This is a genomic window from Klebsiella sp. FDAARGOS_511 (assembly GCF_003812845.1).
GTDB lineage: Bacteria > Pseudomonadota > Gammaproteobacteria > Enterobacterales > Enterobacteriaceae > Klebsiella > Klebsiella grimontii.
In genome coordinates, this window is sequence record NZ_CP033824.1 from 1,310,411 (window position 1) to 1,541,096 (window position 230,686).

The following is a 230,686-nucleotide window of genomic DNA, read 5'->3' on the forward strand; positions in this document are numbered from 1 at the left end:
CGCGCGTTGGCGTGGAGAATCCCTGTTTTCGCGAGGCTATTAACACCTTTCTGCTCGCCGATACCGATATCGTGCCGCATCCGGTGGATGAACAGGGGATCGTCCTGAATGACGCCTCCTGCGATTACTACTACGTGACGCCCGGACACCAGGTGCCAACCGGGGTGGCGATGAGTAAGGCGCGGCGCAGCCAGCTGCTGGAGCATGCCGCTCGCCATGACGCGGTGATTATTGAGGACGATTACGACTCTGAAAGTAACTTTATGCTCAACCCGCTGCCGGCGCTGAAGGCCAGCGATCGCTGCGGTAGAGTCATCTACGTGAGCAGCCTGTCAAAAGCGCTATCGCCAGGCCTGCGGCTGGGCTTTATGGTCGCTGACCCGGATCTGATTGATGAAGCCCGAGCGTTGCGCCGGCTGGTGTACCGTCATCCGCCGACCAATATTCAGTATCAGATGGCCCATTTCCTCGCCCAGGGCCACTATGAAACCCACCTGCGGCGCTACCATTACGACTCGGCCCAGCGCTGGGACCGGCTCAACAACGCGCTGCAGCAGCATCTGCCGGAGTGCCAAATCATCCCCGGCAGCGAACACGCCAACGCGTTCTGGCTGGCCACGCCGGAGCAAATCAACACCCAGCAGCTGACCTGGCGCGCCGCCCACGCCGGGGTACTGATTGAGCCCGGCGCGCGGCATTTTCTCAGCGACGCGCCGCCGGCTAACTTCTTTCGGATGGGGTTTCACGCCATTAATCCTGACGCTATCGAACAAGGCGTGGAGGTGCTGCGTGGCCAGCTGGCGCAGATGGGGTGAACGCAAGGCCCCTTGCCTTAACGCGGCGCCCTCACGATGATAGCGACAAATAAGGATGAACGGCGGATACAATGAGACCGACGGCAAAACACATAAAGACGATGCCACCAGTTTTATTCAGCTTAACGAAGGCATTTCCGGACGACATTTTCGTTTTTACGCTGTGTGCGAAAAGGCCGTAGAGTGAATGAATGACAACCACCAGAATACAGAAGGTTATCGACAGCACGCTGAACTGCGGAATAAAGGGCTGCTGCGGATGAATAAACTGGGGGAACAGCGCCATAAAAAACACAATGGGTTTGGGATTGAACAACGACACCAGTACTCCCTGACGAAACCGCTGACTGGCGGAAGGCATCGTTATATCGGAAGAAGAGAGAGGTTGATTCAGCGCGCGGGGCACCGAGCGAAAGAGCTTTACACCCAGATAGATCAAATAGGCCGCCCCAACCCCCTTGACTATCAACAACGTCAGTTGAGAGGTGGTAATAATCACGCCAACGCTGCTGGCAGCAATAATCGATATGACGCCCATCCCCACCGCCACCCCAATAATCCCCGCCATCGCATTACGCAGATTATAATTCAGCGTGTTGGTCAGCGTCAGGAGTACACCGGGGCCGGGACTGGCAATGGTCAGGCTGGCGATCAGTATATAAAGGTAGAGCTGCTGCATTGAAAAAGGATCCTGTACAGAACAGGGCGCGGCTCCGCCCCTGAAATGATTAACAACGTCGTATCTTCAGGACGTGCGCTTGCTCAGCGTCAACAGCACAACCGTACTTGATGTTTTATGTACACTACCGTAACAATTTTAAATTGTCATCAAATTTAAAATTAACCTTACAAATCATAATAATAAAAAAAAACATTTATTTCAACACTATTAACCCGCCATTTACCCCATAAAAAGTGACTAACCAGTCACCTCATCGCTCGTCGTCGAAACGCTAGCGATATTGCTCATACTCCACGGCTTCGCGAACCTGGACCAGCGCCGCGCGCAGGCTATCCAGGGGAACCGAACCCAGGGCGATGCGGAGCGCCTGCGGCACGTTCGCGGCAGCGCAAAATGGTTCGGCGGTCGACACGGAAATGTGGCGATCCATCAGCATTTTCACCAGCCGATCGGCCCGGCTCTCCTCGCCCAGAGGCAGCCAGAGGAAGTACGAACTCGGATGGCTCACAACGGGAAGCGCGCCGAGCGCCTCACGCGCGAGCGACTGCCGCAGCCGCGCATCCCGTCGCTTCTGCGCCGCAAAACGCGCAACCGTCCCATCGTCAATCCAGGCGCAGATCAGTGAACTCATCAACGAAGGCGTATTCCAGGTCGTCGCCCGTATAGCACGCTCAATCGCTTGCCGATAGTAGGGTGGACAAATTACCGCCCCCACGCGTAGCCCGGTGGCAACGTTTTTCGAAAAACCGGCGATATAAACCGTTCTTTCCGGCGCATAGCTGGCCAGCGGCGGCGGTGGATTGCCGACCAGCCAGGCGTATGCGGTATCTTCAATAATCAGCAGGTCATGCAGGCGCGCGAGGTCCGTCAGCGCCTGCCGCTGGCGAGAAGTGAGCACCCAGCCGAGCGGATTGTGCAGCGTCGGCATGGTATAAACCGCCCGTATCCGCCGCTGCCGGCACAGCTGGTGAAGCGCTTGCAGATCCGGCCCCTCTGCGCGACAGGGGATCGCCACCAGTTCCAGATGATAAAGCGCGGCCAGGGCCTTAAAGCCCGAATAGGTCAGCGCATCAACCGCCACCACATCGCCGGGGCGCAGAAGACCCATCACGGTCACCGCCAACCCGTGCTGGGCGCCGCTGACGATCAGCACGTTTTCCGCGTCAGGCGCAAAGCGGTTACCGGTCAAATAGCGGGCGATAGTTTCGCGTTCGGAAAGCCGTCCGGCATGAGGCTGGTAGCGCAGATGAGATTCAATATCCCCCGCCATCGCCAGCCGCCTGAGCGCCTCGCGCAGCGCATCCCCCTGCGCCGGCAGCGAAGGATAGTTGAAGTTGAGATCGACTACATCGCCCGCCACCGCCTGCTGATCGACGCCGTGCCCCGGCGGCAGCGAGATATCCCGTACGAAGGTGCCGCGCCCGGTTTCACCGCTGACCAGCCCCATTGCTTCCAGTTCACGATAAACGCGGGTGGCCGTGGCCAGCGAAATGCGTTCGTCGGCGGCAAGGGTACGATGGGTCGGCAGGCGGGTGCCGGCCGGCAGCTGTCCGCGATGAATCGCCTGCGCGTAGCTGTCGACAATGGTTTTGTATCGGGCTTTCATCGGTGAATGTATCTATGACAATAATTTGATTGTATTAGATTAAGGACACTACCATCGCTTCAGACATTGCTCAAGCGGGCACTGCACAGCCAATATTGCGAGGTTAGCGTGGTAGATTCAGCGGTTCATAACACGGCGCCGGGGCCATGGTCCGGATGGCTTAATGGTTTGCTGGGCGTCATCATTTTTAGCGGTTCGCTGCCCGCGACGCGTCTGGCGGTGCTGGAGATGGACCCTTTTCTGTTGACCTTTCTGCGCGCCTCCATCGCCGGGCTGCTGGCCATCGTGCTGGTTGTCGGCTTTCGCCAACAACGCCCGCGCGTGTCGCAGCTTATGCCGCTGGCGATTGTCTCGTCAGGGGTGGTGATCGGTTTTCCGCTGCTCACGGCGCTGGCGCTGCGGCACGTCACTTCAGCACATTCGATCGTTTTTATCGGGCTTATGCCGCTGACGACGGCCATTTTTGGCGTGCTGCGCGGCGGCGAGCGTCCGCGTCGCGCTTTCTGGATCTTTTCGGTTATTGGCAGCCTGCTGGTGGTGGGATTCGCTCTGACGCAAAACGCGGCGGCGTCGCTCAGCGGCGATCTGCTGATGCTGGCGGCAGTGATCGTCTGCGGCCTGGGCTATGCGGAGGGCGCGAAGCTGACCCGGGAGCTCGGCGGCTGGCAGGTGATTAGCTGGGCGCTGATTATCGCCTTGCCTTTTATGCTGGTTGCCTCGTGGATAACCCAGCCAGCATCATGGAGCGCCCTGTCGGTATCGACCTGGGCCGCGCTCGGCTACGTGTCGGTTTTTAGTATGCTTATTGGCTTTATCTTTTGGTATAAAGGGCTGGCCGCTGGCGGTATCGCCGCCGTCAGCCAGCTCCAGCTCTTACAGCCGTTCTTCGGGCTTGGCCTGGCGGCGGCGCTGCTGCACGAAACCGTCAGCCCAGTGATGCTGGCCGCGACGCTGGGCGTGATTCTGTGCGTTATCGGTTCGCGCAAATTTGGCCGCTAAAGTCGTTCCCGAAGGAGGGCGCTAATATTGCCCTTGTAGCCCGGACAGGCGCTTAAGCGCCGCCTCCGGGAAAGCGTGCAGGGGTTCCGTTCACTATTATTCCGCAGAAAATGTCTCACCGTGGTAGGTGAACGGGTAAAGGGGGCGAAAACCGTCTCCCCCTTTACAATCCCCGCGGTCCCGCAAAGAAATCGGTGCTGCGCACTGCGCTCACCTCCCGGACCTCAGCCTGCGGTCGGCTCAACTCGACATCCCTGTCTCGATTCGCCTCTGTCCGCCATCCCTGGCGGCCAGCCCTTGTCTTCGGACCTCCGGTTCGCCGATTTCAGCGGGGGCCAGGGCATCGCTGCATATCACGTTGTTTCAGAGATATATCCGCTGCTGCATGAAAATCTCCCGGAGGCGGCGCTGCGCGCCTGTCCGGGCTACCCAATCTGCCTCCCTCAGGCACCGGGCCCGGAAATCCCGGGTCGCGGCGTAAACGCCTTACCCGGGCTACCGCCCCGCAGACGGCTGGAAACTCGTAGCCCCGGTAAGCGCAGCGCGACCGGGGAGGACGGTAGTTTATACTACCCGCGCGTACTGGAGCATCACCTGCAGCAGCACGTTCGCGCCGGCCTCAACGTGCTCCGGCGACGCGTACTCGATTTCGTTGTGGCTGATCCCATCCTTGCAGGGGATAAAAATCATCCCGGTTGGCGCCAGGTAGCTCATATATACCGCGTCGTGTCCGGCGCCGGAGACAATCTCCCGCGCGGGATAGCCCAGACGCTGCGCGGCGTCGGCAATCGCCGCCTGACAATCCGGGTGGAACGGCGCGGCCGGATAGTGGCTCACCTCTTTCAGCGCTACCTTCAGGCCGCTCTCCCGTTCAACGTCGGCGATAAACGCCCGCAGCTGACGGTCCATCTCATCCACCAGCGCATCGCTGAGATTGCGCATATCAATCGAAAACGTCACCTCCCCCGGCACCACGTTACGGCTGTTTGGATAGACCTGCACCCTCCCTACCGTACCGCGCCCTTCCTCGCTGCGCCCGGCGATCGCCACAACCTCCTGCATAATACGCGTCGCCACCTGCAGCGCATCCTGTCGCAGGCGCATCGGCGTCGGTCCGGCATGGGATTCCTGGCCGGTCACCACGCAGTCATACCAGCGGATCCCCAGCACGCCCTGCACGATACCGATAATTTTCTCTTCATCCTCCAGAATCGGCCCCTGTTCAATATGCGCTTCGAAGTAGGCGCCAATCGGATGATCGCCCGGCGTCTGGCTGCCGATATAGCCGATGCGCGCCAGCTCCTCGCCCACGGTTTTACCGTCCGCATCCTGCGCGGCATAGATGGTTTCCAGCGGGAAAACCCCGGCAAATACCCCGGAACCCATCATCACCGGCACAAAGCGCGATCCCTCTTCGTTGGTCCAGAACACCACTTCAATCGGCGCTTCGGTTTCGATATCCCGATCGTTCAGGGTGCGCACTACCTCCAGCGCCGCCAGCACGCCATAGTTACCATCAAATTTGCCGCCGGTCGGCTGGGTATCAATATGGCTGCCGGAGACAATCGGCGGCAGCGCCGGATTACGCCCTTCGCGGCGCATAAAGACGTTGCCGATTTTGTCGACGGTGACGCACATCCCCGCCGCCTGCGCCCAGCTAATCACCAAATCCCGTCCCTGGCGATCAAGATCGGTCAGCGTCAGACGGCAGCAGCCGCCCTTCGGCGTGGCGCCGATTTCCGCCAGCGTCATCAACGAATTCCACAGGCGTTCGCCGTTAATCCGGCAGTCGGTGGTTTCGGTCATCGGGGTAAAAAGGACATCACTGCTCATTTCGGTCTCCTTGCATAAACGCGGCGGCCAGCTCAACCAGTAGACGATCGCTGCCGCGCGGCCCTAAAAATGAGATCCCCAGCGGCAGACCGCCCGTCTGGGCGACCGGCAGCGTCACCTGCGGACGTTGGGTCATCACGGAAATTAACAGCAGGTCGTGGGACAGGCGGCGGACCGCCTCTATCTCCTCGGCCTGCGCCGTCAGCAGCGGCGCGCCGTCAGGAACGGTCGGCATCACCAGTACCGCATCGCCCAGCTGCGCGTCCCACCAGGCGGCGAAACGCTCGCGCTGCTGACAGGCGGCGTCAAACTGCGCGCGGGTGACCGCTTTGCCCCAAAAAAAGCGCTCGCGGACGTCCGGCCCTAGCTGCAGGCCGTAGCGCTCAATGGTTTCGCCCTGCGCCTGCCACGCTTCATAGCCCTGTATCTGGCGAAAGGCGAGATAGATATCGTCCACGTCCGGCAGCGGCGCGGTGAGCGGGGTTACCGCGCCGAAAAAGCGCGCCAGCCGTTGGCGAACCGGCTGCAGCGCCTGCTGGCTGCGCAGCGGCAGGCGGGAAAACAGCCCATCATGACAGGCCAGCCGAACGCCGCTCAGATCCACGCGTTCATCGGCAAACAGACAGGCAGCGACGGCGGAAAAGACCTCCGGCGAGCGGGCAAAGAAACCGCAGGTATCCATGGTGGCGCACAGCGGCTGGCAGCCGTCGAGGGAAAGACGGCCGTGGGTCGGACGCAGGCCGAACAGTCCGCAGTAGCTCGCCGGCGTCCGAACCGAGCCGCCGGTATCGGTACCGAGGGCAAAGTCGCACACTTCGTTCGATACCGCCGACGCCGAACCGGACGAAGAGCCGCCGGGAATATGATTCGGCGCGGCGCCGTTGCGCGGGGTGCCGTAATGAACGTTGTGCCCGCTCATCGAATACGCCAGCTCGCTGGTATGGGTTTTGCCGATAAAGCGCGCGCCGTTATCTAACAACGTTTGCACCACCGGCGCGGTGCGGTTTTTAATCCCGGATAGCGCCAGCAGATGCGGATTGCCGCCGCCGGTCGGGTAGCCCGCCACGTCGAACAGATCTTTGACCGCAAAGGTTAACCCGCTCAGCGGCCCGCTGAGCGCATGCGCCACCGGATGCGGCGGATAGGGCATAAAGGCGCGAAGGTCATCCTGCATCGTGTTTTTCTCCTGGCTTCAGGCGTAAAGCGCCTGGTTTTCAACGGACGAGCTCAGCTCGCGCCAGCGATGGCAGCTCACCACGTGACGCGGCCCGGCCTGTTCGGTGGCCGGCTGGCTTTGCGTACAGGCGGGACGCGCGTGCGGACAGCGTTCGGCAAACGCGCAGCCCGGCGGCAGGCGCGAGAGATCCGGCGGTGAGCCGGGAATGCAGCGCAGCGCATCGCCCTTTTTCAGTCCCTCTTTCGGACGGCTGCCCAGCAGCACCTGGGTGTAAGGATGGCGCGGACGATACAGAATCTCCTCAATCGACGCCTCTTCGACGATGCGCCCGGCGTACATCACCGCCACCCGGTCGGCGATCTCCACCGCCGCGCCGATATCGTGGGTCACAAATATAATCGACAGATCGCGCTGCTTTTGCTGCTCGCGCAGCAGAATCAGGATCTGGATTTGCACCGTGGCATCAAGGGCGGTGGTCGGCTCATCCGCCAACAGCAGCTGCGGGTTACAGGAGAGCGCGAGGGCAATCATCGCCCGTTGGCGCATCCCGCCGGACATCTCGTGCGGGTATGCATCCAGCCGCCGCTCGGGGCTCGGAATACGCACCTGGCGCAGCGCCTCCAGCGCCCGCTCTCGCGCCGCCTGGCGCGACAGGCCTTCATGGCGACGCAACCCTTCGACGATCTGCTGACCCACGGTATAGACCGGGTCGAAGGCCAACAGCGGCTCCTGGAAAATCATCGCGCAGCGCGCGCCGCGGTAGCGCCGCAGCTGCCCGGCATTCATGGTCAGCACCTCGTCCTCACCGACCTTCAGGGTGCCGGAAAGCACGCTGCTTTTCGGCGGATGCAGCCGCATCAGGGCGCGCAGGGTCACGCTTTTCCCGGAGCCAGATTCGCCGATCAGCGCCATGACCTCGCCCTTTTGCACATCAAAGGAGACGCCGTTGACCGCGTTGACCGTCTGGCCGTCGCGGCGAAACTCAACCCGCAGGTCGCGGATATGGACGTAAGCTTCATGCGACATGGCTGACCTCCTGAATGGCGATATTTTGATGCCAGGGTGACGCGGGCTGCGCCATCAGGCAGGCGCTCTGATGCCCCTCGCCGACGCTTTGCAGCGTCGGCTTCACCTCGGCGCACACCGCTCTGGCGTGCGGGCAGCGGGTATGAAAGCGGCAGCCGGAAGGCGGCGAAATCGGGCTGGGCGGATCGCCGTTCAGCGCAGAGGTTAAGGTGCGATTATGCGGGTCCATCGACGGCATCGAGCTTAACAACGCCCGGGTATAGGGGTGAGCCGAGGCGGTAAACAGCTGCTCCGCCGGGCCAATCTCCACCACCTCGCCGAGATACATCACCAGAATGCGGTCCGACAGCCAGCGCACCACGTGCAGATCGTGGCTGATAAACACATAGGTCAGCGCCAGCGTCCGTTTCAGCTCCTGCAGCAGCTGCAGCACCTGGGCTTCCACCGATTTATCCAACGCCGAGACGGCCTCGTCGAGGATCACCAGTCGGGGCTTCATCGCCAGCGCGCGGGCGATATTCACGCGCTGGCGCTGGCCGCCGGAGAGCGCATGCGGATAACGGTGGGCAAAACGTTCCGGTTCGAGGCCGACGTGCGCCAGCAGATAGCGGGCGTATTCGCTGGCCTCTTTGGCGCTGACGCCGTGTACCCGCTGGCCGAAGGCAATGCTCTCTTCCATGGTCATACGCGGGTTGAGCGAGGCGTAGCTATCCTGGAAGACCATCTGCACCTGGCGGCGATACGCTTTCATCGGCAGGCGCGATGAGCCCACCTCCAGGCCATCGAAGATCAGCTCCCCGCTATCCTGTTTGAGCAGTTGCATCAGCAGCCGCGCGGTGGTGGATTTACCGCAGCCCGACTCCCCCACCACGCCGAGGGTTTCGCCTTTGATCACCGAAAAACTGATGTCGTCCACCGCCTGCACCACTTCGCGCGCTTTGCCGCCGCCAGCGGGAAAATGCTTCAGCAGGTTGTTGACCTTCAGCAACGGCTGCGCCGGTCCGCCGAGGTCGATATTGATAAAGGGTTGCATCGCTTACTCCTTAATCGCCATTGCCGCACGCAGGCGGTCCGCGAGGATATTGAACGAAATGGAGGTGATAAAAATCATCAGGCCGGGCAGCGCCGCCACCCACGGCTGGGTATAAATCGCCGTACGCAGGGTGTTCAGCATCAGCCCCCATTCCGGCTCCGGCGGGCGAACCCCAAGGCCGAGAAAAGAGAGCCCGGAGGCGAGGATCATGCACACCGAAATGAGTCCGGTGGAGAAGACGAAAATCGGCCCCAGCACGTTGCCCAGCACCTGCACGCGAATAATGGTGAACGCGCTGGCCCCGGTGGCCCGGGCGGCGTCGATGTAGTCCATATGCCGTACCTGTGCGGTGACGCTTTCGGCGATACGCGCCACCTGCGGCACGAACACCAGGGTCAGCGAGAGCAGCGCGTTACCGATGCCCGCCCCCAGCGCGCCGGAGAGCGCTATCGCCAGCAGCACCGAGGGAAAGGCGTAAAACACGTCCACGGTGCGCATAATCAGGGTATTGGTTCTCCCCCCCGCATAGCCGGCGATAATGCCGATCGCCCCACCGATAAAAAAGGCGAACACCACCGGGACAATCCCCATAAATAGCGATAGCCGGGTGCCAAGAATCAGCCTTGATAGCATGTCGCGCCCGAGCTCATCGGAGCCCAGCGGGAAGCCGTCGGTACCGATCGGCTTGAGGCGTAAAAACATCGACGTCTGATACGGGTCTTTGACGATAAGCCAGGGACCGAACAGCGCCAGCGTCAACAGCACGAGGATGATCGCGCCAACGAATACGCCCCCGGGGTCGCGCAGCAAGCGGCGAAACACGCCGCGCCAGTAGCCTTGTCTGGCCACCGTCGTGGCGGCGACGGCAATGCCTTTGGTCGTCACGGTATCCACCATCGTTAGCTCCTCTTAATTCGCGGGTCGAGACTGGTTTGCAGAATATCCACCAGCAGATTGAGCAGCACAAAGAACAGCGCCAGTACCCAGATGGTGCCCTGCAATAGCGGCAGGTCGCGCTGGAAAATGGCGGTGTTCAGCAGCAGACCGGTGCCGGGCCAGGAGAAAACGGTTTCCACCAGAATCGAGCCGCCCATCAGATAGCCAACCTGCAGTCCCATCACCGCCAGCGCGGTCGGCGCGGCGTTTTTCACCACGTGCAGAAAGATCCGCGATTCGTTGAGCCCCCGGGCGCGCAGGCCGACGATAAACTCCTGGCTGAGAATATCCGCCACCTGCGAGCGAACGGTGCGGGCGATGATGCCGGTCGGGATCACCGACAGCGTGAAGGCTGGCAGCAGCATAAACTGCAGGTGTTCCCAGTTCCACTGCCAGCCCACCTCGCCGATTGGCCCACCGCCGGTCGCCGGCAGCAGCGCGAATTTGACGCTAAAAACGATGACCAGCAGCATCCCCAGCCAGTAGTGCGGCACGCTGACGCCGAATACCGACAGCACCGAGGCCAGACGGTCAATAATGCTGTTACGAAAGTAACCGGCGACAAAACCAAACAGGCTGCCCAGCACAAATCCGATCGCCGTCGCCAGCAGCGCCAGACGCAGAGAGTAAGTGACCGCCGTCATCACCTCATCGATGACCGGACGCCCGGTAGCGACCGACATCCCCAAATCGCCGTGCAGCGCCCGCCATAGCCAGTGCACAAACTGCAGCGGCAGTGGTTTATCAAAGCCGTAGGCCTGCATTAAGGTCTGACGCAGCGATTCCGAGGCGTCCGGCGGCATCACCGATACCAGCGGGTCGCCCGGCGCTATCTGCACCAGCATAAAACAGATCACCGCCACCCCGAGCATGGTGGGGACGGCCAGCAGGATGCGATATAGCAGCGTATTGATCATCTCTTGCTCCCGTGTCGATTACTCTTTTTTGCTCACCAGACTAAGGTCGATAAACCAGCTTTGCGGCTGTACCACACCGGTGACGGCTGGCGATATCGCCCTTGGTCCGACATCGTGGGCGACGAACAGGAACGGCACCTGATCAACCAGCGCGGCGTGCAGTTCACCGGCGGCTTTATCCATTTCGGCCGGGGTAAACGCGTGCTTTACCGCCGCCGCTAGCTTTTCGGTTTCCGGGGTCGAGAAGTAGCCCCAGTTGGTCGCCACCGGCGGGAAGGCCTTCGCGGTAGAGAAACGGATCATGCCGAAATAGGGATCGTTAACCGCGGCGCTGACGTTGATCGCATCGATCCCTTTCGCGGAGGGATCTTTCGCCCCGAGGCGCCAGTTGGTAAACAGGGTGTTCCATTCGTTGACTTTAATATCGACATTAAAGAAGCAGCTTTTCAGGCTCTGCTGAATGTACTCGTTCATCGGCAGCGGCTGCATCTGCCCGGAGCCAGAGGCCGAGGTGGCGACCGTGACGTGCAGCGGTTTCCCGGCGCTATAGCCGGCTTCGGTCATCAGCTTGCGGGCGGTATCCGGGTCATATTTGATCTGGAAGGTGGGTTTACCGCGCCACGGACTGCCAGCCTCGTAGACGCCGGTCGCTTCGGTCATATAGCCGCCGAGATAGCTTTTAAGCTCCGCGCGGTTCAGGCACAGGTTGGCGGCTTTGCGCACGCGAATATCTTTCCACGGCGAGCCCTCTTCAAAGGAGAACTGCCACGGCCACAGGTGCGGCTGGGTGTTGGCGTAGATTTTAAAGCCCTGGGCTTTAATTTGATCAACCGCATCCGGGGCCGGGGCTTCGATCCAGTCCACCTGCTTCGAGAGCAGCGCCGCGGTGCGGGCGTTGGCTTCCGGCAGCGGGATCAGCACCACTTTATCCACCCGCGGAATACGATCTTTGTTCCAGTAGTCGGGATTTTTATCGAGGATCAGCTGCTGGCGGGGAACCAGTTTTTCCATTTTGAACGGACCGCTGCCCACCGCGTGGGCGGCGAATTCGGTCCACGCCTGCTTACTGCGCGCGGCGGTATCGCCGGTGCCGGACGGCACCGCGTCGTACAGCTTCTGCCACGCGGTCGGCGAAACGATAAACAGGTTGGTGAGGTTATACGGCAGCAGCGCGTCCGGTTCGGAGGTGGTCAGCGCCACGGTATGGTCGTCAATCTTTTCCGCGCCGGTGAGGGTCGGCATGCGCGACAGCGTGTTGCCGATCTGGCCGGGCGCGTACTGCGGCGCGGCTTTATTCAGCACCTTATCCACGTTCCAGACGATGGCATCGGCGTTGACCGCAGAACCATCGTGAAATTTAACCCCCGGACGCAGGGTGAAAATCCAGCGGCTTTGATTTTGCGGGTCAACGTGCCACTCGGTCGCCAGCCCCGGCACCAGGCCGCTGGGTTTCTCTCCCTGCGACAAATCCCATTCAACTAAGGCATCGTAAAGCGGAATGCCGGTAAAGCGGTTGCCCTCAAAACCCTGATCGGGTTGTCCGAGGGTTAACGGGATATCGGCGGCGGTCATGGCGATCCGCAGGGTTGAAGCCTGAGTCGGCACAGAGGCAAACAGCGCCAATGCCCCGCTAACAGCAACGGCGAGATGGCGTTTACGCGAAAGTAATTTTGTCTTCAGCATCACATTGTCCCTGTTAAATAAAAGTCGCTATTTAACAGGCAAGATACATACCAGTTCTGAATGCGCGGAAAATAAGTGTGAAATGGCTTATAAAATAAGAATGACTTATAACATCCATATGATTTTACTCGAAAAAATATAATCACCTTATCTTTTTGCACCACCGGCGGGAATTCTGTTGCAGGATTGCACCAGCCTTACTTTCTTTTTAAAGGGATAATCACGTGGCGTTATTTTCTATAAATTAAATTCATAATGTCCGACAAATCATCAGTTTGAGACGTTGTCTTCTATACTTTCTGATAAAGAGAAAGAGGGAGTCGCCATGCCGTTACCTGATTTTCACCGCTCCGAGCCATTTACCCTCGGTATCGAGCTGGAGCTCCAGGTCGTCAACCCGCCGGGTTTCGATCTGAGCCAGGACTCTTCCGCGCTGATTGACGAGGTGCAGGGCACGCTGAAAGCGGGCGAGGCCAAGCATGACATTACCGAAAGCATGCTGGAGATCGCCACCGGCGTCTGCCGCGATATCCACCAGGCGACGGCGCAACTGAGCGCGGTTCAGCAGGCGGTGCTTCGTGCCGCCGCCCGCCATCATGTGAAAATCTGCGGCGGTGGAACGCATCCGTTTCAAAGCTGGCAGCGCCAGCAGATCAGCGATAGCCCGCGCTACCGGAAAACCGTCGAGCACTTTGGTTATCTGGCGAAGCAGGCGACGATCTTCGGCCAGCACGTGCACGTGGGGTGTCAAAACGGCGATGATGCCATCTATCTTCTGCACGGCCTGTCGCGCTTCGTACCGCATTTTATCGCGCTGAACGCGGCATCGCCTTGGCTCGACGGGACCGATAGCGGCTTTGCCTGCTCGCGGCTTAATCTTTTCGCCGCCTATCCTGATAACGGCCCGATGCCGTGGGTCAATAACTGGCAGGCTTTTACCGGTCTGTTTCGCCGTCTTAGCTATACCAGCATGATCGATAGCATGAAGGATCTGCACTGGGATATTCGCCCCAGCCCGCGCTTTGGCACCGTCGAAGTCCGGGTGATGGATACGCCGCTGACGATTAGCCAGGCGGTGAATATCGCCGGTTTTATCCAGATCATCGCCTGCTGGCTGCTGACGGAGCGGCCGTTTAAGCATCTGCCCGAGGATTATTTGCTCTACCCCTTCAACCGCTATCAGGCCTGCCGCTATGGGCTCGACGGGATCAATACCGATGTGAACAGCGGCGAACAGCGAACATTGCGCGAAGAGATTTTACAGCTGGCGGATAAGCTGGCGCCCAGCGCCCATAAGCTCAACGCCGGCAGCGCGCTGGAGGCGATGGTGCGCCAGGCGAAGCAGAATCGCAGCGAGCCGCAGCAGATGCGCGAGTTTGTCGCCAATGGCGGTTCGTTGATCGGGCTGGTACAAAAGCACTGCGAAATCTGGACGGCGTAGCGGCGATAAAACGCTATACTGCACGCTCTCTTTGGTTGTCTGGAACCCCGCCGTGCGCTTGTCATCGCTTCTGCCGCTGTTGCTGTTATCTCTGCCCGCCTTTGCCAGCGGGAAGTGCTCGCTGACCGACCCGTCCCTGACGCTGCAAAGCTATACCGTTGATCCGCATCGCGAACGTATCGTGATGTACTGGCAGAATGAGGACGGTGAAGCCTGGGGATCGCTGCGCTCGCTGCTGGGGGATATCAACCGCGACGGGCAGGTACAGATGGCGATGAACGGCGGAATTTATGATAAAGCTTACGCGCCGCTGGGGCTGTATATCGAGAATGGCAGGCAGCTGACCCCACTTAACCGCGCCTCCGGCGGTGGCAACTTTTTTATTCGTCCCGGCGGGGTCTTTTATCTGCGCGGGCAAAACGCGGGGATTGTCAGCATCAATAAATTCAGGCCATCGCCGGCTATCCGCTACGCCGTGCAGTCCGGGCCAATGCTGATTGAAAACGGCAAGATCAACTGGCGGCTGAAGCCGTCCGCCAGCTCGCGCAAGCTGCGTAACGGCGTGGGCATCACCGGCGATGGCAAGGTGGTCTTTATGCTCAGCGCGCGCGAAACCAATTTCTACGATTTCGCCTGCTATGCGCAGTCGAAGCTCAACGTGCGCCAGATGCTCTATCTCGACGGCACCATTTCGAAGATGTACCAGAAAGGCGGCAGCGTGCCGTGGCAGTACCATCCGTTCGTCACCATGATCGCGGTAGAGAGCAGGTAATCGGCAAAACATCGTCTCCGGGGGTGTTTCGCAACCCGGCAATATTCTGCAGCCGATTTCCCCGGTGGCGCTGCGCTTACCGGGGCTACGGGTTTCCAGCCGTCTGCGGAAGAGTAGCCCGGACAGGCGCAACGCGCCGCCTCCGGGAGATTTTCATGCCGCTGCGGATATGTCTCTGAAACAACGTGATATGCAGCGATGCCCTGGTGCCCGCTGAAATCGGCGAACCGGAGGCCTGAAGACAAGGGCTGGCCGCCAGGGATGGCGGACAGAGGCGAATCGAGACAGGGATGTCGAGTTGAGCCGACCGCAGGCTGAGGTCCGGGAGGTGAGCGCAGTGCGTAGCACCGATTTCTTTGCGGGACCGCGGGGATTGTAAAGGGGGAGACGGTTTTCTCCCCCTTTACCCGTTCACGTACCACGGTGAGACATTTTCTGCGGAATAATAGTGAACGGAACCCCTACCACACCGTCCCGGAGGCGGCGCTACCGCGCCTGTCCGGGCTACCAAACCCGCAGCACATCTCCAGACACCAAACCCCAGTCCACCTACATCCGGCGGTGGGCCCACTCGCGCAGGCGCTGAAACAGCACGTACAGCGAAGGAATAAACAAAATGCCGATTACCGTCGCCACCAGCATGCCGCTGAACACCGTGGTGCCGATAATTCGCCGACTCTGCGCTCCGGCGCCGGTAGCGAGCATCATCGGCACAATGCCAATAATAAAAGAGACCGCCGTCATCATTACCGCGCGGAAGCGGCGGGTCGCCCCTTCGCGGGCGGCGTCGACGATCGACACCCCCTCTTCGCGCTTCGCCCTGGCAAACTCGACGATCAAAATCGCGTTTTTCGCCGCCAGCGCGATCAGCAGCACCAGGCCTATCTGCACGTACACATCGTTGGCATACCCGGCCCACCAGAGCCACAGCAGCGACCCGCCGATGGCGAACAGCACCGACAGCATCACGCTCGCCGGCAGCGTCCAGCTCTCATATTGGGCGACGAGGAACAGCCACGCCATCGCTACCGCCGCCAGCACAATCCACACCGCCTGGTTACCGGTCTGCTGCTCCTGCCAGGAAATGCCGCTCCAGGCGTAATCATAACCGTGCGGCAGATTCGCTTGTAAAATCTGCTCCATCACCGCCATTGCCGTCCGGCTGCTGACGCCTTCGGCCGCCGACCCGCTCACCGATACCGACGGGAACTGGTTATACTGCTGAATAAACGGCGCGCCCACCGTCGGCGTAATCGTCACCAGATTACTCAGGCGAACCCGCTCGCCGCTGTCGCTGCGCACGTACAGCTCGCTTATCTGCTCTGCTCGCTCGCGCCACTGCATCTCGTTTTGCATCACCACGTGGTAGACACGATTGTTGATGCTGAAATCGCCGGCGCGGGTGCCGCCAAACGCGGTTTGCAGGCTGCTGAAAATCCTCGCCACCGGTACGTTCAGCCGGGCCGCCTGGTCGCGATCGACCGTGAGCGTCAGCTGCGGCACGTTGCTGCTCCAGGTGGTAAATACCCGGCTCAGCTGCGGGTACTGGTTAGCCGTCCGCAGCACCTGATGCGTCACCTGCTCCAGCTCCGCCGGCGATTGTCCGGCCTGGGCCAGAATGCGTAAATTAAACCCGGAGGCGTTGCCCAGCCCCGGCAGCGTCGGCGGCGCAAAAGTCATGATTGTCGCCTCCGGTAACCCCATCAGCTGGCCCTGCACTTTTTCCATCACCGCCTCCAGCGGCGGCCGCTGGTGCCAGTCCTTCAGCATCACCGAGATAAATCCGCCGTTTGAAGCGCTGGTACCGTTGAGAATATTAAAACCGGACACCTGAATCACATCCTCAACCGCCGGATTCAGTTTCAGCAGCTCGCGCGCCTGGGCCATCACCGCTTCGGTACGCTCCAGCGAGGCGGCTTCGGGCAGCTGTACGCTGGCAAAGAAATAACCCTGATCTTCCTGCGGCAGAAACCCCTTCGGCATGGTGGTAAAGCTAAACACCACCACCCCGGCCGCCGCCGCTGTCGCCGCCAGCGCCAGCCAGGGGCGACGATTCATCCTCCCGACCAGACGCCCGTAACCATCGCGCACCCTATCCAGACCGCGGTTAAAACCGCGCCAGATGGCGGCTGGCTGCTGCGGCCGCGGACGCAGCAGCAGCGCGCACAGCGCGGGCGTCAGGGTCAGCGCTACCACGCTCGACAAGGTCACTGCCGTCGATAGGGTCACCGCGAACTGGCGATACAGCTCGCCGACGATCCCCGGCAGCATCGCTACCGGCACAAACACCGCCAGCAGCACCAGGGTGGTGGCGATCACCGGCCCGGCGATTTGCCGCAGCGCCTCGGCGGTTGCCGCGCCGCGCGCCAGTCCCTCCGCCATTTTGGTTTCCACGCTCTCTACCACCACGATGGCGTCATCCACCACCATCGTCAGGGCGAGAATGATTGCGAACAGGCTCAGGGTATTGGCGCTGTAGCCCAGCCCATAGAGCACGGCGAAGGTGCCGATAAGCGATACCGGGATCGCCAGAGCGACTATCAGCGTCGCCCGCCAGCTCTGCAGAAACAGCGAGACCACCACCACCACCGCCAACAGGGTCAGCGCCAGCGACACGCCGATCTCTTTGATCGTCGCCGCAACAAAGCGGGTGGTATCAAACTTCACTTCCCAGGTGAGATCCGCCGGGAAACGCGCGTGCAGCCGGGTCAGCTCAGCGCGTACCGCGCTGGCGACCTGCAGAGCGTTCGCGGTGGGCGTCGGGTAGATGCCGAGATAGGCGGAATCTTTGCCGTTGAGCTGCGCGCCGGAGCTGTAGCTGCGCGCGCCCAGCTCGATGGTCGCCACGTCGGACAGGCGCACCAGCTGGCCGCGGTCGCCGCTGCGAACCACAATCTGCCCGAAGCCGGCGGCGTCGCTCAGTCGCCCGATACCGTTGATGGTCAGCGTCTGCTGCTGGCCGTTAAATACCGGCGGCGTCCCCACCTGCCCCGCCGCGCCCTGCACGTTCTGCTCGCGTAGCGCCTGGGCAACATCGTCGGTTGTGATATTCAGCGCGTTCATGCGGTCGGGGCGCAGCCAGATGCGCATACTGTAGTCGCGCGCGCCGAACATCTGCACTTCCCCGACGCCAGGTAGACGCGCCAGCGCCTCGCGCACCTGAGTGCTGGCGTAGTTGCTGACAAACAACGGCGACAGCGTGCCGAGCGGCGAATAGAGACTCACCCCCATCAGCAGGTTCGTTGCCCGCTTGCGCACCTGCACGCCGTTCTGCTGCACGTCGGCAGGCAGCTGCGCCACCGCCTGCGACACGCGGTTCTGCACGTCGATCGCGGCTAAATCGGCATCGGTACCGGCGGCAAAGGTCAGGCTCAGACTGTAGGTCCCCTCATCGGAGCTGGTGGACTCCATGTACAGCATATGGTCGACGCCGTTGAGCTGGGTCTCCAGCGGCGCGGCAATGGCTTCCGCCACGTCCGCCGCGCTGGCGCCCGGCCAGCTGGCGCTGACGTTGATGACCGGCGGCGTAATCTGCGGATACTGCTCGACCGGGATCAGCTTCAGCGAGACCGCGCCGACAAAGGTCATCAGCAGTGCAATCACCATCGCAAAGCGCGGACGACGGATAAAAAATGTGAGCATCGCCTCTCCCTTATTCACTCAGCAGCTGAACGGCCGCGCCGTCACGCAGGCGCTGGGCGCCTTCCGTCACTACGCGCTCCCCCGCTTTCAGGCCATCGGCCACCACGAAGCTCTGGCCATGCTGACCGGCGGGGGTCAAGCGGCGCATCGTCACGGTGTTGTCCGCCGTCAGTACCCAGCTGTAAAAGCCCTGCGCATCTTGCCGTAGCGCAGAAGCAGGGATCATCGGGCTCTCCTGAAGCTGCCGCGGGCGGAAGAAAATGGTGACGTTGCCGCCGGGCAGCAGGCGGTGCTGCGGGTTAGCGAATTCAGCGCGCAGCGCCACGCTGGCGGTGCGGCTATCAATACGGTTATCGACGGAGGTCAGAACGCCGTCTTCACGCCGTCCATCGACATCCACCTGCGCCAGCCACGCTTCCTTCAGCGCGGCAATATTCGTGTGCTGCCCCGCTTTGGCGAAAAAGGCGGTTTCATCCAGCGAAAACACCACCCGAATAGGATCGAGCTGGACCACATCGGCCAGTACCCCGCTGGCAGGGTTCACCAGGCTACCGACGTGAAAAGGACTATGGCCGACGCGCCCGGTGACCGGCGAGGTAATGCGGGTGTAGCCGAGCGTAATCTGCTGGGCGGCAATGCGCGCCCGGGCCTGCTCCACGGCGGCGGCGGCGACATCGCGCTGCATCTGCGCGGTATCAAGGTCATTGCGGCCAATCGCGTGGTTATTGATCAACTGCCGGTAGCGGCTCAGCAGCTGCTGGGCCTGGCGTAGCGACGCCTGGGCGCTCTTCAGTTCAGCCTGGGCCAGCGCCAGTGCGGCTTTCGGCTGGGCGTCATCCAGCGTAAACAGCGGATCGCCCTGGTTGACGTACTGCCCATCCTGGAAGTGGCGCTGCACAATCTTTCCTTCGGTGCGGGCGCGAATATCGACGGAGTGAATGGCCTCAACGCGGCCGGAGATTTGCCGTTCGCCGGCGTGCGGCGCGTGTTCCACGGTGACGACGCGGACCGGAACGGCCGGCGCGGCGGCGGCGGCGAGCGCGTAGCCTGCCAGGCCGCAGGCCAGCAGGGCGGAGCGGATGATCTTGTTCATGGGGAATTCCTTACGACGATGCGGCGTCCCTTCCCCGCAGGAGAAGGGACGCCGGGCGAGTCAGTCACGCTACGCGGTTTTACGGAAACGACGGGTCAGGCGCTTCTCAACTTCCACCACCAGGAACATCGCGATACCGATGACCAGCGTAATGAACCAGTAGCGCAGCGGCAGCCCTTCGGTGCCAAACATCGTCTGCATCACCGGTACGTAGATGATGGCCAGCTGCATCAGCAGCAGCACGCCGCTCACCAGCCAGATGCCTTTGTTGCGCAGGAGCCCCATGTTGAGCGAGAAGCTGTCGCTGCTGCGGCAGTTAATCATGTACACCCACTGTGCGGTAACCAGCATCTGCAGCAGGACTGTACGAATAAACTCCGGGCTGTGGCCGCGCGGTGCCAGCCAGGCTTCAAGAATAAAGGCAGCCACGGCAATCATCGTGCCGACGAAGGCGACGCGCCAGACGGCGAAGGCGTCCATAACGTGCTGGCCGGTTTTACGCGGCGGGCGGTTCATGGCGTTGCGCTCGGCGGCTTCAAACGCGAGGCCGAAGGAGAGCGTGGCGGAGGTGGCCATGTTCATCCACAGAATCAGCACCGGCGTCAGCGGAATGATATTCCCCGCCAGCAGGGCGATAATAATCAGCAGCCCCTGCGCCAGGTTGGTCGGCATGATGAACAGAATGGTCTTCTTCAGGTTGTCGTAGACCCGACGCCCCTCTTTGATCGAACTGGCGATGGTGGCAAAGTTGTCGTCGGTGAGGACCATGTCGGCGGCCTCTTTGGTCACCTCGGTGCCTTTAATCCCCATGGCGATCCCGACGTCGGCCTGGCGCAGAGCCGGGGCGTCGTTGACGCCGTCACCGGTCATGCCAACCACTTCACCGTTATCCTGCAGCGCTTTCACCAGGCGCAGCTTGTGCTCAGGGCTGGTACGGGCAAAGATATCGTACTCAACGGCGGCTTTCGCCAGCTCGGCGTCGTCCATGTGCTCCAGCTGATAGCCGGTCATCGCCTGGCGGCTGTTGGTGATCCCCAGCATCTGGCCAATGCTCATCGCCGTCTGCGGGTGGTCGCCGGTAATCATCTTCACGCGGATCCCCGCGTTCTGGCAGGCGTGGATAGCGTCAATCGCTTCCGGACGCGGCGGGTCCATCATTCCGGCAATGCCGAGGAACACCAGACCTTCGCGCAGATCGTCGTGGGTCAGCGTGGTGCTGCCGACGTTCGCCGGTTTGTAGGCGGCGGCGACCATACGCAGGCCCTGACGGGCAAAGCGCGCCATCTCCTCTTCCCAGTACTGCGGCTCGAACGGCACCGCCCCCTGCTTGCTCAACTGCTGGCGGCACAGGGCAAAAATCACGTCCGGCGCGCCGGTAATCAGCACCTGCTCGACGTCGCCCATTTTCTGGTGGGTCGCCATGTACTTATACTGCGAGTCGAACGGTATCTTCGCCACCAGGCGGGCATCGACGGGCGCAAGCTGCGCTTTCGCCGCCAGCACCTTCAGCGCGCCTTCGGTCGGCCCGCCGGTAATGCCCCACAGGCCGCGCTCGTCCTGAATCATCTGGCTGTCGTTACACAGGTCGATGGTGCGCAAATAGGTTTCCAGCACGCTGCCCGCTTTAATCTGCACCGGCTCGTTACTGCCTTCCAGGCAGATGTTACCCTGAGGCTCGTAGCTGTCGCCCTCGACGCGGTAGCAGCAGTCGGCGGTGATGATCGCTTTGACGGTCATCTCGTTCATCGTCAGGGTGCCGGTTTTATCCGAGCACACCACGGTCATGGCGCCCAGGGTTTCCACCGTCGGCAGCTTGCGGATAATCGCCCGCTGACGCGCCATCGCCTGTACACCCAGAGAGAGAATAATCGAGATAATCGCCGGTAAGCCTTCCGGCACGGCGGCCACCGCCAGGCTAATCAGGGAGAGCAGCAGCTCGCCGAGAGGAATGTCGCGCAGCGCGAGGCTGAAGACGAACAGCGCGGCCATCATCGCCAGGATGATAACGAAAATCGCTTTACCGAGCTTATCCATCTGCACCAGCAGCGGCGTGCGGTGCTTCTCAATGCCCGCCATCATCTGGTTGATGTGGCCGAGCTCGGTCTCCTGACCGGTTGCGGTCACCACGCCAACGCCGCCGCCGGCGCTGATGGTTGTGCCGGAGAAGAGCATATTGGTGCGGTCGCCCAGCGGCAGTTCGCCTTCCAGCGCGTCGGTGGTTTTATCCACCACCGTCGACTCGCCGGTCAGAATCGCCTCTTCGACCCGCAGATTATGGCTCTCAATCAGGCGCATATCGGCAGGCACGCGGTCACCTGCGCGCAGTATCACGATATCGCCCGGCACCAGGTCGCGGGTCGGGATGGTTTCATGCTTGCCGCCGCGCTGCACGCGCGCGTCGCTGGAGAGCATATTGCGGATGCCCTGCAGCGATTTTTCGGCGTTGCTCTCCTGGATATGGCCAATCAGAGCGTTGATCACCGTGACGCCAAGGATGACGAGCGTATCGACCCAGTGGCCCATGACCGCGGTGAGCGCGGCAGCGGCCAGCAGGACAAAAATCAGGACGTCGTTAAAGTGGGCAAGAAAGCGCAGCCAGTCCGGCTTGCCTTTTTTCTCCGGCAAGGCGTTGGGGCCGAAGGTCTTCAAACGCTCGGCGGCCTCGGCGGAACTGAGGCCGTTGGCATGGCTTTTATTCTGCGCCAGCACCGCATCAACCGTCTGCTGATATGCGCGGCGTGGCGCAGCATCCCCTGATGGGGTGGTATTATTAGTTTTGATCGTTTTGGTCAAAATATATCTCCCTTAAAATTCCGTGAGGCGGAAAGCCTGGAATCATTCCGGGCCAATGAGAAAAATTTTAAACAGCGGAGATAATTTAAGCTTGCGCAATATTTAATCTCTCGCAAATACAAAATTTGTGGTAAGTTAATTCTATAAATCAACTATTGCAGAATATTAATAAACCAAAACTAAACGAGGTCTACTATGTTTGGAATCTACCGCGGACGCCGTCTGGTACTGTACATCCTGCTGGCTATTATCATCGCTACTTTGGTGGGATATAGCACCTATACTTTTGTAAAAGCGCTGGCATAATAATGACGTTAATTTACATTGCAATGTAATTAACTTAATCACAAATATTACCAAAATAATTAACAAGGGAATAATTGAGGACGTTTAAATATAATATCCAATGCGTATTATGATTACGTACGAAACAATATTGCATTAATTCTCTTTTTACCGGACAATATGTTTTTAACTGATGATTAACAAATAATGAAACATCCGCTAGAAACGCTCCTCAGTGCCGCCGGCATTCTGCTGCTGGCTTTGCTCTCCTGCCTGCTGTTGCCGGCGCCCTCTCTGGGCCTGACGCTGGCGCAAAAGCTAGTTGCGACATTCCATCTGATGGATCTCAACCAGCTTTATACCCTGATCTTTTGCCTGTGGTTTTTAGCGCTGGGCGTGGTTGAATATCTGCTGCTGCGCTGGGTCTGGCGTCGCTGGTTTTCCCTTGAACGCTAAGCCAGCCAGGTCGCGCATGCCGCTGACCAGCGCTTCGCACCACGCGGCGTAATCGTGGCCGCTGGATGAGGGATGGAAGCTCACCGTATACCCCTTCTCTTTTAGCACCCGCTCAAATTCAAGCGTATTGGCATAAATGCCGCCGTCCGGCCCGCTGGTTTCGAATTTCCCCGCCTGCAGCCAGAAGCGCACCGGATAGCGCGGCGACTGCTGGTACTGGCGGGTCAGCCAGCTGGCCTCCTCCCCTTGCGGTGCCCACCAGTATGACCCGGACAGGCTTAATACGTTGCCAAACTGTCGCGGATAGCGCAGCGCTACCCAGGATGCGGCTAGCCCGCCGTAGCTGGAGCCGGCGACCACGGTTTTTTGCCGGCTCAGGCTGAGTCCCTGACGACGCAGCCACGGCAGCAGCTCATGGGCCATAAAATCGGCAAAGTGCGGATTTGGCGGCAGCTCCTTCGCCCGTCGCGAATGATCGAGACTATCGATAAACACCACGTTGATCGGCGGTAGCCGATGGCTGGCGATCAGGGCATCCAGCACGTTGGCGAGGCGGTACTCGTGCTGGTAAGTTTTGCCGTCAAAGAGCAGTAGGGTCCAGCGCGCGGGCTGCGGCAACCGCGGGCGATAAATCAGCACTTCCCGCGTATTTTGCAGAAAGTCGCTGCGCAGCTGATGGCGGGTTAAGACTCCGTAGCGTAGCGGCTGCGCCATACGCTGGGCGGTGCAAAAACGCGCGGCGTTGAGGGCCAGCAGAGAGTGGCGATTCCAGCGGTCGTGGGCGGCATTGATACTGTTCGGGTTGAGAGGGTCAGCCTGGGCGCTGACCAGAATTGCCCGCCGCTGTTCCCGCGGGCTGCCGTTTACCTGCGGCACGTCCGGGGCCAGCTTATACTGCATGAGGGTATCGGCGGGCACCACGTAGCTACGAAACCAGACGTCAGAATCCCCGAGGCGAAACAGCGGATCGTGATCCCCCGCCGGCGAACCCAGAATAAACACGTTGCGGCTCGCCCCGCGCCACAGGAAAGTTACCCGCTTATGGCCGGCGTCCACCGGTTCCACCATTGGCGTCCCTTCCCGCTCGCGCTCCTGCCAGAAATGCGTCGTTGAACCTCCCGCCGCCAGTTCACGCTTTAGCCGCTGCAGGCGCGGGCTGACTGGATCCAGCGGCTGAATTTTGGCCAGCGCGGTGGTTTCCCGCATCTGCCACTGAAAGCGCCAGCGCGCCCCCTCTTCGCCGTGCAGCACCAGCGAGGAGGCGCGGTTTACCGGCAGAGAAAATAGCAGGGTTTGCTCGCCGTCCGCCGGACCGCCCGCCAGCAGCGTGCGCAGACGGCGGTTATTGTTATCCAGCAGTCGGGCATCGGTGACGCCGGAGAGGGTCGCCGCGACGTAGTTCTCGCCCAATGTCGGCAGGTCAAAACAGACCTCGCCGCTGCCGTCGAATTTCCCCTGTAGTTCACCCTGTAACGAGGGAGATTCGCAGTTCATTGCCGCCGCCGGTAGGGCACTCATGCCAATCAGCAGGCCGCTCCACGCCGTCTTCATTAGCCGATAGTTCCTTGTAAGAATTTGTTAATAACGCTAATGCAAACAATAACTATTTGCAATAACATTAACGCCATTAATGTTAGCCGCCGGTCGATTCCCCTCGACGCGGGCGTTTTTTGATGGCGATTCAACCAAGGATAAAAAATAAACATGTTTAAATATAATAAGATAAAAGCTTTCTGGGCCGCGGGCGTGGCGGCATCTCTGTTTGGCGGGCCGGCGCTGGCGGCGGAGGAAACGATCGTCGTCACCGCCGCCAGCGGCGAGGATCCCACCGCGCCGCTGAAGGGAATAGTGGCAACAAAAACGCTGTCGGCAACAAAGACCGCCGCGGAAATCGTCAAAACGCCGCAGTCGGTATCGGTGGTCACCCGCGATCAAATGCGGGCGTTGGACGTTACCTCGGTTTCACAGGCGCTGCGCTATAGCGCGGGCGTTTTTACCGAATACCGCGGTTCATCTAACCGCAACGACGAGGTATTCGTACGCGGTTTCAGCTACGTGCCCAAATTCCTCGATGGCCTGAGCTATGGTGCCACCGCCTCGTCGCAAACCGGCACTTTCGATCCGTGGCTGCTGGAGCGCGTCGAACTGGTGCGCGGCCCGGCCTCGGTGCTGTTTGGGCAGGTCAACCCCGGCGGGCTGATTAGCATGACCAGCAAACGCCCGACCAGCCAGCCGATTCATGAGGTGCAGTTCCGTACCGGTAATAACCATCTCGCCGAAGGCGCTTTCGACATTGGCGGTCCGCTGAGCGATGACGGCCACCTGCTCTATCGCCTGAACGGGATCGCCCGCACCCAGAATAACCAGATCGATGACTATAAAGAGACGCGGATGGCTATCGCTCCCGCCCTCACCTGGTATCCTAATGACGCCACGCGCTTTACCCTGTTAACCAGCTATCAGAAAGATCCGGATGCCGGCTACCGTAACTTCCTGCCGCGTTACGGTACCGTGGAAAGCGTCGACGGCAGCTATATTCCGCACGATTTTAACGTCAGCGATCCCAACTACAACCAGTCGTGGCGTGAACAAACGATGATTGGCTATGAATTTGAGCACCAGCTCAACGATACCTTGACTCTGCGCCAGAACGCCCGTTACGCCACCATTAAACAGAAGTATCGCTACCTGGTTTATTCCACCAGCGCCGCCAACAGCTCGGTACTCTCCCGCCGCGCCCAGCATGAACAGCGCCAGACCGATGAGTTTGGCATCGATAACCAGCTTGAAGCGCAGTTCGCCAGCGGTCAGGTGGCGCATACGGTGATTGGCGGTGTGGATTACAAAACCAGTAAGGATAAGCAGTATCTTGGTCGGGCCGGCGGCTCGCAGTACGATATCGACTGGCGCAGCCCGACCTACGGGGTTAACGTCGATGAAAGTGCCTTCAGTCCCGCCACTAATGAACAGCAAAATCTCGACCAGGCTGGGGTGTATGTTCAGGATCAGCTGAGCTGGCGAAACTGGGAACTGTTAGTTTCCGGGCGCTACGACTGGGCGGAAGTACGCACCACCGATTTTACCGACGCCAGCAGCACCCAGCAGAATGATAATAAGTTCACCTGGCGCACCGGCCTGCTGTACGCCTTTGATTCCGGTCTTTCCCCCTATATCAGCTACAGCACCTCCTTCGAACCTAACCTGCAAACCAACCGCGCGCCGGGCGTCGGACCGTTCGATCCCAGCGAAGGCAAACAGGTTGAGGTGGGTCTGAAATACCAGCCTAACCCAAACGCGTTAATGACCCTCGCGCTGTACGATTTGACGCAAAGCAACGTCGCGACCTACAACAGCGCGGCCGGGTGGTTTGAGAACAGCGGTAAAGTGCGCTCAAAAGGCGTTGAAGCCGAAGCGCACGCGACGGTCTTCGATAACCTCAATCTGATCGCGTCTTACACCTACACCGACGCGGAAACCGTCAATACCACTGTCGTCGGTACCGAAGGGAAAACGCCGGCACGCATTCCGACCCATATGGCTTCGGCGTTCACCAGCTATACCCTGCCGGACGGCGCGTTAAAAAGCCTGACCGCGGGCGTTGGCGTACGCTATATCGGCACCAGCTACGGCGATGCGAAAAACACGTTTAAGGTACCAGCAGTGGATCTGTACGACGCCATGGTCAGCTATGAGTTAGGCGAGCTGAATTCAAGCCTGAAAGGGGCGAAAGTACAGTTCAACGTCAACAATCTCGCCAATACCAAATACGTGGCCTCCTGCGCCAGCGATAGCGCCTGCTTCTACGGCATTGGCCGGACGGTGACGGCGACAGTAAACTACGCCTGGTAAGAAAAACGTCCGCCGGTCTTCCCCCGGCGGACGTTTTCAGTGCGCGCGGCTGTGATTTTCTTTACGGTAGGCGCCCGGCGGCAGGTTAAACGTGCGGGTGAAGATGCGGGTAAAGGTTTGCTGCGAGTCAAAACCGTATTTCAGGCAAATATCGTAAACCCGCTGATCGGTATCGCGCAGATCGCGCGCCGCCAGCAGCAGCTTACGCTCGCGGATATAGCGCCCCAGACTCTCCCCTTTATACTGTAAAAACAGTCGTTGCAAATGCCACTTCGAATAACCGGCGTGGCGCGCAATATCGTCAATACGTAGCGGCTGATGCAAATTATCATCAATCCACTCGACGATTGTATCAATGACCTGAGCGGAAATAGTCATATGTCCTCTCTCCTCCTGAACCACTCTCATCGTTAGCGCCACCAGGCGTTAAATGATTGCGTTTTATCGGCGACCCAAACCGGCTCACCCAACATTGGCGTCAGCAGTCGCCACGGTCGCCCTGTGCTGGCCTCCGCCAGCCTTTTGTACGGATCGTCCCATGTGTGTTTTGCCAGCACGAAGCGCCCGGCGTGACCCGGCAGCACCGCGCGTGCATGAACATCGTCAGCGGCTTGCGCCGTCTCTTCCGGCATCATGTGGATGTACTTCCAGTCCTGGTCATACTGACCGTTTTCCATGATCGCCAAATCCACTTCGCCAAACTGTTCGCCGATGGCTTTAAAGTGCGGTCCGTAGCCGCTGTCGCCGCTGTAGTAAATTTTCTGCTGCGGGGTAACGAACATAAAGCTGGCCCACAGGGTCTGGTTGCGCTTGAGGCCGCGGCCGGAAAAGTGGCGCGCGGGCAGGACGTGTACCGTCAGCTCATCGCTCACCTGCAACGACTGATTCCAGTCCGCCTCACTGATTATCGCGCTCTCCATTCCCCAGTAGCGCAGGTGCGACCCCACGCCCAGTGGCGTCACCACGCGCTTGACCTTCGGCATTAGAGCTTTGATGGTGGCGTAATCGAGGTGGTCGTAATGATCGTGCGAGATAATCAGCAGGTCGATATCCGGCATGCCCTCAGCGTGCCACGGGTAATCCCCGGCGAAGGCCTTATTAATAAACGAGAACGGCGCGGCATAGTTGCTAAATACGGGATCAATCAGGATGCGTTTGCCCGCCAGCTGCAGATACCAGGAGGAGTGACCGAGCCAGACCATCACGTCCTGCCCTGACGGCAAGCCCGCCAGATCGGTGTTCACCAGCGGCAGCGGCTGTGCCGGTCTGGCATTTTCACGTTTGGCGACCAGAAATTCCCACCACGCGGCCAGCATATTTTTTTGCCCGGTAAAGCCAGGCGTCGGAAGCTGATTGTGAAACTGACCGTCGTGATAGTGCGGCGACTGCTCCACCAGGCTGAGCTGCGCGCCCTGCGGCGCCTGACCAAATCCGGCATTTAACACAAACGGCAAAGTTGTTGCTGACGCTAATAACATGATGGCGACCACGCTGAAAGTGACACGGTTCATATCCTGACCTGGCGAAATCCTCCTTCCTGGAGGTTTTTGTTATAAGGCTTGATTATGAGTGAGTAAGCACTCATTATTAGGAAGAAGCTGAAAGTCGTCAAGACGATTTTCAAATTTTGACAGACAGCGTTGCAGTGCCCATGTCAGGCATGCTTAGATCGTGGTTTTATCATGTGTGAGGTAAAGTGTAGTGGCTCGTCCTAAGAGTGAAGATAAAAAGCAAGCGTTACTGGAGGCCGCAACCGCCGCCTTTGCCCAATCGGGAATCGCCGCCTCAACTTCCGCCATCGCCCGCAGCGCCGGGGTTGCCGAGGGTACGCTGTTTCGCTACTTTGCCACCAAGGACGATCTGCTCAACGAGCTTTATCTGACTATAAAAGCAGACCTGGTTAAGACAATGATCGCGGGTCTCAATCCGAACGAGACCGAGTCGAAAGAGAACACGCGCAATATCTGGAACAGCTATATCGGCTGGGGCGTGCGTAATCCCATGGAGCATAAAGCGATTCGCCGGATGGCGCTGAGTGAAAGGATCACCGACGAAACCCGCAACCGCGTCAAAGAGATGTTTCCCGAGCTCAATGAACTGTGCCAGCGTTCCATCAAGCCCGTTTTTCAATCCGAAGAATACCGCACCTTTGGCGATGCGCTGTTTCTTTCGCTGGCCGAAACCACCATTGAATACGCCTGCCACGAGCCGGAACGCGCCGTGCGTTTTGTCGAACTCGGCTTTGAAGCCATGTGGCAGGCGCTTGCCGAGGACAATAGCTGATGGACCCCCGCTCGCTGCATGACCACGCGCATCGTATCGCGCTGGAGCTTCCCTTTACCGAGCACTGCTGGCCGTTTGGCCCGGAGTACGATGTGTTTAAAATCGGCGGGCGGATTTTTATGCTGACCGCGACGGTTCGCGGCCGCGCGCTGGTCAACCTGAAGTGCGATCCGCAGAAATCGCTGCTTCATCAGGCGATATACCGCAGCATTGAGCCCGGCTATCACATGAACAAAAAGCACTGGATCACCGTGGTTCCCGGCGAAGATATTAGCGTAGATCTGCTGGCGGAACTGATCGATGATTCGTGGAACCTGATCGTCGATAAACTCAGCAAAAAAGAGCAGCAGCGGCTGCGCCCGCGGTGATTTTCAGCGCTGCGCGATAAGTGTTATCGCATTTTTGCCCCTTATCTTTTTTCCGTCATCGCTGTACTCTTCCTTCACGAAACGCACCCGCAAGGGGTTGTAAACAGTGAGGAAGAGTATGGATATCGTATCGGTTGCCTTAAAGCGCTACTCCACCAAGGCCTTTGACGCCACTAAAAAGCTAACTGACGAGCAGGCGGAAAACCTGAAAACGCTGCTGCAGTACAGCCCGTCAAGCACCAACTCCCAGCCGTGGCACTTTATCGTTGCCAGCAGCGATGAAGGCAAAGCGCGCGTCGCCAAAGCGGCGAGTGGCACCTACGTGTTTAACGAACGTAAAATTCTTGATGCCTCCCACGTGGTGGTTTTCTGCGCCAAAACCGCAATGGACGACGCCTGGCTTGAGCGCGTGGTCGATCAGGAAGAGGCCGATGGCCGCTTTGCGAACGCCGAAGCCAAAGCCGCGAACCACAAAGGTCGTACCTTCTTTGCCGATATGCACCGCAAAGAGCTGCACGACGACGATCAGTGGATGGCGAAGCAGGTTTATCTCAACGTCGGCAATTTCCTGCTGGGCGTCGCGGCCATGGGTCTGGACGCCGTGCCGATTGAAGGCGTCGACTTCGCGATTCTCGATGCCGAATTCGACCTGAAAGCCCAGGGCTACACCAGCCTGGTGGTGGTGCCGGTCGGCCATCATAGCGTCGAAGACTTCAACGCGACGCTGCCGAAATCACGCCTGCCGCAGGCGACGACCATTACCGAGATTTAATTCCCTTCTGCCGGGAACGCCCGGGCCATGGCGCAGCAGCGTCTCGCCCGGGGCTTTCTTCACCCCTCTCTTTCCCCCCCCTCTTTTTCTGCCGTTTGTGCCAGGTTTCCGGCGCTAATAAGCCCGCTTGTGCCAGGAATAACGCCTTTAGTGTGAACCAACCTCTTTAATTAATTGATAAATAATATTTTTTATTTCTGGCATGCCCTTTGCTCTTAACAGATACCACTATCTGGATGAAGGAGAAACCGGGTGAAACATATCTATGTGGCCAGCCACGGCCATTTTGCTCGCGGACTGGTGAACAGTTTGTCGCTGCTGATTGGCGACGAACACGGCGTTATCCCGGTCTGCGCCTATGACGAAGATATCGTGACCACCGAACAGCTGGAGCAAACCCTGGAGCATCTCATCGTCCAGGCGAATGGTGATGAAGTGGTGATCTTTACCGACCTGCTTGGCGGCAGTATCAACAATAGCGCCGTGAGCGTCTTGATGCGCCATCGTAACGTTTTCGTGGTCGCCGGCATTAATCTGACTCTGCTGCTGGAGTTTCTGCTGTGCGAAGAAGCCACTACCGAGGCCGCGATTGTCTACGCCACCAGCGCGGCGCGTGAATCCATTGTTTTCATCAACCCTCTAATAACACAACCATCCTCTGACCCACAGGGAGAATCTCATGATTAAACTCGTGCGCATTGATTATCGGCTGCTGCACGGCCAGGTGGTTTTTGCCTGGACCCGAGCGCTGGATATCGACCATATCATCGTCGCTAACGCCAAAGCCGCGGCGGATGCCTTCATTACGATGTCGCTTAACCTGGCCAAGCCGGCGGGCGTCACGCTGGACATCGCCACCGTTGAACAGGCGGCGGAAAAGCTTAACGGCGGCAAGTTGGATCATAAAAAAGTCATGGTGGTCCTTGGCAATACTGCTGAAACCCTCGCGCTGGTGGAAAAAGTCCCAGGAATTAACGCCATTAACTACGGCGGTCTGCCGCAGAAGGAGGGCGCAAGACAATTCGGCAAGGCCATCTATCTGACCGAAGAGGAAATCGCCGATAGCAGAGCGCTGAAAGAAAAAGGCATTCGGCTGGAGATGCGTCAGGTACCCGCCCACTCGGCCGAGCTCCTCAACGAACAACTTTAACTTCGGAGGTCACTATGTTGCTCACCGCAACGTTACTCGGACTGATTGCCGCCCTGGGGATCCTCGATGGCCGCCTGCTTGGGGTATCGATGATCGACCGGCCGCTGGTGATGTGCGCCCTCACCGGCCTGGTCTGCGGCAATCTGCATGAGGGGATTCTGATTGGCGCTACGCTGGAGCTTATTTTTCTCGGCAACGTCGCCATCGGCGCCGCGCACCCACCCGATATCGTGACCGGCTCCGTACTGGCGACCGCGTTTTCGATCATGTCCGGCCGCGGTCCAGAGGCTGCACTCACCATCGCCATCCCCGTCTCAATGCTGGCGCAAACGCTGGGCATTCTGGTTCGCGTGGTGAACGCCCGCTTCGGTCATCTGGCGGACCGCTATGCGGCGCAAGGTAATACCCGGATGGTCGGCCTGATGCACCTCGGCGGTCCGACGCTGCTCTATTTTTTAAACGGATTTCTGCCGGTTTTTTTCGCCATCCTGCTCGGCTCTTCGGCGGTTAGCTGGTTCCTTGAGGCGATTCCGCCGGTGATCACCAACGGATTGATCGTCGCCAGTAAGATCCTGCCGGCGCTCGGCTTCGCCCTGCTGATCAGCATGATGCTCAGCAGCAAACTTATGCCGTACCTCGGTCTGGGATTTCTGATAGCGGCCTACACCAAGCTGGATATTATCGCCATCGCGCTGTTCGCCGTGGTGTTGGCTTTTATCATCAGCCAGTTTCTTAATCTTAAGCAGCAGGAGAGCTAATCATGAGTGAAATGACGCAGACCCTGTCAGGCGCCACCCAGCCGCAAAGCGATGACGCAAGCCGGGTCACCGCTCGGGATTTACGCAGCGTGTTCTGGCGCTCCTTTACGCTGCAGGGCTCGTGGAACTACGAACGCCAGCAGCATATGGGCTACGCCTTCGCCATGTCGCCCGCTCTGAAGCGCATCTATCAGGACCCAGCGGAACTGGGGCGCGCCCTGCAGCGCCATCTGGTGCTGTTTAATACCACGCCGCATCTCTCAACCTTTATCTTCGGTCTGTCGATAGCCATGGAAGAGGAGAATCAGCGCAACCCCGAATTTAATGAAGAGTCGATAAACGCCATTAAGACCAGCCTGATGGGGCCGCTGGCGGGTATCGGCGACTCAATATTCTGGGGATCGCTGAAGGTTATCGCCGCCGGGATGGGGATTTATTTTGCGCAGCAGGGCAGCCTTCTGGGGCCGATACTGGCGCTGGTGGTGTATAACCTGCCGCATTTTTTATGCCGCTGGTATGGCCTGAAGCTCGGCTATCGCGCGGGGACCACCTGGCTGATGCGTATTTATCAGAGCGGCCTTATGGACCGGGTAACCTACATCGCGTCAATCGTGGGCCTGATGGTCGTCGGCGCGATGACCGCCAGCATGATAGATATTACCACCCCGCTCAGCTTTACCGCCGGGCAAACCACCATGAAGGCGCAAGAGTTTATCGACAAAATTCTTCCTTCGCTGCTGCCGCTGCTTTTCACCCTTGGGATGTACAAGCTGATCCGCAAGGGCGTCAACATAAACTGGATCCTGTTAGGAACCGTCGCGTTTGGCATGGTGGCCAGCGCGCTAGGCCTGCTTTAAAAAGAGGTATCACCCATGCACATAGAAGACTATATGAATGAAACGCCCGCCCGCCTGCTCAATATGCTGACGCAGACGCGAGAAGATCTTAATCAGGCGGCCATCGCGCTTACGGAGTGCGGGGTCACGCGCATTATCCTGACCGGCTCCGGTACCTCTTATCACGGCGCGCTGACCGCCCGGTCGTTTATGCAGCAGTGGTGCGGAATCCCGATCGATGTGTACTGGCCCTTCCTGCTGGACGAGATGGCACTTTCCCTCAGCGACAAAGCGCTGGTCATCGGCATTTCTCAGGGAGGCGGTAGCCTCTCCACTCTCGCCGCAATGGAGCGCGCCCGGGCAGCCGGGCACCTTACCGCTTCCATGGCCGGGGAAGCGCCAGTTGCCATCGACCAGGCGGCAGATTTGGTCCTGACGGTCCCCTGTGGAGAAGAGCGCGCCGGCGCCAAAACCAAAGGTTATCACTGCACCATACTCAACCTGATACTGCTTGCGCTTGCCGTCGCCAGCCGCCAGCAGCGCCTGAGCGAGGAGGAGCGCAAGGCGCTACTCGTCCGCATGGAGAGGACGTTTAATCATTTGCCGACGCTCATTGAGGCCTCGCAGGCGTGGGTTCACAATCACGCCCGGCCGCTTATCGACAGCGCAGATATTCGCCTGACCGGCCCGGCAGGGCTGTTTGGCACCGTTCAGGAAGGCGCGCTAAAGATGCTTGAAACGCTGCGCTGCCCGGTGGCCGGCTATGAATTTGAAGAATTCATCCACGGGATCTATAACGCCTTCGATGAGCGTTCAACCCTGATTATGCTCGATCCGCATCCCGATGAGCGCCAGGATCGTCTGGCGGAAATACTGTCTGGTTGGACGCCGCATATTTATCGCATTGGCCCGCATGTTGACAATAACGGTAAAAACATGCCCTTTACGTTTATTAACGATCCAGACTTTGCAATCTTTGAATATATTATTCCATTGCAAATGGTTTGCGCCAGGCTACCGCCAGTGAAGGGTGTCGATCCCGCAATACCTAAGGATCCGCAGTTCCACCAGAAAATGAAAAGTAAAAAACTTAATTAAATAATGCCCTGTAATAGTTATCCGCCATGCAGCGGAGGACCCTTTACATCTCAAGGAGATCAATATGTCTATAGCTCAGAAAAACGCCCACCATATTATTCGCGATATTTTAACCAGGCAACGTATTGAACGCGTGTGGTTTGTTGGCTGCGGGGGTTCGTTGACCGGCTTCTGGCCGGGGAAATATTTTCTCGATTGTGAAGCGAAAAAGCTGGCCGTCGGCTATGTGACCAGTAATGAATTTGTCCACGCGACGCCGAAAGCATTAGGGGAAAATAGCGTGGTGATCCTTGCCTCTCAGCAGGGCAACACCGCTGAAACGGTCGAAGCCGCCCGCATCGCGCGTCAAAAAGGCGCGGCTACGATTGGGCTGGTATATACCCCCGGCACGCCGCTGTGCGAACACAGCGATTACACTATCGAATACTGCTGGGCCCGCTATCCCGAAACTGTCGATCCGACACAGCAAAAAGCGGCGTACAGCCTGTGGCTGGCGCTGGAGATCCTGGCGCAAACAGAAGGATACGACCATTACGCTGAGATGGTCAGCGCCTTTGCCAATTTTGAATCCGTGGTGCGCGGCGCTCAGCAGCAGGTGCAAGCGGATGTGCAGCATTTTGCCGAAGCCTGGAAAAGTGAAAATGTCATTTATATGATGGGCAGCGGTCCTTCGTTCGGCGCCGCGCATCAGGAATCCATCTGTATTCTGTTGGAGATGCAATGGATTAACTCCGCCAGCATCCATAGCGGCGAGTATTTCCACGGCCCCTTTGAGATTACCGAACCGGGAACGCCGTTCATTTTATTAAAAAGCAGCGGCCGCACCCGTCCGCTGGACGATCGCGCGATTCGCTTTATCGAACGCTATCAGGGAAAACTGCAGATTATTGACGTGGAAAAAGTGGGAATTGATACGCTTCACGCCAGCGTGCGCGAATATTTCTGCGGCCTGCTGCACAACTGCGTTCTTGATGTGTACAACCTGGCGCTGGCCGCCGCCCGCAACCATCCTCTGACCACCCGCCGCTATATGTGGAAAGTCGAATATTAATTCGCTAACTCTCTGCCAGCCCCGGCGATCTGCTCCGGGGCTGCGCTGATGATCACCAGCGAAAATCGTCAATACGTAATTCGAAAATATCGTGAATATAGCCAATTTCCGCCACCGGCAGCGCCACGTTATAGAGTATTTTCAGACGCTGGAATGAGTGGTTCACCATAGTAATAAACTCTCCATGCTGGCGGGTGAATTGCTCAAGATTTTTATAATGGGTAATTTCATTACGCATCACCAGACGCTCAATCATACAGCTGAGATGCACATATAAACTGATAATTAAGTTATTATTAAAATTAAACCCCAGCGTATTTTGCCACTCGGCAATAATGGTTTCGATATGGCTCATGGTTTTTCCGGCATTCAGTATCGTCAGAGAATTGACGACGTTATGCAGCGAAAACTCGCGAACCATATTTTTATTAATCAGCGCAATTTGCTTCTCATTGAGATAGCCGCTTAAGAGCTGACTAAGATGCCTGTGCCCCTGCTCGCCCAGCAGCTCCTCAATGCCCACCCAGGGCACTCCCGCCAGCTGCGGGTCGTGAGTTCCTACCACCGCAATAACTTCGTACTGGTGGAGCAACGATATCGCCGTACGGCTATTTTTTAAGCGCGTGTATTCGCAGGCGATGATATTAATATCAAAATCGCTGAGCAGGCTCTTCTCCATCAGATTTTTAAATTTAAAGGCGGTACCGATACCGGTGATGCAGGTCACCAGCAGCGCACGCTCTTTTTTTTCCGCGGGCCAGAATACATCCCAACGCGACTGATTGAGCGGTACGATCTCTTCGGCGATTTGTTCGATGTTTTTCCCCAGCGCGATCTCGCTGGCAACGTTCAGCGCCATGCGGGTCGTCACGTTATCCACCACCACCAGCGGGCCGTTAATCACCGCCAACAGCGCATCGGCAATCTCCCTGGTGTAGCCCATATCGATAAGCACCATCACGCCTGCGCGGGTATCCGTATGCTGGAGATAATCGACAACGGCGCGGCTGACATCGCTAAACGCCACCTCCATTGGCATATCCATTGCCTGGTAAATCTTTTCGCCAATCAGCCGGTTGGCGACTCCCGCAATGCTGCTGGCGGTGGAATAGCCATGAGCGATTATTACCGCTTTCACTTTCCCGCCGCTGGTAGCATCGATGGCGTTACTGACGATGGCGGCAACCGCCATACGGTCCAGCGTATCGATAAGTAGATCGTATTTGTTATTCACCACGTCCAGCAGTTTTCGCGCGACGCGCTGCGCCAGCCCCGCAGAAGAATCCAGCCAGCCCTGCATCACCAGACGCGCGGGCTCGGCGACGCTGCGCGGCGCCAGGGGGAGACTGGTCAAGTAGCGGCCGGTAAGATAAGCGAATTCGGCATTGAGCTGAAGGTCATAATTGGCGGCGATCGCCTTGCCCACATCCTCAATAAAGCGCAGCCGCTTATCCTGAAGAGAGACCGCGCTCTCCTGATTCATCAACGCATCGAGATAGAGCGTCACGTTTTGATAAATGAGCTTTTCAAAGGTCCTCGCGCTGATATTGTCCTTCCCTAGTTCCTCGCACAGGCTGCAAATATTTCCCGTTAGCCGTTGATACTCATGATGACGACCGGAAAACAAAGGCTGCGCGTCGCCATCGCGGTAAATCATGACCCGTTCGCTATTTTGCTCAAGGGAAAAAGGCGCATCCGCCAGCAACCGGTCGGGCAGTAAACCCGCTTTTATCTGTAAAAGATCGCTATCCCGCTCGCCAAATGTCCAGGCGCTGGCGCAAATATTGCGGATCAAATTCTCTAGTCCGCCGACGTTGCCCTCAAGGGTTTCGCGCATCAGCTGGCTGACGATTTCGCCGTCCAGCGCCAGATCGTGGTCCAAACGCTGCGCTTCGCGGCGGAAAAAGTGGTGGATAAACGCCAGCCTCTCATACTGTCCGCGTTCGGCGATCGGCAGAATTTTAACAATCACCGGAATACGGCGAATGAACGTTGCCAGGAAGTGTTTTTCCAGATCCTCGGTTGAAGCAAAAATCAGCCGTACCGTGGCGCTGCGCTCGTCACTGCTCTCTCCCAGCCGCCGCCAGCTACCGTTATCCATAAAATGGAACAGCTTTTCCTGCCCTTCGGGAGGTAGCCGATGAACCTCATCGATAAACAGCACCCCGCCGTTGCTGGTCTCGATAAGCCCGGGAACCGCCTTATCGGCACCGGTAAAGGCGCCCTTCGCGTGACCGAATAATTTTGAGGTCAGCAGTTCTGGATTATTGGCGTACTCGGCGCAGTTAAACACGGTGAACGGCGCATCGGCAGGTAAAACCTCCTGTTCCATGGCGTAACGCCACAGCTGGCGGGCAAGGAAGCTTTTCCCCGTGCCGGTGGGACCGCGCAGCAGAAGCGGTAGACCTGCGCCGGGGTAGCTGATGGCGGCCTTGCACTGTCGCAAAGCTTCCTGCAGGCTGCCCTGAGCGCCTATCAGCTGCGCCAGACTATCCTGGCGCTCAGCGCACAGGGCCTGAAGGGAAGCGTATTCGCCGTGTCGAACCGCGAGTCGGTGGTAGTCGCGCAGCGCGGCAATGGGTAAAAACAGCACCGGGCGACCATTTACTTTGACCACCCGCTTCTCGCGATGGAGATTATTCAGATGATGGCTGATGATACTGCGTTTTTGCTTCAGGCTATCGGCAATCGCCATCGCATTAAACTCGCCCAGCGCTTCCGTCGTCAGCGGTCGCCCGGCGATCCGTTGTTCAAGCTGGCGGAATATCGACTCCTTGTTCATCGCGCTCCCCTGTCAAAAGCTTAAAATCCGCTTATACGACAATTGACGTAAGAGGTCGCTGCCCTCCGCCACACTTCTTAAAAGAGCTTACTTTTTCATGGCTTACCGTGCAGCCACGCCAGCGCCTGCTCGCCCGTTTCATCCATCGGCAAATAGACCAGCAGGCGCGAGCCGTTGCGCGGGGCCGAGTACCAGTACATCTGCTGCAGGCTGAAGCGTCCGAGCTGCGGATGGTAAAAGTTTTTCACCTGATTTTCCACCCCGCGCACCTCATAGCGCTGATGCCAGAGCGCCTCGAACTCCGCCGACGCGGCGAAAAAGCGCGCCAGCTTATTTTCCCACAGCGGATCGCCGCGGTGCTCCGCCATCGCCGCGCGGAAATAGGAGACAAACGTCGCCAGCACGTCACGATTCTCGATACGGCTGCGCCAGGTTTCATTGGTCAGGTACAGATAAATGCAGTTGCGATCTTCCTCCGGGATGGTGGCGAAATCGATGCCCATCAGGCGGCAGAAGCTGTCGTTCCAGGCCACAATATCAAAGCCGGGATTCTGAATACTGGCGGGCTGCGGCATCAGGCTATCGAGCATCCGCCGGGTGCCGGGGCTGATACCTTCGCATACCGTCACCTGAGTGGCCTCAGGCGGGGTCAGCCCGGCCAGCACAAACAGATGCCGGGTCTCAAGCGGGCTGCACTGCAGCGCATTCGCCACCCCTACCAGCACCGCCGCTGACGGATTGACCTCCCGCCCCTGCTCCAGCCAGGTGTACCAGGTGACGCCGACGTCCGCCAGCATCGCCACCTCTTCCCGCCGCAGGCCCGGCGTGCGCCGCCGGCCAACGCGGGGCAACCCCAGGCGCTGCGGGTCGAGGCTCTCGCGGCGGGCGCGCAGAAACGCCCCCAGCTGTTTGCGGCCGTCATCGGGCGCGGCGATGGTCAATTCACGTTGCGGCATGGTCGTCATAAAACCTCCAGCATGGTAGTACCAATACCAGTATAGACAGGAACTGGTACCCGTTTAATTTATCGGTGATGCTACGGCTATCCGCTGAATGACGCAATGGAGAGATCCGATGAATTCGTCTGCTGTTTCACCCGGCCGCGCCGGTTTATTCCTTCTGTTGACCGGCCAGATGCTGCCGCTGATCGATACCTCGATCGCCAACGTCGCGCTGGACTCCATTACCCAATCGCTTAACGCCAGCGCCACTCAGCTTGAGCTGATCGTCGCGCTGTACGGCGTCGCCTTTGCCGTCTGCCTGGCGATGGGCAGCAAGCTTGGCGATAACTATGGCCGCCGTCGTCTGTTTATGTGGGGCGTGGCGATGTTTGGCGTCGCCTCCCTGCTGTGCGGAATGGCGAACTCCATCAATACGCTGCTGGCGGCGCGCGCGGTGCAAGGGGCCGGTGCGGCGCTGATCGTGCCGCAAATCCTCGCTACCTTGCATGTCACCCTGAAAGGCACCGCCCACGCCCGGGCCATCAGCCTGTACGGCGGCATTGGCGGTATCGCCTTTATCGTCGGTCAGATGGGCGGCGGCTGGCTGGTGTCGGCGGATATCGCCGGTTTAGGCTGGCGCAACGCCTTCTTTATTAACGTGCCGATCTGCCTGCTGGTGCTGGCCTTCAGTCCGCGATACGTCCCGGAGACCCGGCGCGAAGCGCATTCGCGCATCGACTGGCAGGGCACCTTTAGCCTTGCGCTGATCCTCTGCTGCCTGCTGTTCCCGATGGCGTTGGGGCCGGAACTGCACTGGCCGTGGACGCTGCAGCTGATGCTGGCTGCGGTGCTGCCTCTGCTGGTCTGGATGCGGGCCAGCGCGCTGAGCAAACAGCAGCGCGGCGAGCAGCCGCTCTTACCGCCTCGCCTGCTGAAGCTCACCAGCATTCGCTTTGGCATGGCCATCGCCCTGCTCTTTTTCAGCGCCTGGTCCGCGTTCATGTTCTGCATGGCGCTGACCATGCAGGCCGGTCTGGGGATGGCGCCGTGGCAGTCCGGCAACAGCTTTATCGCCCTCGGTGTGGCCTACTTCGTCTCCGCGCTGTACGCGCCGAAACTGATAGCCCGCTACAGCATGGGACGCATTTTGCTGATCGGTCTGGCGGTGCAGATTGTCGGCCTGCTGCTGTTGAGCGCGACCTTTTATCGTCTCGGTGTCCACACCACCACCCTGGCGCTGGTCCCGTCTACGGCGCTTATCGGCTATGGGCAGGCCCTGATCGTCAATAGTTTTTACCGTATTGGGATGCGCGATATCAGCGCCTGCGACGCCGGGGCCGGGAGCGCGATTCTCAGCACTCTGCAACAGGCGACGCTGGGTCTGGGTCCGGCGATTCTCGGGTCGCTATTCTTAGCCCTCGCCCAGCGCAGCGGCGGTGACTATCCACGGGCGCTGATCGATTTCCTCGCGGTGGAAGTGGTGATGATGCTGGTACTGGGCGCCATCGCGCTGTGGCTACGCCATCACCTTAACGTCCGTCCGGCGGTAGCGACCTCATAATCACATTCGCGTAACCTGCTATTTGCATAATAGACATCCAGCGGTCATCATAACCGCTGGATGTAAAGGAGACGTTATGCAGGAATTAATATCGCAAATCGCCGCATTAGGCATCAAAATTACCCCCACCACCTCACTCATTATTATTTTCGGCATTATTTTTCTGACGGCGATTGTCGTTCACCTTATTCTGCACAAAGTGGTGCTGCGCACCTTCGAAAAGCGGGCGCAGGCCAGTAGTCACCTGTGGCTGCAAATTATTACGCAGAACAAACTGTTTCATCGTCTGGCCTTCACCCTGCAGGGGATTATCGTCAACGTGCAGGCGGTGTTGTGGCTGCAAAAAGGCAGCGAGGCTGCGGAAATCCTCACCACCTGCGCCCAGCTGTGGGTGATGATCTACGCGATGCTGTCCTTCTTCTCGCTGCTGGACGTGGTGTTCAATTTATCGCAGAAATTCGCCACCGCTTCTCAGCTGCCGCTTAAAGGCATATTTCAGGGGATTAAGCTGGTCTGCGCGATTATTGTCGGCATTCTGGTGATCTCCTTACTGATTGGCCAGTCGCCGGCGATTCTGATTAGCGGGCTCGGCGCGATGGCCGCGGTACTGATGCTGGTATTCAAAGACCCGATTCTCGGCCTGGTCGCTGGGATCCAGCTCTCCGCCAACGATATGCTCAAACTCGGCGACTGGCTGGAGATGCCGAAATATGGCGCCGACGGCGCGGTTATCGACATTGGGCTGACCACGGTGAAGGTGCGCAACTGGGATAATACCATCACCACGATTCCCACCTGGTCGCTGGTTTCCGACTCGTTTAAAAACTGGAGCGGCATGTCGGCATCCGGCGGTCGCCGGATTAAGCGCAGCCTGAATATCGATACCACCAGCATTCATTTTCTCGATGAACAGGAGCAGCAGCGCTTAATTCAGGCCAGACTGCTGAAGCCGTATATGGATTCTCGTCATCAGGAAATCAGCCTGTGGAACCAGCAGAACGCCGCCGATCAATCGATATTGAATCAGCGCAAGATGACCAATATCGGCACCTTCCGCGCCTATTTGCAGGAATATTTGCGTAATCATCCACGCATCCGCAAAGATATGACGCTAATGGTGCGCCAGCTGGCCCCGGACGCCAGCGGCCTGCCGATTGAGATTTACTGCTTCACCAACACCGTGGTGTGGGCGGAATATGAAAGCATCCAGGCGGATATATTCGATCACGTCTATGCCGTGGTTGACGAATTCGGCCTGCGGATCCATCAGTCCCCCACCGGCAACGATATTCGTTCGCTGGCGGGCGCGTTTACTCAGTAATATCCTCAGGTACTGGCGCGGGAAATGACGCGCCAGTCCATCATCACCCGCTCAACGGCGGCGTCAGGATTATCGATTCTCTTCATTAATAGCGTCACCGCCGTGCGGCCAATCTCGCGCGAAGGCTGTTCCACGGTGGTCAGCTGCGGCGATACCACTTCGGCCAGTTCGGTGCCATCAAAACCGACCACCGCGATATCTTCCGGCACCCGCAGCCCGGCCTGAGCGATAGCCCGCAGCGCGCCCGCCGCCAGCGAATCGGAGACGGCAAACACCGCGTCCGGCTGCTCTTCCTGCGCCAGCAGCGTCTCCATCGCCTGTTTACCGGCGGCGGCGCTCAGATCGCTGGCGTAGGTGACCTGTTGATACGCCAGTTCGCGAACGTGCAGTACGCTTTTATAGCCGCGCTCGCGCAGGCGCGAGTAGCGATAGCTGAGATCGTGGTTGATTAAAGCAATGCGTTTACGCCCGGCGTCAACCAGCCGGGAAACGGCGCCCTGCGCCGCGTCGACGTCGTTGATGCCGACGCAGGAGATGCTGCCGTTATCGGCGTATTCCGCGCACTGAACCCAGGGCGCGTCGCCGATCATGGTGGTGAGTTCCGGCAGGCTGGAGAGCGCGTTCATCGTAATGATGCCGTCGACCATTTTGCCGGAGAGCAGCTGCAGACCCGAGGTTGAACGGGCTAAATCCGAACCTGAATTACACAGCAGGATCCGGTAGCCGTTCTTTTCCGCCTCTTCTTCAATGCCCTTGACCACCTCGGCGCAAAAGGGGTTGGCGATATTCGAAACCATCACCAGAATCATATTGCTGCGGGCCGTTCGCAGCTGGCGGGCCAGCAGATTAGGCTGGTAGTTACTCTCTTTGATCGCCTGCAGCACACGTTCGCGATTCTTCGCTTTAACGGTATCGCTGTTATTCAGTACCCGCGATACCGTCGCCACCGAGACGCCCGCCAGGCGAGCGATTTTCTGAATTGACATAGAGGCTGCACTTCCCGCATAGACGTTATATTTCGCAGGCTATCATAAATGAGCCCCGTCCGCGCCGTCAGCAGGTTTTGCAAGAATCGACGGGATTGATTAGCACGCTAAGGTCGCTATCATGATAGCGTCGGCGTTGTTTCGCGAGAGGCGAAACGTACGCTGGCCGTTGAACGTCATCGGCATATAACTGGGGTATCTCTTGAACACAATAAAAAATATTAACATCGCAGCGGCAATGATCACCGACGGTCAAGGACGCTGTCTCTTAGTACGCAAACGAGGGACGGAGTACTTTATGCAACCCGGTGGAAAGCCTGAAATCGGGGAGGTCCCGGAAGCAGCGTTGATCCGCGAGCTCGAAGAGGAGCTCAACTTCCTCGTCTCACCTGAAGAACTGGTCCCGGTAGGCCGCTTCACCGATACCGCGGCAAACGAGCCGGGCCATACGGTCTCAGCGGATATCTTTCAAATAGCAACCAACAGAGCGAGCTTTACACCAACGGCAGAAATAGAAGAAGTTATCTGGTATACGCCGGGCCAGGATCGGCATATTAAGCTTGCTCCTCTTACCGAGAATCACCTGCTTCCTCTGCTGAAAGGGGCGTAAGCGCCCGGGGCGCATCGAAAGTATGGCCTCATTTGCCTGCAAGTCAAAATCCAGGGTGCCGTCGTTCCGGTGGCGTTGCGGCGGCTTGCAGGCAGAGCCAGTTCAGGCTGAAGCGCCCCACTTCCACGAGATCAGTTGCCCGCATCTCCTGTTAAGATTTAGCACATCCTTCTGATTCGCTCCTCTTCAAATGCCGACGCGTTTAGTTCTTAAAACGCCCTCTTTTGTACACCAGATCATATTTGGCCAGACAATCCTATCCCCCATAATCCAAAACATCGCAACTTTCCCTTACGAAAAACATGCCATTACAGAATAAACACCACGAAATAAAACAAAATAAAAACACAAAATTAACAAACAACGATGCGATAGCATTTTTTTTGACCTTTTGTGCTGTTTTTTTTTAACCAATTCTCCCCCATTCAGCGAGAAAATTCCTGGTCATCATGGATAATTCTTAAAGAGCGATCGACATAAAATTCTGCACCTTAAGATTTTTCTTATTCATAATAGTAAGTTAGTCTAGATTCAGGCAATTTTTGACATTAAGAATTTACACATTTCTCATCTATATAACTCTTCAGAAATTAAAGTTGTCACATTTATTAACTAGCCATAATATAGCCACATCATTGAACGATAGGATGATGCAATATAGGGAAATAAATCGACATATGGCTCCTCAGAAATATGAGAAGGTATACTGCATTAGCTGTCAGTATCAATGCGAAATCTATCCACGACCTACGATTAAATCGATTAACTGCATTGAAACTCACTATTGCGTATGGCCCGATAAAAACATCTACTTAAAAAATGGTGTGCATTGTTTTTTAATTAGCAAGCACTACAACTTCTCTAATTCTGGATTTATTTTTGTTGATTTTTCTCGCTACAACATCAGATTATTCACCAATGAAAAATGGATTGAATATCTGATTAAAACAGGGTTGCGGATAGTTTTGATTGCCGACAGATTAGCACAGCCGCTGGCGCTGTACTGGAAACACCGCTGTCAGCAGATAATTTCGATTATCAACACCAGCGATACCCGAGACGAGATTGAAAAGAAAATACAGCTTTCGTTTCTCGGTCAAAGAGATGGACGAGGTTACCGTCAAAAACTCAGCGACCAGGAAGTGTTGGTTCTCGATCTTTTACTTGCCGAGAAGTCGGTTAAAGAGATAGCAAAAGAATTGCAAATGGCAGAAAAGAGAATTTACGCAATCAAGCTCAGCTTGCAGAATAAGATGGGAGGCAGAGGGAAGTTAAACATTATTCTATCTGGATAAAGTCATTATCAGTATTTGTAGCAATAACTCCATAAATGGAACTAACTTAATTATTCTCAGGAAATTTAAAATGAAAAAAATCGTATTAGCGGGTGTTGTGGCTGCGGCTCTTATCTCTTCCAACGCAATGGCTAACGTGACTACTTCCGCCACTGCAAGCTGGGATGCTAGCGCAACGAAAGACACCACCAGCGCGCTGGTTGTCACTCCGCTGAAATCCCTGAACTTCCAGTACGCTGAAGGGATTAAAGCGTTTAACTCCCAGAAAGGCGCTTTTGATATCACTATCCAGGGCCAGTCTGGCGCGACTGACTTCACGCTGACCTCTCAGATCGTCAGCAACACCCTGAGCCGTACCACTGACGCCTCTACTCTGGCCGTTGGTGTGAGCTGGAACGGCAACGCGCTGAACAAAACCACCCCGGTAACGATGATTGATACCGCCAACAACATCTCCGCGGGTCTGGATGCGCTGGCTGTCGCGACCGCCTTCGCAGGCGCCGAACGCGTCAGCACTCAGGGTAACTTCGATTTCACTATCGACTCCGCGACTTCTGACGGCAGCACCGCCGCTGAGTTCAAAGATTTAACCGACGGTTACTGGAGCGGCGACGTTCGCGTTCAGTTCAACGCGGAATGGACTATCTAATCAGGTGTAGCCAACACCTGTCCGGTATGACAAGGAGGCTTCGGCCTCCTTATAAGGATGCGCCATGAAACTGAATCCATTATTACTCTCTCTCTTTTTATTCACCGTGACGCCCTCCTCCCATGCCATTAATGTCGGAGACGTCACCTCTATAATGGGACCGGATGCCTCGACTCTGGCAAAAGAAATCATTAATACCACCGATACGGCGCGTTACGTTAGCGTCAGCGTGGAGCGTATCTCATCGCCTATGGCCGGCGGCAAGGTTATCCCGATGGCGAGCAGATCGGAATTATTATCAACACCAGCCAGTCTGATATTACCCGGAAATGCTAAAGAGAACTTTCGTTTTTTTTACAAAGGACCTCAGGATAACCAGGAACGTTATTATCGCATATCCTGGACCGATGAGCCGGTGACTGAGTTTGAAGCCAGTAAAAAGAAAAAACAGGGCGAGGCAACGACCTCTGCCATTATTGGTACGATTCTGGTGGTCGCGCCGCGTGAAGAAAGATTTGACTATCGTCGCGATAATGACACGGTAACCAATACCGGTAACGCTTCATTCCGCGTTATCTCCTACGGGCCCTGTCGCGATAAAGCGAAGGATGAGGGGCAAGGCTGCCGTGAACGCTATTATGTCATGCCTGGTGTTAGCGTAAGAATAAAGCATACCGATCTCACCAACAAAAAAACGCGAATTGGAATATGGCACGGTGAGCAATATATAAATGTAAACTGAGTAACATTATGGATAATCTTGGTTATGTCAAAGGGACGTTGTTCGCTGGATTATTAATTACGGTAAACCAGGGATGGGCAGCTAATGCTACAGCGCCAGTTAAAGTCAGTAACTATGTTATTCCTTCGGTATTTGCTAACGCGTTATATCAGGGCATGTCGGTCCCTGTTTTTATTCGTTATGAAGGCGATAATAGTACCCAACGCAGCCAGCAAAAAATCGCTGATGCCATCCTTACCATCAAGGATAATGAGTTTCGCCTGAACCAGATCGCGCTCAGCGATCTGCCGGAACGAACCGAATTATCACCTCAGATAAAATCATTGCTCAACGAGATGCAGGACAAAAGCATCGGCGACGGTCAGCGCGTTTATATCAACAAAGACGCCTCACTTTCACTCGATACGCGTTCCTTTTATCTTGAGCTGACGGTTAACCGGGCAGCCATGCAGGCCGCTATTTTGCCGCGTACCAATATGCTTGGGGAATCCACTGCCCAGAATCTCTCGAGCGTGCTGAATTACTCGATGGGGAGCTATTACAACAAATATGAGAATACCGATAGCGCCAGCAGCTATCTGACGCTGGACAATACCTGGTCGCTGCGCGAGCACCATCTGAATTTTAACGGTTCCCTCTACGGGATTGGTACCGGCAACCAGCAGGGTAAACTGTATCGCTCAATGTACGAACGCGACTATCAGGGGCGCCGCTTCGCAATGGGGATGGTGGATACCTGGAATCTGCAATCGATCGCCAGCATGAGCGCCCTGAACTCCAGCCGTATTTACGGCATCAGCTATGGCAATAAAAGCAGTTCCCAAACGCAGGACAATACGCTTGCTCTGGTGCCCGTCACGGTGTTCCTGCCGGCCGCCGGCGAAGTGCATGTTTATCGTGACGGCAAACTGCTCAGCATTCAAAACTTCTCGATGGGCAGCTACGAGCTCGATACGTCGCGCCTGCCGTTTGGCATCTACAACGTTGATATACAGGTGGTCGTTAACGGACGCGCGGTCAGCAGCCGGACGGCGAACATCAATAAAACGTTCGCCCGGAAATCGAGCGTGACCGGCGATCTCTCATGGCAAACTTTCGGCGGCAGCCTCGAATACAACAAGATGGACTATCGCCATAAATACAACATCAATTATGGCACACGGAATACGTGGTTAGCCGGGGTCGCCGCGGCAACCAGCCAACCCTGGCTTTCCGGCGTGAATCTGAAAACCACGCTCTACGGTTTTGACAATAACGGCGTCAATGAAACGGAAGCGAACGTGATTTTCAACAACGCGTTCAGCTTTAACCAGCAGGGGCTGCTCGCTACCGACGGCAGCTGGCAGAGTACCTCCACCTTCAATATGAGTTTACCGGACGGATACGGCAACCTGTGGGGGTCGCGCCAGTACAGTTCCATTGGTAACGCGCTACCGATGCAGCAAAACGACTACGTGACCGTCGGCGCCAACGCTAACCTGCGTAAAATCGCGCCGTTCCTCGGTACACTGAGCGTCAGCCGCACCAATAACAAATATACCGGGAGCACCTATACCAACGTCGATTACGATCAATCCCTGTTAGCTAATCGCTACGCAACCGTTACGTTACGCGTCGGTATTCAGAACTATCAGTACAACAACCATGAAAATCTGCGCGATAAGTACGTCAATATTGACGTCTCTATCCCCTTCTCCACCTGGCTAAGCACCGGTGTGTCCAGCCAAAACGGAAACATGCTGGCGAACGCCACGCTGCGCAAAAGCTTTGACAACAGCGCCATTACCCAGGTGGGAGCATCGGTTTCGAAGCAGATTAAACAAAATAAAAATGACGATAGCCGTTATCGTTCAGACGATTACGCCGCCAATGGTTACGTCAGCTATAACACCAAATATAACGCTGGCACCGTCTCCGTTAGCCGCTCATCGCAGCACAGTTCAAACTACAGCCTGAGCTCGCAGGGAAGCGTGGCCTGGACGGAAAAAAATGTCTATGTCGGCAAAGGCACACAAACCGCAGGCCTGGTAGTGAATACCAATTTCAGCGGTAAGGGCAGGATGATGGCGCAGATCAACGGCCAGAACTACCCGCTGACCGGCAAAAGCAACTTCATCAGTCTTCCGCCTTACGCGGAATATAAGGTGGAACTGATGAACGACAAAAATTCGGAAGACAGCGTCGACATCGTTAACGGCCGACGTAACAAAGTCGTGCTCTATCCCGGCAACGTCAGCGTGATTAACCCGGAAGTCAAACAGCTGGTCACCGTCTTTGGCCGGGTGAAAGATCGCCGCGGCGGTTACTACGCCAACGCCGATATACACAACCACATTGGTAAAACGCGCACCGACGAACTCGGCGAGTTCGCCATGGACGTCGATAAGCGCTATCCGGTGATTACCCTGGTCGATAAATTCGGCGGCATTTGCGAAGTGGATTTGGATCTGACAGAGGCGAAAGGCGCCGTATGGGTCGGTGAGCTCCCTTGTGAGATCCAACAACAAACGGCATCAGTGACGGGAGATGTTAAGAATGTCTATTAAACCCCAGGCCATCATGCTGCTGGCCGGCTGGCTGCTGGCCGCGCCGGCTATGGCACTTACCGCTACCAACGACGGGAGCGGCAGCAACACCTATATGTTTATCGACAACGATGTCGATGATGAATATTTCATCACCACCAGCGCCCTGTCCCCACGCTTCACCGGGGCCAATATCTGGACAAAATATAAAACGAACCAGCGTAGTCTGGGATATATGGGCAACTCGGGCTGGAGTTACAGTAACCGCTATTTTGATCTGTGGATCGACAACTCCCCCATTAACCAACCGTTTCTCGGGCTTCGCTGCATGTCCACGGGAGCAAACTGCCCGGCTTCCGGCATTATCCCTGCCGATGTTCTCGACAAAGACGGTTACTATCACGCGATGTCCGGCAACAGCGTAGCGAACGGTTACTACGGTGCCGGAGTGCTTAGCCAGTCGGCCTATGAGTATTTTCGCGATCGGCCGGTGGGAACCATCGATAGTTTGCAGCTTAATCTTTGCTACATGGACTCCAAAGCCGATTATGACTTTGCTTCCGGCGTTCGCTGTAAAGATCTCCCCAGCGGAGGAAAGTGGGTTTACTACACGATGAATCTCGAAAAGGTCTCGCATCTGGCCTTGAACAGTACCGGAGCGATGGCGGAAGTATGGATTGCCAGCGATGGTACGCCAAGCGTCAACCTCGGCTCTGAATTGTGCCAGATGGGCGTGGTCGGAAGCGCTTCAGGGATCATTTGTAAAATGGTTTCTTACAGCTTTCAGGAGACTAAAACCCTCACCACCTCACTTGATTTCCGGATGGTTATCGACACGGCGATGTTGGGATTCTCTCCTTCTTCGTCTGACGTAAAATACAGCGGTGATGGCGCAAGCTGGACCAATTTTGGTACGGTCAGCACCTATAACAAGGTCTTCAAACCATCAGGCGAGTACGTCTACGTATTCCTGTCCAACGCCTTTTTCCAAAAAGTCCTCAAAGCAGGCGCGGATTTAACCAACAAGGATGCGCTGTTTACCTTCTATTTTGATAACTCCGTTACCCCGCAATCGGGTTATTATCAGTTTACGCCATCAACATTAATTAACATTGTCCCACGGGAATACGGCATCAGCATTATCGCCAGCGACGGGAGCGCTCATCCAAAAGCATCCGGCAAGATCGGTAGCGAAGAGCCCATCACCTTTGAGTATAAAGTCACTACCTCCGCGTCGCGTCAGGCCGACAGTATCACCGCCCAGGTGATTGGCGACGCCATCAACATGTATGGTCTTCCGTACTGCCTGTTTACCTCAGCGGACGAGACGCTAAAAGTACCTGTCCCGGCCTACCTCGAATGGACGTCCGCCGCCGGTAAAGCGGTAAGAGTGCGCAACAGCTGCGGTGAGAATCCTGTCGATATGACCAACGCCGCCTGGGTACAGACGGCCTGGAACGCCAACGTCAACGATGGTTTCTTTTTTACCACCACGCTGAAACTGCTGTTTCCGATGGATGACCCGCATTCACAGTTCACCACCGATGGCCATGACTGGATGGGTACCGTCAGCGCCACCGGGGATGTAAAAGTGACCGCCACGTGGGTCGGCGTGGATCGGGGGCTGTGATGAATAAAATCCTACTCATCGGATTATGTGGGCTGTGTATTCAGCCCGCTTCCGCGGTGTACTTTGACTCAATTATCTATGATATGGATGGCAGTAAAGATTTTATCTCCCGGCCAATCGTCAATGATACTAAAAGCAACAATTTATATACTATATCGGCTTATAAAATCTCCCGGCCGGGCAACGGCGATGAGCGACCAGTGACCGGTCAGGATAAAGATCTGGTCTGGTCGCCGCTGCAGTTCACCGTACAGGCCAATAGTCAGGAATATTTTAAACTCTATTACCGGGGGCCAAAAGATGACGTTGAGCGCTATTATCGGGTGATCTTTAAGGAGACGCCCGTTATGGTTCTCCCCTGGCGTCTGGATCAGAAAAAAATGGATGTTGTCCCTTCGGTATCGATGAGCACGATTCTCATCGTTCGCCCGCGTAAGACCCGATTTGAGTATGAAATTAACGAAGCTACAGGCACTATTAAAAATACCGGCAACACCTATTTTAGAGTCATTCTGCAGAAAGGCTGCAATGGTGACGATGAAAGTTCAACGCAATTTTATATGCTGCCAGGAGAGAGCTGGACAGGTCCCGAAGCGAAAAATAGTAACAGGAAATATATTGTCGCATTAGGACGTTATCATAAATTAGGCAACGGCTGTTTCATGGATTCGCCGGGTTAACCGCTGCTAATCCAGCGCGGGTATGTTATGCCTGAAGCGCAGCTCGTGCAGGCGATTGAGCCCGCCGAACTTCTTGCATAAAGAGTATTGAAAGCGGTAGACGCTGCGGGTATCGCACGCCATGATGCGGGCGATATCCTGGCTGGAATGCCCGTCCGCCCGCAGGCGTAGCGTCTTCATTTCATGCTCCGTCAGCGACGGTGTGCGCCGGCAGCGAAGATTTCGCCCCAGCATGATGCGTTTTATTTTCTTGATTAAGCTACTTAAGCTATCGTTGACTTCCACCACCGACCATAGTAATCCGGAGCGCAGCATCCAAAAATTAGCCATGGGCAGCATGCTTTTATCCGCGAGTAAAATAATCTTCAGCCCGGTCTCCTGCAGTTTTTCGGCCCATCCCTCATGCAGAAAATACAAAATATTGTCGAGGGAGAAGTCCACCACCACCATTCCTTCAGGCAAAAAACAGGTGAGTTCACGAAAAACTAAATCATTGACCGCTCGCTTAAAAAAATAATTTTTATCCGGCCATACTGAAAATTTTCTCTCTCCACAAAGAGAACGTTCAATTTTATCTTCCGCTTCAATAGGGCAGTTTAAACCACACGCCATACATTTAATCTCACGGTTACCTGCCGGCATTACATTTACCTCTTGAGTGGCTAAAAATATTTTCAAAAAGATACAGACGTAATACCAAACATACTATAAACAAAAAAAATTGCTGCTATTACATTTACTATAAATATAGAAAACAAAAGACTAATCTATAATTCAAGCCCTTAGAGAAAATAACGTTAACACATTTCATTAAATATTTTAATAAAATACCCACTGAATTTAACCATGTCATATTATATATAGCAAGATATATCCCCCATATTATAAGTAAGCGTAATATTTATTGTTACTTGATTTATAATCACACGCTGCATAATTTTCTGGTTCCTTTCATCTAGTCCCCTTTTACCGCAGCCGGAAATGCCTCCGCCAGCCAGTCGATAAATACGCGCAGCCGATATTGCCGCTGATAAGGTCCGAGGGGCTGTCAGCAACCACCAGACTACGTTGATGGTGGACTGGCGCAGATCTAAAAATGCTGCCTGAAGACCCTTGGATTCATGGGTCTTCAGGTGCTACCGTACAGACATACTTAACCGTTTTGTTCTGTAGCCGAATGATCGGTGTACCTGTTCTAATAATTATGGATGATGATATCAATGAAACTAAAAATGGCTTTTATCGCGCTTGGCTGTTCGCTTGCCGCCCTTTCCGGCTGTACCTCCTCAAAATCTTCCCCGGAACGCCACGCTTACTATTTTGTCTCACACCGCAGCGATTTCGTCGGTGGTAACTTCGTGAGTAACCGTCAGGAAAACTACCGCTTAAATCTGCCGAACTTTACCGACATCTATGCCCGTGGGCAGCAGGACAGAAAGTCGGGGATGAGCGAAAGCGACGCCCGCCGTACTGCCGACGCCATCAGGCAGCAGGTGGCGCAGGGCACAAAAACCCAGCACGCATTTACCGGCAACGTCAGCGATAAATGGGACAACGAGATGGAAAATAAAGACGCCGTGCTGTTTGGTAATGAACTGTCCGGGACCTATCTCGACGGCTATTTTGGCGTGAAATAATACAGCGGGTGCGCAAAATGCGCACCGCGCCTTCTGCTTATCTTTCCACCTGCACCCAGCGCTGCTGCTGATGGCTTTTCACTATCGCATCAACGATGTACATCACATCCGCCCCCTCATAGAAAGAGGCGAAACGCTGCGACGACGCCGGCGGCATCTCGCCGGCGCGCACCGCCTGATAAAAGCTCAGCATCATATTTTTAAACGCATCGGGCCAGCCTTCGTTATGCCCGCCGGGGAAGTGGGCGCTGGCGGCGGCCTCGCCGAGCATCAGGCTCGGATCGTCGCTCAGCAGCTGGTTTGGCCGCTGGCGATGCCCCACCCACAGCCGCTGCGGCATCTCCTGCTCCCATGCCAGCGAACAGTTACTGCCGTTGATCTCCACCGTCAGGCCATTTTTTCTCCCGGCGCTGACCTGCGAAACGGTAAAACAGCCCTTACTGCCGTCATCAAAACGGAACAGTACCGATCCCAAATCTTCGGTATCGACGGGCCGCGCCTCATACGCGCTATCATCGCGATGCTGGCTAAAGGTCGCATCCCCGGCGACGGGCGCTTTACGCGCTGGCCAGACGATAGAGAGATCCGCCATCACCTCGACAATACGACGGCCTGTCATAAACTGCACCGTATCGCACCAGTGGGAGCCAATGTCGGCCACCGCCCGCGAGGCGCCGCCCTGCGCCGAATCGACCCGCCAGTTATAGTCGCTTTCCAGCAGCATCCAGTCCTGCAAATAGCTGCCGTGCGCTGCAAACAGCCTTCCGACGTCGCCGTTGCGCATCATCGCCGCCGCCTGCTGCACCATGGCAAACTGGCGATAAACAAAGCTGACGCCATGAACCACCCCGGCGCTTTCCGCCAGCGCCACCAGCTCACGGGCCTCCTCCGCGGTCATGCAGAGCGGTTTTTCCGAAAAGACGTGCAGCCCGGCGGAGAGGATCTGTCGGTTAATCCGCGCATGCAGATGGTTCGGCGTACAGTTATGCACCACCTGCAATCCGGGATGCGCCAGCAGCGCCTCGACGCTACCGTAGGCGTGCGCCACGTTGAGCTGGCGCGCCTTCTGCTGAGCCACTTCCAGCGAACCATCGCACAGCGCCACCACCTCGATATCGCCCACCCGGCGCAGCGCTTCCAGATGCGCCGGCCCGATAAACCCGGAGCCAATAATGCCGACCTGAATCATTCTCCTCCCTCCTTGCCTGCGGCGAAATCATCAAACGCCCGTCCGGAGACCGGAATGATATGGCGGCGGATAAACTCGCTGCCTTCGCGCGCGCCGACTTCCGCGTCCTTCAGGCAACACTCCCACTCCAGCACCGCCCAGCCGTCAAAATCATACTCGGTGAGCTTGCTGAAAATCGTTTTGAAATCGATCTGCCCGTCGCCCAGCGAACGAAAACGTCCCGCCCGCTGCGGCCAGTTCTGATAGCCGCCGTAGACCCCGCTGCGCCCGCTGCGGCGGAATTCAGCGTCTTTGACGTGAAACGCTTTGATCCGCGCGTGGTAGATATCGATAAAGGCCAGGTAATCCATCTGCTGAAGATGAAGGTGGCTGGGATCATAAAGTATGTTGCAGCGCGGATGGTTATCGAGTCGCTGCAGAAAACGCTCAAAGGTCACGCCATCATGCAGATCTTCGCCGGGATGGATTTCGTAACAGAGATCGACGCCCTGTTCGTCGAAAACGTCCAACAGCGGCCGCCAGCGCCGGGCCAGCTCATCAAAAGCCTCATCGAGAAGCGGCTGATTATGCGGCGGCCACGGATAAAAATAGGGCCACGCCAGCGCCCCGGAAAAGGTGGCGTGCGCCTTCAGCCCCAGACGCGCAGACGCCACCGCCGCCTGGCGCACTTTCTCGACCGCCCACTGCTGGCGCGCCTGCGGGTTATCGCGCAGCGCGACGGGCGCAAACGCGTCAAAGGCCCTATCATAAGCCGGATGAACGGCCACCAGTTGCCCTTCAAGATGAGTAGAGAGCTCGCCGATCGTCAGGCCATGCTCCGCCAGCTTGCCGCTCACCTCATCGCAGTAGGTCTGGCTGGCGGCGGCACGTTCAACGTCGAAAATCGCCGGATGGTTGCAGGGGATCTGCAATGCCTGATAGCCCAAACTGGCAGCCCACTGCGCCAGGCCCTCCAGGGTATTAAACGGCGCCTGCGTACCGATAAACTGCGCCAGAAAAATGCCCGGCCCCTTGATTGTTTTCATACCACCTCCCAAACATTAACGCGGCTCTTTCTCGTTGTACTGGAAAGAGAAAAGGAAAATCAGGGCGATGACCGCTGCGGCCACCGCCGGGATCCACCAGAAGGCGACCCACGCCTGCGGTACGCTCTGGCCTGCCACCAGATGGTTATACAGCGCGCCGGAAATCTGCGACCCCAGCAGCATGCCGATACCGTAGGTGAACATCACGATCATGCTCTGCGCCTGGCCCTTCACTTTTTCACCGGCCACGCGGTCGGTGTAGATAAAGCCGACAACAAAGAAAAAGTCATAGCAGACGCCATGCAATAGGATGCCGAGATAGAGCAGGAAGCGCCCCTCTTCGCTGACCCCCAGCGCAAAGAAGGCGTAGCGCACGAACCACGCCGCCATGCCGATCAGCAGCATGTATTTCACCCCGAGGCGGCGGAACAGCAGCGGGATCACCAGCATAAAGAAGATTTCTGACATCTGGCCGAAAGACATCGCGGTGCTGACGTCCGCGATACCGGCATCCGCCAGATAAGACGCGGTGTAGGCGTAGTAGGTCCCCAGCGGAATCGAAATCAGCGTCGCGCAGAGGGAGAAAATCAGGAAGTGGCGCGTTTTCAGCAGCGCGAAGGCGTCGGCGCACAGCAGGTCGCGAAACTGTACCGGGGTGCCTTTCGCCGGGGCCGGCGTATGCGGCAACGTCAGGCTATAAATGGCCAGCGCCACCGAACAGAGCGCCGCAACAGAGAAAATCCCTGTGGTATCGGAAATCCCCGTCACGCCGATAAAGATACCGGCGATGATCCAGCCGATGGTGCCGAAGACGCGCACCACCGGGAAGGTTTTATCGACGTTCGCCAGACTGTGGAAAGCGATGTTATTGGTCAACGCCAGCGTCGGCATATAGCACAGAGTGTAGCCGAACAGCAGGCCAATCAGCAGCGCGCCGTTTTGCGCCACCAGCGCCTGCGGAACAAACCACAGAATCACCGCCCCGGCCAGGTGCATTACCGCCATCACCTTCTGCGAAGCGAAAAAGCGGTCGACCAGCATGCCCAGTACGAATGGCGAAAGAATGGACGCAATCGGCCCGGCGGAGAAAGCATCGCCGATCAGCAGCGACATCTCATAGCGGGTCATCACCAGCCCCAGCGTGACCGACCAGCTTCCCCAAATAAAGAACTGCATAAACATCATTAACGACAGCCGCGGCACCAGAAAACGGTGCGTTGCGCGGGGAGTTTCACGACCTTCGGTTGTTGTGATCATTTCGACCGCCCTCAAAAAAGTAATCGATTACAAATACCCTCAAATGAAAAGTAATCGATTACAAAAAGAAGATCGCGGGCAAAATACGCTAAGCGCGAAGAAGATCACAATAAAAGGAATGATACCCCGCCGGACGGCGGGGCGATCGCGCGCTACGCCTTCCGGCGCAGGGTTTTAAAGGCCGCAAACAGGAACAGGATCCACACCGGCAGCAGAATCGCCGACAGACGCATCCCGTCGATGGTGCACATCAGCACCAGGATCAGCGCCAGAAAGGCGATACAGACGTAGTTACTGCCGGGCGACAGCAGAGCTTTAAACTTCGGCTCGCGCCCCTTGCGCCGCTGGGCGGCGCGGAATTTCAGGTGCGCCAGGCAGATCATGATCCAGTTCAGCAGCAGCGTCGCTACCACCAGCGCCATCAGCAGGCCGAGGGCTTTCTGCGGCAACAGATAGTTAAGCACCACCACCAGGGAGGTAATAATCCCGGAAAGCAGCAGGGAGTTAACCGGCACGCCGCGCTTGCTGACGCGGGCGAGAAACTTCGGCGCATTGCCCTGCACCGACAGACCAAACAGCATCCGGCTATTCGAGTAAACGCCGCTGTTATAAACCGACAGCGATGCGACCAGAATCACGAAGTTCAGCGCGGAAGCCACCATATTGCTGTCAAGATTATGGAAGATCATCACGAATGGGCTGCTGTCGGATTTGATTTCCACCCACGGATAGAGCGCCAGCAGAACCACCAACGAACCGATATAAAACAGCAGAATACGGTATACCACCTGGTTAACCGCTTTCGGGATGCTCTTTTCCGGGTTGTGGGCCTCCGCGGCGGTAATGCCAATAAGCTCCAGTCCGCCGAAGGAGAACATAATGACCGCCAGCGACATAATCAGGCCGTGCCAGCCGGTGGCGAAGAAACCGCCGTGTTTCCACAGGTTATCGATTCCCGCTTTGCTGCCGCCGTGGCCACCGAACAGCATCCACAGACCAAAGCCAATCATGCCGATAATCGCCAGCACCTTTATCAACGCGAACCAGAACTCCGCCTCGCCGTACAGGCGCACGTTCACCAGGTTTACGGCGTTGATAATGAGGAAGAACGCGGCGGCCCAGATCCACGTCGGCACGTCCGGCAGCCAGTACTGCATATAGATCCCGGCGGCGGTCAGCTCCGCCATCCCCACCAGCACGAACATCACCCAGTAGTTCCAGCCGGAAAGAAAACCGGCGAACGGGCCCCAGTATTTATAGGCAAAGTGGGCAAAGGAGCCTGAAACCGGTTCTTCGACGACCATTTCACCCAGCTGGCGCATGATCAGAAAGGCGACGATCCCGGCGACGGCATAGCCGATCAGTACGGCCGGTCCCGCCATTTGAATCGCTGGCCCGATGCCGAGAAACAGGCCGGTACCGATGGCGCCGCCAAGGGCGATAAGTTGAATATGTCGGTTCTGTAAACCGCGATGAAGCGTCGGGCCGCTTTCCTCTACGGCATCCGACGACGTTGACGCGTCTTTCACGTCGATCCCCTGTGTGTTTATATGAAGGGGCACCTTTTAACACTAAGCCGGGCCGGTCGCAACCCGCAGGAAACGAGCCGCCCTGCCCGCTCCTGCGGTTTTGCCTTAAAATTCGTAGCCGACCGAAACCTTGAACGTGCGCGGTTCGCCGCGGAACAGATAGGTTCCGCTGTCGTCCGCGCCGGACCAGTAGTTCTCATCCGTCACGTTATCGACGCCCGCGCGTACCGTCATCTGATTCTGGTTCTCGTTAAGCGCCAGACGATAGCGCACGCCGAGATCCAGGGTCGTGAAGCTATCAATCTTCTTGCTGTTCGCCTGGTCGGCATACTGCGAACCCGAGTGATTGAGGCGTGCGGTGGCGGTGAGGCCGTCGATAGGTTTGATGTCATACTCTGCGCCAAGCACCGCATAGAAGCCCGGTACGCCGATGGCTGTTTTACCATCATTGACGCCATCCTTGGTTTTTGACAGTTCGGCTTTCAGCCAGGTCGCGCTGGCGTTAAGGCGCAGGCCGTACAGCGGTTCGCCGAATACGTTAAATTCCACGCCGCGATTGCGCTGCTCGCCGTTAAGGCCATAGCGTTTCTGGCTATCCAGGAAGGCAGACGGCATTTTAATTTCAAACAGCGCCAGCGAGCCGCCAATGCGGCCAAAATCCGCCTTCATCCCGACTTCGTTTTGTTTCGAGTGAATAATTCCGACGCTTTCCCCATAGTTAGCGGCGGAGGTTGGCGCATTGCTGCCCGGCTGCAGGGCTTCGGTATGGTTAGCGTATAAAGAGAGAACCTGCCAGGGCTTATAGACCACGCCATAGGCCGGCATCCAGCGGCTATTGTCCCAGGCATCGCTTTGCAGGCCGGTGACTTTATCGTAGTTACGCACCACCACTTTCTGATGACGGGCGCCGACGGTGAATAGCAGCGTATCGTCCAGCACGCTGAGGGTGTCGCTCAGCAGCCAGCCCTGGGAACGGGTACGGCCGCTGGTGAGCGGATCGTCATAGTCGCCGCCGAAGGAAGCGTTCGCCGGGGGCGCAACCGGACGGGTATCGTAGATATTCACCGGCGGATTATCCGCCGCCTTCGACATCCGCCACGCGGTTTTGTCGTTCTGGGTTTTCGCCGAATAGCCGACGTTGACCTTGTGCGACACAAAACCGGTAGCGAATTCGCCGCGTATCCCGGCCATGCCGCTGGCGGTATCCATATAGCGGTTGGTGTCCAGGCGCCCCGCCGTGGCGTTGCCCGCCCGGTCAATCAGCTTCGAGGCGCTATAGAGACCGATTTCATGGGCATGCTGCGCCCCCAGAGCGGCGTAGGCGGTCCATTTATCGACAATGTCGTATTCCATTCTCAGCATACCGAACTCATTTTCGATATCGCTATAAGCCCATTTTTGCGTGTAGTTGTGGGTGTTATCCGGCAGGCGCGGAATAAAATCGACGCCCGAAATGTTGATGCCCATCGGGCTACCGTGGAAGGTTTTTTTCTGATAGCCAAAGTCAAACGAGCTGCGCATCCGTTCGCCGCGATAATCGAGCCCTATGGAGGCCAGCGTGGTTCTGCGCTTATCACTCTCCACCGCCGCCTCGCCTTCGCGGTGCACCAGATTCATCCGCGCGCCGAACTGGTTGTCGTCGCCAAAGCGGCGGCCCAAATCCAGCGTACCGCCGACCTGAGAATCCGAGGTATAGTCGACGCCCACGCGAGCGGTCGGGGTATCTTCCGCGCGCTTAGGCTCCAGGTTGATCATCCCGCCGACGCCGGAGCTGGCCGCACCGTTAAGCAGCGCGTTGGCACCTTTAAAAATTTCGACCCGCTCAAGCATGGCGGTATCCACCACCTGACGCGGCACCACGCCCGCCAGCCCGCTCAGGGTCATATCGTCGCCGTCAAATTTAAGGCCGCGAATGCGGTAGGTCTCGGCGTAGTTACCGTAGCCCTGCACTGGCTGAACCCCGGCATCGTTGCTGACCACATCGGCGATGGTTTTCGCCTGCTGATCCTCGATAAGCTTCGAGGTATAGCCGATGATGCTAAACGGAACGTCCATCGCGTTTTGTTCGCCGAGCATCCCAAGACGGCCGCCGTTGGCTATCTGACCATCGAGATAGGCGGGCACCACCAAATCGCCGCCGGCTTTAAAATCGCTGGCGGATGCGGCCTGAACGACCATCGTTTCTTCGCTTTTCTGGCGTTCGGCGACGTTTTCCGCCGCCGTTGCCGAATGGGAGATAGCGCCAATGGTTAACGCCAGCAGCGTTTTCCGCAGTGGGAAAGCCGGTGCGGCGCGGCCGCTTAAGTTGGCAGAGACGGCCAGCGCCGGGAGAGTGCGTTTCATAAGATCAGTCCTGAACAAAATCAACGATCCGATAGTGACTCCGCCGCCGAAATTCGCGTTTCCGGTCTTGCGCCTGTGAGCCCCATCCAGTGCCTTCGCCGTTTACCTGTGAGCCCGCGACGTACGCAGGTTATCTCCTGATAAAATCGCAAACAAGAAGAAGAATGAGAACTATACTCATTATCTTATCGTAATCAAGCCTGGCTTTTGCCGTCTGGAAAAACGTTTCATTTTCGGTGAAAGGGATTCGCCGCAGTGGTTTGGGCTGAAGGTGAGGAAGCGTGCGCAACAAAACGCGGCGAGACAAAAGACCGGAACCCGACAGGCTCCGGCCTCAATCACTACGCGCTGGCGGTATCCAGACGCGCCAGTTGGTCGGCGCTCAGGGTCAGCGCAGCGGCGCGAGCAAAGCTCTCCACCTGAGCGAGGCTGGTGGCGCTGGCGATGGGCGCCGTCACGCCGTCGCGGCTCATCAGCCAGGCCAGCGCGACTTCGGCAGGTTTAGCGCCGCTTTGCTCCGCCACTTCAACCAGGGTATCGACAATACGCAGCCCGCGCGGATTGAGATATTTGCCAATGCCGCCCCCGCGCTGGCTTTGCGCCAGATCGGACTGCTGGCGGTATTTGCCGGTCAGGAAGCCGGACGCCAGGCTGTAGTAGGTCACCACGCCGATATCGCGGCTGATGCACAGGTCGCAGAGCGCGCCCTCAAAAGCCGAGCGATGATAAAGATTGTATTCCGGCTGCAGCACCTGCCAGGCCGGCAGACCGCTTTTGCGCGACACTTCCAGCGCGCTCGAAAGCTGCTGCGCATCGAGGTTCGAGGCGCCCATGGCGCGGATTTTCCCCGCCTGCTGTAGGGCGTGGAAGGCGTCGAGGGTTTCGGCGACCGGCGTTTCCGGGTCCGGCCAGTGGGCGAAATAGAGGTCAATATAATCGGTATTCAGGCGTCGCAGGGAGTCGTCCACCGCCTGCTGGACCCACGCTTTTTTCAACCCTTTATGGCCGGGAAGGCCTAAATCGGAACCCACTTTGGTGAAGAGCTTTACCTTATCGCGCATGCCTGGCCGCGCCTGTAGCCAGCGGCCGATAATGGTTTCAGACTCGCCGCCCTGGTTGCCGTCCGCCCAGCGGGAGTAAACATCCGCCGTGTCGATAGCATCGAAGCCGTGGTCTATAAACGCATCAAGAATGGCAAAACTGGTTTTTTCATCGATGGTCCAGCCAAAAACGTTACCGCCAAACACCAGCGGGGCGATGGAAAATCCGGTTTTGCCCAAGGGACGTGTCATCATGCCGTTCACTCCTTATTTACCCGTCATACTTCACGTTGCCTGTGCGTTGACTTCGCGTGTTCACCCCGGTCACATACTCGAGTAAGGTCCCGGGGATTAATGAGAGGCTCCTGCCTCTCACCGAAGGCCAGCCTTCGGCTGGTCAAATTCGTTCCTGACGAATTTGTCACTCTCTTGTCGCCTTCATGCAACGCAAATTATATAGGGTAATGCTTATATTCTGTGTCCTTTCAAGAAATGCCAAGGGTCAGAAATGATAGTAAGAAAAGGAAGCTTGAAGCGGGCTATCCGTGCCCGCTGAATGCATAACAACATTATGTCCCGGAATAGACGTCAAAGCTAAAATATTTCCCGGCGAGATTTTTATAGGTGCCGTCGGCGAGAATGCGGGCTATCGCGCCGTTAATCTCCTGGCGCAGGGCATCGTCCTCTTTGCGCAGGCCAATCGCCGCGCCGGCGCCGAACAGCTTGTCGTCCTTCAGGTGACCGCCAACGAAGGCAAAATTTTTACCCTGCGGCTGCTGCAGGAAGCTGTAGTCGGCCATCATCCCGGACAACACCGCGCCGTCAATACGCCCGGACTCCAGATCCTGAACCACGCGATCCGCCCCCTGATAAGCGACGATATTGATCCCCGCCGTGCGCCAGTGCTGGTTAACGTAAGTCTCCTGCGCCGAGCCCTGCTCTACGCCGATGGTTTTCCCCTTCAGCTGTTCGACGGTATTTCCGGCCAGGGTGTTTTTACGCGCCACGAGGAACACCGGGCCGTTGTACAGCTTGTCGCTAAAGCCGATCTGCTCTTTACGCTTCTCGGTCATATACATACCGGAGAGGATCGCGTCGAACTTACGCGCCTTCAGCGCCGGGATAATGCCGTCGAAGTTGCTTTCCACCCACACGCACTTCGCCTGCAGCTGGGCGCAAATCGCGTTGCCGAGGTCAATATCAAAACCCGCCAGCTTACCCTGCGGATCTTTCCATTCAAACGGCGCGAAGGTGGGATCGACGCCAAAGCGAATTTCCTTATTTTCTGCGGCCAGAGCTGAAGTTGAGGCCATCAGCGCGACCCACAGCAGAAGAGATTTTTTCATTATTTACGGACTCCAGAGATCAACGGCAGTGTGTTTCAACTAACCGGGCGAACAGCGTCGCGCCGGTGGAAATAATGTCATCATTAAAGTCATAGCCGGGGTTGTGCACCATACAGCCGCCCTTCCCGCCTTTCTCACCATTGCCCAGCAGGAAGTAGCAGCCGGGGCGTTTCTGGAGCATAAAGGCGAAATCTTCGCTGGCGTTCATCGGCGAAATGGATTCCAGTACGCCCTCCTCGCCAAAGACCTCCAGCGCCAGCGCTTTGGCGAACTCGGTCTCCTCGCCGCTGTTGGTCAGCACCGGATAAGAGTCAAAAACCTCAACCTCGCTGCTGGCGCCGTAGCTTTTGGCGGTAAAATCAGCGAGCTCTTTGATGCGCTTAATCAGCAAGTCGCGGATTTCCGGCTTCATCGCCCGCACGCTCAGCTCCATCACCACGTTCTCGGGGATGACGTTGGAGGCGATACCCGCCTGGAAAGTGCCGACGCTGACCACCGCGGTTTCGCCCGGCGGTACGTTACGGGCAACGATACTTTGCAGATTCATCACCAGCGCCGCGCCGGTCACAATGGGGTCGACGGTGCGCTCGGGGTGCGCGCCGTGGCCGCCGTAGCCGGTAATAGTGATTTTTACCGTATCCGCCGAGGCCATAAAATTACCGGCGTAAAAGCCGAGTTTCCCCACCGGCAGGCCCGGCATATTGTGCAGGCCGAAGATACGCTCGCAGGGGAAGCGCTCAAACAGGCCGTCTTTAATCATTAAATCCGCGCCGCCGATCGCCTCTTCCGCAGGCTGGAATATCAGGTGTACCGTGCCGTTGAACTGGCAAGCCGGCGAGGCGATATATTTCGCCGCCGCCAGCAGAATAGTGGTATGGCCATCGTGGCCGCAGGCGTGCATTTTTCCGGCCACGGTGCTGGCCCAGGGGAGATCGGTCGCTTCGAAAATCGGCAGCGCGTCCATGTCGGCGCGTAGGCCGATAGTACGCGGCGAATCGCCCTTGCTTAACGTTCCTACCACCCCGGTTTTCGCCAGCCCGCGGGTCACCGTATAGCCCCACTCGGTCAGTTTTCCGGCCACCAGCTCGCTGGTATTAAACTCTTCCAGGCTTAATTCCGGATTGGCGTGTAAATAATGACGGATCGCAATCATTTCATCTTCGGTGGCTTTAATTTCAGGAATTACACAGTCGGTCATGCCGGTCTCCGGGAATAGAATCAGATGCAAAGCTTTAATAACTTAACGTGCTAAGGGTTTATTGCAAGCAGGATTTCTTATTCCACGCGTGGTTTTCATCTGATTTATTCATAGCGATTTAAAGGCGAAGCGGACGTCTTTTACTAACGCCTGAACCAGGGTACTTCTTACATTCTCTGCTTTTTATTAATCATGAAGCACAATACACATTTATAAAGCCTAAATAAGCAGATAAAACAGCAAAGAAGAGGCGCATGGATGATATTTTCAACTTTGCAGTTTTTGCGCGGATTTGAAGCGAAAACAAGGGCGAGTGGGCATCGCCCGATAGCGCCAGGCTAGCCGGACTACCATCCCTCAGACGCGGGGGAATCGGTAGCCCGGGGCACCGCCTCCGGGGGAAGCGGTGGCGAGGTTAAGTAAAAAAGTTAGTGGCTCAGCGCGCCGTTGATCAGGATCGACGTAATAATCCCGGTCGCGGCGGCAATCAGCACATAGTTACCGTCAATATAGGACCAGTGCTGCCCGCGTGGCGGTGCCGGTAATCCGCGATCGTTCCAGTCGTTTATCCGGTAATCATTGCCGCGAAAACGTTCCGGGGCCGGCTGACCTTTGCGGAAATCATGGCCGTTCCACGCGAAGTGGTCCCGCTCGTGGCGCGCCTGATGAGGGTTACCCTGCGGCCCCTTGTCACCATGCGCCGGGCCACGGTTATCGCCTTTACCCTGATGGTTGTTGGCCTGCGGCCCCTGTTGACGGTTACCGTCCGGGCCGCCCCGGCCGGCGTCTTGCTGCCAGACCTGCTGCTGACCGTGGTTGTTGCCGCCAGGACCATCCGCCCAGGAGACGGAAGTCAAAGCACAAGATAAAATAATCGCCAGTGAAAGAATTTTTTTCATAATACACCTCCTGATATATTTCCTTTGTACCAGGAAAATGTGGAGGAATAGTGAGTAATAATATAACCAGGACAATTCCTGGCATATCCGCTTAGTCTTTCAAGGCGCATTTTTATTGGTTGCGCTCATTTAACCCAGCCACAGGATTTACTCTGCTCCCGGGTATACTGCAAGCCGGATCGATTTTCATTGGGGATAGCATTATCACCTGTTAAAAATATTATCCCGAGGCTGAACAATACGCGTTAAATAACAAAAAAGGCCGCTTTCGCGGCCTTTTTTAGCAAAGAGTCAGTGATTACTCAGTGACTTTAGTTTTTAGCTCTTCAGCACCCTGCTTGGTTTTATCCCAGCCTTCTTTGCTGACCTCTTTGGTCTTATTCCAGCCTTTTTCGGTGCCTTCTTTAGTCGCGTTCCAGCCCTTCTCAGTCCCTTCTTTGGTCTTGTTCCAGGTTTTCTGCGCGCCTTCGCTGACTTCGCTGCCTACGCTGTCGCTTTTGCCTTCAGCCGCGTGTTTGGCTTTAAGCTGCTGCTCTTCGCCCTGGTGCTGGGCCTCGTGCAGTTTTTCTTTCGCGGTGTTCGCCCCTTCATGGGCCGCCGCGACGGTATCGTCGGTTGCGTGTGTCGTTGTTGCAGCAAAAACAGGAGCTGCTACCAGAATCGCCGATAATGCAATCATTGCTTTTTTCATAATATCCTCTCTCGCTAACGAACTTAATGTTATGAGTCGCATTTAGCATGGCACAAGATTTTGCCGTCTGGCTTTAGGGATTGTTCTTAAAACTGATTTCAGACTTTTCTATCGACTTTTGGTCTGCCGCGTCCCACTTCTGGATGCTCGAATAAATTCCAACAAATTTGTTACATTTTAAGTCATTTGCCGTTGATATACTTGCCGTTTATGTTTACACGAGAATAATTCTCAGAATCATTATATTTATAAATTAGCAAACGGAACGCATATTATGGCAATAAAATCAGTAGGTTCGCTCATCCTTACTGCCCTGATTTCCACTCCTCTCTTAAGCTTTGCCGCGCAATATCCGCTCACCGTCACCGATCTCGACGGCCGCGCGATTACGCTCCAGCATGAGCCACAGCGCATTATCCTGCAGGATGGTCGCGATATTATGGCCATGGCTCTGCTCGACCGCGACAACCCTTTCAGGCGCGTCGTGGCATGGAATAACCTGGCCAGAAAACAGGACATCAATACCTGGAAAATGCTGCAGGAGAAGTGGCCGCAATCCGCTCAGATCCTCGATATGGGCTTTAGCGATAAGGGCAACGTTGACCTTGAGAGCGTCATCTCCCGCCAGCCTGACCTGATGATCGCCCAGCTTCGCGCGAAGCCCGCGCTGGAGGAGAGCGGTGTCATCAGCAAGCTCAGCGCGCTGAATATTCCCGTGCTGTTCGTCGATTATGAAATCAACCCCGGCAAAGACACCGCCCCGAGTATCGATCTGCTGGGGAAAGTCCTTAACCGTGAAGAAAACGCCAAAGCCTATACCGACTATTACCGTCAGCAACTGGACGCCATCCGCCAGAAAACCGCGAACATCACCCCGAAGGCTAACGTTTTTGTCGAGGCGCTGGCGGGTAATAGCGATGCCTGCTGCTTCACGCACGGCCACAACGGCTGGGGCGGTCTGGTCGAAGCCGTCGGCGCGAACAATATCGGTTCGCATCTGCTGCCGGGCGCTTCCGGATTTGTGTCGCTGGAAAAAGTGATTAGCATGAAGCCGGATGCCTATATTATGACCGGTTCAAAACGCGGGAATAGCCAGGTGCTGCCGCTCGGTTTACAGGCCGATCCCCAGGAGGTCAATCGCCAGGCGGAGCGGCTGCTGTCGCGCACCGGCGTGAGCAACATCCCGACGATCGAAGCAAAACGCGCTTACGGCATTTACCACCACTTCTATAACCATCCGTGGAATATCGTCGGTATGGCGTATCTGGCGAAGGATATCTATCCCCAGACCTTCAGCGGCCTCAACCCTGACGACAGCTGGCACTACATTGTTCGTCATTTCACCACCCTGCCCGATCTGCCGTTTGTTTTTTCCTGGCAACAAGGTGAGTAATGAGCCATGAGTCTCTCTTCTGAATCCGATATCGTCGCGTTTGGCGTCGATAGCCGTGACGTCATGGCAAACTATCGTCACATTGTGCGCCGCCGTGCCATCATGCTGCTGCTGCTGACGCTGTTGATTATTGCCTCGCTGCTGCTCGACTTCGTCATGGGGCCATCGGGTCTGTCGCTGCAGGCGCTTTGGCAAACTCTTACCGACCCGGGCAGCGCCAGCGCCGGAACGCGAGCGATCGTCTGGGATATCCGCATGCCCTATGCGCTGATGGCCGTCGTCGTCGGCCTGGCTCTCGGCCTCGCCGGAGCTGAAATGCAGACCATCCTTAACAATCCGCTGGCGAGCCCGTTTACGCTCGGCGTCTCATCGGCGGCGGCCTTCGGCGCGGCGCTGGCTATCGTGCTGGGGATGGGTATTCCCGGCATTCCCGGCCAGTGGTTTGTCTCGGCCAACGCTTTTATCTTCGCCCTGCTGGCGGCGCTGCTGCTGGACGGCATTACGCGTTGGACACAGGTCGCCACCTCCGGCGTCATTCTGTTCGGCATCGCGCTGGTGTTTACCTTCAATGCGCTGGTATCGATGCTGCAGTTTGTCGCCAACGAAGATACCCTCCAGGGGCTGGTGTTCTGGACGATGGGCAGCATTGACCGCGCTTCATGGCAAAAGGTGGGGATCCTGTTTGCGATACTGGCGGTCGTCATGCCGCTATCCATGCGCAGCGCGTGGAAGCTGACCGCGCTGCGCCTCGGCGAAGACCGGGCCGTCAGTTTCGGCATCAACGTGCGCCGCCTGCGCCTGACCACCCTGCTGCGCATCAGCGTTCTGTCGGCGATTTCGGTGGCGTTCGTTGGCCCAATCGGTTTTATCGGCCTGGTAGCGCCGCATATCGCCAGACTGGTTTTCGGCGAAGATCACCGCTTTTACCTGCCGGCCAGCGCGTTAATCGGCGCCCTCGTCCTGTCGCTGGCTTCGGTTGCGGCAAAAAACCTGATCCCCGGCGCTGTAATTCCGGTTGGCATCGTGACCTCGCTGGTGGGGGTGCCTTTTTTCCTGAGCATCATTTTGCGTCATCGGGGGCACGTATGAGCCAGGTTGTATCCGGACTGGCGCTGACCCATTTCAGCGCCGGTTATCCCAGACGCCAGGTGATCCGCGACCTGACGGTACCGAGGCTGCAGCGCGGTAAAATCACCGCGCTGCTCGGCCCCAACGGCAGCGGAAAATCCACCCTGATGCGGGCGATGGCCGGGCTGGGGCCGTCCGCGGGCGAGCTGTCGCTGGACGGTGAGAATCTGCTTGCCCTCCCCTTTGCCCGGCGAGCGGAAAAAGTGGTCTACCTGCCGCAGACGCTGCCCGCCGGCGTGCACTTGCGGGTGCTGGAGTCGATTATTGTCGCTCAACGCGCCGCCGGAGGAGCGCACAGCCCGGAGAATCAGGCGCAGGTAATGTCGCTACTGCGCCAGCTAGGCATTGAACATCTGGCGCTGAGCTACCTCGACCGGCTATCCGGCGGGCAGAAGCAGCTCGTCGGCCTGGCGCAATCGCTTATCCGCCAACCGGCTCTCCTGCTGCTGGATGAGCCCCTTAGCGCGCTGGATTTAAACTATCAATTCCACGTGATGGATCTGGTGCGCGAGGAGACGCGGAGGCGCAACATCATCACGCTGGTGGTGGTTCACGACATCAATATCGCCCTGCGCCATGCGGATCACGTGCTGATGTTAAAAGAGGGGCAACTGCAGGGGGACGGCGCGCCGGCCGAGGTGATTACCCCGCAGGCTCTGGCGGCGGTTTACGGCGTGCGCGGGCGCATCGAGCCCTGTTCTCAGGGTGTGATGCAGGTGATTATCGACGGTCTGGCGGCGGGAGCTTGAGCAGGCTCGGCGTTGAACATCAGCCCTGAGAGCCCTTCTCTGCCTGGGCTTTGCCGGAGGCAGCGCGCTGCGCCTCTCCGGCATACCGCGTTTTGCCGCCATATCACCCGTCGCCACCGGCAGCCCCTCCCGCCTGGCCGAATCATCAATCTTTTGCCAACCAGCTCACGTTTTTATGCCCTGGTTCGCACTTTTCCGCCCGTAACGTTCCCCTGATCCTGTCGCTATGCTTTAATGTGCTAAAACGGTTTAACTAAGTTTAGCTATGGAGATTTTTCAGCATGATTGCAAAAGTTTGGGTTCTGGGAGATGCGGTAGTTGACCTGCTGCCGGAGAGCGAAGGCCGCCTGCTGCGCTGCCCCGGCGGCGCGCCGGCCAACGTGGCGGTAGGTATCGCCCGTCTTGGCGGCATCAGCGGGTTTATCGGGCGCGTCGGTGACGACCCGTTTGGCCGCTTTATGCGCCACACGCTGCAGCAGGAGCTGGTCGACGTCAGCCACATGCGCCTCGACGGCGAGCACCGAACCTCCACCGTCGTGGTCGACCTTGACGATCAGGGCGAACGCACCTTTACCTTTATGGTGCGCCCAAGCGCGGATCTGTTCCTGGCGAAAGAAGACCTGCCGCAGTTTACCGCCAACCAGTGGCTGCACGTCTGCTCTATCGCGCTTAGCGCCGAGCCCAGCCGCAGCACCACCTTCGCGGCTATGGAGAAAATCAAGCTAGCTGGCGGCCGGGTTAGCTTTGACCCCAATATCCGCCCGGACCTCTGGCAGGATCAGGAGCTGCTGCACGCCTGCCTCGATCGCGCCCTGCGCATGGCCAACGTGGTGAAGCTGTCGGAAGAGGAACTGGTATTCATCAGCGGAAGTGATGATTTAGCGCAAGGCATCGCCAGCATCACCGCGCGCTACCAGCCTGAATTGCTGCTGGTCACCCAGGGCAAAGCGGGCGTGCTTGCCGCTTTCCAGCAGCAGTTTACCCATTTCAGCGCCAAGCCCGTGGTCAGCGTGGACACCACCGGCGCGGGCGACGCTTTTGTCGCCGGACTGCTCGCAAGCCTTGCCGCCAAAGGGATGCCGACGGATATCGAAGGGCTGGAACCCACCCTGACGCTGGCGCAAACCTGCGGCGCTCTGGCGACAACGGCGAAAGGCGCGATGACCGCTCTGCCATACCAGCGCGACCTTAATCGCCAGTTTTGATTGTTCAGGCCGTCGTGCGCGGCCCACTTTGTTGCATCCATCACAATTATTAAACCGGTTTAGCAAAATCCATTTCAAAATGTTAAGGCTCATGCTTAACATAGCGCCTAAACCGGTTTAGCAAAAAACAACATTTTCAAATTTTACTTTCGGGATGCAACCAGCATGTATAAAAAAAGCACACTCGCGGTCCTTATCGCTTTGCTAACCGGCGCCGCCTCAGCCCACGCGCAAACGGACCTCAGCAGTATAGAAGCCCGCCTGGTCGCGCTGGAAAAACGCCTGCAGGAGGCGGAAAACAGAGCGCAAACCGCGGAAAACCGCGCCGAGTCGGCGGAGAAAAAAGTCCAGCAGCTGACCACCCAGCAGCAAAAAAATCAGGACACGACGCAGGAAGTGGTTCAACGTACCGCCAAACTTGAGAAAAAAGCCGATGAGAAAAGCGGCTTTGAGTTTCACGGCTACGCCCGCTCCGGCGTGATAATGAATGATTCCGCCGCCAGCACCAAATCCGGCGCCTATATGACGCCAGCGGGGGAAACCGGCGGGGCTATCGGCCGTCTGGGAAACCAGGCCGATACCTATGTTGAAATGAATCTTGAACATAAGCAGACCCTGGATAATGGCGCGACGACCCGCTTCAAAGTGATGGTCGCCGACGGACAAACCAATTATAACGACTGGACGGCGAGCACCAGTGATTTGAACGTTCGCCAGGCTTTCGTCGAACTGGGCAACCTGCCTGCCTTCGAAGGGCCGTTTAAAGGATCCACCCTGTGGGCCGGGAAACGCTTCGATCGCGACAACTTTGATATTCACTGGATTGACTCTGACGTTGTGTTCCTCGCCGGTACCGGGGGCGGTATTTACGACGTCAGGTGGAACGATAGCATTCGCAGTAACTTCTCTCTCTACGGACGCAACTTCGGCGATATTGCTGATTCGAGCAACAGCGTGCAGAACTATATCGTCAGCATGAACAACTTTATCGGTCCGGTGCAGGTGATGGTCAGCGGGATGCGGGCAAAAGACAACGATGAACGTCAGGATACCAACGGTAATCCGGTCAAAGGCGATGCGGCAAATACCGGGACCCATGCGCTGCTCGGGTTGCATAACGACAGTTTTTACGGCCTGCGTGAAGGCACCAGCAAAACCGCCCTGCTCTACGGTCACGGCCTGGGCGCGGAAGTTAAAGGCATCGGCTCTGACGGCGCGTTACGCTCGGGAGCCAACACCTGGCGCTTCGCCAGCTACGGCACCACGCCGCTCAGCAAAAACTGGTTTATCGCCCCGGCTATCCTGGCGCAAAGCAGTAAAGATCGTTATGCCGAGGGCGACAGCTATCAGTGGGCAACGCTCAACATGCGTCTAATCCAGGAGATCAACCAGAACTTCGCTCTCGCTTACGAAGGCAGCTACCAGTATATGGATCTTAAACCTGAAGGTTATAACGATCGCCATGCGGTGAACGGTAGCTTCTACAAGCTCACCTTCGCCCCGACCTTTAAGGTCGGCAGTATCGGTGATTTCTTCAGCCGTCCTGAAATCCGCCTTTATACCTCGTGGATGGACTGGAGCAAAAAACTGAATAATTACGCCAGTGACGACGCGCTGGGCAGCAGTGGTTTTAAATCGGGCGGCGAATGGTCGTTCGGTATGCAGATGGAAACCTGGTTCTGACGGGTAACGTCTGACGACAGGAACATCCGGGGCGGCTACGCGCGCGTTGTCGCCCCGGACAGGATAACGACGCAGAAACTGCGCCCCCGTGAACACGGGACGACAACACGAAAATTTTACGCATTCAGAGGGTACTATGGATTTTGAACAGATTTCCCGCTCGCTGCTTCCGCTTCTGGGAGGCAAGGAAAATATCGCCAGCGCCGCGCACTGCGCCACGCGTCTGCGGCTGGTGCTGGTCGATGATTCGCTGGCCGACCAGCAGGCCATCGGCAAAATTGAAGGGGTTAAGGGCTGTTTCCGTAACGCCGGGCAGATGCAGATTATTTTCGGCACCGGGGTGGTGAACAAAGTCTACGCCGCCTTTATTCAGGCGGCAGGAATTAGCGAATCGAGCAAGTCGGAAGCCGCCGACATCGCGGCGAAAAAGCTTAACCCTTTCCAGCGTATCGCGCGCCTGCTGTCGAACATCTTCGTGCCGATTATCCCGGCAATCGTCGCCTCCGGCCTGCTGATGGGCCTGCTGGGAATGGTCAAAACCTACGGCTGGGTTGACCCGAGCAACGCCCTCTACATCATGCTGGATATGTGCAGCTCGGCGGCGTTTATCATTCTGCCGATCCTGATTGGCTTTACCGCGGCCCGCGAATTCGGCGGTAACCCCTACCTCGGCGCGACGCTCGGCGGCATTCTGACCCACCCGGCGCTAACTAACGCCTGGGGCGTGGCCGCCGGTTTCCATACCATGAACTTCTTCGGCCTCGAGATCGCCATGATCGGCTATCAGGGGACGGTGTTCCCGGTGCTGCTGGCGGTATGGTTTATGAGTATCGTTGAGAAGCAGCTGCGTCGCGCGATCCCCGATGCGCTGGACCTGATCCTGACGCCATTCCTGACGGTGATTATTTCCGGTTTTATCGCCCTACTGATTATCGGCCCGGCCGGTCGCGCGCTCGGCGACGGCATCTCGTTTGTCCTGAGTACCCTGATTAGCCATGCCGGCTGGCTGGCCGGACTGCTGTTTGGCGGTCTCTATTCGGTTATCGTCATTACCGGTATTCACCACAGCTTCCACGCCATCGAAGCCGGCCTGCTGGGCAACCCGTCCATCGGGGTCAACTTCCTGCTGCCGATCTGGTCCATGGCCAACGTCGCCCAGGGCGGCGCCTGCCTGGCGGTATGGTTTAAAACCAAAGACGTCAAAATCAAAGCCATTGCGCTGCCCTCGGCGTTTTCCGCTATGCTGGGCATCACCGAGGCGGCGATTTTTGGTATCAACTTACGTTTCATGAAGCCGTTTATCGCGGCGCTGATCGGCGGCGCGGCGGGCGGCGCGTGGGTCGTGTCCGTGCACGTCTATATGAGCGCAGTCGGCCTGACGGCGATTCCCGGCATGGCCATCGTGCAGGCCAGCTCGCTGCTGAACTACATTATCGGCATGGTCATCGCCTTTGGCGTCGCTTTCGTCGTCTCTCTGCTGCTGAAATACAAAACGGACGCTGAATAATGTCACTTCCATCACGTCTGCCTGCGATTTTGCAGGCCGTTATGCAGGGCCAGCCGCGCGCGCTGGCCGATAGCCATTATCCCCGCTGGCACCATGCGCCAGTCACCGGGCTGATGAACGACCCCAACGGGTTTGTCGAGTTTGCCGGGCGCTATCACCTGTTCTACCAGTGGAACCCGCTCGCCTGCGATCATAAGTTCAAATGCTGGGCGCACTGGAGTTCAGCGGATCTGCTGCACTGGCGGCATGAGCCTATTGCGCTGATGCCGGATGAAGAGTACGACCGCAACGGCTGCTACTCCGGCAGCGCGGTGGATAACAACGGTACGCTCACCCTGTGCTACACCGGCAACGTGAAGTTCAATGATGGCGGCCGAACCGCGTGGCAGTGCCTGGCGACGGAAAACGCCGACGGTACCTTCACTAAGCTCGGTCCGGTCCTGCCGCTGCCGGAGGGCTATACCGGCCACGTCCGCGACCCGAAAGTCTGGCGGCATCAAGACCGCTGGTACATGGTGCTGGGGGCGCAGGATCGGCAAAAGCGCGGTAAGGTGCTGCTGCTCAGCTCCCCGGGCCTTCATCAGTGGCGCAGCGAGGGCGAAATCGCCGGCGACGGCATTAACGGCCTGAGCGACGCGGGCTATATGTGGGAGTGTCCGGATCTGTTTCCGCTCGGCGACCAGCATATTCTGATCTGCTGCCCGCAGGGGATAGCCCGTGAAGAAGAGCGTTTCCTCAATACCTATCCGGCGGTATGGATGAGCGGCGATGTCGACTACGAACGCGCTGCGTTCAAACACGGCGAGCTGCACGAGCTGGACGCCGGATTTGAGTTTTATGCCCCGCAAACTACGCACACCCGCGATGGCCGCCGCCTGCTGGTCGGCTGGATGGGCGTCCCGGACGGCGAAGAGATGCTTCAGCCAACGCTCGCTCATGGCTGGATCCATCAGATGACCTGCCTGCGCGAGCTGGAGTTTATCGACGGTCAGCTCTACCAGCGTCCGCTGCGCGAGCTGACCGCCCTGCGCGGGGAAGCGCACGGCTGGTCGGGGAACGCCCTACCGCTGGCGCCGATGGAAATCAATCTGCAAACCGCCGTCGACGACGCGCTAAGCCTTGATTTCGGCGGCGCGTTAACCCTTGAGCGCAACGCCAGCGGTATCCGTCTGGCGCGACGCAGCCTCGCCAGCGACGAGATGCACTATCGCTACTGGCGCGGCGAGGTCCGCACGCTGCGGATTTTCATCGATCGGTCGAGCGTGGAAATTTTCATTAACGACGGCGAAAGCGTAATGAGCAGCCGCTGCTTCCCGGATTATCCGTCGCAGCTGATTTTCTCCGGCAGCGCGCCGGATGCATTCTGCTACTGGCCGCTGCGAACATGCATGATAGAATAAGCGTTTTGCTTTCAGGCTCATGGCGTCGTAATGAAAACCAAACGCGTAACCATTAAAGATATCGCCGAACTGGCGGGCGTTTCCAAAGCGACCGCTAGCCTGGTGCTCAACGGGCGTGGCAAAGAGCTGCGCGTAGCGCAGGAGACGCGCGAGCGCGTGCTGGCGATTGCCCGCGAGCAGCACTATCAGCCGAGCATTCACGCCCGCTCGCTGCGCGATAACCGCAGCCACACCATCGGCCTGGTGGTGCCGGAGATCACCAACTACGGCTTTGCGGTCTTTTCCCATGAGCTGGAGATGCTGTGCCGCGAAGCGGGCGTCCAGCTGCTGATCTCCTGTACCGACGAAAACCCCGGTCAGGAGAGCATGGTGGTCAATAACATGATTGCCCGCCAGGTCGACGGGCTGATCGTCGCCTCCTGTATGCACAGCGATGCCGACTACCTGAAGCTCAGCGAACAGCTGCCGGTGGTGCTGTTTGACCGCTGCCCTAATGAAAGCGCCCTGCCGCTGGTGATGACCGATTCAATTACCCCGACGGCGGAGCTGATTTCCCGCATCGCGCCTCAGCATCGCGATGAGTTCTGGTTTTTAGGCGGGCAGCCGCGTCTGTCGCCCTCCCGAGATCGTCTGGCCGGGTTTACGCAGGGTCTGGACCAGGCGGGTATTGAATTGCGCCCGGAGTGGGTGATCAACGGCAACTACCATCCCAGCTCCGGCTATGAGATGTTCGCCGCCCTCTGTGCGCGTCTGGGTCGGCCGCCAAAGGCGCTGTTTACCGCCGCCTGCGGTCTACTGGAAGGGGTGCTGCGCTATATGAGCCAGCACCATTTGCTGGATTCAGACATCCACCTGGCAAGTTTTGACGATCACTATCTCTACGATTCGCTATCGCTGCGTATTGATACCGTCCAGCAGGACAACCGCCAGCTGGCCTGGCACTGCTACGATTTAATCAGCCAGCTGATTGACGGCAATACGCCCGAGCCGCTACAGCGCTACCTGCCGGCGACGCTGCAGTTTCGGCATCGGTGATTCACGCATCCAGGCCCGCGATCCGCACCAGATGAACGGTGAGCCACAGCAGCTCGTTGCCGCCGAGGGTGATATCGAGCTGGGCTTTGACGTAATCGCGGATCAGCAGCGCGCAGCGGTACGCCTCCGGATACGCCTTAATCACCTGCACCAGCAGAAAACTGTCCCGCGCGCCGTCCAGCTCTCCCTCTTGTAAACGCTGGAGGAAAAACTGCATATGGACCAGAAAACGCGAGTAGTTAATCGAGTCGGTATCTATCTGCTGTTTAAAGTGATACTGCACGAGATTAAAAATATCCTTCAGCATCTTCACCGACTGCATGGTCTGCGCCACGTCGTCGCCCTCGCTCTGGCCGTTTACCAGATGAAAGGCGATATTCCCGGCTTCCTCCTCCGGCAGTTCAATCCCGTACTGCTGGCGAATAATCGTCACCGCCTCGCTGGCGACGCGGAACTGCTGCGGATAAAAACGCCTGACTTCCGGCAGCAGGCGATTTTGAATGGCGATCCCTTTGCGGCTGCGCTCGATGGCAAAGGTCAAGTGGTCGGCGAGGGTAAAGAAAATCTGCTCGCGAACCTTGCTGGCAAGCTGCATATTGGCGCGGGAAATAATCATCGCCGCCATTTCGATCACCTCGTCCGGAATGGCGGAGAGCGCTTCAAGATAGCCGCTGCGGGCGCCGAGCGCCTGAGTCACGAACAGCTTCTCAATCTTCTCCGGGGCGATCTCATCCCCGGGTCTGCTGTTGAAGCCAATGCCTTTCCCCATGACGATAACCTCCCTGCTATCGTCATCCATAGAGAGCACCAGGCTATTATTGAGCACCTTCTGAACAATCATCTCTGCGACTCGTCGTGGTTGCCGTTTTGCGCGATGACATCCTTATACCACCAGAAGCTGCGTTTGCGGATCCTTTGCAGGCTCTTCAGGTCATCCTCGCCGCGATCGACATAAATAAAACCGTAGCGCTTGGCGTATCCCTGATGGGTGCTGACCACGTCAATCGCCGCCCACGGGCAGTAGCCCATCAGCTCGACGCCGTCGGCTATCGCCAGACGCATTTGCTCGATATGCGCCTGTAAGAAGGCGATGCGATAGTCGTCATTTACCGTCCCGTCATGCTCCAGCTTATCCGGCGCGCCCATGCCGTTTTCGCTAATCAGAATCGGCAGGCCGTAGCGTTCGCACACTTTACGCAGCGTCAGGCGCAGCCCCACCGGATCAACCACCCAGCCGTAGGGGGTTTTGCCAACCCACGGGTTTTCCGCCGGACGATAAACCCCCTCTTCGCCCAGCATAATTTGCTGGTCCCCGGCGCGGGGCGCAACGTCGCCGCCATCGCCCCGGCTGGCGGCAATGGTGGCGGTGGAGTAATAGTTAATGGCGATAAAATCCGGCCGTCCCTGCTGCAAAATCAACGCATCTTCTGGCTGCATTTCCGGCGCAAGACCGCGGTCCAGTAAATACGCCCACGCTAAGGCGTTGTAGCGGCCATGTACCGCCACATCCAAAAAGCTCCAACAGCGCAGCGTCTCCCAGTTATGCGCGGCGATGGCGTCCTCCGGTTTGCAGCTTTCGGCGTACATCGACGTAGTGTTTATCGCCGGGCCGATGCGCAGCCCGGGGAATTCGCGGTGGCACAGGGCGAAGATCTGCGCCTGGGCCAGCATCATATGGTGATTCTGCTGGTACAGGGCTTTCTTGTCCGGCAGTTCGCGATCGGCGGGCACGCCAATCGCGCCGGGATGCAGGATCATGGTGTTCTGTTCGTTAATGGTCAGCCAGAGCGCAACTTTATCGGCAAACTCGCTGAACAGCAGCCGGGCATAGCGCACGAACGCCTCCCCGGTTTTGCGGTTCAGCCAGCCGCCTTTTCGCTCCAGCGCCCATGGCAGGTCGAAGTGGTACAGCGTGACGATGGGGGTGATGCCATGGCGCGTTAGGGCGTCGATCAGGCGGTGATAAAAGGCCAGCCCGGCCGGATTCGCCGCGCCGTCGCCGTCAGGTATCACCCGCGACCAGGCCACCGAAAAGCGGTAAGCCTTCAGCCCCATCTGCGCCATCAGCGCGACGTCTTCCTCCACCCGATGATAGTGGTCGCTGGCGATACGGAAGTCCGCCGTTCCCGGCGGATGGCTGAGCATATCGACCACCGAGGGGCCTTTACCCTCTTCATTCCACGCGCCCTCGACCTGATAGGCCGAGGTGGACGCGCCCCACAGAAAACCGTCCGGGAACTGCGCTTTCTTTTGATAAATCATACCTGCGCCTCCTTAGCGGATTGCACCATCAATTGCTCGCCGTAATCGACCTGTGCGGCGGCGGTCAGGCGCAGCGAGTGCTGCTCGTCACCGTTGACCACAATCACCGGCGTAATCAGGTCATACCCGGCCTGCTCGATGGCGGGAATATCAAAGCGGATCAGCGCCTGTCCGGCTTCCACCTTATCGCCCACCTTCAGCGTAGAGCTAAAGTGCTGGCCGTTAAGATTAACGGTGTCGATACCGATATGGATCAGCAGCTCAAGACCGCTGTCGCTCTGCAGGCCAACGGCGTGGCAGGAGGGCAGGAACATCATCACCGTGCCGCTAAACGGCGCGCGCAGTACCCCTTCCTCGGGACGAATCGCCAACCCCTCGCCCAGCAGACCGCCGGAAAAGACGTCATCGTTCACTTCGCTGAGCGCCGCCACCTTGCCGCGCAGCGGGCTGAATACTTCCGTCTCCCCTTCGCTTTTCGGGCTCACCGCAGGCTGCGGCGCCTCGCTGACCTCTTCTTGATCCTCAGGCGTATCTTTAAAGGCGATAAACCAGGTCAGGGTAAAGGTCACCACGATGGAGATCGCGCAGGTCACCAGCGCATGGACGATGTTCATTGGGTTTTCGCCGATAAACGCCGGCAGCGCCGCGAGGCCTGGCGAGACAAACGCGTAGCGCACCAGCCCGCTCACTCCGGCGTAGACCCCGGCGCAGCCGCCGCCGATCATCGCGGCAATCAGCACGCGGCGGAACTTGAGCAGCACCCCGTACAGCGCCGGTTCGGTGATCCCCAGCAGCGCGGTAAAGCCCGATGAAGAGGCCAGCTGGCGCAGGTTGCTATTTTTGGTTTTCAGCGCCACGCACAGCGTCGCCGCCCCCATCGCCACGTTGGACGCCAGCATCCCCGGTCCGTTAATCATCTCGTAACCGCTTTTACTCAGCTGGCCGGTGGCGATCGGCGTCATCGCCCAGGCGGTACCAGTAATGATCAGGAAGGGCTGCAGGGTGCCCATCAGCATCGGGATCAACCAGCTGGCGTGGCGGTCGATAGCGCCCGCTCCGGCGGCGACCAGATCGTTAAGCAAAATGCCCGCCGGGCCGACCACCACCAGCGCCAGCGGCGCGGTAATCAGCAGGATCAGCATCGGCTTAACGAAAAACTTGATAATCGATGGCGACACTTTTTCGGCAAAGCGCTCCACCCACGACATCAGCCACACGGTCAGAATAATCGGCAGCACCGAACCGGCGTAATCGGACAGCAGGACGTTGATGCCAACAAAATCGACCGCTTTACCGGCCGCCAGCATCTGGCCAATGCCCGGATGCAGCAGCACGCCCGCGAGGGTCATCGCCAGAATGGGGTTGCATTCAAACTTCAGCGACGCCCCGTAGGCCAGCAGCACCGGCAGGAAGAAGAAGGCCGCATCAGCAATAATATTCAGCAGCTGATACGTCGAGCTGGTTTCGCTAATCACCCCCGTGAGCTTGAGAATAGCCAACAGCGCTTTAATCATCCCCGCGCCGGTAATCGCCGGGATCACCGGGGTAAAGGTGGTCGAAATAACGCTGATAATCCGTGCGACGATGCCGACCGGCTTCGCATTTTTATCGCCGCCTGCCGGGCCTTTTTTCTCCGGCAGCGCCTTATTGAGCCGCCGATAAACCTGCTGCACCTCGTTGCCGATCACAATCTGGAACTGGCCGCCCTTCTCCACCACGCTGATTACGCCGGGGAGGGTGCCAATCTGCGCATCGTTTACCTTTGCGCGGTCGTTGAACTCCATGCGCAGCCGGGTCGCGCAATGGGTGAGCATGCGGATATTTTCCGCACCGCCCACCGCGTGGAGGATTTTGTCTGCTGTTTCGTTATAGTTCATAGTGTTCCCTGGTGTTGGGGCAAAAAAAAAGACCAAAACAGAGACGCTCCCCTTGGCGGGAGAGCATTTCTATTTTGGTCTTGCCTGCTTTCGCAGTAGCACGCCATCATAAAAATGGGTTATTTCGGCGGATTATCTAAGCGCCCCTGCGTAATGACAATGGCGACCGAACAAAAGTGTGAGCTGGCTTAAGTAAATTCTTAACTAAATATCAACCGAGGGCCTGCTGGCGTAGCCAACTCTGCAATAGTTTACCGTTGGGGGTCATCTCGCTATCCTGACGTACGCAGAGATAATAATCCCGGCCATCATCAATTGCCGCATCAAAGATTTTCACCAGCTCGCCGCTCTTCAGATAGGGAGCGATCAGCGGCTCGCGCATGAGCGCACAGCCCAGCCCGGCCTGTACGCCCGCCAGGGTTAGCAGGCCGTCCTCAAACAGCGGCCCGGTCGAGCGCGGCGGGCGCTTCACTCCCTGCTGCACAAACCACTGATTCCAGGTCGTGCGCTCCTCGTCGTGCAGCAGCGGCATCTGCAACAGCTGTTCCGGGGTATCAATATGCCCATGGAGGCGGAGAAAAGCCTGACTGCATACCGGCACCATTCTGCCGGAGATCAGCTTTTCACTTTGATAGCCCACCCAGTGACCGTTGCCAAAGCGGATCGACATATCGGAAGCGTCGCTAAGATAGTTGCGGTGGTTAGCGTAAACCACGTTGATTTCGGTATGCGGGTTCGCGTGCACGAACGACGGCAGGCGGGGAATAAACCAGCCCATGCCAAACAGCGGGATCAGGCTGATCGTCACCTGCTGGGTTTGCACCTGCTCGACGAGATGCTCGGTGGCCTGACGCAGTACGTTAAACGCCGCGCGGATCGAGCGGTAATACTCCCGCCCCTGCTGGCTGAGAGTCAGCCGTCGCCCCTGCCGTTCGGTGAGCGGGATCTGCAAATAGCCCTCCAGCACCTTGAGCTGATGGCTAACCGCCGAGGGCGATATCGCCAGCTCCTGCGCCGCCAGGGTCACGCTGCCGAGGCGTGCGATCGCCTCGAAGGCGCGCACTGCCCGCAGCGGCGGATCGTTGGCCAACGTACTCTCCGACCAGCTAACCGGCCCCGCTGATTGTTCTGTTTTTTTCATATGTTGATTTTCTTAGCGCATTTCGCTATCCGATGAACTATTAAATTATATTTGAAATCATAAAGATATCTAACAACATATTTATAATAAGAAAGAATATATGCGTATTTTACAATTTAATTCATTTGTTGGATGGTAGCGATTATTTGAGCATCTTGTCGGAACAATCAGTTGGACACACTCATACAACAAATCATCAACGGGGTCATGCTCGGTAGCATCTACGCCCTGATCGCGCTCGGCTATACCATGGTGTACGGCATCTTGCGCATTATTAACTTTGCCCACGGCGACATTCTGATGGTCGGCGCGTTGACCACCCTTTCCGGGATGCACGCCCTGAACGCGCATTTCCCCACTCTGCCGCCGCTGGCGCAGCTCGGGCTGGCGCTGCTGCTGGCCATGACGGTCTGCGCCCTGCTGGCGATGGCGGTCGAACGCTTTGCCTACCGCCGCCTGCGCAACGCCCCGCGCCTGGCGCCGCTGATCTCCGGGATCGGCGTCTCGGTGCTGCTGCAAACCGTAGCGATGATCGTCTGGTCGCGCAATCCGCTGATGTTCCCGCAGATCCTGCCGATGGACCCGATCGCCGTGACCCACGGCAGCGCAGCGCATCCTCCGGCTCTCGTTACCGTCACCGGTATCGTCACCGTCGCGCTGGCCCTCACGGTGATGCTTGGCCTGTGGCTGCTGGTGGAATACACCCGCTTAGGCCGCGGTATGCGCGCGGTAGCGGAAAATCCACGCATCGCTACGCTAATGGGCGTTAACCCTAACACGATTATCGCCCTCACTTTCGCCATCGGCGGCGTATTCGCCGCGCTGGCTGGTGTGATGATGGCCAGCAACTACGGCAGCGCTGGTTTCTCCATGGGCTTTCTACCCGGCATTAAAGCCTTTACCGCCGCGGTACTCGGCGGCATCGGCAATATTCGCGGCGCGATGATCGGCGGCCTGCTGCTGGGCCTTATCGAATCCCTTGGGGCGGGCTATCTCGGCGACCTGACCCACGGCGTCTTCGGCAGCAACTACCAGGATATTTTCGCCTTTATGGTGCTGATCCTGGTGCTGGTCTTCCGCCCGGCCGGTTTGCTCGGCGAACGCGTCGCGCACCGGGCTTAGGAGAAAAATCATGACAACGGCACAACTCGATACGCCTGCCGTCTCCCGCCGCTTCTGGTCCGGGATGACCCTGTTCGTCTGCGCGCTGCTGGTGGCGCCGATGGTCGCCAGCCAGCTCGGCGGTAACTACTGGGTGCGAGTCATCGACTTCGCCCTGCTCTACGTTATGCTGGCGCTGGGGCTAAATATTGTGGTCGGCTATACCGGCCTGCTGGATATGGGCTTTATCGCCTTTTACGCCGTGGGCGCGTATCTGGCGGCACTGCTGGCCTCACCGCATCTGCTGGACGTCTTCCCGATGTTGAATAGTTGGTTTCCGGACGGCCTGCACACCTCCTGGCTGGTGATTATTCCGCTGGCCGCGCTGGTGGCGGCAGGCTGCGGTATCGTGCTGGGCGCGCCGACGCTGAAGCTGCGCGGCGACTATCTGGCCATCGTCACCCTCGGGTTCGGCGAGATTATCCGCATCCTGATGCGCAACCTCGACCGTCCGGTCAACATCACCAACGGCGCAAAAGGCCTCTCCGGGGTCGATTCGCTGAATCTGTTCGGCCTCAAGTTTAGCGGCGTTTATCACTGGTTTGGCTTTAAAGTCCCGGCGCTGTGGCTGTGGTACTACCTGCTGATGCTGGTGATTGTGGCAATTATTTTCGTCTGCCTGCGGCTGCAGCATTCGCGCATCGGCCGGGCCTGGCACGCGATCCGCGAGGATGAAGACGTCGCCCGCGCGATGGGCATTAACCTGCGTAACTACAAATTGCTGGCTTTCGCTATCGGCGCCTCATTCGGCGGCGTGGCGGGCGCGCTGTTCGGCGCATTTCAGGGCTTTGTTTCGCCGGAATCCTTTACCCTGCAGGAGTCGATTGCGGTCCTGGCGATGGTAGTGCTGGGCGGCATGGGGCATATCCCCGGCGTGATCCTCGGCGCGGTGCTGCTGACCGCGCTGCCGGAGCTGCTGCGCAGCCAGGCGGCGCCGGTACAGCAGGCGCTGTTTGGCGAAGTGCTGATTGACCCGGAAGTATTGCGCCAGCTGTTCTACGGCATGGCGCTGGTGCTGGTCATGCTGCTGCGCCCTCAGGGCATCTGGCCCGCGCGACATCAAGGAGCGAAAGCATGAGCCTGTTAAGCGTACGCCATATGACGAAGCGTTTCGGTGGTCTGACGGCGGTCGACAACGTATCGCTGAGCATTAATCAGGGTGAAATCTACGGCCTGATCGGCCCCAACGGCGCAGGGAAAACCACCTGCTTTAACCTGATTACCGGGCTTTACCCGGCGGACAGCGGCGAGTTCGCTATCGGCGGAGAAGCCTATTTTCCGAACAATATTGAGAAAGTGACCGCCGCGGGCATCGCCCGCACCTTCCAGAACGTGCGGCTGTTTAACAACATGTCGGTACTGGAGAACGTTATGGTGGGCCGCCACGTACGCACCCGCAACGGCCTGTGGGCCGCGCTCTCCCGTCATAAACGGGCCCGGGCCGAGGAGACGCAAACCCGCGAGCTGGCCTGGCACCTGCTGGACTATACCGGCGTCGCGCAGTTCGCCCACTATCGCGCCTGCGACCTCGCCTATGGTCACCAGCGGCGGCTGGAGATTGCCCGCGCGCTGGCCACCGAACCACGCCTGCTGGCGCTGGATGAACCGGCGGCCGGAATGAACGCCGCCGAGAAGATGGCCCTTGGCGAACTGCTGCTGCGCATTCGCGACGACGGCAAAACGCTGTTGATGATTGAGCATGACGTCAAGCTGGTAATGGGGATCTGCGATCGCCTGATGGTGCTGGATTATGGCAAAACGTTAACCAGCGGCACGCCGGATAGCGTACGCCGCGATCCGGCGGTGATCGCCGCCTGGCTGGGAGGCAGTGCCCATGTCTGATTTATTAACCGTCAACCAGCTTAGCGTTCATTACGGCGGCATCCAGGCGGTGCGCGACGTCTCTTTCAGCGTGAAAGAGGGTGAGCAGGCCACGCTTATCGGCGCCAACGGGGCGGGCAAAAGCTCAACCGTCCGCGCCATTACCGGGCTGGAACCCTTTAGCGGCGACATTCTGTTTAACGGCAAGCCGATACGCAAACGTCGGGCCGAATCCCTGCTGCGTGAAGGGCTGGTGATGGTGCCGGAAGGTCGTGGAATCTTCGCACGCATGACGGTGCTGGAAAACCTGCAAATGGGCGCGTGGCTGCGTCGCGACGGGGCGGCGGTCAAACAGGAGATGCGCGCCATTTTCGAAAACTTTCCGCGTCTTGGCGAACGTCAGCATCAGCTGGCGGGGCTGCTCTCCGGCGGCGAACAGCAGCTGCTGGCGCTTAACCGCGCCCTGCTCAGCCAGCCGCGTCTGCTGATCCTCGACGAACCGTCGATGGGCCTGGCGCCGCTGATGGTCGAGAACATTTTTCGCGTCATCGCCACCCTGCGCCAGCGCGGCGTCGCGCTGCTGCTGATTGAGCAGAACGCACGCCTGGCTCTTGAGGCTACCGACAGCGCCTGGGTGATGGACAGCGGCAACATCGTCGAGCGCGGTCCGTCGCAGACGCTGCTGGCCGATGACCGTATTGCACAGATTTATTTGGGCGAAATGCCCGTTTAACAAACAACCAGCATCAGGGAAAAACAATGAAAACAGTAAAAATCAGTGCGCTCAGCGCCGCTATTCTGCTCAGTGGTTTTGCCTCATCCGCCGCGTGGTCCGCGGCCAGCGAAACCGTCATTATCGGCCTGGCAGGCCCGCTCACCGGCCCTTCCGCGCGTATCGGCAAGGATCTGGAAAACGGCGCGCAGCTGGCGATTGACGATATCAACAAGCAGCATCCGACCATCGGCGGCAAGGCGGTAACCTTCAAGCTGCAGTCGGAAGACGATCAGTCCGACCCACGCACCGCCGTTGCCGTCGCCCAGCGTCTGGTGGACAGCGGCGTCGCGGGCGTCGTCGGTCACTGGAACACCGGCACCAGCATTCCCGCTGCGCGGGTTTATCATGATGCGGGCATCGCCCAGGTCGCGCCGGTCGCCACCGGGCACGCCTACACCAAACAGGGCTTCGACACCAGCTTCCGCGTGATGGGCCACGACGATGACGGCGGACAGTTTGCCGGACAGTACGCGGTACAAACCCTGAAGGCCAAACGCATCGCGGTTATCGATGACCGTACCGCCTTCGGCCAGGGGCTGGCGGATGAATTTATTAAGTCGCTGGAAGCGCAGGGAATCAACATCGTCGACCGCCAGTACGTCGATGACAAAACCGTCGACTTCAGCGCCGTGCTGACCGCGATCCGCAGCAAAAACGCCGACCTGATTTTCTTTGGCGGCGTCGATAGTCAGGCCGCCCCGCTGGCGCGCCGCATCAAACAGCTGGGCATGAACGCCACCCTGATGGGCGCAGGCGGCTTCGTTAGCCAGACCTTCCTCCAGCTGGCGCAAAAAGAGGGCGACGGCGTGGTGGCGCTGGAGCCGGGACTGCCGGTTGAGCAGATGCCGGGCGGTAAAGCCTTCGAGCAGGCTTATCAGTCGCGCTATCACACCCATATCGAGCTGCATGCGCCGTTCGCCTATGACGCCACCCGCGTGCTGGTCGCGGCGATGGAAAAAGCCGACTCCGTCGATCCCGCCGACTATCTGCCCGCCCTGCGCGTCATTAATTACGCTGGCGTGACCGGACAAATCGCCTTTGATAAAGAGGGCAACCTGAAATCGCCAACCTTTACCGTTTATAAAGTCGTCGACGGCAAATGGCAGCCGCAAACCGTACTCGGCGGCGCAACAACGAAGTAACGCAGTGAGGCAATGTGATGAGTGATAATAACGAGCTGGGCATTCTCGCCCGCCGCAAAATTGAAGCAGAAATAATCAAGCCGATTTACGCCATCCTGGTGCGCGAGATAGGTAAGGCTCGCGCCCAGGCGGTCATCGGCGAAGCCATTGAAAACGCCGCCATTGAGGCGGGAAAAGCGTTTGCCCGCCAGGAGCCTGACGGCGCGGATATTCGCAGCTTTGTCGCGCTGCAGTATCTGTGGGAGAAAGATAACGCCCTGGAGGTCACGGTGCTGGACGCCGACGACCAGCAGTATAACTACAACGTGAACCGCTGCCGCTACGCCGAGATGTACCACGAAATGGGCCTCGGCGAGATTGGCCACCTGCTCTCCTGCGCCCGCGACGATAAATTTATCGTCGGCTATGCGCCGGACGTGGAGCTGACCCGCACCACCACCATCATGCAGGGCGGTAAGTGCTGCGACTTCCGCTATCGCGTGCAAAAGGACAAGTCATGATAACCGTCAACGGCGCACGTCTGTGGTCGACGCTCAACGAGATGGCGCTGCTCGGCGCCACGCCCGCGGGCGGCGTGACCCGGCTGGCGCTCAGCGAAGAGGATCGTCAGGCGCGCGACCTGCTGCGCCAGTGGGCGCGGGAAGCCGGCTTTCCCTGCGAAGTCGACAGCATGGGCAATATGTTTATTCGCCGCGCCGGTAAAAATTCGCATTTAGCCCCGGTGCTGACCGGTTCCCACGTCGACTCCCAGCCGCTCGGCGGCCGCTATGACGGCATTTACGGCGTCCTCGCCGGTCTGGAGGCGCTGCGCACGCTAAACGATCTCGGCATTGAGACCGAACGCGATATCGTGCTGGTGAACTGGACCAACGAAGAGGGCGCGCGCTTTGCCCCGGCGATGCTGGCATCGGGCGTATGGGCCGGGCAGTTTAGCGAAGATTTCGCCCTCGCCCGTGTAGACCGCGACGGCATCAGCGTTGGCGCGGCGCTGGAAGCTATCGGCTATCGCGGGGAATGTCCGGCCGCCGCCTTCCCGCTCCACGCCTGCTACGAAGTACATATCGAACAGGGGCCGATTCTGGAAGAAGAAGGCGTTAATATCGGCCTTGTTCACGCGGCCATGGGCCAGCGCTGGTTCAATATCACCCTCGAGGGCTTTTCCGCCCACGCCGGCACCACCCCGATGGGCAGCCGCCGCGACGCGCTGACCGCCTTCGCCGAGCTGGCGCTGGCGGTGGAGCAAATCGGTATCGCCCACCATCCCGACGGGCGCGCGACTATCGGCATGGCGCAGGTCATACCGGGCTCGCGCAACGTGGTGCCGGGAGGCGTGGCGTGCAGCGTCGAGTTTCGTCATCCGCAAACCCCGGCGTTGGAAGCGATGGAGCTCTCGCTGCATCGCGCCGCAGAAGCGCTGGCGGCGCGCGGCGTGACGGCAAACATCGAGCGTATTTTTGATTACGCGCCCATTGCCTTTGATGCCGGATGCCTGGCGCGCAGCCAGCGGGCGGCGGAAGCGTTGGGCTACAGCGCCCGAACCATCGTTTCCGGCGCCGGGCATGATACCTGCTATATCAGCAAGGTCGCGCCCGCCAGCATGATTTTCATTCCCTGCGAGAAGGGGATTAGCCATAACGAAGCGGAGAACATTCTGCCGGAATGGGCGGAGAAAGGGGCGAACGTGCTGCTCAACAGTTTACGTCTTGCCGCGGATGAGCCCGCTTGCGGCGCGGCGTAAACGCGACATGGCCCACGGCAGTAAAGGCCGTGGGCTATTGCCGATCAATGCTTTTTGCGGTTGCGGCGCATATCGATAGTCACTGCCGCGACGATAATGATGCCTTTGATAATATCCTGCACGTAGGCGTCGACGCCGACAAAGGTAAACCCGCTTTTTATCAGGCCGAGGATCATCGCGCCGATTAAGGTCCCGGTGATGCGCCCTACCCCGCCCATCAGGCTGCTGCCGCCGATAACCGCCGCGGCGATAGCATCCAGCTCGTAGGACATGCCCATGCTCGACTGCCCGCTGCTGACGCGCGCCGCCAGCACCACGCCCGCGAGGCCGGAGAGCGCCCCGGCGATGGCATAGACGATCACCAGGTATTTATTCACGTTGATACCGGAGACCTTGGCCGACGTCATGTTACCGCCGATAGCGTAAACGTATTTACCGTAGCGGGTATGCTTCAGGGCGATATGGAACACCGCGGCGACGACGAAGAAAATAATCACCGGCATCGCCCCCTGGCCGATGGCGGTAAAGCTGTCGGATAAGAAGCTGATGGGGTTGCCCTGAGTGTAATACTGCGCCAGACCGCGCGCCGACACCATCATCCCAAGCGTCGCGATAAACGGCGGGATGCCGGTGCGGGTCACCAGAAAGCCGTTGGTTAAGCCGCACAGCAGGCCGACGCCGATGCCGGCGCCAATCGGGATAATCGCCGGCATATTAACCAGCGACGGGAACATCGGCGACAGGCTATCGGAGGTTTGCGCAAGGCTTGCCGCCACCACGGCGGCGAGAGCGATCACCGAGCCGGAGGAGAGGTCAATGCCGGTGGTAATAATGACCTGGGTGACCCCGACGGCGATAATACCGATAATCGCTACCTGTAAAACAATTAATATCAAACGATTGGTGTTTAATAAAAAGGACTGGTCGCGGACGTACCAGCCGGCAATTTCAAAAGTCAGGGCAATCACCAGCATGACGATAAATATCCCGGTATCTTTCGGCAGCCGGTGGCGTAATTGCCCAAAGAAAGAGGGTTTCTCAGTGATCGGGGTCGCCGTTATTTTCATATTGCTCATTCTCTGTGCCTCAATGGGATGCCAACGACAAAATGGTTTCCTGGTCGGCGTCCTCTTTATCGAGGATGCCGGTAATACGCCCTTCATGCATGACCATTACCCGATCGCTCATCCCGAGAATCTCAGGCAATTCTGAAGAGACCATAATCACCGCCACGCCGCGGTTGGCCAGCTCGCTGATCAGATGGTAAATTTCCGCTTTCGCCCCGACGTCGATTCCGCGCGTCGGCTCATCGAGAATCAGTATTTTCGGCTGGGCCAGCAGCCAGCGGGCAATCAGTACCTTCTGCTGATTACCGCCGCTGAGGTTATTAATAATCTGATCCATGGTGGGGGTTTTAATATTCAGGCGGCGGATCTGCTCCATGCAGTCTTCGGCCATTTTGAGGTGCTGAACAAAGCCGGTTTTACCGATATATTCCGGCATTTTAACGATGCTCATATTCTCCAGCACCGACAGCACGAGAAACAGCCCGGACTTTTTCCGGTCTTCCGTCAGCAGCGCCATCCCTTTCTCAATCGCCGTTGAAGGTGAATCAATATTGACCGGCATCCCATCAATCAGCACTTCGCCGCTATCCGCTTTCTCCATGCCGAACAGGCTCTCCATCACTTCGCTGCGCCCGGCCCCCACCAGCCCCGCCACGCCGAGGATCTCGCCGCGGCGTACGCTAAAGTTGATATCGTGAAAGGCCCCCTTGCGCGACAGGTTGCGGACGGTCAGCACCTCTTCGCCAATGGCGTTATTGAACTTGGGAAAGAGCTGGGTGAGCTCCCGGCCGACCATCTGGGTAATCAGCGACTGGCGGGTAAACTCAGTCGTCTGTTTACTCCCGACCCAGGTGCCGTCGCGAAATACGCTGATCTCATCGGTAATCGCAAAAATCTCATCCATTTTATGGCTGATATAAATAATGGCTTTTCCCTGCTGGCGTAAATCGCGAATAATGGTAAACAGATGCGCCACTTCGCTCTCGGTTAACGCCGAGGTCGGCTCATCCATAATCACAATATCCGCGTTCCACGAAACCGCTTTGGCAATTTCCACCATCTGCTGGGAGGCGATACTTAACTCTCCCACCAGCCGGTCGGCGGATAGCCGGATATTCAGTTTATCCAGCAGATCCTGCGTCTGCCGGGCAAGCTGGCGATGATCGACAAAACCGTATTTCATCGGCTCGCGGCCGAGCCAGATATTTTCCGCCACCGTCATATGCGGCACCAGGTTCAGCTCCTGGTGGATCATCGAGATCCCGGAGCGCAGCGCGTCCATGGTATCCTGAAACTGGACCCGCTCCCCTTTAACGCGGATCGCGCCCTTATCGGGACGGTAGATCCCGATAAGGCATTTCATCAGCGTGGATTTTCCGGCGCCGTTTTCGCCCATCAGCGCGTGCACCGTCCCCGGGCGCACGCGTAATGAGACGTTGTCGAGCGCCTTCACGCCGGGGAAGAATTTGCTGATCCCTTCGGCTTCAAGTGCAAAAGCGTTCATACTTCACCTCCGTACCCTGAGCGACTATTTCTGGTTGCGATTGACGAACTCAGCCATGTTGTCTTTGGTGATCAGCTGGTAAGGGACATCGATGATCTTTTCCACTTTCTCGCCGTTGGCCAGCTTAATGGCGGCATCCACCGCGCCTTCGCCCTGCCCTTTGGCATCCTGGAAAATCGTGGCGATCATTTTGCCGTTTTTGAGCATTTGCAGGGCATCGGGCGTCCCGTCCACGCCGGCAATCAGGATATGGTTCGGGTTTTTACCCAGCGCCTGCAGCGCGCCGATCGCCATTTCATCGTTGTTGGAGGCGATGGCCTGAATATCTTCGCCGCTGGTCATCCAGTTGCTGACCACGTCAACGGCGTCGTTACGGGTAAATTTAGCGGTCTGCTTCTGCACGATTTTGATATCCGGGTACTTCGCCACCACCTCTTCGACGCCTTTGGTGCGGTCACGGGTCGATTCATTCGCCAGGTCGCCGAGCAGAATGGCGACGTTACCTTTGCCGTTCATCGCTTTGGCTAACGCTTCCATCTGTAAGCGCCCCGCCAGCACCGAGTCGGAGCCGACGTAGGCCATTTTGTCGGTCAGCTGCGCCTGCGGGCGGCGGTTAACAAAGATCAGCGGAATGCCCGCTTTGGTCGCCTGGTCCATAATCGGTTTGACCGCGTTGGTATCCACCGGGTTGACGATAATCGCGTCGACGCCCTGACCAATAAAGTTCTGTACCTGCTGTAGCTGCTGGGAGACGTCGCCTTTGGCATCTTCCACCTGCGCCTTAACGCCGTCTTTTTGCATCTCTTTTTGCATTGCGGTGCGCAGAATCGTCAGGAAGTTGTCATCGAATAGCGCCATCGAAACACCGACCGAAATATCTTTCGCCATCACGACCGCTGGCAGCATGCAGGCTATCAAAGAGGCAACAACCGTTTTCTTGATGTTCATAGTTGATCCTTTATTTTCAGGTGCATCGGTTAGGTAAGGTAAAATGAAAAAATAGTTTCATTAATCGTGCGCTAAGCGCCTGCTTTTTCAGCTTTTCGAAAAAACGACCCACGCGCTGGCGCATTTTTCAGGGGTGATCGAAATCACAAAATTCAGTTGTTTTAAAATGGTTTTTTGAAACATCAGTCCATTTGCCGCGTAAGAAAAATTCCAGACCATTTATTTCATTAACAAAGCATATGAAACTTTTATAAGTAAATAACTGAAATGAAAATTTTAAAACCACGTGTTAACAGAACTTTGACACACATCTAACATTGACGCATAAACGCGCAAAAAATGAGAGGCAGGCGACGGTTTGCCACGCGGCGCGGCGATAGCGATAGCGGTTTGAAACGGGGTATCAGATACGGTGTAAAAGGAGATATTGTCACGCGGACCGCGAACGTTCAGTCGACGTTTTCAGCGCTGTAAAGGATAAATTCGACCTTGCCGTCGCTTAAGAGATGCGGCTGGTAGCCGGTTTCCAGGTGACGCAGGGCCAGCTCCACCGCCAGGCGGGCGTGCTGATGGGCGTGTTGATCGATCGTCAACGCCATTCCGCCCTGCGCCAGCTGTTCACGGGTGGTGCGGTAACGTTCATGGGTGATCCAACAGCACTCGCCGTAGCGGCGGTGGCGAGACAGCGCCTGCGCCACCTGCGTGTTGCCCAGACCGGTATTGTAGATGCCCACCACGTCGCGGTTGCGGCGCAGGGCCTCTTCCAGCAGGCGGTCGATCCGCTGCCGGTTGTCCTCCCCCGCCAGCACATCGCCGAGCTGCAGATGCGGAAAGCGCTGGGTTATCACCTCGCGGAATCCCTGAATACGCAAACGATGGGCGCTGAAGTCCTGGCGTCCGCTGAGCATCAGCACTTCTCCAGGCCGATGCGCCATTAATCCCATCATCCTGCCTGCGGTGCGGCCAGCCTGCTGCTGATCGATGCCGACGTGGCAGAGCCTCTGTGCGCCGGGCAGATCGGTAACCAGCGTAATCACCGGCACGTTCGCCTCGCGGCACTGGCGCAAAGCCTCGTAGACCAGCGGATGTTCGTTGCCAAAGACAATCAGCGCATGGCGTTTTTTGCTGCTGCGGATAATGCTTTTCGCCAGCTTTTCCGGCGCGGACTCCGCCACCAGCGTACGGTGCAGCGTCAGTCGGCGATAGCCAAGACTATCCGCCACGTCGGCGAAATCCTGCGTCAGGCGGGTGAAAAAGCGCGAATCGTTACCGCTGAGAAACACTTCTATTTGCCACGGTAGACGACGCTCTTCCGGCAGAATGCGCTTCAGCCCGGCTTCCCGAGCGGCCTGCAGCACCCTGCGCGTGGTTTCCGGCGACACGCCGCCGCGTTCGTTAAGCACCCGGTCAACGGTTGCCACCCCCACGCCAATCCGTTTAGCCAGCGCCTCCAGCGACATGCTTTTCATCGTTTTCCCCATGATGGAAATCCATCAAAACGCCTGTGTCGGTCAGTGTAGCAAACGGATTACTTTGGCAACGCTGAATCCCTCTTTCTGGAGAAAAAAATGACCTGCATTCGTTTTGCCTTGTTGGGCAGCGGTTTTATCGGCCAGGTTCACGCCGCCAGCCTCGCTCGCCATGAGCGAACCGTTCTGTCCATGGTGGCTGACGCCGACCCCGAGCGGGCGAAAGCGCTGGCTTCCCGCTACGACGCGCGGGCGGTAACCGTCGCCGAGGCCATCAGTAGTGACGCCATTGACGCGGTACTGATCGCCAGCTCGACGCCTTCACATGCGGCGCTGCTGGAGGCCGCCGCCCGCGCCGGGAAAGCGATCTACTGCGAAAAGCCAATCGATCTTTCGCTGGCCCGCGCCCGCGAGGTCGTCGAGAAAGTGCTGCCGCTCGGGGTACCGGTGACCGTTGGCTTTAACCGCCGCTTCGACGCCAGCCACCAGCAGCTGCGCCGGGAGATCGAGGCCGGGGTGATTGGCAAAATTGAACTGGTGCAGATGGTGTGTCGGGCATCGGTTATGCCGCCGCTGGAATATCTGCGCAGCTCCGGCGGCCAGATGCGCGACCAGGCGATTCACTTCTTTGACCTGCTGCGCTTTCTTACCGGCGATGAAGTGACAACCGTCGCCGCCATGGGAGATGCGCTGGCGCTGGCGGAAATTGCTGAATTCGACGATGTCGATACTTCCATTCTGATGCTGCGGATGCGCGGCGGCGCGCTGGCGCAGCTGGACAACACCCGGCGCACCGGCCACGGCTACGATGAGCGCATTAGCCTGCTTGGCCCGGATGGCGTGCTGGAGTCCGGCAGTCAGACAACGCGTGGCGTCACGCTGTGGCAGGGAGAGCGCCGCATTCAGCCCGGCCTCTACCCGGACTGGTTCAGCCGCGTCGAGGGGTCGTACTACGCGCATCTGGATGCTTTTGTCCGCTCGCTAGGCGGAGAAGAGGTGGCGGACCTGCCGGGGCTGCTGGACGGCCTGCGGGCGCAGGCCATCGCCGAAGCCGCTGTGCTCTCGCTGCAGCAGGGACAATTTGTCAGCGTCGAACCGCTGGCGTAAAAAAGCCCCGTATGCGGTCGGCATACGGGGCCGCTTCACTTAGCGCTCTTCGTTAAATACCACGCCAATCTGCCGCCGCACTTCATCCATCACGCTCAGGTTTTCCAGTACCCTGGCCAGCGGGCGGATCGGCGAGTCCGTCAGCCCCTGACCGACGCACCAGGCAAAATGCTCGGCCTGATAAAACAGCTGGTCGTAGCGGTTGCGCGGCTCCTCCCAGCGCAGCACCTGCCCGCCCTGACTGGCGGCGAGAGTAAAATTCCCCGGCGCGTAGAACTGTCCGTCGAGGGTAAGGGTCGCATCGCGCCCGGCCACCACCGCGCCGCCCGGCGTGTTGCTGAACAGGGTGGTGTTCAATAATCCCTGGAGGCCCTTTTCCCAGTTAAACAGCATCGAAATCTGCCCGTTGACGCCTCTTTGGGCGGGACGCCCGCGGGCGATAATGTCCTGCGGCACGCCGCCAACCATCACGCAGAATGAGGTCAGATAGCTGCCGAGATCCATCATCGGCCCGCCGGCGAGATCGGCATTAAAAATGCGATGATCCGGAGTAAAGAACTCGCCGTGATCGGCGAGCAGCGTGTGCAGATCGCCCAGTACGCCGTCCTCCAGCAGCTGGCGAATCACGTCATACTTCGGCGCGTAGTCGCACCACATCGCCTCCATCGCCAGCGTCCCCTGCTTCATGGCCTCCGCTTTCAGCGCCGCGCCTTCCCGCCGGTTCAGCGCAAACGGCTTTTCAATCAGCACATGTTTGCCCGCCCGCAGCGCCCGCAACCCGTCGGGAAAGTGGTGGTTATGCGGGGTGGCAATGTATACCGCGTCAATATCCGGGCGCGCCAGCATCTCATCCACCTGAGCGTAAGCCTGCGGGATCCCCCAGCGGGCGGCAAAGCTGTCGGCCTTTTGCTGCGTGCGCGAGGAGACGGCAACCACCCGCTGGTGGCTGAGCTCTTTTAACGATTTCACAAAGCGCTCGGCAATCCAGCCGGGGCCAATAATGGCCCAACGCAGCGAGGGGATCGCCGAGGCGGCGGGATGGCGCGGTTTTGGTAACTGTGACGGGAACATAGCGGCTCCTGATTTTATTTTGCCGGGGAGAGACACTATAAGCAGGCGCAGAGGAGGACGAATAACGAATTTATGATGGAATTCCATCATCGACATAGTGCTTGTCAAACGCGCGGGAGTCGCGGATAGTCCGGGCAGTTCATCACTATCAAGGAGTCAGAGATGTTGAAAAGTTCGTGGCGTAAAAGCGCCCTGATGGCCGCCGCCGTTCCGCTACTGCTGGCGAGCGGTTCATTATGGGCCAGTGCCGATACTCTCCAGCAGAAGCTGGCTGATTTAGAAAAACGTTCCGGCGGTCGGCTGGGCGTTGCGCTGATTAACACGGCAGATGATTCGCAGACCCTCTATCGCGGCGACGAACGTTTTGCCATGTGCAGCACCGGTAAAGTGATGGCCGCCGCCGCGGTGTTAAAACAGAGCGAAAGCCATCCCGATGTGGTGAATAAAAGGCTGGAGATTAAAAAATCGGATTTAGTGGTCTGGAGCCCGATTACCGAAAAACATCTGCAAAGCGGAATGACCCTGGCGGAACTCAGCGCTGCGGCGCTGCAGTATAGCGACAATACCGCGATGAATAAGATTATCGGTTACCTTGGCGGGCCGGAAAAAGTCACCGCATTCGCCCAGAGCATCGGTGACGTTACTTTTCGTCTCGATCGGATGGAGCCGGCGCTGAACAGCGCGATTCCCGGTGATAAGCGCGATACCACCACCCCATTGGCGATGGCCGAAAGTCTGCGTAAGCTGACGCTGGGCAATGCGCTGGGCGAACAGCAGCGCGCCCAGTTAGTGACATGGCTGAAAGGCAATACCACCGGCGGGCAAAGCATTCGTGCAGGCCTGCCCGCAAGCTGGGCGGTCGGGGATAAAACCGGCGGCGGAGATTACGGCACCACCAACGATATCGCGGTGATCTGGCCGGAAAATCATGCTCCGCTGGTGCTAGTGACCTATTTTACCCAACCGCAGCAGGATGCGAAAAGCCGCAAAGAGGTGCTAGCCGCGGCGGCGAAAATCGTGACCGAAGGGCTGTAGCCCGGGAACAGGTTCGTGCTGCAACACTCTGCGCTTTGTTTTCCCGGTAGCGCTGCGCTGTTCGGGCTACGGGTTCATCGCCATCTGCGGACCGGTAGCCCGGACAGATGCGCAGCATCGCCTCCGGAACATTCAGCCACTCTGCGCTCTGCTCCCGGGGGCGGCGCTCAACGCGCCTTGCCCGGGCTACGGGTTCACCACCGTCTGCGATCCGGTAGCCCGGACAGATGCGCAGCATCGCCTCCGGGACAGCCTGAATAGACAGCCGCCAAATATTAGTCGGTAATTTTAAACGTCAGCGCATAGGCGCTGGTTTTCCCTTCATCACGCGCGCCGCCCATCTGATATACCCGCACCGTATATTTCCCGCTGACACCCAGACGCTGCTCAAAAATATCGCCGCTCATCGAACCGTTAAAAATCGCGTGATTATCCGGGGTAATCACATTAAAAAAGGGATGCGGCCACTGGCTGTTCATACCGATATGCATCATCTGGCCGGCTTTCGCCTCCAGCGTATAGTCATTAACATCGTCGCCGGTCACGGTGCTTTTTATTGTCGTGCCGTTGCTGCCTTTATCAAAATGAATGGTATTGCTGTTTATATTATCACTTGCCATTGATAATACTGACGTTAATAAGTAACTTGCACAGATCACGCCGCCAACAATTAATTTTATTTTTTTCATTTAATTAACACCTTATGTTTTTTATGCGCGCTGTTATAGCACATAAGGTGCCCGGAGTAAGCTTATTCGCCATATCGCTCGCCGGGATAAACGGGTCGAAATTAAGGCCCCCGGCTTAAATAAATAAGGGGGCCTGGTTTCTGCATGATTTATTTCTGCGGACGCATTGCCGGGAACAGGATCACATCGCGGATGGTGTGGCTGTTAGTAAACAGCATCACCATACGGTCGATACCGATACCCAGGCCGGCAGTCGGCGGCAGGCCGTACTCGAGCGCGGTGACGTAGTCTTCGTCGTAGAACATCGCTTCATCATCCCCCGCCGCTTTGGCGTTGACCTGATCCTGAAAACGCTGGGCCTGGTCTTCCGCGTCGTTCAGCTCGCTAAAACCGTTACCGATTTCCCGTCCGCCGATGAAGAATTCGAAGCGGTCGGTAATTTCCGGGTTCACGTCGTTACGGCGCGCCAGCGGCGAAACTTCCGCCGGATACTCGGTGATAAAAGTCGGCTGGATCAGATGCGCTTCCGCCACTTCGTCGAATATTTCGGTGACGATACGCCCCAGGCCCCAGCTTTTCTCAACGTGAATGCCGATGGATTCCGCCAGCGCTTTTGCCGCATCGAAGTTATCCAGATCCGCCATCTCGGTTTCCGGACGGTATTTCTTGATCGCTTCGCGCATGGTCAGTTTTTCAAACGGCTTACCGAAATCGAACACCTGATCGCCGTACGGCACTTCGGTTTTACCCAGTACGTTCTGCGCCAGCGTGCGGAACAGGGATTCGGTCAGTTCGATCAGATCTTTGTAATCCGCATACGCCATATAGAGTTCCATCATGGTGAACTCTGGGTTATGGCGCACGGAGATACCTTCGTTACGGAAGTTGCGGTTGATTTCGAACACCCGTTCGAAGCCGCCGACCACCAGCCGTTTCAGGTACAACTCCGGCGCGATGCGCAGATACATATCCAGATCGAGCGCGTTGTGATGGGTGATAAACGGACGCGCGGAGGCGCCGCCGGGGATCACCTGCATCATTGGCGTTTCGACTTCCATAAAGCCGCGCGCAACCATGAACTGACGCATGGTCGCCAGGATCTGCGAACGCACCTTGAAGGTGTGGCGCGACTCTTCGTTGGAGATCAGATCCAGATAGCGCTGACGATAGCGCGCTTCCTGATCCTGCAGGCCGTGAAACTTGTCCGGCAGCGGGCGCAACGCTTTGGTCAACAGACGCAGCTCGGTGCAGTGAATGGAGAGTTCACCGGTCTGGGTTTTGAACAGCTTACCGCGGGCGGCGATGATGTCGCCGAGATCCCATTTCTTAAACTGTTCGTTGTAGACGCCTTCCGCCAGATCGTCGCGCGCGACGTACAGCTGAATGCGGCCGCCGACGTCCTGTAAGGTGACAAAGGAGGCTTTGCCCATAATCCGGCGGGTCATCATACGGCCCGCGACGGAGACCTCGACGTTCAGAGAGATGAGCTCGTCGTTTTCCTTACCATCAAATTCCGCATGGAGCTGGTCGGAAGTATGGTCACGGCGAAAGTCGTTCGGGAACGCCACGCCCTGCTCGCGCAGCGCGGCCAGTTTTTCACGACGGGTTTTCAATTCATTATTAAGGTCAATTGCCTCATCGGCACCTTGTGCTTGTTGTTCAGACATGTTGGTTCCTCATAACCCTGCTTGCAAACTTGCTTCGATAATTGAACCAGGTCACTCTCTAGCGCGGCCTGTTCCGGCGTCGACGCCAAAGAACAATCTTAACGAACCTGGTTTCACTTCCGGCTGAATTCACTCAACCATCGTTTCACTAACGATTTTTTGTCTTCGGCTTCCGCGCCCGCCAAAATATCCTCCTCCTGTTCCGTAAAGGGTGCAAGGAGCGGCTTGTCGCTCCGCTGTTGGGCTGCCGATCCCCGGCTCGCGGCGTAAACGCCTTAGCCGGGCTACCAGGCAGCACGATTTTGTCGCCCCGGTAAGCGCAGCGCGACCGGGGAGATATCCCGGTAACCCGCACCTGTCGCCAGACGGGGCTAGACGCCGCCGCCGGGAAGCTCACCGGCGGCAGCGCGACGCCTACCGACGCTGAACGCGGCGGCGAAGGCGACGACGACAATCACCGCCACGCAGCCCAGCGTCCATTCGCCCATCTGGGCAAAGAAGTGCTGATACGCGGCAATCGCCGTATCGCTGATTTGCGACTCGGTGGTCTGCTGCGCCACCACGCCCGCCAGCCAGTTGGCTACCGCACCGGTGGCCAGCATATAAATCCCGGTCAGTACCCCGGTGACGCCGGGCATATTGAGGCGGGTAATCTGCGCCATCGCCACCGGGTCGATAAACAGCTCGGCGAAACCCATTAGCGCCAGGCCAGCCACCATCATGCCCATCGATGCCTGCCCCTGTGCCGCGCCATGGCGCGCGTTAAGCGCCAGCAGCATAAAGCCGCAGCCCATCAGCACCAGGCCAAAGGCGAACTTCAGCCACACGCGCAGCGCCGAGCGGGTCGCGCCTTCCGGCCGCATCAGCCACGCCAGCACGACGCCCGCCGCCATCACCGCCACGGCGTTAACCGACTGGAACAGCGCAGTCGGCACCTCAATATTCACCAGGCGACGATTAACAAAGTGGTCAATGAACAGACTGATTGAACTCCCGCCCTGCTGCGCCAGAACCCAGAACAGAGTCCCGGTCAGCATCAGCAGAACGATTTGCCACAGCGCGCGGCGATGCTCCGGCGATTTGACCATAATGCGCGCCACCATCTGGGCAGCGAAAACGCAGACGATCGCCAGCAGGTAGCCGGACCAGTTATTCTCCAGCAGCAGCGTGAAAAACACCGGCGCAACGCAGAGCATCACCACCAGCCAGCCCCAGGTCGGCAGCACAAATTTCACCGCCTGCAGCGCCTGTTTATCGACGCCGCGCGCGTGGCGGAAGTAGCGACTGCCGCTGAGGAAAATCATCAGGCCGACAAACATACCGATTCCCGCCAGCGCAAAGCCGATATGCCAGCCGTACCACTGCGCCGCCAGCCCGCAGGCGATAGGCGCGGCGATGGAGCCGACGTTCCCGGCGGCGTACAGCAGCGAAAAACCGCCGTCGCGGCGAGGGTCGTCAACGGCGTAGAGTTCGCCCAGCAGGCAGCTGATGTTGGATTTGAACAGGCCGTAGCCGCAGATAATGATCGCCAGCGCGAGGTACAGGCTCCAGGTGGAATCGGATTCGACGCCCAGCACTACGTGGCCAAGCGTCATTAATAGCGCGCCGGCAATCACCGCCGTGCGGTTGCCGAGCAGGCGGTCGGCAAGCCAGCCGCCGAGAATAGGAGTGACGTACACCAGGGAGGCGTAGGCGCTGAACAGGCTGATGGCGTGGCTGTCATCAAAGCCGAGTTGATGGGTGAGATAGAGGATGAGTAAGGCACGCATGCCGTAAAAGCTGAAATATTCCCAGATTTGGATCGCAACGATGTAATAAATCGCGCGCGGCTGTGAGGGTGTTTTCATGTGTTCTCCTTGCAGCGTGAAAAAGGGAAGTGGCAAGCCACTTCCCTGTTGTGCATCGATTATTTGTTGTTTTCTTCTCTCAGCACTTTAACGGTGTAACGACCATCCGCCTGACGATAGGCGCCGTGGATATCGGTTTCGAAGCCCGGATAGTGGGCGCCGATTTCGCACAACATCTGCAGGAATTCCAGCACCGGACGGCTCTCTTCGGTGATCATTTCACCCGGCATCACCAGCGGCACTCCCGGAGGATACGGCAGGATCATGTTGGCGTTGACGCGGCCCACCATCTCTTCGAGATACACCTCTTCGGTCTGACCGTGCAGCTCTTTCTGGAACGCGGCGTACGGCGTGATCATCATGGTTGGCAGCACTTCAAACGCGCGGAACATCAGGTCCGGCAGGTTGTGGTGCTCAATCAGTTTGTGAATATTCTGCGCCAGTTCCTGAACGCGCATGTTTTCGTAGAATTCAGGATCTTCACGGTACAGCGACGGCAGCATGTTTTTCACCCGCAGGTTCAGGTCGAACGCGCGTTTGAAATCGGTCAGCGCGCGCAGCAGGCTCAGCGCTTTGGTTTTGTCGATACCGATGCTGAACAAGAACAGCAGGTTGTACGGACCGGTTTTTTCGACCACGATGCCGTGCTCATCGAGATATTTCGCCACGATGCTTGCCGGAATACCGAAATCATCCATGGTGCCGTCTTTCTTCATCCCCGGGGTCAGCAGCGTGACTTTAATCGGGTCGAGATACATGTGTTCGTTATCGATGTTTTTGAAGCCGTGCCACGCGCTGTCGGAGCGCAGCGGCCAGCATTCCGCGCCATCGATATGTTCCGGCTGCCAGACGTCGAAGAACCAGCCGTCGGATTCGCCTTTCAGGCGTTTAATCTCTTTACGGAACTTAATTGAACGTTCGATAGAGCCGTCAATCAGGCGCTTACCGGCGTTGCCTTTCATCATCGCCGCCGCGGTTTCCGTCGAGGCTACTACGCCGTAGTGCGGAGAAGTGGTGGTGTGCATCATGTAGGCTTCGTTAAAGGTTTCTTCGTTTACGTCGCCTTTCACATGAATCATCGATGCCTGAGAAAACGCCGCCAGCAGTTTGTGCGTGGACTGCGTTTCGTAAATCACTTTCCCTTCGACGCGGCCGCCGCTCATCCCGCATTTGCCTTCATAAATCGGCGAGAAGTTGGTGTAAGGCACCCACGCGGAGTCAAAGTGGATGGATTTAACATCCAGGGTTTTCTTGATGTAGTCCGTGTTGTACAGCAGACCATCATAGGTGGAGTTGGTGATCACCGCGTGCACCGGCCAGGTCGCGTTCGGCGTCTCTTTTACGCGTTTGGCGATCGTCGCGTGCTGGAATTCGCTCTGCGGGATACCGCCGAGGATGCCGTAGGCATTACGGGTCGGACGGAAGTAGATTGGCGTAATGTCGCTCATCATCATCAGATGGGTCAGCGATTTATGGCAGTTACGGTCAATCAGCACGGTGCTACCGGCCGGGGCGGAATACATGCCGACGATTTTGTTGGCGGTGGAGGTGCCGTTGGTCACCATATAGCTGCGTTCCGCGTTGAAGACGCGGGCGATGTACTCTTCCGCTTCTTTGTGCGGGCCGCTGTGATCCAGCAGGGAACCGAGTTCAGAAACCGAAATCGAGATATCGGATTTCATGGTATTGGAACCAAAGAAATCGTAGAAGATGCTGCCGACCGGGCTTTTCTGGAACGCGGTACCGCCCATATGGCCTGGGGTACAGAAGGTATATTTGCCTTCACGCACGTATTTAAACAGCGCTTTGGTCAGCGGCGGCAGAATGGTGTCGATATACTCATCGGTATTCTGTTTGATTTTGTTAGCAATATCTTCCGCCGCACCCAGCGCATATTCGAAGAAGCGAACCTGCATGCGCAGATCGTTGAGGCTCACATCCAGGGTGGAGTAAGTGTTCGCAAAGGCGTACAGCGGCATATATTCGTTCATTTTGCTAATGTCTTCGCACAGTTCGAGATTGTATTTATCCCAGTCGAAGATCACGCCGCACAGACGCGCATTGTTTTCGATCAGTTTTAATAAGTCGTCACGGTCGTTCGGGTAGACAATACGGAAGTCCAGGCGTTCGAGGGCGCGATGCAGCTCACGGATGGGCTCTTCTTTGAAGTAAACACCCATGTGATTCATGATTGCGATAACGTTCATAGTCAAATCTCCAGATAAAGAAAGCCCCTCCCGCCACGTCGTGACAGGTGATGGAAGGAGCCTCAGGAATAGGGTTACGGATTAATGCGCGCTGGCGGTGCTGCTATCAGCGGAGCCGTCGTTACTCTGACGCTGGTGCATTTTGCGGCCGTAGAACATCAGGATGATCAGGCTGACGATAAAGGTGCCGGCCAGTTCGAAGGAGCTTGCCCCCATCAGGGCGATAAAGCAGAACCCGCAGCCGAGGATGGAGCAAATCAGGCTGACGAAGTTGCGCACGTTAATGCCTTCGAAGCGAATCAGGTCAACGCAGGAGTAGAAGTAAGGCAGCATGGTCAGCAGAACCGCGATACCGGTCAGCTCGCCGAACAGGTCGGAGGCTTTCCCGCCGGTGGAGTTCATCAGGGTGATCAGCACCATCAGGACGGTCATTTTCACCGCGGCCAGCAGCAGGCCTTTTTTCGGGTTGCCGTTTTTATCCAGTTCACCGTAGATTTTCGGGAAGTTGCCGTCGTTAGCGGCGCGCACGCCGGCCTGGCCGACCAGCATCATCCACGAACCGAGAGAAGTCAGGCAGGCAAAGGCGGTGAAGGCGGAAACCATCGGCGCAGCCCAGCCGCCAAGGATAGTCGATGCGCTGATAGCAAACGGCGCGCCGGACGCGGCCATCTCAGACGCAGGGTACATACCGGCGATGACCTGGGTCGCGGCGATATACACGATACCTGCCAGCGCGGTCCCCAGCATGGTGGCCAGCGGTACGGTACGTTTCGGGTTTTTCACCATCCCGGTACTGACGGCGGCAGATTCTACCCCGACAAAGGCCCACAGGCAGAGAAGGATACTTTTCACCACCGCATGGCTATCCGTCGTGGCTGAGGTGTTCCAGTTTGCCTGATAGGTGGCAACGTCAAACCAGTGCCAGCCGACCACTGCGGTCATTACGACCGGAATAAGCACCAGCACCAGACCAATAGTCGTCAGGCGGCTTACCCAGGTGCCGCCGAGCATATTCACGAAGGTGAATATCCACACGATGGCAATACAGGTAATACCTGCCGGTACCGGGTTATTTAAAATAGGGAAGAATGTTGATAAATAAGAGACGGCGGTAATGCCGATTGCCAAATTACCGATCCAGTTAGCGTGATAATAAAGCACACCGGTCTGAAAACCGAACGCCGGGGATATTTCGCCGGCGTAGGCAATAGGGCCACCCTGCTGCGGGTTTTTGGTCGCCAGACGGGCATATACATAAGCCAGAGACATCGCGCCAATAATAGATATCACCCAACCCCAAATGGCGATAGAACCGATACTCGCCAGGTTCGCAGGTAATAATGCAATACCGCTCCCCATCATATTACCGGCTACCACGCCGGTACAGGCAAATAGCCCGATCTTCTTGGCAGAACTCATGTTTGCTTTTCTCCTAAGTTTATTTGGGAGGTACAGATCATGATGATGAACCTTTTATTGACCCGACCAACTGCCAATTAGATTACGGATTAGTACGAGATAAGTCCTAAAGATAAAGTGAAATAACTGCAAACATCAGACAAATGATATTTTGACCTTTTTTGCGCAACATATCAGGATGACATGTTGAGATCAGGAAAAGATAAATATTAATAAATTACATTAACTTATAAACACATCTTTGTGTTGAAAATGTGTTACAAACAGGCAGGGAAAGGATATAAAATATAACAACAGAGACGCTCATGAGAAACATAAGTTTAACCTCACCACGGCCAAAACCATGGCCATGATGAGGGTTTACTTATTCTGAAGCGAGAAAGTTATCGAGATACGGAACCACGCGGGTTACGGAGGTCTGGAATACCGCGTTTTCAATCCAGTAAAATGTATTCTCTCCCGGACGTAAATTAAATGCTGTCAGATAGGCATCGGCAGCTTCCCGGCTCTGCCCTTTCATTTCGTAGACTTTACCCAGCAGCACATAGTTCATCCACGACATTTCCAGGTCAATACCGGTATTAATCGCGCTGTAGGCTTCATCGACTTTCCCTTTGCCCAGCATATCTACCGTTTTAATCTGATAAAATATTGCCATGTCTTTAATCCCCGGCATATTACCCACCCGGGTTATTTCGCTGTAAAGATCGGCAAGCTGTTTATCATCCAGCGGCTGCTGAGAATGGCGTAATACGTCCACCAGCGCCTTTTCCGCCCAGGCATAGGTAAAGTCCGGCGATTGTTTATTCACGTCGGCAAGCAGGCTACTGGCTTTTCCGAGTGAATCAACGTCTCCGTTCATTAATAGCTGATGCGCCTGATAGAAATGGGTAAGCACGATACTTTGCGACGGCTGATACTGCTTTAACATCTCCTGCATCCGCGCCGGCCACGGCTGCTTCAGCGCCTCTGACAGGCTGCTCAGCAGGTCGTTCTGAATCGACAGCTGGTTGTCGCTGGTGACAAAGTAGCGCTTATCCATCATGGTCGAACCGTCGGCGTTATCCACCACCTTCACCGACATAAAGCACTGCTGCGCGCGATAGTGCCGCTGGTTGACGAACTCAATGGTCAGGGTTTTACCGGAGCTGCTCGGCTCATTGATGTTGTAGTTGGTTTTATCGTGCACCATAAAGGTGGAGAAGGTGTTCAGCGAGGTGGTAATCAGGCTTCCCAGACCGATGGCATAGGAGTGCTGCGATGACCAGTTGTTGCAGGTACTGCCGCTGAGCAGGTGAATATCAACATCGCGCGGGTTGAGCAGCAGCCGCGTTTTCGTGACCGGCGGGCGCGACTCGAGGGTCGATAACGCCACCAGTGCCACGCAGCTCGCGAGGGCCAGCAGAAACAGCCCCCAGACGATAAACGTACTCAGCCGCTTGCGTTTTTCCGGCTTCACCACCGCTGCTCCGACCGGCGCGGGCGTATCGGGCTGCGGGGAGGGCAACGGCGCGGCAAAACCGGCCGTTGGCGTTTCTGCGGGGATAACCGGCGTCAGCTCCTCCCCCTCTTCCGTACACCAGATCGCCGGCACCGTCAGCTTATAGCCGCGCTTGGGTACGGTAGCGATATATTCAAGGCTGCCGTCGTCGCCATCTTTCAGCGACTTACGTAGCTCGGAGACGCTTTGCGTGACGACGTGACTGGTGACAACGTTGCGGGTCCAGACATTATCGATGAGCTCATCCCGGCTGAGTACTTCCCCAGGATGACGGGCAAAGAAAACCAAAAGATCGATTAAGCGCGGTTCGAGAGTTAGCTGACGCCCCTTGCGGCTAATTTGGTTAACAGAGGGAGTAACCAGCCATTCTCCAACGCGAACAACAGGTTGTTGCATAAAAAAGAGCCCCAGGACGAAACGGGAAAGGCGCGATGATATCACATTTACCCTACCTATTAATGATAGGGGTCATGACCATGAACGCAATATATTCATCTTCGTTTTCGATGACTGGCAAACTTTCATTTGCTAAAGGCGTTTTTTTGCCTCACGGCAATGTTTCTTAAGGGTGCGAAAGCTTACCTTTTTTCGCGCGATTTTCCTGGATTGTGTGACCTGAGTAAGGCTTAGGCGCGACAATCGTCGCCCATCCGCGGGGATATGCTATTTTTAGGTCGCCCGACAGAGATCGGACCGCCGAACAGATGGCCGAAAACAGTGCCTCACCCGCAGCGTAAGGAATGTCGACGATGACCTGGAAATTAGTTAAACAAATTGTGCACGATGACGCGTTAAGAAAGAGCTTCATTGATCTGGCGATTAAAACCTTCGATCTCTCCTTTAAAGAGTGGTACCGCAAAGGCTACTGGACCGACGCCTATATTCCCTACGCCCTGGTGAGCAACAATAAAGTGATTGCTAACGCCTCTGCCAATATTATCGACCTGATCTGGCAGGACGAACCCCGCCGCTATATCCAAATCGGCACCGTAATGACCGACATCGATCATCGCAATCGGGGCCTCGCCGGGCAGCTTGTGAATGAGATTCTGGCGGACTGGCAGGATAAAGCCGACGCCTTCTTCCTGTTTGCTAACCCGACAACCGTTGATTTTTACCCGAAATTCGGCTTCGAGCGCACCGATGAACATCAGTATATTATGCCGGTAGTACCGACAGCGGGCGACTTCCGCAAGCTCGATATGGATCGGCCGGAAGACGTTGCGCTATTGCAGCGCTATTATCAAAAATCGAATCCGTTTTCACAGCTGCGGGTACAGGATAACTTCGGTTTATTGATGTTCTACTGCTCCGCCTTTATGAAGCACTTCGTCTATTATTCCGAGAAAAACCAGGCGATCGCGATTGCTATGCAAAACGGTCCGGCGCTGATCTGTTTCGATATTTTCTGCGACAGCGGCCGCTCCCTGTCGGCCATTATCAACCAGCTCGCCGATGACAATACGTACCAGGCTATCCTCGGCTTTACCCCCAAAGAGAATCGGAGCGGCGAGTATGAGAAAATCGAAGGCGAAGATATTCTGTTTATCTACGGACAAAAAGAAAATATCTTCAAAGAGAATAAGCTGATGTTCCCGCTTTTATCCCACGCCTGAGGCTGCGCTTAACGCGTCCACGGCCCGCGCCCGGGCCTTATTGCGTCAACAGCCACTGCTCGAACGCCCGTAGCGCCGATTCGTTGACGCCGTTTTCCAGCGGCTTCACCAGGCAAAAGCGCTTGCTCAGACTGCGAGCCTGCGGCCAGGGCGCAGCCAGTAGCCCGTTTTCGATCGCGTTTTCGACGTATACGTGGGGCACCAGCGCAACGCCCTGCCCGGCCAGCGCGGCGGCTATCGCCATCTCATGCAGATCGTAGCGCACCCCCTGAGCCGGATTATCCAGCGCGATCCCGCACTCTTCAGCATAGCGCTGCCAGGCGTCGGGATTCTGCCGTCGATGAATTCGCGGCAGCGCGTTCAGTTGGCTGATGAGATCTTTCCCCGTGAGTAGCCCGGCGTGACATACTGGTACCAGCCTCTCTTCAAACAGAAACTGCATACGCATTCCGGCCCACGCGGGGTGTTCAAAGTGAAGCGCCGCGTCAAAACCGCTGCCGCTGAGGATAAACGGGTCGGTTCTGACCGCGATATTCAGGGTGATATCAGGATGTCGGCGCTGAAAATCCCCCAAACGGGGAATGAGCCAGCGGCTGGCGAAGGTCGGCGGCGCGGCGATTTCCAGGCTTCTGCTGCCGTCCGCGGCCCCCATCAGATACTGAGTGTCCCGTTCAAGGCGCTCCAGCGTTTCGCGCACATGGTGCGCATAGCGCGCGCCGTTAGGATTCAGCCGTACCCGGCTCCCCGTCCGCTCAAACAGCCTGCAGTTCAACAGCGATTCCAGACGGGCGATTTGCCGACTGATCGCCCCTTCGGTAAGCGACAGCTCTTCCGCCGCGCGGGCAAAGTTACCGTGCCTGGCGGCGGCCTCGAAGGCCTGCAAAGAGGCGCTGCTGGGGAGTTTTTTTCGCACGATGGCCACCTCTGCTGGATTTTTCATTAATGACAAAATGTCATTGAGTGATGAAATAATATCGTTTTATAGGGCTTATTACCCAACGTAGCATGATCAAATGTCAATATCACACGCCATCATGCAGAGGTCAGCCCATGTTATATATCGTTGAGTGCAGCTACGCCGACCCGGAAAGCGAAGCCGGCTGGAACAGGTTTTACAGCCAGCACAAGCTGCCGGCGCTGGTTTCCATCAGCGGGTTCCGCGCTTCACAGCGCTTCCGGGCGCTCTCCTCCGGCTGCCCGGCCTATCTTGCCATTCATACTATCCAGGATGCTGACATCCTCGCCAGTGAAGAGTATCGCCATAAAGGCGGCGGCAACTTTGCACGCTGGCAAGCGCATATTCGCGACTGGCGGCGAAACCTGTATCGGTACAGCGGGGTGTTCCCTGCCGTCGCTGAGGGCGATGTTCTACTGCTGAGCCCGGAGCCGCTGGACTTCGTTGAGTCGGAACTGGGATATCAGCCGACAAAACTTCCGGCCGCCGGGCTGGATAACAACCCGCCGCAGCGCGTGGCGTACGTTCTGCCGCGCCGGGAAGCCATGCTGCTTGCGGGGCGGGACAAAGCCTGGCTTTATGAACCCATGGCCGGTCAGCTACAAAGCCCGGCTGAAGAACAGCCTGCAGCATGCTAAGAGGTTTTTATGCGCAATCCATCTTTTATCTCCCGCCAGATTGGCGATTTTCAGGTGACTGCCCTTAGCGACGGCAGCATGGCCGCCGACCTGGCGCTGCTGTCCGGCATCGATAGCGATGATGCCGCACAAATCCAGCGCGATGCGGGCGTTATCGAACCCGGCAATATCGACATTAATGGCTATCTTATCCGCGGCCGGGGAAGAACGATTCTGGTCGACGCGGGGACGGGAGGCGGCGTGCTGGAAACCAGTCTGCGTGCGGCGGGGAGTGCGCCAGACGACGTTGATACCGTCCTGCTGACCCATGCTCATCCGGATCATATTGGCGGCCTGCTGGATGCCAACGGCGCGCCGCGCTATCCCAATGCCCGTCTTTATCTGCACCCTCTGGAAGCCGAATACTGGCAGGACGATGCCATGCTAAACCGGACCAATGCGCGGGGTCAGCGAAACTTCGCTCTCGCCCGCCGCACCCTGGACGCGTGGTCCCGGCGCCTCGGGTTTCTGGAGGATCGTGAAGTCGTCACGGGTATCCATCCGGTCTGGTTACCCGGACATACGCCGGGCCATAGCGGGTTTCGCATTGACGCCGCCGGACAAAGCCTGCTGATTTGGGGCGATATCGTCCACTTTCCGCATATTCAGGCCGCACAACCCGCCGCCGCTATCGCTTTTGATTGCGATCCCGTACAGGCCAGAGCGACGCGGGAAGCGATCCTCGCCCAGGCCGCCAGCGAAAATCTGCTGATTGCCGGTATGCATCTTGGCGGGTCGGGGTTTGCCCATATCGTACCGACTTCGCGCGGTTATCGTATTGATGATTCTGCGCAGTAAAAGGAAAGCCGGGCGGTGAAGTCCGCCTTTGCTTATCCGATTAAGATTTTTTTCGCCTGCTGAAAGATTGAACTGACTCGCGTTTATTTTCCCATATAAATATAAAATGTCGTTTTATTTTAAATGAATTTAAATTTTATTTTTCCATAAAATATGACATTAAGGAAAATCTATGCGCAATAGCTTCAGACCTGCACGCGGCATGCTGGGGTTGGCAATCGCACTAGCCGGGCTCGCAGGCGGTTGTAATGACAGCAGCGGAACCGTCGATAACCAGCACGAGGCGCCCGCCTCCGCGCCACAAAATGTCATGGTTCCGATACTGTCAGCCGATGAAAACAGCCTGGTGCTGGTCTGGGAAAAACCGGAGTCCGAGACCGAGCAGGTGGTGGACTACGCCGTCTATCGTCAAGGCGAGCGGCTGGGCATGGCGCGTGAAAATCAAAACCATTTCTCACCAGCAAAGCCCTATATTGATAACTTCTATCAGCGGATCGCCAGCGACGGCTGGCAGCAGAAAATCGATCTGCGCAGCTTTACGGCCACCAACCTGCAGCCGGATACGGAGTATGCCTTTACGGTCCGCGCAGTCTACGCCGATGGCAAAGAGTCCCCGGATAGCGCAGTGATTAAGGCGCGCACCAGCAAAACGCCGCACATCATCGAAGCCAGCACATTCGGCGCGAAGGGTGACGGCACAACGCTGAATACCCAAGCGCTGCAGCAGGCCATCGATAGCTGTACCGTCACGCACTATCCTCAGGGCTGCAAAGTACTGATTTCCGGCGGCGAATTCAAAACCGGCGCGCTCTTCCTGCATAGCGATATGACCCTGGAGATTGCCGCTGGCGCCACCCTGCTGGGTTCGGACGATCCGGCCCAGTATCCGCTGGAAAAAGGCTACTCCCTCTATCCCTACAGCGATCATCCGCAGCCCCGCCGCCCGCCGTCATTAATTAACGTGCTGGAAGCGGACGACAAGGGCGAGTCTCCGGCCGGAACGTTTCGTAATATTCGCATCGTTGGTAAAGGCACGATTGACGGCAACGGCTGGACCCGCGGCGTCAAAAACGGCGGCGATGCGACAATTAGCGACGAATTGGGCAACGCGCTGCCGCAGTACCGGGCCAGCAATGCCAAAAAAGTCGGCGCGGACGGTATTCTGGCAAAGCACCAGACCAAAGCGGCTATTGCGGAAGGGATTGAAAGCAATAGCGCCTATAAAAACCGCCGCTCCAGCCTGATGACCCTGCGCGGCGTGCAAAATCTCTACCTTGCCGGACTGACGATCCGTAACCCCGCTTTTCACGGGGTAATGGCGCTGGAATCAGAAAATATTACCCTGAATGGGCTTGTGCATCAGACCTTTGACGGCAATAACGCCGACGGCGTCGAGTTCGGCAATAGTAAAAACGCGCTGGTCTTCAATAACTTCTTCGATACTGGAGATGATTGCGTTAATTTTGCCGCCGGGTTTGGTAAAGGCGCGGAAACTTTTCATCAGCAGCCGCAAAGCGGGGCGTGGATTTTTAATAACTATTTCCGTAAAGGCCACGGCGCCGTGGTGACGGGTAGCCATACCGGCGCGTGGATCGAAAACGTTCGCGCCGAGGATAACGTCATGTATATGACCGACGTTGGTCTGCGTATGAAGAGCCGCCCCTACTACGGCGGCGGCGTGCGGGATGTGCTGTTCCGTCATAACGCGATGAAAGATATCGCCAAAGAGCCGTTTGTTTTTACTATCAAATACAGCGCCGACGTGAACGATACAACCCCTGCCGACGAACCCGCGCAGTTCCGCGACGTTCAGGTGCAGGACGTGACCGTCGATGGTACCTCGGCTAAGCACAGTATTCTGATTGATGGCATGACGGTAGCCGAAATGGCGGAGTCGTTTGGTATTACCTGGATTGGCCCCTATATTTCCAGACACTTTTTATCGCTTTACCCATTACTGGTTCGCCGCCGCAGATATTCCCGTGGCGAACGATATCCCAGTGCACTGTGCGGATGCCATTCGTTGTAATGTTCGAAGGCCTCCGCAAGGTTCTTTGCCGCTGTTAACCCGTCAGGTTTTGGCATGATGCTGATGTAGTCGCGCTTCATCGTTTTCACGAAGCTCTCCGCCATTCCGTTGCTTTCTGGACTACGTACCGCCGTATGTTTTGGCTCCAGTCCTACCATTCTGGCGAACTGACGCGTCTGATGAGAACGGTAGGCTGAACCGTTGTCTGTCAGCCACTCAACGGGGGATGTCGGCAGCCTGTTACCGAAGCGACGCTCTACTGCACCCAGCATGACGTCCTGCACGGTTTCACTGTCATATCCACCGGTACTTGCCGCCCAGTGAAGTGCCTCGCGATCGCAACAGTCCAGTGCGAACGTGACCCGCAGTTTTTCACCGTTATCACAGCTGAACTCGAAGCCGTCGGAGCACCACCGCTGGTTACTTTCTCCAACGGCCACTTTCCCTCTATGCGCCCGCTTCGAGGGCGGTATTGCCGGTTTACGCTCAAGCAGCAGCGCATTCTGACGCATGATGCGGTATACGCGTTTGGCATTGATCACCGCCATGTCGTCAGTTTCTGATTGTCTGCGCAGCAGTGCCCATACACGACGATAACCATAGGTGGGCAGATCGTCGATAACGGTATGGATACGAGCCAGCGCTTCAGTATCATCAGGCTTGCGCTTGCACCGACGATCCTGCCAGCCCTTCGACCGACGGGCCATGGCATGCAGTTGCGCACGTGAGACCCGGAGGCAACGACTGACAAGGCTTATTCGCCATCCTCCGGCAACAAGGGCACGTGCGCTATCCACTTTTTTTGTCGGCCATATTCAACGGCTTCTTTCAGCAGCTCGTTTTCCATGGTTTTTTTGCCCAGCAGGCGCTGTAACTCTTTAATTTGCTTCATTGCAGATGCCAGCTCCGACGCGGGTACAACCTGTTCACCCGCGGCAACCGCAGTGAGACTGCCTTCCTGATATTGCTTACGCCACAGGAACAGCTGACTGGCAGCAACGCCATGCTGACGGGCGACCAGCGACACGGTCATTCCGGGCTCAAAGCTCTGCTGAACAATGGCGATTTTTTCCTGAACGCTGCGCCGTCTGCGCTTCTCTGGACCTAGAACATCAATCATTCGGACTCCAACGACTAGTCTAAAACTAGTATTAAGACTATCACTAATTTAAGTGATACCAACTGTCTGGAGATTCATGGGGCCAGTCTATTACCTACCCTCGCGACGCCTATCATCAGAATCTACGTTTCTCCAACGTCAGCTTCCGTAACACCAAAGCGACCAGTATTTCCTTCCTGCACGACAGCCAGTTCGATGAGGTAACCTTCGCCAACACGCCGCAGGCCTGGGAATTTTTCGCCGTCAATGATGTGATGCTCGCCGACAGCCTTCATCAGCAGAGCATTACCCGTGAAGAGAATGACAAGGTTATTCTTGAGGGTGCAACGAAGTAATGGCGTTCCCGGCGGCGAGGTTTATCACAGGCTTAAAATCGGCTGATATCGATTAAGATTAAAGCCCTCTTTAAGCCTTACTTTAGTTGATTATTTCGTCGCCATAAAAGCCGGCGCAGAGAGCGTCGGCGCGCTGCGCCACCAGATAAGCAGCGCCGCCAGAGCGATAACGCTCAGCACGCTGAACGCCGTCGCGAAGGAGTAATAACCGGCAATCATTCCCGTCAATGCCGGACTCATCGCCGCGCCGGCCCCCTGCATTAGCATTACCACGCTTTGGCCAGCATTGACGTGCCCGCTGCCGCGCAGCAGTGCCACAATAAAGCTCGGCACCACTACGCCCAGTACCCCTGCGGCGCAGCCGTCCAGTATTTGCACCGGCACCATCATCCACGGTGCCGCCGTGCTTGCCGCCAGCGCAGCCCTGATTGGCATGATCAGCAGAGCCAGCATAATCAGTCGCCAGTACCCATATTTATCGATTCGACCTACGGTCCAGATGGCCACCGGGATCATCACCAACTGGGAAATAATCACCGTCGCCGCGGCATACAGGCCGGGATTGATCGCGCCTGGCGCCGCAGCGATCCGCATACTGAGCATGGGCAGCAACGCGGCATTCGCTAAATGAAAAAGCAGCAGCGTCAACCCAGTAATTAAAAGCGCCCTGTTTTTGGTCAGCACCGAGAAGTCAGGTATCTGGGGGGAGTCCGTCGTTTCAAGCCCGCGCGCCCGAGCGTTGTCGATATCATCACGACGAATTGCCGTCAGGGCAAAGAGCGTGAGCAACATGGTCGAGGCCATCAGGATGAAAATACCGCCAATACCCCAGCGCCAGGCGATCCCGCCGGCAATCAATGCGGTCGTAAAATTACCCGCATGGTTGAAAGCCTCATTTTTACCCATCTGGGTACTAAAGCCATCTTGCCCCGTCAGCCCCAGAGTGATCCCGGTAATAAGCGGGCCAATAAATGCCGCACATATGCCGCTGACGATTTGCGAGATGGCGACGACGCTGCTGCCCTGGCTGAACCAGAGCAGCAGCGTCGTCCCGGTAATCATGATGCACAGTATCGCGAGCATAAGACGCTTGTTCCGCGAAGCATCGGTGATGAACCCAGCTGGAAGCGTCGCCAGCAATCCGGCAACGCCGCCCGCGGTCATCAACAGACCGATGTCATCCGGTCGCCAGTGATGTTGCGTCAGGAAAATCCCCAGAAAAGGCCCGAGCCCATCGCGAACGTCGGCAATAAAAAAGCTGGTCAGGCATAGCGCCTGCAATGAACGAAGAGACATACTTTTCACCCTAATACATCCTTAACCCACTTGATCCGGTCGCCTGTAAAAACAAAATCTTCCCCGCAAAGGGCATCACTCAGGGCTATCGATTTTCTCTCCGTTAAGGAATTGGTTAAAACGCCCCGATAAAGGGGCACCGTTCCTTCAACACCATTGTTTATAAATTTAAAAGCGTTCTTTATCAATCTCTGAGGATTATTTTATTTGATTATTTTGCTACTGTTAAAGCTGACGGTGTTGCTTATGTTATTTTAGGGCTCATTGATGACGCAATATCATTTCCTTTGCTTCAGGCGTACAGCACGTCTTCAGACATGCCAGGATAGTACTATTTAATATATGACATACATTATAGGCGCTCCCCTCCGACATAAATATTATATCGGAGAGCTCAATTTTAAGCGCCAATGCCTTTCTTCACCTTAAGCATATAGTCAGCCAGCGCAACCGACTCTGAAGATTGGCTGTTGATTAACCCCTGCAGCGTTCCTCGCTGATCGGCCTGAGAACGATGCTGCCCAAGCTTTTCTTTGGCCTGAAGCTCCTCAATTTCAATTTTGAATCCAATAATACCTTTCAATTTCCCTTCAATAAACGTCCTGGGCATAATTTCTTTCTGCGCCTGAAGCGTCGGTTCAAATTTATGGACCAACGCTTCCATCACAATGCGTAATTCATCGACAGATAAAAGGCTTACGTTGCCATAGCAGTGAACGGAAGTATAGTTCCACGTGGGAACCGCGGGAGCGGTTTGATACCAGGTAGGGGAAACATAACTATGGGGTCCTTGAAATATGGCGAGCACCCTCTGCCCGTCAAATTCTTTCCAGAGTGGATTCGCACGCGCCATATGGGAAAGAAGAATTCCCTGCGATGAAGAGCTACGATCGAGGATAAAAGGAAGATGACTGGCATTGAGGGAAGGCGAAACGACTAATCCAAAGCTATAAGCGTCAATAAAATCAAAAATATGTTTTTTATCTGATAGCTTCATTGCATCAGGTGTGTACATTTTTTACCTCATCATGTTGATCCGCCTGTAGTTTCTTTGAAAAAAGATAACTGCCTCTTTTTATTAAGCAATGATTTAGTGTATCAAAGCGTTAGCGCCAGAGAGCGTCATCCACTTCGTTTCCCCTTATTGCACTGGTTAGTAATATTTTTTGTTGTTTTTATCGCTCTGGTTAGAATTGTATAATGTCATTATGTATTTTTAATGGCATTAATCACCAACTCCTTTTTAACCAATTGAATATATTGAATATATTGAATATAATGATCTTACATAGATATACACATTCTGTGTTCGTATTATCTACATATTGATCTCTTGCCAGACTATTGTGTTTTTTTGATGTACCGGGAAAGCATCGAAATGGTACACCGTTATGCCCAGCTGGCGCCTCACCATTTAACGGAACGCGCAAGGCAAATTGACTCGGCCTTTGCAGAAGATGTCCCAAATGTGTCACATGAGAAAACATCAGCGAGAGGGGGAAGTTGATAACTTTTTGAGTTTAAATGGTACGCCCTACAGGGTTCGAACCTGTGACCTACGGCTTAGAAGGCCGTTGCTCTATCCAGCTGAGCTAAGGGCGCATTGAGAAGCGAGCTTCGTGATGTGCAATCGCCGGAATTATACGGTCCACGCCTGATGAGTCAATGTATTTTGCCGCGAAACTGCGCTTCACTGCACAGGCTGGCGGCTTATGCTGCGAAAGCAGTACAAAGTTTATCCAACCTTATGTTTCTGCACGTTAACTTTTCTTCGGCTCCCGGGCTCTTTTTGGCGCCGCTCGCGGCGCGGTCAGGCCCATTTTTCAGCCGCCGCCGCGTCAAAGCAAGATAAAATCTTAAACGAAGACTGACAGCGAGGCTGGCTTCTGACAAAATATCGTCATCCCCCTTTCGTAAAGATACAGATGGAATCCTCTCTCTGATGGCAGCAAAAATTATTGACGGTAAAACGATTGCGCAGCAGGTACGCTCTGAGGTTGCGGAAAAAGTGAAGGCGCGCGTTGCGGCCGGATTTCGTGCCCCAGGGTTGGCCGTCGTACTGGTCGGCAGCAACCCGGCATCGCAGATTTATGTCGGCAGCAAGCGCAAAGCGTGTGAAGAGGTAGGCTTCGTCTCCCGCTCGTACGATCTCCCGGAAACCACCAGCGAAGCGGAGCTGCTGGAACTTATCGACACGCTGAATGCCGATAAGGCTATTGACGGCATCCTTGTTCAACTGCCGCTGCCCGCCGGCATTGATAATGTCAAAGTCCTCGAGCGCATTTCTCCGGACAAAGACGTTGACGGCTTTCACCCCTATAACGTGGGTCGTCTGTGCCAGCGCGCGCCGCGCCTGCGCCCGTGTACCCCGCGTGGGATTGTCACGCTGCTTGAGCGTTACAATATCGATACCTACGGCCTGAACGCGGTGGTTATTGGCGCCTCCAATATCGTCGGACGCCCGATGAGCATGGAGCTGCTGCTGGCTGGCTGCACCACCACCGTCACTCACCGTTTTACCAAAAACCTGCGTCATCACGTCGAAAATGCCGACCTGCTGATCGTGGCTGTCGGTAAACCGGGCTTTATTCCGGGCGAATGGATTAAAGAAGGCGCGATCGTGATCGATGTCGGGATTAACCGCCTGGAAAACGGCAAAGTGGTTGGCGATGTGGTTTATGAAGATGCTGCCGCGCGCGCGTCGTATATCACTCCGGTTCCCGGCGGCGTCGGCCCGATGACCGTAGCCACCCTTATTCAGAACACGCTGCAGGCGTGCGAAGAGTATCACGATATTCAGGAGGCCTGAGATGACGAATTTTTCTTTAGGCAAACACCCGCACGTTGAGCTTTGCGACCTGCTGAAGCTGGAAGGCTGGAGCGAAAGCGGTGCGCAGGCGAAAATCGCCATTGCCGACGGTCTGGTCAAAGTCGACGGCGTGGTCGAAACCCGTAAGCGCTGCAAAATCGTCGCTGGCCAAACGGTCAGCTTTGAAGGTCAGAGCGTTACCGTTACCGAGTAAAAAGTCAAGGCGCCGCAACTGGCGCCTTGACTTTATCCCCATCCAGGACATTAAACACGACGGTCAGCGCCGGGTGTACTGGCCTGGGTATGGGCAAAAAAATGCCGGGGACACCCCCGGCAAAAAGAGAGAATGAGACTACTTCCGGCGCCAGGTGGTACCCTGCGGGCCATCTTCCAGCACAATGCCCATCTCGTTCAGACGGTCACGCGCGGCATCCGCCGCCGCCCAGTCTTTCGCTTTACGCGCGTCCAGACGCTGCTGGATCAAAGACTCGATTTCCGCCACTTCCCCGTCGTCCGCCTGCGCGCCGCTCTGCAGGAACGCATCTGGCTCCTGTTCGAGCAGACCCAGCACCGAAGAGAGCTTACGCATATGCGCCGCCATCGCGTTGGCCGCGGCGGTATCTTCGGTCTTCAGACGGTTAACCTCACGGGCCATATCGAACAGCACCGAATAAGCTTCCGGGGTGTTGAAATCGTCATCCATCGCTTCGATAAAGCGCGCTTCAAACGCCTCGCCGCCGGACGGCTCTGCGGTTTTATCGGTTCCGCGCAGCGCCGTATACAGACGCTCCAGCGCGGAACGGGCCTGCTTTAAGTTCTCTTCGCTGTAGTTCAGCTGGCTGCGATAGTGGCCGGACATCAGGAAGTAGCGAATGGTCTCCGCGTCGTAGAACTTGAGCACGTCGCGCACGGTGAAGAAGTTGCCCAGCGATTTTGACATTTTCTCACGGTCAACCATTACCATCCCGGAGTGCATCCAGTAATTCACGTACTCGCCGTCGTGGGCGCAGGTGGACTGAGCGATTTCGTTTTCATGGTGCGGGAACATCAGATCCGACCCGCCGCCGTGAATATCAAAATGGTTGCCCAGCTGCTTGCAGTTCATCGCGGAGCACTCAATGTGCCAGCCCGGACGGCCCGCGCCCCACGGCGACGGCCAGCTCGGCTCGCCCTCTTTCGACATCTTCCACAGCACAAAGTCCATCGGGTTATGCTTGACGTCGACAACATCAACGCGCGCGCCGGCCTGCAGCTGGTCGAGATCCTGACGCGACAGCTGACCGTAGTTCGGATCGGTCGGTACATCGAACATCACATCGCCGTTATCGGCGACATACGCGTGGCCTTTGGCGATCAGCTGCTCGGTGATCTCAATGATTTCCGCAATATGGTGGGTAGCACGCGGCTCCATATCCGGGCGCAGGATATTCAGCGCGTCGAAATCTTTGTGCATCTCGGCAATCATGCGATCCACCAGCGCCACAAAGCTTTCGCCATTTTCATTAGCACGCTTAATGATTTTGTCGTCGATATCGGTGATATTACGCACGTACTTTAGCTTATAGCCCAGGAAACGCAGGTAGCGCGCGACCACATCGAATGAGACGAAGGTACGGCCATGGCCGATGTGACAGAGGTCGTAAACGGTAATACCACACACGTACATGCCAACTTCCCCGGCATGGATAGGTTTAAATTCTTCTTTTTGGCGCGTCAGTGTATTAAAAATTTTTAACATCGAAGATTCCGTGTAGACGTGTGTGGATGTAAGTCGCGTATTCTAACCTTAATTCAACCCCGAAGCAGCACACATTGCAAGGTGATCCAGCCCCGCGGTTATGCTATAACAGCCCCCTATATCTCACCCGACTCCGGGTGCAGGCACCACAATCATCGGAACAGGATGCAAAAATGGTTACTTTCCACACCAATCATGGCGATATCGTAATCAAGACGTTTGACGACAAAGCGCCGGAAACAGTTAAAAACTTCCTGGACTACTGTCGTGAAGGTTTTTACGACAACACTATTTTCCACCGTGTTATCAATGGCTTCATGATTCAGGGCGGCGGTTTTGAGCCGGGTATGAATCAGAAAACCACCAAATCCCCTATTCAGAACGAAGCGAACAACGGTCTGAAAAACACCCGCGGTACGCTGGCGATGGCCCGTACCCAGGCGCCTCACTCCGCCACCGCGCAGTTCTTCATCAACGTCGCCGATAACGACTTCCTGAACTTCTCCGGCGAAAGCCTGCAGGGTTGGGGCTACTGCGTATTCGCAGAAGTCGTTGAAGGTATGGACGTGGTCGACAAAATCAAAGCGGTATCCACCGGCCGCAGCGGCATGCACCAGGATGTGCCGAAAGAAGATGTGGTGATCAAAAGCGTTACCGTCAGCGAATAATTCGTGGCGACGCTTTTTATTGCGGATTTGCATCTGCAAACGGAAGAACCGGCGATTACCGCCGGTTTTCTGCGTTTTTTACACGGGGAAGCCCGCCAGGCTGACGCCCTGTATATCCTCGGCGACTTGTTTGAAGCCTGGATCGGCGATGACGATCCGAACCCGCTGCATCGGCAAATTGCCGCTGCGCTTAAAGCGTTAGCTGAGTCCGGCGTCCCCTGCTACTTCCTCCACGGCAACCGCGATTTTCTCGTCGGTCAGCGCTTTGCCCGCGAAAGCGCCATGACCCTGCTGCCGGAAGAAAAGCTTCTCGACCTCTACGGACGCAAAGTGCTGATTATGCACGGCGATACCCTCTGCACCGACGACGCGGGCTATCTGGCGTTTCGCGCGAAAGTCCACAACCCGTGGATCCAGCGCCTGTTTCTGGCCCTGCCGCTGTTTATCCGCCGCCGTATCGCCGCCAGAATGCGCGCCGACAGCAAAGCGGCCAACAGCAGCAAGTCGATGGCGATTATGGATGTCAATCCGCAGGCGGTAGTTGACGTCATGGAGAAACATCACGTCCAGTGGCTGATTCACGGGCATACGCACCGCCCTGCCGTCCATTCCCTGGAAGCCAACGGCAAAACTGCGTATCGGGTGGTGCTCGGCGCCTGGCATCACGAAGGCTCTATGGTCAAAGTGACCCCAGAAGATGTTGAGCTGATTCATTTTCCTTTCTAGCCCCCGGCAGGCACTATCTCATGCCGCCCTGGGACTGGCGCTGGTTTTTACTTTTTGCCTGCGCCACCGCCGCTCATAACCGACGAGTTTCATCCAGTGACGACGAGACATAAGACGGCTAGCCATGCGCACGCAACCGTTTTCCTTGCCGGAAGTTCATGCTATTCTCTGTGGCCTCTAAAGCAGTGTGCAACACACCCACAGGAGTTTTAAGACGCATGTCTTCCCGCAATAATTCGGCGCGTATCGCCATCGTGATGGGGTCCAAAAGCGACTGGGCTACCATGCAGTTTACCGCAGAAATCCTTGATGCCCTGAACGTTCCGTACCATGTCGAAGTGGTCTCCGCCCACCGCACGCCCGATAAACTGTTCAGCTTCGCCGAAGGCGCGGAAGAAAACGGTTTTCAGGTGATTATTGCCGGTGCTGGCGGCGCGGCGCATCTGCCGGGCATGATTGCGGCGAAAACGCTGGTGCCGGTGTTAGGCGTACCGGTGCAGAGCGCGGCGCTGAGCGGCGTTGACAGTCTCTACTCCATCGTCCAGATGCCGCGCGGCATCCCGGTTGGCACGCTGGCGATAGGTAAAGCCGGCGCCGCTAACGCCGCCCTTCTGGCGGCGCAGATCCTTGCCCAGCATGATGCCGAACTGCACCAGCGCCTCAGCGCCTGGCGCCAGGCGCAGACCGATGACGTGCTGGATAACCCGGACCCGCGGGGTGCGGCATGAAACAGGTTTGCGTTCTCGGTAACGGCCAGCTAGGCCGTATGCTGCGTCAGGCCGGCGAGCCGTTGGGTATTGCGGTCTGGCCGGTTGGTCTGGAAGCCGACCCGGAAGCGGTGCCGGTACAGCAAAGCGTGATCACCGCAGAGATTGAACGCTGGCCGGAAACCGCGTTGACCCGCGAGCTGGCGCGTCATTCCGCCTTTGTTAACCGCGACGTCTTCCCGATTATCGCCGACCGTCTGACGCAAAAGCAGCTGTTCGATAAGCTGGCGCTCGCTACCGCGCCGTGGCAGCTTCTGGCGGATAAAGGCGAGTGGCCGGCGGTATTCGCCCGTCTTGGGGAGCTGGCTATCGTTAAGCGCCGCGTCGGCGGCTACGATGGCCGCGGCCAGTGGCGTTTGCGGGAAAATGAAACCGCGCAGCTGCCGGAGGATAACTACGGCGAGTGTATCGTTGAGCAGGGCATTAATTTCTCCGGCGAGGTGTCGCTGGTTGGCGCCCGCGCACGGGACGGCAGCACGGTCTTCTATCCGCTGACCCGCAACCTGCATCAGGACGGTATTTTACGCGCCAGCGTCGCTTTCCCGCAGGCCAACGCCCGCCAGCAGGCACAGGCGGAACAGATGCTGACGGCGATCATGAATGAGCTGGGCTACGTTGGCGTGATGGCGATGGAGTGTTTCGTCACTGCCGATGGCCTGCTGATTAACGAACTGGCGCCGCGCGTGCACAACAGCGGCCACTGGACGCAGAACGGCGCGTCGATTAGCCAGTTCGAACTGCATCTGCGGGCGATCACCGATCTCCCCCTGCCGCCGCCGGTGGTGAACAGCCCGTCGGTCATGATCAACCTGATCGGTACCGATCTGAACTATGACTGGCTGAAGCTGCCGCTGGTGCATCTACACTGGTACGACAAAGAGGTGCGTCCGGGTCGTAAAGTCGGCCACCTGAACCTGACCGACAGCGATACCGACCGCCTGAGCGCGACGCTGGAAGCGCTGAAGCCGCTGCTGCCGCCGGAATACGCCAGCGGCATCGTCTGGGCGCAGGCGCAGCTGGCGTAATCCTCTCTCCTTTATCCCGGCTTGCGGCGCGCTGCGCCTTAGCCGGGCTACCAGACCAACATTCATTCGCCCCGTAGCCATTCAACCAAATCCGCAAACCGCACGACTCCCTGGCGCCGCCACCGTGGAAAGAGCGCAGGAAATTTCAGCGTCTGCACGTCGCTTGATTTCGCCTGTGCATCAGGGCTTGATGCAGGTTCCCGCCAGCCCGGCGAGAGTATCATCGATGCGCGACAGCGCGCCAATCCACGCCCGCTTGCCCCGACGGCGCACGTAGCCGCTTACCGCCGCGATTTTCGGTCCCATCGCGCCGTCGTCGCGGGCAAAAGGCGCCAGCTCTTCCGGCGTCGCTTCGCGGATCGGTCGCTGCATGGGAGTGCCCCAATGTTCATATACCGCATCCGCGTCAGTCAGGATCACCAGGCCATCGGCATCAATCTGCTCCGCCAACAGCGCGGCGGCGAGGTCTTTATCGATGACCGCCTCTGCGCCCTGCCCGTTCTCAAGCACCGGAATTCCGCCGCCGCCGCAGCATATCACCACGTGCCCCTCGCCCAGCAGGCGCTCAATCGACTCGCTCTCCTCAATCCTCACCGGCGTCGGCGAAGGCACCACCCGACGCAGATATTTACCGTCGCGCTTCATCCTCCAGCCGTATTCGTCTTCCAGCTGTTTTTGCAGCTCCGGATCGTAAACCGGACCGATAAACTTCTCCGGCGTCGAAAAGGCCGGATCGTTTGACGCTACCGCAATGCGGGTCATCACCGTCGACACCGGCGGCATGGGTGATTCCTGCGCCAGGCGCTGGGCCAGCATATAGCCAATCATGCCCTGGCTCTCCGCGACCAGCACGTCCAGCGGATAGGGCTCAACGTCGCCGTAGGCCAGATTCTGCAGCGCCAGCAACCCCACCTGCGGCCCGTTGCCGTGCACAATGGCCAGCCGGTAGTTTTTCGCCAGACGCGCCAGCGCGGGAACCGCACTATCGATATTGCGGTACTGATTTTCTACGGTCAGCGCTTCCCCGCGCTGTAATAAAGCGTTGCCGCCAAGGGCAACAACCAGCGTTTTCATAAAAAGTCCTTAGATAAGATGTTGCGCCAGCCAGAATCCCAGAAGCGTGTCGGCGCCGGAGGTATGCCCCATCGCCAGCAGAGCTTCGACGGCGGGTTCAATTCGTCGTCCACGTTGCAGAGCGTGTACAAAATGCATCAGCGGCGAGGCGAAACGTCCCATGCTGGCGTAGCGTAAATAGTTGACGCTCACCTGGGTGGTGGCCGCGTGCAGATCGCCGGAGGCGCGGAAAAAAGCTCTTCCGCCGCAGGGTAACATTCGCCCCGCGCGCCATGCCGCCAGCATCATGCCGATCAGCATGTCGTCCAGGCTCGGCGTCAGGCCTGGTCCCTTGCCCAACCACAGGCGCCAGTCGACGGCGTTGCCGGCCAGCGCGGAGGCAAAACAGTGGCGCAGCTGCCGCAGCTCAGGCTGCTGCGGCAGATCGATAGCCTGCGACAGCGGCCCAAACAGCCCGGTCTCCTCCGGACGATTTACTAGCGCTGTCGGCAGGTCGGCGCCGTTAGGCTGACGGCGGAGCCACAGGGAGCAGCGCCTGCGCGGCGGCATCAGCAAAAGATCGCCGACCTGAATACCGTCATTCCGCGCTATCGGCGACGCTCCCGCCCGCAGCGCCGCGTGCAGCCGGATAAAATCACCATGGCGAACAACCCATCCGCCAGGGCTCACCCCCTGCCCCCGATGATGCAGCGTCAGCAGCGCGCCGCCTTCAACATAGAGGTTAATCGTGCGCCGCCAGAGGCCGCCGGTTCGCCACGGTTGGCGATGATCCGGCGCATCAACGCTGCCTATCAGCGGACGAATCCTCTCCATCGCGCTACCTCAGCTCACGCCCAGCTCGTCCGCCAGCGCTTCCAGCGCCTGCTCGAAACAGGCCAGCGGCGCTCTGACGGTCCCGGCGCCAATCTGGCCGATCCCCGCTTCTTTATGGGCGATCCCGGTGTTAATGAGCGGAGTAATACCGGTTTCAACCACCCGGCGAATATCCAGCCCAAGGCAGGCGCCCTGGAAATCCCAGCCCGGAATCTGCAGCTGCATATTGCGCTCGAGGAAGATTTCCGCCATCTCCTCCGAAACGGATTTCGCCGCCTCCATTCCGCCAGCGCCGACAAAGCGGGTCACCCCCGGCGCCGCGATCATCGCCGCGCCGCCGATGCCGAAGGTTTCGGTGATGGCGCTGTCGCCCATATCCGGGTTGGCCTGTTCCTGAGAGAAACCGCTAAAGAACAGCCCCTGCGGCGTATTCACCGGCGCGGTAAACCAGCGATCGCCCAGCCCGCTGACGCGAATACCGAACATATCGCCGTTGCGGGTCATCGCGGTGACGATACTGCCTGCGCGAATTTGCGCCCCGGCATCCATCGCGGATTTACAGTAGGCCATCGCCAGGTTGAGGAAAAACTGATCGGTAATGGCGAGGAAATCCATGACTTCAGCAATCTGCTGTTTGTCGATATTAAGCCGTGCCAGATGCGGCGCCAGCGTACGCATTAGCAGCGCGGAGGTGGCGATATTGCGCTGGTGGAACTCATCGCCCATGGTGATGCCCTGAGCCATCATCGCGGTCAGGTCAATACCGCGCTCCATCTGTTTCAGCGCCGCGCTAAGGATCGGCATCAGCACATCGCGCATCCAGCGCAGGCGCTGCTGCACGTCTTCGCCGTAGGCGCCGAAACGCATCACCTTGCCAATGCCTTCGTTCAGGTTGCAATACGCGCGGTTGCCTTCGGCGATGTTCTCCACCACCAGCATCGGCATATTCGGCGACGTAATCCCCCCCATCGGCCCCACGGCGTTCACGTGGTGGCAGGGAATAAAAGAGATTTCGCCGCATTCGAGCATAGCGTGGGCCGTCTTTTCATCCTGCGCCCAGCCTTCAAATAAGCATGCGCCAACGCAGGCTCCTTTCATCGGGCCGGTCATCTCCTGCCAGCGCATCGGCGGCCCGGCATGGAGCAGCGTTCTGTTCTTGTTTAGCGCTTCAATCAGAGAACCCGCCGGCTGCACATCCAGCCAGTGCGGGCGTGCATTACGAATTCGTTCTATTACTGCGTCATTGGCCTGCGCCACTGATGTAAACATAGAGACCTCTTATTGCAAACGTTCTAATAAACGAGCCAGTTTCTTATTTCCCCCGGCGATCGGCGCCCACTGGTAGTGAACAACCGACGTTCCGGCGGACTGTAAATCGAGCGCAAAGCTGCGCAGGCCGGCGTTAATCACCGCCACGCCGTCCAGCAGGCTGGCGCGCGGGGTCGGCGCGGCTTTGCGCTGCGGGCTAATCAGTGCGACGGCAAGCAAAGTGGCTTCCGGGAGACTATCGACCACCACGATCCCCGCATCTTCAAGCTCGGCAATCTGACGGGAACGGCCCTGCGGATCGCTTTCGGTCCCGGTCACCGTGGCGATAACGTGCAGCGGATATCTGTCGTCCCTGACCGCCCAGGCCCGCAGGCATGCTTCAACCAGCGAGGCGGCCGGATCGGCGGTGGCGCCATAGCCAATCACCACGTCCAGCAGCAGTACTCCTACCTGAGTTTGCTCGCCGAGTTCGGCAATCAGCTGGTTGCGCAGAGAGGGATCGATCATCGGATGCGGGCGGCCAACGGTGTAAAAATCATCGCCGAGATCGACGACCCGGTGGCCCTGCGCGTTGAGCATCAGGCCCTGCGGATGATGCGCATCGGGGGCGATGCGCAGCCGTTCAGCCAGCAGTCCGGCGGATTCCGCCGCCAGCGTGCCGCCGGTATATAAACCGCGAATCTGCATGCCCGTTGCCGCAGGCAGGGATTGCTGGTGTCGCACGACCCGCGCCAGCAGGCAGGCCAGACGCCCGGCCTCGTCAAGCGTGCGGGCAAACCAGACGTTTTCATCGCGCAGCGTGTCTGGCACATAGCCGAGGAATAGCGCGACTACCGGTTTACCGCTGCGCTTCATGCCGCCAATCACCTTCAGGCGTACCGCCTCGGCGGGAGGCTTAGAAACAAAAGCCAGCACCTGGCTCTGCTCATCATGGGTCAGCATTTCCAGGGCCGTTTGCGCGCTGAGGCCGCCCACTTCGGCGCTCAGGTCTCGACCGCCAAGACCAATCGCATGGCTGATCCCTTCGCCGCCGAGCACAATCTGCGAGACCAGTTCCTGAATACCGGTACCGGACGCGCCAATTACGCCGATATTGCCGTCCGGCGTGACGTTGGCGAAAGCCAGCGGGGTGCCGGCGATCGAAGCGGTGCCGCAGTCCGGCCCCATCACCAGCAGCCCTTTGTCGCGGGCGCGGGTTTTCAGGGCGATTTCATCTTCCAGCGTGACGTTGTCGGAGAAGATCATCACGTTTTTCTCGCTGCTGAGCGCCTGATGGGCAAGCTCCGCGGCGTACTCCCCGGCAACGGATATTAAGGCCATATTGGCCTGCGGCAGCTTCTGCGTTGCGCTTTGCCAGCGGCGAACCACGCTCAGGCTCTGGCTTTGCCCGCTCCCCTGCGCCAGGGCGGCCAGAGCTTCATCAAGACGGGCGATAATCATTTCCGTCACCGACGCATCCGCACAATCGGCGCGAATCGCCACGCAAATATCATTCGGCGTCGCCGCGGCAAAATCGTCGTGCCAAAAGCCGGTGGTTTCCAGCAGCGATTTATTTGCCGGTGTCCCCATCATCACCGAAACATCGTCGACATTTTCCGACTCGCTCAGCTTGCGCGAAATAATCATTAAGCTGACTGAATCCTGAAAACAGCCCTTTTTAATAAAGGCATGGATCATAATAACTCCCCAATAATTGCACCCATTGCAATTGAATGAGCATGGATAATCTGCAATCAGGCTAACGAGATAACGTGGCCGTCGGCGTGACCAAAATCACATCAAATTTATTACACAACGTTTTTAAATAAAGCCCAGTACATTAGCAGGGGGTTTTTAACGAATAGATTGACGGGGTTATTTCTGATAAATCTATAGTGATTATTAAATAAAATCTAACACTATATATTTACCAATACAGATCACAATTTAAGTTTATTTTCCCCGTATTTTATTGGTCAGTCAGGCTCTACACCGTCGTTAAAAGGAAGACAGATGAAAGTCAGTCGGGAAACACTTCATCAGCTTATTGCTAATAAGCTGAACACAGCAGGGCTTACTCGTCATCACGCGGATATTATTGCCGATGTGCTGGTTTATGCCGATGCAAGAGGCATTCATTCGCACGGCGCGGTACGCGTTGAATATTATGCGGAACGTATTTCAAAAGGCGGAACTAACCGTCAACCCAACTTTACCTTTGAAAAAACCGGCCCCTGCAGCGGTATTTTGCATGCCGATAACGCCGCTGGTCAGGTCGCCGCCAAAATGGGCATGGAGCACGCGATAGCATTAGCCGAGGAAAACGGCGTGGCCGTGGTCGGCATTCGGCGCATGGGCCACAGCGGCGCCATCTCTTATTTCACCCGGCAGGCCGCCCGCGCCGGGTTTATCGGGCTTTCGCTATGTCAGTCAGACCCGATGGTCGTACCGTTTGGCGGGGCGGAAATCTATTACGGCACCAATCCGCTGGCCTTCGCCGCGCCCGGCGTGGGCGATGATATCATCACCTTCGACATGGCCACCACGGTGCAGGCCTGGGGAAAAATTCTCGACGCCCGCTCGCGCCATGAAACCATTCCCGATAGCTGGGCGGTGGATAAAAACGGCGCGCCGACCAGCGATCCTTTTGCCGTTCACGCCCTGCTTCCGGCAGCCGGCCCGAAAGGCTACGGCCTGATGATGATGATCGACGTCCTCTCCGGCATTTTGCTCAACCTGCCCTTCGGCCGCCAGGTCAGTTCGATGTACGAAAACCTGAGCCAGGGACGCGAGCTGGGCCAGCTGCATATCGTCATCAACCCGGCATTTTTCTCCTCCAGCGCGCTATTCCGCCAGCATATTAGCGACACCATGCGTGAATTAAACGCCATTACGCCAGCGCCCGGATTTAATCAGGTTTATTACCCGGGGCAGAACCTGGATATCAATGAGAAAAACAGCGCCGTCAACGGTATCGAGATCGTGGATGAGATTTATGACTATCTGCTTTCTGACGCTTTATATCACCGCTCTTATGAAACCCATTCCCCGTTTGCTCAATAAATTAAAATACAGGAGTTGCGTATGGCTCATTATTTTCGACAGGCAATTGAAGAAACATTGCCCTGGCTTTCCTCTTTCGGCGCCGACCCGACCGGAGGCCTGACCCGTCTGCTCTATTCGCCGGAATGGCTGCAGGCGCAGCAGGCGTTCAAACAAAAGATGAGCGAGAGCGGCCTGGAAACCCGCTTTGATGAAGTCGGCAACCTGTATGGCCGACTGCCCGGCACGCGCTTTCCCGATGAGGTTATCCTCAGCGGTTCGCATATTGATAGCGTCGTCAACGGCGGCAATCTTGACGGTCAGTTCGGCGCGCTGGCGGCCTGGCTGGCGGTACGCTGGCTAAAAGAGACCTACGGCGCGCCGCTGCGTACCGTCGAGGTTCTGGCGCTAGCGGAAGAAGAAGGTAGCCGCTTTCCTTACGTCTTCTGGGGCAGCAAAAATATCGTCGGTATCGCTAACCCGGCAGACGTGCGCGAGATTAAGGACGCCAAAGGCGTGGCGTTTGTTGAAGCCATGAAGCAGTGCGGATTCACTCTGCCCGCCGCCCCGCTGGCACCGCGCCGGGATATTAAAGCCTTCGTCGAACTGCATATCGAGCAGGGCCGGGTTCTGGAAACCAACAAGCAGTCCATCGGCGTGGTCAACGCCATCGTCGGACAGCGGCGCTACACCATCACCCTCAACGGCGAGTCTAACCATGCCGGCACGACGCCAATGGGCTACCGCCGCGACACCGTTCAGGCTTTCAGCCGCATTTGCTGCGAATCTATTGCCAAAGCAAAGGCCCACGGCGACCCGCTGGTACTCACCTTCGGTAAAGTCGACCCGCAGCCGAATACCGTTAACGTGGTGCCGGGTAAAACGGTTTTCACCATGGACTGCCGCCACACCGATGCCCTTGAGTTAACGGCATTTACGGAAGTGATTGAAGCCGATATGCGGCGGATCTGCCAGGAAATGGAGATTGGCATTGAGGTCGACCTGTGGATGGATGAGGCCCCGGTTCCGATGGATAAAAAGCTGGTCGCCCAGCTCACCGCGCTTTGTGAGAAAGAGAAGGTCAATTTCCGCGTGATGCACAGCGGCGCGGGCCACGACGCGCAAATTTTCGCCCCCTGCTTCCCGACCTGCATGATATTTATGCCGAGCATCAATGGTATCAGCCATAACCCGGCGGAAAGTACGCATATCGAGGATCTGGCGGAAGGCGTGAAAACGCTCGCCTTAATGCTGTATCAACTGGCCTGGACTGAATAAGGAAAAGAGAATGGGTTATTTAAATAATGTGGTTGGCTATCGCGATGATTTACTGGCCAGCCGTTCCATCGTGCGCCACGGCAATTATGCGCTGCTGACGCCGGACGGTCTGGTCAAAAACATCATTCCGGGTTTTGCTCATTGCGATGTGACCATTCTGTCGACGCCGAAATTAGGCGCCAGCTTTGTCGATTATCTGGTCACGCTGCATGAAAACGGCGGCAATCAAAGCGGCTTCGGCGGCGAAGGGATTGAGACCTTTTTGTATGTGATTGAAGGTGAAATCACCGCCGGGGCGCAAGGCAAAAGCTTCCCACTAACCAAAGGCGGCTATATTTACTGCCCGCCGGGCGAGCAGGTCACCTTCATCAATAACTACTCAGGCGACAGCCAGCTGTTTCTCTACAAGCGCCGCTATATTGCGGTTGAGAATCACGCCCCTTATCTGGTTACCGGCAACGTCAGCCAGTTGGAGCGGATTCAGTATGAAGGAATGGAAGACGTTATCCTGATCGATTTCCTGCCAAAAGAGCTGGGCTTCGATATGAACATGCATATTCTCTCCTTCGAGCCAGGGGCCAGCCACGGTTATATTGAAACCCACGTGCAGGAGCACGGCGCCTATATTCTTTCCGGCCAGGGGGTATATAACCTCGACAACAACTGGGTGCCGGTGAAGCAAGGCGACTATATCTTTATGGGCGCTTATTCACTGCAGGCGGGATACGGCGTTGGGCGCGAAGCGTTCAGCTATATCTACTCGAAAGATTGCAACCGCGACGTTGAGATCTGATTGTCACTGATTAAATTCACCTTTTTTGTTTAGCTATGTTGGATTTTGCCACGGTGAGAACCGTGGCATTTTTTATTCAGCCAGGCATGTTCTGCCCAAGCTTGATGGCGCAGGCAATATTGCGCGCACAGGCGTAGAGGTTGTGCTCGCCGCGCTCCAGCACCTCGGCCAACGGCGCCAGCGCGGGAAGAATGCTAAACACCGCGTCAATACCGTGCTGATGCACCGCTTCAACGCCGTCACCCAGCACGCCGGCGATACCGATAACCGGAATGCCGTGCTTTTTGGCAATCCGCGCCACGCCAACCGGCGCTTTGCCACCAACGGTTTGTGAATCCATTCGTCCTTCGCCGGTGATCACCAGGTCCGCATCGCGCAACGCCGCCTCCAGATGAACCGCTTCCAGCACAATATCGATGCCCGATTTCAGCGTAGCATTAAGGAAAACCCGGGCCGCCGCGCCCATTCCTCCGGCCGCGCCGCCGCCCACCATCGCCGCGACATCCTGACCGGTAGCCGCCAGCAGTACCTGAGCGTAGTTTTGTAACCCGCGCTCCAGAACGGCAACCATTTCTAAACAGGCCCCTTTTTGCGGACCAAAAACCGCCGCCGCGCCGCGTTCGCCGAGCAGCGGATTATCAACGTCACAGGCCACCTCAATCCGGCAATCATGAAGGCGCGGCTCGAGGCCGCTTAGGTCTATTTTTGCTAACCGTTGTAACGCCCCGCCGCCGAGGCCGACGCTCTCGTCGTGCTCATCCAGAAAGCGCACCCCCAGCGCCTGGGCCATGCCCATGCCGCCATCCACCGTGGCGCTGCCGCCGATACCGAGAATAATATGGCGAACGCCAGCGTCCAGCGCGTGGCGAATCAGCTCGCCGGTGCCGTAGCTGGTGGCCCGCAGAGGATTACGTTCCCCGGCGGGAACCAACATCAGCCCGCTGGCCGCCGCCATCTCAATAAATGCGGTTTGCCCATCGCCGCTCAGGCCATAAAACGCCCCGACAAAATTGCCCATCGGCCCCATCACCGGCAGCATCACCATTTTGCCCTCGGTGGCCTCAACCATTGCCTCAACCGTCCCCTCGCCGCCGTCGGCGATCGGCAGGCAGACGCAATCCGCCTGCGGGAAAATTGAGACAAAGCCCGCCTTTATCGCCTGGGCGCAGCGGCTGGCGCTGACGCTCTCTTTGAAAGAGTCCGGTGCAATAATAATTTTCATTGTTCATCCTTTTTGCTGTCATGACTTAATACGATCCCAGGGAATGAGATTTTCCATCACTACCGCCAGCAGCACGCCGATTAATAAGCCGTTGCCTAACAGCGGTCGGATTATCAGAGGTAGCGTCTGGAGATAAACTGGCGGCAGCCCCATTAAAAAAATGCCGATAAAGAGCGGCAGAGCCAGCCGGTAGATATTTCGCGCGGTGAAGGTAATTTGTTTACTGAACGATAAGCTGGAATATAACAATGGGAGATATGAGACCAGCATGACCGCGCTGCTGATCGGCAGAGGCAGCGTGGTAAAAAAGTGGGTCAGCGGCGTAAACAGCCCAACCAGCAGGCAGCACAGGCAGCCGATAATAAACGGCTGGCGCGAGGTTTCTCCGGTTTGGGTTAATAAGCCTATCGATGAAACAAAGGGCGAAAACGGCACCACGCTGAGCGGAACCGTTATTAGAGTCATCAATCCGGAGATAATAAAGCTGCGCCGGTAACGGCTATTGCTGGCGCCCTGCTCGGGATAAAAAACGTCGCTACCGCGAATAGCGCCGTAGGTATTGGTAATATTGACCAGCCCGGCCAGCAGCGCCGTCAAAATAATACCTGGACGTAATGCCCCCCCGTAGCCAAGCGGAAACCACTGCCAGTGAATCGGGCCGGAAGCGGCCGTGGCGGGCGGCGTGCGAAACAGCAGGTACCAGCCTCCCCATCCCGCCAGGGTTCCTGTCAGCAGAGCGTAGCGGGCGATGCCGTCCGGGAGAAAAATAATCATCCCCAGCACCAGCATCATTACCGCCAGCGCCAGGCTAAACGGCGCCAGCTGAATGCCCACGCTGGCCTGGGCCGAACTAAAGGGCAGCCCGAGCATGCCTTTAAAAAATATAGTCGTCAGCTGCGCGCCGAGCAGCAGCATAAAAAAGACCATGACCGTCGGGCTAAAGAGCTTCGCCAGGCGATGGCCGATGCCGCTCACGCCGATGATGATGGTGAATATCGCCGACAGAAATATACCGACCGCCAGGCTGGCCGCAATGCTGTCAAACGGGGTGCCGCGCGCGGCTTCGCCGACGGTGACGGTCAGAATAGTGCTCCACCATAGTCCCGTTGGGCCTTCCATAATCGCGCGACGGTGGCCCAGCAGCGCCTGCGCCAGGCACGCCAGCCCGGTGGTGATAAAACCGTATTGGGTAAGCGTAATCAGCGCGCTGGCGGGGAGCTGAAAAGCAGACTGTAATGTTGGCGGTACCACGACGGTGTTGCAGAAGATAAAGAAGAACCATTGAAATCCCGCCAGGGTGTTTCGTTGATTTAGCGGCAATACCACCATGATAAAATCCTGACAAAGCGCCTGACGTTGAACAGACGCTAAACATTGAACGAAGTAGGTTATGCCCCGGGCGCGGCTTGCGCCTTACCCGGGCTACAAAACCCGCGCGACGTCAGGTTCGTAGCCCGGATAAGAGGTTTACGCCGCAGTCCGGGAATGCAACGGTTCCCCGTTACTGCTGATGCTTAAGGATAAATTTCCCCTTCGGCGCCTGCGGGAAGCCCTGCTCAATGTCATAAATCACCTCGCCGCGCAGGATGGTTTTAGTGATACGCGCGCCAATCTTACGGCCAACGTAAGGACTGACTTTATGCCGGTATTCGAGGTCCTCCGCCTGCAGGACGTAGCTGCTGTTTGGCTGAATAAACACCAGGTCGGCGTCTTTGCCCGGGGCAATGCGCCCCTTCTGCTTCAGGCCGAAAATATCGGCGGCGTTGGTCGCCATCAGACGAGCAAACTGCGGCAGAGGCATACCGCGCTTTTGCACCGCTTCATCAAACATCACGTCCATGCAGCTCTGCAGACCGGCAATCCCGCCCCAGGCCTGCATGATATTGCCCGCCTTCATTTCAGGCGGGCACGGAGAGTGGTCGGACACCAGGCAGTCTATTTCGCCGTTGAACAGCTTCTCCCACATTCCCTTCTGGTTCTTCGCGTCGCGGATCGGCGGAGAGCACTTCGCCAGGGTGCCAATCGCTTCGAACTGCTCGGTATCCAGCACAAAGTAGTGCGGACAGGATTCGCAGGTGACGTCCTGTCCCTCCTGACGCGCACGGGTCACTTCGGCGACCCCTTCCGGGCTGCTGATGTGGCATACGTGCAGGCGACAACCGGCGACTTTCGCCAGATAGAGGACGCGGCGGATCGCCTCGACTTCGGTGAACACCGGACGCGACGCAACATAATCATGTGCCGTCACGCGGCCTTCTCTTTTTGCTTCTTCGCCGAGCTCATCGCAGATCAGCGCATTTTCACAATGCACCAACACGGTCTGCTTCATTTCGGCCAGCTTTTGCGCCCCTTTGAAAAACTGCCAGTCGTTGACGTCGCGGAAGTCGTTGTCGATCCCGCGATCGCCGCAGGTGGCGACAAAGCATTTGAAGCCCACCACGCCCACATCATCCAACTCGTGCAGTCGGTCCAGGTTATAGGAGACCAGCCCGCCAAGCTGCGCGGCATCGATGGTCAGTTTGCCCTTCGCTGCGTCGAATTTCAGCTCAATGGTCTCTCGATCGACGGTAGCCGGCAGCTGGTTCAGCGGCATTTCGATCATCGTAGTGATGCCGCCTTTTGCCGCCGCGCGGGTACCCGTTTCGTATCCTTCCCAGTGGGTACGACCCGGCTCAGAGATGTGCGTATGCGCATCGACCATCCCCGGCGAAACGATCAGGCCCGCGGCATCCATGATCTGTTTCGCTTCGCCCAGGTTTTCACCGATAGCGGCAATTTTGCCGTCGGCAACCGCGATATCCACCACCCGCGATTCGTTTTCCAGAATAACGGTGCCGTTTTTAATGATTAAATCAAAAGACATATAAAACTCCTTGTAGGTATACACGCCATATTTCTGCTTGCAGCCGCGTGGGCTGTACCAGCAATGGCTTTGGCTATTGATGCTTCATCCCTGAAATAAAGCTTCCTCTTGATAAGAAAATCAGCTCACAACGTCCGGGTGCGAAATATTATTCGGCAGCGCCCGTTTTTTTAGTAACGCGTATGCGGCAAAAGCGACGATAACGCCAACAAACCACGACACGCGGGAGAACGGTTCAAGCAGCGGAATAAATTTTCCGCCGAGCGATAAAATCACCGCCATGATGGTGACCAGGAATGCGGTAACGTTAAATCCATTATCGAAATATTTATAATCCCCAGCTGCGGTATACAGCTCATCAAGATTAATCCGCCCACGCATAACGACAAAATAATGCGCCATCATTACGCCAATAACCGGGCCCAGCATGCCGCCGATAATATCGAGAAAAAGATAAATACTGTCCTGATTCTCCATTAATTTCCATGGGCAGATCAGCAGACTAATGATGCTGGCGATCAGTACACCGTTTTTATAGGTTAATTTAGTCGGCGCAATTGCCGCGATTTGATAGCCTGCCGGAATAATATTACCGGTGGCGTTGGTGGAGATCGTGGTCATTAATATCACCAGCACCGCAAAGAAAGAAGCAAACAGGCTGTCCCATTTCTGCACAATATCCAGCACGTTCCAGGTGTCCATACCATAATGGATACTGGCGCCGGCGATAATGCACACTCCGGCCACCGCGAACAAAATATAAGCTACGACCAGACCAAGCGTTTGACCCAGGGCCTGCTCGCGAAACGAACGCGCGTTCTGGGTAAAATCCGAGGCGCTGACCGCCGGCGCCGCCCAGACGGCAACGACCGCATTGATGACCACCAGGAACAAGAAGCCGGTATGCTCCGCTTTTGCCACTCCGGTTGGCAAATAGTCCAGAATAGGGCTAATCCCGACCAGCGAAATAGCCCAGATAGCCATGCCGCCGAAGACAATGTAGATGCAGGGGTTGAGGATGGCGGTAAATTTATTGAGTACTTTTCCGCCGCCGAAACCAATGCCGACGTTAATCAGCCAGAAGACCAGAAAGGCGATCAGCCCAGGCAGCGACAGCCCCAGCAGCTTAAAATCACCGCCAAGGGTCAGAAACGCAGGCCACAGTTTGCCTAATAAGATCAGGAATGCCAGAGAGCCGGCATAGCATTGCAAACCAAACCACATAATCGCCGCAATACCGCCTCTGAGCAGGCCGGGTAATAACGCTCCGCGCACCCCATAGGAGGCTCTTAAAATCATAGCGAAGGGTACGCCGTATTTACTTCCGGCAGCGCCATTAAACACCATAACCGCGGCAATAATAAAAGCACTCAATATTATTGCCATCATTATGCTAAACGTTGATAGTCCGAGAATAAAAAAACCACCAACCATCACATAATTAGGTACGTTGTGTACGGATCCCATCCATAAGGTAAAATAGTTAAATGTCTTCCAGTTACGCTGCGATTCTAATTTTGGTAATAGATCGTCGCTATAACCTCTGGATTTGTACAGGTCTTGAGCTTGTTCCATAATTCCCTCTTAATACGCATCGGATTACGTTTGTAGGTTTAGCTATGTGGAACAACAAATTAATAATTTTTATTTTTTATTATACTGGGATTGTCTTTGACTGTATTTTGTTCTTACGCAAGGTAATCAATGCAAACAGTATCGTTCCGGTAATAACTAGCCCGGCAGACATCACAAAACTAATTTCTTTTGACCCGGTCAGATCAGAAATAAAACCGGTGAGCGTCGGGGCAACAACCGCTGAACTCATACCAAAGAAATTAAACAGGCTAAAGGCACGACCTAATGTTTTTGCGGACGCCTGCTCGGAAACGAACGAGATAAGAATCGGGTCAACGGCCATTTTACCGAGCAGTCCATACAGCACCAGGCTGATCATCAGCATGGTAGTATTCGGCGACAGAACGGTAAACATCAGCATTGCCGCGGCAACAATCTCCAGCCCGAGAATCACTTTAACTTTACTGTCGCGGAATTTATCCGAAAGATGGCTAAAGAACAGCGCGCCCGGCACCCCGACCACTGCCACCAGTGCGGAAGCAAAACCAATGGCGCCGCCGTCAAAGCCGCGTTCGGTCTGCAGATAAGAAGGCAGCCAGGTGACGATCAGGTAGTAGCCGTAGCAGGTGCAGAAATAGAGAAAGTAGACGCTGCACAGCAGCGGCGAAAACAGCGGCGCCGATTTTTCTTCTGCCGACGGGAATGATGCCGAGGCGTTATTTTTATTTTCCGCTACGGCGGGCTCTTTCCGCTTGCGACGAATCACCAGGGTAAACACGCAGAGCATCACCACCAGGATCGCTGCGACAATAAACAACACGTTTTGCCAGGCCATATGCATGCTTTTGACCAGAATGCTTGAGCCAATCAGGCCAATCCCCATCCCGATGGCCGAGCCGCTGTTGATAATGGCGTTAGCCAGCGCCCGACGCTCCTGCGGCACGTTGGCCGAGGAGAGCGAATAGGCGGAGCTGAAGAAGGAAGCGCAGCCGGCACCGGCCAGCAGCGAGCCGATATAAATCAGCGTCAGATTTCCCGCATTAGCAATACTCAGCGTGCCAATAATGAACAGCGAGAAACCACACATCAGCATAATTTTCTGCCCCAGTTTATCAACCAGAATACCGCAGGGGATCTGCATTCCGCAGTAGGCAAGAAAATAGAAACTGGCTATCGCGCCAATTTCAGCGTTACTGACGTTGCCTAAGGACGCCTGAATTTCCGGATAAATAGGCGTTAATACGGTACGATAAATCCATATTGCCACCCAGCCCAGACTCATTACCACGACTATTTTCTTCCAATAGTCGATACCTGTTTTATTGATAGTATCCATAAATTCACCCGTGAGGTTTAAAAAATGCTGCCGGAATCGGCAGCATTTTCTCATTACGATATTTTATGATTCGCCATTAATTCAAGCGCCTGAACTAAAGACGAGTGATCTAATTCGCCACCGCCGTTGGCGGCGCAGGTATTAAATAGCTCCTGACAGGTTGCCGTATTCGGTAAATTAAGCGCCAGCGCTTTCGCGCTCTGCAATGCCAGATTAAGATCCTTCTGGTGCAGGGAAATTTTAAAACCGGGATTAAACGTCCGGTTCAACATTCTTTCGCCATGTACCTCCAGAATACGCGAGGAGGCGAAGCCGCCCATCAGCGCCTGACGCACGCGAGCGGGATCGGCGCCGGCTTTAGACGCGAAAACCAGCGCTTCGGAGACCGCTTCAATATTCAGCGCGACGATAATCTGATTGGCGACTTTACAGGTCTGCCCGTCGCCATTACCGCCGACGAGGGTGATGTTTTTACCCAAAATATCAAACAGCGGCTTCACGCGAGCAAACACGTTTTCGTCGCCGCCGACCATAATAGAGAGCGTACCTTCACGCGCGCCAATTTCGCCGCCGGATACTGGCGCATCCAGATAATCTGCGCCCAAATCCCGCACCTGCTGCGCAAAACGCTTGGTTTCAATCGGCGAAATAGAGCTCATATCGACGATGGTTTTGCCCTTCAGCGCCGCGCTGGCGCAGCCGTGTTCGCCAAACAGAACGTCGGCGACCTGTGGGGTATCAGGAACCATGATAAAAATAATCTCCGACTGCTCCGCGACCTGCTCTGCGGTAGCCAGATGCTGCGCGCCCTGCTTGAGCAGTTCTTCAGCAACCGGACCGATGGTGGTCACATGCAGCGCGTGGCCCGCTTTGGCAAGTCGGAGCGCCATCGGAGTGCCCATAATACCTAAACCAATAAATCCCAGTTTCATACCTTTCCTCTCAAAATTTCTGTTTCGATTTATACCCTGAACATCTGCTGCGTAAAGCATGACGGGTATATTTGAGCAATAGTTATCCCTTCCTGGAAATGGAATAATAAATACTGCCCAAAGATAAATTAAAAATTAACGGTAGCGATTAAACCATGTCAGGCCCGCTTCAGTGGTCGTCAGCGGTTTATATTCGCAGCCGACCCAACCGTCATAATTTGATTTATCGATAAATTTAAAAAGATAATCGTAATTAATTTCTCCAGTTCCCGGCTCACCGCGTTCCGGGTTATCGGCAATCTGTAAATGACCAATTCGGTTGGCATAAGTTTGCATCGTATGGGTTAATTCACCCTCCATGCGCTGCATATGATAAATATCGTACTGGATTTTCAGATTATCGCTGCCGACCTCATCAATGAGCGCCAGCGCCTGATGCGTGGTATTCAGATAAAACCCCGGCATATCGAAGTAATTAATCGGCTCAATCAGCAGCAGGATCCCCTCCTGGGCCAGCGCGGCGGCGGCAAAACGTAAATTAGCCACCAGCGTGGAGCGGATATGATCTTCGCGATAGCCCACCGGAGTTTTACCGACCAGACAGTTGATTTTGCTATTGCCCAGCGCTTTAGCGTAGCGGATCGCGGCGTCAACGCCTTCGCGAAACTCCGCTTCGCGACCGGGAATACAGGCTATGCCGCGCTCCCCTGCCGCCCAGTCGCCAGCGGGTAGATTATGCAAGGTATGCTCCAGCCGGTTATCACTCAGCTTTTGTTTTAATACCTCCGGCGCATAATCATACGGAAACATAAATTCAACGGCGCGAAAACCGCAGGCCGCTGCTTTCTCAAAACGATCCAGAAAATCATATTCCACAAATAACATCGAAAGGTTGGCAGAGAAGCGCAACATAGTTTCACCTCATTTATTCATATTTCATAAAGCAGGTTTCGGTTGGCGCATCGATGGCGCTATCGGCTACATCTTCGAATTCCGTTACGTTATCCAGTTCGCTGCCCATCGAAATATTGGTCACACGCTCAAGGATCACCTCCACGACCACCGGCACGCGATACTGTTTCATCCACGCTTTTGCCTGCGCAAAGGCGGGCGCAATCTCCTCCGGTTTAAAGACGCGAATGGCTTTGCAGCCGAGACCTTCTGCGACTTTGACGTGATCGACGCCGTAGCCGTTCACTTCGCTGGAGTTGATATTTTCGAACGCCAGCTGGACGCAGTAATCCATATCGAACGCGCGCTGCGACTGACGAATCAGGCCCAGATAAGCGTTGTTTACCAGCACGTGGACGTAAGGAATATTGAACTGCGCGCCCACCGCCAGCTCTTCAATCAGGAACTGGAAGTCGAAGTCGCCGGAGATCGCGACCACGTTGCGCTCCGGGTCGGCGGCGCAAACGCCCAGCGCGGCAGGAAGCGTCCAGCCCAGCGGCCCCGCCTGACCGCAGTTGATCCAGTGGCGATCTTTAAACACGTGCAGCATCTGCGCGGCGGCGATTTGCGACAGGCCGATGGTGGTGACGTAGCACACGTCGCGGCCAAAGGCTTTGTTCATCTCTTCATAAACGCGCTGCGGTTTGACCGGCACGTTATCGAAGTGGGTTTTACGCAGCAGCGTACGCTTGCGCTCCTGACACTCGGCAACCCAGCGCTCGCGGCGCGGCAGGCGGCCCTCTTTTTGCATCTGCTGCGCAATATCCACCAGCTGAGTCAGCGCCGCTTTCGCATCGGACACGATGCCTAAATCCGGGCACAGTACGCGGCCAATCTGCGTCGGTTCGATATCGATATGGATGATTTTACGACCTGCGGTGTACTTCTCGACCGAACCGGTATGACGGTTGGCAAAGCGGTTGCCGATACCAAATACCAGGTCGGAGGCCAGCAGCGTGGCATTGCCGTAGCGATGCGCGGTTTGTAAGCCGACCATTCCGGCCATCAGCTCGTGGTCATCCGGGATACAGCCCCAGCCCATCAGCGTCGGGATCACCGGTACATGGGTAATTTCGGCAAATTGCTGCAACAGCGCTGCGGCATCGGCATTAATCACCCCGCCGCCGGCGACAATCACCGGACGCTCCGCCATCAGCAGCATCGCCAGCGCGCGTTCGATCTGCGGACGCGTCGCCACGGGTTTATACGCCGGGAGCGGCGCATACAGCTCAGGGTCAAATTCGATTTCCGCGACCTGGACATCATAAGGCAGGTCGATCAGCACCGGCCCCGGTCTACCGGAGCGCATCAGGTGGAATGCCTGCTGCAGCACGCCCGGCACCAGCGCCGCTTCGCGGACGGTCACCGCCATCTTAGTGACGGGTTTAGCGATGGACTCAATATCGACCGCCTGGAAATCTTCTTTATGCAGACGCGCGCGCGGCGCCTGGCCAGTGATGCACAAAATAGGAATGGAGTCGGCGGAGGCGGAGTACAGCGCGGTGATCATATCCGTTCCCGCCGGGCCCGATGTTCCCAGGCATACGCCGATATTGCCTGCCGTGGCGCGGGTATAGCCTTCCGCCATATGAGACGCGCCTTCCACGTGTCGGGCCAGAATATGACGGATCCCGCCGTGCTTGCGCATCGCCGAATAGAACGGGTTAATCGCCGCGCCGGGCACGCCAAATGCGGTTGTAATCCCTTCTTTTTCCAGTACATACATTGCCGCGTCGACGGCTCTCATTTTTGCCATTTTTTACTACCTCGCTATATTGGAAAAATTTTCCAAATTTTAATAAAACCAAAAAAGTCCCGCTCCGCAGAGCGGGTCGGTTCGGCTATCAATCAGCCTGGGGTTTGAGTCCCAGCGCGGTGCTGATATTCCTTGCCGTCTCCCTTACCAGCTCTCCCTGGCTGATAAAACGGTCCGGGGTTAAGCGGGACGCCGGCCCGGAAATCGAAATCGCCGCCACCACGGACCCCACATCATCGTAAACCGCCGAAGCAATACAGTTTAATCCTGTCACGTGCTCCTCCTGGTCAATGCTGTAGCCGCAGGCTCGCGCCTCATCCAGATTCCGCTGCAGGACCGGCAAATCGACGATCGTCGCCGGCGTAAACCGCTGCAGTCCGGTCTTCACAATGACATCCACCAGCTCTTCCGACGACAGCGGATACAGCAGCGCTTTTCCGGCGCCTGAAGCATGCAGCGGTAGTCGGCTACCGAGCGGCGCGCACATCCTTACCATCGACTTGCACTCCTGCTGGCCAATCAGCACCGCTTCGTTGCCGTTGCGAATCGCCACATTGACGGTCTCGCCCGACATCAGCATCAGCCGGCGCATAAAGGGTCCGCCGACGGATAAAACATCCCGGTTGTGGATGTACGCCGAACCGATATTGAATGCGCCAAGTCCGATGTGCCACCAGCCTAACTGCGCATCCTGATACACAAAATCCGCGCCTTCCAGCACCTTAAGCAGACGAAAGGTGGTCGATAACGGTAAGTCCAGATTAAGGGAAATATCGCTGACCGACGAGCTGCCGCCGCTCTTTTCAAGGTATTGCAGTATCGCGATCCCTCTCTCCAGCGCCTGGGCGCCTTTTTGCGCGGAAGGCTCCTGCTGGCCCGGCCTTCCCCGCCTTCTCACTTCTGTCATACCTCGATTATCTCCGGCTCAAAACCTGAGCATAAATAGTGTGTAAGCGCCCACATGTTATGCAAGATAATCGATAGCGTCACGTGCAACCTCACGCAAAGCTCAACTCCACGGTCGGGATCTCCGCCACATCGCAGTTATCTTTTCCGCCGCGATCGACGGTTAAAAAATCGGTTTCGCTCTGCCAGGCAAACAGCGGATGATGCCAGACGTTACGGTGGTAATTGACCCCCTGACGGCCATTGGAGATAAACGCGCGCAGCGTAGTCATGTCCGGTTGATCGCCTCCTGCCGCGACCACCACGACAAAGGCTTCGCCGTTCATCGGCACAAACGCCTGGGTGCCCAGCGGATGACGCTCCAGCTCGGTGACGACAATCGGCAGCGCCGCCGGCTGGGCGCGGTTAATACTGATTAGCGTGCGCTCCTGCTGCAGGGTTTCCACCATGGCCAGATCGTGGAAACGCTGCACTTTGCCCTCATTGATATGGAAAAAATCATGTCCTTCCGTTTCGATAACGTCCCCATAGGGGCGGAAGGCTTCGCGCGTCAGCGGCAATACTTCAAGCTTCATTGCATATTCCTTAGTCATTAAAAACCGTTCCCCTCCTCATACCTTGAGGGTGAAAGATGTACCGGTCAATTCATGGCCATCTCAAAGTGGTATCAACTATAAGTTGGAATAATTTTCCAAAACCTGATTTAAGCCACATAATTGAAATGGCTATTATGAAAAAATACTTAAAAATCATGGGGGAATTATTAAATTACGAGGAATATAGCGATGCTAGACCCCGAAACACTACGTACCTTTGTCAGCGTCGCGGAGACCGGCAGCTTCTCCAGAGCAGCGGAAAAACTCTATAAAACCACCGCCACCATTAGTTATCGCATCAAACTGCTGGAAGATAACACCGGCGTGGCGCTCTTTTCCCGCACCACGCGCAGCGTACTGCTGACCCCGGCCGGGATGCACCTGCTGGCGCAGGCCAGAGAGTGGCTTGGCTGGATTGACAGTATGCCCGGCGAGCTACAGCAGATAAACGACGGCGTGGAGCGCCAGGTCAATATTGTGGTGAATAACCTGATGTATGACCCGCAGGCCATCGCCCGGCTGCTGGCCTGGCTCAGCCAACGTTACCCCTTTACGCAGTTTCACTTTTCGCGACAAATTTATATGGGCGTCTGGGATACGCTTCTGCATGATGACTTTTCGCTGGCGATTGGCGTTACCGGCACCGAACCGTTAGGCGAAAATATTGCGGTCACCCCGCTGGGCGAAGTGTCCTGGCTCTTCGTGATGTCACCACATCACCCGCTCGGCCAGCAAAGCGATCCGCTATCGGAGGCCCAGCTACGTCGCTACCCTGCGGTCAATATTGAGGACAGCGCCCGGAGATTGACCAAGCGCGTCGCCTGGCGTCTGCCGGGGCAAAAAGAGATTGTGGTTCCCGATATCGAAACTAAAATCGCGGCGCATATCGCTGGCGTCGGCATCGGCTTTTTACCCGAGCCGCTGTGCCAGCCGCTTATCGCTCGCGGTGAGCTGATTGCCCGGCAGATCCCGGCGATGCGCCCCCCCTCTCCTCTGAGCCTCGCCTGGCGCAAAGATCATCATGGTAAAGCGGTGCAGGATATCGCCTCGCTGTTCGGCCATTCGGCCCCGGAAATCCAGGGATTTCTGACGCTATTCAGCGATACACCGTGAAAAATCAATTCAGCCTGTCGCTCACCGCGTACAATAGGAGGATTATCGCGTCGAACGACGCGTCTGGATGGCTTAACGGTTTAAATGATGGAATTAGTCCCACAGAATATTCGGCAGATTCTCGCCAGCGATACGCCGCTGATTGACGTACGCGCCCCGGTCGAGTTCAGGCAAAGCGCCATGCCCGCGGCGGTCAACCTACCGTTGATGAACGACGACGAGCGCGCCGCCGTTGGCACCTGCTACAAGCGTCAGGGTCCGGAAGCCGCCCTTGCGCTGGGCCATCAGTTGGTGAATGGTGAGATTCGCGCCCGCCGCCTCGCCGCCTGGAAAGAAGCCTGCGCGCGTTATCCCGAAGGCTACCTGTGCTGCGCCCGCGGTGGCCAGCGTTCGCATATTGTGCAGCAGTGGCTGAAGGACGCTGGCGTGGATTACCCGCTGATTGCCGGCGGCTATAAAGCGCTGCGCCAGGCAGCTATTCAGCTTACCGAAGAGCTGGTGCAGCGTCCTATCGTGCTGATTGGCGGCTGTACCGGTAACGGTAAAACCCAGCTGGTCTGCACCCAGCCCGACGGCATCGATCTCGAGGGCCTCGCCCATCATCGCGGGTCTTCATTTGGCCGTACCCTGCAGGAGCAGTATCAGCAGGCAACCTTTGAAAATCATCTTGCCGTGGCGATGCTCAAAAAGTCAGAGCGGCAGACGCGCTGGGTGCTGGAAGATGAGGGGCATATGATCGGCGCCAATCACCTGCCGGAATGTATGCGTCTTCGCATGGCCCAGTCGCCGCTGGCGGTGGTGGAAGACCCGTTCGCCATCCGTCTTGAACGGCTGCGCGAAGAGTATTTTACCCGGATGCATCGCGATTTCATGGCGGCCTACGGCGAAGAGCAAGGCTGGCAGGCATATAGCGAATATCTGCACCATGGCCTGTTCGCTATCCGCCGCCGCCTCGGGTTACAGCGTTTTGCCCAGCTCACCGCCAGGCTTGATGAAGCTCTGCTGGAGCAGCAGCGCAGCGCCAGCACCGAAGCGCATTTCAGCTGGCTGGTTCCCCTGCTGAACGAGTATTACGACCCAATGTACCGCTACCAGCTCGGCAAAAAAGCGGAGAAGATTATTTTTCGCGGCAGCTGGCAGGACGTCGCCGACTGGCTGGCGCAATAGTCACATCCTTCCTTGTCCCGGCTTGCGGCGTAAATGCCTTAGCCGGGCTACAGGTCCGCAGACGGCGGTGAACCTCTAGCCCCGGTAAGCGCAGCGCCACCGGGGAAGTGTCTGCGCTTAGAAGTCGTAGCGCAGACGCACCAGATTCATATCGCCCAGGTTATCGGTGCTCGACGTGAAGACGTGTTCATAATCGACGCGGAAACCATAATCCAGCTGGAAGCTCACGCCGACGCCGTTATCAATCCGCTGATAGTTGCGGCCGTTCACGTACTGCAGGCGGTCGCCCATAAAGTACGGCTGAATAGATTTCACCGCATACTGACCAATCGGGAATTTATAACCGGCAAAATACTCAATACCCCAGGCATCGCCGGCGAAGTAGTTATGAACATCGGTTTTTTTGGTGGTCAGGAAGTTCTGATACCAGCCGCCGCCGAAGGAGAAGGTCCAGTTATCCGGCATCCAGCTTAGCGCGGTACCGACGATATTCTGGTCATATGATTTGCTGTCCGAACTGGAGGGGTTACGCATATCGGCGCGGGTATAGTTCCACGCGGCGCCCCAGGTCAGATCCTTCATAATGTGGTAATCGGCGCCGATGGAGCCGCCGCCTTTACGCTTGTAGCGCAGGCCGTTGCCCGGCAGATATTCGCTGTCTTCGAATAAGTAAGAAGCGTAGAGATCGACATCGCCAACGGTTTTCTTGTATTTCAGCATATTGCGTGAGCGATAGGAGCCATCGTAGTCGCCGTTAATGCCGTTACCCGGCGCCTGGCCTATCATGTCGTAATCCCAGATATCGGTTTTTACCCCCACCACGTCGTAATAAACGCTGTTCTGCTGACCGTAAGTTAATGTCCCCCAGGTATCGCTTTTCAGGCCGGTATAGAGCATGCGGCGGCTGGTGTTATTCGCGCCTTCGGCGTAGTGGTTATCCCAGTCGAAGAGCGCCGGAATATTGACACCCAGCTCGTAGTAGCTGATCCAGCTAATATCATCGAACAGATAGTAGTCGGCGGCGAAGCGGAAACGGGTGCCGCCGTCAAAACCGTTACGTTTATAAGAGCCTTTGTCTCCGTCGCCGGACATCATGTTGAACTGGGGACGGATGCTCCCGCCGACGGTAAAATTAAGCCGGCTTAACGGATCGCCCGCCTGCGGATCTTGTTTTAAAAGCGTTATTTCCGCCTGGGATGCAAAAGAGGTTAACGCCAGGGCTGCGCCGATCGTTATCGCCAGCGCTTTTATTTTATGAGCCATACTGTTTCCTTGATTAATAAGCAACCTTATATTTTCCAGTTGAATATTAACTGCGATTGAGTATGGCGTGTTGTTGAGTTTTTAATGTTTCGTGCGGTTAAAAATCAGTGACTTACCATTTCGTGCCCTTAAAAAAACTGTGGTTATCTTTTCATCGCCATGGCATTAAAATGGTCTATTACCGCGCAAACATCATCCATGGAGGAACTATGTCGAAAAAACTACTGCAGCTGCACTTTGCCTTTAATGGCCCCTTCGGCAGCGAGATGTCCCGCCAGCTCGTGGAGCTGGCCGAGTCTATCAATCAGGAACCGGGGTTTATCTGGAAGGTCTGGACGGAAAGCGAAAAGAATCAGGAGGCGGGCGGGATCTATCTTTTTGCGAATGAAGAAACCGCGCTCGCTTATCTCAGCAAGCATACCGCACGCCTGAAATCTCTCGGCGTGGATGACGTTATCTGCAAAATCTTCGACGTCAACGAGCCGCTCACCGTCTTGAACCACGGTCATCTGTAATAGCCACTCGCATCCGTACCGAGTTCCCCGGGTTGCGGCTGACGCCTTACCCGGGCTACTTTCCCGCAGACAGCAGTGAAACGGTAGCCCGGCTAAGCGCAGCGCAAACCGGGTGAAAACTCCGGGTTGCGGCTGACGCCTTACCCGGGCTACTTTCCCGCAGACAGCCGTGAAACGGTAGCCCGGCTAAGCGCAGCGCGAGCCGGGTGAAAACCCCGGGTAGCGGCTAACGCCTTACCCGGGCAACATAACTCATGCTATCCCTGACTAAACTGGCGGAACAGCGCCTTCCCTTTCAGCAGACGCAGCCCCAGCCAGCCGCCGCACAGCGAGAGCAGTATCGCCCCGCAGAGCGGCAGCATCACCCATAGCCGCCAGTCCGGAGACCACGGGAAGTCAAAGATTTTGCTTTGCAGCAGCGCCAGCGCCACCTCAGCGCCAATCGCCGCCACCACGCCGGACACCACGCCCAACAGGGCGAACTCCGCCCACAGCGTGGTGCGCAGCAGCGCCTTTCCGGCTCCCAGCGTGCGCCAGACCACCAGCTCCTGATAACGCTGGCGCATTCCGACCTGCACCTGCGCCAGCAACAGCAAAACGCCGCAGGCGGTGACCAAAATCACCATCACCTCAAGAGCGCGACTTACCTGAGTCAGCACCTGGCCAATCTGCTGCAAAATCGCGCCAATATCCAGCAGGCTGACGGTGGGGAATTCGCGGTTGAGCTGCGTTAGCATCCCGTTGCCGTTATCCCAGCGGAAACTGGTGAGCCAGCTTTGCGGCTGCCCGTCGAGCGCCCCCTGCGGAAAGATAAAGAAGAAGTTTGGCCGCAGGCTCTCCCAGTCAACTTTGCGCACGCTGGTCACCTTCGCGCTAAACTCCTGAGTATCCCCGGTAAAGGTCACGCTATCGCCGAGCTTGACGCCCAGCCGCTGCGCCAGCCCCTCTTCAATCGAGACCTCGCCCGCTTTCGGCGGCCAGCTTCCGGCCACCAGCGGATTATGATCCGGCCGCTCGCGGCTCCAGGTGAGGTTAAGCTCGCGGTTCAGGGCTTCATCTTTATTGCCTTCCGTCGCCTGACCGTTGATTTGCGTCAGGCGGGCGCGCACGATGGGATAGAACTCAGTGGCGCGGGTCTGATGTTCGGCAAGGAAGGTTTTCACCGGCACCACCTGCTCCGGCGCGATATTGATCAGAAAGTAGTTAGGACTTTCCGGCGGCAGCTGCTGCTGCCAGCGATCGAGCAGATCGCCGCGCAGCACCAGCAGCAGGGCCAGCAGCATAAACGACAACGAAAAGGCCGCCAGCTGGCTCAGGGTAGACCACGGCTGGCGCAGCAGACGATTCACGGCCAGACGCAGCGGCAGCGCTTTTAACGTCAAACGCTTCAGCAGCCACAGAACGCCCCATCCCGCCAGGCCGCACACCAGCGCCAGCACCACGGCGCCCGCCAGCACCGCCCATAGCAGAGGGCTGCCGCCCATCAGCAGCGCCAGCAGCGCCACCACGACCAAGCACACCACGGGAACATAGAACTTGAGCGGCCAGACGTTAGCGACGACATCCTGGCGCAGTACCCGCAGCGGCAGCGTCGCCAGCAGCAGTCGATAGGGTCGCAGCCCGACCAGCAGGGAAATCACCACCATCGCGCCGATCGCCCACAGCCACGGCCAGCCGCTCGCCGCCGGCAGCGCCGCCGGGAGCACCGGCTTAAGCATCACCAGCAGAATATTTTCCAGCCCGACGCCCATCGCCCCGCCGGCAACCACCGCCATCGCCAGCAACATCAGCCACTGGCCGACAATCAGCTTGCGCAGCTGCGCCCGCCCGGCGCCGAGGGTTTTAAGGATCGCCACCAGATCGTAACGACTGCGGCAGTAATGGCTCATCGCCACCGCCACCGCGGCGACCGCCAACAGCAGCGTTAACAACGCCGACAGCAGCAAAAACTGCTGCGAGCGCTCCAGCGATTTACCCAGCGCGCTGTCGTCCTGCTCCAGGCCGATCCAGCGGTGTTCAGGCCCCAGCTTCGGCAACAGCCACTTTTCGTAGTCCGCCAGCTGCTGCGGGGTACCGGCGAACTTATAGCGCCAGGAAACGCGGCTGCCTGGCTGTACAGCGCCGGTTTTCGCCACGTCGGCGGTGTTCATCATTAGCCGCGGCGCCATCTGGAAGGGGTTAAATCCGGCATCCGGCTCCTGTATCACCTCCCCGGCAATGCGCAGCGTGGCGTCGCCCACGTCGATGGTGTCGCCGGTTTTCAGATTCAGCAGCGCCATTAATCGCGGCGCCAACAGCACGGTGCCGGCGTGCGGCTTCAGCCCCGGCGGCTGGGTCTGCAGCTGACCATACAACGGATAACTGTCGTCAACCGCTTTGACGTCCGCCAGTTGCGGCGTATCGCCGGAAAAGGTCATGGTGGCGAAGCCCAGCTGTTCGCCGACGGTTAAGCCAAGACGGCGCGCTTCGTCAATCCATGCGCCAGGGACTTCGCGCGAGCTACGCAGCGTACGGTCGCCGGCCATAAATTCCCGGCTCTGCTGGCTGAGTCCTTTCTCCATGCGGTCGCTTATCGAGCCCAGCGCCAGCACGCAGGCCACCGCCAGACTTAGCGCCAGCCAGACGATTAGCAGCGACGGCGAGCGCCATTCGCGCCAGAACCAGCGGGCGATCATGCTTCCTCCCGCAGCTGGCCATCTACCAGCCGCAGCCGCCGGTCGCAGCGCGCCGCCAGCAGCGGGTCGTGGGTCACCAGAATCAGCGTAGTGCCGTGCTCGCGGTTCAGCGAGAACAGCAGGTCGGCGATTTTATCCCCGGTGTGGCGGTCGAGGTTGCCGGTGGGTTCATCGGCGAACAGCAGCTCCGGGCGGCCGTTAAACGCGCGCGCCAGCGCGACCCGCTGCTGCTCGCCGCCGGAGAGCTGTACCGGCAGGTGATGCAGGCGTTTGCCCAGCCCCAACTGCTCCAGCAGTGCCCGGGCGCTGCCGCGGCTCTGGCTGTCGCTTTCACCGCGCAACAGCGCCGGAAGCTCGACGTTTTCCAGCGCATTGAGGGTGGGTATCAGCATAAAGGATTGAAACACAAAGCCGACGTGCTTTGCGCGCAGCTTCGCCCGCGCCTCTTCGTCCATCTGATGCAGCGGCTTGCCGAGCAGCGAGACTTCTCCACTGCTGCCGTCGTCCAGACCGGCGAGGATCGCCAGCAGCGTCGACTTACCGGAACCCGACTCGCCAATCAGGGCGATGGTTTGCCCTTGTTTGACAACCAGCTCAACTCCGGTAAGGATGGAAAGCTGATGCTCACCCTGACCGACGGATTTCTTAAGATGATGAACTTCAAGTATGTTTTCCGCTGGCATTTGCCTTTCCTGTTTCTGGTCCTGTTTACCTGCCGCGCGATGGCGGCCGACACGCTGTTGGTTCTCGGCGACAGTCTGAGCGCCGGTTATCGCATGGCGGGCAATACCGCCTGGCCTGCGCTGCTTAACGATAAGTGGCAGACCAAAACGCCGGTGGTTAACGCCAGCATCAGCGGCGATACCTCGCAGCAGGGGCTGGCAAGGCTGCCGGCCCTGCTTAAGCAGCATCAGCCGCGCTGGGTGCTGGTGGAGCTCGGCGGTAACGACGGACTGCGCGGTTTCCCCCCGCAGCAGACGGAACAGACGCTGCGCACTATTATTGAGCATATCAAAGCGGCGAACGCCCAGCCGCTGCTGATGCAAATTCGCCTGCCCGCCAACTATGGCCGCCGTTATAATGAAGCCTTTAGCGCAATCTACCCGGCACTGGCCAAAGAGTTTGATATTCCTCTGCTGCCCTTTTTTATGGAAGAGGTTTATCTGAAACCGCAGTGGATGCAGGACGATGGAATTCATCCTAATCGCGACGCCCAGCCGTTTATCGCCGACTGGATGGCGACGCGTTTGGCTCCCTTAGTTAATCATGACTCCTGATAACAGCGAGTCATTCGCAGGTAAAGTTATGCAAAAATCGGTTTTAGTTACAGGATGTTCCAGCGGAATTGGTCTTGAAAGCGCCCTTGATTTAAAGCGCCAGGGCTTTAACGTGCTGGCCGCCTGCCGCAAAGCGGAAGATGTCGCGCGGATGCAGGAGCTGGGGCTGACCGGTGTTATGTTGGATCTTGACGATCCGCAGAGCGTTGAGCGCGCCGCCGCCGAGGTGATTACCCTGACCGACAACCGCCTGTACGGCCTGTTTAACAACGCGGGCTACGGCGTCTACGGCCCGTTGCCGACCATCAGCCGCCAGCAGATGGAGCAGCAGTTTTCCGCTAACTTTTTCGGCGCCCATCAGCTAACGATGCTGCTGCTTCCAGCCATGGAGCCGCACGGCGAGGGGCGTATCGTGATGACCTCATCGGTGATGGGAATCATCTCCAGCCCCGGCCGCGGCGCCTATGCGGCGAGTAAATACGCGCTGGAGGCCTGGTCCGATGCGCTGCGCATGGAGCTGCGTCACAGCGGAATCAAGGTCAGCCTGATTGAACCGGGCCCCATCCGCACCCGTTTCACCAACAACGTCAATCAGACCCAGGCCGACAAGCCGGTGGAAAATCCCGGTATCGCCGCCCGCTTTACTCTCGGGCCGGAAGCGGTGGTGGAAAAAGTGCGCCATGCTTTTGTCAGCGATAAACCGAAACTGCGCTATCCGGTAACCCTGGTGACGCACGCGGTCGCCCTGCTTAAGCGGCTGCTGCCGACCCGCGCGATGGACAAAATTATCCAGGGCTGAGTTGAAGCACCTGCCGCCGTCCCCATATATCTATACAAATATCGATTAAAGAGACTTGCTCATGTCCGCACAGAATATCGTCAATATTACCGAAGCTAACCTACACCAGACGCTGCAGCAGTCCGCTGCGACGCCGGTACTGTTCTATTTCTGGTCCGCGCGCAGCCAACATTGCGAGCAGCTAACGCCTGTGCTGGAGAGCCTGGCCGCCCAGTACAACGGCCTGTTTACCCTCGCTAAAGTCGACTGCGACGCCGAACAGATGCTGGCTTCACAGTTTGGCCTGCGCGCTATCCCTACGGTTTACCTGTTCCAGAACGGTCAGCCGGTCGACGGATTCGAAGGCCCGCAGCCAGAAGAAGCGGTTCGCGCGCTGCTGGATAAGTTCCTGCCGCGCGAAGAGGAGCTCAAGGCGCAGCAGGCGCTGGCGCTGATGGAGGAAGAGAACTACGCCGAAGCCCTGCCGCTGCTGAAAGATGCCTGGCAGCTGTCGAACCAGGAGAGCCAGATTGGCCTGCTGCTGGCGGAAACGCTGATTGCCCTGCACCGTTCCGATGAGGCGGAAACCGTACTGAAAACCGTGCCGCTGCAGGATCAGGATACCCGCTATCAGGGGCTGGTGGCGCAAATCGAGCTGCTGAAAAAAGCCGCCGACACGCCGGAAATTCAGCAGCTGCAGCAGCAGGTTGAGCTGAACCCGCAAGACGCGGCGCTGGCCTCCCAGCTGGCATTACAGCTGCATCAGGTAGGGCGTAACGAAGAGGCGCTGGCGCTGCTATTCAGCCATCTACAAAAAGATTTAGGCGCCGGAAACGGCGAAGTGCGCAAAATGCTCCAGGAGATCCTCTCCGCGCTGGGCACCGGCGACGCGCTGGCCGCGAAGTACCGCCGCCAGCTCTACTCTTTGCTTTATTAATCGTAAAGCCCCCGGCTCGCGCTGCGCTAAGCCGGGCTACAGACTGGATGATCTTGTCGCCCGGGTAAGGCGTTTACGCCGCAACCCGGGGAACGCTTACGCGCGTTTTTTCAGCTGCGTCACCACCAGCTGATGGCGGGCGTTAAAGAACTTCAGGTAGGTCAGATACCCGGCGATAATCGTTGACAGGCTGGCGGTAGAGAGCAGCATAAACGTCACCATAATCTGGTACTTAATCGCTTTTACTGGATCAATCCCGGCGAAAATCAGCCCCGACATCATCCCCGGCAGGCTCACCAGCCCTACCGTTTTCGCTGAATCCACCGTCGGGATCAGCGCGGCGCGAATGCTATCGCGGATCAGCCTCGCGGAAGCCATCTTCGGCGTTGCGCCCAGGCTCAGCTTCTCCTGAATCTGCTGCTGCTCGCTGCTAAACCGCTGCCCCATATTGTTGTAGCACAGCCCGACCGCCACCATCGCGTTGCCTGCCACCATCCCGGCGATCGGAATGACCTGCATCGGCACAAACGCAATCGACCCGGAAAAAACCAGCACCGCCAGAGTTAACCCGGCGCCGGTGGTTATCGCGATAAACGAAGAAACAAAGGCTTTGTCGATATATTTGCTGCGCTTTTTCGCATTCCACGCCGCGTTAAAGCAGATAAACAGCACCATCAGCAGCGTCAGCACGGCGTGATTAACGTTAAAGATATATTTCAGCACGTAGCCGACGATAATCAGCTGTACAATCGCCCGACAAATGCTCCAGATAATATCTTTTTCCAGCGCCAGCTTTTCCCGGTAGCTAACCACAATCGCCACCAGCACCAGAACCATCGAGAGCGCCAACGACTCGTTGGTAATATTATGCCCGTTCATTTTTTTGCTCCTCCTGCGCTTTGCCGCCGGCAGGCTGGAGCGTAATCACTTCATCCGCATGGGCAATTTCATTGCTATCGTGAGTCACCCACAGAACGGCGATATTTTTTTCGCTCGCATAGCGGTGAATAATCTCATTCACATTTTTTTTATTGCTCTCGTCCAGCGCGCTGGTTATTTCATCAAGCAGCAGCACCTGCGGTAAAAACTGCAGATTGCGAATCAACGAAACGCGCTGCTTTTCCCCGCCTGACAGCTCGTTAATGGATTTTTCCAGCGTATTTTTCGCCAGACCGAAGCGGGCAAGATCGGCCACCAGCTCCTTAGGATCCGGCTGTTTTTGACGGATCTGCCACGGGAAGACCAGGTTGTCATACACCGAATCACCGAACAGCGCCGGGGTTTGCGCGCAGTAGGAAACCTGCTGGCGATAGGTTTCCGGCGTTAAGTCATTAATATCTTTACCGGCGAAGAAAATGCTTCCCGCGGTGGGGCTTTGCAGCGAAGCGATTATTTTTAATAACGTGCTTTTTCCACAGCCGGAAGGTCCGGTAATCAGCTTAAATTCCCCTGCTCTGAGCTGAAAACTAATCTCATTAAGGATGGTCACCCCATCGGCCTTAAAGCCCACGTTATCCAGGCGCAAAATAGCGTTACTTTCGGTCATTATTATTCCCAGTTTTTCGACAACGCCTCTAGTTTACTCCACTTTTCTTTCACCCGGATGCGCGGAAAGATATACTCTGGTTAAACGCGCGCCACTCTCCCGGCGCATCAACAGGCAACAAGACAGGAGGTTTTTGATGCTGATTTTTATCCCCATTCTTATTTTCGTCGCGCTGGTTATCGTCGGAGCGGCGGTAAAAATCGTTCCTCAGGGCTACCAGTGGACGGTAGAGCGCTTTGGCCGCTATACGCAAACGCTGCAGCCGGGTATGAGCCTGGTGGTGCCCTTTATGGATCGTATCGGGCGCAAAATTAATATGATGGAGCAGGTGCTCGATATCCCCTCGCAGGAAGTCATCTCCCGCGATAATGCCAACGTCACCATTGATGCGGTGTGTTTTATTCAGGTCATCGACGCGCCGAAGGCCGCTTACGAAGTCAGCAACCTCGAGCTGGCGATCATCAACCTGACCATGACCAACATTCGTACCGTGCTGGGCTCGATGGAGCTGGACGAAATGCTCTCCCAGCGCGACAGCATCAACACCCGTCTGCTGCATATTGTCGATGAAGCGACCAACCCGTGGGGCATCAAAATCACCCGCGTTGAGATCCGCGACGTACGCCCGCCGGCTGAGCTTATCGCCTCAATGAACGCCCAGATGAAAGCCGAGCGGACGAAGCGCGCCTATATTCTCGAGGCTGAAGGGATACGTCAGGCGGAAATTTTAAAAGCCGAGGGCGAGAAGCAGTCGCAGATCCTCAAAGCCGAAGGCGAGCGTCAGTCGGCGTTTTTACAGGCAGAGGCGCGCGAACGTTCCGCGGAAGCCGAAGCGCGCGCTACGCAGATGGTCTCATCCGCTATCGCCTCCGGCGACATTCAGGCCATCAACTACTTTGTCGCGCAGAAATATACCGATGCGCTGCAGCAAATTGGCGCGGCCAACAACAGTAAAGTGGTGCTGATGCCGCTCGACGCCAGCAGCCTGATGGGCTCTATCGCCGGGATCGGCGAGCTGCTTAAAGAAGGCGCTGGCGCGCAGAAAAAATCATGATCGCGCTAATTCTCGCCCACCCGCATATTTTCTGGCTCAGCCTCGGCGGACTGCTGCTGGCGGCGGAAATGCTCGGCGGCAACGGTTATCTGCTGTGGAGCGGCATTGCCGGCGTCGTGACCGGGCTGCTGGTCTGGATGCTGCCGTTGAGCTGGGAGTGGCAGGGCGCGCTGTTCGCCGTGCTGACCCTGCTGGCGGCCTGGCTATGGTCGCGCTGGCTGCGTAACCGCGTTAAGCGCCAGAAGCCGGCGGACGCTCAGCTTAATCAGCGCGGGCAGCAGCTGCTTGGCCGCCGCTTTACGCTGGAAACGGCGCTGGTTAACGGCCGCGGACACGTCCGCGTGGGCGACAGTTCATGGCCGGTCATTGCCGATGACGACCTCGCTGCGGGCAGCAAGGTTGAAGTGGTCGCCATCGAAGGCATAACCCTACATATAAGAGTCGTATCACAATAATCACGCCACAGGACATCCGTCATGGTCAGGAAGACAACGTTTACCCTTTCGCTCTGCGCCCTGCTCGCGTCAGCCGCTCAGGCATTTGCTTCTGCTGATATCGAAGATTGCTCGTGGAGCGACCCGCTATGCCTGTTAAAAGGCGAACCTGTACTGACGCCGGGAAATGACTCGCGCGACAACTTGCTGCGCCTGCTGAGCGAAGCGAAATCTTTCGCCCTGCCCGTTCAGGCCATTCCCGCTGATGTCAGCCGTACCCGCGATGTTTACTTCGCCTGGCATCCTGAGTGGGATAGCGCGCCGCCGCCCCCCGCGCCGCCGGCGCAACGCGAAGATGAAACCTTCATCCAACAAATGACGGCGCTGAATATCGACCCCGCGCAGGTCATGCCAGCCAATTCGGCTGAACGGCTGGGAACATCCGACTATGAACTGGAAAACCGCTTTGTCAGCAACACCCTTGCCGCCGTCAGCCAGTTCAACGCCGCCCTGCTCGCCGCGCCCTCTCTAACTCCGCAGCAGCGCCATGACCTGGCGCTGGCGCGGTTGAAACTGTTTTATGGCGCCAATATCACCGCCGTCGCTGATATCCTCAATAGCTTCCCGGCAGATGCGGACGCCGACTTATTCGCTTATTACCTTTCCGGCATCGCCCACTTCTATGGCGGCAATTACACCGCCGCGACCCACGATTTCACCCTGTTGCTGGAGAGTCAGCAGCCCTGGCTGACCGAGACCGCGCAATATATGCTGATGCGCACGGCGCTCAACAAAAGTAGCCAGAACAGCGTCGGGCAGTATGGCGATTTTGATATTGCACGCATCAATCGTGATGATGCCGCACAGGCGCAAAAAGAAGCACAAACCTATTTGCAACGCTGGCCCGCAGGGCTTTATGCCGACTCCGCGCGCAATATGCTGCGCCGCATTAACTGGTATCTCCAGGCGTGGCCTCAGCTGGCCGGACTCTATGAGCAGGCCTTCCGGCAGGCTGCCGACGCAGGGGAACTGCGTAGACTGGTGAGTGAATATGATAATGTCTTCGGCATGCCGTTCTACGCGCAGCCCGTTCTGGCAGCATTCCCGGACGCCCCGCAGGTCAGCTATGTCGAGCTTCTCCGCGCCCTGCGCCTGAATGCTGATAATAAGCCAACCTTAACCCAGGCACAGCTTGACGCCAGCAAAGCGGCGTTTGAGAAGAGCGGAAATCTGCCGCTGTGGCGCGACCTGCAGCTGCAGCTGTGGAACGCGACGGGCAACGATGCCGCCATCCTGCAGGCTGTCACGCCGGCGAAAACGCTGCCGTCGAATGATATTCTCGCCTTCAGCGAACAGGTCCTCTACGGCGAAGCGCTAATGGGACAAACACAGTGGCCCGCGGCGCGCGATTTTTGGCGGCAGCTGCTACAACTTAGCCAAAACCCCGAGCAACAGCAGTATATCCAGGCAAAACTGGCGGCAACGCTGGTCTACAGCGGTAACGCAGCGGCTATCTTTGCCGCCGATAGCCCGGTGACCAATCTACGCTTTCGCTCCCGAGTGCTGAAAACCCAGGCCTCTCCTGAACTGCTACGCCAACAGGCGGCCAACGGTCCCAATAACGAAGAACGTACTATCGCTCTGCATACGCTGCTGGTGCGGGACCTCACGGAAAGTCGTTTCAGCGACTGGCTGAACGACAAAAAGCTCGCCACCGCCATTACCCAGCCGGTAATCAGCGAGGCCTTTAACGACGTCAACCTTAGCAGCTTCGACTGGGATGGCGAGGCGACCGAAGCCGGTTATGCCTGCCGCAGCCTGGATGACACCGTCAACGTGCTCAGTAAAAACGCCGACGACGCCCATGCGCTTAACTGCCTGGGCGAGTTCTTCCGCACCACGCAGACGCATGTTGATCTGTGGAAAGACCAATCCGGCAACGATATGCTTGAGGCCGCCATCAACCGCCAGCAGCCTCTGGGACAGTACGATCGCCAACGCTATTACCAGCAGATTATCACCTCGCCAAAAGCGGAGCCGGAAGATAAAAGCTATGCGCTCTATCGGGCGATTCTCTGTTACGCCCCCTCCGGTAGCAACGAATGTGGCGGCGAAGATGTCGAAAAGCTGCAGCGTAAGGGCTGGTTCACGCAGTTGAAAACGCAGTATCCGGGAAGCCCGTGGGCGCAAAAACTCAAATATTACTGGTAATCGCGCTGCTGTCCGGGTCAGCGCAGGCGGCGGAGCACGTGGATGCGCGCCAGCATTCCGCCTTCTGGCTGTGGTCCGGGGTAAAAGCCAGCAACGATCTGCAGAACGCCCAGACGGTGTATCTGCATCAGGGCGAGGTGCTGACGCGTTCGGGCGAGGTCATATTCCAGCGCCTCGGCCTGCCGGTCAGCCGCCTGACGTTTCCCGCAATCTGGCTTACCGTCCGGTTTACCACACTTGATGTGCCGCAGACGATTGTGCCGCGGATCGTACGCCTGATGCAGCGTTGGCGGGCGGCTGGCAATCAGGTGGTTGGTCTGCAGGTTGATTTTGACGCAGCCACATATCAGCTCGTCGACTACGCCCAGTTTTTGCAACAGCTACGCCAGCAACTGCCGCCAGAGTTCGCGCTAGGGGTAACGGGCCTGCTGGACTGGGCTAAAACCGGCGATATTGCCACCCTGAACGCGCTTGCGGTTGATGAACTGGTGGTGCAAAGCTATCAAGGACGCCACACGGTGGCGAATTATCAGGTCTATCTCCCCGCGCTCAGCCGGCTGCGTATCCCGTTCAAACTCGGGCTGGTGCAAAACGGCAGTCGCGATCGGCAGGCGGAAATGCAGCTGAATGACTCTCCCTACTACCGCGGCACGGTGGTCTTTATGCTCAATCCGGCGCGGCGTTAAGCCTGCGCCTTGCGGTGACAGCAGCCCGAGAGATTATCGATGATCGGGCAATCCGCGCTGTCATCGCCGGGGCAGGAGTCCGCCAGCGCCAGCAGATGCGCGCGCATGCCCTGCAGCTCGCTGATATGGCGCTCAATGTCCGCCACTTTCTCCAGCGTCCGGCGTTTCACGTCGGCGCTGTGCCGCGACGGATCGTTAAACAGAAATATCAGCTCACGGCACTCTTCCAGATTAAACCCCACCTGGCGCGCCTGGCGCAGCAGAGTCAGTTCATCCAGATGCTGCTGGCTGTAGCTGCGGTAACCGTTTTCGCTACGCAGCGGCGGCGTCACCAGCCCCTTCTCTTCGTAAAAACGGATCGCTTTACTGGTTAAGCCGGTTTTTTTCGCCACATCGCTAATATTCATCTTTCCCCCTTGACCTTCCCCTTGCTGGAAGGTTTAACCTTGCTAATACTCGATGAAAGAGTGTGTTCGGTCAATCATTAACCGGAAATTATTCAGGAGTTATTTATGTCTAACACTATCGACCTTGCGCTGGATGGCCTCTCCTGCGGCCACTGCGTTAAACGGGTAAAAGAGAGCCTGGAACAACGTCCCGACGTTGAGCAGGCGGAAGTGACCGTTACCGAAGCTCACGTGACGGGCAGCGCCAGCGCGGAAGCGCTGATTGAGACCATTAAACAGGCCGGATACGGCGCGGAGCTCAGCCACCCAAAGGCTAAACCGCTGGCAGAATCATCAATCCCGCCGGAAGCACTGACAGCGGCCACCTCTGAGCTTCCGGCAGCCCGTGACGAAGATGACAGCCAGCAGCTGTTGATCAACGGCATGAGCTGCGCCAGCTGCGTATCCCGGGTTCAAAACGCGCTCGCCGCGGTGCCGGGCGTCTCACAGGCGCGGGTTAACCTGGCGGAACGCACTGCGCTGGTGATGGGCAGCGCGTCCGCCGCAGAATTAGTTCAGGCCGTAGAGAAAGCGGGCTATGGCGCGGAAGCCATCGAAGATGACCTCGAACGCCGCGAGCGCCAGCAGGAAACCGCCGTCGCCACCATGAAGCGCTTCCGCTGGCAGGCTATCGTCGCCCTGCTGGTCGGTATCCCGGTGATGGGTTGGGGGATGATCGGCGACAACATGATGGTCAGCGATGATAACCGCTCCCTGTGGCTGGCTATCGGGGTTGTCACGCTGGCGGTGATGGTCTTTGCCGGCGGCCATTTCTACCGCAGCGCGTGGAAAAGCCTGAAAAACGGCACCGCGACGATGGATACGCTGGTGGCGCTGGGTACCGGCGTCGCCTGGCTCTATTCAATGAGCGTCAACCTGTGGCCGCAGTGGTTTCCGATGGAAGCGCGCCACCTCTATTATGAAGCCAGCGCGATGATTATCGGTCTGATTAACCTCGGCCATATGCTGGAAGCCCGCGCGCGTCAGCGCTCTTCGAAAGCGCTGGAAAAACTACTCGATTTAACCCCGCCGTCAGCGCGGGTGGTCACCGACGAAGGCGAAAAAGATCTGCCGCTGGCGGAGGTTCAGGCGGGAATGACCCTGCGCCTGACCACCGGCGATCGCGTACCGGTCGATGGCATCATTAGCCAGGGCGAAGCCTGGTTCGACGAAGCGATGCTCACCGGCGAGCCGGTACCGCAGCAAAAAGGCGACGGTGACGCCGTTCATGCCGGGACCGTGGTGCAGGACGGCAGCGTACTGTTTACCGCCAGCGCCGTCGGCAGTCAAACCACGCTGGCGCGCATTATCCGCATGGTGCGCCAGGCGCAAAGCAGTAAACCGGAAATCGGCCAATTGGCGGACAAAATCTCTGCCGTGTTCGTCCCGGCGGTCGTGGCGATAGCCCTGTTCAGCGCCGCGATCTGGTACTTTTTTGGCCCGGCGCCGCAAATTGTCTATACCCTGGTGATCGCCACCACGGTGCTGATTATCGCCTGTCCGTGCGCCCTGGGGCTGGCGACGCCGATGTCGATTATCTCCGGCGTGGGTCGCGCGGCGGAATACGGCGTACTGGTACGCGACGCCGATGCGCTACAGCGCGCCAGCACCCTCGATACGCTGGTCTTCGATAAAACCGGTACCCTCACCGAGGGTAAACCGCAGGTGGTGGCGATAAAAACCTTTACCGCTATGGATGAATCCGCCGCTCTGCGTCTGGCGGCCTCTCTGGAGCAAGGTTCCAGCCACCCGCTGGCGCGCGCCATCCTCGACAAAGCCGCAGACCAACGCCTGCCTGCGGTAGATAATTTCCGCACGCTGCGCGGGCTGGGCGTTAGCGGCGAAGCCGAAGGCCGCCGTCTTCTGCTCGGCAACCAGGCGCTGCTGACTGAGCACAAGATTGCAACGGCTGAAATAGAAGACGACATGACCGCCCAGGCGTCACAGGGTGCGACGCCGGTACTGCTGGCGGTGGATGGTCAGGCGGCGGCGCTGTTCGCCATCCGCGATCCGCTGCGCGAAGATAGCGTGGCGGCATTAGCCAGGCTGCACCGCCAGGGCTATCGGCTGGTGATGCTGACTGGAGATAACCCCACCACCGCCAACGCTATCGCCAAAGAGGCGGGCATTGATGAGGTGATTGCCGGGGTGCTGCCGGACGGTAAAGCCGATGCGATTAAGCGCCTGCAAAGCCAGGGGCACCAGGTAGCGATGATCGGCGACGGTATCAACGATGCGCCCGCGCTGGCGCAGGCCGATGTGGGCATCGCTATGGGCGGCGGCAGCGATGTCGCCATTGAGACGGCAGCTATCACCCTGATGCGCCATAGCCTGAACGGCGTCGCCGATGCGCTGGACATCGCCAAAGCCACGCTGCGTAATATGAAGCAGAACCTGCTGGGGGCATTTATTTATAACTCGCTGGGCATTCCGATTGCCGCCGGGATCCTGTGGCCGCTGACCGGAACGCTGCTCAACCCGGTGGTGGCGGGCGCGGCCATGGCGCTCTCTTCAATTACCGTCGTGAGCAACGCCAACCGTCTGCTGCGCTTTAAGCCGAAAGAGTAGATGTTGTATCCCATACGCGCTAGCATGAAGCCTTCACTTCATGGAGCACGTATGGGCCTGTTAAACCGAATAAAAATGCTGTGGCAAGCGGCCGTCGGCTCGTCTTATTCCTGGCCCGCGCTGGATATCACCCTGCCCGGCGAGCGCTATCTGCACCTGGTCGGCAGTATTCATATGGGCACCCGCGACATGTCGCCGCCGCCCGCCCGGCTGTTAAAAAAGATCCGCCAGGCCGATGCGCTGATTGTGGAAGCGGATATTAGCGGCAGCGAAACGCCATTCAGCAACCTCCCCTCCTGTCCGCCGCTGGCGGAACGCCTGAGCCCATCCCAGCTTGCTGAACTGCAAGATCGTGCGGGAGAAATGGGGCTGTCCATCGCGCTGTTCGACAGCCAGCCGCTGTGGCAGGTGGCGATGGTATTGCAGGCGACTCAGGCGCAAAAACTGGGGCTCAGGGCGGATTACGGCATTGATTATCAGCTATTGATGGCGGCGCGCGAGAGCCATATCCGCGTGATGGAGCTGGAGGGGGCCGATAGCCAGATAGCGCTGCTGCGAGATCTGCCCGACGGCGGCCTGGCGCTGCTGGAGGATACCCTCACCCACTGGCGCACGAATGCGCGTCTGCTACAGGTGATGATCGGCTGGTGGCTGGAGCAGCCGCCGTCAACGGGCGCAACCTCGCTGCCAACCACCTTTAGCCAGTCGCTATATGATGTGCTGATGCACCAGCGCAACCTCGCCTGGCGCGAAACGCTGCTGGCGCTGCCGCCTGGGCGCTACGTGGTTGCCGTCGGGGCGCTACATTTATACGGGGAAGGGAATCTGCCGGATATGCTGACGTAAAAAAATGGCCAATATTGCTATTGGCCCGTCAAAGAGGAATTTCATCATTATTATTATTCCGGGGTTCGTGCCCCGGATCGTCTGATTGTCGCTCAAAGTGACCATCACTGCCAACACTATTGCGCAAGATGATACTATTTTTTAGACAGCCGTCGGGCGTATGCTTATGCCACGTTAAATCGGTTGGTAAGAAGGATAACGATGACTCCCGCCGTAAAATTACTCGAAAAAAACAAAATAACTTTTCAGATCCACAGCTACGATCACGATCCGCACGAAACCAATTTTGGCGATGAGGTGGTGCGTAAGCTGGGGCTCAACGCCGAGCAGGTCTATAAAACGCTGCTGGTCGCCGTTAACGGCGACATGAAGCATTTGGCCGTCGCGGTTACGCCAGTAGCGGGTCAACTGGATTTGAAAAAGGTGGCGAAGGCTTTAGGCGCTAAGAAAGTCGATATGGCAGACCCGATGGTCGCACAGCGGGTCACCGGTTATCTGGTGGGCGGTATCAGCCCGCTCGGGCAGAAAAAACGTCTGCCGACGGTGATAGATGCGCCGGCCCAGGCGTTCGCCACCATTTTTATTTCCGGCGGCAAACGTGGCCTGGATATTGAACTGGCAGCCAGCGATCTGGCGAAGATCCTTGCAGCGAAATTCGCCGATATCGCGCGGCGCGATTAATTGACGGTTTTTCGTCAGAGGACACTCCCGGAGGCGGCGCTGACGCGCCTTGTCCGGGCTACCAAATCCAAAACCGCTTAGACCTGAAGCCCCGGTGAGCGCAGCGCCACCGGGGAGTCGCTCGGACGTTACTGCCAGCTCACCTCGCCTTTCGGCTCATAGGCCGCCGCGTCCAGCGGTGAGTTTTTCTGGATATACTCTTTCAGCACTTCGGCATCGATAAAGCCGGTATTCACATAGCCGGGCCTGGTATCGATATGCGGGTAGCCGTCGCCGCCAGTGGCGTTAAAGCTCAGGGTCGCCATACGGTAAGTCTTCGCCGGATCCACCGGTTCGCCTTTGATGGTCAAATTGTTAAGCTTGCCGTCTTTGGCCACAAAACCGACGTTGGCAAACTGCGGATAGGCGCCGGAGTCGGGCTTCATCTGCGCCACTGCGGTCAGATACTCCGTCACTTCCTTACCGCTCATATCGACATACACCAGCACGTTGCCGAAAGGTTGTACCTTCATCACGTCTTTATAGGTGATATCGCCCGCTTCAATCGAGTCACGTATCCCGCCGCCGCTCATCACCGCGAAATCAGCATTGCTCCGCGCCATCTGCGCCGCCAGCAGTAGACGTCCCATATTGGTTTGCACAAAACGCACTTTGCTGCGATCGCCCTCCAGATGCGCGTTCACGCTACCGATTTTCACCTGCAGCTGCGCTTTGCCTTTATTCTGGTACGGCGTCAGCAGAGAGAGCATCTGCGGGCTTTCGGCGATTTGCGGCGTATAAAGCACGCGCTCGCTCTCGCCGTTGTCGTAAGTGACCTTTTTCTTCAGGTTGACCGGGATCAGCTGATAGTGCACCAGCTTCATATCACCGTTGCGGAATTCAAAGTCGGCGCGGCCTACATATTTACCCCATTCATGTGCCTGCACGATCCAGATACCGTTCTGCTTGTCCGGCGCGCACGGACTGCCCGGGACATAATCCACCTGCTTTTTATTCTCCGACGCCATGCATACCGGATCCTGCGAGTGACCGCCAACGATCATCGCCAGCGCCCCCGTCGGCAGGCTGCGCGCCATCTCAACGTCGCCAGGCGCATTAGAGCCGTGGGCGCCGTTGTCATAATGTCCCATATGGGTAGTGGCCAGAATCACATCCGGTTTTTCGTTCTGCTGCAGTTCCTGGATAACCAGTTTGGCCTCTTCCGCCGGCTTACGGAACTCGATATCGGTAAAGAACTCGGGATTGCCAATCTTAGCCGTATCGTCGGTCGTCAGGCCGATAACCGCAATATTCAGTCCGCCGCGCTTGAACAGCGCCCACGGCTTGAACAAACGTTCACCGGTGCTTTTCTGGTAAATATTGGCGGAGAGGAACGGGAACTTCGCCCATTTTTCTTGCTGACGCAGTACGCTAAGGGGATTATCAAACTCGTGATTACCGACTGCCATCGCATCATAGCCAATCAGGTTCATCCCGCGAAAATCGGGTTCCGCGTCCTGCAAGTCGGATTCCGGCACGCCAGTGTTGATATCACCGCCGGATAACAACAGCACGCTGCCGCCCTCGGCCGCCACCTCTTTGCGAATGCCGTCCACCAGCGTTTTTTGTGCTGACAGCCCGTATTCGCCATAGTCGCTGCGCCAGAAGTGGCCATGATGATCGTTCGTATGCAGGATGGTAATTTTATAGGTTTTATCCTGCTCATAAGCCTGCGCAGACAGGCTCCCCAGCGATACCGCGGTGAATAGCGCCAGCGCGACGCCTCGCTTAATAAGGTGCATATTTCTCTCCCTGACAAAGTAACAAGTGCCGAAAGTATAGCGAGTTAGCGGATTAGACAAATATGTTTTCAGAATTGCGACTTCCTTCAAACCTTAGCGGCAGGTATGTTAGGCAGATAATAATTCCACCTGCATCCTCTATAAAAAACACTTAAGCGAACCTATGGCAATGAATCAGACCGCACAACCCTTATCCGGCCCTGCTGCTGCGCCGCAAAAAGCACGCACCTCGTTTCGCATTCTCGGGGCTATCAGCCTCTCGCATTTGCTGAACGATATGATCCAATCGCTTATTCTGGCTATCTACCCGCTGCTCCAGGCCGAGTTCTCACTAACCTTTGTGCAGATTGGGATGATCACCCTCACTTTCCAGCTGGCCTCATCGCTACTACAGCCTGTTGTCGGCTACCTGACCGACAAACATCCGATGCCGTGGTCGCTGCCGATTGGCATGTGCTTTACCCTGAGCGGTCTGGTGCTGCTGGCAATCTCGGGAAGCTTTGGCATGGTTCTGCTCGCTGCAGCGCTGGTCGGGACCGGATCGTCGGTCTTTCATCCGGAGTCTTCTCGCGTGGCGCGCATGGCCTCCGGCGGGCGCCATGGCCTGGCGCAGTCGATATTCCAGGTCGGCGGCAATTTCGGCAGCTCGTTGGGGCCGCTGCTTGCGGCGCTGATTATCGCCCCCTACGGCAAAGGGAACGTTGGCTGGTTTGTCCTGGCGGCGCTGCTGGCGATTGTCGTGCTGGCGCAGATCAGCCGCTGGTATGCCGCTCAGCACCGTCTGAACAAAGGTAAACCGAAAGCGGCCATTGTTAATCCGCTGCCGAAAAATAAAGTCATTCTGGCGGTTAGCATCCTGTTAATGCTGATTTTCTCGAAATATTTCTATATGGCGAGCATCAGCAGCTATTACACCTTTTATTTGATGCAAAAATTCGGATTATCGGTACAAAATGCCCAGTTCCACCTGTTTGCCTTTCTATTTGCCGTCGCAGCAGGAACGGTGATTGGCGGGCCTGTTGGCGACAAGATTGGGCGTAAATATGTTATTTGGGGCTCTATCCTTGGCGTAGCGCCATTTACCCTTGTTTTACCCTATGCATCGCTGGAATGGACCGGCATTTTGACGGTGATTATTGGTTTTATCCTCGCATCGGCCTTTTCCGCTATTCTGGTCTATGCCCAGGAGCTCCTCCCGGGGCGGATCGGCATGGTTTCTGGTTTGTTTTTCGGTTTCGCCTTTGGCATGGGCGGCCTTGGAGCCGCGGTGCTGGGGCTTTTAGCTGACCATACCAGTATCGAACTGGTCTATAAAATCTGTGCTTTCCTGCCTCTTATCGGCATCCTGACGATATTTCTACCTAACAACCATCAAAAGTCCTGATTTTTCGGCAGCCAAAGTGTAACTTTGGCTGCCACAATCCCTTACTCCACCAGCATTACCCCGCATAAGCTGATGCCATTTTGCGCTCCGTGCTTTTTAGCACGTCAATTGCATTTTTCTGCAAAATTCAACGATTATTCATAAACAAAACTGCTAAAAGTGTCATAAACTATTATTCGGTTTTTTGGTTTTTGTGCCGAAAATGGATCAGCTCACCACTGCAAGGAGACGGAATGCACCACGCAACACCGCTAATCACCACCATTGTCGGCGGCCTTGTGCTCGCCTTTATTCTCGGCATGATTGCCAATAAGCTACGTATTTCTCCTCTGGTGGGATATTTATTAGCGGGCGTGCTGGCCGGACCTTTTACCCCGGGTTTTGTTGCTGATACCAAGCTGGCGCCGGAGCTGGCCGAGCTTGGCGTGATCCTGCTGATGTTCGGCGTGGGTCTGCATTTCTCCTTAAAAGATTTGATGGCGGTTAAGGCCATCGCCATCCCGGGCGCTATCGCCCAGATAGCCGTGGCGACGCTGTTGGGTATGGCGCTCTCTGCCATGCTGGGCTGGTCGTTAATGACCGGCATCGTCTTTGGTTTGTGTCTTTCTACCGCCAGTACCGTGGTGCTGCTGCGCGCGCTGGAAGAACGACAGCTTATTGATAGCCAGCGGGGGCAAATCGCCATCGGCTGGTTGATTGTTGAAGATCTGGTGATGGTGCTGACGCTGGTGCTGCTGCCAGCGGTCGCAGGCATGACGGAGAAAGGCGACGTGGGTCTGGCTTCCCTGGCCCTTGATATGGGTATTACCATCGGCAAAGTCGTCGCCTTTATCGCGATTATGATGCTGGTGGGCCGCCGCCTGGTGCCGTGGATTATGTCGCGCAGCGCGGCAACCGGTTCGCGCGAGCTGTTTACCCTATCGGTACTGGCGTTAGCGCTCGGTATCGCTTTTGGCGCCGTTGAGCTATTTGACGTCTCCTTCGCCCTCGGCGCCTTTTTCGCCGGTATGGTGCTCAATGAATCCGAACTCAGCCATCGCGCGGCCCACGATACGCTGCCGCTACGCGACGCCTTCGCCGTGCTGTTCTTTGTCTCCGTGGGAATGCTGTTTGACCCAATGATTCTGCTCGAGCAGCCGCTGGCAGTACTGGCGACGCTGGCTATCATCATTTTCGGTAAATCGGCTGCCGCCTTCTTCCTGGTGCGGATGTTCGGCCACTCGCCGCGCACTGCCCTGACCATTGCCGCCAGTCTGGCGCAAATCGGTGAATTCGCCTTTATTCTTGCCGGTCTGGGAATGGCGCTGGATCTGCTGCCGCAGGCCGGGCAGAACCTGGTGCTTGCCGGCGCCATTATCTCCATCATGCTCAACCCGGTCCTGTTTACCCTACTGGAAAAATACCTCGATAAAACCGAGACGCTGGATGAACAGACTCTCGAAGAAGTGCTTGAAGAAGAGAAACAGATCCCCGTCGATATCTGTAACCATGCGCTGCTGGTCGGTTTCGGCCGCGTCGGGAGCCTGCTCGGTGAAAAACTGATGGCGCAGGGCGTTCCGCTGGTGGTGATTGAAACATCGCGGACTCGCGTAGACGAACTGCGCGCACGCGGTATTCGCGCGGTATTAGGCAACGCCGCCAATGAAGAGATTATGAATCTGGCGCATCTGGACTGCGCCCGCTGGCTGCTGCTGACCATTCCTAACGGCTATGAGGCCGGTGAAATCGTCGCTTCCGCGCGAGAAAAATGCCCGAATATCGAGATCATCGCGCGCGCGCATTACGACGATGAGGTGGAATATATCGTCGAACGCGGCGCTAACCAGGTGGTGATGGGCGAACGGGAAATCGCCCGCGCCATGCTGCAGCTGCTTGAAACGCCGCCAGCCGGCGAGCTTATTACCGGTTAATGTTTCGGCCCCGGTTGACCGGGGCCAGCTTTATCCGGACTCTTAACGATCCCAGTAAGCTTCTTCCAGGCTGTCTTCACGCTCCGGCAGGCCACGGGTCAGGCGCGGCGAATGCTGGTTCAGCACCTGATAGCTCACGCGGTTAGCGTATTTACACACCTGTGCCAGCGAGGAATAGGTCAGCCACTTGCACTTGTGCTTGCTGGAGTTCGGCACGTTGTTGCGATGATAGTTATTGGCGGTAATATCGTGCAGCAGCGCCGCCAGCGCGCCGTCTCCCGCGCCGTTGGTATTCATGATCTTCTCCGGCCCGCCCATATAGGGTGCGATATGCGAATAAATACGCAGCGGATTTTCGCAATCCTGATGGCGCATCGCACGGCTGAATTCATACTGGTTAAACTCGGCAATCGCGCCCGGCAGCAGCGGATGCTGCGTTTTGCGCTTAGCCTCATCCTCAGTAAAGCTGGCCATATACAGCCCGGCAGGCCCGGCGGTGCACAGCACCAGGTCAACCCATTCCAGCGCCTTGTCGGAAGCCAGCAGCGGGTCGGACAGCCCGGTCAGCGCCTCCGCCTCCTCTTCATTCATCGCCAGAATGGAAACGTGCTCTTTAAGGAACGTCTGCCACCACGCCGGGTTATCGGCGACGACGTATTTGGTGCCCAGAGTCAGAACCACCGGTACATCGTGCTTTTTCGCATATGCGATGGCCTGCATCGTCGCGTCCGGCATCGGCTCGCCCGGCTTACAGCGTACGAGATAGGAGGTCAGCACCAGCGCGGAAGCGCCGGCGATCACGCTTTCCGGAATGCTTTCCGGACGGAGCTTGTTCATATGCCCGGGGCTGATCGCAAAGGTGCGCTCGCCGGAGTCGCTAATCAGCGTAAAGCAGCGCCCAATCGCCCCATCCACCCCTTGCAGGTAGTTCAGATCGGTACGGCTGGAGGTGTTGCACAGGTAGCGGTAAGCGTAGCCGCCGATTTCAATATTGCTGCACATGACGCCAAGCAGAACCGAACGGTCATCCGCCAGCACCGAGTAGTTGTGCATAGTGTTACCGATGGTGCCGCCGGCGAACTGGTGGGTAATCAGGTCGTTGCGAACCAGTTCCTGATACAGCGCTTCGGCGACATCATCTTCAATCACCAGCGAATGCCCGGCGCTCAGGCCGTAGCGTACGATAAACGCCTCATCCACTTTCGCTTCGATATCGACCAGGGTTTGATCGATACCAACCACCCAGGCGACGTTAGACTCATTGTCCGGCTGAATTTGCTGCAGCAGCGGATCGCGAGCGTTGACGGGAAAATAGTGTTTGGATTTGCGTTTACCGGGAAATTTCATAGTGGCGATTTATTGACAGTGAACAAGCGGGGAATAGTAGCATACTCCCCGCCGCACGCGCGATCAGCGATATTTCGCCGTCAGGTTGACCATCATTTCAATATGCGCGGTGTCCGCATTAAGCGCCGGAATGTACTCATATTGCTGGCCGCCGGCTTCGAGGAAGATTTCCCGGTTCTGCACCGCGATCTCCTCCAGCGTCTCCAGGCAATCGGCGGAAAAGCCGGGGCAGATAACCTGAATATGCTTCACCCCTTTCTCACCGAGCATTTTCAGCGTTTCGTCGGTGTAGGGCGTCAGCCAGGGCTCTCGACCAAAGCGCGACTGGAACGTCATCATCACCCGGTCAGGCGGCAGCCCCAGGGCTGAAACCAGCTCACGGGTGGTATCGCGACAGCGCTGAGGATAGGTGTCCCCTTGCTGGGCATACCGCTGCGGGATGCCATGATAGGAGAGCAGCAGTAAATCCGGCTCGCCGTGCACCGCAAAGGACGCGCGCACGCTGGCGGCCAGCGCGTGAATATAGTCCACGTCATCGGCGTAGTCGCGAATAAAAGAAATTCCGGGGATCGCGCGTTTTTTGGCAAGGATACGCCCCAGCTCATCCCACACCGCCGCCACGGTGGAGCAGGAGTATTGCGGATAAAGCGGTAGCACCACGATGTGATCCACCCCCTGCTCCAGCAACTCATCAACCGCGCTCTCCAGCGACGGCGAACCGTAGCTCATTCCCAGCGCCACCGGCGTATCCGGAAGCCGCGCAGCCAGCGCCTGCCGCTGCTGCTGGCTATAGACCATCAGCGGCGAGCCGTCTTCCATCCAGATGGACTGATAGAGCTTAGCGACCCGGGGCGCGCGCAGGGGCAGTATCACGCCGCGCAGCAGCGGCCACCACAGTAGGCGGGAGGTATCCACCACGCGCCGATCGCTAAGAAACTGTCGTAGATAGCGCTTTACCGCGTCGGGCGTGGGCGCATCGGGAGTGCCTAAATTGGCTAATAAGATACCTGTTTTCGTCTGATGCATTACCGCCTCTTAACCATTTGAATCGCTGACAATTGTAGCTGAAATGGCGCTAAACGGAACCAATCATAGAAAAAGGTAAAATGAGAGGAGTTCTCATCCCGCCGCGACGGGATGAGAACTAACGGAATTAACCGAGGATTTTTTCCAGTTCAGCGCGAACGTCGGCCACCGCTTTGGTGCCATCGACTTTCGCGTATTGGGTGTTGCCCGCTTCTGCTTCTTTCTGATAGTAGCCGATCAGCGGCGCCGTCATCTGATGGTATTCAACCAGACGCTTACGCACGGTCTCTTCCTGATCGTCTTTACGGGTGGTCAGCTCTTCGCCGGTCACGTCGTCTTTGCCTTCAACTTTCGGCGGATTAAATTTAATGTGATAAACGCGGCCGGAAGCTGCGTGAACGCGACGGCCGATAATGCGGTCAACGATCAGTTCGTCAGGAACGTCGAATTCCAGCACGTAATCCACGGTGATGCCCGCTTCTTTCATGGCGTCAGCCTGCGGAATGGTGCGCGGGAAGCCGTCCAGCAGGAAACCATTGCGGCAATCTTCCTGAGTAATACGCTCTTTAACTAGGGCGATAACCAGTTCGTCGGTGACCAGCTTACCGGCGTCCATAATATCTTTCGCCTGTTTGCCCAGCTCGGAGCCTGACTTCACCGCGGCACGCAGCATGTCGCCGGTGGAGATTTGCGGAATACCGTATTTCTCCATGATGAACTGAGCCTGAGTTCCTTTACCCGCGCCCGGAGCGCCAAGCAGAATAATACGCATTACGAAAATCCCCTCAAAAGTTGATTCAATTTTTCAAAAAACGCTAAACCATACCACCAGAACGCGGATGGCTCAAGGAAGGCGGGGCGGCTGAAACGGTTAATGGTGAGATATTTTACGTAGCGTGCGGTTTGATACCCTCACCCCGGCCCTCTCCTGCCGGGAGAGAGTGAGGGTGAGGGTAAAGATTACGACGCCAGCAGCTGGTTCATACGGCGGATAAACTGGTTCGGATCTTCCAGCGTACCGCGCTCGGCCAGCAGCGCCTGATCGAGAAGCAGCTCAACCCACTCGCCGAACTGCGTATCGTCCTGAGTATCCGCCGCGCGTTTTACCAGCGGATGCAGCGGGTTCAGCTCAAAGATGTACTTCACTTCCGGCGCGGCCTGGCCCGCAGCGGCAAACAGTTTCGCCATCTGGGTGCTCATTTCATCCGCGTCGGTGGTGACGATGGCCGGCGTATCGGTCAGACGATGGGTCAGACGAACCTCTTTCACCCGGTCGCCGAGCAGGGTTTTGGCACGCTCAACGAACGGCTCCAGCGCCTTCTCGGCTTCTTTAGTGGTTTCATCCACTTCGTCCGTCAGCTTATCCAGCGACTCATCGGCTTTCGCCACCGACTGGAACGGTTTGCCGTCGAACTCGGTCAGATAGCTCATCATCCACTCGTCGATGCGATCGGAAAGCAGCAGCACTTCAATGCCTTTCTTACGCAGCAGTTCCAGATGCGGGCTGCTCTTCGCAGCGGCGTAGCTGTCGGCGGTAATGTAGTAAATCTTCTCCTGCCCTTCTTTCATGCGGGAGACGTACTCTTCCAGCGACACGGTCTGCGCGGCGGAGTCGGTATAGGTACTGGCGAAGCGCAGCAGTTTGGCGATGGCCTGCTGGTTAGCCTGATCTTCCGCTGGGCCTTCTTTCAGCACGAGGCCAAACTGCTGCCAGAAGGTCTGATATTTTTCCGCGTCGTCTTTCGCCAGTTTTTCCAGCATCTGCAGGGCGCGCTTGCTCAGCGCGGTGCGCAGATTGCGGGTGACGCTGCTGTCCTGGAGAATTTCACGCGACACGTTCAGCGGCAGATCGTTGGAGTCGACCAGGCCGCGAACGAAGCGCAGATAGTTGGGCATAAACTGCTCGGCGTCATCCATGATGAAGACGCGCTGCACGTACAGCTTCAGGCCGTGTTTATGATCGCGATTCCACATATCCCACGGCGCCTGCGACGGGATATACAGCAGGCTGGTGTACTCCTGCTTACCTTCAACGCGGTTGTGGCTCCAGGTCAGCGGATCGCTGTAATCGTGGGCAATATGCTTATAGAACTCGTTGTACTCGTCGTCTTTGATTTCCGACTTATTGCGCGTCCACAGCGCCTGGGCTTTGTTAATTTTCTCCCAGGAGATCACGGTTTCGCCGTCCACTTCTTCGCGTTTTTCAATTTCTACCGGCAGCGCGATGTGATCGGAGTATTTACTGATGATCGAACGCACGCGCCAGTCGTTGAGGAAATCATCCTCGCCTTCGCGCAGGTGCAGCGTGATCTCGGTACCGCGATCGGCTTTGTTAATGTCGGCAACGGTATATTCGCCTTCGCCAGCGGATTCCCAGAATACGCCGTTTTCGGCGCTGTCGCCCGCCGCGCGGGTACGGACGGTGACTTTATCGGCGACAATAAACGCCGAGTAGAAACCTACGCCGAACTGACCAATCAGCTGGCTATCTTTCGCCTGGTCAGAGCCCATGGACTCAAGGAACGCCTTGGTGCCGGACTTCGCGATGGTGCCGAGATGGTCGATGACTTCATCGCGGTTCATACCAATACCGTTATCGGCGATGGTCAGGGTGCGGTTGTCTTTATCAAATGAAACACGCACGCGCAGTTCGCCGTCGCCTTCGTACAGATCCGGCTGGGACAGCGCGCGGAAGCGCAGCTTGTCGGCCGCATCGGAGGCGTTGGAAATCAGCTCACGCAGGAAAATTTCTTTATTGGAGTAAAGAGAATGGATCATCAGGTGCAGAAGCTGTTTGACCTCTGACTGAAAACCACGAGTTTCTTGTCCTTTCATCTAAATCAACCTCAACAATGCCATTGTTAATGGTAAAAAAACCGTTGAGGGTGAGATGGGGACAGAGGGAGAGGTTTTCAAGCGGAGGCCCCGAAAAGCGCCTCCGTTTGATTAAAAACGAATCTTATGCCGCCCGGCTAGAGAGTGGGACAGCGTCGTGCCGTCAACCATTTCCAGCTCGCCGCCAACCGGAACGCCATGGGCGATACGGCTCGCGTCTACGCCATACTGCGCGCAGAGCTCGGCGATATAATTCGCCGTCGCCTCTCCTTCCACCGTTGGGTTGGTCGCAAGGATCACTTCCTGCATCGATTCGTCACGCAGACGCTGTTCCAGACGATCGAGCCCAATGTCATCCGGCCCAATCCCGTCAAGCGGCGACAGGTGGCCCATCAGCACAAAGTAGCGACCGGAAAACTGCCCGGTCTGCTCGATAGCGTAGATATCCGCTGGGCTCTCTACCACGCAAATCTGGCCGTTTTCCTTGCGCCGAGGGTTGCTGCAAATATTGCACACCTCCTGCTCGGTGAAGGTGCGGCAATCGGCGCAGTGGCCGATTTCCGACATCGCGCGCGTTAGCGCCTGCGCCAGGCGCATCCCGCCGCTGCGGTCACGCTGCAGCAGGGTAAACGCCATGCGCTGCGCCGACTTCGGGCCGACGCCCGGCAGGCAGCGCAGTGCTTCCATAAGCTGCGTTAACAGCGGACTGGTCTGCATCAGAACGGCATCTTAAAGCCTGGCGGCAGCTGCATACCGGCGGACACGGACGCCATTTTTTCTTTCTGCGTTTCTTCGATGCGGCGGGCGGCGTCGTTAAACGCGGCGGCCACCAGATCTTCCAGCATGTCTTTGTCGTCTTCCAGCAGGCTCGGGTCGATCTCAACGCGACGGCAGTTGTGCGCGCCGTTGATGGTGACTTTTACCAGCCCAGCGCCGGACTCACCGGTCACTTCCAGACGGGCCACTTCTTCCTGCATCTGCTGCATTTTTTCTTGCATCTGCTGGGCCTGCTTCATCAGGTTACCCAGACCGCCTTTTCCACCAAACATAGGCTTCTCTCTCAGTAAGTCATCGTTAAGGATGCTGACCGCAAGTCAGACTTGCAATCAAATGGGGCGAATACTCTCTTCATCCAGGTCCGCATCGAAGAATCGACGCAGGGTCTGAATGTTATTATCCGCAATAATCGCTTCACGCGCCTGCGCGAGCTTTTCTTCATAAATTGCCTGCCGCCACTCAAGCGGCGTTCGCATCGCGGGATTATCATCTTCCACGATGGTCAATTCAACCGGCGTACCGTACAAAATGCCGAGCGCTTCCGCCAGCTTTTGCTGCGCACCCGCCGAATTCAGGTGACGCTGGCTCGGACGCAGATGCAGGCAGACGCGATTGTCCTCCTGCTCTTTCCAGGCGTTAAGGGCCACCTGCTCCACCAGTTTTGGCACCGCGAGCTGGCTGACTTCCGCCGCCCAGCTATCGCGCTCGACCGCTTCGACTGCCAGTTTCGCCGCCAGTTCCGGCGTTTTTTCATGCTCCAGCGCTTTTTTCAGCGCCTTTGGCGTCGCCACTTCTTCTTTTACGGTTTCAACAACCGTCGTTGATTTCCAGCGATAGGCTTCTTTTTTCGCCGGGGCTTTTTCCAGCGCAGCCGCAGCCGGACGCGCCTGTACGCGCTCGGTAATCGAACTCAGTCGTTCCAGCGCAGCGTTATTCACCGGCCGCGCGCGAGAAGCGGCTGCCGGTTCACTCTTTTTTGGGGTGGGCGCTCCCTGGCTACGCTGCAGCTGGCTGCGGGCCGCCAGCACCTGGCTAGTGGTCTGCGGCAAATTCGGCGGCGGCGGCGCGGATTCTGGAACGGCCTGCTGGACGGGTGCGGCCTGAATGGCCGGCACCGGCGGCGCCTCCGGTTCCGGTAACGGCATACGCGGATGGAAAGCCAGCGCACGCAGAAGCGTCATCTCAACCCCCATTCGTCTGTCCGGGGCGTACGGGAGCTCTTTGCGGCCAATCAGTAGCGTTTGATAGTACAGCTGAACATCGGTTGGCGGCACCGTCCGCGCCAGCTCGCGCATGCGCAGCTCAATCGCGGCCATATCCGTTCCCAGCGCCGACGGCGAGAGCTGAACCATCGCAATACGGTGCAACAGGCTCTGCATCTCCACCAGCAAGGCCTCCCACTCTACGCCGCGGGCGGCAGCCTCATTCACACCGGCCATAACCCGCTCGCCGTCGGCAGCCACCAGCGCCTCAATCAGCGATAACGCCTGATCGTCGTCAAGGGTGCCGAGCATGGCGCTGACGGATTCTGCCGTCAGACGACCATCGCCGCTGGCAATGGCCTGATCGGTCAGGCTTAACGCATCGCGCAGGCTACCGTCCGCTGCGCGCGACAGCAGCTGCAGCGCGCGCGGTTCAAACGCGATCTGCTCGGCGCCGAGAATATGCTCCAGCTGATGGCGAATCTGTTCGACGTCCAGCGCCTTGAGATGAAACTGCAGGCAGCGGGAAAGAATGGTCACGGGCAGCTTCTGCGGATCGGTCGTCGCCAGCAGGAATTTAACGTGCGCCGGCGGCTCCTCCAGCGTTTTTAACAACGCGTTGAAGCTGTGGCGCGAAAGCATATGGACTTCATCGATCAGATAGACCTTGAAGCGGCCGCGGGCCGGCGCGTACTGAACGTTATCCAGCAGATCGCGGGTATCTTCGACTTTGGTACGCGAGGCGGCATCGATCTCGATCAGATCGACAAAGCGCCCCTGTTCTATTTCACGGCAGTTATCGCAGACGCCGCAAGGCGTGGCGGTGATGCCGGTTTCGCAGTTTAATCCTTTTGCCAACAGACGCGCGATAGAGGTTTTACCCACGCCGCGGGTGCCGGAAAAAAGATATGCGTGATGAATGCGCCCTAACGACAAGCCGTTCGCCAGTGCGGTCAGCACATGTTCCTGGCCGACGACGTCAGCAAAGGTTTGTGGGCGCCATTTACGGGCTAAGACCTGATAACTCATGGGCTGGCTCTGAAACGCTGGAAGGTGAAATCACGAGGGGTCATGCTATCACAGCCCCGCTCAATCAGCGAGGCTATGTGGCGGGAAATGCTTAGTGGCCCGGGAAAGGGACCAGGCTATAGCAGTTGATTCCCAGTTTTTCCAGGCGCTGCTCGCCGCCCAGATCGAACAGATTGATAATAAAGGCCGCGTCATACACTTCACCGCCCAGACGACGGATGAGCTTCACGGTGGCGTCGATGGTGCCGCCGGTCGCCAGCAGATCGTCAACCACCAGCACCTTATCGCCTGCTTTAATGGCATCAACATGGATTTCCAGCTGATCGGTGCCGTACTCCAGCTCGTAGCTTTCCGCGATAGTTTCACGCGGCAACTTACGCGGCTTGCGTACCGGAACAAAGCCTACACCCAGCGCCAGCGCAACCGGTGCGCCAAACAAAAAGCCGCGCGCCTCGGTGCCCACCACTTTGGTAATACCCGCGTCTTTATAACGCTCGGCCAGCAGTTCAATGCTGAGCGCATAGGCCTTTGGGTCTTCCAGCAAGCTGGTGACATCACGGAAAAGGATGCCAGGTTTCGGGTAGTCCTGGATGCTTTGGATGCTGTTCTTCAGATATTCAAGCTGCTGTGCTGTTGCGGTCATAAGTTTATGCCTGATTAAAACGGTATTACTCGCGGACATGCAAAATGGGCCAAGGAAACTTTTGTTTAACCTTTGACCAGGCTTACCCGCGCTCGAAAACGCCAGAATTTACTGGCTGTCAGCGACAATTGCAACCATCATTATTGCGCATCAGTGCTTTTGTTGCTTTGCATCAACCACCGGAATGCGCCACATAAATATCAGCAGACAGGCCAGAACGATCAGCAGAAAGATGCGCACCCAGGTAAGATTAACCAGCCATAGAGAAATAGCAAAGGTCAGTAAAATCATCACCACCGCCCGCGGCTTAGCGCCTGGCGGCATGGCACGGTATTGCTGCCAGTGGCGCAGGTAGCCGCCAAACCATGAGCGGTACAATAGCCAGTGGTGAAAGCGCGGCGACGAGCGGGCGAAACACCAGGCGGCAAGCAGGATAAACGGCGTCGTCGGCAGTAGCGGTAAAAAAACGCCCAGCGTTCCCAACGCCACCGACAGCCAGCCAATGATGATCAAAATAATACGTGGCATAATGCGAATCGTTATCAAGAAGATAACGCTAATGTAGCACAGTTGCTTATCAGGGGATGGAGGAGTTATTTGAAAACCACCCGGCTTTTACATTCGCTGGAAAATCAGCTTGCGGAACTGGCCGATCAGGTAGCGCCGATGGCGAATCACGCGACCCTCAGCCCGCGTTTCGATCGCCAGTTGTTCCGAACCCGCAGCACGCAGATGCAGGCTTATCTTGATGAAGCCAGAAGTCGCTTTATGGAATTAAAACAAGCGGTCGAGCACCAGCAGCTGGCGCAGGTTGCCTGGCTGGCGGAACAGCTTGTGGCCCAAATCGCCGCAATTAGCCGGGAAACGGCGACCTGGTCATTACGTGCCTGGGATAGCGCGTCGCCAACGCTTGGCCGCTGGCAGCGGCGACGGATACAGCATCAGGAGTATGAACGGCGCCTGCTGGCCATGCGCAACGATCGCCAGAGACGGCTGGCGCAAGCCATCAGCCTTGATGACCAGCAACGGCTGGCAAAGGAAGTTGAAGCCTATACCGGGCGCCTCGCCCGCTGTCGCGATGCGCTGGAAAAAATTGAAAACAGGCTGGCCCGCCTAACACGCTAACTGGAGGTAGAAGTATGTCGCTGGAAAATGCGCCTGACGAGATCAAGCTGGCGGTCGATTTAATTATGCTGCTTGAGGAAAATAAAGTCCCTGCGCAAACCGTGCTAGCCGCGCTGGAAGTTATCCGTCGTGACTATGAAAACAAAGTAAAAAGTGCGGAAGAAGCCTCGCAAAACGCGCCTGAGTAGTCTGTTGGCGGATCGGTAGGGGTGGCAGAGTCATCGCCTGCCCTTTACCACAACGGATAGATGCTCATGGAAAGATTCTCACGTACGCCGCACGATGCCATTTTCCGTCAAATGCTGACCCAGAAAGAGGTCGCTCGCGACTTTTTACAGCTTAACCTTCCCGCGCCGTTTTTAAGTATCTGCGATCTCAATACGCTGCAGCTGGCGTCCGGCAGCTTTATCGAAGAGGACCTGCGATCCAGCTACTCCGACATTCTCTATTCCCTGCAAACGAGGCACGGGGCTGGGTATATCTACGCGCTGATTGAACACCAAAGCTCGCCGGATAAGCTGATGGCTTTTCGCCTGATGCGCTATACGCTGGCGGCCATGCAGCGCCACCTTGACGCCGGCCACGAGACGCTGCCGCTGGTGGTCCCAATCCTGTTTTATCACGGCTCCGTCAGCCCCTGGCCACATACGCGCAGCTAGCACCAACTTTTTGACCATCCTGAGCTTGCCGGCGCGCTGTACGGCGGCGATTTTCCGCTGGTGGACCTGACCGTTATGCCAGATAATCACATCCTCCGCCACCAGCGTAAGGCGATGCTGGAACTGTTGCAAAAGCATATCCGCCAGCGCGATCTGGCCGAACTGCAACCCATGCTGATTACGCTACTGGCGCAAGGATATCTGACGGAAAATCAGATCAATACCTTAATCCGCTATATGCTGCAGGCGGGATCCACGGAAAAACCCGGGCCACTCATTCGCGAACTGGCGAAGCAGTCGCCCAGGCACAAGGAGCTCATGGTGACGATTGCCGAATGGCTGGAAGAGAAAGGTCGTAAAAAAGGTAGAAAATAAGGAAGGCTGGAGGGGCGTAAAGAAAACTCGCGCAGCATTGCCCTGAAAATGCTCGCCAGCGGGCTGGATCCAAAGATGGTGATGGAGCTGACCGGCCTGAGCCAGGAAGAACTCTCCTCGCTCAGCCATTAAAACCTGCGGGGCGGCATCCCCGCCGCCCCATTATGCTTAGCCCATCGTCGGCGAGGCATCGCCGCCTTTATCACGCTTCACCTCTGTGACTTCATCGCCTTTCTCATTGCGCAGATGAACTTCAAGCTGGTTAAAGGCAATATCAATACTGTTCTCGCGACACAAACGATCGATAGCGCGGTTAAGCTCATCCACCGCGTAGCTGCGATCGCGAAGTTCACGCACGTACAGGCGCAGTTCATGATCGAGCGTACTGGCGCCGAAGGTGGTAAAGAAGACCGCTGGCGCGGGCTCTTGCATGACTTTCGGATGCTCATGCGCGGCCTGGAGCAGCACTTCTTTAACCTTATCCAGGTCGGAACCATAGGCCACGCCAAGGCGGATGACCACGCGGGTGACGGTGTCGGATAGCGACCAGTTGATCAAGCGTTCCGTCACGAAGGCCTTATTCGGGATAATGACCTCTTTACGGTCAAAATCGGTAATGGTCGTGGCGCGAATACGGATTTTGCTGACGGTACCGGAGAAGGTGCCTATGGTCACCGTATCGCCAATACGCACCGGGCGCTCAAAGAGAATAATCAAACCGGAAACAAAGTTACCGAAGATCTCCTGTAGGCCAAACCCTAAACCAACCGACAGGGCGGCTGCCAGCCACTGAAGTTTGTCCCACGAGACGCCCAACGAGCCAAATACCGTCATCGCGCCAATAACAATAATGGCGTAATTAAGGATGGTCGTAATCGCATACGACGCCCCCTGGCGCATATTGAGTCTCGATAGCACCAGCACTTCCAGTAGGCCCGGCAGGTTGCGAATTAACGCCCAGGCGACTATCGACGCGACAATCGCGAACAGCAGGCTGCCCATGGTGACGCTTTTCACGGCGCTGACGCCGGCTTCCGTACCGTTGTAATGCCACAGCGTAATACTGTCGAGATAGGCGAAGACGGTGATCAGATCGGACCAAATCGCCCAGAAAAGCACGGCAAACAGCGCAATCATCACCAGCATCGTAATACGCAGCGTTTGCTGGTTAACCTGCTCCAGGGCAATGGTCGGTTCTTCCTGGGGTTCGGCCCCTTCAGCGCCCTCTTTAACCAGATGCTGACGGCGCGCCAGCGCACGGCGCCAGGCAATACGCCGGGCGGCCACGCTCAGGCCGCGCAGAACGGTCTGATAGAGCAGGTTCCACAGCATCACCAGATAAACGGTTTCAATCCAGCGGCCGGCAAGACGCAGCGTGGTGTAGAAGTAGCCGGTTGCCGTCAGCACCATCAGGGCGATAGGAACAATCGATAGCACGGTGACCGTAATAAGGCGCAGGCTGTGGGATTCTTTATCGCGCCAGCTCTCGCGGCACATCGGCAGGACAAGCACCGCGATCAGCAGCAGGTTGAGGAAAATCACAAACTGCCCGAGCACGTCATCCATCAGATGAAGCGGCGACAGCTCCGACATCACGGACCAGAAATTCAGCGGCAACAGGGCAAGGCTTACGCGGACAATCTGCCGCCGCCAGTGGCTGGTCAACTGCGAAGGCATATTAAAGTGGCTCACCGCCACACCGTCTTTTTCCAGCACCTTCCAGCACAGGCCAAACACCAGCCAGAACAGCGCCAGCTTCTTGCTGTAGGCCCACAGCAAATCGCTGATATTCAGCTGCATCGTCAGCAGAATCAGACCAATGGCCAGAATCAGCAGCACCACCGGCAGCGCGCGGATCAGATCGATAAGAATCGCTTTCGGCGTGTGGAGCTGAGTATCATTGCGCAGTTGCCCCACCTGTGAAGCCAGCTTCGCCTGATACGCTTTAAGCCACTGCAGACGCCAGCGAATAAGCCCAGCGATCAACAGCAGCGGCAGCCCGGCAAGGAAAGCGATAAATACCGCAGGCCAGGCCTTTTCCCAGTTTACGGTGATTTTCATCGCCTTAAACTGCCCTTTCAGCGCTTCCGGGAAGGATTTAACCCATTCCCAGTCCATCGGACGGTTGCTGTTTACCCAAAAAATCTGCTGCGTCAGAATGGCTTTCAGGTTGGTCGACACGCTCATTAACTGCTGCTGGTTGATCTGCAGGTTAATCGCCATCATCAGCTGGTTACCCAGCTGTTTGTTAAACTGATCGAGCAGTTCACGGCGCATATCAACGATCTCGAGAAGCGCGTCATGCACCTCGGAATTCACCTCGCTACTATGCCCCTCCTCCAACTTCGCGACGTACGCATCGCTCTGGAACAACGCATCACGCTGCTGGTTAACCTCAAACTGCTCGAGGCGCAGGTCAGCGATGCGGTTCGTCATATCGCTCAGCTCCTCCGCAGAGGGCAGCGTTTGCTGCTGCTGATAAAGGATACGCGACAGCAGCAGGCTGCCTTTCAGCACGGAGATCTGCTCTTTTATGTCACGCTCGGATTGCAAAGCGCGATCGAGCCAGGTCTTCACTTTGATATTGCGCTGAACCAGCTGATTACCATTTTCCGTCGCTGAAATAAGCCTTTCGCTAAGCTGGTGGTTAATATCCAGCTCCTGCTTCACCAGCGGGTTGGCCTGAATACGCGCCGTTTCGTCCGGGGACACGGCTTCCTGCGCCGTCTTTTCCGTCAGCGTCAAGCGCTTGCTATTCACCGCTTCCTGCAATAGCTGCAGCTGGTGTTCCAGGCGATTACTGTAGGCGGTGACGTAATCACGCTGCTTTTGCAGGGTATCCTGCAGCACCGTGTTGCCTTCCAGGCTTTTGCGCTGCTGGTCTATCTGCGCATTCAGCAGAGCCTGCTGCGCCAGCAGTAAATTCTGCTGGGTAGGACGCAGCGTCTCCTCGCCCGTCGAGGTGCCATTCAGACGATTACGGATCTGCTGCAGCTGCTGCGAAGCGGAATACATCGCATTCTGCACGCGTTCCGGCTGCGTCTGTAGAGAAACGAGCTGGCTGTTGTAGGTTGCCAGGTCGTTCTGCGCGTTTTGCAAATCGTCCAGCGTCTGGGAGACGCGCGCTTCCAGCTGACGTAACGATAACGTGCTCAGCGTTTTACGCGTCGCCTCATCATCGGGTACATCGCTTAGCGCGTTGAGGCTATCGATAGCCTGATTCATTTTCGCTGGCGCCTGAGTCACCTGCTGACGCAGTTGCGTCGTTTCCGTCTTAATGCGTTCGATTTTATCGAGGGTTTCAAGGGTCTGGGTCAGGTCCTGCTGAACCAGCTTGTCCTGCGGGGTCAGATCCTTTTGCTTACTCAGCATCGTGAGCTGGCTTTGGACCTCAGAACGTTCAGGTAAATCAGCCGCCAGCGCCGGGTTAACGCTAATACAGCCGATAAAAAACATCAGGGTAAGAACAACAGTGGATATGGCGTTTCGCCAACGGATAGTATGCAGCATAGTGTTAACATGAGTGATTGCAAAAGCCGGAGAATACCGGGGATCGTCGCAGCGCGAAGAATAGCACTTCTGTTATCGCGCGAATAGCGGCGAACAGCAGGAAAAATGTTCCTGATGCCCGCAAGGAGACTTAAGCTTCCCGTTCTTCACAACCGCGTAGGGAGGGACAAAATTGATACATTTCAAGCAGCGTTTCGACATAAGCCCGCGCTTCTTTTCGCAGATCGAAGGCGTTGGGCGCCAGCAGCCAGTTTTCCATCAGGCCAGAAAGGTAGCTGCGCATTAAAATCGCCGCCCGGCGGGTCAATAAATTCCCGGGCAGCATCTTCGCCGTAATGCACTCTTTTAATGTTTGTTCGATACGATCGTAGCTATCAAGGCATAAACTTCGCTGTGCTTCCTGCAACGTGACCATCTCACCGACGAATTCACATTTATGGAAGATGATTTCCATCATCAGGCGGCGGCGTTCCTCTGTCACAGTTGCTTCAAGGATATACACTAAGATCTCTCTGACAACTGACAGTGGATCGTTGGGGAATTTTGCCCGATACTCAACTTCGAGATCGTTGATGTTGGCTTCTGAAAGTACCCATATTTCATTAAATAAATCTGATTTATTTTTGAAATGCCAATAGATAGCGCCCCTCGTCACACCGGCCTCTTTTGCAATTGCGGCCAGCGAGGTGGATGATACCCCTTGCTGCGAAAACAAACGCAGAGCAACATCCAGAATATGTTGCCGGGTCTCAAGCGCCAGTTGTTTGGTTTTTCGTGCCATAGGTCGATGAGTTTATAGAGGTTACGTTTACATACATTTATGAATGTATGTACCATAGCATGACCATAATAGAAACACAGCAGTGGGTTTGTGGTCGATTGAGCCACTGAACAATTTGAAATTGGACACTCGAGGTTTACATATGAACAAAAACAGAGGGTTAACGCCTCTGGCGGTCGTTCTGATGCTCTCAGGCAGCTTAGCGCTAACAGGATGTGACGACAAACCGGCTCAGCAAGGGGCCCAGCAAATGCCGGAAGTCGGTATTGTGACGCTCAAATCCGCTCCTCTACAAATTACTACCGAACTACCAGGCCGTACCAGCGCTTATCGCGTTGCGGAAGTTCGTCCTCAGGTCAGTGGCATTATTCTTAAACGTAACTTCACTGAAGGGAGCGATATCCAGGCAGGCGTATCTCTTTATCAAATCGATCCGGCGACCTATCAGGCCACGTATGAAAGCGCGAAAGGCGATTTAGCCAAAGCGCAGGCGGCAGCAAATATGGATCAGTTGACGGTTAAACGTTATCAGAAACTGTTGGGCACTAAGTACATTAGCCAACAGGATTACGATACTGCCGTGGCGACGGCTCAGCAGAGCAACGCCGCCGTGGTCGCCGCCAAAGCTGCAGTTGAAACCGCGCGCATTAATCTGGCCTACACCAAAGTCACCTCGCCAATCTCCGGCCGCATTGGTAAATCCGCCGTCACGGAAGGCGCTCTGGTGCAAAACGGGCAAACCACCGCGCTGGCGACCGTGCAACAGCTGGATCCTATCTACGTTGACGTGACGCAATCGAGCAACGATTTCCTGCGTCTGAAACAAGAGCTGGCCAACGGCAAGCTGCAGCAGGAAAACGGTAAAGCGAAGGTTGAACTGGTCACCAACGACGGTCTGAAATACCCGCAGAACGGTACGCTGGAGTTCTCTGACGTCACCGTTGACCAGACAACCGGTTCTATTACGCTGCGCGCTATTTTCCCGAACCCGGATCACACTCTGCTGCCCGGCATGTTCGTCCGCGCACGTCTGGAAGAAGGTGTAAATCCTGATGCGTTGCTGGTTCCTCAGCAGGGCGTAACCCGCACTCCACGTGGCGATGCCAGCGCTATGGTTGTCGGCGAAGGTGATAAAGTCGAAGTTCGCCAGATTACCGCCACTCAGGCTATCGGTGATAAATGGCTGGTCACCGAAGGGCTGAAAACGGGCGATCGCGTCATCATCACCGGTCTGCAGAAAGTCAGACCAGGCGTACAGGTTAAAGCGCAGGAAGTCGTTTCTGACGATAAACAGCAAGCCGCAGGCAACGCTCAGTCAGAACAAACCAAGTCTTAACTTAAACAGGAGCCGTTAAGACATGCCTAATTTCTTTATCGATCGCCCCATATTTGCGTGGGTGATCGCCATTATCATCATGCTGGCTGGGGGGTTGTCGATCCTCAAATTGCCGATAGCGCAATATCCAACGATTGCGCCGCCGGCAATTTCCATTACAGCCATGTACCCCGGTGCCGATGCTGAAACCGTGCAGAACACCGTGACCCAGGTTATCGAACAGAACATGAACGGTATCGATCACCTGATGTACATGTCTTCCAATGGCGACTCCACCGGTACAGCAACCATTACGCTAACCTTTGAATCAGGTACCGATCCGGATATTGCCCAGGTACAGGTGCAGAACAAGCTGGCGCTGGCGACACCGCTGCTGCCGCAAGAAGTTCAGCAGCAGGGTATCAGCGTTGAAAAGGCCTCCAGCAGCTTCCTGATGGTTGTCGGCGTTATCAATACCAACGGCACCATGAATCAGGATGACATTTCTGACTATGTCGCCGCCAACATGAAGGATGCGATTAGCCGTACCAGCGGCGTCGGTGACGTCCAGCTGTTTGGTTCCCAGTACGCCATGCGCATCTGGATGGATCCGAACAAACTTAATAACTTCCAGCTGACGCCGGTTGACGTTATCAGCGCCCTGAAAGCGCAGAACGCCCAGGTTGCAGCAGGACAGTTAGGCGGTACGCCGCCGGTGAAAGGTCAGCAATTGAACGCCTCCATCGTGGCGCAGACCCGTTTAACCAATACTGAAGAGTTCGGCAATATTCTGCTGAAGGTCAACCAGGACGGTTCCCAGGTGCGTCTGCGCGACGTCGCGAAGATTGAGCTGGGCGGTGAAAACTATGACGTTATCGCTAAGTTTAATGGTCAGCCCGCATCTGGTCTGGGTATTAAATTAGCAACCGGCGCGAACGCGCTGGATACTGCCAACGCCATTCGTGCCGAACTGAAGAAAATGGAGCCTTTCTTCCCTTCAGGCCTGAAGATTGTTTATCCGTATGACACCACCCCATTCGTGCAGATCTCCATTCACGAAGTGGTGAAAACGCTGATCGAAGCAATCATTCTGGTGTTCCTGGTTATGTATCTGTTCCTGCAGAACTTCCGCGCAACGCTGATTCCGACTATCGCCGTGCCGGTCGTATTGCTGGGGACGTTCGCTATCCTCGCGCTGTTCGGCTTCTCGATAAACACGCTCACCATGTTTGGTATGGTGCTCGCCATAGGCCTGCTCGTGGATGACGCCATCGTGGTGGTGGAAAACGTCGAGCGTGTGATGGCCGAAGAAGGACTACCGCCGAAGGAAGCCACGCGTAAATCAATGGGCCAGATTCAGGGCGCGCTGGTGGGTATCGCGATGGTGCTTTCCGCGGTGTTTATCCCGATGGCCTTCTTCGGCGGTTCTACCGGTGCGATTTACCGTCAGTTCTCGATCACCATCGTTTCCGCAATGGCGCTGTCGGTACTGGTGGCATTGATTCTGACCCCGGCGCTCTGCGCCACGATGCTGAAGCCCATCCAAAAAGGCAGCCATGGCGCAACCACCGGCTTCTTCGGTTGGTTTAACCGTATGTTCGATAAGAGCACGCATCACTACACCGATAGCGTAGGCAACATCCTGCGCAGCACCGGTCGTTATCTGGTGCTGTACCTGATCATCGTTGTCGGCATGGCCTGGCTGTTCGTTCGTCTGCCAAGCTCGTTCCTGCCGGACGAAGATCAGGGGGTATTCCTGAGCATGGCGCAGCTGCCTGCGGGCGCAACTCAGGAGCGTACCCAGAAGGTTCTGGATGAGATGACCGATTACTATCTCACCAAAGAGAAAAATAACGTTGAATCGGTATTCGCCGTTAACGGCTTTGGTTTCGCGGGTCGTGGGCAGAACACCGGCATCGCGTTCGTCTCTCTGAAGGACTGGAGTCAGCGTCCAGGCGAAGAGAACAAAGTTGAAGCGATTACCGGGCGCGCAATGGGCTATTTCTCACAGATTAAAGACGCAATGGTGTTCGCCTTTAACCTGCCGGCAATTGTTGAACTGGGTACCGCAACGGGCTTTGACTTCCAGCTGATCGACCAGGCAGGGTTAGGCCATGAAAAACTGACTCAGGCTCGTAACCAGCTCTTTGGTATGGTTGCGCAGCATCCTGATGTCTTAAGCGGCGTTCGTCCAAACGGTCTGGAAGATACTCCGCAGTTCAAAGTGGATATCGATCAGGAAAAAGCGCAGGCTCTTGGCGTTTCTATCAGCGATATTAACACGACGCTTGGCGCAGCATGGGGTGGTAGCTACGTCAACGACTTCATTGACCGCGGTCGTGTGAAGAAAGTGTATATCATGTCTGAAGCGAAATACCGTATGCTGCCGGAAGATATCGGTAACTGGTACGTACGCGGTAGCGATGGACAGATGGTGCCCTTCTCCGCCTTCTCGACTTCACGCTGGGAATACGGCTCACCGCGTCTGGAGCGTTACAACGGTCTGCCATCGATGGAAATCCTCGGCCAGGCGACACCGGGTAAGAGTACCGGTGAAGCGATGAACCTGATGGAAGAGCTGGCGGGTAAACTGCCTGCAGGCATTGGCTATGACTGGACCGGCATGTCTTATCAGGAACGGTTGTCAGGCAACCAGGCACCTGCGCTGTACGCCATCTCGCTGATTGTCGTCTTCCTGTGTCTGGCTGCGCTGTATGAAAGCTGGTCGATTCCGTTCTCGGTAATGCTGGTCGTTCCACTCGGGGTTGTGGGTGCGCTGCTGGCTGCCACCTTCCGCGGATTGACCAACGACGTTTACTTCCAGGTTGGTCTGCTGACGACCATTGGCCTGTCGGCGAAGAACGCGATACTAATCGTTGAATTCGCCAAAGATCTGATGGATAAAGAGGGCAAAGGTCTGATTGAAGCAACGCTGGAAGCCGTTCGTATGCGTCTGCGTCCGATTCTGATGACCTCGCTGGCGTTCATCCTTGGGGTCATGCCGCTGGTTATCAGCTCCGGCGCAGGCTCCGGCGCGCAGAACGCCGTTGGTACTGGCGTAATGGGCGGGATGGTGACCGCGACGGTTCTGGCGATTTTCTTCGTGCCAGTGTTCTTCGTGGTAGTCCGTCGCCGCTTTAGTAAGAAAAATGAGGATATTGAGCACAGCCATCCGGTTGAGCATCATTAATCTCTCTTCACAGGGCCGCATACGCGGCCCTTTTCTTTTCCCTGATTTAAAGCGCACGGATTGTTATTGTTTGTTTTATAACCTGAGATATAATATTTAATGATGAGTCGTGGTGCTTATCTCCGTTTTTCTCTGCGACTTTCCTTCCCGCTCACCCTAACTCAGAATATTCTCAATCACTGACTTTATGTATGGTTGTCTTCGTATAACGGCAAAACGCAGCGGCTAACCTGATGAAATATAAGGTCAGTATTCATTTTTACCGATCGGGTTAACGGCACGATATAATAAAGACCGAGGCATTGAAGATAAATGGACGCTGATAATTGTAATTTTTCGTAATAGCACGATGAAATCTTTTTAAGAGTGGATTATAGTTAAACAGCAAGATTACAATGTATGTGTCAGGTCTGTTAGTCGTGTTCATCCCACAACGGTCGTTTAAACCACTCAAAAGGGGATGCGTTATGGACGAATACTCGCCAAAAAGACATGATATTGCGCAGCTTAAATTTCTCTGCGAAACCCTGTATCATGACTGTCTTGCAAACCTGGAAGAGAGCAACCACGGCTGGGTTAATGACCCAACTTCGGCTGTCAATCTTCAACTTAATGAATTGATCGAGCACATTGCCGCGTTCGCGCTTAATTATAAAATTAAGTATGCTGAGGATAATAAGCTGATTACTCAGATTGACGAATATCTGGATGACACTTTCGTCTTGTTCAGCAACTACGGCATTAACAGTGCGGATCTGCAGAAATGGCGCAAATCTGGCAATCGGTTATTCCGCTGCTTTGTCAACGCCAGTCGGGAAAACCCGGCCAGTCTTTCTTGTTAGTATTATTACAATCAAAAGGTGGATTTATGTCTGATAAAACATTAACCAAAATAGACTATTTGATGCGCTTACGACGCTGTCAGACAATTGATACGCTGGAGCGCGTAATTGAAAAAAATAAATATGAACTTTCCGATAATGAACTGGCGGTATTTTACTCAGCGGCCGACCATCGTCTTGCTGAGCTGACGATGAATAAACTGTATGACAAGATCCCACCTTCAGTCTGGAAATTTATCCGCTAGTTTATTTCAAATGAAAGTCATACATCTCGTGTCGAAAACACCCCGCTTTGGTGATGATAATAAGTGTGACTGTGCTCACAGATGTTGGCTTAATGCAAAGATGAAACCGGTTTCTTTTTATACTATGGCGGCCTGACGATAAGGAAATAAGGGAAGCGTCCATGAGTGAAGAGAAACAAAAAATGATTGCCGGCGAACTATATCTGGCAGGTGACGCCACGTTGAAAGCCGATCGCCTGCGGGCCAGGCAACTGTTGCACCGCTACAACCATTCGGCGCCTGAAGAACATGAATTAAGAAAAGCATTATTGTCTGAACTGCTTGGGCACGCGAGTGATGCGTATATCGAACCCACCTTTCGCTGCGACTACGGCTACAATATCTCCCTCGGCAAAAATTTCTACGCGAACTTTGATTGCGTCATGCTGGACGTCTGTCCGATTCATATTGGGGATAACTGCATGCTGGCGCCGGGCGTACATATTTATACCGCCACGCATCCCCTTGACCCCGTCGACCGCAATAGTGGTCAAGAGTACGGAAAATCCGTCACCATTGGGCACAATGTATGGATTGGCGGGCGGGCAGTAATTAATCCTGGCGTGGCTATCGGCGATAATGCCGTGGTGGCTTCGGGTTCCGTGGTAGTGAAAAATGTGCCCGCCAACGCCGTCGTCGGCGGAAACCCGGCACAGATTATCAAAATGCTGGAGAGCGAAAAACGGTAACTGTTATGCTTTTCTGCAACCAATCTGTTACTTTCCCCATAGATTTACGCAACATAAAATAGCCCTCAGGCTGAGCCCGATTTGTCACGCCTGCATACGGGCTCATGGCAGAATTTGGGGAATAAGATGACAGAAATACAGCGGCTGCTGAAGAGCACCATTGATGAACTTAATGTGAAAGAGAAACGCGACAACCGTCCGCGTTTTAGCATTAGCTTTATTCGCAACCACCCATGGCTTTTTGTCGCCATGTACGCGGCTTTCCTGGCCACGCTTATTGTGATGCTTCGTTCCGAAACGCTGGTGGATTCTGTCTGGCTGTTAATTGTTTTATTTGTTCTGCTAAACGGTTTCTTCTTCTTTGACGTCTATCCACGCTATCGTTATGAAGATATCGACGTTCTTGATTTCCGCGTTTGCTACAACGGCGAATGGTATAACACCCGGTTTGTCCCTGAACAACTTCTCGAGCGTATTCTGCAATCGCCACGCGTCGATCGCGAGCAAAAGGCGCAGCTACAAAAAATGATCGCCACCAAAGGCGACCTCTCATTTTACGATGTGTTTTCTCTTACTCGCGTCGGTTCTGCGCAATAAGACGATTGAGCGTCCGTACCGCAGCAATGAAATGTGAGGCGGACGTATTTCCGTAGCCCAGAACCAAGCCGCTTCGCGCCGTTTTTACATCTAGATAAAAACGGCTTAATGCCCCGGGCGCCAACTGAAAGCGCCGGGCCTGCTGCACAATCGCCTGGTCATCCATGTTGTCGATAGCGACGGTCAGGTGCAAGCCTCCCTCTCCGCCAAAGAGTTCATAAGGATGGTTAAGTTCTTGAGCTAGGACGTCCCGCAGGTGCTGCTGGCGTTTGCGGTACAAACGGCGCATCGCGGCCAAATGACGTGCGTAGTGCCCCTCTTCAATGAACAACGCCAGCGCCTTCTGTTCAGCCCGGTGCCCGCCGCGTAATAGCGCACCAATGACGCCTCGTGCAGCCTCCGCCAGCGCGGGAGGCATCACCATAAAGCCAATGCGCAGCGCCGGAAATAGCGTTTTGCTGAATGTCCCCAGATAAACCACCGGCGCCTGCCTGGCCATCCCCAGCATGGCCGGAATGGGCTCACCGCTATAGCGAAATTCGCTGTCGTAATCATCTTCGATAATCCACGAATCATGCCGGCGGGCATATTCCAGTAACGCCAGTCGTCGCCCGGCGCTCATCACGGCTCCGCAGGGGTATTGATGTGAAGGTGAAGTAAAGATCAATCGCGGCGCTTTGCTATCAGCAGAGGTATCTAAACGCATTCCTTCACGATCAACCGGTACACCCTTTATATGAAGACCTGATTTGAGAAATATGCTTTTTGCTCCCGGATACCCGGGCTCTTCCACCCATGCCGTATCGCCGGCTACGCTCAGCAGGTGCGTGCATAAATCGACGCCTTCCAGCGCCCCTTCTGTAATCACTATCTGGCTGGCTTCGCCGCGGATCCCCCGGGAGAGCGCGAGGTGGCGAGCAATGGCTTTTCGTAGTACGAGCTCTCCCTGCGCATCGCCGTAGCCCAGTAATGTGCTGCCCTCTTCGCGCAGTACCCGATCGAGCAGCCGACGCCAGATGGAAAGTTGAAAGTAATTCACCGCAGGCATTCCCGGCGTAAAGAGCAACGCGGGCGAATCCCGGTGAATTGCTGCCGGCAATCCCTGTAAATATTCAGGAAGCACAATAACGCGCGCCTCAATGTCCTCTTCTCCCTGAGACCTCAAGGGCGCGACGTACGTTCCCTGACGACTACGTAATAGATATCCTTCTATTGCCAGCTGCTCCAGCGCGCTGTTGATGGTATTGCGCGAAAGCCCCAGATGCTGCGCCATGGCGCGCGAACCGGGTAGACGACTATCGCCCGCCAGCGTGCCCTGCAAAATAGCCTCGCGCAGTTGCTGATAGAGGGTTCGCTGTAGGGTTTCACTTCCTCTACCGCATAGGGCCTGCTCGAGTAAAGTAAAAAAAGCATCATCCGGAATATTCATCACCGCTCCTCGTGGCACCATATAAACATACTCTTATGGCACTTTTTATGGAACCAATAAGGGCTTAATCTCATGGCATTCACCCACAAAGGAACCCCCCATGAGCCATCTTAATCAATTCGATCAACCCGTTGGCGCTGCCCTGCCCGACTGGCAGCCTCGTCAGCACCCCGAGAGATTGAATCTGCAAGGTCGCCTTTGCCGGCTTGAGCCATTGCGCTCCACGCACGCCAGCGCGCTGTTTGATGCCCATCGCTTAGCCCCGGACACCCGAAGCTGGACGTGGCTGCTGCGTGAGCAGGATAACAGCGTCGAGGAATATCGCGCGTGGATAGAGAGCGTGGCCATGCAGGCCGACCCCATTCACTATGCCGTGATAGATCAGCTGACAGACCAGCCCGTTGGCTCACTGGCGTTGATGAGAATTGATGCCAAAAATGGCGTTGTTGAAGTCGGCCACGTACACTTTTCGCCTCTGTTGAGCCGGACGGCGATGGCAACCGAGGCCCACTCGCTACTGATGCACTACGTATTTGATACGCTCGGCTATCGTCGCTACGAGTGGAAATGCAACAGCCTGAACGAGCCTTCACGCCGGGCGGCGCTGCGGCTGGGATTTCAGTATGAGGGACGCTTTCGTCAGGCGCTGGTGATAAAGGGCCACAACCGCGATACCGACTGGTTTTCGATTATCGATTCAGAGTGGCCGCAGATTCATAGAGCAATGCGGCAATGGCTGGCCGCCGACAACTTTAGCGCCGATGGCCAGCAGTTACGGACGCTGGAGAGCTTCCGTTAACGTCTTTTCTTGCGACCCTGTACGGCCTTAAAGCGGGGATTACTTTTGCAGATAACGTAAAGCCGCCCTTTTCGTTTCACGATCTGGCAATCCGGATGGCGCTGTTTCGCGCTACGCAATGAGTTGAGTACCTGCATTATTTGCTCCTTTTCGCATCAATAAAACCGCCGAAGCGCTGGCGGAAACGAGCGGTGCTGCCTTCATTGTTGAAGGCCTTCTGTTTACCGGTGTAATACGGATGCGATTTGGAGGAGACGTCGAGCGTGACGTAGGGATACGTCTCGCCATCCAGCTCAATCTCACGCTCGGTGCGGATCGTTGAACCGACTTTAAAGAATTCGTTAGCGCTGGTGTCGTGAAAAACCACCGTACGATAATGCGGATGAATATTGGGTTTCATAGCGACCTCAATCATTACGTTATAACATAACAATATCGTACGCCGTGCGAATCTAAAGATCAACCCTGAGAATAAGAAGGATTATGGGCGGCGCAGGCCGCCCGTTACGGATTAAGGGCTCAGCTGATGCGCCAGGGCCCTGAGCTGTTCGGCAATAGACTGCAGGTTTTTGCCGGGCTCCGTTTTCGCCCCGGTAGAGTGGCGCACGACAAGACGGGCCGGAAGAATTGAAGAAGTATGGGAGGTTTCGTTATCGCCGCTATCGAGTAGGCGCCGAACGGCCTCTTTTCCTTGTAAGTCAAGATCCAGCGAAACGGTGGTTAGCGCCGGGTAAAAAAACGAGCTTTCATAGGTATCATCATAACCAATAACCGACTTTTCCCCCGGGATCGGTACCTGATGCTGATGAAACGCGCTAAGCACGCCCAGCGCCATCTGATCGTTCCCCACCAAAACGGCGGTAAAGTTTGGCGTCTCTCGCAACATTTGCAGCGCGCCGGCATAGCCGCTCTGCGCATCCCAGTTACCGCGAATCACCGTGACCGGCTGTAGCCCATAACCTTCGAGGGTTTCTATCCAGCTTTTCAAACGCAATTTGGCCGATACCGAGCTTTCCGGACCGGCCAACAGCGCTATCTCCCGATGCCCCATTTCATAGAGATATTTGACGCTGGCTCGGGTGCCGTCTGCCGGATTAAACGAAACGTTAAACACGGAGCTATAGGGATCGACATCTAAAAAAAGACAGACGATATCATCGTTATCAGCGGCAATTTTCTGAGCCTGATCAGTCTCCAGAGGCACGTTGATGATGACCTTATCCACCAGCTGAGATTTAAGTTCATTAATGGAATCTTGAATGCTTTGGTTGACGCTCTCATCGATCATTGAAATGAGTACCTGATAACCTTCCACATTCGCATAGCGTTTAACCGCCGCGGCCACCTGAGAAGGCGCATGCAATGCGAGGGAGATCGTAACCAGACCTACGGTACGGCTTTGCTTGCCTACCAGCTGTTGCGCCAGGCGGTTTGGGACATAACGCAGCTCCTCAATGGATTTCTCCACCTTGCTGCGCGTGGCTTTGGATACATTAGCAGATTTGTTGAGTACCCTGGACACGGTCTGATAGGAGACGCCCGCATGGCGAGCAACGTCTTCTAAGGTCGCGCTTTTAGACTTCATGGTCCGGTTCCTTATGTTGTTATCCCTGGATTGTAACAGGGGCAATGTAAAAAAACGCTCATTGCCGCCTTCCTCGAACAACAATCAACATTAAAAGTATTACGCTCACAATACAACAAATTGTGAATAGACTCACCACCTGTAACAAAACCCGCTAATTTATTTGCAGTTAATCACACTATAGCGATCATTCAATTGCCTGTATTTTGGTTTAGGGATTTTATAACACCGGTTATGTGAACGTAATACAAAAAATAAGAGGATAGACATGAACACTACGCTGCGCACACTCTCCGCTGCGTTGGCCGCTGCGCTGATTTCACCATCCGTGTTTGCTGCTTCCGCCACGCTTCCGGGTATCGATTTTCATGGCTATATGCGCGCCGGGGTTGGGGTCTCCGGCGACGGCGGTCAGGCCGAATGGCAAAAAAACAAAATTGGCCGTCTGGGTAACGAGTCCGATACCTACGGCGAGCTGGAGTTGGGCTCGGAGGTCTACAAGAAGAATGACGTGAGCTTCTATCTCGATAGCATGGTCAGCATGGTTTCTGACGGTTCGAACGATAACGAAACCACGCTCGATGATGATGCGCAGTTCGGCCTACGCCAGCTCAACCTGCAAATTAAAGGGCTGGTCCCGGGCGATCCGAACGCGGTCATTTGGGGCGGTAAACGCTACTACCAGCGCCACGATCTGCACATCATTGATACCAAATACTGGAACATTTCCGGATCCGGCGCCGGGATAGAAAACTATACCCTCGGCCCTGGCGCCGTCTCATTTGCCTGGATCCGCGGTGATGCGAATGACGTCGACTACCGCGTCGACGGCGACAGCAACGTGAATATTAACTACCTTGACCTGCGCTACGCAGGCTGGAAGCCATGGACCGGGTCGTGGACCGAATTTGGTATCGACTATGCGATGCCTAACACCACCAAAAAGCAGGACTCCTACGGCGGCCTGTATGATGCAGAAAACGGCGTCATGCTAACCGGTGAAATCAGCCAGGATATGCTGGGCGGTTACAACAAAACGGTGCTGCAGTACGCAAACAAAGGGCTGGCGCAGAACATGGTTTCCCAGGGCGGCGGCTGGTATGACATGTGGAACTACGTCAATGACGCCACCGGCTATCGGGTGATCAATACCGGTTTAATTCCGATTACCGAAAAATTCTCTATTAACCACGTTCTGACCTGGGGATCCGCGGACAACATCACCGATTACACGGATAAAACGCGCATGCTGTCGCTGGTGGCTCGCGGACAGTATCAATTCACGGAATACGTACGCCTGATTGGCGAAGTGGGCGGTTTTTACCAAAAAGATAGCTACAAGAACAATACAGACTATAAGCAGGCTGGTGAGAAATATACCATCGCGCTGGGCCTGGCCGATGGCCCTGACTTTATGTCTCGCCCGGAACTGCGTATTTTCGCTTCGTATCTGAATGACTCAGAAAATGGTAAACCTTTCGAAGATCAAACAGCCAATAACACGTGGAACTTTGGTGTACAGGTCGAAGCCTGGTGGTAGTCGTCATTTAACTGTTTTATCTCCAGCTGTAAGGTCGTTAATTACCCTCCGGTAATGATTATTGCCATTGATACTTTGTTTTCTTTTCGGGATAACCCATTATTGCGTTATCCCGTTTTATTTTATTTACGGCTGGCAAAGTGTTCGTCAAGTAATTGACGCAAAGCATCCGACTGTTTACCGAAAATAGCATGCACCTGCTGCCCAAGGATAATAACGCCAAGCGCTCCCTGCTGCTGTAGCTCCTGAGAGTCAACAATCGACAGATTATTCACCGTGACGCGTAAGCGGGTGATACAGGCGTCAACGTTGACAATATTCGCCTCGCCGCCGAAAGCCTGAATTAAACGTTCAATCTGTTGTTGTTCCCTAGGGCTTAACGTTACCGCCGGACGCGACTGGGAGAAGTAATTCAGAAAGGATTTTAAACTCACCATAATAAGCTCCTGATAAGCAGATAAAAAAACGCCTGCTCGCAGGAGCAGGCGCGGATAGAGAAAAATTACGCGTGACGACTGAGGATGCGGCAATCCCACGCTTTTAAGGTCAACGGCGCGTTCAAGTCCGTGCCGGTAAGGCTGTCCTGGTAGCCCTGCGGTAAGGTCACCTGCTGCTGCTGCGCGCTGTAGTTTTGCAGGAACACGTAGGTAGTCTCACCGTCCGTGCGCGCGGTCGCCACCACGCCCGGCGGGAAATCGGCCTCCACCGCGCGCGGCAGCGCCAGCTCTTTACTTATGGCGCTGAAGAAGTCCCGCTGGAAAGCCAGATCGTTGCGCGAAGCGACATGCCAGGCTTTACCTTTACCCACGTGATTAACGGTGACCGCCGGTCTTCCCGCGTAAAAATCATCGCGGTAGGTCGCCAGCGGCTGCGCCGTTTCGGCGTGGATCAGTTCACACAGATGGCGTACCTGATACGGTCCCTGCAAACCTCCTTCATTGCCCGCCAACCCCTGTACCAGATTACGTTCGCCATCGTTCAGGCAGTCAATCTCTTCCGCCCAGATGCCCAGCAGCTTGCGCAGTGGACCCGGGAAGCCACCGAGATAGCATAGGTCAGATTCGTTAACAATCCCCGTCCAGTATGTTGTAACTAAATGACCGCCGTTGGCCACAAACGCCTCGGCGCGTTCGGCAAAGCCGTCGCGAACCATATACAGCATCGGGGCAATGACCAGCCGATAAGCGCTCAGGTCGACGTCGGCATCAATGATATCTACCGCAATCCCCTGTTCCCAGAACGGACGATAGTGCTCGTTGACGGTATTTTCATACTCCATCCCGAGATTACGCGGCCCCTGAGCATCATCCAGCGCCCAGCGGTTTTGCTGGTCAAAGATAATCGCCACTTTCGCATCCGTCCGGCAGCCCACCACGTCCGGCAGCTGGCTTAACATCTCGCCAAGCTTTGTCACTTCACGGCCCACGCGCGTATCCAGGTGACCGACGTGATCGATAATTGCGCCATGGAATTTCTCTACCGAACCGCGGCTCTTACGCCACTGAAAATACTGTACCGAGTCGGCCCCGTGCGCTACCGCCTGCAGAGAAGAGAGAGTATGCATTCCCGGTTTTTTCAGCTTGCTGGTCGGCTGCCAGTTAGTCGCGCTCGGCGTGGACTCCATCAGGACAAACGGTTTTCCGCCCTTCAGGCTGCGCATCATGTCGTGATACATGGCGGTGTAGCAGGCCAGCGTGGTTTCATCTTTATCGCGATGCCACATGGGGTAGCTGTCCCACGAGATGAAGTCCAGCGCCGGCGCCAGCTGCCAGTAGTCGTAATCGTAGAAATACTCCATAAAGTTGGTTGTCACCGGCAGCTCAGCATTCGCCGCTTTCAGTGGCGCAATTTCGTGGCGGCAGAAATCCGTCACCTGAGCGGTATTGAAGCGATGCCAGTCAAGGTTCAGACCATGAATGGAGACTTCCCCCTGCGGAGCCGGGGATTCAATTTGCGACCAGTCGCTATAGGTGTGGCTCCAGAAGGTGCTCCACCAGGCATGATTGAGATTATCCAGCGTTTCATAGCGCGCTTTCAGCCAGTCACGGAAACGCTCCTGGCACAGGCTACAGTGGCATTCGCCGCCATACTCATTGGAGATATGCCAGCCCAGCACCGCCGGATGCTGCGCATAGCGCTCCGCCAGCAGGGTGTTAATTTTCAGGGTTTTCTCACGATAGACCGGCGACGACATACAGTGGTTGTGACGCCCACCGTGCAGCGCAGGCACCCGATCGCGACCGACGCGCAGGACCTGAGGATATTTCTGCGACATCCAGGCCGGGCGTGCGCCGCTTGGGGTCGCGAGAAAGACATGTATTCCGGCGGCATACAGTTTATCCAGGATACTGTCCAACCAGCCAAACTCAAATACGCCTTCCTGAGGTTCAAGTTTCGCCCAGCTAAATATCCCTACCGACATGACATTACATTTTGCCTGCTGCATCATGGCAATATCTTTATCAATAATATCGGGATAGTTCTCCCACTGCTCCGGATTATAGTCGGCGCCATGCAATAGCGCATTGACCTTCGGACTCAAAGGCGCAAATTTTTTCATAATAAACATCCTGAAGTTTAAAGCTGAATAATTAATTAAATACCTTCATCGACGGCAACGCTTTCCCCTGGCAATCAAACAGCGCCTGATTTTCCCGGGCATTACCCTCTTTCCACTCATCGTGGATATATTTCATTCCGGCAGGTGTCGCCCAGGTATTTCCCGGTACGGCAATCCACGTCGGCTCCCAATAAAAAATACCTTTACCACGATGGTCTGGAACATCCGCAACGGCCTGCATTAAGTCGTGAATATAATTATATTGCCCCTGTACGGTGGCGGGATAACCGCCATCCTTTTCCTCTTTCGCCTGGAAACTATTTTCGGCGTTGTCGCAGTTCTCCAGGGTATAGGCATAAGCGGCCTCTACCACAATCACGTCTTTGTTATAGCGCTTGCTGATATCATCCATATTGGCTTTCAGCGCGCTAATCGGTCCATTCCAGTAGGTATACATCGACAGACCAATAATGTCGTAAGGCACGTTACGCTTGCTGATTTCATCAAACCACCAACGGAAGGTGTCGTTTTTCGTGCCTTCGGCCAGATGAAGCATAATTTTAACCTGCTCACCGGCGGTGAGGTTTTCCTTCAGGCCATCGATGGCGGCGTTAAGCAGCCCCGCCAGGCGATCGAACTCGCCGCCACCCTGCCCCCAGCTTTTGCCCTCCGGCCACAGCATACCGCCGTTGATCTCGTTGCCGATCTGCACCATATCCGGCAGTACGCCCTCCTGCTTAAAACGGGCGATCGTGTCGCGAGTGTAGTCATGAATAGTGGTTTTCAGCTGCGGATAATCCATTTTCTCCCATGCCTTCGGCTTGAACTGCTTGCCGGGATCGGTCCAGAAATCGCTGTAGTGAAAATCAAGCAGCAGCTTCATCCCCTGCGCTTTTGCCCGCTTCGCCAGCGCCAGCGTCGCCGCGAGATCGTTATCGCCGCCGCCGTAGCGCTGACTCTGGGCGTCTTTTGGATCGACCCACAGGCGCAGGCGAACATAGTTCACGCCGTCGGCCTTCAGAATCGCGATCGGATCCTGCTGCTGATTGTGGTGGTTAAAAAACTTTGCGCCATGCTTTTCCGCGTCCAGCAGCGTGGAGATATCCGCGCCTTTAATAAAATCAGCGGGCATGTTGCTAAACGCTCTGGTTTGTAGCGCGTCCGCTGCCAGCGTACTGGCGGAGAAACAGCATGCCAGAGAAACAGCAAGCCACGCGGGTGTTAATCTTTTCATGGGGTTATCCTTTTGTGCTGCCAGAGGTGAGGCCGGAAACAAAGTATTTTTGTAGCGCCAGATAGAGAATCGCTACCGGCACGGCAATCAGCACCGCGCCCGCCGCATAGGTGGTGTAGCTGGCGCCCATTTTCTGCGCCACCAGGTTATACAGGCCGATCGGCAGCGTGTACTTATCCGGGGTACGCAGAATGGTGCTGGAAAGGATGAAATCCCCCAGCGGGCCGGTAAACGAGAACAGCGCCACCACCGCCAGTATCGGCTTCGACAGCGGCATAATGATTTCGATAAAGATGCGGAAGCTGCTGGCGCCATCCATCCGTGCAGATTCATCCAGATCTTTAGGGATCGCGTCCAGGTAGCCCTTCATGAGCCAGGTATTCATCGGGATCATGCCGCCCACGTAGATCAGTACCAGCGCCAGATGGCTATTGATCAGCCCCAGCAGCTGAGAGAGAACAAAGATCGCAATCAGCGCCGAGAACTGCGGGATCATCTGCAACAGCAGAAATAGCATCAGCCCGTTCTGCCGCCCTTTGAAACGAAAGCGCGAAAACGCATAGGCGGTGAAGCTCACGCTGAATAAGGTCAACACCATAGTCATGAAGCTGATTTTCATCGAGTTCCAGTACCAGGTGAGATAATTCACATTGCCGTTAAACAGATCCGCGTAATGCTGGAACGACAGATTTTCAGGAATAATCGACGTACTCAGCAGACTGTTCCCGGCATTCAGCGACGCCCCTACCGTCCAGACCAGCGGGTATATAATGATCGTCGATACAAAGATGACCACCAGCCAGGTGAGTGACAGGCGAATCCACTTTTCGCGTTTAATACTCGGTGATTTAGCCATGTTGCTTCCCTTACGCCATGTCGTCGTTTTTGAAGGATTTCGTGGCGCGGAACTGCCACAACGCCAGGCCGACGACAAAAATCGACAGCAGGATCGTGATGGTGGCCGCGATGGCGTATTGCGAAGACGACATGGTCAATTTGTAGATCCACGACACCAGAATATCCGTACCACCGGCATTCGACCCGGCTACCGCCGGCCCGCCGTTGTTGAACAAGTAGATGATGTTGAAGTTGTTAAAGTTGAAGGTGTACTGGGTGATGATGATCGGCGCAATGGAGTAGAGTACCAGCGGCAGAGTAATGGTCCGCAGGCGGGTAAACGCGCTGGCGCCATCCATGGTGGCCGCTTCATACAGATCGTCCGGGATCGCCTGCAGGACGCCGGTGGTCATGGCGAAAACAAACGGGAAACCCAGCCAGGTCTGCATCATAATCAGCGCCGTCTTGGTCCAGAACGGGTTGGTCAGCCACGCCTTTGGACTGATGCCAAAGAAGGACAAAATGGCGTTGTTAATCACCCCGAATGAATCATTGAACATACCGGCAAAAACCGGAATCGTCACGAATCCCGGTACCGCCCACGGCAGAATGAAAATTGTACGGATCATCGGCTTAAAGCGCAGATCTTTCTGATTGACCAAAATCGCCAGCAGCACGCCGACAGTACACTGCAGGGTCGTCGCCAGCAGCGTCCACACCACCGTCCACTGCAATACATCAAAGAAAGTCGAACGCCAGATGGATAATGTGAAGATGTTGATGAAGTTTTTGAATCCCACCCAATCCACCAGCTTCGCCGGCGGTGTGTGATAGAGATTGTAGTTAGTAAAGGCGATAGCAAAACCAAACAGGATCGGGAAGATGACCACAAACACCAGCAGTATGAAGCCGGGCGTGATCATCAGATACGGGAACCCTTCGCTGAGCAGCATCTGATACTGCTTGCGTACGCTATTCAGCGCCACGCCTTCATCGCGCTTTTTGCCGTTAACCCAGGCGTCGCGCAGCGAGAGGAAATAAACCAACAAACCGAATGCGATAATCAGTACGCTGATTATCCCTTCCGCCAGCAGGAAAATAGAGTTATCCCGCGGGACTTCCTCGCCTAAGGTATATAACCCCCACAGGCCTTCGCTGAGAAAGTCATAGAAAATGCTCATAAAACTGCTCAGCAGCGCCAGGAAGACAATCCCCTTCAGCCACTGGCGGTGATAAAACTGCCCAAAACCCGGCACGATAGCCAGCAACAGGCCGCACCACGCATGGCGTCCTGCGCCGCGCGCTTCGGCAATATTTTCGCTGGGATTGATAATCACACACGACTCCTTCTGAAAACGGGAGGACGGCCCTCCCGTTCTGTTACATCACCGGATTATTGATTGCTGGCCTGCATGGCTTCGATCTGCATCTTGATCTGCTTCTCTGCGTTATCGAGCGCCGCCTTCGGTTCCTGTTTACCGGTCAGGCTAAGCTCCAGCGCGGCGTTCGCCGGGCCCCATACTTCGCCCATCTCCGGGATCCCCGGCATCGCCGTCGCCCGCGCTGACTGAACCGCCACCGCGCTGGCCTTTTCGTCATTCTTAATCAGGGGATCGTCAATCATGGCCTTCAGAGGCGGGATTTCCCCGGTGGCGACATAGCGCGCTTTCACATACTGCGGCTGGTTGATGAACTCGATAAACTGCTGCGCCAGCGCTTTATCTTTACTCCACGTCGAGACCACATAGCCTTTCACACCGAGGAAGGAGCTCATCGGTTTGCCATCCGGCAGCGTCGGCAGAGGCGCGACGCCATAATGAATGCCTGCCGCTTCATACGGCTGGAAGGCCCACGGGCCGTTAATCACCGCTGCCGCTTTCTTCTCGGTAAACAGCGAGTCGATGGCGTTCAGCCCGTTATCGCCGAGGATCCCTGCCGGGAATACCTTGTCGGTGTAGAATTTTTTCAGGAAAGTCACCGCTTCCACCGCACCGGGCTTATTCAGGCCGACATCCTGCGGGTTGAAGCCGCCCTTATCGTTTTTGCCAAAGATATAACCGCCCATCGGACCGATGGCGCCCCAGCTGTAATAAATTTGGTCAAACTTCGCCAACAGGCCGTACTTACCCTCTTCGCGCTGCTTCTTCGAATAGTCGAACCACGCCTGCAGGCTATCCAGCGGCTTGTCGATCAGGTCTTTGTTGTAAATCAGCACCAGGGTTTCCACCGCTTTCGGTACGCCGTAAAGCACGTTATCCATATGGAAAGCGTTGATTGATGCCGGCGTAAAGGCCTCCTGCTTCGCCTGGTCCAGCGTCAGGGGAGACAGCAGCCCCTGGACGACCGCACCGCCTAGCTGGTCATTAGGGATCACCAGCACGTCCGGGCCAATGCCCGCCGGGCCATCAAGGCGCAGCTTTTCCAGCTGCTGGGCATACGGCATTTCCTGCACGTTCACCTTAACGTTGAACTGCTTTTCAAAATCGCTTACCGCGGCCTTAATGCCGTCGGATTTTTTGATGTCTTCCCAGACGTTGAGCTGTCCGGCCGCGTGCGCCTGCAGGCTCACCAACTGCCCGGCAGCCAGAGTAGTAAGGATCAGTGCAGCAAGAGTGTTCTTTTTCATTATCAACCTCATGTGAAGGTATAACAATTTAATGGTTTTTATTGGGCGATGTGACTTCCTAAAATCTTTCATTTAACTGATAAGCAGTGATTCATAAACAAATCTTCCGTTATTTTTGATTTGTTATACGGTACGCTTTGAATGCTGACAAAACTACTAAAAGCTGCCAGTTGTGTGATCGTGATTGCAGAAATGAAACATCGATATAGGGTGCTAAAACTCTGGAAGTTATAGTCACTGCATGATTTTAGTGTCGTTGAGCATCGCTCGGCTGAATTGTTACACGTTATACAAATAGCGCGTCACAGCCCAAATCCCAACGGCAAAAACGGCTACTAACCCGGGGAATGTTGATGTCCAATATACGACTGAGGAATGTCACCAAACGGTTCGGCAGTACAGTGACGCTGCATCAGGTAAACCTTGATATTGAAGATGGCGAATTTGCAGTTTTCGTCGGCCCGTCCGGCTGCGGTAAATCGACGCTACTGCGAATGATTGCCGGTCTCGAAGAGGTGAGCGAAGGTGAAGTACTGATCGGCGATGAGGTCATGAACGACGTTGTTCCCGCCCATCGCGGCGTCGCCATGGTATTCCAGTCTTATGCGCTCTATCCGCACATGACCGTGGCGGAAAATATGGGCTATGGCCTGAAGGTGAATAAAGTGCCAAAAGATGAAATTCGCCGCCAGGTTGAAATGGTGGCGAAAACGCTGCAGCTCTCTCATCTGCTGGATCGTAAACCTAAACAGCTTTCCGGAGGCCAGCGTCAGCGCGTGGCGATCGGTCGCGCCATCGTGCGTAATCCACGGGTGTTTATGTTTGATGAACCCCTCTCCAACCTTGATGCTGAGCTGCGCGTTGAGATGCGTCTGCATATTGCTAAACTGCATCATGAACTCAAAACCACCATGGTTTATGTTACCCATGATCAGGTTGAAGCGATGACGCTGGCCGATAAAATCGTGGTGATGAACTACGGCAAAGTTGAGCAGATGGGTTCGCCGATGTCGCTGTATTACAACCCGGTCAATAAGTTCGTTGCGGGATTTATCGGTTCGCCGAAAATGAACTTCCTGCCCGCGACGGTCACCGCATGGCAGCCGGGCCAGCTTAGTGTGAAGATGGCGCAAGACCATAATCTGACGCTCAATATCACCACATCGCCGCTGCAGCCCGGCGCTACCGTTACCCTCGGTATTCGTCCTGAACATCTCTCAACTGATGTGAATATTGGCACCGTGGTTGAATTTCAATGTGAAGTCGTCGAGAGACTGGGTAACAACACCTATCTGTTCGGTCAGTGCTATGGCCACGATAATGTCAAAATTCTGCTGCCCGGCGACGTTCATTTCCGTCCCTGGCAGAAAATTAGCGTCGCGTTCGACGATCGCTACTGCATGGTCTTCGACGAAAATGACCTGCGGATTAGCGCCGACATCGCCGCGCCGGACGCTCATTAAACGCAACATCTGATTGTCATGATTGCACTTTAGAATATGAGTCTGTGCTGACAACGCTTATTGTCAGCATACCAGCCCTCGTTTTTCTCCGCGACGCTTCATGCCTTGAGCGTCGCGGTTCATCCACTGTTAGCCCGAATTCGTTGCTATCTTGCGATTCGGGCCTTTTTATCCCGCGTGGTGAATCCCTTTTTATCTTTCGCGTATACTCATCGAACCCCTCCATAAAATAAGGAAATACTCATGACGACCCGGCATCAGGTGAGTCTGGTTACAGGGGTATTGATACTTGCCATTATCTTGCCGGTCGCGCTGAGCATCTGGCTGGCAACGCAGCAGGCCAAAGAGCAGTTTTATAGCGAGCTGGACAACTTTTCCGTCCGCGTGCTGGCGCGCGTTCAGCAGGTTGCCGATCAGGCAAGAGAGGCGCTGAAAGAAGCAGATGCGCATACGGCCACGACCTGCAGCCCGGAGCATCTGCTCACTATGCGACGGATCGCCTATACCCACCGTTACATTCAGGAAGTGCTGTGGTTACGCGAGGGTATTCCGCAGTGCTCCTCTCTTGAAGAGCACCAGGTGTCGGCCACCTTTCCCACTCCCGACCATCTCACTGCCGATGGCTACCGTACCTGGCTGACGTCGGTTAGCGACCTGGGACTGAAACATAAAATGACGGCTATGGGCAGCGAGCATCACGTGGTGATGATCGATCCTGTGTCGTTTATCGATGTCATTCCGTTAGGCCATGAAGAAATTCACACCCTTTTGTTTGGCACGAAACGCGATCAAATCATCATCAGCAGTAAACCACTCAACGCTGACGTCTGGGAGAAAATTAAGCATCAGAATGCCGAAACCTTAACCCTCAATAGCACCGTTTATCGTCTTCATCGTATCCCGGAACTGGGGTTGGCTATCGTCACCTGGTCCTCGACGTTGCCGCTGCAGAATAAGCTACATCAGCAGCTGATGCTGTGGCTGCCGATTGGTCTGTTCACCAGCCTTCTGGCCTCATTTCTGCTGCTTCGCCTGCTGCGCAGGCTGCGCTCGCCGCGTAATGGGATGCTTGATGCGCTGAATTCCCATGCCATTCAGGTCTATTACCAGCCTATTATTTCGTTGCAGAGTGGAAAGATCGTCGGCGCGGAGGCGCTTGCTCGCTGGAGGCAGCCCGATGGAAGTTTTTTATCGCCGGATATTTTTATTCCGCTTGCCGAACAAACCGGGCTGATAACGCGCTTAACCGAAGATATTGTACGGAAAATTTTTGCCGATCTCGGTAACTGGCTGCGCCGGCGTCCGGAGATACACATTTCGATAAACCTGTCGGTTGATGATTTGCGCTCGCCAAAGTTGCCGCTCCTGTTGCAAGAGCAGCTTCAGCTTTGGGGCATCAGCGCTCAGCAGATCATTCTGGAAATCACCGAGCGCGGTTTTGTCGACCCGCAAACCACTTTACCGGTGATCGCCGGCTATCGTCAGGCCGGACACCGTATTTCCATCGATGACTTCGGCACCGGCTACTCCAGCCTGAGCTATTTACAAAAACTGGACGTAGACACCCTGAAAATCGATAAATCGTTTGTCGATACGCTGGAGTATGAACTGCTGACGCCGCACATTATTGAAATGGCGAAAGCGCTCAATCTGGCGACCGTCGCAGAAGGCGTCGAAACCGAAAGCCAGCGCGACTGGCTACGTATGCATGGCGTGCAGTATGCCCAGGGCTGGCTTTATAGTAAGGCGCTGCCAAAGGAGACATTTATCCTCTGGGCTGAGAATAACCTGAAGGCGGATTCCGCGCCCTCCGGTATTGCTCACGTCTGACTCTATTTCAGATAGGATTTTATTACCTGCATCACTACATCAAGGTCAGCTTCGCGCTGGCCCTCCTCCGGCTCTTTAACGACGTGATCCGTTAAATGCCCCTGGATAACCTGCATCATCATGCCGTTTACCGCACCGCGAATTGCAGCCAGCTGCTGTAAAACCTCGGCGCATTCATGTTCGCGGTTTAGCATTTTTTCCAGCGCGGCGCTTTGCCCCTGAATTTTCTTCAATCGGGTCAATAACATCTTCTTGTGACGAACGGTATGTGACATTTCGCGATCCACTATTTGATTAATCGATCGTTTCCACTAACGACCCTTGTATGCAATCAGAACAGCATAACATGCCCTACTCCCCCGGAGTATTTTTCTACTGGGGGGTAGTATTTATGTACTGGGGGGGAGTAGCATACAAGCACTTTTTAGTTAGGGATCACGTTATGAACGATTTCGCTTCACTCCTGCAGCAGGGCAACGCCTGGCTATTTATTCCCAGCGCGATTCTGCTGGGCGCGCTGCACGGTCTTGAGCCCGGGCACTCAAAAACCATGATGGCGGCATTTATCGTGGCGGTGCGCGGAACATTAAAGCAGGCGGTGCTGCTGGGGCTGGCGGCGACGGTATCGCATACCGCGGTGGTCTGGCTGGTGGCCATGGCAGGCCTGTGGTTCGGCCGCGGCTGGAATGCACAAACGTCGGAACCCTGGTTTCAACTGTTCTCAGGGATCCTTATCGTACTGATTGCCTGCTGGATGCTGTGGCGTACCTGGCGCGAATCTCGTTCATATCACCATGAACATGAACATGAACATGAACATAAGCATGAACACGAACATAAGCATGAGCATCACCACCACCATCCGCATGAACATTATCCCCACGTTCATCAACATCCGCTGGTTGCCGCCGATGACTGGCAGGACGCCCATCAGCGCGCACATGCGCAAGAGATCAATCGCCGCTTTAACGGGCAACAGGTCACTACCGGGCAGATCGTCTTGTTTGGACTGACGGGGGGACTCATTCCCTGTCCAGCGTCAATAACCGTGCTGCTTATTTGCCTGCAGTTGAAAAAGTTCTCGCTGGGCGCAACCCTCGTGCTGGGGTTTAGCGTTGGGCTGGCGCTCACTCTGGTGGCTTCCGGTGCAATTGCCGCGCTGAGCCTGAAGCACGTAGCCAACCGCTGGCCCGGGCTGAACGATCTCTCGCGCAAAGCGCCGTGGATTTCCGGCACCCTGATTATGGTGGTGGGTTTTTATATGCTGCTGCATGGCTGGGGCCATCTGTAACGCGTCTATCGCCATCCCCACAAACGATGGGGATGGCAAAGATGAATTATTCATCCAGAAGCGGGGCGAAGCCGCCGTATATCATTCGTTTTCCATCAAAGGGCATATTTTCGCCAAACTCTTTCATTCGCGGGTCGGCCATCATTTTGGCATTGGCGGCATCGCGAGCCTCTTTAGAGGGGTACTCAATCCAGCTGAACACTACCTCTTCACCCTCTTCAGCTTTCACCGCCATGCGAAAATCGGTCTGCTTGCCATCCGGGACATCATCCGCCCAGCACTCGACCACACGTAATGCGCCAAACTCTTTAAATAATGGCGCGGCCTTTGCTGCCATCTCGCGGTATGCCTCCTTATTTTCCGCCGGTACGGCAACGACAAAACCATCAACATACTTCATGAGTCTGATCTCCGAAGTGAACAGTACGACCGGAGAATCCGGCCGTATCTGAATTGATAAGTTTAGTCGCCAGGCCTGATAACAGCGTAAAATCAGGAAATAGCCTCACCGGGTTTCGCCAGAGCCTTACGCGCGGCTGGCTGATGGAACCACGGCAGGCACAGCTGGATCAGCGGACCGATAGTTAACGCGTAGAGTACGGTTCCCACGCCAAACTTGCCGCCCATCATCCAGCCAATCAGCAGAACCGAAACTTCAATCGCGGTGCGAATACCGCGCAGTGACCATCCCGTACGGGCATGCAGGCCGGTCATCAACCCATCGCGCGGCCCTGGACCGAAACCCGCGCCAATATACATCCCCGTCGCCAGCGCATTCAGAACGATAGCCCCAACCAACAGCAAGCTACGCGCCACCAATGAATCAAACGGCGGCAGCACGGCCAGAGTCGCGTTTGCCGCCAGCCCCAGCACAATGACGTTGCTTACCGTCCCCAGCCCAGGCATTTGCCGCAGCGGGATCCACAGCAGCAACACTGCCGCTCCCGTCAGGATCATGACCGTGCCAAAATCCAGATTAAACTGTTTGCCGATCCCTAAATGGAAAACATCCCACGGGTCGGCCCCCAGATTGGCGTGAACAAATAACGCGGTCGACACGCCGTACAGGACCAGACCAATATAAAGTTGTAACAAGCGACGTACCATTTTTCACCTCAAGACAATTGCGATCTCCCCCATCATCAGCAAAAATGGATTGATAATTAATGGCCAGTTTTTAAAAAGTGGATTGCTATGTCATCTCGTCGCTTTGGTTCACAATCGCTGGTACGGCTGCTCGGCAACTGGCAGGAGTCCACCTCTCGTACGCCTATCTGGCGTCAGTTGGCGGAAGCGCTGCGCCTGCTTATCCTCGATGGCCGCCTGGCGCTGGAAACCCGCCTGCCGGGCGAACGTGAACTGGCGGCAGCCCTGAATATCAGCCGCACCACGGTTGCCAGCGCGCTCGGGCAGCTGCGGGAAGAGGGCTATCTCTATAGCCGCCAGGGAAGCGGTTCGCGGATCGCCCTGCCGGAGCGTCCGGTGGAAACGTCAGCCCAAAAACCGGACCCGCTCTCGGTGAATTTGGCCGTTGCCGCCCTGAGCGCCGGACCCGAGATCCATCAGGCCTACAGCCAGGCCCTGAAGATTATGCCTGAGCATTTATCCAATACCGGTTACGATCAACAAGGGCTAGCGCTGCTGCGCGAAGCTATCGCCCGCCGCTATAGCGAACGCGGGCTGCCAACCCGCAGCGATGAGGTGATGATTGTCAACGGGGCGCTTAGCGGCTTTGCGCTGGTTCTGCGTTTATTCACCGGGCCCGGCGATCGAGTGGTGGTGGATGCGCCAACTTATCCCATGGCGCTTAGCGCGATTCAGGGCGCATCATGCCGTCCGGTTAGCGTTGCGTTACCGCAGCAGGGATGGGATTGCGACGGTTTGGCGGCAACGATCGCCCAAACGGCTCCGCGCCTGGCCTGGCTGATGCCGGATTTTCATAATCCTACCGGCCGATGTATGGATAGCGCCACGCGCCAGCGGGTAGCGGATATCGCCGCGCAAAGCCGCACCACGCTGGTGGTAGACGAAACGATGGTAGATTTATGGTACGACGCCCCGCCGCCGCCGCCTTTATCGGCGTTTAATCCCGATGCCCCGGTGATAACCATCGGCTCGGCAGGAAAAAGCTTCTGGGGCGGTCTTCGCATAGGCTGGATCCGCGCCTCTTCACGAACCATTGCCTCGCTGGTTCAGGCACGCGACTCTCTCGATCTCGGTTCCCCACTGCTGGAACAGCTGGCCTGCTGCTGGTTACTTGAGAATGAGAACAGACTGCTGCCGTCACGCCGCGCCATGCTGGCGACCCGCAGGGACATGTGCGGGGCGCTAATGGCGGAATATTTTCCCCACTGGCGCTTCACTCCGCCGGAAGGGGGACTCTCTTTTTGGGTTGAATTACCCGGCATGCTGGCGACGCTCTTTTCCGTTCGCGCTGAAAGCCGCGGAATTCACATCGGGACAGGCACACGCTTTGGTCTGGCCGGCGCGTTTGATCGCTATCTGCGTTTGCCCTTTACTCTTTCGGATGAGGAACTACGCAGCGCGTTTAATACATTGCAGCCGCTATGGCATAGTCTTACGGAGCAGAAGGAGAACTTTCGTCTGAGGAAAATCATCTAATAAAATATCGACGGGCTGGAGCCAGCCCGTCAAAAACCATCATCCGTGATGCATATGAGATGTTTTTATAAAATTGCCGTTCAATTTTGTCTTTCTGACGTGTCAGCCCGATGACAAAATTGAAATAGTTTCATTAATGCTGACGCGGGATCGGAAACCCTTTCAGAGAAATAATAAAGCCGTCTTCATCTTTTTTAATTTTTGCACCTGTGTCACACCAATCGGAGGCAATGCGAAAAAACTCATCGCTACCGATATTCCAGTTCAGGCGTACGTGCTTGACGTAGCCGGAACGCAGCATGTCGCAGGCTTCGCTATAGTTGCTGGCTGTAGAGAGTTGTTGTTTCATTTTCTCTTCTTCAGAATTTTACGTAATGCTTTGATTTCTTTAGGGGTTAATGGAGACGCTTCCTCTTCGGTATGCTGGCTATCGATATCTTCTTCCGAAACCCCCGCCTCATCTGCCGATTCCACTGCCTGAAAGGCCAGGAGTAGCAGTTTCTCCGTAGCCGTTCCTAGATTTTCGTTATTTTCTTCCGCATACTGACGCAGCTTTTCTTTTAACTCGCCATCAATTTTTACGTTCAGAACTACAGTGGTCATAGTCACGCTTCCCGTGAAATAAAATCATCATATAATTAATACACGAAGTTAACATGCTGATCCAGAGATATATTTTTAGCTTATATCTAACAACATTTTCCCATGAATAATCTGCACGTTATATATGACATAAAGATGACATTAATATTTCATTTAAATTTCAATTTTATGACGTAGCGAATTTTTGGCATAAAAAATAGATGTTTTAGAAACTGAAAAAATACACACTTTATTTGTGGATATTAAATATGAAAGGATCAGCGAAGTCGCTTTTTGGCTGCACAGAGCGCTGGGGGCACGCTGAAATGGGTGGGGGCCCTGCCAGCTACATCCCGGCACACACGTCGTCTGCTCTGGCTGCTTCCTTCCGGACCTGACCTGGTAAACAGAGTAGCGTTGCGGGAGAACCAACAGAGCCCCCATTGAGAGCGCTAGTTACCTAACGCGCTGGCGCATTATCCCTGCTGAACCCCTGAATTGCAAGCCGCCGCCGATTGGGTGCTGGTTTATTGCGCAAAGTCGCGTAGTCAGAGCGATATCGCGGCTTTTTAGCGTAAATTTTCCCGTCCCTGAGAGGAGATTGCGAGCGTACTCTCAGCACAAACGCCTCTCAACATCCATAATGTTCGCTATAAATTGAATGTTTTTTACCATGGTATCTGAATGAGTGAATCACCGCGTTTAATCACTACCCTGGCGATGCCGCCAATCGACGAAGTCACCGTTTCCTTCCGCGGTTTAAACTTTCTGCGCCCGGATCTGCTTCTTGATTTTGTGACCATTAGCCAAAATCCGCTACTTGCCGTCACCCCGGTCGCGCTGCTCTACTCTAGCGTCGGCGTCCTCCAGCACATTGAATTACGTAAACTCCCTATCGAAGTCAGCGGTCGCGTGGTCTATCCAATATCAACGCTTAAGCTTCCGGCCATGCGCGCAAAACTGGTGATCAACGCTCAGTCAAAACGCCTGAAGTTTCTTGAAACCCTGTTGACCAATACGCCGAATGAGAATGTCCATGGCATGCAGGTGCTTGGCCTGGCACTGGAATTTACCGTCATTAAAACGGCTTAAGCCGTTATCTGTACAGCCCGTCGTACAACGATTATCCTGAGCCTTTACCGGCAGCAGGACGTACCATGGATTCTCACGATACTTTTCCGCAGCGAGTCTGGCAGATAGTCGCCTCGATCCCAGAGGGGTACGTTGCTACCTACGGTGACGTTGCTCAGTTGGCTGGTTCACCGCGCGCGGCGCGTCAGGTCGGCGGGGTTTTAAAGCGTCTGCCTGAAGGGTCCCATCTTCCCTGGCATCGGGTCGTCAACCGCCACGGCGATATCTCGCTTACCGGACCAGATCTACAGCGCCAACGCCAGGCGCTCCTTGCGGAGGGAGTCCAGGTCTCAGGCAGCGGTCATATTGACCTGCAGCATTACCGCTGGATTTATTAAAGGCAAAAAAATGCCCCTGAAAAGGGGCATAGTCGGGGTTATTGCGCGGCGGGAACGTTGGTATTTGCCACCGGTACCGCGGTTTGCTGGACCGGTACCAGCAGCAGGTCGGCGCGATTGCCGCCCTGATTAATCACCGTCTGCACGGTATCGGTAATAAACATCAGCTGACCGTTGACGGTAATCGCTGAACTTAACAGGATGCGTGCATTAGGCTTAATATCCGCCTGGTTGTAAGGCAGAACAAAGTTAAATGGCGCCTGCTTCCCTTCAGTCCTTACCGCTTTTTGCGACAGCACGTGCGCTGGCGCATCGGCCAGGGACGCATCCGACAAGGTTACGGTTAACACCGCATCCGGCGGTAACGCCACGCGCTGTCGAATATTAATGGTCCCGGAAACGTTAGGCTGCTGCTGCGAGGAGCTTAGTGAGGCAATGCCGTAAGGATCGGGCGCAGCCTGGTTCGCTGCATTGCTGCTGTGATTGTTCGCACAGGCAGACAACGTAGCCGCGACGGCTAAGGCACTTAACATATAGGCAAATTTCATTCTTTTCTCCTTTTCATCCCTTCTTTAACAGGAGTACATCCAGCCACAATCGGGGACAGGACATTAGTATCGTAAATAAGTGTGGCACAGATCTCAGATCTCTTCCTGGAAAAGAGCCCATATTCAGATTATTGCACCCATCGGACCACTTGCGATTCCAGGTTATACTTTGCCTCAATAACGCGCTGCGCAAAGCAGTCATCATTGATTGAGGGTCACTATGAGTCAGGCATTAACCAATCTGCTGGCATTGTTAAATCTGGAAAAAATTGAAGAGGGATTGTTTCGCGGTCAGAGCGAGGATCTGGGATTGCGTCAGGTCTTTGGCGGTCAAGTGGTTGGCCAGGCGCTATACGCAGCAAAAGAGACGGTCCCCGCAGAACGCCTGATTCACTCGTTTCACAGCTACTTCCTGCGTCCCGGCGACAGCCAGAAACCCATCATCTATGATGTTGAAGTCCTGCGCGACGGCAATAGCTTCAGCGCCCGCAGGGTGGCGGCGGTTCAAAACGGGAAGCCGATTTTCTATATGACCGCCTCTTTCCAGGCGCCAGAACCCGGCTATGAACATCAAAAAACCATGCCCGCGGCGCCCGCTCCGGACGCCCTCCCCTCCGAAACGGATATCGCCCGCAAACTGGCCCATCTGTTGCCGCCGCAGGTTAAAGAGAAATTTCTCTGCGATAAACCGCTGGAGATTCGCCCGGTCGAATTTCATAACCCCCTGAAAGGCCACGTTGCAGAACCGACGCGTCAGGTTTGGATCCGCGCCAACGGCGCCGTTCCGGAAGATCTCCGCATCCATCAGTATCTGTTAGGCTACGCTTCGGATTTTAACTTCCTGCCCGTCGCCCTGCAGCCGCATGGCGTCGGTTTTCTGGAGCCCGGCATGCAGGTCGCCACCATCGATCACTCAATGTGGTTCCACCGTCCGTTCAATATCAACGACTGGCTGCTTTACAGCGTTGAGAGCACCTCCGCCTCCAGCGCGCGCGGTTTTGTGCGCGGCGAATTCTATACGCAGGACGGCACGCTGGTAGCTTCCACAGTGCAGGAAGGCGTCATGCGTAATCGCAATACATAAAAAAACAGAGCCTCCCCTTGGGGAGGCTCTGCAGCTTCAGGAGATAACGCAATTTATCAGGCGTTGTAGGCGTTTTCGCCGTGGCTGTTTACGTCCAGCCCTTCACGCTCTTGATCTTCCGGTACGCGCAGACCAACGGTCATATCGGCAACTTTGTAACCAATGAAAGCGACAACGCCGGACCAGACAATGGTAATACCGATACTTTCCAGCTGTACCAGAACCTGATGGCCCATGGTGACGCCTTCCGCGTAACCGACACCGCCCAGAGAAGTCGCGGCGAAGATACCGGTCAGGATGCAGCCTACGATACCGCAGACGCCGTGTACGCCAAACACATCGCACGGGTCATCAACGCGCAGCCAGCGTTTCAGTACGGTGACGCCCCACAGACCCGCCAGGCCCGCAGCGATACCGACAATCAGAGAGCCGCCGACGCCGATGTAGCCGCACGCCGGAGTGATGCCGACCAGCCCGGCAATCGCACCTGAACAGGCGCCAAGCAGAGACGGTTTACCGCGGGTTGCCCACTCGCCGAAGGTCCACGCCAGGATTGCTGCCGCCGTTGCCACCACGGTATTTACGAACGCCAGACCGGCAATTTCGTTCGCCGCGCTTGCAGAACCGGCGTTAAAGCCGAACCAGCCAACGTAGAGGATCGCGGTGCCGGTGAATACCATCGGCAGGTTATGCGGTTTGAACGCTTCTTTACCAAAACCAACGCGTTTGCCCATCATATAGGCACCCACCAGACCCGCTACCGCGGCGTTGATGTGAACCACCGTACCGCCGGCGAAATCAAGCGCGCCGTGCGTGGCCAACAGACCGCCGCCCCATACCATGTGCGCAATCGGCACATAAGAGAGCGTCATCCATACCACGACGAAAATCAGTACCGCCGAGAAGCGAATACGTTCCGCCAGCGCACCGACGATCAGACCAACGGTAATACAGGCGAAGGAGCCCTGGAAGGCAACGTGGATATACTGATAGAAGCTTCCCATCAGCGCTTTCAGTTCAATGTTTTTCAACAGTACCCAGTCGAAGTTGCCGAAGAAGCTGCCGCCAGCGCCGAAGGCCAGCGTGTAGCCATAAACCACCCACAGCACGCAGACCAGCGCAAAAGTCACGATCACCTGAGTCAGCATGGAGAGAACGTTTTTACCGCGGATCAGCCCGCCGTAGAACAGCGCGATGCCCGGAATCGACATAAACAGCACCAGCGCGGTGCAAATCATCATAAAAGCATTGTCGGCTTTATCCGCTACCGCCGGTGCGGCCATCGCCAGCCCCGGAAGAAGAGCCAACGCTCCCAGACCTGTTTTCATTGTTGCTATCTTCATTGTTTCGTTCCCCATCACTGTGTGGTCTGAAAGTTACAGTGCCGCTTCGTCAGATTCGCCGGTACGGATGCGAATCACGCGCTGCAGCTCGGCGACAAAGATTTTGCCGTCGCCAATCTTTCCGGTATACGCCGCTTTACTGATGACATCGACGACTTCGTCCAACTGATCGTCGGCAATCGCGACATCAATCTTCACTTTCGGTAGAAAATTGACGCTGTATTCGGCGCCGCGATAGAGCTCCGCGTGGCCTTTCTGACGGCCGAACCCTTTAACTTCAGTGACCGTCAGGCCCTGAATACCCATTGAAGACAATGCTTCACGCACGTCTTCCAGTTTGAATGGTTTGATTACCACCGTAACCAGCTTCATAAGTCCCCTCCAGTCAGAATTCGGTAATGGCCGCAGCTAACACGTATCTACTAAAGCAAGGGCTATGCCAGAAATGAAAAAGGACCGCCAGGCGGCCCTTTTTGAGGGAGAAGGTGAAGAATTCGCTGGAAACGAAGCGGCAAATTGGCTCTTTCGGCTAAAGTTGCACCATTTCAGTGCACAATGTGTGACGTTTTTGCACCACCTCAGGCCGCGCTATCGCGACTGCCTGATTATGGTGCATCAGGCGATCAGCGACTCTTCCTGCGAGCTGGCCGCCAGCTCTTCGCCAACCAGCTGCAGCTGATACATCTGCCAGTAGCGGCCTTTGGCCGCCAGCAGCTGCTGATGGTTTCCGCGCTCTACGGCCTGACCGCGGTGCAGCACCAGGATCGTATCGGCCTCGACGATGGTCGATAAGCGGTGCGCAATCACCACCAGCGTCGTGTGCTCACGCACTCGCGCCAGAGCTTGCTGAATCGCCTGCTCGGTACCGGAATCAATATTGGCCGTCGCCTCATCAAGAATCAGCACCTGCGGCGTATCAACCAGCACCCGCGCCAGCGCCAGCAGCTGTTTCTGACCAACGGAGAGATTATTCCCCTGCTCGCCCAGCAGCGTATAAATCCCCTTTTCCATTTCACGGGCCAGATCTGCCAGCTGGACCGCTTCCAGCGCCTCCCAGACCTGCTCTTCGCTAATGTCGCGACCGAGGGTAACGTTGGCATAGAAGGTATCAGCCAGCACCACCGGATCCTGCTGCACCATCGCAATCCCCTGACGCAGCGCGCTGTGGCTCAAGGAAGAAAGCGGCCGACCGTCGATGCGAATCTCTCCCTGAGTTAACGGGTAGTAGCCCATCATCAGGCTGGCCAGGGTGCTTTTACCGCTCCCGGTATGGCCAACCAGCGCTACAAAGCTGCGGGACGGGATATCGAGATTAATATCCTGCAACACCAGGCTATCGTCGCGGTAGGCAAAAGAGAGATGATCGATGCTAATTGCTCCGCTGCGCAGCGGCTCGCTATCTTCACCCCACGCCTGACGCGGTTTATCCATCAGCTCGAAGACGCGCTCGCCCGCGACGACCGCCTGCTGCAGCATTGACTGCTGGGTGGTCAGCTCGATCAGCGGCTCGTTCAGTCGTCCAAGATAGCTAATAAAGGCGTAGAGCACCCCGACTTCGATCGTTCCGCTACTGCTGAAACCAAACAGCATCAGCAGGCCGCAGAGAATTAATGAAGAGAACAGGCTTAGCAGCGGACGCAGCAGGAAGCCATCAAGACGCAGAGTTTGCATACGCGCCAGATAGTGCGCATAACTGGCCTCGCGCATCCGTTCGCCAAAACGCGCCTGCTGGCGGAACTGCTGGATAACGCCCATGCCGTTAATCACTTCATTAAAACCATCGTTGATATCCGCCAGCCAGGCGCGGACCCGTCTGACGATTGGCGTGCTGTAGCGCTGATAAATCATCATCACGATCAGCACCGCCGGGAAAATAGCGATAGCCACCAGCGCCATCCGCCAGTCAAGGCTGAACATCGCCACCAGCATCGCGCCAATCAAGGCGGCGCTCCGCAGTACGGTGGCCACCACGGTCACGTACAGATCACGAATGACTTCGGTATCGTTGGTCACCCGTGAGATGAGCTGCCCGACCGGCTGCGTATCAAACTCGCTGAGCGGCTGGCGCAGCGCGGCATCCATGACGTCGCTGCGCAGCTGCTGCACCACGCCGACCGCCGCACGATTAAACAGCAACGCCTGGCAGTAATGCAGGCCAGCGGCAAGGAGTTGCAGGCCGATATAGGCTACGGCGAGACCACAAACCAGCTTCAACGGCAGCGAGTTCTTCGCCACCATATTGTCGATGAAATAGCTGATCAGCAGCGGACCGCTGACTTCCGCCACCGCCGCAACCCACATGATGGCAACGGCAATCATCAACGGTTTACGCCACGGGGAGCCGTAGGCCAGCAGGCGCTTTAAGGTCGGCCAGAGTTCAGTGAAACTACGCACCGGTGATCTCCTCATCTTCCAGCGGGACATCATCCAGCGCCGCTTCCAGCTGCTGATAACGGTACATGTCCCGATACCAGCCCGGCTGCGCCGCCAGCGCCTCATGGCGACCGCGCTGGGCAATATGCCCGTGCTGCATTACCAGAATTTCGCTGGCCTCGGTCAACGCCGACAGGCGATGGGCGCTAATGATCACCGTCCGCCCTTCTCCCCACTGCCGCAGGTTATGCAAAATCTCGTGCTCTGTTCTGCCATCCACCGCCGACAGGGCATCATCAAGGATCAGAATCTCCGCCTCCAGCAGCAGCGCGCGGGCGATGGAAATTCGCTGCTTTTGCCCGCCGGAAAGCATCACGCCACGCTCGCCGACTTCGGTGTTATATCCCTGCGGCAGGCGCAGGATATCCTCATGCACGCTGGCAAGCCGCGCAACGTGCTCGATTTGCTCCTGCGTGGCGTCCGGTTTACCAAGGGCGATGTTGCTGGCGACGGTATCGGAGAACAGGAACGGTGTCTGATTAACCACCGCCAGGCGGGCGCGCCAGCTATCGAGCTGTAGCTGGGTCAGGGGAACGTCGTGGAAGCGGATATCGCCTTCAGTCACGTCAAAGTGGCGCTGAATCAGCGCCAGAATAGTGCTCTTGCCGGAGCCGGTCGGCCCGCAAATCCCCAGCATCTGCCCGGGCTGTAGCGTAAAGTTGACCTTTTCCAGCGAGCTCTTATTCGCCTGTGGGTAGATAAACTCGCGCACGGCGACGCTGAGCGTACCGCGGCCTTCCGGCGTCGGCTCGCTGCCGTCGTTCACCGCCGGCGCCTCTTCCAGCATGGTGCGAATGCGCGCATAGGCCGCGCTACCGCGCTCAACGATGTTAAACATCCACGCCAGCGCCAGCATCGGCCAAATCATCAGGCCAAGGTACATCACAAAGCTGGTGAGCTGTCCAAGGGTCAGGCTGCCCTGGATCACCATCCAGCTGCCGCCGCCGATGGCCAGCAGGTTAGCAGTACCGATGGCGATATAAATCGTCGGGTCGAAGCGCGCGTCGATGCGCGCCACGCGCATATTTTTGGCGCCGGTATCCGCGGCATCGGCGGCAAACAGCGCCGACTGTCGATCTTCGAGACCAAAGGCTTTGATCATGCGGATGCTGGTGAGGCTCTCCTGGGTGCGGTCGTTAAGGCTGGAGAACGCCGCCTGAGCGACGCGAAAACGCTCGTGTAATGCATCGCCGTTACGTTTGATCGCCAGCGCCATCAGCGGCATCGGCAGCAGCGCCAGCAGGGTTAACTGCCAGCTGATTTGCGTCGACATCACGATCAGCACCGCGCAGCCCATCACCAGGGAGTCCACCAGCGTTAACACTCCTTCGCCAGCGGCGAATACCACCCGATCCACGTCGTTGGTCGCCCGCGCGATCAGATCGCCGGTACGATGGCGCAGGTAAAAGGCCGGATGCTGGCGGCTGAGCTGGCGATAGAAATCCTCACGCAGTTCGACGGCCAGCTGATAAGAAGCGCCGAAAAGCAGCACCCGCCAGACGTAGCGCAGCAGATATACCATCACCGCAATAACGACCAGCAGGCCAATCCACATCCACACCTTTTCCGCGGTGTAATGTTGTTTTGTGACGCCATCAACCACGATGCCCACCACCTTTGGCGGCACCAGTTGCAGGATGGCAATCACGATCAGCAGAGCAATAGCGCCAAGGTAACGGCGCCACTCCCGGCGGAAATACCAGCTAAGTTGAGCAAATAATCGCAAGCAGTTAAATCCTGAGTGTGTAATTCGTAGCGGCTGATGCCGTTAATCAATCGGCAAGGCTGTCGTGTATTTTATCTGTTCCATGGCAAAACTCGAAGTGACATCCGAGAGCCCCGGTACGCTGTTTACCAGGCGTTTATAAAAATCATCATAGCTTTTCATATCCGCAACCTGGACCCGCAGCAGGTAGTCATACTCCCCCGCCATACGCCAGAAACCGAGAACCTCCGCCATCTGGGTGACCTCGCTGACGAAGCGGCAATACCAGTCGCTACTGTGGTGCTGAGTCTTAATCAGCACAAACGCCGTCAGCCCAAGCCCGACCTTTTCCGCATCCAGCAGAGCGACTCGCCCGCGCAGGATACCTTCGTCTTCCAGACGCTTCAGGCGCTTCCAGCATGGTGTGGTGGTCAGATTAACGGCATCAGCCAGCGCCTGCAAAGAGAGGGTACAGTCGGTTTGCAGTAAAGAAAGCAGCTTACGGTCAATTTTATCTAACATTACTCACCTCAGGAGAAAAATTTACTCCATTAATTGTAATTCAAAGGCTAAATGGCAACAATTTTTCCTTCGAATTCCGCTAAGCTGGGCACAAAATGACAAACAGGAAACCGAGATGAACAGCGCCTGGATAAAACACGCGATTAGTGAAATTAATGCCGATTATCAGCGTTCCGCCGATACGCACCTGATTCGTCTGGCGCTCCCGGAGTTCCCTGGGATCCAGCTCTATCTGAAAGATGAAAGCACCCATCCAACCGGTAGCCTGAAGCATCGTCTGGCCCGCTCGCTGTTCCTCTATGGTCTGTGCAACGGCTGGATTAAAGAAGGGACGACGATTATTGAATCCTCTTCGGGTTCGACCGCCGTCTCTGAAGCCTACTTCGCCCGTCTGTTAGGCCTGCCGTTTATCGCCGTGATGCCTTCCTGTACGGCAAAACGTAAAATTGAACAAATTGAGTTCTACGGCGGCCGCTGTCATTTTGTCGATAGCGCCTGCGAAATCTATGCCGCCTCCGAGACTCTGGCTCGAGAGCTGAACGGGCATTATATGGATCAGTTTACCTTTGCCGAACGGGCGACCGACTGGCGGGGAAATAATAATATCGCCGACAGTATCTTCCGTCAGATGAGCCATGAGCCGCACCCGCAGCCGTCGTATATCGTGATGAGCGCGGGCACCGGCGGTACCTCAGCAACCATTGGCCGCTACATTCGTAGTCAGGGTTACGATACGCAGCTGATGGTGGTTGACCCACAAAACTCAGTGTTTTTGGACTACTGGCAAAGCCGCGACGCCAGCCTGCGCAGCCCGGTCGGTAGCAAAATTGAGGGTATTGGCCGCCCACGCGTCGAACCTTCATTTATTCCCGATGTGGTCGATGAGATGCTGCGGGTACCGGATGCCGCCAGCGTCGCCACTGCCCTATGGCTGGAAACGCTGCTCGGGCGTAAAGTCGGCGCATCAACCGGCACCAATATGTGGGGCGTGCTGCAGCTGGCCGTACGGATGCGCCAGGAGGGGCGCAGCGGCTCCCTCGTTACGCTGCTGTGCGACAGCGGCGAACGTTATCTGGAGAGCTACTACAATCCGCAGTGGGTGACGGCCAATATTGGCGATATTTCCCCGTGGCAGGCACAGATCGCCGACATGCTGCGAGCAAAATAAAAAAAGCCAGATATCACAGGATATCTGGCTTGCTGGCAGGGTCTCTTTATTCGGGGGAATAAGGAAGATCAGGATTATCCAGCCAATGAGTCAAAAAGTGGGAAACAGCCTGATGACGGCAGTCGCCAATAACCGGTAGATGCGGAAGTTCATTTTTCAGCTGATGCATCGCATTGCCCATAATCACCCCCCGGCCAACGCTGCCGAGCATTTCCCGATCGTTCATGGCGTCACCGAACGCCATGCAATCCTGCAACGTCAGGCCAAGATGCTGGCTTAGTACCGCCAGAGCCGCTCCTTTGTTACAGCCGCCGGGCAAAACTTCAAGACAATCCATCGCTGAAAAACAGAGATCCGCCCGGCCGCCGAGCGCTTCATTCAGCTGGATCCGCAGCCGCCGCAGATCGTCATGATCGCCGCAGAAGCAGATTTTCGTAACCTGATGCGCCGGCATCCGTTTTGGATCGTACAGCTGGTAACGAAAACCGCTAAAAACGTGCGCTTTCAAAATTTCGGGAATCTCCTGCCCGGTGTACCAGCCGCCGTCGTTGAAGAAATGCATACTGGCCGAGGTTTCCCAGGCGCTGTGCAGCACCTCTTCCGCCACATCGGGGGCCAGATCGCGGCGATACAGCTCTTCGCCCTCCAGAGAGTGAATGCGCGTCCCGTTGCCGGTAATTAAAAACGCATCCAGAGAAAACTCGCCAATAACGTGGCGCATCTCCAGGGCATGACGGCCGGTGGCGAAAGTCAGGGTGATATCGCGCTCGCGCAGACGTTTTAGCGTCGACAGCGTTTTTTCTCCCAGACGATGGTCCGGCATCAGTAGCGTACCGTCCATATCAAATGCAGCCAGTCTTGCCATCTCCTGCTCCCCAATGGTGGTGGATTTTGCTTGTGTTGCAGTATCGCCTGAGATATACGGAAGTAATAGTGAATAGATGAATTTTATTGTTCCGGGTTTACGAATATAGCGCAGGATTAAACAGATATGAGGCTATTAAACCGTCTCCATCAGTACCAGCGGCTCTGGGAACCCTCCTCGGGCGAGCCGCAGCAGGTTACCGTCGGCGAGCTGGCGGGACGCTGCTTTTGCAGCGAACGCCATATCCGTACCCTGCTGCGCCAGGCGCAAGAATCCGGCTGGCTAAGCTGGCAGGCCAGCTCCGGTCGTGGAAAGCGCGGGTTGCTTCAGTTTTATAAAGCGCCGGAAACGCTGCGCAACGAAATGATGGAACAGGCGTTGAATAAAGGGCAGCAGCAAAATGCCCTCGAGCTGGCCCAGCTTGCGCCGGTGGAGCTTAAAGCGCTGCTTTCCCCCTTTCTCGGCGGCCAATGGCAGAACGATACGCCAACCCTGCGTATTCCTTATTACCGCCCACTGGAGCCGCTACGCCCGGGTTTTATGCCGGGAAGGGCGGAACAGCACCTGGCCGGGGAGATATTTTCCGGCCTGACCCGATTTGATGCGCGCAGTACCTGTCCGATAGGCGATTTAGCCCATCACTGGGAAGTATCGCCTGACGGTCTGCGCTGGCATTTTTATATTCGTTCAACCTTGTTCTGGCATAACGGCGATCCGATTAAAACCTCTCAGCTACAGCAGCGGCTTTTGATGCTACTGCAGCTACCCTCACTGCGTAAGCTATTCGCCAGTATTAGCGAGATTAACATCCCCCACTCCCAGTGTCTGACTATCACCCTGCATCGCGCCGATTACTGGCTGCCGTTCCGCCTTGCCAGCTACTGCAGCGTGCTGGCGCATCCGGACAATTCGGCGATCGGCAGCGGACCATTTCGCCTGAAATTATTTACTCCGGACCTGGTGCGGCTGGAAAACCATCAGCGCTATCATCTCACTCACCCGCTGCTGCAGGCCGTGGAATTCTGGATCACGCCGCAGCTGTTCGAGCAGGATCTGGGCACCAGCTGTCGTCATCCGGTACAGATAACCATTGGCGATCCTGACGAGCTGACCAGACTACGTCAGGTCAGCAACAGTATTAGCCTCGGTTTTTGCTATCTAACGCTGCGCCAAAGCCCTCGCCTTAACAAAGCGCAGGCGCAAAGGCTGGTCTCGCTGATTCATCGCTCCACTCTGTTAGAAACCCTACCGTTGGATGAGGATCTGATCGCGCCCAGCAATGAAGTATTGCCGGGCTGGTCTATTCCGCAGGGGCCTGAAAATCATGATACCCCTCTGCCTGAACGGCTTACCCTGCTCTATCATCTTCCCGTAGAGCTACACGCCATGGCGGAGCAGCTTCGGCAACGACTGGCAGAGCTGGGCTGCGAGCTGACGATTATTTTTCATGATGCAAAAAACTGGGATGGCTGCGAGCAGTTTGCGAAAGCAGACCTGATGATGGGCGACCGCCTGATCGGCGAAGCGCCGGTCTATGCTCTGGAGCAGTGGCTACGCTGCGACGCGCTGTGGCCTAATTTGTTGACCGGGGCACAATATGCACATCTTCAGGCGACGCTGGATGCCGTTCAGGCCCTACCGGACGAGCGCAGCCGCAGCGAAGCTTTGCGCAACGTCTTTGACAGATTGATGGATGATGCCATCATGACCCCACTGTTCAATTATAATTATCGGATCAGCGCACCGCCGGGGGTTAATGGGCTACGACTCAACGCGCGAGGCTGGTTTGACTTCGCCAGCGCCTGGCTACCGGCCTCAGCGCCGTGACAGAGCTGGTGGTCGCGCTCATCAGGCGCTACCATATGTGCCTCACTTCGATTGTCAGGAATTATCATGAAACGCGCCGTAGTTGTCTTCAGCGGAGGACAAGATTCGACGACCTGCCTGGTGCAGGCTCTGCAACAGTATGATGAAGTGCATTGCGTCACTTTTGATTATGGCCAACGCCACCGCGCGGAGATTGACGTTGCTCGCGAACTGGCGCTAAAACTGGGGGCCGTCGCCCATAAGGTCCTTGATGTCACGCTGCTTAACGAACTGGCGGTCAGCAGCCTGACCCGCGATAGCATTCCGATTCCGGATTACGAGCCGGACGCCAGCGGCATCCCCAATACTTTTGTCCCCGGTCGCAACATTCTGTTTTTAACCCTGACGGCGATTTACGCGTATCAGGTTAAGGCAGAAGCTATTATCACCGGCGTTTGTGAGACCGATTTTTCGGGCTATCCGGACTGCCGAGACGAGTTTGTGAAAGCGCTGCACCATGCCGTCAGCCTCGGAATGGCGAAAGATATTCGCTTCGAGACGCCGCTGATGTGGCTTAACAAAGCCGAGACCTGGGCCTTAGCCGATTACTGGGGCCAGTTAGAGCTAGTGCGCCATAAAACCCTGACCTGCTATAACGGCATTAAAGGCGACGGCTGCGGGCAGTGCGCCGCCTGTAATCTACGCGCCAACGGCCTGAGCCACTATCTTGGCGATAAGGTTGGCGTGATGACGGTGATGAAGCAAAAAACCGGGCTCCAGTAAGCGGTTACTTCCCGGCGGCGCAATAGCCCCGCTGGCGGCCGAAGGCGATTAGCCCGGGCAGGTGCGCAGCACCGCCTCCGGGACATCTCCCTCCGGCTGGCCAGTTAGCGCGGCTCAAGCTGCTCCAGCTTCTCCCGCAGTTCGCCCTCCAGCGGCAGCGCTTTCTGGGTTTTAAGATCGATACAGACAAAGGTGATAAGCGCATCGGCGACCACTTCGCCGTTAGGATTGAGGGTAACCACCTGGCTTAACGTCCCGCTTTTTCCATTGAGCTTTTCGAGCTTGCTGGTGACGGTTAACACATCGCCCAGTACCGCTGGTCGGCGATAGTTGATATTGATATTCACCACCACAAAAGCGATGTTGCGCGCGGTCATCCAGTGGAAGGCCGGGCTGCTTTCCAGGCCATCCCAACGCGCCTCTTCGAGAAACTCCAGATAACGCGCATTGTTGACGTGCTGATATACATCCAAGTGATAGCCGCGAACTTTGATTTGAGTCTGCATAGCGCGAATGCCTTATCTCTAATTGTTGTTTTGAGGTCAGAGGTCACACCACTGGTGTAACCTCTTCATTCTGGCAAATAATAACAACTGTGCAAACTTCCGCTGAAAATTTACAGCTTCAGATGTGACAGATTTCTCTCTACCAGCGAGTTGCCCATACCGGGGACCTGCTTAAGGTCGTCAACGGTTTTAAACGGCCCGTACTCTTCGCGATAGCTCACGATAGCCTGCGCTTTCTTCAGACCGACGCCATTCAACGCCTTAGCCAACTCCTCCGCACTGGCGTGATTAATACTCACCCTGGTGCCCTCACTGTCGGCCGCGTTTAACCCATCCGGCGCTTTTGCCTGCGGCGACTGCACGCTCTCCTTTACCGTCGACGACGCTTTACCCGCAGAGGGCGCCGCCTGCGCTATCTGACTCCCCGCCGCCGCACAAACCAGTACTGCGGCAATAAGCGTTTTCATTCCTCGTTTCATGCTGTTATCTCCTTGTTTGTTGACAGCAAGAGCACGATAGCGATGAGGGAAAAAGAGTACAAAAGGCAAAATGCAGAAATGGAAAAGGCCGCGAAAGCGGCCTTTGAGGATTACATCACGTTACTTGCTTTTGCGAAGCAGCGCGAAATTATTGTTGCTGGTCGATGATATCGCCGACCTTAATTTTAGCCGCTTTACGCAGGTTGCTCATCAGCGCTTCGAAGGCGATCTGGGCGTTATTCTGGGTGATCCCCTGAATCATCGCTTTTTTCTGCTCTTCCGGCATCGTACCCGCTTTCACTTCCTCCAGCGCCAGCAGCACTACGTTGCCCTGCAGATCGGAGCCCACGCCGTAGCTTGGCTTACCCGACTGCGGCAACGGTAACGCAAAGACTGACTGGCTCAGCGCTTCCTGACCGGTGCGTGACAGCGTCTGCGGCGCGCCAAAGCTCAGGCCTGCGGCTTTCATCGCTTCATCGCCTTTACCCTCTTTCAGGGCCGTCAGCAGCTTATCAGCATCCAGCTTTGCCTGCTGTTCCGCTTTGTTGCGCTTAACAATATCGCTTACCTGCGCTTTCACATCCGCCAGCGGCTTAACCGCCTCCGCTTTGTGCTCGCTGATGCGCAGAACAAACGCGCGATCGCCGTCAACGGTGATGATATCGGAGTTGCTGCCCGGCGTGCCGTTGTCGCCAACCAGGCCGCCGTTGAAGATAGCTTCAGAGACCGGCTTGAAGTTCAGCTCTTGCGGCAGGCTGTCACGGCCAAACCAACCTGTTTCAACCACTTTCAGACCGGCAACCTGGGCGGCGCCCGCCAGCGACTCATTATCGTTGCTCGCCGCGTCGCTCACTTTCTGCTGCAGCGCGTAGTACGCATCCAGCGCTTTTTCCTGCTTCACTTTCGCCGCGATATCATCGCGAACCTCAGCCAGCGGTTTAACCTGCGCAGCCTGAACGTCGTCCAGACGGGCAACGAGGAAACCCACGGAGGATTTAATCACGCCAGAAAGCTGGCCTTTTTCTTTCAGACCGGCTTCTTTCAGCTCCGGCACGGTTGCGGCATCGTCCATCCATCCCATGTCGCCGCCGTTGCGGGCAGAGATGATGTCGGTTGATTTCTCTTTTGCCAGAGCGGCGAAGTCTGCTCCTTTCTTCAGCTCATCGAGCACAGCCTGGGCATCCGCTTCGGTTTTGGTCTGAATGATGCTGTAGCGGTTACGCTGCGGCTGAGTGAACTGATCCTGATGCTGGTCGTACCATGACTGAATTTCTTCGTCAGAGGCGTTTTCCTGCATGCTCGCAGCGTCCATCTTGATATAACTTACGCGGAACTGCTCCGGGGCCATAAAACGCGCCTGGTTCTGCTGGTAGAAGGCGTTGATTTCATCGTCGGTAGCGGTTTGCTTCGCCGCCAGCGCGTTCACGTCGATAGTTGCTTCACGGACGACGCGCTGTTGAGAAACCAGCGCCGCCAGCTGGTCGGATTCGCCCTGCAGCATAAAGTCGGTACCGGCTACGGCGTTGATCAATTGCTGAGTCGTCAGCTGATTACGAAGCGCCTGCGCGTACTGATCCGTCGTCATCCCCATCTGATTAACGATACGACTGAAGCGCTCGTTATCAAATTTGCCATCCGCCTGGAAAGCCTGGGTCTGGAAGATCGCCTGCTTAACCTGGTCATCGCTGATGCTGAGACCAAGCTCACGGGCATACTGATCGAGCAGCGCCTCGTCAATCAGACGGTTCAGCACCTGCTGACGCATGGTCTTCATGTAATTTTCATTAGCCGCCAGCTCTGAGAACTGGTCGCCAAGCTGCTGCTGCATGCGATTACGCTCGCTGGCAACGGCATTCTCAAACTGTGTGCGACCAATCTCCTGGTCATTAACTTTTGCGGCATAGTTGTTGCCACCGCCAATCAGGTAACCACTCACCCCGGTCAAAATGAACGAGACGATAATGATACCGAAAATAATCTTGAGCACGACGCTGTTGGCGGCCGTGCGTAGGTTGTCCATCATGGTGTAACAACGCTCCGCTGTAGATGACTTTAGCTCGCGCAGCATAGCATGTGATGGCCGCCGCGCGTGAGGACGTATTTTGACAAGAAAACGGGGTGATTGTCAGCCCACAAGTGCGTATAAACTCACATTAAGTCGCATTCTGGCAAATAAAAAAGGCACATCTTGCGATGCGCCCTTGTACTTCGTCACAGACCCCAGTGGGGAAGTCGATCAGTTTACCGCGTCTTTCAGCGCTTTACCTGCGCGGAAACCCGGTACTTTAGCAGCAGCAATGGTGATTTCTTTGCCTGTTTGCGGATTGCGACCAGTACGGGCAGCGCGCTCTTTAACAGCAAAAGTACCAAACCCTACCAGCGCAACGTCATCTCCAGCCTGCAGAGATTCAGTAACAGAAGCGATTAAAGCATCTAACGCACGTCCAGCTGCGGCTTTAGAAATGTCCGCACCGGCAGCAATTTTGTCAATCAGTTGAGATTTATTCACTGTTCTCTTCCTCTCTTTATAATTTATATCGCACCAGAATCCTTCGTGGTGCGACCGCGCAGCAGTTATATCAGGACTGTCATGCCCTTACAACAGAGTTGTAATTGACCCCCCTGCCAGCGATCTAAGTTAGCTACACAAAAAAAGGCTGGCAAGTACGAATTTACTTACCAGCCCTATTTTTCTTAGCGCTATTTGCGCGAAATCACTATTTTGCCGTGACGACTTCCATTCCAAACGGTTCGTTCTGCAGCGCAAGTGCCAGAACTTCCTCGATTCGTTTTACCGGATGGATATCTAAATCAGCGATAACGTTATCCGGAATTTCTTCAAGGTCGCGTTTATTTTCATCAGGAATCAGAACAGTCTTAATGCCGCCACGATGCGCGGCCAACAGTTTTTCCTTCAGACCACCAATCGGCAATACCTGGCCACGGAGGGTAATCTCGCCGGTCATCGCCACGTCAGCGCGTACCGGATTACCCGTCAGGCAGGAAACCAGCGCGGTGCACATCGCGATACCGGCGCTTGGACCATCCTTCGGCGTAGCGCCTTCCGGCACGTGAACGTGAATATCACGTTTTTCGTAAAAGTCTGAGTTAATACCCAGCTTATCCGCACGTGAACGAACCACCGTCAACGCCGCCTGGATGGATTCCTGCATGACTTCACCCAGTGAACCAGTGTAGGTCAGCTTGCCTTTACCCGGAACGCAGGCGGTTTCAATGGTCAGCAGATCGCCGCCCACTTCCGTCCACGCCAGGCCGGTCACCTGACCTACGCGGTTTTCGCTATCCGCACGGCCATAGTCATAGCGCTGCACGCCAAGGAAATCGTGTAGGTTGTCGCCATTAATCTCGATGTGTTTCAGCGACTTATCCAGCAGAAGCTGTTTCACTGCTTTGCGGCACAGTTTCGAGATTTCGCGCTCCAGACCACGCACGCCCGCTTCACGGGTGTAGTAGCGAATGATGCCGATAATCGCGCTATCATCCACCGTCAGCTCGCCTTTCTTGAGCGCGTTACGCTCAATCTGTTTTGACAGCAGATGGCGTTTGGCGATGTTCAGCTTCTCATCTTCGGTATAGCCGGAGAGGCGGATCACTTCCATACGATCCAGCAGCGGCGCCGGAATATTCATGGAGTTAGAGGTCGCAACGAACATCACGTCGCTGAGATCGTAATCCACTTCCAGATAGTGGTCGTTAAAGGCCACGTTTTGTTCCGGATCCAACACCTCGAGCAGCGCCGATGCCGGATCGCCGCGCATGTCAGAAGACATCTTGTCGATCTCATCCAGCAAGAACAGCGGGTTTTTAACGCCCACTTTAGCCATTTTCTGGATCAGTTTGCCCGGCATTGAGCCAATATAGGTACGGCGGTGACCGCGGATTTCCGCTTCATCGCGCACGCCGCCCAGCGCCATACGCACATATTTGCGTCCGGTTGCTTTGGCGATAGATTGGCCGAGAGAGGTTTTACCTACCCCCGGAGGCCCAACCAGGCACAGGATCGGCCCTTTAAGCTTGTTAACACGGCTCTGCACCGCGAGGTACTCAAGAATACGATCCTTCACGCGCTCAAGGCCGTAGTGATCGGTATCGAGGATCTCCTGAGCCTGACGCAGGTCTTTTTTAACCTTGCTGCGGGCGTTCCACGGTACCTGCACCATCCAGTCAATGTAGCCGCGAACGACGGTGGCTTCCGCCGACATCGGGGACATCATTTTCAGTTTTTGCAGTTCCGCTTCGGTTTTCTCTTTTGCCTCTTTCGGCATTTTCGCCGCGTCGATCTTACGCTTCAGCGCTTCGTTCTCGTCCGGAGCGTCATCCATCTCGCCGAGCTCTTTTTGAATGGCTTTCATTTGCTCATTCAGATAGTACTCGCGCTGAGATTTCTCCATCTGCTTTTTCACGCGGTTACGAATACGCTTTTCAACCTGCAGCAGATCGATTTCCGACTCCATCATCGCCATCAGATATTCCAGACGTTCGTTCACGTCGGACATCTCCAGCACGGACTGTTTGTCCGCCAGCTTCAGCGGCATATGCGCAGCGATGGTATCCGCCAGACGCGCCGGATCGTCGATGCTATTGAGCGACGTCAGCACTTCCGGTGGGATTTTCTTGTTCAGCTTGATGTAGCCTTCAAACTGGCTGATGGCGGTACGAACCAGCACTTCCTGCTCGCGTTCGTCAATCGCCGGCGATTCAAGATATTCCGCTTTCGCCGAAAAATGCTCGCCGTTATCAGACAGCGCAGAGATGCGCGCACGCTGTAAACCTTCGACCAGCACTTTCACAGTCCCGTCCGGTAGCTTCAGCATTTGCAAAATAGACGCCACGGTCCCGACGGTGAAAAGATCGTTTACACCCGGCTCATCCGTCGAGGCTTCTTTCTGCGCAACCAGCATGATTTTTTTGTCATGGTCCATGGCTGCTTCGAGACAACGGATAGATTTTTCCCGCCCTACAAACAGGGGTATGACCATGTGCGGATAAACCACCACATCGCGCAACGGCAATACGGGGATTTCAATGCGTTCAGAACGCTCAGGATTCATAGAGCTCTCTCTTAGTTTAAAGTCCGCCAGGTAGCCGACGACGCAATTCAACGACGCGTCGCCGTTAATATGTAAACCAGTATATGGGGATGTATTCCATACATTCAACGGCGGGAATGCAGGAAAAATAAAAGGGGAGATAAAATCCCCCCTTTTTGTTAACTGCTTGAGCAAACTGGTTAATTATTCACCAGACGCCTGCTGCGCTTCCGGTTTGCCGTAAATCAGCAGCGGCTTGCTCTGACCATCGATAACCGAAGCGTCGATGACCACTTTTTCCACGTCTTCCATTGACGGAAGATCGTACATGGTATCGAGCAGCGCGGCTTCAACGATAGAACGCAGGCCGCGAGCACCGGTTTTACGCGCCATCGCTTTCTTAGCGATAGCGTCCAGCGCTTCGTCGCGGAACTCCAGCTCGGCGCCTTCAAGGCTGAACAACGCCTGATACTGCTTAGTAAGGGCGTTTTTCGGCTCTTTGAGGATCTGAATCAGCGCTTCTTCGCTCAGCTCGCTCAGGGTCGCCACCACAGGCAGACGGCCAATGAACTCAGGAATCAGACCAAACTTGATCAGATCTTCCGGCTCAACCTGGGACAGCAGTTCACCTTCGCTGGCTTTATCGGACTTCGCCTTAACCGTCGCGCCGAAACCAATGCCGGAGCCGGTTTCGACACGGTGGGAAATGACCTTATCCAGACCGGCAAACGCGCCGCCGCAGATAAACAGGATTTTAGAGGTATCAACCTGCAGGAACTCCTGCTGCGGATGCTTACGCCCGCCCTGCGGCGGAACCGCGGCCACGGTACCTTCAATAAGCTTCAGCAGCGCCTGCTGCACGCCTTCGCCGGAAACATCGCGGGTGATCGACGGGTTATCCGATTTACGGGAAATTTTGTCAATCTCATCAATGTAGACGATACCGCGCTGGGCTTTCTGCACGTCGTAGTCGCACTTCTGCAACAATTTCTGGATGATGTTCTCCACATCCTCACCCACGTAACCCGCTTCGGTCAGGGTGGTGGCATCAGCCATGGTGAAAGGCACATCCAGCAGGCGCGCCAGCGTTTCCGCCAGCAGCGTTTTACCGGAGCCGGTTGGCCCGATCAGCAGAATGTTGCTTTTACCCAGTTCAACGCCGTTGCTGGTGTCGCCATTGCGCAGACGTTTGTAGTGATTGTATACCGCCACTGCCAGCACTTTTTTCGCCGGCTCCTGGCCGATAACGTAATCGTCCAGATGGTGGCGAATCTCGTGGGGAGTCGGCAATGCACTGCGCTCGCGA

At 56.4% G+C, this 230,686-nt stretch carries 199 protein-coding genes, 1 tRNA gene, 1 other RNA gene, 3 pseudogenes and 1 other annotated feature (2 of these 205 cut by a window edge); of the genes and pseudogenes, 92 read left to right on the forward strand and 112 right to left on the reverse strand.

The window, feature by feature from the left end:
• On the forward strand, nucleotides 1-815 hold the 3' portion of the coding sequence (locus EGY08_RS07455; RefSeq protein ID WP_004130259.1) for a PLP-dependent aminotransferase family protein. 652 nt of this gene lie to the left of the window's left edge; 815 of the gene's 1,467 nt are visible here — the last part of the coding sequence; its start codon lies beyond the left edge, outside the window; its stop codon occupies nucleotides 813-815.
• A gap of 31 nt (nucleotides 816-846) precedes the next feature.
• Here EGY08_RS07455 and EGY08_RS07460 read toward each other — a convergent pair whose 3' ends face one another.
• Together EGY08_RS07460 and EGY08_RS07465 are read right to left on the reverse strand one after the other, a co-directional pair.
• Nucleotides 847-1,494 carry a LysE family translocator gene (locus tag EGY08_RS07460; protein ID WP_123828356.1) on the reverse strand — a complete coding sequence of 216 codons (648 nt, stop codon included), beginning with the start codon at nucleotides 1,492-1,494 and terminating at the stop codon, nucleotides 847-849.
• Nucleotides 1,495-1,768: 274 nt separating this feature from the next.
• Nucleotides 1,769-3,103, reverse strand: a complete 1,335-nt coding sequence (locus EGY08_RS07465) for a PLP-dependent aminotransferase family protein (RefSeq protein WP_049113176.1) — start codon at nucleotides 3,101-3,103, stop codon at nucleotides 1,769-1,771.
• 108 nt (nucleotides 3,104-3,211) lie between these two features.
• Between EGY08_RS07465 and EGY08_RS07470 the strand changes: the two genes are divergently transcribed.
• The gene (locus tag EGY08_RS07470; RefSeq protein WP_123828357.1) at nucleotides 3,212-4,102 is read left to right on the forward strand and encodes a DMT family transporter; all 891 of its coding nucleotides are present in this window, start codon (nucleotides 3,212-3,214) and stop codon (nucleotides 4,100-4,102) included.
• Nucleotides 4,103-4,666: 564 nt separating this feature from the next.
• On the opposite strand, the gene EGY08_RS07475 is transcribed toward EGY08_RS07470, so the two are convergent.
• Genes EGY08_RS07475 through EGY08_RS07505 form a run of 7 tightly spaced genes read right to left on the reverse strand, consistent with a single transcriptional unit; the run spans nucleotide 4,667 to nucleotide 12,707 of the window.
• Nucleotides 4,667-5,935, reverse strand: a complete 1,269-nt coding sequence (locus EGY08_RS07475) for a Zn-dependent hydrolase (protein WP_004130250.1) — start codon at nucleotides 5,933-5,935, stop codon at nucleotides 4,667-4,669.
• Nucleotides 5,925-7,109, reverse strand: coding sequence for an amidase (locus EGY08_RS07480; RefSeq protein WP_123828358.1), 1,185 nt, complete (start codon nucleotides 7,107-7,109; stop codon nucleotides 5,925-5,927). Before EGY08_RS07480 ends, EGY08_RS07475 begins: the two co-directional genes overlap by 11 nt.
• Nucleotides 7,110-7,127: 18 nt before the next feature.
• Nucleotides 7,128-8,138 carry an ABC transporter ATP-binding protein gene (locus EGY08_RS07485; protein WP_049114182.1) on the reverse strand — a complete coding sequence of 337 codons (1,011 nt, stop codon included), beginning with the start codon at nucleotides 8,136-8,138 and terminating at the stop codon, nucleotides 7,128-7,130.
• A complete protein-coding gene (locus tag EGY08_RS07490) occupies nucleotides 8,128-9,171 on the reverse strand; it encodes an ABC transporter ATP-binding protein (RefSeq protein ID WP_004130245.1) in 1,044 nt (347 codons plus the stop codon). Before EGY08_RS07490 ends, EGY08_RS07485 begins: the two co-directional genes overlap by 11 nt.
• Before the next feature lie 3 nt (nucleotides 9,172-9,174).
• The gene (locus EGY08_RS07495) at nucleotides 9,175-10,068 is read right to left on the reverse strand and encodes an ABC transporter permease (protein WP_004130242.1); all 894 of its coding nucleotides are present in this window, start codon (nucleotides 10,066-10,068) and stop codon (nucleotides 9,175-9,177) included.
• 2 nt (nucleotides 10,069-10,070) lie between these two features.
• Entirely contained in the window at nucleotides 10,071-11,024 is a 954-nt protein-coding gene (locus tag EGY08_RS07500; RefSeq protein ID WP_049114184.1) for an ABC transporter permease, read from the reverse strand.
• Nucleotides 11,025-11,042: 18 nt separating this feature from the next.
• Complete coding sequence (locus tag EGY08_RS07505) at nucleotides 11,043-12,707, reverse strand: ABC transporter substrate-binding protein (protein WP_004130238.1); 1,665 nt, start codon at nucleotides 12,705-12,707, stop codon at nucleotides 11,043-11,045.
• A 325-nt stretch (nucleotides 12,708-13,032) separates the two neighbouring features.
• Between EGY08_RS07505 and EGY08_RS07510 the strand changes: the two genes are divergently transcribed.
• Both EGY08_RS07510 and EGY08_RS07515 read left to right on the forward strand, forming a co-directional pair.
• Nucleotides 13,033-14,148: a YbdK family carboxylate-amine ligase gene (locus tag EGY08_RS07510; protein ID WP_004130236.1), complete on the forward strand. Its 1,116-nt coding sequence runs from the start codon at nucleotides 13,033-13,035 to the stop codon at nucleotides 14,146-14,148.
• 52 nt (nucleotides 14,149-14,200) lie between these two features.
• Complete coding sequence (locus tag EGY08_RS07515) at nucleotides 14,201-14,920, forward strand: phosphodiester glycosidase family protein (protein WP_123828359.1); 720 nt, start codon at nucleotides 14,201-14,203, stop codon at nucleotides 14,918-14,920.
• 549 nt (nucleotides 14,921-15,469) lie between these two features.
• Here EGY08_RS07515 and EGY08_RS07520 read toward each other — a convergent pair.
• The 3 genes from EGY08_RS07520 to EGY08_RS07530 form a co-directional block, all read right to left on the reverse strand.
• Nucleotides 15,470-18,562: an efflux RND transporter permease subunit gene (locus EGY08_RS07520; RefSeq protein WP_004130232.1), complete on the reverse strand. Its 3,093-nt coding sequence runs from the start codon at nucleotides 18,560-18,562 to the stop codon at nucleotides 15,470-15,472.
• 10 nt (nucleotides 18,563-18,572) lie between these two features.
• Nucleotides 18,573-19,655 (reverse strand): efflux RND transporter periplasmic adaptor subunit, encoded by a 1,083-nt coding sequence (locus tag EGY08_RS07525; protein ID WP_087828698.1) that lies wholly within the window; start codon nucleotides 19,653-19,655, stop codon nucleotides 18,573-18,575.
• Nucleotides 19,656-19,724: 69 nt separating this feature from the next.
• A complete protein-coding gene (locus EGY08_RS07530; RefSeq protein WP_177447607.1) occupies nucleotides 19,725-22,448 on the reverse strand; it encodes a cation-transporting P-type ATPase in 2,724 nt (907 codons plus the stop codon).
• Nucleotides 22,449-22,940: 492 nt separating this feature from the next.
• Here EGY08_RS07530 and EGY08_RS07535 point away from each other — a divergent pair, with 492 nt between their 5' ends.
• Complete coding sequence (locus EGY08_RS07535; protein ID WP_004130226.1) at nucleotides 22,941-23,189, forward strand: DUF1158 domain-containing protein; 249 nt, start codon at nucleotides 22,941-22,943, stop codon at nucleotides 23,187-23,189.
• Here EGY08_RS07535 and EGY08_RS07540 read toward each other — a convergent pair.
• Complete coding sequence (locus EGY08_RS07540; protein WP_123828360.1) at nucleotides 23,118-24,740, reverse strand: alpha/beta hydrolase-fold protein; 1,623 nt, start codon at nucleotides 24,738-24,740, stop codon at nucleotides 23,118-23,120. The genes EGY08_RS07535 and EGY08_RS07540 overlap by 72 nt on opposite strands.
• 153 nt (nucleotides 24,741-24,893) lie before the next feature.
• Here EGY08_RS07540 and EGY08_RS07545 point away from each other — a divergent pair, with 153 nt between their 5' ends.
• Nucleotides 24,894-27,038 carry a TonB-dependent siderophore receptor gene (locus EGY08_RS07545; protein WP_123828361.1) on the forward strand — a complete coding sequence of 715 codons (2,145 nt, stop codon included), beginning with the start codon at nucleotides 24,894-24,896 and terminating at the stop codon, nucleotides 27,036-27,038.
• Between the two features lie 36 nt (nucleotides 27,039-27,074).
• Here the strand turns inward: EGY08_RS07545 and EGY08_RS07550 are convergent, their stop codons facing one another.
• The gene (locus EGY08_RS07550; protein ID WP_004130221.1) at nucleotides 27,075-27,416 is read right to left on the reverse strand and encodes a RamA family antibiotic efflux transcriptional regulator; all 342 of its coding nucleotides are present in this window, start codon (nucleotides 27,414-27,416) and stop codon (nucleotides 27,075-27,077) included.
• 32 nt (nucleotides 27,417-27,448) lie between these two features.
• A complete protein-coding gene (locus EGY08_RS07555) occupies nucleotides 27,449-28,549 on the reverse strand; it encodes an MBL fold metallo-hydrolase (protein WP_032748584.1) in 1,101 nt (366 codons plus the stop codon).
• 190 nt (nucleotides 28,550-28,739) lie between these two features.
• Here EGY08_RS07555 and EGY08_RS07560 point away from each other — a divergent pair, with 190 nt between their 5' ends.
• From EGY08_RS07560 to EGY08_RS07600, 9 genes are all read left to right on the forward strand, one after another.
• Nucleotides 28,740-29,321: a TetR/AcrR family transcriptional regulator gene (locus EGY08_RS07560; protein ID WP_004130217.1), complete on the forward strand. Its 582-nt coding sequence runs from the start codon at nucleotides 28,740-28,742 to the stop codon at nucleotides 29,319-29,321.
• Nucleotides 29,321-29,689 carry an MmcQ/YjbR family DNA-binding protein gene (locus EGY08_RS07565; protein ID WP_049113529.1) on the forward strand — a complete coding sequence of 123 codons (369 nt, stop codon included), beginning with the start codon at nucleotides 29,321-29,323 and terminating at the stop codon, nucleotides 29,687-29,689. Before EGY08_RS07560 ends, EGY08_RS07565 begins: the two co-directional genes overlap by 1 nt.
• A 118-nt stretch (nucleotides 29,690-29,807) precedes the next feature.
• Nucleotides 29,808-30,461, forward strand: coding sequence for an oxygen-insensitive NAD(P)H nitroreductase (gene nfsB / locus EGY08_RS07570; protein ID WP_087828701.1), 654 nt, complete (start codon nucleotides 29,808-29,810; stop codon nucleotides 30,459-30,461).
• 252 nt (nucleotides 30,462-30,713) lie between these two features.
• A complete protein-coding gene (locus EGY08_RS07575; protein WP_004130212.1) occupies nucleotides 30,714-31,148 on the forward strand; it encodes a PTS sugar transporter subunit IIA in 435 nt (144 codons plus the stop codon).
• A complete protein-coding gene (locus tag EGY08_RS07580) occupies nucleotides 31,141-31,611 on the forward strand; it encodes a PTS sugar transporter subunit IIB (RefSeq protein WP_004099987.1) in 471 nt (156 codons plus the stop codon). The genes EGY08_RS07575 and EGY08_RS07580 overlap by 8 nt, the downstream gene beginning before the upstream one ends.
• A 14-nt stretch (nucleotides 31,612-31,625) precedes the next feature.
• Nucleotides 31,626-32,369, forward strand: coding sequence for a PTS mannose/fructose/sorbose/N-acetylgalactosamine transporter subunit IIC (locus EGY08_RS07585; protein WP_004099986.1), 744 nt, complete (start codon nucleotides 31,626-31,628; stop codon nucleotides 32,367-32,369).
• Between the two features lie 2 nt (nucleotides 32,370-32,371).
• Nucleotides 32,372-33,226, forward strand: coding sequence for a PTS system mannose/fructose/sorbose family transporter subunit IID (locus tag EGY08_RS07590; protein ID WP_004130210.1), 855 nt, complete (start codon nucleotides 32,372-32,374; stop codon nucleotides 33,224-33,226).
• A gap of 15 nt (nucleotides 33,227-33,241) precedes the next feature.
• Nucleotides 33,242-34,303: an SIS domain-containing protein gene (locus EGY08_RS07595; RefSeq protein WP_049113525.1), complete on the forward strand. Its 1,062-nt coding sequence runs from the start codon at nucleotides 33,242-33,244 to the stop codon at nucleotides 34,301-34,303.
• Between the two features lie 64 nt (nucleotides 34,304-34,367).
• Complete coding sequence (locus EGY08_RS07600; RefSeq protein ID WP_049113523.1) at nucleotides 34,368-35,354, forward strand: SIS domain-containing protein; 987 nt, start codon at nucleotides 34,368-34,370, stop codon at nucleotides 35,352-35,354.
• A gap of 52 nt (nucleotides 35,355-35,406) precedes the next feature.
• Here EGY08_RS07600 and EGY08_RS07605 read toward each other — a convergent pair whose 3' ends face one another.
• Nucleotides 35,407-38,136, reverse strand: a complete 2,730-nt coding sequence (locus tag EGY08_RS07605) for a sigma 54-interacting transcriptional regulator (protein ID WP_049123107.1) — start codon at nucleotides 38,134-38,136, stop codon at nucleotides 35,407-35,409.
• 95 nt (nucleotides 38,137-38,231) lie between these two features.
• Nucleotides 38,232-39,101 (reverse strand): helix-turn-helix transcriptional regulator, encoded by an 870-nt coding sequence (locus EGY08_RS07610; protein WP_123828362.1) that lies wholly within the window; start codon nucleotides 39,099-39,101, stop codon nucleotides 38,232-38,234.
• Nucleotides 39,102-39,210: 109 nt separating this feature from the next.
• Between EGY08_RS07610 and EGY08_RS07615 the strand changes: the two genes are divergently transcribed.
• Nucleotides 39,211-40,638: an MFS transporter gene (locus EGY08_RS07615; RefSeq protein WP_004130201.1), complete on the forward strand. Its 1,428-nt coding sequence runs from the start codon at nucleotides 39,211-39,213 to the stop codon at nucleotides 40,636-40,638.
• Between the two features lie 76 nt (nucleotides 40,639-40,714).
• Nucleotides 40,715-41,959, forward strand: coding sequence for a mechanosensitive ion channel family protein (locus tag EGY08_RS07620; protein WP_049114716.1), 1,245 nt, complete (start codon nucleotides 40,715-40,717; stop codon nucleotides 41,957-41,959).
• A 5-nt stretch (nucleotides 41,960-41,964) separates the two neighbouring features.
• Here EGY08_RS07620 and EGY08_RS07625 read toward each other — a convergent pair whose 3' ends face one another.
• Nucleotides 41,965-42,945 (reverse strand): LacI family DNA-binding transcriptional regulator, encoded by a 981-nt coding sequence (locus tag EGY08_RS07625; protein WP_004130197.1) that lies wholly within the window; start codon nucleotides 42,943-42,945, stop codon nucleotides 41,965-41,967.
• A gap of 211 nt (nucleotides 42,946-43,156) precedes the next feature.
• Between EGY08_RS07625 and EGY08_RS07630 the strand changes: the two genes are divergently transcribed.
• The 7 genes from EGY08_RS07630 to EGY08_RS07660 all read left to right on the forward strand — a co-directional run bounded on the left by EGY08_RS07630 (nucleotide 43,157) and on the right by EGY08_RS07660 (nucleotide 51,076).
• Entirely contained in the window at nucleotides 43,157-43,555 is a 399-nt protein-coding gene (locus tag EGY08_RS07630; RefSeq protein WP_032742261.1) for an NUDIX hydrolase, read from the forward strand.
• A gap of 677 nt (nucleotides 43,556-44,232) precedes the next feature.
• Nucleotides 44,233-44,850: a LuxR C-terminal-related transcriptional regulator gene (locus EGY08_RS07635; protein WP_004130192.1), complete on the forward strand. Its 618-nt coding sequence runs from the start codon at nucleotides 44,233-44,235 to the stop codon at nucleotides 44,848-44,850.
• Nucleotides 44,851-44,920: 70 nt separating this feature from the next.
• Complete coding sequence (gene ecpA, locus EGY08_RS07640) at nucleotides 44,921-45,499, forward strand: common pilus major fimbrillin subunit EcpA (RefSeq protein WP_117075950.1); 579 nt, start codon at nucleotides 44,921-44,923, stop codon at nucleotides 45,497-45,499.
• A 64-nt stretch (nucleotides 45,500-45,563) separates the two neighbouring features.
• On the forward strand, nucleotides 45,564-46,241 hold the full coding sequence (locus tag EGY08_RS07645; protein ID WP_004130188.1) for a hypothetical protein: 678 nt from the start codon (nucleotides 45,564-45,566) through the stop codon (nucleotides 46,239-46,241).
• Nucleotides 46,242-46,249: 8 nt separating this feature from the next.
• Nucleotides 46,250-48,787 carry a TcfC E-set like domain-containing protein gene (locus EGY08_RS07650; protein ID WP_123828363.1) on the forward strand — a complete coding sequence of 846 codons (2,538 nt, stop codon included), beginning with the start codon at nucleotides 46,250-46,252 and terminating at the stop codon, nucleotides 48,785-48,787.
• Nucleotides 48,777-50,396, forward strand: a complete 1,620-nt coding sequence (locus EGY08_RS07655) for a hypothetical protein (RefSeq protein WP_004130183.1) — start codon at nucleotides 48,777-48,779, stop codon at nucleotides 50,394-50,396. The genes EGY08_RS07650 and EGY08_RS07655 overlap by 11 nt, the downstream gene beginning before the upstream one ends.
• Nucleotides 50,393-51,076 carry a fimbria/pilus periplasmic chaperone gene (locus EGY08_RS07660; RefSeq protein ID WP_162626041.1) on the forward strand — a complete coding sequence of 228 codons (684 nt, stop codon included), beginning with the start codon at nucleotides 50,393-50,395 and terminating at the stop codon, nucleotides 51,074-51,076. The genes EGY08_RS07655 and EGY08_RS07660 overlap by 4 nt, the downstream gene beginning before the upstream one ends.
• 6 nt (nucleotides 51,077-51,082) lie before the next feature.
• On the opposite strand, the gene EGY08_RS07665 is transcribed toward EGY08_RS07660, so the two are convergent.
• The gene (locus EGY08_RS07665) at nucleotides 51,083-51,718 is read right to left on the reverse strand and encodes a helix-turn-helix transcriptional regulator (protein WP_004130180.1); all 636 of its coding nucleotides are present in this window, start codon (nucleotides 51,716-51,718) and stop codon (nucleotides 51,083-51,085) included.
• Between the two features lie 578 nt (nucleotides 51,719-52,296).
• Here EGY08_RS07665 and EGY08_RS07670 point away from each other — a divergent pair.
• The gene (locus EGY08_RS07670) at nucleotides 52,297-52,713 is read left to right on the forward strand and encodes an Exc2 family lipoprotein (protein ID WP_004130178.1); all 417 of its coding nucleotides are present in this window, start codon (nucleotides 52,297-52,299) and stop codon (nucleotides 52,711-52,713) included.
• Between the two features lie 37 nt (nucleotides 52,714-52,750).
• On the opposite strand, the gene EGY08_RS07675 is transcribed toward EGY08_RS07670, so the two are convergent.
• The 10 genes from EGY08_RS07675 to EGY08_RS07720 form a co-directional block, all read right to left on the reverse strand.
• Nucleotides 52,751-53,902: a Gfo/Idh/MocA family protein gene (locus tag EGY08_RS07675; RefSeq protein ID WP_049114711.1), complete on the reverse strand. Its 1,152-nt coding sequence runs from the start codon at nucleotides 53,900-53,902 to the stop codon at nucleotides 52,751-52,753.
• Nucleotides 53,899-54,927 carry a sugar phosphate isomerase/epimerase family protein gene (locus EGY08_RS07680; protein WP_123828364.1) on the reverse strand — a complete coding sequence of 343 codons (1,029 nt, stop codon included), beginning with the start codon at nucleotides 54,925-54,927 and terminating at the stop codon, nucleotides 53,899-53,901. The genes EGY08_RS07675 and EGY08_RS07680 overlap by 4 nt, the downstream gene beginning before the upstream one ends.
• A 15-nt stretch (nucleotides 54,928-54,942) precedes the next feature.
• Nucleotides 54,943-56,184, reverse strand: coding sequence for an MFS transporter (locus EGY08_RS07685; RefSeq protein ID WP_004130172.1), 1,242 nt, complete (start codon nucleotides 56,182-56,184; stop codon nucleotides 54,943-54,945).
• Between the two features lie 152 nt (nucleotides 56,185-56,336).
• A complete protein-coding gene (gene pheP, locus EGY08_RS07690) occupies nucleotides 56,337-57,713 on the reverse strand; it encodes a phenylalanine transporter (protein ID WP_123828365.1) in 1,377 nt (458 codons plus the stop codon).
• A gap of 105 nt (nucleotides 57,714-57,818) precedes the next feature.
• Entirely contained in the window at nucleotides 57,819-60,056 is a 2,238-nt protein-coding gene (locus tag EGY08_RS07695) for a TonB-dependent receptor (protein ID WP_123828366.1), read from the reverse strand.
• Nucleotides 60,057-60,397: 341 nt separating this feature from the next.
• The gene (locus EGY08_RS07700; RefSeq protein WP_123828367.1) at nucleotides 60,398-61,351 is read right to left on the reverse strand and encodes an aldo/keto reductase; all 954 of its coding nucleotides are present in this window, start codon (nucleotides 61,349-61,351) and stop codon (nucleotides 60,398-60,400) included.
• Between the two features lie 314 nt (nucleotides 61,352-61,665).
• Entirely contained in the window at nucleotides 61,666-62,442 is a 777-nt protein-coding gene (locus tag EGY08_RS07705; protein WP_123828368.1) for an ABC transporter substrate-binding protein, read from the reverse strand.
• Between the two features lie 19 nt (nucleotides 62,443-62,461).
• A complete protein-coding gene (locus tag EGY08_RS07710) occupies nucleotides 62,462-63,640 on the reverse strand; it encodes a M20 aminoacylase family protein (protein WP_004130162.1) in 1,179 nt (392 codons plus the stop codon).
• A 428-nt stretch (nucleotides 63,641-64,068) separates the two neighbouring features.
• On the reverse strand, nucleotides 64,069-64,539 hold the full coding sequence (locus tag EGY08_RS07715; RefSeq protein WP_123828369.1) for an RcnB family protein: 471 nt from the start codon (nucleotides 64,537-64,539) through the stop codon (nucleotides 64,069-64,071).
• Between the two features lie 298 nt (nucleotides 64,540-64,837).
• Nucleotides 64,838-65,230 carry a hypothetical protein gene (locus EGY08_RS07720; protein ID WP_004130158.1) on the reverse strand — a complete coding sequence of 131 codons (393 nt, stop codon included), beginning with the start codon at nucleotides 65,228-65,230 and terminating at the stop codon, nucleotides 64,838-64,840.
• Nucleotides 65,231-65,504: 274 nt separating this feature from the next.
• Here EGY08_RS07720 and EGY08_RS07730 point away from each other — a divergent pair, with 274 nt between their 5' ends.
• The 8 genes from EGY08_RS07730 (at nucleotide 65,505) to EGY08_RS07765 (ending at nucleotide 75,330) form a co-directional block, all read left to right on the forward strand.
• Entirely contained in the window at nucleotides 65,505-66,623 is a 1,119-nt protein-coding gene (locus EGY08_RS07730) for an ABC transporter substrate-binding protein (protein ID WP_123828370.1), read from the forward strand.
• A gap of 6 nt (nucleotides 66,624-66,629) precedes the next feature.
• Nucleotides 66,630-67,712, forward strand: a complete 1,083-nt coding sequence (locus tag EGY08_RS07735) for a FecCD family ABC transporter permease (RefSeq protein WP_004130153.1) — start codon at nucleotides 66,630-66,632, stop codon at nucleotides 67,710-67,712.
• Nucleotides 67,709-68,500: an ABC transporter ATP-binding protein gene (locus tag EGY08_RS07740; RefSeq protein ID WP_004130152.1), complete on the forward strand. Its 792-nt coding sequence runs from the start codon at nucleotides 67,709-67,711 to the stop codon at nucleotides 68,498-68,500. The genes EGY08_RS07735 and EGY08_RS07740 overlap by 4 nt, the downstream gene beginning before the upstream one ends.
• A 281-nt stretch (nucleotides 68,501-68,781) precedes the next feature.
• Nucleotides 68,782-69,705 carry an aminoimidazole riboside kinase gene (locus EGY08_RS07745; protein WP_049115002.1) on the forward strand — a complete coding sequence of 308 codons (924 nt, stop codon included), beginning with the start codon at nucleotides 68,782-68,784 and terminating at the stop codon, nucleotides 69,703-69,705.
• A gap of 165 nt (nucleotides 69,706-69,870) precedes the next feature.
• Nucleotides 69,871-71,388, forward strand: coding sequence for a carbohydrate porin (locus tag EGY08_RS07750; protein WP_004130150.1), 1,518 nt, complete (start codon nucleotides 69,871-69,873; stop codon nucleotides 71,386-71,388).
• Between the two features lie 136 nt (nucleotides 71,389-71,524).
• The gene (locus EGY08_RS07755; RefSeq protein WP_004130149.1) at nucleotides 71,525-72,895 is read left to right on the forward strand and encodes a sucrose-specific PTS transporter subunit IIBC; all 1,371 of its coding nucleotides are present in this window, start codon (nucleotides 71,525-71,527) and stop codon (nucleotides 72,893-72,895) included.
• A complete protein-coding gene (locus EGY08_RS07760; protein ID WP_123828371.1) occupies nucleotides 72,895-74,295 on the forward strand; it encodes a sucrose-6-phosphate hydrolase in 1,401 nt (466 codons plus the stop codon). The genes EGY08_RS07755 and EGY08_RS07760 overlap by 1 nt, the downstream gene beginning before the upstream one ends.
• A gap of 30 nt (nucleotides 74,296-74,325) precedes the next feature.
• Nucleotides 74,326-75,330, forward strand: a complete 1,005-nt coding sequence (locus EGY08_RS07765) for a LacI family DNA-binding transcriptional regulator (RefSeq protein ID WP_049112201.1) — start codon at nucleotides 74,326-74,328, stop codon at nucleotides 75,328-75,330.
• Nucleotide 75,331: 1 nt separating this feature from the next.
• Here EGY08_RS07765 and licT read toward each other — a convergent pair whose 3' ends face one another.
• The 4 genes from licT to EGY08_RS07785 form a co-directional block, all read right to left on the reverse strand.
• Nucleotides 75,332-76,171, reverse strand: a complete 840-nt coding sequence (gene licT / locus EGY08_RS07770; RefSeq protein WP_004130146.1) for a BglG family transcription antiterminator LicT — start codon at nucleotides 76,169-76,171, stop codon at nucleotides 75,332-75,334.
• Nucleotides 76,168-77,592: a glycoside hydrolase family 1 protein gene (locus EGY08_RS07775; RefSeq protein WP_004130145.1), complete on the reverse strand. Its 1,425-nt coding sequence runs from the start codon at nucleotides 77,590-77,592 to the stop codon at nucleotides 76,168-76,170. Before EGY08_RS07775 ends, licT begins: the two co-directional genes overlap by 4 nt.
• Nucleotides 77,589-79,469: a beta-glucoside-specific PTS transporter subunit IIABC gene (locus EGY08_RS07780; protein ID WP_123828372.1), complete on the reverse strand. Its 1,881-nt coding sequence runs from the start codon at nucleotides 79,467-79,469 to the stop codon at nucleotides 77,589-77,591. Before EGY08_RS07780 ends, EGY08_RS07775 begins: the two co-directional genes overlap by 4 nt.
• Nucleotides 79,470-79,680: 211 nt before the next feature.
• Nucleotides 79,681-80,610, reverse strand: a complete 930-nt coding sequence (locus EGY08_RS07785; RefSeq protein ID WP_032742070.1) for a LysR substrate-binding domain-containing protein — start codon at nucleotides 80,608-80,610, stop codon at nucleotides 79,681-79,683.
• A gap of 207 nt (nucleotides 80,611-80,817) precedes the next feature.
• On the opposite strand from EGY08_RS07785, the gene EGY08_RS07790 reads away from it, so the two are divergent.
• From EGY08_RS07790 to EGY08_RS07820, 7 genes are read left to right on the forward strand one after another with little or no spacing between them, the layout of a single operon-like run.
• The gene (locus EGY08_RS07790) at nucleotides 80,818-81,732 is read left to right on the forward strand and encodes a branched-chain amino acid ABC transporter permease (RefSeq protein ID WP_227507310.1); all 915 of its coding nucleotides are present in this window, start codon (nucleotides 80,818-80,820) and stop codon (nucleotides 81,730-81,732) included.
• A 10-nt stretch (nucleotides 81,733-81,742) separates the two neighbouring features.
• The gene (locus tag EGY08_RS07795; protein ID WP_049113815.1) at nucleotides 81,743-82,849 is read left to right on the forward strand and encodes a branched-chain amino acid ABC transporter permease; all 1,107 of its coding nucleotides are present in this window, start codon (nucleotides 81,743-81,745) and stop codon (nucleotides 82,847-82,849) included.
• Nucleotides 82,846-83,613, forward strand: a complete 768-nt coding sequence (locus tag EGY08_RS07800) for an ABC transporter ATP-binding protein (RefSeq protein WP_049113817.1) — start codon at nucleotides 82,846-82,848, stop codon at nucleotides 83,611-83,613. The genes EGY08_RS07795 and EGY08_RS07800 overlap by 4 nt, the downstream gene beginning before the upstream one ends.
• Nucleotides 83,606-84,325, forward strand: a complete 720-nt coding sequence (locus EGY08_RS07805; RefSeq protein ID WP_123828373.1) for an ABC transporter ATP-binding protein — start codon at nucleotides 83,606-83,608, stop codon at nucleotides 84,323-84,325. Before EGY08_RS07800 ends, EGY08_RS07805 begins: the two co-directional genes overlap by 8 nt.
• 26 nt (nucleotides 84,326-84,351) lie before the next feature.
• A complete protein-coding gene (locus EGY08_RS07810; protein WP_049113820.1) occupies nucleotides 84,352-85,509 on the forward strand; it encodes a branched-chain amino acid ABC transporter substrate-binding protein in 1,158 nt (385 codons plus the stop codon).
• A gap of 17 nt (nucleotides 85,510-85,526) precedes the next feature.
• Entirely contained in the window at nucleotides 85,527-86,009 is a 483-nt protein-coding gene (locus EGY08_RS07815) for an L-2-amino-thiazoline-4-carboxylic acid hydrolase (protein WP_004130135.1), read from the forward strand.
• Nucleotides 86,006-87,247 carry a Zn-dependent hydrolase gene (locus tag EGY08_RS07820; RefSeq protein ID WP_123828374.1) on the forward strand — a complete coding sequence of 414 codons (1,242 nt, stop codon included), beginning with the start codon at nucleotides 86,006-86,008 and terminating at the stop codon, nucleotides 87,245-87,247. The genes EGY08_RS07815 and EGY08_RS07820 overlap by 4 nt, the downstream gene beginning before the upstream one ends.
• 44 nt (nucleotides 87,248-87,291) lie before the next feature.
• On the opposite strand, the gene EGY08_RS07825 is transcribed toward EGY08_RS07820, so the two are convergent.
• The 4 genes from EGY08_RS07825 to EGY08_RS07840 form a co-directional block, all read right to left on the reverse strand.
• On the reverse strand, nucleotides 87,292-88,314 hold the full coding sequence (locus tag EGY08_RS07825; RefSeq protein ID WP_170873311.1) for an ABC transporter permease: 1,023 nt from the start codon (nucleotides 88,312-88,314) through the stop codon (nucleotides 87,292-87,294).
• A gap of 19 nt (nucleotides 88,315-88,333) precedes the next feature.
• Nucleotides 88,334-89,818, reverse strand: a complete 1,485-nt coding sequence (locus EGY08_RS07830) for a sugar ABC transporter ATP-binding protein (protein WP_123828375.1) — start codon at nucleotides 89,816-89,818, stop codon at nucleotides 88,334-88,336.
• 24 nt (nucleotides 89,819-89,842) lie between these two features.
• Nucleotides 89,843-90,766, reverse strand: a complete 924-nt coding sequence (locus tag EGY08_RS07835) for a sugar ABC transporter substrate-binding protein (protein ID WP_004848507.1) — start codon at nucleotides 90,764-90,766, stop codon at nucleotides 89,843-89,845.
• Between the two features lie 449 nt (nucleotides 90,767-91,215).
• Nucleotides 91,216-92,235, reverse strand: a complete 1,020-nt coding sequence (locus EGY08_RS07840; RefSeq protein WP_123828376.1) for a LacI family DNA-binding transcriptional regulator — start codon at nucleotides 92,233-92,235, stop codon at nucleotides 91,216-91,218.
• A gap of 99 nt (nucleotides 92,236-92,334) precedes the next feature.
• Here EGY08_RS07840 and EGY08_RS07845 point away from each other — a divergent pair, with 99 nt between their 5' ends.
• Complete coding sequence (locus tag EGY08_RS07845; RefSeq protein ID WP_123828377.1) at nucleotides 92,335-93,342, forward strand: Gfo/Idh/MocA family oxidoreductase; 1,008 nt, start codon at nucleotides 92,335-92,337, stop codon at nucleotides 93,340-93,342.
• Between the two features lie 39 nt (nucleotides 93,343-93,381).
• Here the strand turns inward: EGY08_RS07845 and EGY08_RS07850 are convergent, their stop codons facing one another.
• Nucleotides 93,382-94,413, reverse strand: coding sequence for a Gfo/Idh/MocA family protein (locus EGY08_RS07850; RefSeq protein WP_004130124.1), 1,032 nt, complete (start codon nucleotides 94,411-94,413; stop codon nucleotides 93,382-93,384).
• Nucleotides 94,414-94,575: 162 nt separating this feature from the next.
• Here EGY08_RS07850 and EGY08_RS07855 point away from each other — a divergent pair, with 162 nt between their 5' ends.
• Nucleotides 94,576-95,448, forward strand: a complete 873-nt coding sequence (locus EGY08_RS07855; RefSeq protein ID WP_004130122.1) for an extended-spectrum class A beta-lactamase OXY-4-1 — start codon at nucleotides 94,576-94,578, stop codon at nucleotides 95,446-95,448.
• Nucleotides 95,449-95,723: 275 nt separating this feature from the next.
• On the opposite strand, the gene EGY08_RS07865 is transcribed toward EGY08_RS07855, so the two are convergent.
• From EGY08_RS07865 to cadC, 6 genes are all read right to left on the reverse strand, one after another.
• A complete protein-coding gene (locus tag EGY08_RS07865) occupies nucleotides 95,724-96,137 on the reverse strand; it encodes a DNA breaking-rejoining protein (protein WP_123828378.1) in 414 nt (137 codons plus the stop codon).
• 149 nt (nucleotides 96,138-96,286) lie between these two features.
• Nucleotides 96,287-97,804, reverse strand: coding sequence for a lysine--tRNA ligase (gene lysS, locus EGY08_RS07870; RefSeq protein WP_123828379.1), 1,518 nt, complete (start codon nucleotides 97,802-97,804; stop codon nucleotides 96,287-96,289).
• Between the two features lie 371 nt (nucleotides 97,805-98,175).
• On the reverse strand, nucleotides 98,176-99,651 hold the full coding sequence (gene dtpD, locus EGY08_RS07880) for a dipeptide permease DtpD (protein WP_004130114.1): 1,476 nt from the start codon (nucleotides 99,649-99,651) through the stop codon (nucleotides 98,176-98,178).
• Between the two features lie 59 nt (nucleotides 99,652-99,710).
• Nucleotides 99,711-101,858: a lysine decarboxylase CadA gene (gene cadA, locus EGY08_RS07885; protein WP_004130111.1), complete on the reverse strand. Its 2,148-nt coding sequence runs from the start codon at nucleotides 101,856-101,858 to the stop codon at nucleotides 99,711-99,713.
• An 81-nt stretch (nucleotides 101,859-101,939) separates the two neighbouring features.
• Nucleotides 101,940-103,277 carry a cadaverine/lysine antiporter gene (gene cadB, locus EGY08_RS07890; RefSeq protein WP_123828380.1) on the reverse strand — a complete coding sequence of 446 codons (1,338 nt, stop codon included), beginning with the start codon at nucleotides 103,275-103,277 and terminating at the stop codon, nucleotides 101,940-101,942.
• Nucleotides 103,278-103,641: 364 nt separating this feature from the next.
• A complete protein-coding gene (gene cadC, locus EGY08_RS07900) occupies nucleotides 103,642-105,174 on the reverse strand; it encodes a lysine decarboxylation/transport transcriptional activator CadC (protein ID WP_032742066.1) in 1,533 nt (510 codons plus the stop codon).
• Between the two features lie 353 nt (nucleotides 105,175-105,527).
• Here cadC and EGY08_RS07905 point away from each other — a divergent pair, with 353 nt between their 5' ends.
• Nucleotides 105,528-106,394: a GNAT family N-acetyltransferase gene (locus EGY08_RS07905; protein WP_004130103.1), complete on the forward strand. Its 867-nt coding sequence runs from the start codon at nucleotides 105,528-105,530 to the stop codon at nucleotides 106,392-106,394.
• A 37-nt stretch (nucleotides 106,395-106,431) separates the two neighbouring features.
• Here the strand turns inward: EGY08_RS07905 and EGY08_RS07910 are convergent, their stop codons facing one another.
• A complete protein-coding gene (locus EGY08_RS07910) occupies nucleotides 106,432-107,307 on the reverse strand; it encodes a LysR substrate-binding domain-containing protein (RefSeq protein WP_123828381.1) in 876 nt (291 codons plus the stop codon).
• A gap of 137 nt (nucleotides 107,308-107,444) precedes the next feature.
• Between EGY08_RS07910 and EGY08_RS07915 the strand changes: the two genes are divergently transcribed.
• The 3 genes and pseudogenes from EGY08_RS07915 to EGY08_RS07925 form a co-directional block, all read left to right on the forward strand.
• Nucleotides 107,445-107,987, forward strand: a complete 543-nt coding sequence (locus EGY08_RS07915; protein ID WP_123828382.1) for a sugar ABC transporter — start codon at nucleotides 107,445-107,447, stop codon at nucleotides 107,985-107,987.
• Between the two features lie 9 nt (nucleotides 107,988-107,996).
• Nucleotides 107,997-108,824 (forward strand): MBL fold metallo-hydrolase, encoded by an 828-nt coding sequence (locus EGY08_RS07920; protein WP_004130094.1) that lies wholly within the window; start codon nucleotides 107,997-107,999, stop codon nucleotides 108,822-108,824.
• Between the two features lie 172 nt (nucleotides 108,825-108,996).
• Nucleotides 108,997-110,730, forward strand: a pseudogene (locus EGY08_RS07925) (glycosyl hydrolase family 28 protein); the annotation flags it as partial.
• A gap of 41 nt (nucleotides 110,731-110,771) precedes the next feature.
• Here EGY08_RS07925 and EGY08_RS07930 read toward each other — a convergent pair.
• A protein-coding gene (locus EGY08_RS07930) for an IS3 family transposase (protein WP_096913407.1) occupies nucleotides 110,772-111,973 on the reverse strand; the annotation gives its coding sequence in 2 pieces (ribosomal slippage) (nucleotides 110,772-111,658 and nucleotides 111,658-111,973; 1,203 coding nt in all).
• An 89-nt stretch (nucleotides 111,974-112,062) separates the two neighbouring features.
• Here EGY08_RS07930 and EGY08_RS31315 point away from each other — a divergent pair.
• A pseudogene (locus EGY08_RS31315) lies at nucleotides 112,063-112,308 on the forward strand (exo-poly-alpha-D-galacturonosidase); the annotation flags it as partial.
• Between the two features lie 90 nt (nucleotides 112,309-112,398).
• On the opposite strand, the gene EGY08_RS07940 reads toward EGY08_RS31315, so the two are convergent.
• The 3 genes from EGY08_RS07940 to EGY08_RS07950 form a co-directional block, all read right to left on the reverse strand.
• On the reverse strand, nucleotides 112,399-113,604 hold the full coding sequence (locus tag EGY08_RS07940; RefSeq protein ID WP_004130090.1) for an MFS transporter: 1,206 nt from the start codon (nucleotides 113,602-113,604) through the stop codon (nucleotides 112,399-112,401).
• 400 nt (nucleotides 113,605-114,004) lie between these two features.
• Nucleotides 114,005-114,619, reverse strand: coding sequence for an FMN-binding negative transcriptional regulator (locus EGY08_RS07945; protein WP_004130088.1), 615 nt, complete (start codon nucleotides 114,617-114,619; stop codon nucleotides 114,005-114,007).
• A 510-nt stretch (nucleotides 114,620-115,129) separates the two neighbouring features.
• Nucleotides 115,130-115,206 (reverse strand) — tRNA-Arg (locus tag EGY08_RS07950).
• A 340-nt stretch (nucleotides 115,207-115,546) separates the two neighbouring features.
• Between EGY08_RS07950 and folD the strand changes: the two genes are divergently transcribed.
• Nucleotides 115,547-116,413 (forward strand): bifunctional methylenetetrahydrofolate dehydrogenase/methenyltetrahydrofolate cyclohydrolase FolD, encoded by an 867-nt coding sequence (gene folD, locus EGY08_RS07955; RefSeq protein WP_004130086.1) that lies wholly within the window; start codon nucleotides 115,547-115,549, stop codon nucleotides 116,411-116,413.
• A gap of 1 nt (nucleotide 116,414) precedes the next feature.
• Nucleotides 116,415-116,627 carry a ribosome-associated protein YbcJ gene (gene ybcJ, locus EGY08_RS07960; RefSeq protein ID WP_004130084.1) on the forward strand — a complete coding sequence of 71 codons (213 nt, stop codon included), beginning with the start codon at nucleotides 116,415-116,417 and terminating at the stop codon, nucleotides 116,625-116,627.
• A 138-nt stretch (nucleotides 116,628-116,765) separates the two neighbouring features.
• Here ybcJ and cysS read toward each other — a convergent pair whose 3' ends face one another.
• Nucleotides 116,766-118,151 carry a cysteine--tRNA ligase gene (gene cysS / locus EGY08_RS07965; RefSeq protein ID WP_004130082.1) on the reverse strand — a complete coding sequence of 462 codons (1,386 nt, stop codon included), beginning with the start codon at nucleotides 118,149-118,151 and terminating at the stop codon, nucleotides 116,766-116,768.
• Between the two features lie 173 nt (nucleotides 118,152-118,324).
• On the opposite strand from cysS, the gene ppiB reads away from it, so the two are divergent.
• The 4 genes from ppiB to purK all read left to right on the forward strand — a co-directional run bounded on the left by ppiB (nucleotide 118,325) and on the right by purK (nucleotide 121,337).
• Complete coding sequence (gene ppiB / locus EGY08_RS07970; protein WP_004130079.1) at nucleotides 118,325-118,819, forward strand: peptidylprolyl isomerase B; 495 nt, start codon at nucleotides 118,325-118,327, stop codon at nucleotides 118,817-118,819.
• A gap of 3 nt (nucleotides 118,820-118,822) precedes the next feature.
• Entirely contained in the window at nucleotides 118,823-119,545 is a 723-nt protein-coding gene (gene lpxH, locus EGY08_RS07975; RefSeq protein ID WP_004130069.1) for a UDP-2,3-diacylglucosamine diphosphatase, read from the forward strand.
• A gap of 218 nt (nucleotides 119,546-119,763) precedes the next feature.
• On the forward strand, nucleotides 119,764-120,273 hold the full coding sequence (gene purE, locus EGY08_RS07980) for a 5-(carboxyamino)imidazole ribonucleotide mutase (protein ID WP_004130058.1): 510 nt from the start codon (nucleotides 119,764-119,766) through the stop codon (nucleotides 120,271-120,273).
• Nucleotides 120,270-121,337 (forward strand): 5-(carboxyamino)imidazole ribonucleotide synthase, encoded by a 1,068-nt coding sequence (purK, locus tag EGY08_RS07985; protein ID WP_004130057.1) that lies wholly within the window; start codon nucleotides 120,270-120,272, stop codon nucleotides 121,335-121,337. The genes purE and purK overlap by 4 nt, the downstream gene beginning before the upstream one ends.
• 180 nt (nucleotides 121,338-121,517) lie before the next feature.
• Here the strand turns inward: purK and EGY08_RS07990 are convergent, their stop codons facing one another.
• Genes EGY08_RS07990 through EGY08_RS08005 form a run of 4 tightly spaced genes read right to left on the reverse strand, consistent with a single transcriptional unit; the run spans nucleotide 121,518 to nucleotide 126,170 of the window.
• Complete coding sequence (locus EGY08_RS07990) at nucleotides 121,518-122,411, reverse strand: carbamate kinase (RefSeq protein ID WP_049112239.1); 894 nt, start codon at nucleotides 122,409-122,411, stop codon at nucleotides 121,518-121,520.
• Between the two features lie 9 nt (nucleotides 122,412-122,420).
• Nucleotides 122,421-123,224 (reverse strand): DUF2877 domain-containing protein, encoded by an 804-nt coding sequence (locus tag EGY08_RS07995; RefSeq protein WP_004130053.1) that lies wholly within the window; start codon nucleotides 123,222-123,224, stop codon nucleotides 122,421-122,423.
• A gap of 9 nt (nucleotides 123,225-123,233) precedes the next feature.
• On the reverse strand, nucleotides 123,234-124,493 hold the full coding sequence (locus tag EGY08_RS08000) for a DUF1116 domain-containing protein (RefSeq protein ID WP_004130052.1): 1,260 nt from the start codon (nucleotides 124,491-124,493) through the stop codon (nucleotides 123,234-123,236).
• A gap of 9 nt (nucleotides 124,494-124,502) precedes the next feature.
• On the reverse strand, nucleotides 124,503-126,170 hold the full coding sequence (locus EGY08_RS08005; protein WP_004130050.1) for an acyl-CoA synthetase FdrA: 1,668 nt from the start codon (nucleotides 126,168-126,170) through the stop codon (nucleotides 124,503-124,505).
• Nucleotides 126,171-126,485: 315 nt separating this feature from the next.
• Between EGY08_RS08005 and allD the strand changes: the two genes are divergently transcribed.
• From allD to allE, 3 genes are read left to right on the forward strand one after another with little or no spacing between them, the layout of a single operon-like run.
• A complete protein-coding gene (allD, locus tag EGY08_RS08010) occupies nucleotides 126,486-127,535 on the forward strand; it encodes an ureidoglycolate dehydrogenase (RefSeq protein WP_004130048.1) in 1,050 nt (349 codons plus the stop codon).
• Nucleotides 127,536-127,556: 21 nt separating this feature from the next.
• Nucleotides 127,557-128,792 carry an allantoate deiminase gene (gene allC / locus EGY08_RS08015; RefSeq protein WP_049112235.1) on the forward strand — a complete coding sequence of 412 codons (1,236 nt, stop codon included), beginning with the start codon at nucleotides 127,557-127,559 and terminating at the stop codon, nucleotides 128,790-128,792.
• A gap of 10 nt (nucleotides 128,793-128,802) precedes the next feature.
• Nucleotides 128,803-129,585, forward strand: a complete 783-nt coding sequence (allE, locus tag EGY08_RS08020) for a (S)-ureidoglycine aminohydrolase (protein WP_112165777.1) — start codon at nucleotides 128,803-128,805, stop codon at nucleotides 129,583-129,585.
• Between the two features lie 76 nt (nucleotides 129,586-129,661).
• Here the strand turns inward: allE and glxK are convergent, their stop codons facing one another.
• From glxK to allA, 10 genes are all read right to left on the reverse strand, one after another.
• On the reverse strand, nucleotides 129,662-130,807 hold the full coding sequence (glxK, locus tag EGY08_RS08025; protein WP_112165779.1) for a glycerate 3-kinase: 1,146 nt from the start codon (nucleotides 130,805-130,807) through the stop codon (nucleotides 129,662-129,664).
• Nucleotides 130,808-130,825: 18 nt separating this feature from the next.
• The gene (locus tag EGY08_RS08030) at nucleotides 130,826-132,136 is read right to left on the reverse strand and encodes a uracil/xanthine transporter (protein WP_087828746.1); all 1,311 of its coding nucleotides are present in this window, start codon (nucleotides 132,134-132,136) and stop codon (nucleotides 130,826-130,828) included.
• Nucleotides 132,137-132,308: 172 nt separating this feature from the next.
• A complete protein-coding gene (gene allB, locus EGY08_RS08035) occupies nucleotides 132,309-133,670 on the reverse strand; it encodes an allantoinase AllB (protein WP_004130035.1) in 1,362 nt (453 codons plus the stop codon).
• Nucleotides 133,671-133,790: 120 nt separating this feature from the next.
• Nucleotides 133,791-135,245, reverse strand: coding sequence for an allantoin transporter (locus tag EGY08_RS08040; RefSeq protein WP_123828383.1), 1,455 nt, complete (start codon nucleotides 135,243-135,245; stop codon nucleotides 133,791-133,793).
• A 79-nt stretch (nucleotides 135,246-135,324) separates the two neighbouring features.
• Entirely contained in the window at nucleotides 135,325-136,581 is a 1,257-nt protein-coding gene (locus EGY08_RS08045) for an MFS transporter (RefSeq protein ID WP_032742065.1), read from the reverse strand.
• Between the two features lie 53 nt (nucleotides 136,582-136,634).
• Nucleotides 136,635-137,573 (reverse strand): 2-hydroxy-3-oxopropionate reductase, encoded by a 939-nt coding sequence (gene glxR / locus EGY08_RS08050; RefSeq protein WP_071988267.1) that lies wholly within the window; start codon nucleotides 137,571-137,573, stop codon nucleotides 136,635-136,637.
• A 75-nt stretch (nucleotides 137,574-137,648) separates the two neighbouring features.
• A complete protein-coding gene (gene hyi, locus EGY08_RS08055) occupies nucleotides 137,649-138,425 on the reverse strand; it encodes a hydroxypyruvate isomerase (protein WP_004130022.1) in 777 nt (258 codons plus the stop codon).
• 13 nt (nucleotides 138,426-138,438) lie between these two features.
• Complete coding sequence (gene gcl, locus EGY08_RS08060) at nucleotides 138,439-140,220, reverse strand: glyoxylate carboligase (RefSeq protein ID WP_004130019.1); 1,782 nt, start codon at nucleotides 140,218-140,220, stop codon at nucleotides 138,439-138,441.
• Nucleotides 140,221-140,308: 88 nt separating this feature from the next.
• Nucleotides 140,309-141,127 (reverse strand): HTH-type transcriptional repressor AllR, encoded by an 819-nt coding sequence (allR, locus tag EGY08_RS08065; RefSeq protein ID WP_004130016.1) that lies wholly within the window; start codon nucleotides 141,125-141,127, stop codon nucleotides 140,309-140,311.
• Between the two features lie 91 nt (nucleotides 141,128-141,218).
• Nucleotides 141,219-141,701, reverse strand: coding sequence for an ureidoglycolate lyase (gene allA, locus EGY08_RS08070; protein ID WP_004130014.1), 483 nt, complete (start codon nucleotides 141,699-141,701; stop codon nucleotides 141,219-141,221).
• 210 nt (nucleotides 141,702-141,911) lie between these two features.
• Between allA and allS the strand changes: the two genes are divergently transcribed.
• The gene (gene allS / locus EGY08_RS08080) at nucleotides 141,912-142,835 is read left to right on the forward strand and encodes an HTH-type transcriptional activator AllS (RefSeq protein WP_049112232.1); all 924 of its coding nucleotides are present in this window, start codon (nucleotides 141,912-141,914) and stop codon (nucleotides 142,833-142,835) included.
• An 87-nt stretch (nucleotides 142,836-142,922) separates the two neighbouring features.
• Entirely contained in the window at nucleotides 142,923-144,002 is a 1,080-nt protein-coding gene (gene mnmH / locus EGY08_RS08085) for a tRNA 2-selenouridine(34) synthase MnmH (RefSeq protein ID WP_049112240.1), read from the forward strand.
• Between the two features lie 117 nt (nucleotides 144,003-144,119).
• Here the strand turns inward: mnmH and EGY08_RS08090 are convergent, their stop codons facing one another.
• Nucleotides 144,120-145,265, reverse strand: coding sequence for a porin (locus EGY08_RS08090; RefSeq protein WP_123828384.1), 1,146 nt, complete (start codon nucleotides 145,263-145,265; stop codon nucleotides 144,120-144,122).
• A gap of 209 nt (nucleotides 145,266-145,474) precedes the next feature.
• On the opposite strand from EGY08_RS08090, the gene EGY08_RS08095 reads away from it, so the two are divergent.
• Nucleotides 145,475-145,780, forward strand: coding sequence for a monooxygenase (locus EGY08_RS08095; RefSeq protein ID WP_004130003.1), 306 nt, complete (start codon nucleotides 145,475-145,477; stop codon nucleotides 145,778-145,780).
• 257 nt (nucleotides 145,781-146,037) lie between these two features.
• Here the strand turns inward: EGY08_RS08095 and ybbP are convergent, their stop codons facing one another.
• Complete coding sequence (ybbP, locus tag EGY08_RS08100; RefSeq protein ID WP_004130000.1) at nucleotides 146,038-148,455, reverse strand: putative ABC transporter permease subunit YbbP; 2,418 nt, start codon at nucleotides 148,453-148,455, stop codon at nucleotides 146,038-146,040.
• Entirely contained in the window at nucleotides 148,452-149,138 is a 687-nt protein-coding gene (gene ybbA / locus EGY08_RS08105) for a putative ABC transporter ATP-binding protein YbbA (protein WP_024359143.1), read from the reverse strand. The genes ybbP and ybbA overlap by 4 nt, the downstream gene beginning before the upstream one ends.
• Between ybbA and tesA the strand changes: the two genes are divergently transcribed.
• The 3 genes from tesA (at nucleotide 149,109) to EGY08_RS08120 (ending at nucleotide 151,447) form a co-directional block, all read left to right on the forward strand.
• The gene (tesA, locus tag EGY08_RS08110; protein ID WP_014228230.1) at nucleotides 149,109-149,732 is read left to right on the forward strand and encodes a multifunctional acyl-CoA thioesterase I/protease I/lysophospholipase L1; all 624 of its coding nucleotides are present in this window, start codon (nucleotides 149,109-149,111) and stop codon (nucleotides 149,730-149,732) included. The two genes, ybbA and tesA, sit on opposite strands and share 30 nt — an antisense overlap.
• Complete coding sequence (locus EGY08_RS08115; protein WP_177447609.1) at nucleotides 149,722-150,531, forward strand: SDR family oxidoreductase; 810 nt, start codon at nucleotides 149,722-149,724, stop codon at nucleotides 150,529-150,531. Before tesA ends, EGY08_RS08115 begins: the two co-directional genes overlap by 11 nt.
• A 61-nt stretch (nucleotides 150,532-150,592) precedes the next feature.
• Nucleotides 150,593-151,447: a thioredoxin family protein gene (locus tag EGY08_RS08120; protein WP_004129990.1), complete on the forward strand. Its 855-nt coding sequence runs from the start codon at nucleotides 150,593-150,595 to the stop codon at nucleotides 151,445-151,447.
• Between the two features lie 96 nt (nucleotides 151,448-151,543).
• On the opposite strand, the gene fetB is transcribed toward EGY08_RS08120, so the two are convergent.
• Together fetB and fetA are read right to left on the reverse strand one after the other, a co-directional pair.
• The gene (fetB, locus tag EGY08_RS08125) at nucleotides 151,544-152,326 is read right to left on the reverse strand and encodes an iron efflux ABC transporter permease subunit FetB (protein ID WP_004129987.1); all 783 of its coding nucleotides are present in this window, start codon (nucleotides 152,324-152,326) and stop codon (nucleotides 151,544-151,546) included.
• Nucleotides 152,313-152,993, reverse strand: coding sequence for an iron efflux ABC transporter ATP-binding subunit FetA (gene fetA / locus EGY08_RS08130; protein ID WP_123828386.1), 681 nt, complete (start codon nucleotides 152,991-152,993; stop codon nucleotides 152,313-152,315). The genes fetB and fetA overlap by 14 nt, the downstream gene beginning before the upstream one ends.
• A 136-nt stretch (nucleotides 152,994-153,129) precedes the next feature.
• On the opposite strand from fetA, the gene EGY08_RS08135 reads away from it, so the two are divergent.
• Genes EGY08_RS08135 through EGY08_RS08150 form a run of 4 tightly spaced genes read left to right on the forward strand, consistent with a single transcriptional unit; the run spans nucleotide 153,130 to nucleotide 157,378 of the window.
• Nucleotides 153,130-154,047, forward strand: coding sequence for an SPFH domain-containing protein (locus tag EGY08_RS08135; protein WP_004129981.1), 918 nt, complete (start codon nucleotides 153,130-153,132; stop codon nucleotides 154,045-154,047).
• Entirely contained in the window at nucleotides 154,044-154,502 is a 459-nt protein-coding gene (locus EGY08_RS08140) for an NfeD family protein (RefSeq protein WP_004129978.1), read from the forward strand. Before EGY08_RS08135 ends, EGY08_RS08140 begins: the two co-directional genes overlap by 4 nt.
• A 21-nt stretch (nucleotides 154,503-154,523) precedes the next feature.
• The gene (locus EGY08_RS08145; protein ID WP_087828749.1) at nucleotides 154,524-156,692 is read left to right on the forward strand and encodes a hypothetical protein; all 2,169 of its coding nucleotides are present in this window, start codon (nucleotides 154,524-154,526) and stop codon (nucleotides 156,690-156,692) included.
• Nucleotides 156,662-157,378 (forward strand): DUF3142 domain-containing protein, encoded by a 717-nt coding sequence (locus tag EGY08_RS08150; RefSeq protein ID WP_004129972.1) that lies wholly within the window; start codon nucleotides 156,662-156,664, stop codon nucleotides 157,376-157,378. Before EGY08_RS08145 ends, EGY08_RS08150 begins: the two co-directional genes overlap by 31 nt.
• On the opposite strand, the gene cueR is transcribed toward EGY08_RS08150, so the two are convergent.
• Entirely contained in the window at nucleotides 157,375-157,785 is a 411-nt protein-coding gene (gene cueR, locus EGY08_RS08155) for a Cu(I)-responsive transcriptional regulator (protein WP_004129970.1), read from the reverse strand. The two genes, EGY08_RS08150 and cueR, sit on opposite strands and share 4 nt — an antisense overlap.
• Before the next feature lie 105 nt (nucleotides 157,786-157,890).
• On the opposite strand from cueR, the gene copA reads away from it, so the two are divergent.
• The 3 genes from copA to ybaK all read left to right on the forward strand — a co-directional run bounded on the left by copA (nucleotide 157,891) and on the right by ybaK (nucleotide 161,919).
• Complete coding sequence (gene copA / locus EGY08_RS08160) at nucleotides 157,891-160,392, forward strand: copper-exporting P-type ATPase CopA (protein ID WP_123828387.1); 2,502 nt, start codon at nucleotides 157,891-157,893, stop codon at nucleotides 160,390-160,392.
• A 51-nt stretch (nucleotides 160,393-160,443) separates the two neighbouring features.
• A complete protein-coding gene (locus EGY08_RS08165) occupies nucleotides 160,444-161,238 on the forward strand; it encodes a TraB/GumN family protein (RefSeq protein WP_004129964.1) in 795 nt (264 codons plus the stop codon).
• 201 nt (nucleotides 161,239-161,439) lie between these two features.
• Nucleotides 161,440-161,919: a Cys-tRNA(Pro)/Cys-tRNA(Cys) deacylase YbaK gene (ybaK, locus tag EGY08_RS08170; protein ID WP_004129961.1), complete on the forward strand. Its 480-nt coding sequence runs from the start codon at nucleotides 161,440-161,442 to the stop codon at nucleotides 161,917-161,919.
• A 128-nt stretch (nucleotides 161,920-162,047) separates the two neighbouring features.
• Here the strand turns inward: ybaK and ushA are convergent, their stop codons facing one another.
• Nucleotides 162,048-163,700 (reverse strand): bifunctional UDP-sugar hydrolase/5'-nucleotidase UshA, encoded by a 1,653-nt coding sequence (ushA, locus tag EGY08_RS08175; protein WP_004129959.1) that lies wholly within the window; start codon nucleotides 163,698-163,700, stop codon nucleotides 162,048-162,050.
• Nucleotides 163,701-163,863: 163 nt separating this feature from the next.
• Between ushA and EGY08_RS08180 the strand changes: the two genes are divergently transcribed.
• Together EGY08_RS08180 and ybaL are read left to right on the forward strand one after the other, a co-directional pair.
• Nucleotides 163,864-165,084 carry an MFS transporter gene (locus EGY08_RS08180; protein WP_004129958.1) on the forward strand — a complete coding sequence of 407 codons (1,221 nt, stop codon included), beginning with the start codon at nucleotides 163,864-163,866 and terminating at the stop codon, nucleotides 165,082-165,084.
• Between the two features lie 233 nt (nucleotides 165,085-165,317).
• The gene (gene ybaL, locus EGY08_RS08185; protein ID WP_004129956.1) at nucleotides 165,318-166,994 is read left to right on the forward strand and encodes a YbaL family putative K(+) efflux transporter; all 1,677 of its coding nucleotides are present in this window, start codon (nucleotides 165,318-165,320) and stop codon (nucleotides 166,992-166,994) included.
• 42 nt (nucleotides 166,995-167,036) lie between these two features.
• On the opposite strand, the gene EGY08_RS08190 is transcribed toward ybaL, so the two are convergent.
• From EGY08_RS08190 to EGY08_RS08230, 9 genes are all read right to left on the reverse strand, one after another.
• Nucleotides 167,037-168,341, reverse strand: coding sequence for an inosine/guanosine kinase (locus EGY08_RS08190; protein ID WP_004129955.1), 1,305 nt, complete (start codon nucleotides 168,339-168,341; stop codon nucleotides 167,037-167,039).
• A 63-nt stretch (nucleotides 168,342-168,404) separates the two neighbouring features.
• On the reverse strand, nucleotides 168,405-169,367 hold the full coding sequence (hemH, locus tag EGY08_RS08195; RefSeq protein WP_004129953.1) for a ferrochelatase: 963 nt from the start codon (nucleotides 169,365-169,367) through the stop codon (nucleotides 168,405-168,407).
• 127 nt (nucleotides 169,368-169,494) lie between these two features.
• Nucleotides 169,495-170,139, reverse strand: coding sequence for an adenylate kinase (gene adk, locus EGY08_RS08200; protein WP_004129951.1), 645 nt, complete (start codon nucleotides 170,137-170,139; stop codon nucleotides 169,495-169,497).
• 188 nt (nucleotides 170,140-170,327) lie between these two features.
• Nucleotides 170,328-172,202 (reverse strand): molecular chaperone HtpG, encoded by a 1,875-nt coding sequence (gene htpG, locus EGY08_RS08205; RefSeq protein WP_004129949.1) that lies wholly within the window; start codon nucleotides 172,200-172,202, stop codon nucleotides 170,328-170,330.
• 111 nt (nucleotides 172,203-172,313) lie between these two features.
• Complete coding sequence (gene recR, locus EGY08_RS08210; protein WP_004129946.1) at nucleotides 172,314-172,919, reverse strand: recombination mediator RecR; 606 nt, start codon at nucleotides 172,917-172,919, stop codon at nucleotides 172,314-172,316.
• On the reverse strand, nucleotides 172,919-173,251 hold the full coding sequence (locus tag EGY08_RS08215) for a YbaB/EbfC family nucleoid-associated protein (protein ID WP_004129943.1): 333 nt from the start codon (nucleotides 173,249-173,251) through the stop codon (nucleotides 172,919-172,921). The genes recR and EGY08_RS08215 overlap by 1 nt, the downstream gene beginning before the upstream one ends.
• Before the next feature lie 57 nt (nucleotides 173,252-173,308).
• A complete protein-coding gene (gene dnaX, locus EGY08_RS08220) occupies nucleotides 173,309-175,210 on the reverse strand; it encodes a DNA polymerase III subunit gamma/tau (RefSeq protein WP_123828388.1) in 1,902 nt (633 codons plus the stop codon).
• Nucleotides 173,912-173,976: a sequence feature (DnaX frameshifting element), on the reverse strand. (Overlaps the previous gene by 65 nt.)
• 91 nt (nucleotides 175,211-175,301) lie before the next feature.
• Nucleotides 175,302-175,853, reverse strand: coding sequence for an adenine phosphoribosyltransferase (apt, locus tag EGY08_RS08225; protein WP_123828389.1), 552 nt, complete (start codon nucleotides 175,851-175,853; stop codon nucleotides 175,302-175,304).
• A 150-nt stretch (nucleotides 175,854-176,003) separates the two neighbouring features.
• Nucleotides 176,004-176,381, reverse strand: coding sequence for a DUF454 family protein (locus EGY08_RS08230; RefSeq protein WP_004129932.1), 378 nt, complete (start codon nucleotides 176,379-176,381; stop codon nucleotides 176,004-176,006).
• Between the two features lie 69 nt (nucleotides 176,382-176,450).
• Here EGY08_RS08230 and priC point away from each other — a divergent pair, with 69 nt between their 5' ends.
• The 3 genes and pseudogenes from priC (at nucleotide 176,451) to EGY08_RS08245 (ending at nucleotide 178,144) form a co-directional block, all read left to right on the forward strand.
• Nucleotides 176,451-176,978, forward strand: coding sequence for a primosomal replication protein N'' (gene priC, locus EGY08_RS08235; protein WP_123828390.1), 528 nt, complete (start codon nucleotides 176,451-176,453; stop codon nucleotides 176,976-176,978).
• Between the two features lie 14 nt (nucleotides 176,979-176,992).
• On the forward strand, nucleotides 176,993-177,166 hold the full coding sequence (gene rsmS, locus EGY08_RS08240; protein WP_123828391.1) for a pleiotropic regulatory protein RsmS: 174 nt from the start codon (nucleotides 176,993-176,995) through the stop codon (nucleotides 177,164-177,166).
• Nucleotides 177,167-177,232: 66 nt separating this feature from the next.
• Nucleotides 177,233-178,144, forward strand: a pseudogene (locus EGY08_RS08245) (Rpn family recombination-promoting nuclease/putative transposase).
• A gap of 36 nt (nucleotides 178,145-178,180) precedes the next feature.
• Here the strand turns inward: EGY08_RS08245 and mscK are convergent.
• Together mscK and acrR are read right to left on the reverse strand one after the other, a co-directional pair.
• Nucleotides 178,181-181,522, reverse strand: coding sequence for a mechanosensitive channel MscK (gene mscK / locus EGY08_RS08250; protein WP_123828392.1), 3,342 nt, complete (start codon nucleotides 181,520-181,522; stop codon nucleotides 178,181-178,183).
• A 130-nt stretch (nucleotides 181,523-181,652) separates the two neighbouring features.
• Nucleotides 181,653-182,303 (reverse strand): multidrug efflux transporter transcriptional repressor AcrR, encoded by a 651-nt coding sequence (gene acrR, locus EGY08_RS08255; RefSeq protein WP_123828393.1) that lies wholly within the window; start codon nucleotides 182,301-182,303, stop codon nucleotides 181,653-181,655.
• A gap of 142 nt (nucleotides 182,304-182,445) precedes the next feature.
• Between acrR and acrA the strand changes: the two genes are divergently transcribed.
• The 5 genes from acrA to maa all read left to right on the forward strand — a co-directional run bounded on the left by acrA (nucleotide 182,446) and on the right by maa (nucleotide 188,623).
• Entirely contained in the window at nucleotides 182,446-183,639 is a 1,194-nt protein-coding gene (gene acrA / locus EGY08_RS08260) for a multidrug efflux RND transporter periplasmic adaptor subunit AcrA (protein WP_004129915.1), read from the forward strand.
• A 22-nt stretch (nucleotides 183,640-183,661) separates the two neighbouring features.
• A complete protein-coding gene (acrB, locus tag EGY08_RS08265) occupies nucleotides 183,662-186,808 on the forward strand; it encodes a multidrug efflux RND transporter permease subunit AcrB (protein WP_004129913.1) in 3,147 nt (1,048 codons plus the stop codon).
• 467 nt (nucleotides 186,809-187,275) lie between these two features.
• Entirely contained in the window at nucleotides 187,276-187,650 is a 375-nt protein-coding gene (gene tomB / locus EGY08_RS08270; protein WP_004129911.1) for an Hha toxicity modulator TomB, read from the forward strand.
• A 26-nt stretch (nucleotides 187,651-187,676) separates the two neighbouring features.
• Nucleotides 187,677-187,895, forward strand: coding sequence for an HHA domain-containing protein (locus tag EGY08_RS08275; RefSeq protein ID WP_004099646.1), 219 nt, complete (start codon nucleotides 187,677-187,679; stop codon nucleotides 187,893-187,895).
• A gap of 161 nt (nucleotides 187,896-188,056) precedes the next feature.
• Nucleotides 188,057-188,623: a maltose O-acetyltransferase gene (gene maa, locus EGY08_RS08280; RefSeq protein WP_123828394.1), complete on the forward strand. Its 567-nt coding sequence runs from the start codon at nucleotides 188,057-188,059 to the stop codon at nucleotides 188,621-188,623.
• Here maa and EGY08_RS31050 read toward each other — a convergent pair.
• Complete coding sequence (locus EGY08_RS31050) at nucleotides 188,595-188,729, reverse strand: hypothetical protein (protein WP_224326009.1); 135 nt, start codon at nucleotides 188,727-188,729, stop codon at nucleotides 188,595-188,597. The genes maa and EGY08_RS31050 overlap by 29 nt on opposite strands.
• 20 nt (nucleotides 188,730-188,749) lie before the next feature.
• On the opposite strand from EGY08_RS31050, the gene EGY08_RS08285 reads away from it, so the two are divergent.
• Nucleotides 188,750-189,220 (forward strand): YlaC family protein, encoded by a 471-nt coding sequence (locus EGY08_RS08285; protein ID WP_004129906.1) that lies wholly within the window; start codon nucleotides 188,750-188,752, stop codon nucleotides 189,218-189,220.
• Here EGY08_RS08285 and EGY08_RS08290 read toward each other — a convergent pair.
• Nucleotides 189,195-190,649: a PLP-dependent aminotransferase family protein gene (locus EGY08_RS08290; protein WP_123828395.1), complete on the reverse strand. Its 1,455-nt coding sequence runs from the start codon at nucleotides 190,647-190,649 to the stop codon at nucleotides 189,195-189,197. The genes EGY08_RS08285 and EGY08_RS08290 overlap by 26 nt on opposite strands.
• Before the next feature lie 100 nt (nucleotides 190,650-190,749).
• Between EGY08_RS08290 and EGY08_RS08295 the strand changes: the two genes are divergently transcribed.
• Nucleotides 190,750-191,448 (forward strand): GNAT family N-acetyltransferase, encoded by a 699-nt coding sequence (locus EGY08_RS08295; protein ID WP_123828396.1) that lies wholly within the window; start codon nucleotides 190,750-190,752, stop codon nucleotides 191,446-191,448.
• Here EGY08_RS08295 and ykgO read toward each other — a convergent pair.
• The 3 genes from ykgO to EGY08_RS08310 all read right to left on the reverse strand — a co-directional run bounded on the left by ykgO (nucleotide 191,445) and on the right by EGY08_RS08310 (nucleotide 193,033).
• Nucleotides 191,445-191,585 (reverse strand): type B 50S ribosomal protein L36, encoded by a 141-nt coding sequence (gene ykgO / locus EGY08_RS08300; protein WP_003859006.1) that lies wholly within the window; start codon nucleotides 191,583-191,585, stop codon nucleotides 191,445-191,447. The genes EGY08_RS08295 and ykgO overlap by 4 nt on opposite strands.
• The gene (locus tag EGY08_RS08305) at nucleotides 191,585-191,848 is read right to left on the reverse strand and encodes a type B 50S ribosomal protein L31 (RefSeq protein ID WP_004129897.1); all 264 of its coding nucleotides are present in this window, start codon (nucleotides 191,846-191,848) and stop codon (nucleotides 191,585-191,587) included. Before EGY08_RS08305 ends, ykgO begins: the two co-directional genes overlap by 1 nt.
• 111 nt (nucleotides 191,849-191,959) lie before the next feature.
• Nucleotides 191,960-193,033, reverse strand: a complete 1,074-nt coding sequence (locus tag EGY08_RS08310) for a LacI family DNA-binding transcriptional regulator (RefSeq protein WP_004129892.1) — start codon at nucleotides 193,031-193,033, stop codon at nucleotides 191,960-191,962.
• 268 nt (nucleotides 193,034-193,301) lie between these two features.
• Between EGY08_RS08310 and EGY08_RS08315 the strand changes: the two genes are divergently transcribed.
• Complete coding sequence (locus tag EGY08_RS08315) at nucleotides 193,302-194,573, forward strand: maltoporin (RefSeq protein ID WP_004129890.1); 1,272 nt, start codon at nucleotides 193,302-193,304, stop codon at nucleotides 194,571-194,573.
• A 122-nt stretch (nucleotides 194,574-194,695) separates the two neighbouring features.
• On the opposite strand, the gene EGY08_RS08320 is transcribed toward EGY08_RS08315, so the two are convergent.
• The 6 genes from EGY08_RS08320 to EGY08_RS08345 form a co-directional block, all read right to left on the reverse strand.
• Nucleotides 194,696-195,010: a glucose PTS transporter subunit EIIB gene (locus EGY08_RS08320; RefSeq protein ID WP_123828397.1), complete on the reverse strand. Its 315-nt coding sequence runs from the start codon at nucleotides 195,008-195,010 to the stop codon at nucleotides 194,696-194,698.
• A gap of 65 nt (nucleotides 195,011-195,075) precedes the next feature.
• Nucleotides 195,076-197,133 carry a beta-galactosidase gene (locus EGY08_RS08325; RefSeq protein WP_087828756.1) on the reverse strand — a complete coding sequence of 686 codons (2,058 nt, stop codon included), beginning with the start codon at nucleotides 197,131-197,133 and terminating at the stop codon, nucleotides 195,076-195,078.
• 31 nt (nucleotides 197,134-197,164) lie between these two features.
• Complete coding sequence (locus EGY08_RS08330; protein ID WP_123828398.1) at nucleotides 197,165-198,367, reverse strand: glycoside hydrolase family 53 protein; 1,203 nt, start codon at nucleotides 198,365-198,367, stop codon at nucleotides 197,165-197,167.
• A gap of 4 nt (nucleotides 198,368-198,371) precedes the next feature.
• Nucleotides 198,372-199,223, reverse strand: coding sequence for a sugar ABC transporter permease (locus tag EGY08_RS08335; protein WP_004129882.1), 852 nt, complete (start codon nucleotides 199,221-199,223; stop codon nucleotides 198,372-198,374).
• Nucleotides 199,224-199,233: 10 nt separating this feature from the next.
• Nucleotides 199,234-200,541 carry a carbohydrate ABC transporter permease gene (locus EGY08_RS08340; RefSeq protein WP_123828399.1) on the reverse strand — a complete coding sequence of 436 codons (1,308 nt, stop codon included), beginning with the start codon at nucleotides 200,539-200,541 and terminating at the stop codon, nucleotides 199,234-199,236.
• Between the two features lie 56 nt (nucleotides 200,542-200,597).
• Nucleotides 200,598-201,830: a maltodextrin ABC transporter substrate-binding protein gene (locus EGY08_RS08345; protein WP_004129876.1), complete on the reverse strand. Its 1,233-nt coding sequence runs from the start codon at nucleotides 201,828-201,830 to the stop codon at nucleotides 200,598-200,600.
• Between the two features lie 353 nt (nucleotides 201,831-202,183).
• Here EGY08_RS08345 and EGY08_RS08350 point away from each other — a divergent pair, with 353 nt between their 5' ends.
• Both EGY08_RS08350 and EGY08_RS08355 read left to right on the forward strand, forming a co-directional pair.
• Complete coding sequence (locus EGY08_RS08350) at nucleotides 202,184-203,293, forward strand: ABC transporter ATP-binding protein (protein WP_049113924.1); 1,110 nt, start codon at nucleotides 202,184-202,186, stop codon at nucleotides 203,291-203,293.
• A gap of 243 nt (nucleotides 203,294-203,536) precedes the next feature.
• The gene (locus EGY08_RS08355; RefSeq protein WP_112165810.1) at nucleotides 203,537-205,123 is read left to right on the forward strand and encodes an EAL domain-containing protein; all 1,587 of its coding nucleotides are present in this window, start codon (nucleotides 203,537-203,539) and stop codon (nucleotides 205,121-205,123) included.
• A gap of 2 nt (nucleotides 205,124-205,125) precedes the next feature.
• On the opposite strand, the gene EGY08_RS08360 is transcribed toward EGY08_RS08355, so the two are convergent.
• A complete protein-coding gene (locus EGY08_RS08360; protein ID WP_004129869.1) occupies nucleotides 205,126-205,398 on the reverse strand; it encodes a metal-sensing transcriptional repressor in 273 nt (90 codons plus the stop codon).
• 167 nt (nucleotides 205,399-205,565) lie between these two features.
• Between EGY08_RS08360 and EGY08_RS08365 the strand changes: the two genes are divergently transcribed.
• Nucleotides 205,566-206,414, forward strand: coding sequence for a nickel/cobalt efflux protein RcnA (locus EGY08_RS08365; protein WP_123828400.1), 849 nt, complete (start codon nucleotides 205,566-205,568; stop codon nucleotides 206,412-206,414).
• 46 nt (nucleotides 206,415-206,460) lie between these two features.
• Here EGY08_RS08365 and EGY08_RS08370 read toward each other — a convergent pair whose 3' ends face one another.
• Together EGY08_RS08370 and EGY08_RS08375 are read right to left on the reverse strand one after the other, a co-directional pair.
• Nucleotides 206,461-206,814 (reverse strand): DUF1428 domain-containing protein, encoded by a 354-nt coding sequence (locus tag EGY08_RS08370; protein WP_004129864.1) that lies wholly within the window; start codon nucleotides 206,812-206,814, stop codon nucleotides 206,461-206,463.
• Between the two features lie 92 nt (nucleotides 206,815-206,906).
• Nucleotides 206,907-207,521: a YczE/YyaS/YitT family protein gene (locus EGY08_RS08375; RefSeq protein ID WP_049113919.1), complete on the reverse strand. Its 615-nt coding sequence runs from the start codon at nucleotides 207,519-207,521 to the stop codon at nucleotides 206,907-206,909.
• Between the two features lie 87 nt (nucleotides 207,522-207,608).
• Here EGY08_RS08375 and EGY08_RS08380 point away from each other — a divergent pair, with 87 nt between their 5' ends.
• Nucleotides 207,609-209,036: a PLP-dependent aminotransferase family protein gene (locus EGY08_RS08380; RefSeq protein ID WP_123828401.1), complete on the forward strand. Its 1,428-nt coding sequence runs from the start codon at nucleotides 207,609-207,611 to the stop codon at nucleotides 209,034-209,036.
• Nucleotides 209,037-209,169: 133 nt separating this feature from the next.
• Here EGY08_RS08380 and EGY08_RS08385 read toward each other — a convergent pair whose 3' ends face one another.
• The 3 genes from EGY08_RS08385 to ffs all read right to left on the reverse strand — a co-directional run bounded on the left by EGY08_RS08385 (nucleotide 209,170) and on the right by ffs (nucleotide 210,052).
• A complete protein-coding gene (locus EGY08_RS08385) occupies nucleotides 209,170-209,385 on the reverse strand; it encodes a hypothetical protein (protein ID WP_004129860.1) in 216 nt (71 codons plus the stop codon).
• Nucleotides 209,382-209,639, reverse strand: coding sequence for a hypothetical protein (locus EGY08_RS08390; protein WP_004129858.1), 258 nt, complete (start codon nucleotides 209,637-209,639; stop codon nucleotides 209,382-209,384). Before EGY08_RS08390 ends, EGY08_RS08385 begins: the two co-directional genes overlap by 4 nt.
• Nucleotides 209,640-209,955: 316 nt before the next feature.
• An RNA gene (ffs, locus tag EGY08_RS08395) (signal recognition particle sRNA small type) lies at nucleotides 209,956-210,052 on the reverse strand.
• Between the two features lie 250 nt (nucleotides 210,053-210,302).
• On the opposite strand from ffs, the gene EGY08_RS08400 reads away from it, so the two are divergent.
• Together EGY08_RS08400 and EGY08_RS08405 are read left to right on the forward strand one after the other, a co-directional pair.
• Nucleotides 210,303-210,710 carry a hypothetical protein gene (locus tag EGY08_RS08400; protein ID WP_004129856.1) on the forward strand — a complete coding sequence of 136 codons (408 nt, stop codon included), beginning with the start codon at nucleotides 210,303-210,305 and terminating at the stop codon, nucleotides 210,708-210,710.
• A gap of 65 nt (nucleotides 210,711-210,775) precedes the next feature.
• Entirely contained in the window at nucleotides 210,776-211,087 is a 312-nt protein-coding gene (locus EGY08_RS08405; RefSeq protein ID WP_004129854.1) for an MGMT family protein, read from the forward strand.
• A 38-nt stretch (nucleotides 211,088-211,125) separates the two neighbouring features.
• On the opposite strand, the gene EGY08_RS08410 is transcribed toward EGY08_RS08405, so the two are convergent.
• The gene (locus tag EGY08_RS08410) at nucleotides 211,126-211,635 is read right to left on the reverse strand and encodes a YbaY family lipoprotein (protein ID WP_004129852.1); all 510 of its coding nucleotides are present in this window, start codon (nucleotides 211,633-211,635) and stop codon (nucleotides 211,126-211,128) included.
• Between the two features lie 220 nt (nucleotides 211,636-211,855).
• Here EGY08_RS08410 and tesB point away from each other — a divergent pair, with 220 nt between their 5' ends.
• Nucleotides 211,856-212,719 carry an acyl-CoA thioesterase II gene (gene tesB, locus EGY08_RS08415; protein WP_004129849.1) on the forward strand — a complete coding sequence of 288 codons (864 nt, stop codon included), beginning with the start codon at nucleotides 211,856-211,858 and terminating at the stop codon, nucleotides 212,717-212,719.
• 56 nt (nucleotides 212,720-212,775) lie between these two features.
• On the opposite strand, the gene amtB is transcribed toward tesB, so the two are convergent.
• The 5 genes from amtB to EGY08_RS08445 form a co-directional block, all read right to left on the reverse strand.
• Nucleotides 212,776-214,062 carry an ammonium transporter AmtB gene (amtB, locus tag EGY08_RS08420; RefSeq protein WP_004129846.1) on the reverse strand — a complete coding sequence of 429 codons (1,287 nt, stop codon included), beginning with the start codon at nucleotides 214,060-214,062 and terminating at the stop codon, nucleotides 212,776-212,778.
• A 33-nt stretch (nucleotides 214,063-214,095) separates the two neighbouring features.
• On the reverse strand, nucleotides 214,096-214,434 hold the full coding sequence (glnK, locus tag EGY08_RS08425) for a P-II family nitrogen regulator (protein ID WP_004099573.1): 339 nt from the start codon (nucleotides 214,432-214,434) through the stop codon (nucleotides 214,096-214,098).
• A gap of 243 nt (nucleotides 214,435-214,677) precedes the next feature.
• A complete protein-coding gene (locus EGY08_RS08435) occupies nucleotides 214,678-216,456 on the reverse strand; it encodes a SmdB family multidrug efflux ABC transporter permease/ATP-binding protein (protein WP_004129837.1) in 1,779 nt (592 codons plus the stop codon).
• Entirely contained in the window at nucleotides 216,449-218,221 is a 1,773-nt protein-coding gene (locus tag EGY08_RS08440) for a SmdA family multidrug ABC transporter permease/ATP-binding protein (RefSeq protein ID WP_049123374.1), read from the reverse strand. The genes EGY08_RS08435 and EGY08_RS08440 overlap by 8 nt, the downstream gene beginning before the upstream one ends.
• A gap of 42 nt (nucleotides 218,222-218,263) precedes the next feature.
• Nucleotides 218,264-218,722 carry an Lrp/AsnC family transcriptional regulator gene (locus EGY08_RS08445; RefSeq protein ID WP_004129831.1) on the reverse strand — a complete coding sequence of 153 codons (459 nt, stop codon included), beginning with the start codon at nucleotides 218,720-218,722 and terminating at the stop codon, nucleotides 218,264-218,266.
• Nucleotides 218,723-218,837: 115 nt separating this feature from the next.
• Between EGY08_RS08445 and EGY08_RS08450 the strand changes: the two genes are divergently transcribed.
• Complete coding sequence (locus tag EGY08_RS08450) at nucleotides 218,838-219,890, forward strand: PLP-dependent cysteine synthase family protein (RefSeq protein WP_004129828.1); 1,053 nt, start codon at nucleotides 218,838-218,840, stop codon at nucleotides 219,888-219,890.
• A gap of 46 nt (nucleotides 219,891-219,936) precedes the next feature.
• Here the strand turns inward: EGY08_RS08450 and cof are convergent, their stop codons facing one another.
• Complete coding sequence (gene cof / locus EGY08_RS08455) at nucleotides 219,937-220,755, reverse strand: HMP-PP phosphatase (protein WP_004129825.1); 819 nt, start codon at nucleotides 220,753-220,755, stop codon at nucleotides 219,937-219,939.
• Nucleotides 220,756-220,881: 126 nt separating this feature from the next.
• Between cof and EGY08_RS08460 the strand changes: the two genes are divergently transcribed.
• Together EGY08_RS08460 and queC are read left to right on the forward strand one after the other, a co-directional pair.
• Nucleotides 220,882-222,582: an SgrR family transcriptional regulator gene (locus EGY08_RS08460; RefSeq protein ID WP_004129822.1), complete on the forward strand. Its 1,701-nt coding sequence runs from the start codon at nucleotides 220,882-220,884 to the stop codon at nucleotides 222,580-222,582.
• 66 nt (nucleotides 222,583-222,648) lie between these two features.
• Entirely contained in the window at nucleotides 222,649-223,344 is a 696-nt protein-coding gene (gene queC / locus EGY08_RS08465) for a 7-cyano-7-deazaguanine synthase QueC (RefSeq protein WP_123828402.1), read from the forward strand.
• 104 nt (nucleotides 223,345-223,448) lie between these two features.
• Here queC and EGY08_RS08470 read toward each other — a convergent pair whose 3' ends face one another.
• From EGY08_RS08470 to clpX, 6 genes are all read right to left on the reverse strand, one after another.
• Nucleotides 223,449-223,850 (reverse strand): YbgC/FadM family acyl-CoA thioesterase, encoded by a 402-nt coding sequence (locus EGY08_RS08470; RefSeq protein WP_123828403.1) that lies wholly within the window; start codon nucleotides 223,848-223,850, stop codon nucleotides 223,449-223,451.
• A 110-nt stretch (nucleotides 223,851-223,960) separates the two neighbouring features.
• Nucleotides 223,961-224,329 (reverse strand): helix-hairpin-helix domain-containing protein, encoded by a 369-nt coding sequence (locus tag EGY08_RS08475; protein ID WP_004129816.1) that lies wholly within the window; start codon nucleotides 224,327-224,329, stop codon nucleotides 223,961-223,963.
• A 148-nt stretch (nucleotides 224,330-224,477) separates the two neighbouring features.
• Nucleotides 224,478-226,352 carry a peptidylprolyl isomerase gene (ppiD, locus tag EGY08_RS08485; protein WP_004129812.1) on the reverse strand — a complete coding sequence of 625 codons (1,875 nt, stop codon included), beginning with the start codon at nucleotides 226,350-226,352 and terminating at the stop codon, nucleotides 224,478-224,480.
• A 213-nt stretch (nucleotides 226,353-226,565) separates the two neighbouring features.
• On the reverse strand, nucleotides 226,566-226,838 hold the full coding sequence (gene hupB, locus EGY08_RS08490) for a nucleoid-associated protein HU-beta (protein ID WP_002444653.1): 273 nt from the start codon (nucleotides 226,836-226,838) through the stop codon (nucleotides 226,566-226,568).
• 208 nt (nucleotides 226,839-227,046) lie between these two features.
• Entirely contained in the window at nucleotides 227,047-229,401 is a 2,355-nt protein-coding gene (gene lon / locus EGY08_RS08495; protein WP_004099539.1) for an endopeptidase La, read from the reverse strand.
• Between the two features lie 183 nt (nucleotides 229,402-229,584).
• Nucleotides 229,585-230,686 carry the 3' portion of an ATP-dependent protease ATP-binding subunit ClpX gene (gene clpX / locus EGY08_RS08500; protein ID WP_004099538.1) on the reverse strand. 173 nt of this gene lie beyond the right edge of the window, so only the last 1,102 of its 1,275 coding nucleotides appear in the window; its start codon lies off the right edge, out of view; its stop codon occupies nucleotides 229,585-229,587.

What these genes read in the sequence shown, in the direction of transcription:
- EGY08_RS07460 (WP_123828356.1), bottom strand. Translation starts at nt 1,494, where the DNA reads ATGCAGCAGCTCTACCTTTATATACTGATCGCCAGCCTGACCATTGCC.
- EGY08_RS07465 (WP_049113176.1), bottom strand. Translation starts at nt 3,103, where the DNA reads ATGAAAGCCCGATACAAAACCATTGTCGACAGCTACGCGCAGGCGATT.
- EGY08_RS07475 (WP_004130250.1), bottom strand. Translation starts at nt 5,935, where the DNA reads ATGAGCAGTGATGTCCTTTTTACCCCGATGACCGAAACCACCGACTGC.
- EGY08_RS07480 (WP_123828358.1), bottom strand. Translation starts at nt 7,109, where the DNA reads ATGCAGGATGACCTTCGCGCCTTTATGCCCTATCCGCCGCATCCGGTG.
- EGY08_RS07485 (WP_049114182.1), bottom strand. Translation starts at nt 8,138, where the DNA reads ATGTCGCATGAAGCTTACGTCCATATCCGCGACCTGCGGGTTGAGTTT.
- EGY08_RS07490 (WP_004130245.1), bottom strand. Translation starts at nt 9,171, where the DNA reads ATGCAACCCTTTATCAATATCGACCTCGGCGGACCGGCGCAGCCGTTG.
- EGY08_RS07495 (WP_004130242.1), bottom strand. Translation starts at nt 10,068, where the DNA reads ATGGTGGATACCGTGACGACCAAAGGCATTGCCGTCGCCGCCACGACG.
- EGY08_RS07500 (WP_049114184.1), bottom strand. Translation starts at nt 11,024, where the DNA reads ATGATCAATACGCTGCTATATCGCATCCTGCTGGCCGTCCCCACCATG.
- EGY08_RS07505 (WP_004130238.1), bottom strand. Translation starts at nt 12,707, where the DNA reads ATGCTGAAGACAAAATTACTTTCGCGTAAACGCCATCTCGCCGTTGCT.
- EGY08_RS07510 (WP_004130236.1), top strand. Translation starts at nt 13,033, where the DNA reads ATGCCGTTACCTGATTTTCACCGCTCCGAGCCATTTACCCTCGGTATC.
- EGY08_RS07520 (WP_004130232.1), bottom strand. Translation starts at nt 18,562, where the DNA reads ATGCTCACATTTTTTATCCGTCGTCCGCGCTTTGCGATGGTGATTGCA.
- EGY08_RS07525 (WP_087828698.1), bottom strand. Translation starts at nt 19,655, where the DNA reads ATGAACAAGATCATCCGCTCCGCCCTGCTGGCCTGCGGCCTGGCAGGC.
- EGY08_RS07535 (WP_004130226.1), top strand. Translation starts at nt 22,941, where the DNA reads ATGAAACATCCGCTAGAAACGCTCCTCAGTGCCGCCGGCATTCTGCTG.
- EGY08_RS07540 (WP_123828360.1), bottom strand. Translation starts at nt 24,740, where the DNA reads ATGAAGACGGCGTGGAGCGGCCTGCTGATTGGCATGAGTGCCCTACCG.
- EGY08_RS07545 (WP_123828361.1), top strand. Translation starts at nt 24,894, where the DNA reads ATGTTTAAATATAATAAGATAAAAGCTTTCTGGGCCGCGGGCGTGGCG.
- EGY08_RS07550 (WP_004130221.1), bottom strand. Translation starts at nt 27,416, where the DNA reads ATGACTATTTCCGCTCAGGTCATTGATACAATCGTCGAGTGGATTGAT.
- EGY08_RS07555 (WP_032748584.1), bottom strand. Translation starts at nt 28,549, where the DNA reads ATGAACCGTGTCACTTTCAGCGTGGTCGCCATCATGTTATTAGCGTCA.
- EGY08_RS07565 (WP_049113529.1), top strand. Translation starts at nt 29,321, where the DNA reads ATGGACCCCCGCTCGCTGCATGACCACGCGCATCGTATCGCGCTGGAG.
- nfsB (WP_087828701.1), top strand. Translation starts at nt 29,808, where the DNA reads ATGGATATCGTATCGGTTGCCTTAAAGCGCTACTCCACCAAGGCCTTT.
- EGY08_RS07580 (WP_004099987.1), top strand. Translation starts at nt 31,141, where the DNA reads ATGATTAAACTCGTGCGCATTGATTATCGGCTGCTGCACGGCCAGGTG.
- EGY08_RS07585 (WP_004099986.1), top strand. Translation starts at nt 31,626, where the DNA reads ATGTTGCTCACCGCAACGTTACTCGGACTGATTGCCGCCCTGGGGATC.
- EGY08_RS07590 (WP_004130210.1), top strand. Translation starts at nt 32,372, where the DNA reads ATGAGTGAAATGACGCAGACCCTGTCAGGCGCCACCCAGCCGCAAAGC.
- EGY08_RS07595 (WP_049113525.1), top strand. Translation starts at nt 33,242, where the DNA reads ATGCACATAGAAGACTATATGAATGAAACGCCCGCCCGCCTGCTCAAT.
- EGY08_RS07600 (WP_049113523.1), top strand. Translation starts at nt 34,368, where the DNA reads ATGTCTATAGCTCAGAAAAACGCCCACCATATTATTCGCGATATTTTA.
- EGY08_RS07605 (WP_049123107.1), bottom strand. Translation starts at nt 38,136, where the DNA reads ATGAACAAGGAGTCGATATTCCGCCAGCTTGAACAACGGATCGCCGGG.
- EGY08_RS07610 (WP_123828362.1), bottom strand. Translation starts at nt 39,101, where the DNA reads ATGACGACCATGCCGCAACGTGAATTGACCATCGCCGCGCCCGATGAC.
- EGY08_RS07615 (WP_004130201.1), top strand. Translation starts at nt 39,211, where the DNA reads ATGAATTCGTCTGCTGTTTCACCCGGCCGCGCCGGTTTATTCCTTCTG.
- EGY08_RS07620 (WP_049114716.1), top strand. Translation starts at nt 40,715, where the DNA reads ATGCAGGAATTAATATCGCAAATCGCCGCATTAGGCATCAAAATTACC.
- EGY08_RS07625 (WP_004130197.1), bottom strand. Translation starts at nt 42,945, where the DNA reads ATGTCAATTCAGAAAATCGCTCGCCTGGCGGGCGTCTCGGTGGCGACG.
- EGY08_RS07635 (WP_004130192.1), top strand. Translation starts at nt 44,233, where the DNA reads ATGGCTCCTCAGAAATATGAGAAGGTATACTGCATTAGCTGTCAGTAT.
- ecpA (WP_117075950.1), top strand. Translation starts at nt 44,921, where the DNA reads ATGAAAAAAATCGTATTAGCGGGTGTTGTGGCTGCGGCTCTTATCTCT.
- EGY08_RS07645 (WP_004130188.1), top strand. Translation starts at nt 45,564, where the DNA reads ATGAAACTGAATCCATTATTACTCTCTCTCTTTTTATTCACCGTGACG.
- EGY08_RS07650 (WP_123828363.1), top strand. Translation starts at nt 46,250, where the DNA reads ATGGATAATCTTGGTTATGTCAAAGGGACGTTGTTCGCTGGATTATTA.
- EGY08_RS07655 (WP_004130183.1), top strand. Translation starts at nt 48,777, where the DNA reads ATGTCTATTAAACCCCAGGCCATCATGCTGCTGGCCGGCTGGCTGCTG.
- EGY08_RS07665 (WP_004130180.1), bottom strand. Translation starts at nt 51,718, where the DNA reads ATGCCGGCAGGTAACCGTGAGATTAAATGTATGGCGTGTGGTTTAAAC.
- EGY08_RS07670 (WP_004130178.1), top strand. Translation starts at nt 52,297, where the DNA reads ATGAAACTAAAAATGGCTTTTATCGCGCTTGGCTGTTCGCTTGCCGCC.
- EGY08_RS07675 (WP_049114711.1), bottom strand. Translation starts at nt 53,902, where the DNA reads ATGATTCAGGTCGGCATTATTGGCTCCGGGTTTATCGGGCCGGCGCAT.
- EGY08_RS07680 (WP_123828364.1), bottom strand. Translation starts at nt 54,927, where the DNA reads ATGAAAACAATCAAGGGGCCGGGCATTTTTCTGGCGCAGTTTATCGGT.
- EGY08_RS07685 (WP_004130172.1), bottom strand. Translation starts at nt 56,184, where the DNA reads ATGATCACAACAACCGAAGGTCGTGAAACTCCCCGCGCAACGCACCGT.
- EGY08_RS07695 (WP_123828366.1), bottom strand. Translation starts at nt 60,056, where the DNA reads ATGAAACGCACTCTCCCGGCGCTGGCCGTCTCTGCCAACTTAAGCGGC.
- EGY08_RS07700 (WP_123828367.1), bottom strand. Translation starts at nt 61,351, where the DNA reads ATGATGACACGTCCCTTGGGCAAAACCGGATTTTCCATCGCCCCGCTG.
- EGY08_RS07705 (WP_123828368.1), bottom strand. Translation starts at nt 62,442, where the DNA reads ATGAAAAAATCTCTTCTGCTGTGGGTCGCGCTGATGGCCTCAACTTCA.
- EGY08_RS07710 (WP_004130162.1), bottom strand. Translation starts at nt 63,640, where the DNA reads ATGACCGACTGTGTAATTCCTGAAATTAAAGCCACCGAAGATGAAATG.
- EGY08_RS07715 (WP_123828369.1), bottom strand. Translation starts at nt 64,539, where the DNA reads ATGAAAAAAATTCTTTCACTGGCGATTATTTTATCTTGTGCTTTGACT.
- EGY08_RS07720 (WP_004130158.1), bottom strand. Translation starts at nt 65,230, where the DNA reads ATGAAAAAAGCAATGATTGCATTATCGGCGATTCTGGTAGCAGCTCCT.
- EGY08_RS07730 (WP_123828370.1), top strand. Translation starts at nt 65,505, where the DNA reads ATGGCAATAAAATCAGTAGGTTCGCTCATCCTTACTGCCCTGATTTCC.
- EGY08_RS07735 (WP_004130153.1), top strand. Translation starts at nt 66,630, where the DNA reads ATGAGTCTCTCTTCTGAATCCGATATCGTCGCGTTTGGCGTCGATAGC.
- EGY08_RS07740 (WP_004130152.1), top strand. Translation starts at nt 67,709, where the DNA reads ATGAGCCAGGTTGTATCCGGACTGGCGCTGACCCATTTCAGCGCCGGT.
- EGY08_RS07745 (WP_049115002.1), top strand. Translation starts at nt 68,782, where the DNA reads ATGATTGCAAAAGTTTGGGTTCTGGGAGATGCGGTAGTTGACCTGCTG.
- EGY08_RS07750 (WP_004130150.1), top strand. Translation starts at nt 69,871, where the DNA reads ATGTATAAAAAAAGCACACTCGCGGTCCTTATCGCTTTGCTAACCGGC.
- EGY08_RS07755 (WP_004130149.1), top strand. Translation starts at nt 71,525, where the DNA reads ATGGATTTTGAACAGATTTCCCGCTCGCTGCTTCCGCTTCTGGGAGGC.
- EGY08_RS07760 (WP_123828371.1), top strand. Translation starts at nt 72,895, where the DNA reads ATGTCACTTCCATCACGTCTGCCTGCGATTTTGCAGGCCGTTATGCAG.
- EGY08_RS07765 (WP_049112201.1), top strand. Translation starts at nt 74,326, where the DNA reads ATGAAAACCAAACGCGTAACCATTAAAGATATCGCCGAACTGGCGGGC.
- licT (WP_004130146.1), bottom strand. Translation starts at nt 76,171, where the DNA reads ATGATTGTTCAGAAGGTGCTCAATAATAGCCTGGTGCTCTCTATGGAT.
- EGY08_RS07775 (WP_004130145.1), bottom strand. Translation starts at nt 77,592, where the DNA reads ATGATTTATCAAAAGAAAGCGCAGTTCCCGGACGGTTTTCTGTGGGGC.
- EGY08_RS07780 (WP_123828372.1), bottom strand. Translation starts at nt 79,469, where the DNA reads ATGAACTATAACGAAACAGCAGACAAAATCCTCCACGCGGTGGGCGGT.
- EGY08_RS07785 (WP_032742070.1), bottom strand. Translation starts at nt 80,610, where the DNA reads ATGAAAAAAACAGAACAATCAGCGGGGCCGGTTAGCTGGTCGGAGAGT.
- EGY08_RS07790 (WP_227507310.1), top strand. Translation starts at nt 80,818, where the DNA reads ATGCTCGGTAGCATCTACGCCCTGATCGCGCTCGGCTATACCATGGTG.
- EGY08_RS07795 (WP_049113815.1), top strand. Translation starts at nt 81,743, where the DNA reads ATGACAACGGCACAACTCGATACGCCTGCCGTCTCCCGCCGCTTCTGG.
- EGY08_RS07800 (WP_049113817.1), top strand. Translation starts at nt 82,846, where the DNA reads ATGAGCCTGTTAAGCGTACGCCATATGACGAAGCGTTTCGGTGGTCTG.
- EGY08_RS07805 (WP_123828373.1), top strand. Translation starts at nt 83,606, where the DNA reads ATGTCTGATTTATTAACCGTCAACCAGCTTAGCGTTCATTACGGCGGC.
- EGY08_RS07810 (WP_049113820.1), top strand. Translation starts at nt 84,352, where the DNA reads ATGAAAACAGTAAAAATCAGTGCGCTCAGCGCCGCTATTCTGCTCAGT.
- EGY08_RS07815 (WP_004130135.1), top strand. Translation starts at nt 85,527, where the DNA reads ATGAGTGATAATAACGAGCTGGGCATTCTCGCCCGCCGCAAAATTGAA.
- EGY08_RS07820 (WP_123828374.1), top strand. Translation starts at nt 86,006, where the DNA reads ATGATAACCGTCAACGGCGCACGTCTGTGGTCGACGCTCAACGAGATG.
- EGY08_RS07825 (WP_170873311.1), bottom strand. Translation starts at nt 88,314, where the DNA reads ATGAAAATAACGGCGACCCCGATCACTGAGAAACCCTCTTTCTTTGGG.
- EGY08_RS07830 (WP_123828375.1), bottom strand. Translation starts at nt 89,818, where the DNA reads ATGAACGCTTTTGCACTTGAAGCCGAAGGGATCAGCAAATTCTTCCCC.
- EGY08_RS07835 (WP_004848507.1), bottom strand. Translation starts at nt 90,766, where the DNA reads ATGAACATCAAGAAAACGGTTGTTGCCTCTTTGATAGCCTGCATGCTG.
- EGY08_RS07840 (WP_123828376.1), bottom strand. Translation starts at nt 92,235, where the DNA reads ATGAAAAGCATGTCGCTGGAGGCGCTGGCTAAACGGATTGGCGTGGGG.
- EGY08_RS07845 (WP_123828377.1), top strand. Translation starts at nt 92,335, where the DNA reads ATGACCTGCATTCGTTTTGCCTTGTTGGGCAGCGGTTTTATCGGCCAG.
- EGY08_RS07850 (WP_004130124.1), bottom strand. Translation starts at nt 94,413, where the DNA reads ATGTTCCCGTCACAGTTACCAAAACCGCGCCATCCCGCCGCCTCGGCG.
- EGY08_RS07855 (WP_004130122.1), top strand. Translation starts at nt 94,576, where the DNA reads ATGTTGAAAAGTTCGTGGCGTAAAAGCGCCCTGATGGCCGCCGCCGTT.
- EGY08_RS07865 (WP_123828378.1), bottom strand. Translation starts at nt 96,137, where the DNA reads ATGAAAAAAATAAAATTAATTGTTGGCGGCGTGATCTGTGCAAGTTAC.
- lysS (WP_123828379.1), bottom strand. Translation starts at nt 97,804, where the DNA reads ATGTCTGAACAACAAGCACAAGGTGCCGATGAGGCAATTGACCTTAAT.
- dtpD (WP_004130114.1), bottom strand. Translation starts at nt 99,651, where the DNA reads ATGAAAACACCCTCACAGCCGCGCGCGATTTATTACATCGTTGCGATC.
- cadA (WP_004130111.1), bottom strand. Translation starts at nt 101,858, where the DNA reads ATGAACGTTATCGCAATCATGAATCACATGGGTGTTTACTTCAAAGAA.
- cadB (WP_123828380.1), bottom strand. Translation starts at nt 103,277, where the DNA reads ATGAGTTCTGCCAAGAAGATCGGGCTATTTGCCTGTACCGGCGTGGTA.
- cadC (WP_032742066.1), bottom strand. Translation starts at nt 105,174, where the DNA reads ATGCAACAACCTGTTGTTCGCGTTGGAGAATGGCTGGTTACTCCCTCT.
- EGY08_RS07905 (WP_004130103.1), top strand. Translation starts at nt 105,528, where the DNA reads ATGACCTGGAAATTAGTTAAACAAATTGTGCACGATGACGCGTTAAGA.
- EGY08_RS07915 (WP_123828382.1), top strand. Translation starts at nt 107,445, where the DNA reads ATGTTATATATCGTTGAGTGCAGCTACGCCGACCCGGAAAGCGAAGCC.
- EGY08_RS07920 (WP_004130094.1), top strand. Translation starts at nt 107,997, where the DNA reads ATGCGCAATCCATCTTTTATCTCCCGCCAGATTGGCGATTTTCAGGTG.
- EGY08_RS07940 (WP_004130090.1), bottom strand. Translation starts at nt 113,604, where the DNA reads ATGTCTCTTCGTTCATTGCAGGCGCTATGCCTGACCAGCTTTTTTATT.
- EGY08_RS07945 (WP_004130088.1), bottom strand. Translation starts at nt 114,619, where the DNA reads ATGTACACACCTGATGCAATGAAGCTATCAGATAAAAAACATATTTTT.
- folD (WP_004130086.1), top strand. Translation starts at nt 115,547, where the DNA reads ATGGCAGCAAAAATTATTGACGGTAAAACGATTGCGCAGCAGGTACGC.
- ybcJ (WP_004130084.1), top strand. Translation starts at nt 116,415, where the DNA reads ATGACGAATTTTTCTTTAGGCAAACACCCGCACGTTGAGCTTTGCGAC.
- cysS (WP_004130082.1), bottom strand. Translation starts at nt 118,151, where the DNA reads ATGTTAAAAATTTTTAATACACTGACGCGCCAAAAAGAAGAATTTAAA.
- ppiB (WP_004130079.1), top strand. Translation starts at nt 118,325, where the DNA reads ATGGTTACTTTCCACACCAATCATGGCGATATCGTAATCAAGACGTTT.
- purE (WP_004130058.1), top strand. Translation starts at nt 119,764, where the DNA reads ATGTCTTCCCGCAATAATTCGGCGCGTATCGCCATCGTGATGGGGTCC.
- purK (WP_004130057.1), top strand. Translation starts at nt 120,270, where the DNA reads ATGAAACAGGTTTGCGTTCTCGGTAACGGCCAGCTAGGCCGTATGCTG.
- EGY08_RS07990 (WP_049112239.1), bottom strand. Translation starts at nt 122,411, where the DNA reads ATGAAAACGCTGGTTGTTGCCCTTGGCGGCAACGCTTTATTACAGCGC.
- EGY08_RS07995 (WP_004130053.1), bottom strand. Translation starts at nt 123,224, where the DNA reads ATGGAGAGGATTCGTCCGCTGATAGGCAGCGTTGATGCGCCGGATCAT.
- EGY08_RS08000 (WP_004130052.1), bottom strand. Translation starts at nt 124,493, where the DNA reads ATGTTTACATCAGTGGCGCAGGCCAATGACGCAGTAATAGAACGAATT.
- EGY08_RS08005 (WP_004130050.1), bottom strand. Translation starts at nt 126,170, where the DNA reads ATGATCCATGCCTTTATTAAAAAGGGCTGTTTTCAGGATTCAGTCAGC.
- allD (WP_004130048.1), top strand. Translation starts at nt 126,486, where the DNA reads ATGAAAGTCAGTCGGGAAACACTTCATCAGCTTATTGCTAATAAGCTG.
- allC (WP_049112235.1), top strand. Translation starts at nt 127,557, where the DNA reads ATGGCTCATTATTTTCGACAGGCAATTGAAGAAACATTGCCCTGGCTT.
- allE (WP_112165777.1), top strand. Translation starts at nt 128,803, where the DNA reads ATGGGTTATTTAAATAATGTGGTTGGCTATCGCGATGATTTACTGGCC.
- glxK (WP_112165779.1), bottom strand. Translation starts at nt 130,807, where the DNA reads ATGAAAATTATTATTGCACCGGACTCTTTCAAAGAGAGCGTCAGCGCC.
- EGY08_RS08030 (WP_087828746.1), bottom strand. Translation starts at nt 132,136, where the DNA reads ATGGTGGTATTGCCGCTAAATCAACGAAACACCCTGGCGGGATTTCAA.
- allB (WP_004130035.1), bottom strand. Translation starts at nt 133,670, where the DNA reads ATGTCTTTTGATTTAATCATTAAAAACGGCACCGTTATTCTGGAAAAC.
- EGY08_RS08040 (WP_123828383.1), bottom strand. Translation starts at nt 135,245, where the DNA reads ATGGAACAAGCTCAAGACCTGTACAAATCCAGAGGTTATAGCGACGAT.
- EGY08_RS08045 (WP_032742065.1), bottom strand. Translation starts at nt 136,581, where the DNA reads ATGGATACTATCAATAAAACAGGTATCGACTATTGGAAGAAAATAGTC.
- glxR (WP_071988267.1), bottom strand. Translation starts at nt 137,573, where the DNA reads ATGCTTTACGCAGCAGATGTTCAGGGTATAAATCGAAACAGAAATTTT.
- hyi (WP_004130022.1), bottom strand. Translation starts at nt 138,425, where the DNA reads ATGTTGCGCTTCTCTGCCAACCTTTCGATGTTATTTGTGGAATATGAT.
- gcl (WP_004130019.1), bottom strand. Translation starts at nt 140,220, where the DNA reads ATGGCAAAAATGAGAGCCGTCGACGCGGCAATGTATGTACTGGAAAAA.
- allR (WP_004130016.1), bottom strand. Translation starts at nt 141,127, where the DNA reads ATGACAGAAGTGAGAAGGCGGGGAAGGCCGGGCCAGCAGGAGCCTTCC.
- allA (WP_004130014.1), bottom strand. Translation starts at nt 141,701, where the DNA reads ATGAAGCTTGAAGTATTGCCGCTGACGCGCGAAGCCTTCCGCCCCTAT.
- allS (WP_049112232.1), top strand. Translation starts at nt 141,912, where the DNA reads ATGCTAGACCCCGAAACACTACGTACCTTTGTCAGCGTCGCGGAGACC.
- mnmH (WP_049112240.1), top strand. Translation starts at nt 142,923, where the DNA reads ATGGAATTAGTCCCACAGAATATTCGGCAGATTCTCGCCAGCGATACG.
- EGY08_RS08090 (WP_123828384.1), bottom strand. Translation starts at nt 145,265, where the DNA reads ATGGCTCATAAAATAAAAGCGCTGGCGATAACGATCGGCGCAGCCCTG.
- EGY08_RS08095 (WP_004130003.1), top strand. Translation starts at nt 145,475, where the DNA reads ATGTCGAAAAAACTACTGCAGCTGCACTTTGCCTTTAATGGCCCCTTC.
- ybbP (WP_004130000.1), bottom strand. Translation starts at nt 148,455, where the DNA reads ATGATCGCCCGCTGGTTCTGGCGCGAATGGCGCTCGCCGTCGCTGCTA.
- tesA (WP_014228230.1), top strand. Translation starts at nt 149,109, where the DNA reads ATGAACTTCAAGTATGTTTTCCGCTGGCATTTGCCTTTCCTGTTTCTG.
- ybbA (WP_024359143.1), bottom strand. Translation starts at nt 149,138, where the DNA reads ATGCCAGCGGAAAACATACTTGAAGTTCATCATCTTAAGAAATCCGTC.
- EGY08_RS08115 (WP_177447609.1), top strand. Translation starts at nt 149,722, where the DNA reads ATGACTCCTGATAACAGCGAGTCATTCGCAGGTAAAGTTATGCAAAAA.
- EGY08_RS08120 (WP_004129990.1), top strand. Translation starts at nt 150,593, where the DNA reads ATGTCCGCACAGAATATCGTCAATATTACCGAAGCTAACCTACACCAG.
- fetB (WP_004129987.1), bottom strand. Translation starts at nt 152,326, where the DNA reads ATGAACGGGCATAATATTACCAACGAGTCGTTGGCGCTCTCGATGGTT.
- fetA (WP_123828386.1), bottom strand. Translation starts at nt 152,993, where the DNA reads ATGACCGAAAGTAACGCTATTTTGCGCCTGGATAACGTGGGCTTTAAG.
- EGY08_RS08135 (WP_004129981.1), top strand. Translation starts at nt 153,130, where the DNA reads ATGCTGATTTTTATCCCCATTCTTATTTTCGTCGCGCTGGTTATCGTC.
- EGY08_RS08140 (WP_004129978.1), top strand. Translation starts at nt 154,044, where the DNA reads ATGATCGCGCTAATTCTCGCCCACCCGCATATTTTCTGGCTCAGCCTC.
- EGY08_RS08145 (WP_087828749.1), top strand. Translation starts at nt 154,524, where the DNA reads ATGGTCAGGAAGACAACGTTTACCCTTTCGCTCTGCGCCCTGCTCGCG.
- cueR (WP_004129970.1), bottom strand. Translation starts at nt 157,785, where the DNA reads ATGAATATTAGCGATGTGGCGAAAAAAACCGGCTTAACCAGTAAAGCG.
- copA (WP_123828387.1), top strand. Translation starts at nt 157,891, where the DNA reads ATGTCTAACACTATCGACCTTGCGCTGGATGGCCTCTCCTGCGGCCAC.
- EGY08_RS08165 (WP_004129964.1), top strand. Translation starts at nt 160,444, where the DNA reads ATGGGCCTGTTAAACCGAATAAAAATGCTGTGGCAAGCGGCCGTCGGC.
- ybaK (WP_004129961.1), top strand. Translation starts at nt 161,440, where the DNA reads ATGACTCCCGCCGTAAAATTACTCGAAAAAAACAAAATAACTTTTCAG.
- ushA (WP_004129959.1), bottom strand. Translation starts at nt 163,700, where the DNA reads ATGCACCTTATTAAGCGAGGCGTCGCGCTGGCGCTATTCACCGCGGTA.
- EGY08_RS08180 (WP_004129958.1), top strand. Translation starts at nt 163,864, where the DNA reads ATGGCAATGAATCAGACCGCACAACCCTTATCCGGCCCTGCTGCTGCG.
- ybaL (WP_004129956.1), top strand. Translation starts at nt 165,318, where the DNA reads ATGCACCACGCAACACCGCTAATCACCACCATTGTCGGCGGCCTTGTG.
- EGY08_RS08190 (WP_004129955.1), bottom strand. Translation starts at nt 168,341, where the DNA reads ATGAAATTTCCCGGTAAACGCAAATCCAAACACTATTTTCCCGTCAAC.
- hemH (WP_004129953.1), bottom strand. Translation starts at nt 169,367, where the DNA reads ATGCATCAGACGAAAACAGGTATCTTATTAGCCAATTTAGGCACTCCC.
- adk (WP_004129951.1), bottom strand. Translation starts at nt 170,139, where the DNA reads ATGCGTATTATTCTGCTTGGCGCTCCGGGCGCGGGTAAAGGAACTCAG.
- htpG (WP_004129949.1), bottom strand. Translation starts at nt 172,202, where the DNA reads ATGAAAGGACAAGAAACTCGTGGTTTTCAGTCAGAGGTCAAACAGCTT.
- recR (WP_004129946.1), bottom strand. Translation starts at nt 172,919, where the DNA reads ATGCAGACCAGTCCGCTGTTAACGCAGCTTATGGAAGCACTGCGCTGC.
- EGY08_RS08215 (WP_004129943.1), bottom strand. Translation starts at nt 173,251, where the DNA reads ATGTTTGGTGGAAAAGGCGGTCTGGGTAACCTGATGAAGCAGGCCCAG.
- dnaX (WP_123828388.1), bottom strand. Translation starts at nt 175,210, where the DNA reads ATGAGTTATCAGGTCTTAGCCCGTAAATGGCGCCCACAAACCTTTGCT.
- apt (WP_123828389.1), bottom strand. Translation starts at nt 175,853, where the DNA reads ATGACCGCAACAGCACAGCAGCTTGAATATCTGAAGAACAGCATCCAA.
- EGY08_RS08230 (WP_004129932.1), bottom strand. Translation starts at nt 176,381, where the DNA reads ATGCCACGTATTATTTTGATCATCATTGGCTGGCTGTCGGTGGCGTTG.
- rsmS (WP_123828391.1), top strand. Translation starts at nt 176,993, where the DNA reads ATGTCGCTGGAAAATGCGCCTGACGAGATCAAGCTGGCGGTCGATTTA.
- mscK (WP_123828392.1), bottom strand. Translation starts at nt 181,522, where the DNA reads ATGCTGCATACTATCCGTTGGCGAAACGCCATATCCACTGTTGTTCTT.
- acrR (WP_123828393.1), bottom strand. Translation starts at nt 182,303, where the DNA reads ATGGCACGAAAAACCAAACAACTGGCGCTTGAGACCCGGCAACATATT.
- acrA (WP_004129915.1), top strand. Translation starts at nt 182,446, where the DNA reads ATGAACAAAAACAGAGGGTTAACGCCTCTGGCGGTCGTTCTGATGCTC.
- acrB (WP_004129913.1), top strand. Translation starts at nt 183,662, where the DNA reads ATGCCTAATTTCTTTATCGATCGCCCCATATTTGCGTGGGTGATCGCC.
- tomB (WP_004129911.1), top strand. Translation starts at nt 187,276, where the DNA reads ATGGACGAATACTCGCCAAAAAGACATGATATTGCGCAGCTTAAATTT.
- EGY08_RS08275 (WP_004099646.1), top strand. Translation starts at nt 187,677, where the DNA reads ATGTCTGATAAAACATTAACCAAAATAGACTATTTGATGCGCTTACGA.
- maa (WP_123828394.1), top strand. Translation starts at nt 188,057, where the DNA reads ATGAGTGAAGAGAAACAAAAAATGATTGCCGGCGAACTATATCTGGCA.
- EGY08_RS31050 (WP_224326009.1), bottom strand. Translation starts at nt 188,729, where the DNA reads ATGAGCCCGTATGCAGGCGTGACAAATCGGGCTCAGCCTGAGGGCTAT.
- EGY08_RS08285 (WP_004129906.1), top strand. Translation starts at nt 188,750, where the DNA reads ATGACAGAAATACAGCGGCTGCTGAAGAGCACCATTGATGAACTTAAT.
- EGY08_RS08290 (WP_123828395.1), bottom strand. Translation starts at nt 190,649, where the DNA reads ATGAATATTCCGGATGATGCTTTTTTTACTTTACTCGAGCAGGCCCTA.
- EGY08_RS08295 (WP_123828396.1), top strand. Translation starts at nt 190,750, where the DNA reads ATGAGCCATCTTAATCAATTCGATCAACCCGTTGGCGCTGCCCTGCCC.
- ykgO (WP_003859006.1), bottom strand. Translation starts at nt 191,585, where the DNA reads ATGCAGGTACTCAACTCATTGCGTAGCGCGAAACAGCGCCATCCGGAT.
- EGY08_RS08305 (WP_004129897.1), bottom strand. Translation starts at nt 191,848, where the DNA reads ATGAAACCCAATATTCATCCGCATTATCGTACGGTGGTTTTTCACGAC.
- EGY08_RS08310 (WP_004129892.1), bottom strand. Translation starts at nt 193,033, where the DNA reads ATGAAGTCTAAAAGCGCGACCTTAGAAGACGTTGCTCGCCATGCGGGC.
- EGY08_RS08315 (WP_004129890.1), top strand. Translation starts at nt 193,302, where the DNA reads ATGAACACTACGCTGCGCACACTCTCCGCTGCGTTGGCCGCTGCGCTG.
- EGY08_RS08320 (WP_123828397.1), bottom strand. Translation starts at nt 195,010, where the DNA reads ATGGTGAGTTTAAAATCCTTTCTGAATTACTTCTCCCAGTCGCGTCCG.
- EGY08_RS08325 (WP_087828756.1), bottom strand. Translation starts at nt 197,133, where the DNA reads ATGAAAAAATTTGCGCCTTTGAGTCCGAAGGTCAATGCGCTATTGCAT.
- EGY08_RS08330 (WP_123828398.1), bottom strand. Translation starts at nt 198,367, where the DNA reads ATGAAAAGATTAACACCCGCGTGGCTTGCTGTTTCTCTGGCATGCTGT.
- EGY08_RS08335 (WP_004129882.1), bottom strand. Translation starts at nt 199,223, where the DNA reads ATGGCTAAATCACCGAGTATTAAACGCGAAAAGTGGATTCGCCTGTCA.
- EGY08_RS08345 (WP_004129876.1), bottom strand. Translation starts at nt 201,830, where the DNA reads ATGAAAAAGAACACTCTTGCTGCACTGATCCTTACTACTCTGGCTGCC.
- EGY08_RS08350 (WP_049113924.1), top strand. Translation starts at nt 202,184, where the DNA reads ATGTCCAATATACGACTGAGGAATGTCACCAAACGGTTCGGCAGTACA.
- EGY08_RS08355 (WP_112165810.1), top strand. Translation starts at nt 203,537, where the DNA reads ATGACGACCCGGCATCAGGTGAGTCTGGTTACAGGGGTATTGATACTT.
- EGY08_RS08360 (WP_004129869.1), bottom strand. Translation starts at nt 205,398, where the DNA reads ATGTCACATACCGTTCGTCACAAGAAGATGTTATTGACCCGATTGAAG.
- EGY08_RS08365 (WP_123828400.1), top strand. Translation starts at nt 205,566, where the DNA reads ATGAACGATTTCGCTTCACTCCTGCAGCAGGGCAACGCCTGGCTATTT.
- EGY08_RS08370 (WP_004129864.1), bottom strand. Translation starts at nt 206,814, where the DNA reads ATGAAGTATGTTGATGGTTTTGTCGTTGCCGTACCGGCGGAAAATAAG.
- EGY08_RS08375 (WP_049113919.1), bottom strand. Translation starts at nt 207,521, where the DNA reads ATGGTACGTCGCTTGTTACAACTTTATATTGGTCTGGTCCTGTACGGC.
- EGY08_RS08380 (WP_123828401.1), top strand. Translation starts at nt 207,609, where the DNA reads ATGTCATCTCGTCGCTTTGGTTCACAATCGCTGGTACGGCTGCTCGGC.
- EGY08_RS08385 (WP_004129860.1), bottom strand. Translation starts at nt 209,385, where the DNA reads ATGAAACAACAACTCTCTACAGCCAGCAACTATAGCGAAGCCTGCGAC.
- EGY08_RS08390 (WP_004129858.1), bottom strand. Translation starts at nt 209,639, where the DNA reads ATGACCACTGTAGTTCTGAACGTAAAAATTGATGGCGAGTTAAAAGAA.
- EGY08_RS08400 (WP_004129856.1), top strand. Translation starts at nt 210,303, where the DNA reads ATGAGTGAATCACCGCGTTTAATCACTACCCTGGCGATGCCGCCAATC.
- EGY08_RS08405 (WP_004129854.1), top strand. Translation starts at nt 210,776, where the DNA reads ATGGATTCTCACGATACTTTTCCGCAGCGAGTCTGGCAGATAGTCGCC.
- EGY08_RS08410 (WP_004129852.1), bottom strand. Translation starts at nt 211,635, where the DNA reads ATGAAATTTGCCTATATGTTAAGTGCCTTAGCCGTCGCGGCTACGTTG.
- tesB (WP_004129849.1), top strand. Translation starts at nt 211,856, where the DNA reads ATGAGTCAGGCATTAACCAATCTGCTGGCATTGTTAAATCTGGAAAAA.
- amtB (WP_004129846.1), bottom strand. Translation starts at nt 214,062, where the DNA reads ATGAAGATAGCAACAATGAAAACAGGTCTGGGAGCGTTGGCTCTTCTT.
- glnK (WP_004099573.1), bottom strand. Translation starts at nt 214,434, where the DNA reads ATGAAGCTGGTTACGGTGGTAATCAAACCATTCAAACTGGAAGACGTG.
- EGY08_RS08445 (WP_004129831.1), bottom strand. Translation starts at nt 218,722, where the DNA reads ATGTTAGATAAAATTGACCGTAAGCTGCTTTCTTTACTGCAAACCGAC.
- EGY08_RS08450 (WP_004129828.1), top strand. Translation starts at nt 218,838, where the DNA reads ATGAACAGCGCCTGGATAAAACACGCGATTAGTGAAATTAATGCCGAT.
- cof (WP_004129825.1), bottom strand. Translation starts at nt 220,755, where the DNA reads ATGGCAAGACTGGCTGCATTTGATATGGACGGTACGCTACTGATGCCG.
- EGY08_RS08460 (WP_004129822.1), top strand. Translation starts at nt 220,882, where the DNA reads ATGAGGCTATTAAACCGTCTCCATCAGTACCAGCGGCTCTGGGAACCC.
- queC (WP_123828402.1), top strand. Translation starts at nt 222,649, where the DNA reads ATGAAACGCGCCGTAGTTGTCTTCAGCGGAGGACAAGATTCGACGACC.
- EGY08_RS08470 (WP_123828403.1), bottom strand. Translation starts at nt 223,850, where the DNA reads ATGCAGACTCAAATCAAAGTTCGCGGCTATCACTTGGATGTATATCAG.
- EGY08_RS08475 (WP_004129816.1), bottom strand. Translation starts at nt 224,329, where the DNA reads ATGAAACGAGGAATGAAAACGCTTATTGCCGCAGTACTGGTTTGTGCG.
- ppiD (WP_004129812.1), bottom strand. Translation starts at nt 226,352, where the DNA reads ATGATGGACAACCTACGCACGGCCGCCAACAGCGTCGTGCTCAAGATT.
- lon (WP_004099539.1), bottom strand. Translation starts at nt 229,401, where the DNA reads ATGAATCCTGAGCGTTCTGAACGCATTGAAATCCCCGTATTGCCGTTG.